Source organism: Kitasatospora sp. NPDC096147, assembly GCF_044763225.1.
Taxonomy (GTDB): Bacteria; Actinomycetota; Actinomycetes; order Streptomycetales; family Streptomycetaceae; genus Kitasatospora.
On sequence record NZ_JBIWFX010000008.1, the window covers coordinates 1 to 223,066 of the forward strand.

Genomic DNA, 223,066 nt, shown 5'->3' on the forward strand with positions numbered 1-223,066 from the left:
ACGCCGGATCCGGACCACCCGTCACCGTCACCACGTTCGTCGGCGTCACCGTCGCATCAGGACTGAGCGTGCCGCTCAACGTCCACGACGCCGACGCTCCCACCGCCAGCTCCACCGCCGGACAGACCGCCACACCCGACGAGACAGGACACGCGACCCCACCCGCATCGGCACTCATCACCGCGCCCGTCACCCCGGCCGGCACCTGATCCCGCACCACCACATCACGGGCCACCGACGGCCCGCCATTGGTCACCGTCACCCGCCACCGGATCTCCTGACCAGGCACCACCGGGTCCGTCAACAACACCTTCGACACCGTCAGACTGGCCCGCCCGGCAGGCGGGATCGGGTTGGAGGTGCTGGTGCAGTTCGGCGTACAGCCGGGATCGGCCGTGCCTCCCGGCGGGGTGACGGTGGCGCGGTTGTCGAGGGAGCCGGTGGCGTCGGCGGGGACGGTGCCGGTCAGCGTGTAGACGACCTGGCCGCCGGCCCGGAGGTTGACCGTGGTGGCGATGTCGCCCGTGCCGGTCGCCGGGCTGCCGCAGCTGCTGCCGCCGCTCGCGGCGCAGCTCCAGCTGAAGGCCCGGATCGCGGTGGGCAGGGTGTCGCGGACGCCGACGCCGGTCGCGTCCGAAGGGCCGGCGTTCTTCACCGTGATGGTGTAGGTCAGCGGCTGGCCCGGCACGTAGGGGTTCTTGTCCGCCGTCTTGGTGACGGACAGTCCGCTGGTCGGCTGGCCCGGGGTGTCCAGGGTGCTGGAGCAGGTGGGGCCGCAGTTCGGGTCGGTGCTGGCGGACGGGCGGGTGACCGTGGCGGTGTTGGAGAGGGTGCCCGTGGTGGTGGGCGGGACGGTGCCGGTGATGGTGTAGGTGACGCTGTCGTTGGCGCCGATGGTGGCCGTGGTGTCGAGGTTGCCGGTGCCGCTCGCTGCTCCGCAGCTGCTGTTGGCGGAGGCCGCCGCGCAGGTCCAGGTGAAGGCGGAGAGCGCGGAGGGCAGCGCGTCGCGGACCGCCGCACCGACGGCGGGGGCCGGGCCGGCGTTGCGGACCACGACGGTGTAGGTGAGCGCCTGCCCTGGGACGTACCTCGCCTTGTCCGCCGTCTTGGTGACGGAGAGTTGGACCCTGGTCTGCCACTCCAGTACGACCTCGCCGTTGCCGCCGTTGCCGTAGCCGCCACCGACACCGGTGCCGGACGAGTACTGGGCGTCGGCCCGGCCGCCGGAGAGTCCGCCGACACCGTTGGCGGAGCTGTTGGTGCCGTTGCCGGTCGAGGTACCGAAGACGCCCGCGCCGCCGGTGTAGCCGGAGCCGCCGCCTCCCATCCCGTTGATCTCCCCCGACCGCTGGCAGGCGCCGCCACCGCCGCCGTAGTTGCCGCCTCCACCACCGCCACCACCCTCGTTGGTGGAGGCGTTGCCGCCGGTCCCGCCCCGGTAGCGGGTGCCGGCGGTGCCGGTGCAGGCGGCCTGGGTGGCGGCGGCGCCGCCCGCGTTCTGGGTGCCGCCCCGGCCGGAGTAAGCGGGCTGGCCGTCCTGGCCACCCGTGGCACCGCCACCGGCACCGGCGGCCGGGGAGTTGGTGTCGGCACCGGGTGAGGCGCCGCCACCGCCGCCCGCGATCAGCAGCGGGTTGGTGCCGTAGGCGCCGGCCCAGACGGCGGACAGGCCGCCGCCGCTGCCGCCGGTGGCCTCGGTCCGTCCCTGACCGCCGGCTCCACCACCGCCGTAGGTGACGGCGGAGCTGTTCGTCACGCCGCCCTGGCCGGCCGTGACGGTGAGCTGCTGACCCGGCGTCACGGTGAGGTTCCCGGTGGTGTGTCCACCGCCACCACCGCCGAACTGGCCGGTGTAGTAGGACCTCAGCACGCCACCACCACCCGCACCCCAGAGCCGGGCGAAGAGGGTGGTGACGCCGGGCGGGACGGTGAAGGTCTGGTCGCCTCCGCTGTAGGTGAGGCGGACGCAGTTGGTGTTGGTGCCGGTCGGCGTGCAGGCCACCTGCGCGCGCGGGCGCTCGACCAGGGCTGCGGGCGCGGTCGCCGGGAGGACGGCGGCCGGGAGGACGGCGGCGGTGGCGAGACCGCCCTGCGGCAGCAGGCAGAGCAGCGCCAGCATCACCCGGACCACCACGGATGCGCGTCCGCCGAGCAACGACCTCACCGGACGCACGGGCGACTCCTCTCGCGACCACGTGCCCACACACGTGCGCGACCAGGATGAACCACCTGAAAAGCTGACAAACGATCAACAGGCCAGCGCCAGGCCGTTCATGACAGGAATCCCCGCTTTCGGCCCAACGCCGTAGGCGCGCGCCGATCCGCCCACCCCCGAACGGCCGCACCGCACGGTGGCTGCCATGCTGACCCGATGACCGAAGCCGAACGGAACGCACTCACCCGGATGCGCGGGTCCGCCGACGCGTGGCCGGAGACCGCCTACGAGCGGGCCACCGACCCCGAGGGGTACGCGTACGACCGCAACGCGGTCCGGCGGGCGCAGGTGCTGTGGGCGCTGCAGTACGACCGGCGGCCCGAGGATCTGGAGCTGGTCCGCTGGCTCGCCGGGCAGGAGGCGGTGTGCCGCCGGGAGGCTCCGTTCCAGGGTTTGGGCGAGGAGGCCACGCTGGCCGGGCTGCTGCTCGCCGAGTTCCGCCGGGTCGAGGACGTCTGGCTGCACTGGGAGATCAAGCGGGCCAACTTCGACACCTGGTGCGGCTACGACCTCCAGGCGCTCTGCGCGGCCGGGGTCGCCGCCACCCTCGATCACGTACGGGCCGGCGGGCATCCGAAGCGTGACGACCTGTTGGCGCGGCTGCTCCGCGAGGACGGCGAGCCGTGGTTGTCGGAGGAGGAGGTGGCGCGTTGGTTCGAGCACGCGCGCTCGTCCTTTCCGGCCGATCCGGCCGAGGAGGACACCTTCACCCTGGTCGAGCGCGCCAGGCTGACCGGAGACACCGCCCGGGCCCGCGCGCTGCTGGACACCTGGGCGGCCGGGCAGGGGGATCCGGGGGAACCGTATGATGCCGCAACGCTCGGCGAACTCCGCTACTGGTTGGCGGAGTTGGGCGACTTCGCGGGCGCCGCCCGGGCGGAGCGGGAGGCGCTGGCCCTCGCCCCGAGCGCCGGCGACCGGACCTCGGGGCTGCTCCGCCTGGCCCGGCTGGAGCGGCAGGCGGGCGACCACCCGGCGAGTTGGGTGGCGCTGACCGACTACCGCCTCGGGCAGACGGCGGCGGCCCTCTCGACGGAGCACCTGCCGGACCGGGAGTACGTGGAGGAGCTGTTCCGGCTGGCGGAGGTCGCGGAGCCGGGGATCGCCGGAGCCGCGTTCGCCGAGGCCGACCGTCAGGTCGCCGCCCTGCCGAGCGTGTACCTGGCCCTGCTCCGATCGGCGGTCGCGGCGGCCACGAACATCGGTGACCGGGATCGGGCGGCGCACTACGCGGCGCTGGCGAAGCTGGAGGAGCAGCGCGTGCGCGTCCATGACGACTCCCCGGACGAGGAGCAGGACGTGGACGGCGATGAAGGGGAAGGGGCAGGGGAGAGGGACTGAGGCGTGAAGGGCCGGTCGGCGGTGCTGCCGACCGAGCCCGTCCCGATCGGCCGTCAGACCCAGTGGGCGTGCTCCAGGAGCGCGTCCGCCGACCCGGCGACCAGCTCACGGCCCTCCACCACCGCCAGCCAGTCGGCGGGCAGTGCCGCCGCGCCGTACAGCGCTCCGACCAGATTGCCGCAGACCGCCCCGGTGGAGTCGCTGTCGCCGGAGTGGTTGACGGCGAGCAGCAGGGCCGAGCGCGGGTCGTCGGTGGCCAGCGCGCAGTAGACCGCGATGGCGAGGCACTCCTCGGCGATCCAGCCCAGTCCGACCCGCTCCACCGCCTCCGCCGACGGCGGGCCCTCCGCCGCGATCCGCACCGCGCGGTCCAGGGCCTCGACGGTCTCGGTGGCGTTCGGGTGGCGCTCCAGCAGTTCGACGGTGACCGCGAGCGCCTCGGGGAGCGACCGGTCGGCCAGCACCAGGTCGATCAGGGCGGCGAAGGCACCCGCCGCCAGCTGGCCGGTGGGGTGACCGTGGGTCAGCTGGGCCGCCTGGGCCGCCCGTTCGAAGGACTGCTCCGGCCCGAGGCCGAGCAGGCCGAACGGGGCCGAGCGCATCACGGTGCCGCAGCCCTTGGAATGGCCGTTGACCGGCCCGGTCAGGCCGCTCGGGACCGGTGGGACGAGGTCGGGGTGCTCCTCCAGGCCGCTCAGGCAGGCGTTGCCGGGAGCCCGGCGGGCGTAGAGGAAGGCGTGTGCGAGCAGCGGCGAGGCGGGGGCCGGCCCCGGCCCCTGCCGATGCTGGGTCAGCAGCCAGTGCCGGTACGAGCGGTGGAGGTCGGCGAGGGTGCCGCCGGCCAGCAGGCCCTCGACGGTGAACAGGGTCATCTGGGTGTCGTCGGTGATGTCCCCGGCCCGGTCGCCCGGGCGGTCGGCGGCCCGCAGGCCGGTCACTCCCAGGGGGCCGTAGTCGTCGCGGATGCGCTCCAGGCGGCGGAACTCCACCGGCCAGCCCAGGGCGTCACCGAGCGCGCCGCCGAGCAGGGACCCGCGGACGCGGTCGGAAGGGGAAATGGTCATCCGCCGACCGTACGTGGCGCTCCGGCCGGAACGGAAGTGCCCTGGTGACGGATGGTCAGCGAGTCCCGGCCGGCGATCGGCGCCGGGACGGTGCCGCGGCCGGCGGGGGCCGGGACGGGGGGCTGGTGGTCGGGCGGCAGTCAGGCGGCGGTCAGGACCTCGACTCCGAGCGCCCCGATCCCGGTGATCACGGGATCGGCCGGGTCCGCGTCGGTGATCAGCCCGGTGATCTTCCCCCAGGGCAGCACCCGGTACGGCGAGGCGGTACCGAGCTTCTCGGCCGAGGCCAGGACGTAGGTGTCCGCGGCCCGCGCGGCGAGGGCGCGTTTCATCGCGGCCTCGTCGGCGTCCCCGGTGGTCAGCCCGGCCTCGGGGTGGACTCCCGTCACGCCGAGCAGACAGAGCTCGGCGGAGACGTTCTGGGCCGCCTCGACGGCGGCGGCGCCGCAGGTGACGGCGGAGTGCTTGAAGACCCGGCCGCCCAGCAGGTAGAGCTCCGCTCCCTGATGGTCGATCAGGGCGGCGGCCACGGTCGGGCTGTGGGTGATCACGGTGCAGGCGAGGTCCGGCGGGAGGGCCCGGGCGACTGCGAGGGCGGTGGTGCCGCCGTCGAGGATCACCGAGCCGCCCGGCCGGATCAGGGCGGCGGCCACCCCGGCCACCTTCCGCTTGCCGTCCGGAGCCACCGTCTGCCGGGCGCCGTAGCCGGCCACGGCCGGTGAGACGGGCAGTGCACCTCCGTAGACCCGCTGGCACAGGCCCTCGGCAGCGAGGTCCCGGAGGTCGCGGCGGACACTGTCCTCGGAGATGCCCAGGTCGGCGGCGACGTCCTTGGCCACCACCTTCCCGGTCCGGGCCAGCAGGGCCAGCAGGTGGGCTCGTCGTTGGGCGGCCAGCATTCCCGTTCCTTCCTGTTCTTTCGTGCTTCTGCACGTTTCGATGAGTAGGGTAGCCGCCATGGACCAGCAGGCACACTCCGCTCCCTCTCCGACCGCCGTCCCCGGCGTCGACGCCCCTGACCACCGGGGCCGCACCGGCCTCCATCTGGCCGGCCGCGAGCTCGACCGCAATCCGGACGTCCGGATCCGGGAGGTCGAGCTGACCTCCCGGGGCTGGCACGTACTGCGCCGCACCACCTTCGACTACCGGCGCCGGGACGGGCGGTGGGAGCGCCAGCAGCGCGAGACCTACGACCGGGGCGACGGCGCGGTGGTCCTGCCCTACGACGCCGAGCGCGGACTGGTGCTGCTCACCCGCCAGTTCCGCTACCCCGCCTACGTGAACGACCACCCGGACGGCATGCTGATCGAGGCGGCGGCCGGACTGCTGGACGCCGACGACCCGGAGACAGCGATCCGCCGCGAGAGCATCGAGGAGCTCGGCGTGGAGCTCGGCCGACTCACCCACCTCTTCGACTCCTACATGAGCCCGGGCTCCGTCACCGAGTGCCTGCACTTCTTCGCCGCCCCCTACACACCGGCCGACCGGACCGGCCGCGGCGGCGGCCTGGCCGAGGACGGCGAGGACATCGAGGTGCTCGAACTCCCCTTCGCCGAGGCCCTCGCCATGACCCTGGACGGCCGGATCTCCGACGCCAAGACGGTGATGCTCCTCCAGTGGGCCGCCCTGCACGGGCCGTTCGCCCCGAAGCCGGCAGAGCCCCGGGTGGCCTGACCTCCGCCCAGGCGAGCAGCGGGATCGGCCCGTCGGGCGGCGCGCGCGGGCTCCCGGCCCGCCCAACGGTCTTCGGCGAGGCCACCGGCCACCCCGCCCCGGCCCGCCCGGCCCGCCCGGGCCGACCGGGCCCTCCACCCGCACGACAGCTCCCGATCCGCCCTGCGGAGCGGGGGAGCTCACCTTCCGCCGAACACCCTTGCCGAAAGAACATGTTGACGGAGCGTCAGATCGATGCTCCAGGGGCGCCATCGACTGACCACCGACACGTCATTCCGGTCAATCGGCGGCCGATAACCGGCAGATCGCCTTCCGTTCCCCCCGACGCGGAGGAGGCCTGCCATGATGCGACACAGGACATGTGACATTGCATCAGACCTTCCCCAAGGAGCCCACATGAAGCGCACCGTGGCCACTGTCGCCGCCGCAACCGCCGCCCTGGCCGCCCTCGCCACCGTCCAGGCGGCGGCCGTCGCACCCGCCGGGCCGGCCGGCCCCGTCGGCCCCCGGGTGACCTGCGGCACCCCGGGTGCCCCCGGCTACCTGCTGACCCGCGCCTGCGTCGAGGTGACGGGCAACCAGGTCCGGTTCTACGGCGTGGCCACCGCCACCGACCCGTCCTGGCAGGCCCAGTCGGTCGGCTTCACCGTCTCCGGTGCCGTGGTGGGCAGCGCCCCGCTCGCTCCGGTCAACCCCACCGTCTACATCCAGAGCGGCGGGAACGCGGTCGGCAGCGTCTACGGCACCGCCCCCTGCGGCGCCACCGTCACCTCCACCTTCTCGGTGAACCAGCCGGGTTGGCCCGCCTCGACCGCGACCGTCTCGGCCGTCGTGGCCTGCTGACCACCCGGCGGAGCGGACCGGACACCCACCCCGACCCCGGCCCAGCCCGGACGGCAGACGCGCCGTCCGGGCTGGGCCCGTCGGGGCCCGCGACGAACGACCGAGGAGCACGCCGGCCGGTGGCCGACCAGGCCGGGGCGAACCGGATGCACCGGCCGGGTGTACGGGCCGACCCGTGCGATCGGCAGGCCGTTCGGCGGCCCGGCCCACCAGGACCCCTCCGGTCGTCCGGCAGCAGCGGTACGCCCACCCCACCGACACCCTCCGATCCGGCCCAGGACACCGCATGACCGCACGCCCTGCCGGCACCCCGTCCTGCTCGTCCACGGCGGTCTCCGGGAGGACGCCATGGACGCCACCCGGTTCTGGGCCGTACCGGGGATCACGGCCGGCCTCGAACGGGCCGGGCATCCGGTGCTCGCGCCCGACCGGCCGCGCCGGCCGACGAGTTGGCAGGCCGAGGCCGCGCAGTTGGCCCGGCAGCTGCCGAAACGGCCGGTCGCGCTGGTGGCCGGGTCCAACGGATGCTCGGTGGCCGTCCGGCTGGCGCTGGCCTTCCCCGGGCGGGTGTCCCGGCTGCTGCTGGCCTGGCCCGCGACCGCCGGCGATCCGGTGGTGGACGCCCACACCCGAGCCGGGCTGACCGCCCTGGGCGCCGCCGGGCCGACCGTCCGCGCGCTGCTGGGCGGTGAGACCCTGCGCGGCGTCACCGACCGCGAGTTGGCCACCCTGGGGATGCCGGTCGCCGTGCTCCCCGCCGTTGCGGAGAACTCCCGACATCGACGGCGGACGGTCGACGCGCTGCTGGGCCTGCTGCCCAGCGCGGCGGAGCTGCCCGGCTGCCCCAAACCACCTCATCCGGCCTTCACCGGCCACCTGAACGGCTTCCTCGCCTCAGTCGCCCGGGCACTGCGCTGAGCTGAGCTGAGCGGAGCTGAGCGGCCAAGATCCTGCGGCTTGTCGCAGGGAGCTGACAGGCTGTCAACTCCACTGCCGGTCAAGGCCTCGGACGAAGGACGTGCCCGTGAACACCGACATGCACCACCGCCCCACCGCGCGCGCCGCGATAGCACTGACGATCGCCGCCCTGCTCTCCGCAGGCGCGGTCGGCTGCTCCGGTGGCGACGACGACTCCTTCAAGAGCTGGGTGGACAAGGGCGGGAAGGAGCACACCCTGGCGATGGGCACCGACATCCGCTCGCTGGTGCAGCTCAGCGGACAGGGCGGCGGCAGCGAAGCCGTCGCCCGCTGCCGGCAGATCCTCGACCACGTCGCCTCGGCGCGGGCGTACCGCAAGCTGCCGGACGAGACGGGCCAGCGCTCCTGGGCGAAGGTGCTCGACGAGACGGAGCGCACGGCCACCAACTGCGCGCAGAACAAGGAGACCGGCCTGACCGGCGGCCCCAAGCTCTCCGAAGCGGCCGAGGCGCAGAGCGCGTACAGCGCGCTCTCCATCAGCCTCGCGCAGCTCTCCAAGACCGCGTCCTGACGAAGCCTCACCGCCCGGCCGACCCCGGCGACGGGCGAGCGGCCGGGCCGGCGGACGAGCGCACGGAGAGCTGACCCGACAGGTGACCCGACGGAGCCGCGCAATCTTCCGGCAACACGGGAACATTCCCCCGGACCGCTCGGTTCGGCATCCACGTGGCGCGCAGCACGGCGCCCGTCCGACCGCCGACGCACCGTGAGACCGATCGAGAGGAGTGCTCCATGAGCACCTCGTCCACCTCCCGCCCCGCCGACTCCTCCGGCAGCTTCTCCCTCGGCGGCGACCTGCCCGTCAACCGGCTCGGCTTCGGTGCGATGCGCATCACCGGGCCGGGTGTCTGGGGCGCCCCGGAGGACCCGGCGGAGGCGGTGCGGGTGCTGCGCCGGGCCGTCGAGCAGGGTGTGACCTTCATCGACACCGCCGACTCCTACGGGCCGTTCGTCAGCGAGCAGCTGATCAAGGAGGCCCTGCACCCGTACGCCGACGACCTGGTGATTGGCACAAAGGGCGGCCTGACCCGCACCGGGCCGAACGAGTGGCACCCGGTCGGCCGGCCCGAGTACCTGCGCCAGCAGGTCGAGCTGAGCCTGCGCCACCTCGGCCTGGAGCGGATCGACCTCTACCAGCTGCACCGGATCGACCCGCAGGTGCCGGTGGCCGAGCAGCTCGGCGAGCTGGCGCAGCTCCAGCAGGCGGGCAAGATCCGCCACATCGGCCTCTCCGAGGTCACCGTGGAGGAGCTGACCGAGGCCCGCAAGCACGCCGAGATCGTCTCGGTGCAGAACCGCTACAACCTGGTGGACCGCGCCTCCGAGGAGGTGCTCGACCACGTCACCGCCGAGGGCATCGCCTTCATCCCGTGGTTCCCGATCGCCACCGGCGAACTCGCCCGCCCGGGCGGCAAGTTGGACGCCATCGCGACGCGTCTCGGCGCCACCCCGGCCCAGCTCGCGCTGGCCTGGCTGCTGCGCCGCTCCCCGGTGGTGCTGCCGATCCCCGGCACCTCGAAGGTGTCGCACCTGGAGGAGAACCTGGGCGGCGCCCTGGTGACCCTGGACGACGCGGACTTCGCCGAGCTCAGCTCGCTGGCCTGACCCCTCCCCCCTCCCCCGGCCATCTCCTTCCTCTCCGACCGTTCACCGAAGAAGCACGGAGCACATCCCATGAAGATCGGCATCATCGGCGCGGGCCACATCGGTGGCAACCTGACCCGCCGGCTCACCAGCCTCGGCCATGAGGTGAAGGTGGCCAACTCCCGTGGCCCGGAGACCCTTTCCGAGCTGGCGGCGGAGACCGGCGCCACCGCAGTGCTCGCCACCGAGGCGGCGGCCGGGGCGGAGCTGGTCGTGGTGACCATCCCGCTGAAGAACATCCCCGGCCTGCCCGACGACCTGTTCGCCGGTGCGGCGGACGGCTTCGTCGTGATCGACACCAACAACTACTACCCGCAGCCGCGCGACGGCCGGATCGCCGGCATCGAGGACGAGGGCCTGACCGAGAGCCGCTGGGTCGAGCGGCAGCTCGGCCACCCGGTGGTCAAGGCGTTCAACGGCACCTACGCCCAGGACATCCTGGACCGTCCGCTGCCGGCCGGGGACCCGGAGCGGATCGCCCTGCCGGTGGCCGGTGACGACCCGGCGGCCAAGCAGCTGGTGCGTGACCTGATCGATGCCCTCGGGTTCGACACCGTGGACTCCGGCGGCATCGACGACTCCTGGCGCCAGCAGCCGGACACCCCGGTCTACGGTCTGCGGGCCGGTGTCGAGGCCGTCACCAAGGCGCTCGCCGAGGCGTCTCCGGAGCGTCCGGCCAACTTCCGGGGCTGACGGACCGGTGGCGGTGGCCGGTCACCCGGTGGCTCGCACCACCGGGTGACCGGCCACCGCCGTACCCGCCCGGACCCCGCCGCCCGGACCCCGCCGCCCGGACCCGCCGCGGACTCACTGCCCGGACCCCGGCGCCCCGTCCTGAGCCGCCGTCACTTCCCGGTGCGGCGCAGCAGGTAGGTGTCCATGATCCAGCCCTTGCGCTCGCGCGCCCGTTCACGCGCCTCCCGAATCCGGGGCACCGCCTCGGCGAGCGGTCCGGCGTCGAGGATCTCGTCGGGGGTGCCTAGGTAGGCGCCGTAGAGGATCTCCAGCCCCTCGGGGTCGATCTCGGCGAACGCGGCGCGGCCGTCCAGCATCACCACCACGTCGTCCACCTGCTCCGGCATCCCGGCGGCCAGCCGACGCCCGGTGGTGATCTGCAGCGGACGGCCGACCCGGGTCAGCGTGGTGCGGTGCCGGGCGGCGAGCGCGGAGACGCTGCTGATCCCGGGGATCACCTCGTACCCGAAGGACTGCCGGCCGCGGCCCAGCACGTCCTCCACCACCGCGATCACGCTGTCGTACAGGCTCGGATCGCCCCAGACCAGGAAGGCCCCGGTGCCGTTCTCGCCGAGGTGCTCGGCGATCAGTCCCTCGACCAGGTCGGCCCGGCGGGTGCGCCAGTCGTCCACCGCCTCCCGGTAGGCGGGGGTGGTCCGGTCGCGTTCCGCGTCCGGCACCGCCACCACCCGGTGGCCCGGGGCGGCGTGCTCGGTGAGGATGCGGCGGCGCAGGTCGATCATCTCCTTCCGTTCCTCGGGCTTGTCGAGGAGGAAGAAGACCTCGGTGCGGGCGATGGCCTTCGCGGCCTGGAGGGTGAGGTGGTCGGGGTCGCCGGCACCGATGCCGATGATCAGGATCTGTCGCATGCCCCGATTCTCCCCCGGCCGGGCACCCGGGCAGGCCACCCCGGGGACGGTGCCGGTGCGGTGCCGGGACGGGCCGGGACCGGAGCAGGTCGGGCCGGGCCGGGCCGGGCCGGGTCGGGTCGGGCTGCCGGTGTGACGCACTCGGCCCTTGACCCCGGGATTTCGGCGCCGGGATGATGGGCCGTCAACTCTCGACTCCGCCGCTGGGGGAAGCCGGTCCGAAACCGGCGCTGACCCGCAACGGTAGGTCGCCGACCCCGGTCGGCGGCGAGCCCGGATACCCGGCTGCGGAGGTGTACCGCCAACTCCTCCCGTCGTGGTCTGCGGGCCGGAGCCCCGTGGGCTGCCCCGAGGTCTCTCTCGGGCAGGCCCTCCGGGCCCCTGCGTCCAGGCCCGGAAAGGCAGTTCATGCCCGCGCTCCGCCGCTCCCTGGGCCTGTTCGCGACCGCCGCGCTCGCCCTCGCCGCCACCCTGCCGACCGTCACCGCCGCACAGGCCACCTCCGGCTCCGGCGCCACCATCCGCCCTGATGCCGCTGCCGCCGGCTGGCTGGCCCGCCAGTTGGTGAACGGCGACCACTTCGAGTCGGTCTTCGACGGCACGGCCTACCCGGACCAGGGTCTGACCGTGGACGCCGTGCTCGCCTTCGCCGCCGCCCACAGCTCCGACCAGGCCGCCGCCCGGGCCACCGCCTGGCTGGCCCAGCCCGCCAACACCACCGGCTACGTCGGCGACGGCACCACCGAGGCGTACGCGGGGGCCACGGCCAAGCTGCTGCTGGCCGCCCAGGTGCGGGGGGCGAACCCGGCCTCGTTCGGCGGGGTGGACCTGCCGGGGCAGCTGCGCGGCCTCCAGACGCCGTCCGGCCGGTTCTCCGACCGCTCCCAGTGGGGCGACTACAGCAACAACTTCGGCCAGGCCCTGGCCGTCATAGCACTCAAGCGCACTCCGGCCGGCGCGCCGACCGCCGCCGTGGACTTCCTGGCCTCCACCCAGTGCGCGGACGGCGGCTTCCCGGTCGCCCTCGGGCAGCCGGCCTGCACCAGCGACCCGGACGCCACCGCCCTCGCCGTCCAGGCACTGGCCGCCACCGGCCGTACGGCCAAGGCCAGTTCGGGTCTCGGCTGGCTGACCGCGCACCAGAACGCGGACGGTGGCTTCGCCGCCGCCGGGGCCACCGCCTCCAACGCCAACAGCACCGGGCTGGCCACCGCCGCACTGCTCTCGAACGGCCGCTACGGGGCCGGTCTCAAGGGCTGGAGCAGCCTGGTCAAGCTCCAGCAGGGCTGCTCGGCCACCGCCGTCAACCGGGGTGCGGTCGCCTACGACGCCACCGGCTTCAACGCCGCCACCGCGAACCGGGCCACCGCGCAGGCCGTGCTCGGCCTCGCCGGCAGCTCGCTGGCCACCCTCTCCGCACACGGCGCCCGCCCGGACGCGCCCACCCTCGCCTGCCGCTGAGCCCTCCTCCGAAAGGACCGTCACACCATGCTGACCAGAAGGACGTTCGGTGCCACCGCCCTGGCCGCCGGCCTGCTCGCCGCCTCGGCGGTGGTGACCGCCACCCCCGCCCAGGCCGCTGCCTGCTCCGGCACCTCCGGGGTCACGGTGGTGGTCGACTTCACCGCCGTGGGCGGCGGCATCCAGACCGGCTGTGCCCCGGGTGACCCGGCCAGCGGCCTGGCCGCGCTGACCGGCGCGGGCTTCTCCTACGCGTTCCACCCGCGCTTCCCGGGCTTCGTCTGCAAGATCAACAGCCTGCCGACCACCTGCACCAACCCGACCGGCTCGGCCTACTGGTCCTACTGGCACGCCCAGCACGGCACCCCGTGGGTCTACAGCAACCTGGGCGGCGCCTCCTACGACCCCGCCCCCGGCGACGTCGAGGGCTGGTCCTTCGGCGCGGGCACCCAGCCGGGCATCACTGCCCCCTGACGCCCCGTCCGGCATCGGCGGCCACCCGAGCGCACCGGTGCCCCGGCCCTCCGCGACGGAGGCCGGGGCACCGGCGGGTCCGGGCCCGGTGGGGCGGGCCGGGCCGGGTCAGGCCGCCGGGTGCGGGTGGAAGCCGCGTCCGCTCTTGCGGCCCAGCAGGCCCGCCTCCACCATCCGGGCCAGCAGCGGCGGCGGCGCGTAGAGCGGCTCCTTGTACTCGTCGTACAGCGACTGCGCGATCGCCTGGACGGTGTCCAGCCCGATCAGGTCGGCGAGTTGGAGCGGGCCCATCGGGTGGGCGCAGCCGTGCACCATGCCCGCGTCGATGTCCTCGGCGGAGGCGTGACCGCCCTCGGCCATCCGGATCGCGGCGAGCAGGTACGGCACCAGCAGCGCGTTGACCACGAAGCCGGCCCGGTCCCGGGAGCGGATCACGTGCTTGCCGAGGGTGCCGGCGGCGAAGGCGGCGATCCGCTCGGTGACCTCGAGGTCGGTGTGCAGCGAGCTGACCACCTCGACCAGCGGCATGACCGGCGCCGGGTTGAAGAAGTGCAGGCCCAGCACGTGGGTGGGCCGTCCGGTGGCGATGCCGAGGCGGGTGACCGGGATGGCGGAGGTGTTGGTGGCCAGCACCGCCCGCTCGTCGGCCAGGATCTTGTCCAGGCTGCCGAGCACCCCGGTCTTCACCGACTCGTCCTCGACCACCGCCTCGACCACCAGCTGACGGTCCGCCAGCGCCTCCAGGTCGTCGGCGAAGAGCAGGTGGGCCCAGGCGTCGGTGCGCTGCCGCTCGTCGAGCCGGCCGCGCTCGGCGGCCCGGTGCAGGGAGCGGTCGATCCGGGCCCGGGCGGCCCGGAGGGCGGCCGGGTCGCGTTCGCAGACCACGGTGTCCAGCCCGGCCCGGGCGAAGACCTCGGCGATGCCGGCGCCCATCTGCCCGGCGCCGACCACGGCCACGCGGCGGATCTCGTTCACGGTGCTGCCTCTCTGACGGTGTTCGGGCCCGGTCAGGCCGGGGTGACGGTGCGCACCAGGTGGCGGGCGTAGGCGGCGGTGGTGAGGAAGGGCGGCAGGTCGTCGCCGAGCGCGGTCTCCTCCAGCACCCGGACGGCCTCGTCCAGCAACTCCGGGTCCGCTCCCTCGGTGAGCATCAGGGCCCGCTCCCGGTCGATCTGGCGCCGGACGGCGCCCGCCGTGGCCAGGGTGCCGCCGGCCAGCCGCGCGCAGTGGTGCTGCCACTGCCAGAGCTGGCAGCGGGCGATCTCGGCGGTGGCCACGTCCTCCATCAGGCCGAAGACGGCGACCGCGCCGCTGCCGCCGAGCCAGGCGGTGAGGTAGCGCAGGGCGACCGCCACGTTGGCGCGCAGGCCCTGCTCGGTGGGCAGACCCACCGTCAGGCGGTGCACGCCGAGTAGGTCGGCGGCGGTGACCTCGACGTCCTCCCGGCTGCGGTCGAGCTGGTGCGGGTGCTCGCCCAGCACCGCGTCGAAGGCCGTCCGGCAGGTCTCCACCAGGGCCGGGTGGGCGACCCAGGAGCCGTCGAAGCCGTCACCGGCCTCGCGCTCCTTGTCGAGTCGGACCTTGGTGAGCGCCACCTCGTTGGCCGCCGGGTCGCGCTGCGGGATCGCGGCGGCCATCCCGCCGATGGCGTGCGCGCCGCGCCGGTGGCAGGTGCGGACCAGCAGGTCGGTGTAGGCGCGCAGGAAGGGCTGGGTCATGGTCAGCGAGGAGCGGTCCGGGAGCACGTAGCGCGGGCCGTGCTGGGCGAAGTTCTTGATCAGACTGAACAGGTAGTCCCACCGGCCCGCGTTCAACCCGGCCGCGTGGTCCCGGAGTTCGTAGAGGATCTCGTCCATCTCGAAGGCGGCGGTGATGGTCTCGATCAGCACGGTCGCCCGGATGGTGCCGTGCGGGATGCCCAGCTCGGCCTGGGCGTACGAGAAGATCTCGTTCCAGAGCCGGGCCTCCAGGTGATTCTCCAGCTTGGGGAGGTAGAAGTACGGGCCGTGGCCGCGGTCGATCTGGCGCCGCCCGTTGTGGAAGAGGTAGAGGCCGAAGTCGACCAGGGCCGCGACCGCCGGGCGGCCGTCGATCAGCAGGTGGGCCTCGTCCAGGTGCCAGCCCCGGGGCCGGACCACGATGGTGGCGGGTGCGTCGCCGATCCGGTAGCGCTTCCCCTCCGGGGTGTGGTCGTCGATCCGGCGCTCGATCGCGTCGACCAGGTTGAGCTGACCGTTGATCAGGTTGTGCCAGGTGGGGGCGGTGGCGTCCTCGAAGTCGGCGAGCCAGACCCGGGCACCAGAGTTGAGCGCGTTGACGGTCATCCGGCGCTCGGGCGGGCCGGTGATCTCCACCCGGCGGTCGGCCAGGCCGGGGCCGGCGCCGGCCACCCGCCAGCTGCGGTCCGCCCGGACGTGCGCCGTCTCCGGACGGAAGTCCAGGGTGCCGCCGGCCGCCAACTCGGCCCGGCGGCGGTCGCGTTCGGCCAGCAGTTCGGCCCGGCGCGGGGCGAAGACCTCGTGCAGCCGGGCCACGAAGCGCAGGGCCCCGGGGGTCAGGATCTCCTCGAAGCGGTCCTCGGGGGCGCCGAGGACCTCGATGCGGCTGGGCTGGGACATGGCGGGCTCCGGGTCTGGGAGTGGCGGGGCAGGAGGTGGGGGCCGGGGGGTGTGGGCAGGGGGGTTTGGGCAGGGGGTGTGGGCAGGGTGGGCCCGGGGCCTCGTCCCTCAACGAGGCCCCGGGCGGGGAGATCGGCGGCTACGGAGCGCCCTCGCAGGGGCAGCCGCCGGGGGTGGCTCGGATGGCTCAGGGACGGCTCGGCGGCCGGCTCAGTGGAACTGCTCCTCCTCGGTGGAGCCGGTGAGGGCGAGCGTCTCGGCGTTCGGGTTGACGGCGGTGGAGACCAGGTCGAAGTAGCCGGTGCCGACCTCGCGCTGGTGCTTCACGGCGGTGTAGCCGTCCGGGACGGCCGCGAACTCGGCCTCCTGGAGGTCCACGTAGGCGGTCATGCCGCGCTCGGCGTAGCCCCGGGCCAGCTGGTACATCGAGTGGTTGAGCGCGTGGAAGCCGGCCAGCGTGATGAACTGGAAGCGGTACCCCATCGCCCCCAGCTCCCGCTGGAACTTGGCGATCTGGTCGTCGTCCAGGGCCGCCTTCCAGTTGAACGAGGGCGAGCAGTTGTAGGCCAGCATCTTGTCCGGGTACTCGGCCTTGAGCGCCTCGGCGAACTCCCGGGCCTGGGCCAGGTCCGGGGTGCCGGTCTCCACCCAGATCAGGTCGGCGTACGGGGCGAAGGCCAGGCCGCGCGAGATCACCGGGCCCATCCCGGGCTCGACCCGGTAGAAGCCCTCGGCGGTGCGCTCGCCGGTGCAGAAGCGGGCGTCCCGCTCGTCCACGTCACTGGTCAGCAGATTGGCGGCCAGCGCGTCGGTGCGGGCGACGATCACGGTGGGCACGTCGGCGATGTCGGCCGCCAGCCGGGCCGCGTTCAGGGTGCGGACGTGCTGCGCGGTCGGCACCAGCACCTTGCCGCCCAGGTGGCCGCACTTCTTCTCGGAGGCCAGCTGGTCCTCGTAGTGGATGCCGGCCGCACCGGCCTCGATCATGCCCTTGGTGAGCTCGAAGGCGTTCAGCGGCCCGCCGAAGCCGGCCTCCGCGTCGGCCACGATCGGCACCAGCCAGTCCGGCCCGTCGGTGCCCTCGGCGGCGTCGATCTGGTCGGCGCGCAGCAGCGCGTTGTTGATCCGGCGGACCACCTGGGGCACCGAGTTGGCGGGGTAGAGCGACTGGTCCGGGTAGGTCTGGCCGGCCTGGTTGGCGTCGGCCGCGACCTGCCAGCCGGAGAGGTAGATCGCCTGTAGTCCGGCCTTCACCATCTGCACCGCCTGACCGCCCGTCAGGGCGCCCAGCGCGTGGATGTAGTCCTGCTCGTGCAGCTGCTTCCAGAGCCGCTCGGCGCCGCGCCGGGCCAGCGTGTGCTCCTCCCGGACGGAGCCGGACAGGCGCACCACGTCGGCGGCGGAGTAGGTGCGCTCGACCCCGGCCCAGCGGGGGTCGGACGCCCACCGGGCGGCCAGCTCCGCCGCCTGCTGCTCCTGCCGCTGCTGCCGAAGGGACTGCGTCATGACTCGCTCCAGGGGATTCGTTGCGAAGGATGTGAGGTGGCTCACCCGGTGGGCTCCGGATGCGGCCGGGGCGCCGGGGCGCCGGCACCGGCCGCCGGGACGTTAGTGTCCCCGCTGCTCGGCCGCAGGGCCCGAACTGCCTTGTGGTGCCGGGCTTTCGTGCTGCGCCGCTCGGCCGCTGCACCGACTCTGGCAGCCGCCCGGCCGGACGTCACCCGTGGACCGCTGCCAATCTCTGCGAAGTCCTCCTCGCGAATCAGCGAAGACTGCGAAGCCCGGTGCCGGGTCGCCGGGGCTAGGATTCCGCCCACCGGACCGGCGGCTGAGCGAGGGAGACCACGGACATGGGCAAGACCTTCGCCGGGGCGCGGCTGCGCCGGCTCCGGGAGGAGCGCGGGCACAGCCAGGCCGCGCTGGCCCGGCTGCTCGACCTCTCCCCCAGCTACCTCAACCAACTGGAGCACGACGCACGGCCGTTGACCGTCCCCGTGCTGCTGCGGCTGACCGAGGTGCTCGGCGTGGAGGCGGGGTACTTCGCCCCGGCCGACACCGCCCGCCTGAGCACCGAACTGCGCGGCGCGCTGGGCGAGGAGCTGACGGCCGGTCGGGTCGGTGCGGGGGATCTGGACGAGCTGGCGGCCCGGCTGCCCGCCGTGGCGAAGCTGCTGACCGAGCTCAGCCGCAGCCACCGGGCCGTCACCGAGCAGCTCGCCGTCCTGGCGGGGGACCGCGGCCCGGCCGTGGTCGGCACCCTCACCCCGCACGAGCAGGTCCGCGAGTACTTCTACCGGCGGCGCAACTACGTCGACGAGCTCGACCTGGCGGCCGAGGAACTGGCTGCGGAGATCGGGCTGCGGCGGGGCGCGGTCGGCCCCGCGCTGGCCGAGCGGCTGGGCTCCCGGCACGGGGTGGTGCTGGCCCGGGGCGGGGAGGCGCTGCACGTCTACGACCCGCAGGCCCGGGTGCTGCGGCTGGCCGACCGGCTGCGGCCCGGACAGCAGGCGTTCCGGATGGCCACCCAGCTCGGCTACCTCGAACACGACGCGCTACTCTCGGAGTTGGCGTCCCAGGACAACCCGGAGGGCAGCCCGGCCTGGTCGCTGACCCGGATCGGCCTGGCCAACTACTTCGCCGCCGCACTGGTGCTCCCCTACCGGGTCTTCCACGCCGAGGCGGAGCGCGCCCGGTACGACATCGAGCACCTGGCCGACCACTTCGGCGTCGGCTACGAGACGGTCTGCCACCGGCTCAGCACCCTCCAGCGGCCACGGCTGCGCGGCGTCCCGTTCTCCTTCGTCCGGGTCGACCGGGCCGGGAACGTCTCCAAGCGGCAGTCCGCCACCGGCTTCCACTTCTCCCGCACCGGGGGCACCTGCCCGCTGTGGAACGTCTACGACGCGTTCGCCGCCCCCGGCCGGGTGCACGTCCAGATCGCCGCCATGCCGGACGGGCAGCGCCACCTCTGGACGGCCCGGGCCGTCACCCGCTCCCCCGGTGGCTGGGGCCGCCCCGGCAAGACCTTCGCCATCGGCCTGGGCTGTGAACTCCGGCACGCCGCACGGCTGGTGTACTCCACCGGGCTCGACCTCACCGACCCCGGCGCCGCCACCCCGATCGGCCTCGGCTGCAAGGTCTGCGACCGCCCGGCCTGCCCCCAGCGCGCCGCCCCGCCGCTCGGCCGCCCGCTGGCCGTGGACGAGCACCGCAGCAGCTTCGTCCCGTACGCGGCCGGCCCGGACGCCTAGGGTAGGCGTCCGGGCCGGTCCCGGGGGTGGGTGCGGGGGTGCTTGCGGGGGTGGTCGCAGAGTGGTCGGGTGGATGTCGGGTCGAGCGGGTCAGCGGCAGAGGGCCGCGTCCACCGCGTCGGTCAGCCGGGTCCCGGTGGCGGCGTCCGGGACGGTGGTGACGGTGATGGTGGCGGCCCGGCCGTCCTCGGTGGCGCCGCCCCGGGTGCGGTGGCCGGGCGAGGTGCCGCCGTGGCCCCAGACCAGGCCGCCGCAGCTGAGCGGCCGGCTCTGGATGCCCAGGCCGTAGCGGACACCGGGTCCGAACAGCTCGGCCGGCACCGTGGTCCGCATCTCGGCCAACTGGGCGGCGGGCAGCAGACGGCCCGTCAGCAGGGCGCCGTAGAAGGTGTTCAGGTCGGTGTTGGTGGAGACCACCGCACCGGCCGCCCAGGCCATCGAGGCGTCCATCGCGGTGTAGTCCACCAGCGGCGCGCCCGGGGCGGTGCGCAGGTAGCCGTGCGGGTGCGCCTCCCGGATCGCCGTCTCGCCGACGGCCGGCACGTAGGTGTGGCGCAGGCCGATCCGGTCGACGACCCGCCGGGTGACCTCCTCGCCGTAGGGGCGTCCGGTGACCTGCTGGATCAGCAGGCCGGCCACCAGGTAGTTGGTGTTGCTGTACTCCCAGGCCGTCCCGGCGGCGAACCGGGCCGGCTGGGCCAGCGCCCCGTCGAGCAGCTCGCGCGGCTCGAAGTACCGGTACTGGATGGTGGTGAAGTCGGCCAGCGCGGGGGCGTCCATGTAGTCGGGCAGGCCGCTGGTGTGCTGGAGCAGCTGACGGACCGTGATCCGCCGGCCGTCGAAGCCGTCCCCGCGCAGCAGGCCCGGCAGGTGGGTCTCGACGGCCGCGTCCAGGCCGATCCTGCCCTCGGCGACCAGTTGCAGGACCACCACGGCGGTGAACGCCTTGGTGTTGCTGCCGGCCCGGATCTGCCCGTCCACGGGCACCCGGGCGCCGGTGGCGAGGTCACCGACGCCGGCCACGTAGGTGCGGCTGCGGCCGTCGCGGCCCTTCACGGTGGCCAGGGCGGCGGGCATCCCGTCGTCCCTCACCAGGGCGTCGAGGCGCTGCTGCACGACGTCCGGGCGGGCGGCGGAGGCCGGCGGGGCGGCCGGGGCGAGGGCGGTCAGGGCGATCCCGGCGGTGGCGGCCGCCACCGTGGCGTGCCGCAGGCGGCGGAGGTGGCGGGCCGCGCCCTGCGGGGCGGGGTGGTGCATCAGGTCTCCAAGGGTGGTGGGGCGGGGGCGGCGGTCGGGGGTCAGCGGCAGAGCGCCGCGTCGACCGCCTCCTCGATGTGCTTGGCGGTGGCGGCGTCCGGGATGGTGGTGACGGCGATGTTCACGGCGCGGCCGTCCTCGGTGACGCCGCCGGCGGTGTCGTAGCCCGGGATGGTCCCCCCGTGGCCCCAGGCGACGCCGCCGCAGGAGAGCGGGCGGCTGACCAGGCCCAGGCCGTAGCGGACGCCGGGGCCGACCTGGTCGGCGGCGACGGTGGTGCGCATCTCGGCCAGCTGGGCGGCGGGCAGCAGACGCCCCGTCAGGAGGGCGGTGTAGAACCGGGTGACGTCGGTGTTGGTCGAGATCATCGCACCGGCGGCCCAACCCCAGGACGGGTCCAGTTCGGTGTACTCGCGCAGCGATCCGTCCGCCCCGCGCTGGTAGCCCTTCGGGTGGGCCTCCCGGATCGTGGTGTCGCCGGGCTTGGGGAAGTAGGTGTGGCGCAGGCCGATCCGGTCGACGATCCGCTTGCCGATCTCCTCACCGAGCGGGCGCCCGGTGACCTTCTGGATGATCAGGCCGGCCAGCAGGAAGTTGGTGTTGTTGTACTCCCAGCCGGCACCGGGGGCGAAGTGCGCCTTCTGCGCCAGCGCGGTGTCCAGGAGTTCACGCGGCTCGTAGTAGCGCTTCGGGTCGTTCAGGGCGGCGGCCTGGTTCACGTACTCCGGCAGGCCGCTGGTGTGCTGGAGCAGCTGACGGACGGTGATCTTCCGGCCGTCGATGCCGTCCCCGCGCACCAGGCCGGGCAGGTAGGTCTCGACCGGGCGGTCCAGGCCGACCTTGCCCTCGGCGACCAGCTGGAGCACCACGACGGCGGTGAACGCCTTGGAGTTGCTGCCGATCCGCAGCTGGCCGTCCACCGGCACCCGGGACTTGGTGACCGCGTCGCCGACCCCGGCGGTGTAGGTGCGGGTGCGGCCGTCGCGGCCCTTGACGGTGGCCAGCGCGGCGGGCACGCCGTCCTTCGCGACCAGGGCGTCGAGGCGCTGCTGCACGACGTCCGGGCGCGGGGCGGCGGAGGCGGCGGGGGTCAGGACACCGGCCGCGACGGTGGCGGCCACGGCCGCCGCCACCCCGAGGCGGGCGCCGCCCCGGCGGGGCTGGGCGGGGTGCTGCGGTGCGTGCTGGTTCACGGGGGCTCCTCGGTGGTCCGGTGCGCCGGGGCCGTCCCCGGCGCTCTCCCAGAAGATCAGCCGAGGGGCCGTCAACTCGTCGGCGCCGAGGACGAGAACGCCGCCGGGAGCCTGCTCCGGCCGGGGCGCCGGAGGGGGACCGTGGTCCCGGGCCGCCCGGAGGAGCCGTCGGCCCGGCCCCGGGCCGGCGTCTCACCCGGGCATCCGACATGCGGACGTCCATGACGCGCCCCGCCCGAGGGCCTAGGCTGTGCCCCGCAGCTGGTTCGCCCTGTCCGCCAGGCAGGAGCGTCGTAAGAGGGAACCCGGTGACGCCGTCCATCAGGCCATTCCGGGACTGCCCCGCAGCGGTGAGTGGGAACGACCGCCGTCACACGCACTGGGTCCGTACCGGACCCGGGAAGCGACGGCCAGTAGGTGCCCGGCCCTCGATCGATCGAGACCGGGCGGGCCCGCGAGTCCGAAGACCTGCCACTGCCCGCGTGCACCCCGCACGCGGTGATCTCGGTGACCTCGTGGGCGGGTCGGCGGAACGGGCGGGCACATCCTGGTGCCGCGCCCCGGCTGTCGTACCTCCTCGCCCGCGCGCTCTCCCGGGATCGCAGCGCGACTCGCGAAGGAGAGTTCCGTGACCACGAGTTCCACCGGCCCGCAGGCCACCGTGTACGGCTACCCCCGGCAGGGCCAGGGCCGGGAGCTGAAGAAGGCGATCGAGGGGTACTGGAAGGGCACCGTCAGTGCCGCTGCCCTGCACGCCACCGCCGCCGAACTGCGGTGCACCAACTGGCGCCAGCTCGCCGGGGCCGGCCTCACCGAAGTGCCCACCGGAGACTTCTCGTTCTACGACCACGTGCTGGACACCACGGTCGCCGTCGGTGCGATCCCGGCCCGCCACCGCGCGGCCGTGGAGGCCGACGCGCTGGACGGCTACTTCGCCATGGCACGCGGCACCCAGGACGTCGCGCCGCTGGAGATGACCAAGTGGTTCGACACCAACTACCACTACCTGGTGCCGGAGTTGGGCCCGGACACGGTCTTCACCGCCAACCCCGAGAAGGCGGTCGGCGAGCTGCGCGAGGCGCTCGCCCTCGGCCACAAGGCCCGCCCGGTGCTGCTCGGCCCGCTGACCTACCTGCTGCTGGCCAAGCCCGCCCCGGGCGTGGCCGCCGACTTCCAGCCGATCACCCTGCTGGACCGCCTGCTGCCGGTGTACGCCGAGCTGCTGGCCGCCCTGAAGGCGGCCGGCGCCGAGTGGGTCCAGCTGGACGAGCCCGCCCTGGTGCAGGACCGCACCCCGGCCGAACTCAACGCCGCCACCCGGGTGTTCCGCGATCTCGGCGCCCTCGCCGACCGCCCGAGGATCCTGGCCGCCACCTACTTCGACCGGGCGGGCGAGGCACTCAAGGTGCTCGCCAAGGCACCGATCGAGGGCGTCGCGCTGGACTTCACCGGCCCGGCCGCCGCCAACCTGGACGACCTCGCCGCCGCCGGCGGCCTGCCCGGCAAGCGCCTGGTGGCCGGGGTGGTGGACGGCCGCAACATCTGGATCAACGACCTGGAGAAGTCCCTCACCACCCTGGCCACCCTGCTCGGCCTGGCCGACCGGGTGGACATCGCCGCCTCCTGCTCGCTGCTGCACGTGCCGATCGACGCCGCCGCCGAGCGCGACCTCGACCCGCAGATCGCCCGCTGGCTGGCCTTCGCCCGCCAGAAGGCCGCCGAGGTCGCCCTGCTGGCCCGCGGCCTGCGCGAGGGCACCGACACCATCGCCCCCCAACTCGCCGCCAACCGGGCCGATCTGGCCTCCCGCGCCACCTCCCCGATCACCCACGACCCCGCCGTCCGGGCCCGGGTCGCGGCCACCACCGAGGCCGACGCCCACCGTGCCCAGGCCTACCCGGAGCGGGCCGTCGCCCAGCGCGCCCGGCTGGAGCTGCCGCTGCTGCCCACCACCACCATCGGCTCCTTCCCGCAGACCACCGAGCTCCGCGTCGCCCGGGCCGACCTGCGGGCCGGCCGGATCGACGCCGCGGCCTACCAGGAGCGGATGGAGGACGAGGTCCGCGAGGTCATCGAGTACCAGGAGAAGGCCGGGCTGGACGTGCTGGTGCACGGCGAGCCCGAGCGCAACGACATGGTGCAGTACTTCGCCGAGCAGCTCACCGGCTACCTGGCCACCCAGCAGGGGTGGGTGCAGTCCTACGGCACGCGCTACGTCCGGCCGCCGGTGCTGGCCGGCGACATCTCCCGCCCCACGCCGATGACCGTCGAGTGGCAGCGCTACGCCCAGTCGCTGACGGAGCGTCCGGTCAAGGGCATGCTCACCGGCCCGGTCACCATGCTCGCCTGGTCCTTCGTCCGCGACGACCAGCCGCTCGGCGACACCGCCCGCCAGGTCGCCCTCGCCCTGCGCGACGAGGTCACCGACCTGGAGGCCGCCGGGGCCGCCGTGATCCAGGTGGACGAGCCCGCGCTGCGCGAGACCCTGCCGCTGCGGGAGGCCGAGCGCCCCGCCTACCTGGCCTGGGCCACCGAGGCGTTCCGCCTCACCACCGCCGGGGTCCGGGCGGACACCCAGATCCACACCCACATGTGCTACGCCGAGTTCGGCGCGATCCTGCCCGCGATCGACGACCTCGACGCGGACGTCATCTCGCTGGAGGCGGCCCGCTCGCACATGGAGGTCGCCCACGAGCTGACCGACGCCGGCTACCCCCGCGAGGTCGGCCCCGGTGTGTACGACATCCACTCCCCCCGGGTGCCCAGCACCGAGGAGGCCGCCGCGCTGCTGCGCGCCGGGCTCGCCGCCATCCCGGCCGAGCGCCTGTGGGTCAACCCCGACTGCGGCCTGAAGACCCGCGCCTGGCCCGAGACCCGGGCCTCGCTGGAGAGCCTGGTCGAGGCCGCCAAGGTGGTCCGCGCCGAGCTGGCCGGCTGACCCGCACCGCCGGGGTGGACGCGTCGCCACTGCGCCTCCACCCCGGCGGTGTGCCGACCGCACTGCCGGGGCTGCCGGGTGACCGGCGGCCCCGGCCCGGCAGACGGGAGACCGGGCATGGCGAAGAAGTCCGAACCGCTGCGGATACGGGTGGACGGGCAGGTGCTCGTCGCCGTCCCCGAGCGGGAGTACACCGCACTGCTGGTCAGTCGCCGGCAGGCCGGGGCACTGGCCGCGCGGGTCCGGATGCTCCAGCAGGCGCTCACCGAGGCACTGGCGGAGCCGGACCCACCGGACGGCGACCGGGTGGCGTGAGCCGGGGCCCACCCCTGACGAAGCGTCAGTGCGGTGGGCCCCGGGGTCACGCGGCGGCGGTGGGCAGGCCGAGGTTCTGGTAGATCTCGGTCGTGACCGTGGAGAAGTTCATGGTCATGAAATGCAGCCCCGGAACGCCTTCGGCGAGGAGCCGGCGGCACATCTCGGTGGCCTGCTCGATACCGGTGGCACGCACCGCGGCGGGGTCGTCCCGACGGTCGTTCATGCGCGCGGCGAATTCCTGCGGAATCGCCGCTGTACTCAGCTCGGGAATTCTGTTGAGCGACCGGATCGTGGTCACCGGCATGATTTCCGGAATCACCGGAATGTCGCATCCGGCCCGCTGGAGCCGGTCACGGAATCGGAGGTAACTGTCGACCTCGAAGAACATCTGGGTGATCGCGTAATCCGCACCGGCCCGCCACTTCTCCAGGAAGTGGCGGATCTCCGCGTCCCAGTCGGCCGAACGCGGGTGCATCTCCGGGAAGGCCGCCACCCCGACGCAGAAGTCGCCCGACTCCTTCACCAGCCGCACCAGGTCGGCGGCGTACTCGACCCCGTCGGGGTGCCGGGTCCACGGGCCCAGCGGGTCACCCGGCGGGTCGCCGCGCAGCGCCAGGACGTTGCGGACGCCCTGATCGGCGTAGTGGCCGAGGATGTTCCGCAGCTCGGCCACGCTGTGGTCGACGGCGGTCAGGTGGGCGGCGGGGGTGAGGGTGGTCTCCTGGGCGATGCGCCCGGTGACGTTGACCGTGCGCTCCCGGGTGGAGCCGCCGGCGCCGTAGGTCACCGACACGAAGGTCGGGGCCAGCGCCTCCAGCCGGCGGATCGCGTTCCACAGACCGGATTCGGCCTCGGCGTTGCGCGGGGGCATGAACTCGAACGAGAAGGAACGCCGTCCGGTCGCCAGCAGATCGTGTACGGTCGCCGCCCGGTCGGTGCGGACGGAGGGAGTTCCCAGTGTCATGGCGCGAGGCTATACGGAGGTCTGCATTTGCGTACCGAGGAGTCCACCCAGTGATACGGGATTGTCCGCTGGGGAATCCCCCGGTGTCCGCTCCGGGGTTCGAAAGGACGTATTCGGCCACCCGGCGGAGACGGCACAATGGTGGGATGGAAAGACAGAACCACGGCCTTCGCGGCCTTCCCGTCTGGGACCGCTGCGCGGTGATGGGAATCCTCAACGTCACACCCGACTCGTTCTCGGACGGCGGCAGCTGGCTGGACCCGGGCCGGGCAGTCGAGCACGGGCTCGCGCTGGCGGCCCGGGGCGCCGACATCGTGGACGTCGGTGGGGAGTCGACCCGCCCGGGCGCCCGCCGGGTGCCGCTCGCCGAGGAACTGGCCCGGGTCGTCCCGGTGGTGCGGGGGCTGGCCCGCCAGGGCGTGCTGGTGAGCATCGACACCATGCGGGCCGAGGTGGCCGAGGCGGCGGTGGATGCGGGCGCCCGGATCGTCAACGACGTCAGCGGCGGCCGGGCGGACGCGGGCATGGCGAAGGCGGTCGGGCGAGCCGGGGTGCCGTTCGTCCTCATGCACTGGCGCGGCCCGTCAGCGGGGATGGACGAGCTGGCCCGCTACCGGGACGTGGTCCCGGAGGTGGTCGCCGAGGTGGGACGGCAGCTGGAGGCGGTGGTGGCCGACGGGGTCGACCCGGACCAGGTGATCGTCGACCCCGGCCTCGGCTTCGCCAAGAGCCGCCCGGACGACTGGGCGCTGCTGGCCGCTCTCGACGCCTGGTCGGCACTCGGGCGGCCGGTGCTGGTCGGCCCCTCCCGCAAGCGCTTCCTCGGGGAGCTGCTGGCCGACCCGGCGACGGGGGAACTGCGGCCCGCCCGGCAGCGTGACGACGCGACGGCGGCCACCGCCGTGCTGGCGGCGGCGCAGGGCGCCTGGGCGGTGCGGGTGCACGAGGTGGGCGCGGTGGCGGACGCGGTGCGGGTCGCGGCGGCCGTGCGGAGAAACCGCAACTGACCTGCGGTTCTTGCGAATCGTGCGAACCGGCGACGGTGGTACCTTCGCCGGGTCCGGGTGACTGGGAGAGGAACGGTGGCACCATGACCCGTCCGGCCGGGCGGAAGGTCTTCGCCCATGCCAAGCTGCGCCGGCTGCGCCGCGAGCACGGCATGAACCAGGTCGAGCTGGCCCGGGAGCTGGGCATCTCCAGCAGCTACCTCAACCAGATCGAGCACAGCCAGCGCCCGCTCACCGCGGCCGTGCTGCTGCGGATCTCCGACGTGTTCGGGGTCGGCCCGGAGTTCTTCTCCGAGGCCGCCGAGGAGCGGCTGGGCACCGACCTGCGCACCGCGCTGGCCGACGAGGTCTGCGGCGGCACCGTGCCGGCCGAGGAGATCGCCGAGGTCAGCCGGGACCACCCCGAACTGGCCCGGGCGCTGGTCGCCCTGCACCGGAGCTACCGGGCGGCGGTGGCACGCGTCGCCGACCTCGACGAGTCCGGCAGCGGCAGCGACGCCGGGCTGCGGCCGGCCGAACCGCACGACGAGGTACGGGACTTCTTCTACGCCCACCACAACCACATCGCACCGCTGGACGAGGCCGCGGAGCGGGCCGCGCAGGAGCTCGCGACACCCACCGCCGGGCGCACCGCCGCCGCCCTGACCGCCCGGCTCGCCGAGCGGCACGGCGTCCGGGTGGCCGACGCCGACCCCCGCTGGAGCACCGACCTGCGGCACTTCGACCCGGCCACCGCCACCCTGCACCTGTCACCGTGGCTGACCGACGGCCGCCGCTCGTTCCAACTCGCCACCCAGCTGGCCCTGTTGGAGCACCGCCCGCTGCTCGACTCCCTGGTGGCGGCGGCCGAGCCCGACCTCACCTCCCCGCAGGCCGCCGCCCTGGTGCGGATCGGCCTGGCCACCTACTTCGCCGGCGCGCTGCTCATGCCCTACGGCGCCTTCCACGCCGCCGCCGAGGAGCTGCGCTACGACATCGACCTGCTCGGGGCACGCTTCGGCGTCGGCTTCGAGACGGTCTGCCACCGGCTGAGCACCCTCCAGCGCCCGGGCCGGCGCGGCGTGCCGTTCTCCTTCCTGCGCGCCGACCGGGCGGGCAACATCTCCAAGCGGCAGTCCGCCACCGACTTCCACTTCTCCCGCCTCGGCGGCACCTGCCCGCTCTGGACGGTCTACGAGGCGTTCTCCTCCCCCGGCCGGATCCTCACCCAGGTCGCCGAAATGCCCGACGGCAAGCGCTACTTCTGGATCGCCCGGACCGTCACCCACGGCGGCTACGGGCACCGCGCGCCACGCAGCGAGTTCGCCGTCGCGCTCGGCTGCGAACTGCGCCACGCCCACCGCCTGGTCTACGCGGAGGGCGTGGCGGTCGACGCCCCGGCCGCCGCGACGCCGATCGGGCTCGGCTGCCGGATCTGCGAACGCCGGGACTGCGCGCAGCGGGCCCGTCCGCCGGCCGGTGAGCGCCTGCTGGTCGACCCGGACCGGCGCGGCCGGGTCCCGTACGCCGTCCTCGGCGACGCCACGGGCCCGGCGGCCGGCTGAGTCGGGCCGGCGCGCCCGCCCGCTCCGCTCAGGCCGGGACGGGGCGTTGGGCCGGGCCGTCGTAGGCGGCGAGCGGGCGGATCAGCGCGTTGTGGGTGAGCTGCTCGGTGATGTGGGCGGTCCAGCCGGTGATCCGGCTCATCACGAACAGCGGGGTGAAGACCGGGGTGTCGAAGCCCATCAGGTGGTAGGCGAGGCCGGCGGGGTAGTCGAGGTTGGGGTGGATGCCCTTGCGTTCGACCATCGCCTCGCGCAGTGCGGTGTGCAGGGCGGCCAGCCGGGCGGTGTCGGGGTCGGTGCTGCGGGCGACGAGGTCGTCCAGGGCGGCCTGCATGATCGGGACGCGGGAGTCGCCGTCCTTGTAGACGCGGTGGCCGAAACCCATGATCCTGCGCCTGCCCGCCAGCGCCCGGTCGAGCCAGTCCGCCGCCGCCGAGGGCTCGTCGATCTCCTCCAGCATGTGCATCACCGCCTCGTTGGCACCGCCGTGCAGCGGGCCCTTGAGGGCGCCGATGGCGGCGGTGACGGCGCTGTAGAGGTCGGAGAGGGTGGAGGTGACCACCCGGGCGGTGAAGGTGGAGGCGTTGAAGCTGTGCTCGGCGTAGAGCACCAGGGAGACCTCGAAGCAGCGGACCACCTCGGGGGCGGGCACCGTGCCGAAGCACATGTGGAAGAAGTTGTCCGCGTAGCCGAGCGAGGGGTCCGGCGCGATCGGGGCCAGGCCCCGGCGGCGGCGCTGGTCGGCGGCCACCACCGTGGGCAGCCTGGCCAGCAGGGCGAGGGACTTGGCCTGGAGGGAGGCGGGGCGGCCGTCGTCCTCGGTCGGATCCTCCGCCCCGAACAGGCTCACGGCGGTGCGCAGCACGTCCATCGGGTGGCAGGTCTCGGGCAGCCGGGCCAGCAGCTCGGCGGTGCTGCGCCCGAGCGGGCGCAGTGCGCGCTCCCGGGCCTGGAAGTCCACCAGCTCGGTGGGGCTGGGGAGTTCGCCGTGCCAGAGCAGGTGGGTGGTCTCCTCGAAGGTGCGGTGGGCGGCCAACTCCTGGACGGGGTAGCCCCGGTAGGTCAGGGAGTTGGTCTCCTGGATCACGGTGGAGATCTCGGTGCTGTCGGCGACGACGCCGGCCAGGCCGCGGTGGATCTCGGTCATCAGGGGGTGCCTCCGGTGGGTCAGTGGCCGGGCGGGAGGGTGAAGTCGTGGACGGCCGAGTCGAAGGCCGTGTAGTCGGCGTAGCCGAGGAGTTCGTAGAGCCGGGAGCGGGTCTGCATCCGGGGCAGCAGGGACTCCTGGGTGCCCTCGGCGGCCAGGGTGCGCAGGCCGTCCTCGACCGCGCCCATCGCCAGGCGGAACAGCGTGACGGGGTAGAGCGCGATGTCGTAGCCGAGGTCGGCCAGGGTGCGGGCGTCGAGCAGCGGGCCCTTGCCGTACTCGGTCATGTTGGCGAGCAGGGGCACGTCCACCGCCTTGCGGAACGCCTCGAACTCCCGCTCGTCGGCCAGCGCTTCGGGGAAGACGGCGTCGGCTCCGGCGTCCACGTACGCCTTGGCGCGGTCGATCGCGGCGGCCAGGCCCTCGACCGCCCGGGCGTCGGTGCGGGCCATCAGCAGGAAGTCCGGATCGCGCCGTGCGTCCACGGCGGCCCGCAGCCGGCGCACCATCGCGTCGCGCTCCACCACCGTCTTGCCGTCCAGGTGGCCGCAGCGCTTGGGGTTGACCTGGTCCTCCAGGTGCAGGCCGGCCAGGCCGGCGTCCTCCATCAGCTGGACGGTGCGGGCCGCGTTCATCGGCTCGCCGAAGCCGGTGTCGGCGTCGACCAGCACCGGCAGGTCGGTGGCCCGGGTGGTCTGCTGGGCCCGGGCGGCGATCTCGGTGGCGGTGGTCAGGCCGATGTCCGGCAGGCCGAGGTCGGCGGCCAGGACGGCGCCGGAGAGGTAGGCGGCCTCGAAGCCGGTGTCCTGGATCAGCCGGGCGGAGAGCGGGTTGACCGCGCCGGGGACGGTCAACAGCCGCCCGGTGGCGAGGCGTTCGCGCAGGGCGCGGCGGCGCTGGGCGGGCGTGGTGCGGGTGTGCAGCATCAGAACAGGCCCTTCGGGAGGGTCGCGTCGAAGGCCCGGACGGCCTCGGTGTCCACGGCCGGGAAGAGCAGGTGCAGCTGACCGGCCGTCAGCTCGCCGAGCCCCTCGGCCGCCGCCAGGAAGCGGTCCCGGTCCGCGGGGCTGACGATCCCCTCGGTGAGGGTGGTGAACTTGGCCCGGTAGGCGGGCCGGTCGAACGGGCGGGCGCCGGCCGGGTGGGCGTCGGCGACGGCCAGCTCGTCCTCGACCACGGTGCCGTCCTCCAGGGTGACCACCACCCGGCCGCCGAACGCCCGCCGCTCCGGGTCGGGGTGGTGGTAGCGGCGGGTCCACTCGGCGTCCTCCACCGTGCTGACCTTCCGCCAGAGCGCGACCGTCTCGGGCCGGTTGGCGCGTTCGGGGGCGTAGGAGCGCTCGTGGTGCCAGCCGCCGTCCTCCAGGGCGACGGCCAGGATGTAGGGGATCGAGTGGTCCAGGGTCTCCCGGCTGGCGGCGGGGTCGTACTTCTGCGGGTCGTTCGCCCCGGAGCCGATCACCTGGTGGGTGTGGTGGCTGGTGTGCAGCACCACCGAGCGCACCCGCTCCAGCGGGCCCAGGCGGCCGCGCATCCGGCGGGCCAGGTCGATGACCGCCTGGGCCTGGTACTCGGCGGAGTGCTCCTTGGTGTAGGTGTCCAGGATCGCCCGGCGCGGCTCGCCCTCGGCGGGCAGCGAGACGGTGTAGGCCGAGTCGGGGCCGTCCAGCAGCCAAGCCAGGAAGCCGTCCTCGCCTTCGTAGACGGGCGAGGGCGAGCCCTCGCCGCGCATCGCCCGGTCCACCGCCTCGATCGCCGCCTTGCCCGCGAAGGCCGGGGCGAACGCCTTCCAGCTGGAGATCTCGCCCTTGCGGGACTGCCGGGTCGCGGTGGTGGTGTGCACCGCCTGTTGCACCGCCTGGTACGTCACCTCGGTCGGCAGCCCGAGCAGCGCGCCCAGCCCGCAGGCGGTGGCCGCGCTCAGGTGGGCCACGTGGTCGATCCGGTGGGCGTGCAGGCAGATGCCGCGCACCAGCGCCACGTGCACCTCGTAGGCGGCGGTGATCCCGCGCAGCAGGTCCGCGCCGCTACGGCCGGTGTGCTGGGCGACCGCCAGCAGCGGCGGGACGTTGTCGCCCGGGTGGGAGTAGTCGGCGGCCAGGAAGGTGTCGTGGAAGTCGAGTTCGCGCACCGCCGTGCCGTTGGCCCAGGCCGCCCACTCCGGGGAGACCCGCACCGTGCTGCCGAACACCGACCCGCCGGACACCGACCCGCCGCCGTCAGTGCCGGGGGCCGGGTGGGCGGTGGCCTGGGCCCGGGCCACCGCCACCGGGCGGCGCAGCAGCGAACCGACGGCGACGGACGCGTTGTCGATCACCCGGTTGGCCACCATCGCGGCCGGCTCGGCCTCCGGCTCGCCGGTGGCGGAGGCCACCGCCGCCAGCTTCCAGGCCAGTTGCTCCTCCCGGGGCAGGGCCTTCGCACTCGGGTGGACGCGGACACTGTGCTCGATCACGGGGCTCCTCGGTGAGATCACTGCGGACGGGCCGACGCCGTCCAGCATTCCCCCGCCCCCGTCCCCGGTCGAGCAGGCCACTGTGCGGATTCCGACCATCCCGGAGCTGCGAAGCTGCGGATCCTGCGAAGTCCCGGTGCGCCGCACCACCTCATGGCCGCAGCGCGCCGGGCCGCGAGCGACCCGAACCGGCAGCTCGCTTACCGTCGCCGGCGCCCACCGGTCGAACGCGCTGTCGCCTGGCTCCACACTCGCGCCGCCGCCCTCAACCTCCGGACCCTGATCAACCTCGGACTCACTCACAACGGCACCACTTGGCAGATCGGGGCCACCGCCTGACGGCAGCTGACCCGATCACACCAAGATCTTCGTCAGTCTTCCAAAGGTGGTCCCGCAAGGTGTGTGGGTGGACCGGTCCCGTGTGGCGTGGGGTGGGGCCGGTCCGGACGGATCGCGTCCCCTAGGTGGTGAGCGGGTATCCGAGCCTGGCGGCCACGAACTTGACTGGGAGGTCCCGGGCCTGGACACCAGCCGAGCGGCTCGTCAGGCCTGGGCTGCCGCAGGTGCGCTCGCCGAGCCGGGCGGTCGTCGGCCCGTGGGACGGCCGGCCTGCCGATTCAGTACGGGCCTTGAACAGGAAGCGCCCAAGGCCGACGCGAAGATCTGGAAGAACTCGTAGTGCAGCTTGGACGACGTGCTGGCGACGGCGTGGGGTCCACCCGTACGCGCCCGGGGCCGACCCTTCGTGACCTGTGGTGGCTCAAACCCCTGGCCACCGGGATTCAGGGGCGTCACCGGCTGCGTCAGGCCGAAGGCCGGCACTGCCGGCGGCACGTGAGTGCCGTCGTGGCGGGAACAGCGTGCGCGGTCGCCACAGGCAGGCGGCGGCCGGCGTTGCAGTCCGCCCGTCTGGTGGCGAGAACGGTGTCCGCGTTCGCGACGCTGGACGGCTTGGCCGCACGATGCCGGGACCGGGCCGACCTCTGCCCGAAGAGGCCCTCCCCCCTGCCCTGCCGGACCTGGACCGCCCAAGCCCCGAATGATGGAGTGCGGTCAGGTCAACACGGAGGGTTAACGTTCATGACAATTGCTTCTCGCCCACCATGGAAAAGCCGCTCGCGCCTGAAGGCGGCATTCTTCTTCGCTACCGCCCTGCTCCTTGCCTGCCCGCTCGCCCCTGTGGCCTCCGCTGCAACAGATGGCGCTTCATCCGCACCCGCATCCATAGTCCCGCTGACCCCGACGGCGGCCGCAGCGGCCAAGTCGCCCGCGCAGGTGGCCGAGGACTGCGCCGACCCGAGGCCCACGCAGGCCGGGGACATCATCTACTGGGACCCCGAGTGCTACCTCACCTTGAAGAGCAAGAAGCAAGTATGGGGCGAGGCCACCATGCCCGACACGCTCGGCAACGGGAAGAGCCCCATCGCCTACGGCTGCACCGGTAGCGGCAGCGTGAGCGTCGCCGGAACCAAGAGCTCCTCCGCCAGCTTCTCCTTCGGCCTCGACATCGGCGGGAAGAAGAAGTTCGGTGACTGGGAGGCCTCCGTCGGGCCCAAGCTCGGTTGGAGCTGGACCTGGAGCACCAGCGACACCCACACGCACACCGCCGCGGTCCCCCTGGGCAGCGTCGGCTGGATCGAGGTCAGGGAGCCGCTGATCGAGACGGTCGTCGACATCGATGCCCGCTACGACGGCAACAGGAACGAGCTCGTCAAGGACGCGGTCATCCGGGTGCCGGACACCAGCCGGTCCTTCGCCTGGTTGTATCAGAGCCGCAAGATGACCGACGCGGAGCTGAGGGACATCTGCGGACAGAACCCGCCGACCACCAAGACCTACGACATGTGGTCGGCCGGCAGCAAGGCTCCCTACAAGAACCTGCTGAGCGGCAAGTGCCTGGACATCGGCCCCACTGTCCCCAACGGCGGGCTCGTGGTGCAGCGCACCTGCGACGGCAAGGCCGCGCAGAAGTGGAACGCCGTCAAGGCGAGCAACGGCTACTTCACCATCCGCAACAACAACGGCTACTGCCTCACAGTCCCCTACAACAACGGCACCCCGCCCGGCCAGAACACCCAGCTCATGTGGTGGGGCTGCGAGACCCGCTTCGACTCGGGCAACCAGCTCTGGTCGGTCAACCCGACCAAGATCAGCGGTACCTACACCTTCTCCAACCAGTGGACGGGGCTCTGTCTCGCGCCGCACTCCAGTGAGATGACCAAGAACGGCGGCCGGGTGACCATCCGCAAGTGCACGTAGCGGGATCAGTCGGCCCCTCCTGTGGAGTCCTCTGCGGAGTGGAGAAGACTCCGCAGGAGGGGCCTCCAGGGCCGCTGCGGGGCGTCCGTTGTCCACTCCCCGATCGCGATGAGGGAACGGGCACCGGCCGGCACGGCCGAAGCTGCCACGCACAACTGAGGGAGCATCGGATACCGCCGCCCCCGCCGACTGCGTGGGTCGGGCACCCGGATCAGGAGGCGCCGCAGGTCAGCGGCATCCTGTCGGGTGACGGCGCGATTCTGGAGGGTCAGGTGTCCCGGCCCGGCGGGCACGGGCGGTGATGCTCGGGCAGGCACGGTCTCGCTCGGTTCTCATGGGTCTCGACAACCACATGATCGCCGGCACCGTGCCTGCACTGCGTTCCGGGGAACAACCGTCCCCAGAACGAGAGATGACACCACATCACAAGACCGGCGAACCGGACCGATCTCGAACATGCAATGCCCCTGGCGCCGGTCCGGAGGAGTCGCGTCCCCCTGAAGGGTGTCCCGCAAGGTGTGGGGCGGGGACCGGTCCCGTGTGGTGGGGTACGGGGCCGGCCCCCGGCGGGCTGCGCTCCAGTGCCGGGTCGAGGGCGCCGTGATGGCCGCGCCCACGTACTTGGCCTGGAGGTCACGGCCCTTCTCGTCGGAGTGCCGGTACACGGTGCCGGCTTGCCGAGGACTCCGGTGACCCGGGAGGTCTCCAGCAGGCCGCCGATGCCCCGACATCCTCGAACGCCTCGCCGGACATCCGAAGCGAATGCCCGACTCAGGACACTAGGCTCCGGGCATGCGGATCGTCTCCCTGCTCCCGGCCGCCACCGACATCCTCGCCGTCCTCGGCTTCGGCGACGCCCTGGTCGGGCGCACCCACGAGTGCGACTGGCCGCCCGCCACCGTCGCCGGAGTGCCGGTGGTGACCCGGGCGGAGTTCGACGGGGACCGGCTGACCAGCCGTGAGATCTCGCTGGCGGTGGGCGGGGCCGCGCACCGGGGGTCCTCGCTGTACACCCTGGACACCGACCGGATGGCGGAGCTGGCCCCCGAACTGGTGCTCACCCAGGACCTGTGCGACGTGTGCGCGGTCTCCTACACCGGCGTCTCCGAGGCGGTGCGGCTGCTCGACGGCGGGCCCAGGGTGCTGAGCCTGGAGCCCCGGACCCTGCCGGAGGTGCTCGACTGCCTGGAGCAGGTGGGCGCGGTGCTCGGCGTGCCCGAGCGCGCCGCCCGGGTCACGGCCGACCTCCGGGCCCGGCTCGACCGGGTGGCCGCCTCGGTGGCTGGCCGACCCAGCCCCCGGGTGGTGGCGGTCGAATGGCTCGACCCGCTCTGGCCCGCCGGGCACTGGGTGCCCGAGCAGATCGCCGTGGCCGGCGGCGAGGCGCTGCTCGCCCGGCCCGGCGAGCACACCCGCCCGATGGAGTGGACCGCCGTGCTGGAGGCCCGGCCCGAGGTCCTGCTGGTGCTGCCGTGCGGCTTCCCGCCCGAGCGCACCGAGCGTGAACTGCACCTGCTGACCGGCCTGCCCGGCTGGGCCGACCTCCCGGCGGTCCGGGACGGCCGGGTCTGGGTCCTGGACGGGCCCGCCCACTTCAACCGCCCCGGCCCCCGGGTGGTGCGCGGCGCCGAGGTGCTGGCCCACGTCCTGCACGGCGTCACCAGCGGCGAGCCGGTCACGGCCGCCGAGGCCCGCCCGGTGCCGACCGCCCGGCCGCAGGGTACGGACGGGCCCGTCGGCGGCTGAGCCGGGCCAGCAGCAGGACGGTGGCCACCGCCGCCAGGACGAACAGGACGGTGTTGACCACCACTCCGGCCGCCGTCAGCCAGCCGGCCTCCGCACCGTCCGGCCCCGTGGTCCGGGCGAACAGCCCGCCGACACCGGTCAGCAGTCCGCGCGCCACGTACACCCCCACCAGCGCGGCGACCCCGGCCGGCAGGGTCAGCACCACTGCGGCGAGGTAACACCGGGTGTCCTCCCGCAGACCGCCCAGCCCGGCCAGCACCCCCACCAGGGCCACGTACGCTGCCGCCGCCCACACCCACCGACCCGTCACCGCTGCCTCCCGCCCCACCGCGTCCGGCCTTCCGTCGGCACCATACTCCCGCCCCTCGGCACGGCCGTCACCACCGGATCGCCCCCCCGGGGGCCGACGCGCCTGAGCCCGCCGGCCCCGGAGGAGGCATGACCGTCAACTGCCGTAGCGGAGCGAGACGGTGTCGCCGAGCTTGACCACGGTGGCCCGGGTGGCGGCCGTGGCGGTGGCGCCGTCCAGGCTGACCTGCCAGGTCGAACCGCCGCCGTTGGTCGTGCCGTTGAGCTCGGTGACGGTGCCGCTACCGCTGGACGGGGTGGCCGAGGTGACGCAGCCGGCCGGAGTGGCGGAGGCCGCCGCGTCGAGCACCGCGCCGAGGGTCGTGGTGGTGCCGGTCGGGGTCAGGGTGACGGCGCAGACCTTCGGGGTACCGGTGCCCGCGTCGACCACCAGCGCCAGCCGGGCGGCGGTGCCGGCGGTGAAGGCGGCGGTGGAGACCCAGGTCGGGGCGCCGGCCGTGACGGGGGTGGGCGGGGTGGCGGTGAAGCCGCCGCCGGCCACCGCGCGCAGGCCGTCGACCGAGGCGTAGGCGGACGGGACGGTGTCGGTGGAGAGGTACTTGAAGCCGCCACCGGGCTTGAACTGCTGGGCGATCAGGAAGTCGACCGGGGTCTTGCCGCTGCTGAAGGTGAAGTCCGCGCTCTGCGCGCCGATGCCGCAGGCGTTCAGGCCGGAGACGGCCCAGCCGTTGGAGTCGGTGTTGGCGCCGTACATCGAGTTGAAGGCGCCCGAGGCGATCAGCTTGCCCTTGAGGAAGTTCTTGGCGGCCACGATCGCGGTGTCGGTGTTCGGCACCCCGGCGCTGCACAGCGAGGCCATCGCGGCGCCGGTCATGTCGATGTCGCTGCCCTGGGCGAGGGCGGTCGGATTGCCCGCCGCCTTGCTGAAGTTCCAGCCGCCGTCGTTGTGCTGGTTGGCCCGGACGGCGGTGACGGAGGCGTCCAGCAGGGCCTGCGGGACGCGCTTGGTGCCGCCCTGGGTCTTCGCGCCGCTGAGCGCGAGCAGGCCGAAGACGGTGCCGTTGAAGTTGGCGGACGGGCCGTAGTAGCCGGGCTCGGCGGTCTGCCAGTAGGCGACCAGGTCGGCGATCAGGTTCCGGGCCGGGCCGACCCGGGCCGGATCGATGCCCGCCGCATAGGAGTTGAGGATGCCGCGCTCGTAGTCGGTGACCACGGGCGAGGCGCTCGGCCAGGTGGCGGCGGCGAGTTGGTTGCGGTAGACGGTGCGGGCGTTCTTCGTCGCGTCGCCGCCCGGGGTGACGTCGACGGCGGCGGTGCCGGCCGCTGCGAGGGCGCTGAAGGCCCACTCGTTGGAGAGGCCGCCGCCGGTGACGTAGGAACCGTCCGCCGCCTGGAGGGACTTGAGGTAGCTGACGCCGGTGGTCTTGGAGGTGGCGATCTGGGCGGGGGTCGCGGTCGCCCCCGCCGGGACGGCGGAGAACAGCAGTGCTCCGGCCGCGAGCGCGACCACGGTGGCACAGGTACGGGAGGTGGGCTGGAAGGGCACGGTCCGACTCCTCGGCAGGGGGCGCCGGTCCGTCCCCCTGGCCGCGCTCGGGCGGAGCCCGACGTCTGGGGACCGCCGCGCCCGGTTCGCGTGGGCTGCCGTCGCGGCTGGTGCGCGACGCTGGTGGCACTCGGCCGGGCGGGCATCCGGGCTCGGGGCGTCAACTCGCCCCACACCGCTGCGCGTCAGCCCCGGATTCGCACCGGGTTCCCCCACTCGGCCATCGCGGACGCTACCGCACGGGGGCGCAGGTCACGATGTGGCGTAGGCGATATGACGCATCGTTGACCGACCGGACCGCCCCGTGGTCTGATGAACCGCTTTTTCATCTTCGAGGGTGGGGGAAGCCGGTCCGAATCCGGCGCTGACCCGCAACCGTGGACCCGCCGACCGGGCGGGTGAGCCGGAATGCCCGCCGCGAGGAGTTCGTCAGCAACACGTGCGTCGTCGCGGACTACGACGCGGTCACCTCAGGTCCCCCGCACCCGGGACCTGTCGGCTGCGCCGTCGGACCCCGCGTCGACCGATCAGGGAGACACACCGGTGAGGGTCAGCAGCAGCCGTACCACCCGCGCGCACAGAGGCCGGAGCCTGGCCTCCGTCCTGCTCACCTCGGCCATCGCGGTCACCGCCACCGGCACCGTGCTGTTCGGCCGCCCCGGCACCGCCGCGGCCGACCCGATCGAGGACTGCACCGCCACCACCGGCGCGATCGTCGCCGTCGACTTCGGGCCCTGGGGCGGCGGCGTGGTGCGCGGCTGCGACGCCCACCCGACCACCGGCATGAACCTGCTGCTCAAGGCGGGCTTCACCACCGCCGGCACCGAGCACGACGGCCCGGCCTTCATCTGCCGGATCGGCAGCTCCACCTTCGGCAACGGCGTCCAGTACCCGACGCCGGCCCAGGAGCCCTGCACCGCCACCCCGCAGGCCGAGGCGTACTGGTCCTACTGGATCGCCACGCCGGGCCAACAGACGTGGTCCTACAGCCAGTTCGGCGCGGCGGGCCAGAAGCCGAAGCCCGGCGAGGTGGAAGCCTGGGTGTACGGCGCCACCTCGCTCGGCGGCGAGACCGGCGGACCGACCTTCACCCCCGACTCGGTCCGGGCGAAGAACGGGGCGAGCCCGTCGGCCTCCGCCGAGCCCTCGGCCTCCCCCAACCCGTCGGCCTCCCCCGAGCCCTCGTCCTCCGCATCCCCCTCCGCATCCCCCTCCGGCTCCGCCTCTCCGAGTCCGACCGCACCGCCGGCCCCCGCCGACCCGGCAGCCGCCGCCCGCTGGCTGGCCGCCCAACTGGTCGGCGGCGACCACATGGAGAACTGGGCCTTCGAGGGGCCCGACCTCCCCCGCACCGCCCTCACCGCGCTCTCGCTGGCCGCCTCCGGCACCCAGGACCCGGCCCTGCGCAAGGTGGTGGCCTTCCTCCAGGCGCACACCGAGCAGTTCGTGTTCCCGGACGGCGCCGGATCCAAGCCGGATTCGCGGGCCGCCGCCCTGCTGGCCCTGGTCGCCGAGAGCACCGGCGGCAACCCCCGTGCCTTCGGCGGCCGGGACCTGCTCGCCGACCTCGTCGGCCACGTCTGCGAGGGCCAGGGCGAGAACGGCAAGTGCACGGCGGCGGGCGACTTCCACGGTGCCTCCTCCCCGTGGACCCAGGCCATCGGCGTGATCGCCCTGGTACGCGGCGGCGTCACCGTGCCGGCCGCCGTACTGGACCGCTTCCAGGTGCTCCAGTGCGCGGACGGCGGGATCGCCGGCTCGATGATCGTGGCCGGCGGCTACTGCGAGTCCGACCCGACCAGCACCTCGCTCGCCGTGATCGCGCTCCGGGCGGCCGGCGGCCGGGCGGAGTTCGTCGCGCGGGCCGCCGAGCAGCTCGGTGCGGCTCAGCAGGCCGACGGCTCCTACGTCCCCTACGTCGGCGCCAGCGGCGACGTGGGCAGCACCGCGATGGCGGCCCAGGGGCTGCGGGCCTCCGGCCAGCCGGCCCGGCAGGCCGCCGCCAAGGGCTGGTTGAACACCCGTCAGAACCCGGACGGCGGCTTCTTCCCCGACGAGTGGACCCCGGACTCGGACGTCCCCGCCACCGAACAGGCCCTGCTCGCGCTGACCGGCCAGGACTTCGCCACCGTACTGCGGGACCTCGGGGGCACCACCACCCCGCAGCCGAGCCGCACGCCGGACCTGGCCAAGGGCGCCAGGTACCTGACCGACCCGGCCCACCTGATCGACGGCCACTACTACGACGCACTGCCCGGCTTCCTGTGGGCCGACTACGGGTTGACCATCGACGCGGCCTTCGCGCTGGCCGCCACCGGCACCGACGACGCCGCGCTGCGCCGGATCGTCGACTTCCTCGACCACCAGGGCGCGGACGGCAACGGCCGTACGGTCAACGACTGGACCTCCATCGGACTCCCGGAGGCCGGCGGCGGCTCGATCGGCAAGGAGGCCCTGCTCGCCGAGATCGTCGGGCGCGACCCGCGCAACTTCGGCGGCCACGACCTGATCGCCGCCCTGGATGCCGCGATCTGCGCCAAGGCCGACGCCGACCTCGGCTGCGAGGCGGCCGGCAACTACACCTGGGCCACCTCGGTCTTCTCCCAGTCCCTCGGCGTGATGGCCCAGTTGAGGGCCGGTGACACCGCGAACGCCGCCGCCCCGATCGCCTACCTGCGCAGCCTCCAGGGTCCGAACGGCGCCTGGCCGAGCCTGATCCCGAGCACCGGCGACTCCGACGTGGACAGCACCGCGATGGCCGTGATGGCACTGTCGCTGGTGCCCGGCGAGGACGCCGCGGCGGCGGTCGACAAGGGCCTCGCCTGGCTCGCCGGCACCCAGGCCGGCGACGGCGGCTTCCCCGGCGCGGCCGGGAACTCGACCAACTCGGCCGCCCTGGCGGTCCAGGGCATGACGCTCCGTCAAGGCACCTACGCGGCACGGATCGCCAAGGCCGTCGAGTTCCTGGCCGACCGGCAGAACGCGGACGGCGGCTTCGACGTCGCCTCCAGCGGGCAGAAGGGCTCGGACGTCCGGGCCTCGACCCAGGCGCTCGGCGGGGTGACCGGCATCTCCTTCGGCACCCTGAAGCGGGATCTCGGCAGCACCCCGGAGCCGAGCCCGTCGCCGTCCCCGTCCACCTCGTCGTCGCCGTCCCCGTCGGCCTCGCCGGAACCTTCCACCTCGCCCTCCCCGTCGGCCTCGCCCGAGCCGTCGACCTCACCGTCGCCGTCGGCGTCGCCGGAACCCTCCACCTCGCCCTCCCCCTCCACCTCGCCGTCCACATCGGCCACCAGCTCCCCGTCGGCGTCGCCCTCCGTCTCGTCCACGGCGGTCGCGACCACGACCGCGGCCACCGCACCCGGTGGAACCACCGGCGGTGGCAACCCCGTTGGCGGCAACCCCGGCAGCGGCAGCGGCGGCGACACCCCCGCAGGCGGCCAGAGCGGCTCGCAGGACTCCAGCCTCGCCTGGACCGGCACCGAGGTCCTCGGTCTGGTCGGTCCCGGTGTACTGCTGACCGCAGGCGGCGCGGCCGTCCTGATCGCCCTGCGCCGCCGCAGCGACGCCACGGGCACCGGGCGCCACCGGTGAGCCGCCACCCGGGCCGCACCGACCGGCTCCGCCGCACCCGCCGACCGGGCCGTCTGACGCGCCTGTTCGCCGCCGCCGGGGTCACGCTCTCGCTGGCCCTCGGCGGGCTGGCGGCGGGGGCGGCCCCGGCCGCCGCCGACCCCCTGCCGATGGACCAGTGCACCACCACCTCCGGGGTGGTGCTCGCGGTGGACTTCAGCCGCTGGGGCGGTCCGCTGCTGCGGTCCTGCGGCACCACCCCGACCACCGGCTACACCCTGCTGAACCAAGGCGGTTGGAAGACCACCGGCACCGGCCACGACGGCCCGGCGTTCATCTGCCGGATCGGCTACAGCGGTCACCAGGGCGGCAAGCAGTACCCGCCGCCCGAGCAGGAGAAGTGCGTCAAGACCCCGCCCGCCACCGCCTACTGGTCGTACTGGCACGCCGATCCCGGGCAGAACTCCTGGTCCTACAGCCAGTTGGGGGCGATGAGCTACAAGCCGCTGCCCGGCAGTGTCGACCTGTGGATCTTCGGCGCGACCAACATCGAGGGCACCGAAGGCCGGCCGACCATGTCACCGGACAGCCTGCGGGCGCACAACACCACGCCCGGTGGCGGCAGCCAGCCCTCCACGCCGCCGGCCGGTGGCGGCTCCACCGGCGGTTCGGGCGGCGGGACCACCACGGGTGGCGGCAGCACCGGAGGCAGCACCACCGGAGGCGGCACCAACGGCGGTTCCGGGAACGGAAGTTCCGGCGGTGGCGGCAGCAGCGGCAGCACCGGTTCCGGCTCGACCGGCGGCACCGCCACCACGGGCGGGACCAAGGGCACCAGCGGCGGCTCCGGCACCACCGGCGGCAAGGCCACCCCGCCCGGCAGCACCACCGGGGCCCCGCGGCCTTCCGCTCCGGCACCCGACGCACCGCGCCCCACCGACCAGCCTGCCGAATCCGCCACCCCCGGCGCCGCTCCGCAGGACACCGCCACCCCCGCGCCCTCCACCGACGCACCCTCCACCGGGCCGGCCCCCTCGCCCACCGAGTCCCCCGCTCCGGCGACCGGCCTCACCCCCGTCGACGCCGCCCCGGTCGCCGACGCTCCGCACGATGCCGGGTCGATCGCCCCGGCCGTCACCGGCATCGCCCTGGTGGTGGCCCTCGGCGTCGCCACCACGGTCGCCGCGCTGCGCCGCCGCCGACGCCGCCAGGCCGAGTGACCCGGTGGCACGACTCACCGACAGCACGCCGCCGGACTCCACCAGGACCACCGGCCGGATCCCGCGCGACCTCCACCCGGTGGCGTGGTGGATCTGGGCGCTCGCCCTCGGCACCGCCGCCAGCCGCACCACCAACCCCCTGCTGCTCTTCCTGGTGCTCGCCGTCCTCGGCTTCGTGGTCACCTCCCGCCGCACGGAGGCCCCTTGGGCGCGCGGCTTCAAGTACTACCTCTGGCTGGCGCTGACCGTGGTGGCCATCCGGGTGGCCTTCCGCTGCGTCTTCGCCACCGGCATCACGCCGCGCGACCACCTGCTGTTCTCGCTCCCGCACATCCCCACCCCCGACTGGTACGCGGGCATCCAGATCGGCGGCCCGGTCTCCCTGGAGGCCACCCTCTCCGCCGCCACCGACGGCCTGCGGCTGGCCTGTCTGCTCTGCTGCATCGGCGCGGCCAACACGCTCGCCAACCCCAAGCGCGCCCTGCGCGTGCTGCCGGGCGCGCTGTACGAGCTCGGCGTCGCCGTGACGGTCTCGCTCAGCGTCGCCCCCCAGCTGGTGCAAAGCGTCCAACGAGTGGTCCGGGCACGGCGGTTGCGGGCCGGCCGGAGCAAGGGACTGCGCGCGCTGCGGAGCATCGCCGTGCCGGTGCTGGAGGACGCGCTGGAGCGCTCCCTGCACCTCGCGGCCGCGATGGACTCCCGGGGCTACGGCCGCTCCGGCACCGCCACCCGGGCCTCCCGCCGGATCACCGGGGCCCTGATGCTGCTCGGCATGGCGGGCCTGTGCGCCGGGATGTACGGACTGCTGGACGGCACCGCCCCCGCCCTGCTCGGCCTGCCGGCGCTGGCCGTCGGCTCCGCGCTCTGCGTCGGCGGCCTGGCCCTCGGTGGCCGCCGGGTCCGTCGCACCAGCTACCGGCCCGACCCGTGGCGGGCCGCCGAGTGGGGCGTGGCGGCCTGCGGGGTGACCGCCGCCGTCCTGCTGAGCATCAGCGTCGGCTACGACCCCACCGACCTCAACCCGTCGCTCTACCCGCTCAGTTGGCCTACCCTGCCGGCCCTTCCGGTGGCCGCGCTGCTGCTGGCCGGGCTGGCCGGGGTGATCTCCCCGCCCCCGGGCCGACCGCCCGCCCCCGCAGGGGCCGCCACCGAGCACCCCGCCGCCGACACCACCCGCACGCCCGCCGAGGTAGCCCAGTGATCCGTTTCGACCAGGTCGCCGTCCGCTACGACGGCGCCGAGCACCCCGTCCTGCACGGGGTGGACCTCACCGTCCCCGAGGGCGAGCTCTGCCTGGTGGTGGGCCGCACCGGCAGCGGGAAGTCCACCCTGCTGGGCGCGGTGAACGGGCTGGTGCCGCACTTCACGGGCGGCACCCTGAGCGGCCGGGTCACGGTGGACGGCCGGGACACCGCGCACCACCCCCCGCGCGAACTCGCCGATGTGGTGGGCGTGGTGGGCCAGGATCCGCTGGCGGGCTTCGTCACCGACACGGTGGAGGAGGAACTGGCCTACGCGATGGAGCAGTTGGCCATCGAGCCGGCGGTGATGCGCAAGCGGGTCGAGGAGACCCTCGACCTGCTCGGTCTGGCCGATCTGCGGCACCGGGGTCTCAGCGAGCTCTCCGGCGGTCAGCAGCAGCGGGTCGCCATCGGTTCGGTGCTCACCGCCCACCCCAGGGTGCTGGTGCTGGACGAGCCGACCTCCGCACTGGACCCGACCGCCGCCGAGGAGGTGCTCGCCGCCATCACCCGGCTGGTGCACGACCTGGGCGTCACCGTGCTGCTGGCCGAACACCGCCTGGAGCGGGTGGTCCAGTACGCCGACCGGGTGCTGTACCTGCCCGGTGACGGCACCGTGCGGCACGGGCCACCGGCCGAGGTCTTCACCGACACCGCCATCGCCCCGCCGGTGGTCGAGCTCGGCCGGCTGGCCGGCTGGCGACCGCTGCCGCTCTCGATCCGCGACGCCCGCCGGGCCGCCGCCCCGCTGCGCGAACGGCTCACCGGGCTGCCCGTCCCGCCGCCCCGGCAGCAACCGGCCGACGGGGAACCGGTGCTGACCGCCCGGCAGGTCGTCGTCAAGCACGGCCGGACGGTGGCCGTCCGGGAGGTCTCGCTGGAGCTCCGGGCCGGCCAGGTGACGGCGCTGATGGGGCGCAACGGCTCCGGGAAGTCCTCCCTGCTCTGGGCCCTCCAGGGCTCCGGCCCGCGCCAGGGCGGCACCGTCCGGGTGGACCGGGACGGGCGGCCGGCCGCCGACCCGAAGAAGGTCTCGGCCGCCGAGGCCCGCCGACTGGTCGGGCTGGTCCCGCAGACCCCGACCGACCTGCTCTACCTGGAGACGGTGGCCCAGGAGCTGGAGCAGGCCGACCGCGACGCGGCGCAGACCGGCGCCGGCACCAACGCGGGGCCCGGCACCACCGCCCGGCAGATACTCGACCGGCTGGCCCCGGGCATCCCGGACGCGCTCCACCCCCGCGACCTCTCCGAAGGGCAGAAGCTGGCCCTGGTGCTGGCGATCCAGCTGGCCACCGCCCCGCCGGTGGTCCTGCTGGACGAGCCCACCCGGGGCCTGGACTACCTGGCGAAGGCCGCCCTGACCGCCGTCGTGGACCGACTGGCCGCCGAGGGGCGGTCCGTGGTGGTCTGCACCCACGACGTGGAGTTCGTCGCCGGCGCCGCCGACCGGGTGGTGGTGATGGCGGAGGGCGAGGTGGTCGCCGACGGACCGACCGCCGAGGTGATCGTCGCCTCGCCGACCTTCGCCCCGCAGACCGCCAAGGTCCTCGCCCCGCTCCCCTACCTGACCACCGCTCAGGTGGCCCGGGTGCCCGCCCTCACGGAGGCCGCCCCGTGACCGCCCTCCCCAACCCTCTCCCCGCCGCCGTCCGGCTCCCCGGCCGGGCCCGGGTCATGGTCGCACTGGCCGCCTTCACCGGCCTGATCGCGTTCCTGTGGCCCTTCGTGGTGGCCCCGGGCACGTTCGGCGAGGCGTACGCGCCACCGCTGATCTTCGGCGCCCTGCTGGTGCTGGTGCTCGCCGTGGTGATCGCGGAGATCTCCGCCGGGGGGATCGACGCCAAGGCGCTGGCCATGCTCGGCGTGCTCTCGGCCGTGAACGCCGGGCTGCGGCCGCTGGGTGCCGGCACCGCCGGGGTGGAGACGGTGTTCTTCGTCCTGGTCGTCGCGGGGCGGGTGTTCGGCCCCGGCTTCGGCTTCGTGCTCGGCTGCACCTCGCTGTTCGCCTCCGCGCTGCTCACCGGCGGGGTGGGGCCGTGGATGCCGTACCAGATGTTCGGCTGCGCCTTCGTCGGCCTGCTGGCCGGGCTGCTGCCGCCGCTGCGCGGCAAGGCCGAGGCGGCGATGCTCGCGGTCTACGGGGCGCTGTCCGGCTACCTGTTCGGCTTCCTGCTCAACCTCTCCTTCTGGCCGTTCTCGCTCGACCCCAACAGCTCGATCGCGTATCTTCCCGGGCTGCCCTTCACCGAGCAGTGGCACCGCTACCTGCTCTTCGACCTGACCACCTCGCTCGGCTGGGACACCGGACGGGCCGTCACGACCGGCGTCTGCCTGCTGCTGGTCGGCCCGGCACTGCTGACCGTCTTCCGCCGGGCCGCCCGGCGGGCCAACTTCGAGGCCCCCGTGCGGTTCGCGCCGCCGACCGCGGACGGCGACTGAACTCCGGCGGGTCAGGGCACGTACCGGTAGCCGATGCCCGGTTCGGTGACCAGGTGGCGGGGGCGGGCCGGGTCGGGCTCCAACTTCTGCCGCAGGCCGGAGAGGTAGACCCGCAGGTAGTTGGAGCGCTGCTCGTGTCCGGGGCCCCAGACCTGGTGCAGGATCTCGCCGCCGGGCACCAACCGGCCGGGCCGGCCCAGCAACAGCGCGAGGATCTTCCACTCGGTGGGGGTGAGGCGCACCGGGCCGTCGGGGCCGGTGACGGTCCCGGCCGCGAGGTCGATCCGGTGGGCACCGACGACGGCCACCGGCAGTGGATTCCCGGCGACCGGCCGGCGCATCACCGCCCGCAGGCGGGCCAGCAGTTCGTCCATCACGAAGGGCTTGGTGAGGTAGTCGTCGGCCCCGGCGTCCAGGGCCCGGACCTTCTCGGTGGTGTCGGCCCGGCCTGAGATCACGATGATCGGGACGGCGCCGGCGGCCCGCAGGCCCCGGATGACGTCGATGCCGTCCAGGTCGGGCAACCCGAGGTCGAGCAGCACCGCCTCCGGCGGCTGACGCCCCGCCAGGTCCAGCGCGTCGGTACCGGTGGAGGCGGTCAGCACCGCGTGGTGCCGGGCGTGCAGAGTGACCGTCAGGGCCCGCAGGACCTGCGGTTCGTCGTCCACCACCAGGATCCGGCTCACTCCGCCGCCGCCTCGGCCGGCGGACCGGCGGCCGGGAGGGTGAGCAGCATGGTGGTGCCGCCGCCCGGGGTGTCCTCGACCTCCAGGGTGCCGTCCATCGCCTCCGCCAGGCCCCGGGAGAGGGCGAGGCCGAGGCCGGTGCCGGTGGTGTTGTCGGTGTCTCCCAGGCGCTGGAAGGGAAGGAAGACCTGCTCCCGGTCCCCGATCGGGATGCCGGGGCCCCGGTCGATGACCCGGATCTCCACCCGGCCGGCGTGGGTGCTCGCGGTCACCAGGACGGGGGCACCGGGGGCGTTGTGGCGCAGGGCGTTGGTGATGACGTTGGCCAGGACGCGTTCCAGCAGCGGCGGGTCGGCGAGCACCGGCGGGGTGTCGGCGAGGCCCCAGGGCTGGACCGGGGCGTCGGGGTCGGCGAGCGAGTCGACCGCGCGCGGCAGCACCTCGTCCAGGTGGGTGGGCGCCAGGTGGAGGGTGAGGGCGCCGGCCTGGAGGCGGCTCATGTCGAGCAGATTGTCGACCAGGCGGGTGAGCTTGACCAGGGATTCGTCGGCGGTGGCCAGGAGTTCGGCCCGGTCCTCCTCGGAGAACTCGACGTCGGGGCTGCGCAGCGAGCCGACCGAGGCGAGGGCGGCGGCCAGCGGGGTGCGCAGGTCGTGGCTGACGGCGGCGAGCAGGGCGGTGCGCATCTTGTCGGCGGCCCTGATCGGCTCGACCTCGGCGGCCACCGTGGCGAGCCGGTCGCGTTCGAGTGCCGCACCGACGTGGGCGGCGAAGGCGGTCAGCACGCGCTGGTCGGCGGCCGGCAGCCGACGGCCCGTCAGGACCAGGACGGCGTCGGCACTGACCGGGATCTCGGTGACGTCCGGCGACCCGTCCGTGCGGTGGGCCGCGTCACTGCGGCCCAGCACCGCGCCGCCGGTGCGGTCGAGCAGCGCGACGGTGTCCATGCCGAAGGCGGTGCGGCACTTGTCGAGCAGCGCGGGCAGCGCGTCGGCGCCGCGCAGCACGCTGCCGGCCAGGGTGGAGAGGGTCTCGGCCTCGGCGGTGGCCCGGGCGGCGCGGGTGGTGAGCCGGGCCGCGCGGTCGACCACGGTGGAGACGGTCAGCGCCACTGCGGCGAAGACGACGAGGGCGATGACGTTGTTGGGCTCGGTGATGGTGAAGGTGTGGACGGGCGGGATGAAGTAGTAGTTGAGCAGCAGGGAGGCGACCACCGAGGCGAGCAGTGCGGAGACCGCGCCGCCGAGCAACGCGACTGCGACGACGCCGAGTTGGAAGATCAGGGCGTCAGTGGTGAGGTTGAGGGTGGTGTGCGAGAGCAGCAGGGTGAGCAGCACCGGCAGGACCAGCCCGGACAGGTAGCCGGCGAAGGTGCGCCGGGGAGAGTGACGCCGGCCGAGGGCGGGCAGCCGGCCGCGGCCGGTGAACTCGTGGGTGACCATGTGGACGTCGATGTCCTCGGAGGCGTCCACGGTGGTCTCGCCGATGCCGGGGCCGGTGAGGAAGCGGTTGACCCGGCCGCGCCGGCTGGTGCCCAGCACCAGCTGGGTGGCGTCCCGGCCCCGGGCGAAGGCCAGCAGGGCGGTCGGGATGTCGTCGCCGACCACCACGTGGTAGCTGCCACCGAGGCTCTCCACCAGGTGCCGCTGCTGGGCGAGCCGGCCGGGCGAGGCACCGGCCAGGCCGTCGCTGCGGGTGACGTGGACGGCGAGCAGCTCGCCGCCGGCCGTGCGGTCGGCGATCCGGGCGGCCCGGCGGATCAGGGTCTCCCCTTCGGGGCCGCCGGTCAGGGCCACCACCACCCGCTCCCTGGTCTCCCACACCCGGTCGATGCGGTGCTCGGCGCGGTAGTCGCGCAGTCCCTCGTCCACCCGCCCGGCGACCCAGAGCAGGGCCAGCTCGCGCAGCGCGGTGAGATTGCCGACCCGGAAGTAGTGGGAGAGCGCGGCGTCCACCTTCTCTGCCTGATAGACGTTCCCGTGGGCCATCCGGCGGCGCAGCGCCTGCGGGGCCATGTCGACCAGCTCGATCTGGTCGGCCCGGCGGACGATCTCGTCGGGGACGGTCTCCCGCTGCGGGATGCCGGTGATCTTCTGCACCACGTCGTTGAGCGACTCCAGGTGCTGGATGTTGACGGTGGTGATGACGTCGATCCCGGCGGTCAGGAGCTCCTCGACGTCCTCCCAGCGCTTGGCGTGCCGCCCGCCGGGGATGTTGGTGTGGGCGAGCTCGTCCACCAGGACCACCGAGGGGTGCCGCGCCAGCACCGCATCCAGGTCCATCTCGGTGAACTCGGTTCCCCGGTAGTTCCGTTGGGCCCGGGGGATGACGTCGAGGCCCTGCAGCATGTTCTCGGTGTGCCGCCGCCCGTGGCACTCGATGTAGCCGACCACCACGTCCGCGCCGCGTTCCTGACGTCTGCGCGCCTCGTCCAGCATCCGGTAGGTCTTGCCGACGCCGGGGGCGGAACCGAGGTAGACCCTCAGCCGGCCGCGTCGGTGCGCGGTGCCGGGGGTGAGGTCGCGGGGCATGGGCGCTGCTCTTTCCTGCGAGTGCGGTGAGGGCGTGGGTGCGGTGGGTGCGTGCGTGCGTGCGTGCGGTGGGTGCGTGCGTGCGTGCGGATGCGGTCGAACCGGCCCGGACGCGGTGCTGCATCCCGCGTCCGGGCCGGTTCGTCTAGTCGGTGTGCCGAAGTGGCGTCACTTCTGCTCGCTCAGTGCCTTGTTGAGGAGGACGACGTTGACGCCTTCCTGGCCGAGGAAGCCGAGTGCGGGGCCCTCGGTGTACCTGTCGATCAGCTTGTGCAGGGTCTCCGTCGGCAGCTTGCGCTCCTTGGCGACTCGGTTGACCTGCTGCTGGGCGTAGGCGGCCGAGATGTGCGGGTCGAGGCTGGAGCCGGAGGTGGTCAGGGCGTCGGCCGGGACGCTCGCCGGGTCGACCCCGTCGAAGGCGGCGACCGCGGCACGGCGCTCCTGGACGGCCTTGAGCAGCACGTCGCTGTTGGGGCCGAGGTTGGAGGCGCCGGAGCTCTTCGGGTCGTAGGGATAGGCGGCGGGGCGGGGCTGGAACCACTTCGGGTCCGGCTGGGCGGCCTCGTCCGGGTCGTCGGGGTTCTTCTTGGGGAGGTCGAAGGTCTGGCCGAGCAGGCTGGAGCCGACCTCCTTGTCGTCCGAAGTGACGATGGATCCGTTCGCCTTCTCGGCGAAGGCGAGTTGGCTGATGCCGGTGACGGCCAGCGGGTAGGCGATGCCGAGGATCACGGTCATCACCAGCAGCATCCGCAGCGCGGTCCAGTGGTTGCGCACGGAGGCGGGCAGGGGCTTGGACATGATTGCTTCTTCCTCCGCTTCAGCTAAGGCCGGGGATGAACTGGACGATCAGGTCGATCAGCTTGATGCCGACGAACGGCACCACCAGACCACCCAGGCCGTAGATCCCGATGTTCCGGCGCAGCAGCGAACTCGCGTCGGAGGGGCGGTACTTGACGCCGCGCAGGGCCAGCGGGATGAGGCCGATGATGACCAGGGCGTTGAAGACGATCGCCGAGGTGATGGCGGACTGCGGGCTGTGCAGCTGCATGATGTTGAGCTTGTCCAGGCCCGGGTACACGGTGGCGAACATCGCGGGGATGATCGCGAAGTACTTCGCCACGTCGTTGGCGATCGAGAAGGTGGTCAACGACCCCCGGGTGATGAGGAGTTGCTTGCCGATCTCGACGATCTCGATGAGCTTGGTGGGGTTGGAGTCCAGGTCCACCATGTTGCCGGCCTCCTTGGCCGCCATGGTGCCGGTGTTCATCGCCACGCCGACGTCGGCCTGGGCGAGGGCGGGGGCGTCGTTGGTGCCGTCGCCGGTCATCGCGACCAGCTTGCCGCCCGCCTGCTCCTTCTTGATGAGCGCCATCTTGTCCTCGGGGGTGGCCTCGGCGAGGAAGTCGTCCACGCCCGCCTCCTCCGCGATCGCCTTGGCGGTCAGCGGGTTGTCACCGGTGATCATGATGGTCTTGATGCCCATCCGGCGCAGCTCGTCGAAGCGCTCCCGCATGCCCTCCTTGACCACGTCCTTGAGGTGGATGACACCGAGGGCGCGGGCGGGGTCGGAGCCGTTCCTGGCGGCGACCACCAGCGGGGTGCCACCGGCGGCGGAGATCTGCTGGACCAGGTCGGTGACGTCGGTGCCGACCGTGCCGCCGTTGTCCTTGACCCACTGGGCGACCGAGCCGGAGGCTCCCTTGCGGACCTGCCGGCCGTCCACGTCCACGCCGGACATCCGGGTCTGGGCGGTGAACGGGACCCAGGTGGCGTGCGCCAACTCGCCCTGGGCGCGGGCCCGCAGGCCGTAGCCGGTCTTGGCGAGCACCACGATGGAGCGGCCCTCGGGGGTCTCGTCGGCGAGCGAGGAGAGCTGGGCCGCGTCGGCCAGCTTCTCGGTGGAGATCCCGTCGGCGGCGAGGAACTCGGCGGCCTGGCGGTTGCCGAGGGTGATGGTGCCGGTCTTGTCGAGCAGCAGGGTGTTGACGTCGCCGGCCGCCTCGACGGCCCGGCCGGACATCGCCAGCACGTTGCGCTGGACCAGGCGGTCCATCCCGGCGATGCCGATCGCGGAGAGCAGCGCGCCGATGGTGGTCGGGATGAGGGCGACCACCAGGGCCACCAGCACGATCATCGACTGCGGCGCACCCGCGTAGGTGGCCATCGGCTGGAGGGTGACCACCGCGATCAGGAAGACGATCGTGAGCGAGGCCAGCAGGATGTTGAGCGCGATCTCGTTCGGGGTCTTCTGCCGGGCGGCGCCCTCGACCAGGGCGATCATCCGGTCGATGAAGGACTTGCCGGGCTCCGAGGCGATCTTCACCACGATCCGGTCGGAGAGCACCTTGGTGCCGCCGGTGACGGCCGAGCGGTCGCCGCCCGACTCGCGGATGACGGGGGCGGACTCGCCGGTGATGGCCGACTCGTCCACGCTGGCGACGCCCTCGACCACGTCGCCGTCACCGGGGATCACCTGCCCGGCCTCGACCACCACGTGGTCACCCAGCTGGAGCGCGGTGCCGGGCACCTCCTCCTCGGCCTGGCTCCCCGGCCAGTTGACGAGGCGTCGGGCCATGGTCTCGGTCTTGGTGCGGCGCAGGGTGTCGGCCTGGGCCTTGCCACGGCCCTCGGCCACCGCCTCGGCGAGGTTGGCGAAGATCGTGGTGAGCCAGAGCCAGACGGTGATGGCCCAGGCGAAGACGGACGGGTCGGCGATCGCGGCGACGGTGGTGACCACCGAGCCGACCTCGACCACGAACATCACCGGGTTCTTGACCATGACCCGGGGGTCGAGCTTCTTCACCGCGTCGGGCAAGGAGGCGACGATCAGCTTCGGGTCCAGCAGGCCGCCGGAGACCCTGTGCGGAGCCTGCGGCTCTGCGGCCGGAGCGGGAGCGGGGGTAAGGGTGGACGACATCAGTGGAGACCTTCCGCGATCGGCCCGAGGGCCAGGGCCGGGAAGTAGGTGAGGCCGACGACGATCAGGATCACTCCCGACAGCAGGCCCACGAACAGCGGCTTGTGGGTGGGCAGGGTGCCCGGGGTGGCGGGGACGGGCTGCTGCTGCGCGAGGGCGCCGGCCAGCGCCAGCACGAAGACCATCGGCAGGAAGCGGCCGAGCACCATGCACAGGCCGAGCGCGGTGTCGTACCAGGCGGTGTTGACCGTGATCCCGGCGAACGCGGACCCGTTGTTGTTGGAGGCCGAGGTGAACGCGTACAGCACCTCGGAGAAGCCGTGCGCCCCCGTGTTGAGCATCCCGGCCCGCTGGTCGGGCAGCGCCATCGCGACGCCGGTGCCGACCAGCACCAGGGTCGGGGTGGTGAGGATGTAGAGGGAGGCGAACTTCATCTCCCGCCCGCCGAGCTTCTTGCCCAGGTACTCGGGGGTCCGGCCGACCATCAGCCCGGCCACGAACACCGCCACGATCGCCAGGATCAGCATCCCGTACAGGCCGGAACCGGTACCGCCGGGCGCGATCTCACCGAGCATCATGTTGAAGACCGTCAGACCGCCGCCGAACGGCGAGTACGAGTCGTGGAAGGAGTTCACCGCACCGGTCGAGGTCAGTGTGGTCGAGGCGGCGAACAGGCTCGACGCGGCGATGCCGAAGCGCTGCTCCTTGCCCTCCATCCCGGCCCCGGCGGCCTGCGAGGCCACCCCGGCGTGCTGGGACTCGAAGAAGGTGATCAGCGCCACCGAGGCCACCCAGAACAGGCCCATCACCGCGACGATCGCGTACCCCTGGCGGTGGTCACCGACCATCTTCCCGAAGGTGCGCGGCAGGGCGAACGGGATCAGCAGCAGCAGGAAGACCTCCAGCAGGTTGCTGAAGCCGTTCGGGTTCTCGAAGGGGTGGGCGGAGTTGGCGTTGAAGAAGCCGCCGCCGTTGGTGCCCAGCAGCTTGATGACCTCCTGGGAGGCCACCGGCCCGCCGGGTATCGCCTGCTGACCACCGGTCAGGGTGGCCACCTCGTGGAAGCCGTGGAAGTTCTGCACCACCCCGGAGGCGGCCAGCACCAGGGCGAAGAGCACGGCGATCGGGAGCAGCAGCCGCAGGTTGATCCGGGTGAGGTCCACCCAGAAGTTGCCGACCCGGTCGGTCCTGTTCCGCGTGAAGCCGCGGATCAGGGTGGCGACGACGGCGATGCCGACGGCGGCCGAGACGAAGTTCTGCACCGCGAGACCGGCCATCTGCACCAGGTGGCCCATCGCGGACTCGCCGCTGTAGGACTGCCAGTTGGTGTTGGCGGTGAAGGAGATCGCGGTGTTCCAGGCCTGGTGCGCCTCCATCTCCGGCACGCCGAGGCTGAGCAGCAGGTGGGTCTGGAGGCGGATCAGGGCGTAGAGGAAGAGGATCGAGACCGCCGAGAAGGCCAGCACCGAGCGCAGGTAGACCGACCAGCGCTGGTCCGCCTCCGGATCGACGCCGACCACCTTGTAGAGGCCGCGTTCGACTCTGAGGTGCTTGCCGGTGGTGAGGAGGTTGGCGATGTGGTCGCCGAGGGGGCGGTAGCACAGGGCCAGCGCGCCGACGAGGGCGAGGGCCTGCAGCCAGCCCGCGAGAGTGGAGCTCATGGTCAGAACTTCTCCGGGTAGATCAACGCCACGACGAGGTAGCCGACGAGCGCGACGGCGACGAGGAGACCAGCGATGTTCTCGGCGCTCACAGCTTCTCCACCCCCCGAGCGATGAGGGCGATGACGGCGAACACGGCGACCGTGACGCCGACGTAGATCAGATCGGACATGGGCTCCACCAGAGTGGTTCGGACTCGGCCGCGAGCGGAGCCTGTGCGGCCCCTGCGGCGCCGGCGGCAGACCGGCCCGCACAGCACATCAGCAGGTCAGCACGGATCAGCGGGCCCTGACGCCCTCCATACGGGCGGCCCGGCGACCTTGACGCGGTCTTGACGCCCGCGACGCGCGGAGCCGGGAGGTGGCGGGAGGTCGCGCTCCGCGAACGGGGCCGGCGTGATGACGGTCGAGACGTCGGCGAGCGCCGCCCCGGGCCATCGCGGACCGCGAATCCGCGCCGAACCTGTCTGCCGGGCAGTGGAGTTGGGAAGGCCGGCGCACGGGGCCGCTGCTCCGGCCGGGACGTACCGCGCGGGTGGGCACCTCAGCAGCGGAGCCCGCCGGCGGACTGATCCGTTCAGGCCCCTGCCGCACACCGCTCCCGGGCAGTCCTGCGGACGGCACTCCGCCGGGAAGCGTCGGCTTCCCGGCGGAGTGTCCGGTGGCGCGGGGCCGTGCTACCGGCCGGCGTCACCGTGGGTCGGCTCCGACGGCGGTTCGCGGTGGACCAGCACCCGCGTCCGCCCCTCGGCCACCGCCACCACCGGCGTCCGCCCGGCCGGGCTGTCGGCGGCGGCCGGCGGGAGATGGTACGCGCCGACCGCCGGGACGGCGAGCAGGTCGCCCGGGCGGAGGTCGGAGGGCAGGGACACGTCGGCGGCCAGCACCTGCCCGGCTTCGCTGCGCCGGACGACGACCGTGGCCTGACGGCGCGCGGCCGTGGTGTGACGGCCGATCAGGCGCGCGGTGTGACGCACCCCGTGGAGGTCGGGGCCCGGGAGCTCGCCCGTCCCGCCGTCCACGGCGACGACGGTGTGGTCACTGCGCTGCTCGACGGCCAGGACCCGGTGGACGGTCACTCCGGCGGGGCCGGTCACCGCGCGCCCGGGCTCCAGGGTGAGCCGGGGGACGGACAGGCCCACCCGGGCGCAGCCGTCGGCGAGTTCGGCCCGGACGCGCCGGGCGAGGGCCGGCAGGTCGAGGGCGGTCTCGCCGGGGCGGTGGGCGATGGCGTGCCCACCGCCGAGGTCGAGTTGGGGCAGTTCGACGCCGTACTGGTCGCGGATCTTCGCCATCAGCCCGATCATCCGGCGCAGGGCGGCCTGGTAGGGCTTGACGCTGTCGATCTGCGAGCCGATGTGGCAGTGCAGGCCGACGAGCCGCAACTGCGGCCGGGCCAGCACCCGGGCCACGGCGTGCCGGGCGGAGCCGTCGGTGACGGAGAGTCCGGACGCCCGGTCCTCGGTGCCGTCCCGCACCGCCGCGGGTCCTGCGGTCGCCACGCCGGGGACCACCCGGAGCAGCACCTGCTGCCGCCCGCCCGGCGGCACCAGGGCGGCCAGCCGGGCGATCTCGGCGGTGCTGTCGATCACGATGCGGCCGACGCCGTGCCGGACGGCGGCCCGCAGGTCCTCGGGGCCCCCGGCCCGGCCGTGCATCACGATCCGCTCGGCCGGGAAGCCGGCCTCCACGGCCAGCCCCAACTCCCGCGCGGAGCAGACCTCCAGGCCCAGTCCCTCGTCCCGGACCCACTGGGCGACGGCCCGGCACAGGAACGCCTTGGCAGCGTAGACGACGTCCGCCTCCGGGAAGGCGCTGCGGTAGGTGCGGCAGCGTTCCCGCACCTCGCCCTCGTCCAAAACGTGGACGGGAGTGCCGTACTGCTCGGCGAGCGAGGCCAACGGCACGCCGCCGACGGCGATGTCGCCGCCGGGCGCGGTCCGGGCCGAGGACGGCCAGACGGACAGGCAGCCGTCGGGGGGCCGGACGACCGGTGCCGGACGGAGGGACGGGGCCGGACCGCCGGCCGGGTCCGGGCGGAGGGACGGGGCCGGGCGGAGGGACTGCCGGGATGCCGGGGCGAGGGCCGGACGGATGAGCGCCACGGTATCCCCTCAGCCGGTCGTGGCGCCGACGGCGGACCCGGGTGCGGCAGGCGCGGCGGCCCGCGGCGCACGGCTCCACCGCGGGTCCCGGTGCGACCAGGTGTCCGCAGGCCCGTGGCTCGGGGTGGCGGCGGGGGCGGAGAGCTGGGGATCGACGGTCAGGGCGGTGACGCCCATCGGGGTGGCGAGGGCGCGCAGCGCGGGCTCGGCCAGCCGGATCCAGGGCTGGCCGGCGCCGAGGGCGGCCGTCAGCAGTTGCTCGGAGCTGAAGCCGACGGCCGTCCGGCCGCCGAGCGGGGTGCGGAAGAACCTCGCGGTGCATCCCCTCGGTCCCGGCCGGACGGGGACGTAGAGCGGTCCGGCCGGGACGCGTTCACAGGGCTCGGGGTCCTCGGTGCAGGCGCACTGCGGCATGGGGTCGTCCTCCTGGAGCGGAACGGGTGCCCACGGCCGGGTCGGCTCGGGGCACTGCCCAGACGCTACGCCCACCAACCAGGGACGGCGCCACCTCCCTGACGCTCACTTGACACCGACCGCGCCGTCCATGACGCACCTCTGACGGCCGCCCGGACGTCGGGGGCGGCGGCACGCGGGCGCAGCTCCGGCCGGGTGAGCGGAGGTCCGGTGTCCCGAGCCCTACCGGGGGCCCGGCGCCCAGGACTTGGCCATGATCCGCTCCCGGCCGACGCCGTCGGGCAGAAGGTGGCCGGGTTCACCCGTGTCGGTGAATCCGTGCCGCTCGTAGAGCGCGGTGGCGTTGCGGTTGTCCGGCATGACGGCGAGCCGCAGCCTCGTGGCGCCGCGCTCCGCCGCCCACCGCTCGACCTCCCGGATCAGCCGGTCGGCCACGCCCTTGCCCCGGGCCGTGGGGCCGACCCACATCGAGATCAGTTCGGCCTCGTCCACCGCCGCGCCCGGGACCCCGCTGGCGATGCCCACGGGAAGGCCGTCGAGGAGCGCGACGAGATCGTGCGCGCCGGGGATCGACAGCCGGGCCCGCCAGCGTTCCTCGCGGTCACCAGCGCCCTGCCACTCGGTCAGCGTCGATCCGAAGGCGTACGGCGCCTCGGTGAGTGCGGCCAGCCGCACGCTCCGCCACAGCGGCCAGTCGTCCGAGGTCACGGTACGTAGTTCGATCACGGTCAGGAGCCTGCCCGCCCGCCGGGACGGGTGGCAAGTCGATTTACCTCCGTCCGTCCTGACGGCGAGTCGGCGGCACGGCTCGGGCCCGGGTACGGCCGAGGGCGCGGCCTCGGGGCCGACCGTGCCCCGGGGCACCACCCCCTGGTGGCCCCGGTACCCGCACGGTCGGAGCCCGTCGCCGCGCCCTCTCCCCATCACCAGGCCATCGCCGGTGGACCGGCGGGAGACCCCACCGGTGCGGAGCCGGAGTGTCCCCCACGGACCACCCCCGCTCCCTCGGGAACGACCCTAGGCACCGCTGCGGGCGGCAACGGCCGCCTTGACGCGCTCTTGCCGCCGCAGCGGCCGTTCTTGACGCCGCGTTGGCGCGGTCCGTGCGCCGCTACGGCTTCCGGGTCCACTGCATGCGGCGCTCGACGGTCTCCCGCACCTGGACGGGCACCTGCCCGGCGAATCCGGTCAGGGCCCGCTCCAGCTCCACCAGCGGGATCGGGTGGTCCCGGGTCATCTGGAACTCGTACACCAGCTCGCCCCGCTGGACCCAGAAGACCTGCCGCTGCCGGTAGCCGGACGCCCTGGGCTGCTGGTGGTTGTGGTGGTAGACCTCGACCGTCCCGACCTCGATCAGCGCGATCTCCGACCAGGGCGCGTGGAACTTGGCGTTGGGCGCGTGGAAGCCGGCCGCGTCCACCCGGTACTCGGGCACCGCAGCGGTCCGCACCAGGACGGCCAGGCCCACGACGCCCATCAGGACGCACACCCCGCCGAACGCCCAGAAGAACAGGCGCACCACCAGCACCGTCTCCTCGCCCCAGTGGGCGACCATGTTGAACACCACCGCCCCCAGCGCGAGGACGACGATGCTGCCGAACAGGACGGACCCCTGCCCGTCCGACCGAATCTCGTACTTCTCGCCGTGCACCGGTGCGACCATCGCTCCCACCCCCTGCGCGCATGATGCCCGACGCCCCGGCCACGCACACCGAGCCGGCGCCCCGCCGGAGTGCACGGAGCGCACGGAGTCCTACAGGCTCAGCCGGTACTCGGTGGCGGTGTGGGTGGTCCGGTAGCCGAGCGCGTCGTTGACCCGGCGCATCGCGTGGTTCTCCTCGGCGGTGTCCGTCAGCAGACCGGCCAGGTCCGGGTGCCGCTCCCGCGCGGCGGCGATCGAGGCGAGCTTCATCCAGCGGGCCAACCCCCGTCCCCGATGCCGGGGTAGCACCCCCGTGCCGTAGTGCCGTCCCTCTCCCCCGCCATCGACCGGGCAGACCAGTTCGGTGAATCCGGCGACCGTGCCGTCGGACTCGTCCACGGCGGCGACCGTGTGCAGCCGCTCTCCCCGCCGGTCGATCGCGGCCACGGCGGTCTCCAAACGGTCGAGGTCCCAGACCATGGCCCCGGCCTCCTCGTCGCCGGTCGGTTGGTCGTCCATAGCCCCCAGGGCGGCCAGGTAGGCCGCCGCGAGGTCGTCCGGCACCAGCCCGTCCCAGGAGGTCAGCCGGTAACCGGGGTGCGGCTGTTGGATGCCGCCGGCGAGGCCGGCCGGATCGACCTCGGCCAGCTCCAGCCGGGTGTGCACGAAGCTCAGGACGGGGCTGAAGCCGTGGCCCTCGAGGAAGGCACCGCCCGGGGAGTCCGCCCGGACCCAGCCGACCAGGCTCCGGCGGTCGCTCTCCCGCGCGGCGGCGAGGGCCGCCGCCAGCAGCCGGGTGCCCACTCCACGGCGCCGCTCGGCGGGATGCACCCGGATGTCCAGGTGCGCCGAGTGGTCGAGGCCGGGCGCGGTGTGGACGACCAGCCCGGCGGACCCCAGCGGGTAGTCCTCCTCCCCGGTGGCCTGCCAGACCAGCCGGTACCCCGAGGCACGCGGTGCGGGATCGGTCAGCGGAGTGATGCGGAGGGTCAACTTCGGCTCCGGGCATGCCTGATGGGGCCGCGCCCGGCAGGGCTGCACGACGGCAGCGCTGCACGGCGGCACGGCGCCGGGCGGTGCCCGGCCCCGGGAGAGTACGGGGGCCGGGCACCCGGATGACAACGCATTAGGGACCGGTCGGCGGCTACCTGATCGTCGTCAGCGGTCCGTGACGGCTCGGCAGCCGCTCAGCGGTGCCGGAAGTCCGGCTCACGCTTCTCGGCGAAGGCGGCCATCCCCTCCTTCTGGTCCGCGGTGGCGAAGGTCGCGTGGAACAGCCGCCGTTCGAAGCGCACGCCCTCCGCCAGGGTGGTCTCGAAGGCGCGGTTGACGCTCTCCTTCATCATCACCGCCGCCGGGGCGGACATCGCCGCGATGGTCCCGGCCACCTCGACGGCCCGGTCGAGCAGTTCGGCGGCCGGGACCACCCGGGAGACCAGGCCCGCCCGCTCGGCCTCCTCCGCGTCGATGGTCCGGCCGGTCAGGCACAGGTCCATCGCCTTGGCCTTGCCGATCGCCCGGGTCAGCCGCTGCGAGCCGCCGATACCGGGGATCACGCCGAGCTTGATCTCCGGCTGGCCGAACTTCGCGGTGTCGGCCGCGATCAGGACGTCGCAGAGCATCGCCAACTCGCAGCCCCCGCCCAGCGCGTAGCCCGCCACCGCGGCCACCACCGGCTTGCGCAGCGCACCGAAGCGGTCCCAGGCGGCGAACCAGTCACCCAGGTAGGCGTCCACGAAGCCGAGCTGCTGCATCTCCTTGATGTCGGCCCCGGCCGCGAAGGCCCGGTCGGAGCCGGTGACCACCAAGGCACCGACCCCCGGATCGCGGTCCAGCTCGTGGGCCGCCGCGACCACGTCGTTCATCAGCTCGGTGTTGAGGGCGTTCAGCGCCTTCGGCCGGTCCAGGGTGATCAGCCCGACCCGGCCGCGCCGCTCGACCCGGATGGTGGTGTACTCGCTCATGCGTGCTCCCGCAGGGTGGTGATGATGGCGGAGAAGTCCAGGCCGGCGCCCGCCCGCTCCGCGAAGTCGGCGTACAACTCGGCGGCCCGACGGCCGAGTTCGGCCGGGACGGCACCGGCCTCGGCGGCGTCGGCGGCCAGCCCGAGGTCCTTCGCCATCAGGGCGGCGGCGAAGCCTGCCCGGTAGTCCCGGTTGGCCGGGCTGGCCGGCACGGGGCCGGGGACGGGGCAGTTGGTGGTGAGCGACCAGCACTGGCCGGAGGCGGTGGAGGCCACGTCGTAGAGGGCCTGGTGGCTCAGCCCCAGGCTCTCGCCGAGCACGAAGGCCTCGCTGACCGCGATCATCGAGATGCCGAGGATCATGTTGTTGCAGATCTTCGCGGCCTGTCCGGCGCCGGAGCCGCCGCAGTGCACGGCCCTGCGGCCCATCACGGCCAACAGCGGCTCCGCCTCGGCGAATTCGGCCTCCGCCGCACCGACCATGAAGGTCAGCGTGCCGGCCTCCGCGCCGGGCACCCCGCCGGAGACCGGGGCGTCGAGTGCCCGGTGCCCGGCGGTGCGGGCCAGGTCGGCGGCGATCCTGGCGTCGCCGACGGCGATGGTGGAGCAGTCCACGAACAGCGCGCCCTCCGGCGCGGCGGCGGTCAACTCCCGGTAGCTCTCCAGGACGTGGCGCCCCGAGGGCAGCATGGTGATGACCACCTCCGCCCCGGCCACCGCTTCGGCCGCCGAGGCGGCGATCAGCACGCCGTGTCCGGCCGCCGCCTCCAGGGCGGAGGCCGAGAGGTCGTACCCGGTCACGGTGTGCCCGGCCTTGACCAGGTTGGCGGCCATCGGGCCGCCCATGTTGCCCAGCCCGACGAATCCGATCCTGCGGGTCACCAGCGCTCCAGGGGTGTGGTGGGTGACAGGCCGAGCTCGCGCTCGCCCAGCGGGGCGAAGTGGCGCTCGACCTCCTGCTCGGTCACGGCCGCGAGGGCGGCCGGACTCCAGTGCGGGGTGCGGTCCTTGTCGATCACCTGAGCCCGGATGCCCTCGGCCAGGTCCGGGGTGGCCAGCGCGGCGCAGGAGGTCCGGAACTCCTGGTCCAGCACCGCCTCCAGCGGGCCGAGCGTGCGGGCCCGGCGCAGCGCGGCGAGCGCGACGGTGACGGCGGTGGGCGAGTGGGCCGCGATCCGCTCGGCCGCCTCCTTGGCCGCCGGATGGTCGCTCGCCAGCAGCCGGGCCAGCACCTGCGGCACGGTGTCGGCCGCGTAGCAGGCGTCGATCCAGCCGCGCTCCCCGGCCAGCGGTGCGGCGGGCGGCTCGGTGACGTGCCGCTCCAGTGCCTCGTGCACAGGCAGCCGCGCCAGGTCGGCCAGCAGGGCAGGCAGCCGGTCGGCGGGCACGAAGTGGTCGGCCAGCCCGCAGAGCAGGGCGTCGCCGGCGCCCACCGAGCCCGCCGTGAGGGCGAGATGGGTGCCCAGCTCGCCGGGGGCGAGGCCGAGCAGGTAGCTGCCGCCGACGTCCGGGACGAAGCCGATGCCGGTCTCCGGCATGGCGATCCTGGTCCGCTCGGTGACGATCCGTACGCTGCCGTGGGCCGAGACACCGACCCCGCCGCCCATCACGATGCCGTCCATCACGGCGACGTAGGGCTTCGGGTAGCGGGCGATCCGGGCGTTCAGCCGGTACTCCTCCCGCCAGAACTCCTCGGCGGCGAGCGGGTCCCCGCCGGTCGCGGCCCGGTGGATGGCGACGATGTCACCACCCGCGCAGAGGCCGCGCTCCCCCGCTCCGGTGATCACCACGGTGGCCACCGAGGCGTCGTGCTCCCAGGCGTCCAGGGCCGCCGCGACGGTCAGCACCATGCCGTGGGTGAGCGCGTTCAGCGCCTTCGGCCGGTTGAGCACGATCCGGCCCACCCGGCCGTCCCGTTCGAGCAGGACCTCTTCCCCGGTGGCCATCAGGCGGCTCCGGTCAGGCCGCGAGCGACGATGACGCGCATGATCTCGTTGGTCCCTTCCAGGATCTGGTGCACCCGCAGGTCGCGGACGATCTTCTCGATGCCGTACTCGGCCAGGTAGCCGTAGCCGCCGTGGAGTTGGAGCGCCTGGTTGGCCACCTCGAAGCCGGTGTCGGTGGCCAGTCGCTTGGCCATCGCGCACAGCCGGGTGGCCTCCGGGTCCCGCCGGTCCAGCGCGGCGGCGGCCCGCCAGAGCAGGGCCCGGGCCGCCTCCAACTCGGTGGCCATGTCGGCCAGTCGGAACTGCAACGCCTGGGCGTGCAGCAGCGGCGCACCGAACGCCTCGCGCCCGGCCAGGTGGGCGGTCGCGCGCTCCAGCGCGCTGCGGGCCCCGCCGAGCGAGCAGGCGGCGATGCCGAGCCGGCCGCCGTCCAGGCCCCGCATGGCGATCTTGAATCCCTCGCCCTCCGCCCCGAGCAGCCGGTCGGCGGGCAGCCGGACACCGTCCAGCACCACCTGCCGGGTGGGCTGGGCGTTCCAGCCCATCTTCCGCTCGTTCGGCCCGAACGACAGCCCGGCGTCCCCGAGTTCGACCACGAAGGCGGAGATGCCGGACGGGCCGGGGCCGCCGGTCCGGGCCAGCACCAGGTAGACCTGGGCGCTGCCCGCGCCGGAGATGAACTGCTTGACGCCGTCCAGCACCCAGTGGTCGCCGTCGCGCACCGCCCGGGTGGCGAGCGCGGCGGCGTCGGAGCCGGCGCCCGGCTCGGTCAGGCAGTAGCTGCCGAGCTGCTCGGCGGAGCAGAGGCCGGGCAGCCAGCGGGCCCGCTGCGGCTCGGTGCCGTGGCGGTCGATCATCCAGGCGACCATGTTGTGGATGGACAGGTAGGCGGCGATCGACGGGCAGCCGGTGGCCAGCGCCTCGAAGGCCACCACGCCGTCCAGCCTGGTGAGTTCGGAGCCGCCGACGTCCTCGCGGACGTAGACGCCGCCGAGCCCGAGCCCGGCCGCCTTGCGCAGCACGTCCACCGGGAAGTGCTTGGTGCGGTCCCACTCCTCGGCGTACGGGGCGAGGCAGTCGTCGGCGAAGCCGCGGACCGCGCGCGCGATGTCCAGCTGATCGGGGGTCAGGTCGTGCACGGCGGCGCTCATCCCATCGTCGGGATGGTGAAGCTGGCGCCGTCCTTGAGGCCGGAGGGCCAGCGCGAAGTCACCGTCCTGGTGCGGGTGTAGAAGCGGATCGAGTCCGGGCCGAACTGGTTGAGGTCGCCGAAGGCGGAGCGCTTCCAGCCGCCGAAGGTGTGGTAGCCGACGGGGACCGGGATCGGCACGTTGACGCCGACCATGCCGGTGTTCACCCGGCGGGTGAAGTCGCGGGCGGTGTCGCCGTCCCGGGTGAAGATGGCCACCCCGTTGCCGTACTCGTGCTCGCTGGGCAGCCGCAGGGCCTCCTCGTAGTCGGCCGCGCGCACCACCGAGAGCACCGGGCCGAAGATCTCCTCCCGGTGGATCCGCATCTCGGGGGTGACCCGGTCGAACAGCGAGGCGCCGAGGAAGAACCCGCCCTCGTGCCCCTCCAGGGTGAAGTCCCGTCCGTCCACCACGAGTTCGGCCCCCTCCCGGACGCCGAGGTCGATGTACTCGCGGACCCGGGCCAGCGCGTCCGGGCCGACCAGCGGACCGAAGTCGGCGGCCGGGTCGTCGGAGCGGCCGACCCGGAGGGTGGCGATCCGCTCGACCAGCCGGGCGACCAGCGCGTCGGCGGTCTCCTCGCCGACCGGCACGGCGACCGAGATGGCCATGCAGCGCTGGCCGGCCGAGCCGTACCCCGCGCCGATCAGGGCGTCCACCGCCTGGTCGAGGTCGGCGTCCGGCATCACCACCATGTGGTTCTTGGCGCCGCCGAAGCACTGGGCCCGCTTGCCGTGCGCACTGGCCGTCGTGTAGACGTGCTCGGCCACGGCGGTGGAGCCGACGAAGCCGACGGCCTCGATCCGGGGGTCGGTGAGCAGGACGTCCACGGCCTCCTTGTCGCCGTTCACCACGTTCAGCACGCCCGGCGGCAGCCCGGCCTCCAGGAACAGCTCGGCCAGCCGCAGCGGCACCGAGGGGTCGCGCTCGGAGGGCTTGAGGACGAAGGCGTTGCCGCAGGCCAGCGCCGGGGCGGCCTTCCAGAGCGGGATCATCGCGGGGAAGTTGAACGGGGTGATGCCGGCCACCACGCCGAGCGGCTGGCGCATCGAGTAGACGTCGATGCCGGTGCCCGCGTTGTCGGTGAACTCGCCCTTCAGCAGGTGCGGCACCCCGGCGGCGAACTCGACCACCTCCAGGCCGCGTTGGATGTCGCCCAGGGCGTCCGGCACGGTCTTGCCGTGCTCCGAGGAGAGCAGCCGGGCCAGCTCCTCCTTCTCCCGGTCGACGAGCTCCAGGAAGCGCAGCAGCACCCGGGCGCGGCGCTGCGGGTTCCAGGCCGCCCACTCGGGCTGGGCCTGGGCCGCGTCGGCGATCGCGGCCTCGGCCTCGGCGCGGCTCGCCAGCGGCACCCGGGCCTGGACCAGCCCGGTGTTGGGGTCGAGCACGTCGCCGGAGCGACCGGAGGTGCCGGGCACGCGCTTGCCGGCGACGAAGTGGGTCAGTTCACGGACCATCGGATTCCTGCTCTCGTCTGGGATGGCGGAGAGGAGGAGTGGAGGTCACGGCGGAGCGCCCGGGCGCACGGTGGTGCGCGCGGGAGCGTACGGCCGTGACGAGCCGTCAGGAGCGCGGGTGCGTCCCGGTGGTCGGCACGGGACGGCCGGGTGGGGTGTGCGTGGAGCAGCCCGGAGTCATGCGTGTCGTCTCCATCCTCGTGGAAAACACGAACCATCCGTGGCCGGTATCCTGACTCCCGGATCACCGCCCGTCCTCGGGCCTTCCCGGCTGGCTGCCAGTGGCCGTACGTCGTACGAGGACGGACTCCCCGGTCACAGTGGCGGGACCGCGCCGGAATCGCACCGGCTTCCCTGACACCACGGACCTGCCGACGACCATATAGTCGGACGTCCTAGTAAGTCCAGGGGGCCCGCCCCGGAGGGTGACGGCGTGTCAGCTCGGCTCACGCTCGGGCGGCCGCGCGAACGGCCAGGCGGGTGGGCGGGCCCGGGGGTGCCCGGCCGGGGCCGTTCGAATAATTCACCGGAGCGGCTCGGGGATTGCTGGTAGCTTCCGTGACGTGCCGAAGCTGAATCAGATCATCGCCGTCGAAAAGGGCGTCAAGTCCAAGTCCTTCCAGGAGTTGACGCAGGCCCACCACGACCTGCAGAAGCCGGCCCTGCTGGCCGGCATCGCCCGGACCTACCAGCCGAAGGACGAGGAGGGCGAGCAGCTGCCGCCCGAGTCGACCCGGGTGCAGGTGAAGGCCGAGGACGTGCTGCGCAGCACCGCCGCGACGCTGACCCGGCTGTTCGACGTGACCGCCACCAAGGACTGGGCGAACCGGACGGCCGCCGCCGACGTGGTGGTGGACGGCACCGTCCTGCTGGCCGCCGTCCCCGTGCCGTACCTGCTCTTCCTGGAGAAGCAGCTCACCGACCTCCACACCTTCGTCCGCAAGCTGCCGGTGCTGGACGCCGCCGAGTCGTGGAACCTCGACCCGTCGACGGACTCCTGGAAGACCGACGCGGTGCGCACCATCCGCACCAAGAAGGTGCCGCGCAACCACGTCAAGGCCGAGGCCACCGAGAAGCACCCGGCCCAGGTCGAGGTGTACTACGAGGACGTCCCGGTCGGCTACTGGACGACCGTGAAGTTCTCCGGCGCCCTGCCGGCCCGCCGGGTCAACGAACTGACGGAGCGTCTGGAGAAGCTCCAGCAGGCCGTCAAGTACGCCCGCGAGGAGGCCAACAACACCGAGGTCACCGACGAGCGGATCGGCGACGCGGTGTTCGGCTACCTGTTCCGGTAGCCCCACGATCGCCCCCCGTGCGAGCGGGGGGTGCGCTGAAGAGCGCAAGCTGAAACTGATGTTGAAGCTGACCACGGGATGACAGTGGGGGTTCGACTCCCTCCCCCGGCACCACACGGGCCGGGGTAGCCCAAGCAGGCAGAGGCACGTCCCATGAATCTCAGATTCTCGCTCCAGTCTCAGTATTCGCCGCCGATCACCGGATCGACCGGGAGCGGACGATCATCGACGGATGCGGGTTCAAGTCCCGCCTGCGCCTCTGCCCGTGGCGCGGTAGTTCAACGGCAGAACACGTCGATCTCAGAATGATCCGCCCCCTTCAACGTGCCGGTGTGCGCAATTGGGTGGCATCGCAGGGGCCCGGGAGCTGGATACGTTCCCGGGTCCCGTCACGTTCCGGCCCGTCGTGCCGGGTGCCCCCTCACCTCGGGCCTGCGTAGGCCCGTGCCTCCGCGAGGTACCGCGCCACCGGGCCCAGCGTGAGCATCCCGCTGGCGGCACCGGCGTGTTCGGCCCGGGCGTCGTGCAGGGCGGTCGCGGCGCGGGCTGCGGTGCCGCGCTCACCGAGGCGCACGGCGGCGCGGGCGGTCAGGCACCACAGGGCCTCCTGCAGGTGGTCGCGCGGTGGTGCGGGAGCCGAGGCGAGGGCGGCCCGCGCCTCCTCGACCCGGTCGTGGGCGAGCAGCACCAGCGGGCGTGCCCAGGGCCGGTAGGGGCCCCAGTCGAGGTGCGGGTCGGTGGGCGCGGGCCGGTCGTGCAGCAGGCGCAGCCCCAGCAGGGCGAGGGGGAACAGGCCACGGTGCAGGCCCGGCATCCCGGCGGTCCGGAGGGCCTCCTCGGCCGCGCGGTAGTGGGCCGCGGCCGTGGCGGCGGTCGGCCCGCCGGGCTCGGTACTGCGGGCGGCCGTGACCCGGGCCCGGAACCACTGGGTGAGGACCAGGACCAGCGGCGCCTCGGTGGTGGCGGCGAGCCGTTCGGCGGCCTCGGCGTGCGAGGCGGCGGCGTCGAGGTCGCCGAGGGCCGAGGCGGACTGCAGGCGGACCAGCAGGCCGAGCACGGCGGAGTTCGGCAACTCGTGCCGGGTGCCGAGGCCGAGGATCTCGGCACCGATCCCGTCCCGCACGGCCGCCAGCCCGGGGCGGTGGAAGGACTGCAGGAACACACCGTCGAGAGCGAACGCCAGCAGGGCCGGATCGTTCAAGTCCCTCGCGAGAGACTCGGCTTGACGTGCCGCCAGCCGCGCACGCGTCAGCTCGTCCTCGGACGCGTGCGCGCTGCGGCTCTCGACCGCGACCGTGGCCAGCAGGCGGGCCCGGAGGTCGGCGGGGCCGTCCGGACCGAGACCGGCGAGCGTGCGCTCGGCAGCGGCGACCACGGCGCGGGACTGCTCGGGGTCGTCGGCGCGGCTCCAGACGGCGGGCACGTCGTAGGCGCCGATGATCCGGGCGGTCAGGGTGAGGTCGCCCGTGCGTTCGGCCGCCTCGACGGCGGCGAGCCGATCGCGCCGTGACCGGACCAGGGCGTCGCCTCCCGCCAGTGCGAGCGTGCGGGCCAGGTCGACGGTGGTGCGCGGGCCGAGCCGGACGGCCGGGCCGGTCCATCCGGTACGGGCGCCTTCGAGGGGTGCCGCCCCGTTGAGGATCTCCGTCTCCAGACGCTGGAGGTCGGCACCCGGGTCGAGCCCCAGCCGGTCGACGAGCATCGTGCGGGCCCGGCGGAGGGTGGCCAGTGCGTCGGCCTGACGACCCGCGAGGTGCAGCGCGCGGGCGAGCAGCCCCCAGGCCGGCTCCCGCCACGGGTGTTCGGCGACGTGGGCCCCCAGGTCGGCGACCAGCGCGGCCCCGTCCCCGGTGTCGAGGAGGAGGCGGGCGCGCAGCTCCACCGCCTCCAGGCGCAGCTCCTCCAGGCGGGTCCGCTCGCGCCCCACCCATGCGGAGTCGGGCAGATCGGCGTAGGCGGGCCCGCGCCAGTCCGCGAGTGCCGTGCCGAGGTCCGCCACCGCGCCCGGGTCGCGCCGTGCCCGGGCCAGGGTGTCCTCGAACCGGTGCGCGTCCACGTCCTCCCGCGACAGGCGCAGCAGGTAGCCGGGACCTTCGGTGAGCAGGACGCGCGGTGGATCACGGGGCGGCCGGTCCGGTTCGAGGGCCCGGCGCAGCGCGGCGACGAAGGTGCGCAGGGCACCGACGGCGCGGGTCGGCGGGTCGGTCCACAGGCCCGCGACCAGGGCGTCGGTGGTGACCATCCGCCCCTCCGCGGCGACCAGCCGGGCGAGCACCTCGCGGTGGCGCGGGCCGCCCAGGTCGACGGGGCTGCCGTCGTCGTGGCCGGCCCGCACGGCACCGAGGACGTCGATTCGCATGCCGCCATCCTCCGTGCCGGGGGTCGCCCTCGGCCAACCGTACTGATCGGCTGCTGATCGGCGTCGCCCAGGCTGGTCGGGTCGGTCCCCCTCGTTCGGAAGGTTCCTCACGATGCTCACCGTTCCCGGTTTCGATCTCGTCCGCCTGCCCGGTGCGGACGGCGTGGAGCTGGCTGCCGCCGTCGGCGGAAGCGGCAGCCCGGTCGTGCTGCTGCACGGCTTCCCGCAGACGCACCTGATGTGGCGACACCTCGCCGCGCGGCTCGCCCGCGAGCACCTGGTGATCTGCCCCGACCTGCGGGGCTACGGAGCCAGCGACAAGCCGGCGGCCACCGGCCCGGAGGTCTACGCCAAGCGCACCATGGCCGCCGACGTGGTGAGCCTGGCGGCGGCGCTCGGCCACCAGCGCTTCGCCCTCGTCGGCCACGACCGGGGAGCCCTGGTCGCGTTCCGGGCGGGATTGGATCATCCCGAGGCCATCACGCACCTGGGCCTCCTCGACGTCGTGCCGACGCTCGACATGTGGAGGGTCCTGCACGGCACCTCGGCGGCCGTCGGCTACCACCTCTACCTGATGGCGCAGCCACCGGGCCTGCCGGAGACGATGATCGCCAACAGCGCGGACGCGTTCTTCGGCTCCTTCCTCGACGCCTGGGCCGACGACCCGTCAGCCATGCCGGACGAGGTGCGGGCCGAGTACCTGCGGGCGAGCGCCGCGGCCGTGACCTCGATCGTCGCCGACTTCCGCGCCTCGGCGGAGATCGACGTCCGGCACGACCGGGCGGACCTGGACGCCGGGTCGCAGCTGGCCATGCCCGTGACGGTCGTCCAGCAGGACTGGGGCGCGCAGCTGGGCTTCGACGCCGCCGGGGTGTGGCGGGCCTGGGCGCCGGACCTCGACCACCGGCTCACCCGTGCGGGGCATTTCATGGCCGAGGAGGCACCCGACGAGATCGGGGCGGCCGTCCGGGACCTGCTGGCCCGCTGAGCCGCTCCGTCCCGGCGGGCTCAGACCTGCGGCAGGCCGAGCTGCTCGGCCCGGGTGACCCGGGCGGCGAGCACCTGCTCACGCTGCTCCGCCATCTCGGCCAGCACGGCACGGCGGTCGCGCTTGCCGAGGCGGTCGATGTAGAGCATGCCGTTCAGATGGTCGGTCTCGTGCTGGAGGCAGCGGGCGAAGTAGCCGGTGCCCTCCAGCACCAGCGGCCGGCCGTGGATGTCGGTGCCGCGCGCCACCGTCCGCTCCGGGCGGCCCAGTTCGCGGCGCGGGCCGGGCACCGAGAGGCAGCCCTCGGTGGCGTCGGCCAGGCGGCGGTCCTCGGTCGGCGGGTCGAGCACCGGGTTGACCAGGTGGCCGACGTGGCGGACGCCGTCGTCGTCCTTGCAGTCGTAGACGAACAGGCGCAGGTCCACGTCGGCCTGGTTCGCCGCCAGGCCGACCCCGGCAGCGGCGTACATGGTGGCGAACATGTCGTCCACCAGCCGGGCGAGTTCGGGGGTCCCGTACTCCTCCACCGTCCGGCAGGGACGGTGCAGCACCTCCTCGCCGACCTCGGTGATCCGCAGCACCCGGCCCCGAGCGGCCTCGGGGGCGCGGTCGGGGTAGCTGTCAACGGGCTCGCCGAGCAGGCGGACCCGGCGGTCGGTGGCGGGGGTCGAGGTCACGGCGGAGGCCTTTCGGACTGGTGGCGGCCCGCCGGGAGTCGGCGGCGGGATCGGCAGGCGTCGATCGTATCGACACCGGCCCCGCACCGACCGCACGGGCGGGGGAGCTCGTGGGCTCCCCCGCCCGTCGGCGACGCACGGCCGTGGCCTACGGCCGAGGCGCCCGGTGAAGGCACCCAGCCGAACGGCCGCCGAACCCTCCGGCCGAACCGGGCAGTTGGACCACCCGGCCGGATGTCCGTCGGACGCGCGGTGCCTCCACCAGGCCCGGCTCCCGGCCGATGCGGCGCCCCGGGGCGCACCGCCCCGATCGGGCGACAGGTGCAGCCCTCGGGGTCGGTCCGCCGTGTCAGCCTCCGGCTCCCTCCGCCGGGCCGGCCCCTCGCTCCGGGCCCCCGTGGCAGCCACCGCTGACGCCCACCGTGGCAGCCTCGACGTCGGTCAGCCGGATCAGCCCTTCGCGTCGGACCGCCGTGGCAGCCTCCGCGTCGGCCGGCCGGATCAGCCCTTCGCCTCGGACTGCCGTGGCAGCCTCCGCGTCGGCCGGCCGGATCAGCTCGCCGCGCTGCGGCCCCGCACCAGGCCGGTGGCCACGTCGACCACCAGGAAGGCGGCCAGCGTCACGCCGAGCACCGGCAGCGCCCAACCGAGCGCGACCGTCAGCGGGATGCCGACGATCAGCGCGGTCAGCGGCAGCCGCCGCCAGACGCCGCGCGCCGGGGCCTTGCCGAAGCGGGCGGAGCGGTCGGTGCGGGTGGGGCGGCGCTGCCACCACATCCGGTAGCCAAGCACCGAGATGACGGTCAGTCCGATCGCCAGCGCGGCCAGCGCCAGCTGGTTGGCCAGGCCGAACAGCCGACCCATGTGGCCCTGGACGCCGAGCTTGGAGAGCTTCGCCAGCACCGGGTACTCGGACCACTTCAGGTGCGCGGTGACGGTGCCGGTCGCGGCGCCGACCGGCACGTCCACGGCCACCCGGTCGTAGCGGACCGGCCAGGTGTTGTCGGCCTGCGCCACCGTCCACGCCTTGCCCGGCCCGGCGGGCGGGGCCAGGGTGACCGGGCCGTCGAGCCCCGCCCCACGGGCGGCAGCCAGCGCGGCCTGGAAGGCGGCCGGGTCCGGGTCGGCCCCGGCCCCGGCCGCGCCGCCGCCGTGCTCGGCGTGGTCACCGGCCGGGGCGTCGGCAGCCGGGGGCACGGTGCCGGGCAGGGTGGCGTCCAGCTTCGGGGCCCGGGCCCCGGTGGCGTCCAGCAACTGGCCGAACCGGTCGCCCGCGTACTGCGACCAGGTCAGCCCGGTGGCCGAGAGGGCGAGCAGCCCAAGTGCCAGCCAGACGCCCGTGGCGGCGTGCCGACTGCGGGTGCGGCGCACGCCCTTGGCGGCCCGCTCCGGCAGCAGCACCCCGCGCGCACCGGCGGCGCGCTGCCCCCGGGCCCGGGAGAGCCAGAGCACCAGCCCGCCGAGGACCACCACCCAGAGCCAGCTGGCGGCGGTCTCCGAGTACAGCCGGCCGAACTCGCCGAGGTGCAGGTTGCGGTGCAGGTCGTCCAGCCAGGTGCTGAGCGGGGTGGAGCCGAACCAGGTGACCAGATCGCCCTTGACCTGGGCGGTGTACGGGTCCACGTACACGGTGAGCTGCTTCTCGCCGAGGTCGGGGAGTTCGAGCACCACCTGGGTGGTGTCCTCCGGCCCGGCGGGGGTGATCACCGAGGCCAGGGTGCCCTGCGGGTAGGCCTCGCGGGCGGCGGCTATCTGCTCGGCGATCGGGCGGACGGTGCCACCGGGCTGATCGACCGTCAGCGAGCTCTGGTAGATCAGCCGGTCGAGCTGGGGGGTGAAGGTGTAGAGCAGACCGGTGACGGCCGCGACGATCAGGAACGGCGCGATCAGGATGCCGGCGTAGAAGTGCAGCCGGGCCAGCAGCGGTCTGAGTTCGCGCCAGGAGCGCGCGGGCGTGGGGCCTTCCGCCTCCGGGGAGGAGGCGTCGGACGGCCGCTGTTCGGTTGTCGAAGACATGGTGATGTGTCCCCTGGGGTCGCGCACCCGCTACGGCGGGCGCGGTCAGGCGTCGGATGGGGTGCACGGGCCGCCCGCGCGCGTGACGCGGGTGGCCGGGCCCGACGCCCGAGGGGACGTCAGGCCCGGGCGGGCGGCGGCCCCCGACGGGGCAGGGAACGGGCGAGCAGCACCCCGAGGGCGGGGCGGGTGGGCTCGGACCGGACCGGCCGGGGCGGCACGGGGAGCGCGGGTACGGCGAACAGCGCCACGAGCAGCGGGAGCCGGGGCGCGGCCAGCAGGGTGACCAGGCGGCGCACGAGCCGGCTCCCGTGGAGCAGCGCCGCTGCGCTGGTGAGCGTCGCGACCGCGTGCCAGGCCGCCATCGAGCCGTGCATCGCGTGCACGGCCGCCCCGGCGGCACCGGCCCCGGCCATGCCCGGCATGTCATGCATCCCCGGCATGCCGGCCATGCCGGTCATCCCCGCCATTCCTGCCATGCCCGCCATGCCCAGGTCGTGACTCGTCCCGTCCGGCATGGTCATGGTCATGGTCGCGGTGTGCGGGGCCAGTCGGTGGAAGCTCTCGTGCAGGGCGAGTTGGAGCACCGCGAGGACCACGACGGCCGTCTCGAAGCGGCGGCGCACCCCCGCGCCCGCCAGCACCGCACCCGGCACCGAGAGCACGGCGAGCATCAGGAGCAGCAGGCCGGGGCGGGGCAGGGCTCCCCCGGCGGCGGCGTGTGCCGCTGCGGCCGGAAGCAGGCAGGCCAGCCCGCCGAGCAGGCTCCAGCCGGCCCGCTCCCCCCAGCCGACCGGTCTGCGCACCGGCACAAGGTACCGGGTCCCCGCCCACGGTCCTCGCACCCGACCCGGGGTGCGAGCGGGTGACCTGCCGCCGGAGGGTTCGCCAGGTGTACGGAGCAGAGCGGCAGTTGGGGTGCGCCGAGGGATCGCGGGGAGCAGCGCGAGGGCTTCCGTGGCGTCCGTCACAGCACTGCTCACCCCCTCCCAAATCGCCCGAGCCACACGAATCGGTCACACCGGCATGGCACCGGGAGGACGCCCCGCCCCGGCCGCAGTGAGGGTGCGTCAGTAGTACCAGAGCCCGGGGCCGGGCGAAATCCCCGCAGCGGACGCTCCGTACCGGAACTCCCGCACCGAACGCCCCCACCGAAAGCACCGCACCGGCCGGAACTTTCCCGCCCGCCGGTCCGACTACCGGTGCCCGGGGTCCGGTCCGACCGGCCCCGCATCCGTAGCCTCTGGGAGAGTCCATGCGTCCTCGTCCGCTGTTCGGCCTGGCGGTCGCCACCGCCCTGCTCGTCACCGGCTGCTCCGGCGGCGCCGACGGGGCTGCCAAGTCCACCGACACGAAGGCGAGTTCGGACCCTGCGGCGTTCCCGGTCACCGTGGCGGACTGCGCGGGCCGGGAGACGGTCTTCGACGCCGCACCGCAGCGGATCGTCGCGAGCAACGCGTCCAGCCTGGAGATGCTGCTCCGACTCGGGGCGGGCGACCGGGTGATAGGCACCGGCTTCCCGCCCGGCAAGGGCACCCTGCCCCCCGAGATCGCCGAGGCCGGCGCCAAGGTCCCGGTCCTCGGGGCCATGGTGATCCCCAAGGAGAAGCTGCTCGGCTCCGGTGCCGACCTCTACGTGGACACCTTCGGCGAGATGGGCGGCATGGGGGTGACCCCGAGCGACCAGGAGTACCGGGCTGCCGGGATCAAGCGGGCCTTCCTGCGCTCGACCGCGTGCGCGGCGACGGCGACCGGGCCGGTGCAGGACCTGGTCGGCGTCCAGAGTGACATCCGCAGCCTCGGCCGGGTCACCGGCACGGCGGCCAGGGCGGAGGCGCTGGTGGCGGAGATGGAGCAGAAGACCGGCGCGGTGCGGACGGCGCTGAGCGGCCTGGCGGCCGACCGGCGGCCGGGCTACTTCTTCTTCGACTTCGACGCGGGCACCAAGCAGCCGATGGCGGTGGGCAACCGGCAGGTGGCCAACGGCGTGATCACCCTGGCCGGTGCGCGCAACGTGTTCGCCGACGTGGACGCCGACTTCAGGCCGGTCTCCTGGGAGGAGGTGGTGGCCCGGGACCCGGACTGGATCCAGCTCGGGGTGCGCAACCGGGGCAGCGAGGCCGAGACCCGCGCGGCGTACGAGGAGGCGGAGAAGTTCCTCCGGGAGTTCCCGGCGACCAGGGACCTCAAGGCGGTCCGGGGCGGGCACTTCGTCCGGGTGGGCTCCGAGCTGACCACCATCGCCGGCACCCGCAACGCCGACACCGTCCGGCAGATCGCCGCCGCCGTCCACCCGGACCTGGTCAAGGACGCCCGCTAGATGACCCGCAGCCCCGTGACCACCGACCCACCGGTCGGCTCGGCGGCCGGATCACCAGCCCGGCCACCGACCGCCCCGACCGCCGCCCGGACCGAGCTGGTCGCCGTCGTCCTGCTGCTCGCCCTGCCGGCGGCCCTGACCCTGGCCGTCTCGCTCGGGGCGGTGGACGTACCCGTCCGCGAGGTCTGGACGGTGGTCGGCCACCGGCTCACCGGCGCGGCGCCGGAGACCGGCACCCGTGACCTGATCGTCTGGCAACTCCGCGCCCCACGAGCCCTGTTGGCCGCGATCGTGGGGGCGGGACTCGGGCTGGTGGGTACCGCCGTGCAGGCCCTGGTCCGCAATCCGCTGGCCGATCCCTACCTGCTCGGGGTCTCCTCCGGCGCCTCGCTCGGCGCGGTCGCCGTCATCGTGCTCGGCGCGGGCACCGCGCTCGCCTCCGGCCCCGGCGTCTCGGCCGCCGCCTTCGCCGGGGCGCTCGGCTCCTTCGCCCTGGTCTGGGCGACGGCCAGGCGCGGTGGCGGCTTCGCCCCGATGCGGCTGGTGCTGGCGGGAGTGGCGATCGGTCAGTTCCTCTCCGGCTTCACCAGCTTCCTGGTGCTCCAGGCCGGTGACGAGCAGCGGACCAGGGGCGTGCTGTTCTGGCTGATGGGCAGCCTCGGCGCCGCCACCTGGGACCAACTCGCCCTTCCCGCAGCAGCCGTGGCCCTCGGCGGGCTCGCGCTCCAGGGCCGGGCCCGGCAGCTGAACGCCCTGCTGATGGGCGACGAGACGGCAGCCGGACTCGGCGTCGACACGGCCCGGCTGCGCCGCGAACTGTTCGCCGTCACCAGCCTGCTGACGGGGGTGCTGGTGGCGGTCTCGGGCGCCATCGGCTTCGTCGGCCTGCTGGTGCCGCACGTCTGCCGGCTGGTGGTGGGCGGCGACCACCGTCGGCTGCTGCCGCTCTCCGCCCTCACCGGGGCGGTCCTGCTGGTGGTCGTCGACACCGTCGCCCGGACCGCCCTGGACACCCAGGAGCTGCCGATCGGCGTGGTCACGGCCGTGGTCGGCGCACCCGTCCTGCTGTACCTGCTGGACCGGCGTCTGGAGCGCGGATGAAGGTCACCATCGAGGAGGTCACCGTCGCGCTCGGCGGCCGTGACGTCCTGTCGGGTGTCGGACTGATCGCCGCCGAGGGCGAGATCGCGGGCCTGGTCGGCCCGAACGGCAGCGGCAAGTCCACCCTGCTGCGCACCGTCTACCGGCACCTCGGCCCCCGGGCCGGGCGGGTGCTGCTGGCGGGCCGGGACGTCCGGACGCTGGCCCCGGCCGAAGCGGCCCGGCAGGTGGCCGCGCTGCCGCAGGAGCGGGGCTCGGACTTCGAGTTCACCGTGCACGAGGTGGTCGCGATGGGCCGCACCCCCTACAAGCGCGCCTTCGCCCGGGACGACGACCTCGACCGCGCGGCGGTGGCCGACGCACTGGCCCGGGTCGGTCTGCTCCCGCAGGCCGGGCGCCGGTTCACCGACCTGTCCGGCGGGGAGCGCCAACGGGCCCTGCTGGCAAGGGCTTTCGCCCAACAGCCGGAGGTGCTGGTGCTGGACGAGCCGACGAATCACCTGGACGTCCGGCACCAGGTCGAGCTGCTCGCGCTGCTCCGGGCCGAGCGCCGCACCACCCTGATCTCGCTGCACGACCTGAACGCCGCCGCCTCGCTCTGCGACCGGCTGCACGTGCTGCACCAGGGGGCGGTGGTGGCCTCCGGCCCGCCCCGGGAGGTGCTCACCAGCGAGCTGCTGGCGGAGGTCTTCGGCGTCCGGGCCGCCGTGCTGGAGCACCCGCTGACGGGCGATCCGCTGATCGCCTTCGACCACCGGGGCGCAGCCGGCTGAGCCGACCGTGCCCCGGCGGTGTCGTGCCCGGGCGTGCCCGTGGCGGTAGGCGGTGCCGTGGCGGTGGGTGCCGACCCACCGTCACGGCGCCGTCTCCGCGCCGGAGTCCGGGCTACTGCCCCCGGCTCGGCTGGACCATCCGACGGCCGGCGGTGCTCCCGCCGTCCACCGCGACCGACGCCCCGGTCATGTACGGGAAGTCGTCCGAGGCCAGCCCGAGCACGGCACGCGCGATCTCCGCCGGATCGGCCATCCGCTCCAGGCCGTCCACGTTCAGCGGGCCCCAGGCCTGCCGGTACGCCGCCCAGTCCGCGTCCGGGATGCCAGGCGGCCGGACGAAGGCGGTGTCGGTGGTGCCCGGTAGCACGGCGTTCACCCGGATGCCCTTGGTGCCGTAGGCCAGTGCGGCGGCCTTCACCACACCCTGCACCGCCCGCTTGCTCGCGCTGTACGCCGCCCCGTTCGGCCGGGCCTGCTCGGCCGCCGAGGAGGCGGTGCAGAGGATCACGCCCCGTCCGGCCGCGAGCATGTGCGGCACCTGGTACTTGACGGCCAGGAACACGCCCCGGGCGTTGGTCAGCTGCACGTCGTCCCACTCCTCGACCGTCAGCTCGTGCGGCAGCTTGCCGTTGCCCACACCCGCGTTGTTGAAGGCGATGTCGAGCCCGCCGTACCGGGCCGCGATCCGGTCCACGAAGCTCCGCACCTGGTCGGCCACCCGGACGTCGGCCTGGACGTACGTCGCCTCACCGCCCGCCGCCCGGATTTCCCGCTCCACCTGGCGGCCCAACTCGGCCCGGCGACCGCAGAATCCGACGTGAGCGCCCTCGGCGGCGAAGGCGACCGCCGCCGCCCGGCCGATGCCCGAGGTGGCACCCGTGATCACCACCGACCGGCCCTCGAACCGCCGCCCCTGCGGGCGCTCCCGCTCACGCGCCGCCGCACCGGGTGCACCCGCCCCGAGCACGGCCGCCCCCAGCGCCGCAGCCCCGCCGAGCACCGCCCGCCGGCCCGGCGCGGTGCGCTCCTCGCTGTCCTGCCTCGTCCTGTTCTTCTCCATGGCCACCACGCTCGCAGCGGCACCGGGCCGTCCGCCTCCTGCCCGCAGCCGCACCCACCGGCCTCCGGGAGGAGCCGCCGCTCCTCCCGGGGCAGGAGCCGAGGGGTGCGAACTCCGGCCTAGGGTGGCCTCCGTGAACCGACAGCGACTCGACCAGATCGGCCGGCACTTCGGCACCGCGCGCGTCCTGGCGATCGTCGCGCTGCTCGCCGGTGACCTGGTGCTGGTCGAGCGGCCGGCCGGTCTCCGGGACTGGGCGTTCGCCGCCGCCGGGCTCGCCCTCTGCCTGCCGGCCGGGCACCGCCCGTCATCAGCGCGGGGAGCGCTGGGGCCACTGGCGGCGGTGATCACGCAGTCGGTCCTGCTGGTGGTGGCGCACGGCACCGGTGCGGGCGTCGTGCCGACCCTGAAGGTGCTCGCCGCCCTGACCGTCTTCGAGTTGGCGGTGCGGCATGCCGGTCGCGCTCCGCTGATCGGCGCCGCCGTGCTGGCCGGTGCGGTGCTGGCGAACCGGCTGCCCGACCTGCCCGGCGAACTGCCCTCGGTGCTCTACAAGATGGGCGTCGTGGCCGGTCTGCCGCTGCTGGCCGGCGGATACCTCCGGATGACCCATGAGCACGCGCGGGACCGACAGCGCCGCGCGGAGCAGCGGCTGTCGGCTGCCCGTTCGGCAGCGCGGGCGGCCGAACGCACGGCCATCGCGCGGGAGTTGCACGATCTGGTGGCCCATCACGTCTCCTCCATGGTGCTCCGGGTCGGGGTGGCCCGTCACGTCATCCCCGCCGCCTCGGCCGGCCACGGCGGCGACCCCCGGATCGCCGAGGTCCTCGACGACCTGCACGCCAGCGGCAGCACCGCCCTGGCCGACCTGCGCCGGCTGGTCGCGGTGCTGCGCGACCGGGACGGCACCGGCTCCGACCCCGCCCTGCTCACCCCGGGCGCACTGCCCGCCGCACTGGAGGCGGTGGTGGAGCGCAGCAGGGGCACCGGGCTGGACGTCGGCGCCGAGGTGGACCCGGCGCTCGCACGGCTGGACCCGGTACGGGGGCTCGCCGTGCTGCGCCTGGTCCAGGAAGGGCTGGCGAACGCGGCCAAGCATGCCGGGCCCGGCGCCCGCGCAGAGGTCACCGTCACGCTGGGCGGCGACGACACCGTCCACCTGGCCATCCACGACGACGGCGCCGGTGGTTCCGCGCCACCCCCTCGACGGCCGGCCGACCGGCAGCCCACCCCGACCGCCCCCGGGGCCACCCCGGGTACGGCGGCCCCGGGGGCGGTCTTCCCGGGCCCGGCCGGGCACGGGCTGATCGGCATGCACGAGCGGGTGGAGCTGCTCGCCGGCCGGCTGGATGCCGGGCCCGCCCCCGGCAGGGGCTGGCTGCTCAGCGCCGAACTCCCGCCCCTCTCCCACGTCTCGGAGCCCTGCGCATGATCGGTGTCCTCGTCGTCGACGATCAGCAGCTGGTGCGGATGGGACTGCGCATGCTGTTCGGGGAGGCCCCCGACATCGAGGTGCTGGGCGAGGCGGAGAACGGCGCCGAGGGCGTCCGGCTGGCCGGACTCCTGGCACCCGACGTGATCCTGATGGACCTGCGGATGCCCGGCACCGACGGCATCACGGCCACCCGCCGGATCGTCGCCGCCCGCCCCGGAGCACGGGTGGTCGCCCTCACCACCTTCGACGACGACGAGCACCTCTACCCCGCCCTGGAGGCGGGTGCCTGCGGCTTCCTGGTGAAGGACACCCCGCCGCCCGAACTGCTCGACGGCGTCCGCCGGGCGGCCGAGGGCCGCGCCGTCTTCAGCCGCACCGCCTTGGACCGCATCGTCACCCGGGCCGTCGGCACCGCCACCGCTCCGGGGCCGGCGGCGACCGACGCCGACCTGGCCGCCCTCACCCCGCGCGAACGGGAGGTGCTCGGTCTGGTCAGCGCCGGCCTCTCCAACCAGGAGATCGCCGAACGCCTGTACCTGGGGATCACCACGGTGAAGACCCACGTCGCCAACCTGATGGGCAAGACCGGCCGGGACAACCGCATCCGCCTCGCCGTGCTGGCCGTGCGGGCCGGGCTCGCCCACGATCACGGCTGACCCGGCCCGGGCTCGGCCGGCTCCGGGCCGGGTCAGCCGAGCCGAGGCCAGCCGGTCCGGGACCGACCGATCCGGAGCCCACCTGTCCGGGTCAGTGCTCCCGGTAGTGACTCGGCCGGCCGTCCCGGGTCACCAGCCTTCCCAGCCGCGCCGCCTCCTGCCGGTGCATCAACTCCCTTCGGCCGTCCGCCCGGTGCAGCACCACGGAGTGCCAGGGCGTGGTCCAGGCGTCCGGCGCGTCCAGCAGGCGGATGCCGAACTTGGCGGCGCCGTGCGGCTGCGGGTGGATCGACAGGCGGACGGTGCGCGGGTGGTGCTCCGCGATCAGGTCGCCCCAGGCCCGGCTGCGCTGGATGACCCCGTAGGCGCGCCTTCGGCACTCCCGTTGCAGGGCGGATCTGGTGCCGGTGAAGTCGACGGTGTCCTCGGTGAGGAAGCGGGTGATCCCGCAGTAGAGCGCGCGGAGGTGCTCGTCGCTCCGGGCCTCGGCGCGCAACTCCTCGACGGCGGGCGCGTACCGCGCGTGCACCCTGGCGCGCTTCTCGTCGTACGGGAGGTCACCGAGCACGTCCCGGAGGTCGAAGACGGACAGCCGGGTCAGCCGCTCCCGCCGGATCATCGCCGCCAACTCGTCGGCGTAGGCGTCGATGTGCGCGTCCGGCACCCGGATCAGATCGCCGAAGATGTGACCGTCCGAGCAGATCTCCATCCGGGCGCCCGGCTCGTACACCTCGCCGACCGCTCGGCAGAGCCCGTCCAGGAAGGTCAGCGAGAGCCGTTCGCCCTCGTCGGGGAGGTGGCCGAGCACCTTGGCGGGGCTGGGAGACTTGCAGGGGAAGCCGGGCAGGGTGAAGACGATGGGCTCCCCGACCGTCACGAACTCCGCGATCTGACGCAGCTGTTCGGGAAAGATACCGGGGTTCGCGGTGCGGTCGGTGGATCGTCGGTGCGGCAGCAGCAACTCCAGGACGGCGGTGCTGATCCGCCCGGTGGTGTCGGCCGTCGTGCTGACGGTCGTGGGCATGCTTCTCCTTCTCCGATGGCGTGCGGGCACGGCGGGCCACCCGGGCGGCGTGGGCCGGACGGGGGTGGACCGGGTGGAACCGGGTGGGACCGGGTGGGACCGGGTGGTGGTTGCGGTCAGCGCCGCTCGTCGTAGCTGACCGGGAGCAGGTTCACGCCCCGGGCTAGCACGGCCGGGATCCAGGTCAGTTCTCCCAGCGGCCGGGCCGGGCGGAGGCCGGGCAGGCGGGCGAGCAGGGTCCCGAGGGCGACCTGGAGTTCGGCCCGGGCCAGGGCGGCGCCGGGGCAGAAGTGCACACCGTGGCCGAAGGCCAGGTGGGGGTTGGGGCTGCGCTCCAGATCGAGCACGTCCGGGTCGGCGAACTGCGCGCCGTCCCGGTTGGCCGCGCAGAGCGAGACGATCACCGAGTCGCCGGCCGGGATGCGGGTGCCGTGGAGCTCGCTGTCCTCGGCGAAGAACCGCCAGGTGGTGAGCTCGAACGCGCTGTCGTGGCGCAGCAGTTCCTCGACCGCCCGGGGCAGCAGGGCCGGGTCGCTCCGCAGCCGCGCCAGCTCGTGCGGATGACGGAGCAGCGTGACCACCATGGTGGTGATCTGGTTGGTGACGGGCTCCTGCCCGGCCACCAGGAGCTGGAACACCATCGAGTCCAACTCCTCCGGGGTGAGCTCCCCAGCGTCCCGGGCGGCGACCAGCCGGGAGAGCAGGCCCGCATCGGGACGCGTACGCCGGTCGGCCACCACCTCGGCGATGTACCCCTGGAGACCGGCGAGCCGCGCCTCGTAGGCGGCACGCCCCGGGTCCTGCGGCCCGACCGGCTGGACCACCTTGCCCCAGTCCCGGTCGAAGCGGTCCGCCAACTCGGCGGGGAGACCGATCACTTCGGCCAGCACCCGGAACGGGTAGTGCGCGGCGAAGCCGGCCACCAGGTCGGTGCCGCCGTCGGCGGGCGTCGCGGGCAGGGCGTCCACCAGGGCGTCGGCGATCTGCTGGAAGCGCGGCCTCAGGGTCTCCACCCGGCGCGGCGCGAAGGCGTCCAGTACCAGGCGGCGCATCCGGGTGTGCTCCGGCGGGTCCTGGTGCAGCAGGTGCACCTGGAGCTGGGAGTGCTGGGGCTCGGGCATGATCGAGGCGAGCGCCCGCCAGTCGTCGTTGCCCAGGCGGTGGTTCTTGCCAAGGCGGGGGTCGTTGAGCGCGGCATGGGCGGCCTGGTAGCCGGTGACCAGCCAGGCCGCGATCCCGGACGGGAAGCGCACCCGGTGGACCGGCCCGGCCTCGCGCATCCGGCGGTAGAGGTCGTAGGGGTCGGTCTTGTAGGCGGCGCCGTGCAGCGGTATCGGTTCACCGGCGGCGGCGGTGCCGGTGACGGGGCAACGGCCTCCGGCGCGGTCCTGTGTGGTCATCTGCTCTTCCTCCACGGTGGGTTCGGTCTGCTTCCCCGGACGATCCGGCGGGCTCAGACGGCAAGGACGGGACGGTGGTGGTCGAGCCAGAGGGCCAGGTCGACCACCCGCTCCAGGCGCAGGCGGTGGCCCCACTGGAGCTGGTCGGCAGGGGTGTCGAGGGTCGCCTTGACGACCGCTTCGTCGGCGATGTCCCGCACGTACGGGGCGTCCAGCGCCGCGCGGGCCAGCGCCTGGAGCCCGGCGTTGTAGGCGGCGTGGTGGGTGGCCGGGTAGTGGTTCTTCGGCCGCCACAGCACCGAGTCCGGCGCGAGGCCGTGCCCCGCGTCGCGCAGCAGGCTCTTCTCCCGGCCGTCGTGGCTCTTCATCACCCAGGGGGTGTTGAAGGCGTACTCGACGAGGCGGTGGTCGCAGTACGGCACTCGCACCTCCAGGCCCTGGGCCATGCTCAACCGGTCCTTGCGATGCAGCAGTTGACGGAGCCAGCGGGTGAGGGAGAAGTGCTGCACCTCGCGCAGCCGGTGCTCGGCCGGGGTCTCGTCCGGCAGGTGCGGCACGGCCGCCAGGGCGGTGCGGTAGGTGTCCTCGTGGAACTCGCCGATCCGCAGCGCGGCGGCCAGGTCCGGATGGATCGGCATGGCGGCCTCGTCCCCGGTGACCAGCAGCCAGGGGAAGGTCGGTGCGGCCAGCGCCTCGGGCCGGTGGAACCACGGGTAGCCGCCGAACACCTCGTCCGCCGCCTCCCCCGAGAGCGCCACGGTGGAGTGGCGGCGGATCTCGCCGAACAGCAGGTAGAGCGAGGTGTCCATGTCGCCGACCCCGATCGGCGAGTCCCGGGCGACCACCACGGCGCGGCGGTGCTCCGGGTCGAGCAGGGCGCGCGGGTCGAGGATCACGGTGGAGTGCTCGGTGCCGATGTGGGCCCCGGCCTCGATGGCGAACGGCGTGTCGTGGCCGGTGCGCAGCACGTCTCCGGTGAACCGCTCGGCCTGGTCGCTGTAGTCGACGGCGTAGGAGCGCAGCCTGGTGTCCGGCCCCTGACGCAGCCTCAGCTCGTCCGCGACCAGGGCGGTGACCACGGTCGAGTCCAGTCCCCCGGAGAGCAGGCTGCAGAGCGGGACGTCCGCCTCCGTCTGCGCCCGCGCCGCGCCGCCGACCAGCTCCGCGACCCGCTCCCGGGTGGCCGCCAGGCCGTCCGTGTGCGGACGCGCCGTCAGCTCCCAGTAGCACCGCTCTCGGACCCCCGCCCGGTCGAGCACCAGCATCCCGCCGGGCGCCACCTCACGGACGCCCGCCCACACGGTCGGCCCGGTGTCGAACAGCAGCCCGTACGCGTGGCGCAGGCCGTCCGCATCGACGGTCGGGATCACCTCGGGGTGGGCGAACAGCGCCTTCGGCTCCGAGCCGAAGGCGAGACCGCCGTCGACCGGCGTCCAGTACAGCGGCTTGACCCCGAGCCGGTCACGGACCAGCAGCAGGCGCTCCTGCCCCCGCCGCCGTTCGTCCCAGACGGCGAAGGCGTACATCCCCTCCAGTCGGTCGACCATCCCGTCGCCCCATTCCAGGTAGGCGCGCAGCACCACCTCGGTGTCGCTCCGGGTGGTGAACCGGTGTCCCCTGCCTGCCAGTTCGGTACGGAGGTGGTGGTGGTTGTAGACCTCGCCGCTGTAGGTCAGCACCACCTGGGGGTGGTCGGGGCGGTCGGCCATCGGCTGGGCGCCGCCTTCGATGTCGATCACCGACAGCCGACGGTGGCCGAGGGCGGCGTGCCGGGTCAGCCAGACGCCTCCGGCGTCGGGGCCGCGCAGCGCCATGGTGGCGGTCATCGCCTCAATGACGGGGGCTTGTCGGCGGAGGTCCTGGTGGAAGGACGACCAGCCGGTGATTCCGCACATACGGGTACTCCGGGTGTGAGTGGTGGGTGTGGAAGGGGAGGAGGGGCGGCCCGGCTGCACTCGGGCACTCGGGCACTCGGGCACTCGATCGGCCGGCGACCCGGCGCGTCAGCTCGTCGGCTCGTCGGCTCGTCGGCTCGTCGGCCGACCATGGCAGGGCTGTCGGACGGCCGGGCCAGGCAGGCACGCAGCCACGCCCAACAACCCGGCAGGGCAACCAGATCGAGGACCCGATACGACCACCGGGCCGGGCGAGGCCACCGAACGACCGCCCGGACGACCAGGCCGACCGCCTCGGACAGCCCTCCCGGACGGCCAGGCCGACCGCCCGACCCGGACCGCCGAACGACCGAGCCGGGCAAGGCCGTCGGTGACTGACTCAACTACCCGCTGCGGCACCTCGTCCCGGACCCTGCCATCCGGTCGGGCAGCCCAGCAGCGCGCGAATCGGACTTCCCCGGAGGGCAGTTGGTTCGACATCCGGTCAGGCGGCAAGCCCACCGCCGCGCCATCGGCCGCGCCGAACGCCGTCCGAGAGCCGCGCCGGACGGCCGCGCCCGGACGTCAGGTCGACCGGGAAGCCCGCCTCGGCGAAGAGCCGTCACCGCGCCTGGCCCCGCACCGCGCGGCCAGGGCCGAGGCCGGGGTCGGGGTCGGGCGACCGGGTCAGGCCGCCGGCGCCGCTCCCGTGCCGGGCGAGCAGCGGCACCGCCAGGCAGGCTCCCCCCGCCGCCACCGCCAGTGCGACCCGGAGCCCGGTGTCCGGGTGCGGTCCCGCCCCCGGTCCGGCCAGGCTCCAGACAGCGGTGGCGACGGCCGGACCGAGGGCGAAGCCCAGGCTGCGGGCGAGTTGGACGGTGGAGGCGGCCGTGGCCATCGCGGCGGGGGCGGCGGAGCCCATCGCCATCGCCTGGGACGGCCCGCCGTACAGTCCCGTGCCGGCGCCCGCGAGGGCCAGCCTCCAGGCGAGGTCCGGCAGTGTCCAACCGTCCTGGACCGGCACGAGCAGGAGGAAGCCGAGGGCGGTGAGGGCGGCTCCGGCGGTGGCGGTGGGCCGTGCGCCGAAGCGGTCGGCGAGTCGGCCGCCGACCGGGCCGGCCAGGCCCATCGCGAGGGGGAAGCAGAGCAGGGTGAGCCCGGTGGCGGTGGCCCCGGCCGCCCCCTCCCGCTGGAGGTGCAGGGCCACCAGGTAGTGGACGGCGGCGAACCCGGCCGCGACGGCCAGCACCGCGCAGTTCAGGCCGCCGGTCCGGTTCTCCCGCAGCACCGTCCTGACGGGCCGTCCACCCCGCCGCAGCCAGTACAGGGCGGGTGGCACGGCCAGGGCCACGACCAGCAGTCCGGCGGGCCGGTCGGTGGCGAGGGTCAGGGCGAGCAGCACGGCCGCGACCGCGCCGCCGACGGCGGCGGCATCCGCCAGCTCGGACCTGCCCGGACGTTCCAACCGCCCCTCCCGGGGAAGCTGGTGACGTGCCACCAGCCAGGCGGCGAGGCACACCGGCAGCTTGACCAGGAAGATCGCCCGCCAGCCCAGCTGATCCAGCAGCACCCCACCGAGCGCCGGTCCGAGCACCGCCCCCAGCGGGCCGAGCGTGGCCGGGACGCTCATCGCCCGTCCCCGCAGGCCGGGCCGCACCGACCGCATCGCCAGGACCGGCATCAGCACGAACAGCACCGCTCCGAAGCCACCCTGCACCACCCGGGCCAGGATCAGCACCACGGCCGACGGCGCCGCCGCCGCAACCACCGCGGCCAGCGCGAAGCCGGCCACCGCGAGCCGCAGTGCGGGCCGGGTGCCGACCCGGTCCAACCACCGCCCCGCCGGCAACAGCAGAGCCACCAGCGGGAGTTGGTAGCCGAGCACGGCCCACTGGGCGACTCCGTCGGATATCCGGAGATCACCGGCCAGGTCCACCAGCGCGAGGTTCACGATGCTCATGTCCAGCATGGCCAGGAAGGAGAGGCCCCCGGCCACCAGCACCAGGCCCCACCGGTCGGGTGCCTCGGGCCGGGACGGTCGTGCCGGGGCCGACCGCCGTGGCGTCTCGCCGTCGGAGCGCAACACCGCACCTCCTCCTCCAGGGGGCACGGAGTGTGCCCGGTGGAGGAGTCGGACCGACTCCCCGGCGAGTTCCGAACATCCGGCTGATTCTTCGTCCGGTCGCCGCTGCCGGCTCGGCGCGGACCCGACCGCGATCGGCCCTGCGGGGCGGGGGTACCCGACCGGCCCGGCATCCCCGCCAGGAGATCGCTCTCCGACCCAGAACGGAGAACAGTACGTCAGATCCCTTAAGCTGCAAGCCTATTGTGCATGGTCCAGACCAATCGTACTCTCTGCGGAGGGCCACCCCTGGGCCGTCCCCCACCGTACGCCCGTGGACTCGTCCACGGGCGCGGGCCGACGCGCCCTCCCCCACGAACGGCCCGAAGTCCGGTCAGGAGACCCCCACATGTCCTCAAACCGACGTCTGCTGCAAGCCGGTGCCACCGGCGCCGCAGCGCTGTTCGCCGCTGCCCTGCTGCCGGGCACCGCCTCGGCCCACGGCACCCTGTACGGCCCGGTCAGCCGGGTCGCGGCCTGCTACGCGGAGGGTCCCGAGACCCCCAAGTCCCAGGTGTGCAAGGACCTGGTCGCGATGAGCGGCACCCAGCCGCTGTACGACTGGAACGAAGTCAACATCGCCAACGCGAACGGGCAGCACCAGAGCATCATCCCGGACGGCAAGCTCTGCTCCGCCAACCGGGACAAGTACAAGGCGCTCGACATGCCCCGCACCGACTGGCCGGCCACCAACGTCACGGCCGGCAGCCGGGCCTTCAACTTCCGGGTCACCGCACCGCACTCGGGCACCATCACGGTCTACATCACCAAGGCCGGCTACGACCCGACCAAGGCCCTCAAGTGGTCCGACCTGGACCTGGCCAACCCGGTCGTGCAGACCCCGGTGACCCGGACCGCCACCAACGGGTACTACCAGTTCAACGGCACCCTGCCGAACCGGACCGGCCGTCAGCTGCTCTACCTGGTCTGGCAGCGCAACGACAGCCCGGAGGCCTTCTACTCCTGCTCCGACGTGGTCTTCGGTGCCGCCGCCGCTGCCGCCGCCCCGCAGGCGCCGAGCGAGCAGCAGCTCACCGCCGGTCTGGCGAAGTCCACCGTCAGCCACCACGGCCACGGCGGCGACGAGGCGGCCGTCCCGGCCGCGGCCAACGTCCGGGCCGCCGGTCTGGGCGGCGGCTCCACCGGCTCCCTGGTCCTGGGCGCCTCCTCGCTGGCCGCCGCCCTGGCCGCCGGCGTCTTCGTGTTCCGCCGTCGCCCCGCGACGACCGGCGGGAACTGACGGAGGATCAGCGACCGTGCCCGCCCCGCGACTGCGGGGCGGGCACGGTCCGCACCGACCGGCACCGGCCGGTGGTGCTACAGCCAGACGGCCCAGTCCTGGACGGCGGGCCAGGAGGAGTTGCAGGTCCACAGGGTCATCTGGGTGCCGTTCGCGAAGCTGTTGCCCTCGTTCGTGATGCACTGGCCCGAGTTGAACATCGGGGTCGTCCGGTTGTTGCCCCGGTCGTAGTGGCTGCCGACGTTCCACTTCTGGACGGCGGCACCGGTGCAGTCCCAGAGCGTCAGGACCGTGCCGTTGGAGTAGCTGTTGCCCCGAGGGGTGATGCACCGGCCGCTCTGGACGTGCTTGACCTCGCCCGAGCTGGAGAACTGGAACTTCTGGACGCCGGAGCCGGTGCAGTCCCAGAGCGTCAGGACGGTGCCGTTGGCCGTGCCGTTGCCGTACGGCGTGGCGCACTTGGGCGTCGCGCCGTAGACGATGAAGTCCTGGGTGCCGGAGACAGCCTGCGAGGAACCGATGTTCGCCAGGCTCAGCGCCAGGGTGGCTGCGGCGACGGCAGCGGTGCGACGCACGGTGTTCTTCATGACGACCTTTCGGACGGACGACAGTGGGGTGGGAACGGGCGGATCGCCCGAGGGGACGGCGGTGCGCAGGAGCCCGTCGACAGGGGACGGCACGCCCTCCCCGTGATCCCGGCGCCCGGCCCCGACGGCGCCGCCAGGCTCGCTCGGCACCACCTCCGAGCTCGGCCGCAACGGACCGGACGCATTTGATCATGTGCGGTCCGAGGTCACCAACTCCCCGCGCGACATCGCCGTGACACCGGGCGCCGCCGGGTGTTACCGCCGTGATACCTGGGCTGGCCTCGATGGCACCGGGCGTACCGGGGCCGGCGGTCATGGCCTGGACGGCTGCGACTCCTCGGTGCGTCTGACGGGTAACGGAAACGGAGCAGGACCGATCACGAGGAAGCTCTGCAAGCGCATCGCCACGAGCGCAGCGGTCACCGCGATGGCGCTGCCCGGTCAGAAGGGTCGTACGATGCCGTGCTCCTCCAGGACTGCGGTGTAGCCGGCCAGCAGCTCGTCGAGATCGGCGAGGAGGTACGCAGCCAGTTCACCGGCCTCCTCGACGTCACGCTGCTCGCACGCCGCCAGGATCCCGGCGACCTCGTCCCGGATGACCGACAGCGAGTCCCCCTGGACGAGCACACCCGGGAAGCGGCGCGGGGGCAGGCGGACGACGGCGTTGTTCCCGGGTTCGGTGAACAGCTCGGCGGTGACGTGTTCCACGGGTTTCATCCAACACGAGCACCACCGGCCGGTGCCACCGGTTACCGCAGCCACCGCAAACCGATTGCGGCCGGGAGCGGACCTCTGCGAACGTGCAGGCGTCCCGCTCCTGCGACGAGATTCGGCGGTATCACCATGGACCGGTTCGTGGGCCGGGGGCGCCTCGAGTGGTGGGCCAATCCGTTGCTGTGCGTGGAGCGGTACGACCTCGACCTCACCGTCACGGTCGACGCGGCCGGCACGTGGCGGGCGAGCGCCACGCACCGCCCTGCCCTCGACCCGGCCCGACGGGAAGGCTGGGACTTCCTCCTGGAGCTGGACCCGCACTTCACCGTCGCGTTCCCCGGGGAGGAGGTCGGCGCGATCGTGGTGCGCGTGGCCCAGGCGGCGGACGGGACCCTGACCCTCACCGACGCTCCGGAATGGGACGGGACCGGCTCCGTCACCTTCGACATCGACTGCGGTCCGTGACACTCGCGGATGGGTGTGAGGGGGGCCACGGGCGGGTGCGGTCGGGTCGGACCCTCCGTGGCCGGGCGCTCGCACTCGGTCGAGACCGCACCCCCGAGCACCACCGCCAGGCAGTGGCGCCGGTCACAACAGCACCCGCAACGATCTCCCCCACCGCCCGTCCGGCCCGCCACCTCGGGCCCCGGACCCGGACCCTACCTTCGGTAACCCCACCCTGAGCTGCGATCTCCTCCAAATCCTTGCCCCCACGCCCAACCACTCGTAGCTTCGAAACCAGTGCACAGCGCACCACCCGGGCCCACCCCGCAGCCCCCGCCCACCCGGCGGCCGGGCACACACGGCGAAGGTGACCGGGGCGGCAGACCGCGACCGACACGCGAACAGCCGCCCACCGAGTGCGACATCGCGGAACACCCCCCTCGCGGGGCCCACTCCGTGCTGTCCGTCCGGGGCTTCCGAGAGGATCCGTATGACCTTCCGTCACGAGACCACCGCTGCCACCACCACCTCCTCCGCCAAGCGCAACCGCCTGCGGATGGTCCTCATCGGCGGCGCCGTGGCCGCCCTCCCGGCAGCAGGCCTCGTCACGGCCACCTCGGCCTCCGCCGCGTCCTCCTCCACCTGGGACGCCGTCGCCCAGTGCGAGAGCACCGGCAACTGGAACACCAACACCGGCAACGGCTTCTCCGGCGGCCTCCAGTTCACCCCCAGCACCTGGGCCGCCTACGGCGGCACCCAGTACGCCGGCTCCGCCGACCAGGCCACCAAGGGCCAGCAGATCGCCGTCGCCGAGAAGGTCCTCCAGGGCCAGGGCCCCGGCGCCTGGCCCGTCTGCTCCGTCAAGGCCGGCCTCACCAAGGGCGGCACCCCCGCCCAGACCGACACCTCGGCTGCCAGCACCCCGGCGAAGTCCACCAAGACCGCCAAGTCCGCGGACCAGACCACCAAGGCCACCCCCAAGAACGACACCCAGGCCGCCACCCGCAGCACCGAGCGCACCCCGGTCACCAAGACCACCCCCGCCGCCCCCACGCAGCAGAACACCGGTGACAGCTACACCGTCAAGAGCGGCGACACCCTCGCCGCCATCGCCGCCACCAACGGCGTCGACCTCCAGACCCTCTACACCAACAACGCCTCCGTCATCGGCGACGACATCGACCTCATCCTGCCCGGCCAGGTCCTCAGCATCTGACCCCACAGAAGACCAGCCACGGCACACCACGAAGCCCCCGCGCACCGACCCACACGGCGCACGGGGGCTTCGACCGCTCTCAACCGTCCTCGGTGCCGTCCGCGTCAGCCTCGGCCGCCGCGCTCTCGGCCGCGTCGAGCTTCTGCCCCATCTCCTGCGCCCGGCCGTCGTCGGCTGCTGCCGACTGTCCCGGCCGGGCGTCGGTGCCCGGGCGTCCGGCTGTCGGGCCGCAGGCGCTCAGACCCAGCGCTGCCACGATCACCAGCGCGACCACGGCGGCGGCCTGACGGCCGGTCACTTGGCCTGCGCCGGAGCGCCGGGCTGGGTGGCGCACCAACTCGCCACCGCCTTGAGGTCGTTCTGCCGGGTCTGCAGGGTGGTGAGCAGGCTCTTACGATGGGTCAGCCGGTCGTTCAGCAGGGTCTGGATCTCGGCGTGGCCGGCGGACTTGGCGTTCGCCACCCGCTGCTCCAGCCGGGCCACCGAGCCGGTGACGGTCGCGTCGCCGTTCAGCCGGGTCAGCGCGGCGCCGACGTGCTCCTGGGTCTTCGGGAGCCGCTTGCAGATCGCCTTCGCGCCGTCGCCCTTCGGGGCGCTCGTGGGCTTGGTGTCCGCCTGCGCGGGTGCGACGGCGAGCAGGGTGCCCGCCAGGGCGAGTGCTCCGGCGAGGGCGGCGGCCTTGTACGTACTGGGCATGGCTGGATCTCCTTCGGTGCCGAGGGTCCCCGGCCCCGGGTCACGGGGCCGGCCGGTCCGGAAGCTAGCGCGCTTTCTTGTGGAATCCCTGTGGGCGCCCGCCCTCGCCGCCCGTCAGTGCCCTCGGTCCGTCGCCAGCCAGTCCCGGCGGGTCAGCCCCTGCGCCGGCACGGCGGGTGCGTCGGCCCGCAGCAGCGGCAGCCGGACCTCGAAGCGGGTGCCCACCTGCCCCGGACCGGGCCCCGCGGTGACCGTGCCCCGGTGCAGCGCGGTCTGCTGCGCCACCAGGGTCAGGCCGAGGCCGGACCCCGGGCTGTCCGGCCGCCGGTGGAAGCGGGTGAAGACGGCCTGCCGCCGCGCCGGTTCGATCCCGGGGCCGAGGTCGCCGACGGAGAGCACCGCGCACCCGCCGTCGGTCCGGAGCCGCACCGCGACGGTGCTCGGCTCGCCCGGCAGGTGCCCGTGCACCACGGCGTTCCCCAGCAGGTTGGCGAGCAGGATGCGCAGACCGCCCTCCCATCCGAACACCCGGACCTCCGACGGAAGGTCGGCGGTCAACCGCACCTCGGGATGGCGGCGCCGGGTCTCCCCGACCGCGTCCCCGACCAGCTCCGCGAAGTCCAGCGAGCCGAAGGCCGAGGCCTCGACCAGGTCGCCCTGGGCCAGGGTCCGTAGTGCGGTGAGGAGTTCGTCCATGCGGCCGTGGTCCGCGCGGAGGTCCCGGACGATCTCCGCGCGCTCGGCGGGCGGCAGGTCGGGGTGGGCCGCGAGCACGTCGAGGTCGGTGCGCATGCTGGTCAGCGGGGTGCGCAGCTCGTGCGACGCGGCGGAGGAGAACAACCGGGCGGTCTCCAGTGCGTGAGCGGTCCGGGCCGCCTGTTCGTCGTAGCGGGCCAGCAGGGTGCCGATGGTGGTGGCGAGTTCGTCCACCTCCGCGATCCGGCTGCGGCCGGGGGCGAAGGCTGCGGCGCCGGCCGCCGGATCCAGTGCGGCGGCCCGGCGGCTGAGCCGACGGATCGACAGGGTGGCCCGGTCGGCCAGGGCGAGGGCGAGCAGCCCGGAGACCGGCGCGGCCAGCACGGTCACCAGCAGCACCCGGCGCCGGACGGCGGCGAGCTGGGGTCCGTCGGCGGCGGCCGGGGCGATCAGGGCCAGGGTGCCGGGTACCGCACCGTCCACCCGGACGGTCAACACCCGCCAGGCGCTGCCGTGTTCGCGGACGGTGACCGGGCCGCCGGGCTCGTTCGGCAACCGCGCCGGGTCGGCCGGGGACGGCCCGCCCGCCAGCACCACGGCACCGTCGGCGGCGGTGACCCGGACACCGGAGTCCAGCACGTCGCCGAGCACCTTGCGCCCCTGGTTCTGCTCCACCTTGGGCCGTCCGTTGTGGTCGGCGGCGAGCAGCGCCCGGGCCGAGGGCAGGACGGCGGCGGCCCGCTCCCGCAGCCTGGCGTCCTGCTGGCCCCGCAGGTCCTTGTTCACCAGTCCGAGCAGCAGGACGCCGGCTCCGAGCACCAGCAGCGGCACCATCACCGCCACCGAGAGGGCGATCCGGGTGGAGAGCCTCACCGCCCGTCCTCCCCACCGGGCAGCCGCAGGACGAAGCCGACGCCCCGCACGGTGTGGATCAGGCGCGGCCGTCCGCCCTCCTCCAGCTTGCGGCGCAGGTAGCTGACGAAGGTGTCGACCGCGTCGGTGCGCACCTCGAAGTCGTAGCCCCAGACCCGCTCCAGCAGGACGTCCCGGCTCAGCACCACGCCGGTGTTCCTGACCAGGTGCACCAGCAGCTCGAACTCCCGCCGGGTGAGGGTGATTTCAGCCGGGCCGTAGCGGACCTGCCGGGCCTCCTGATCAACCGTCAGCGGCCCGCAGCGCAGCAGCGCGGACGGCGGCGCGGGGCGGCGCCGCAGCAGCGCCCGCAGCCTCAGCACCAGCTCCTCCAGGGCGAACGGCTTGACCAGGTAGTCGTCCGCCCCGGCCTGCAGGCCGCTCACCCGGTCCGCGGTCTCGTCCAGGGCGGAGAGCATCAACACCGGTGTCTCGTCGCCCCGTTCGCGCAGGTCGCGGCAGACCTCGGTCCCGGAGGGTCCGGGCATCGAGACGTCCAGGACCAGGGCGTCGGCCGGCTCCACCGCCAGCAGGGCCAGCGCCTCGGGGCCGCTTCCGGCCGTCCGGACCGTGAAGCCGCTGAGCCGCAGCCCGCGCTCCAGCGATCGTCGGATCGCCGCGTCGTCGTCCACCACCAGGACCCGTCCGGCGCTCATCGGCTCTCCTCCGCTCCCGTCGTGAGGCGCCCCACGCTCTCATGCCTTCCCTCGGCCAGGCAGTCGGGGGTGCGCGGAGCGGCGACCGTGGCGGTGGCGCCCGGTCGGTCGGGTGCTCCGCACCCCGCTCGGCGGGCAGGGGTACCCGGGCCCGGCCCGCTCCGGCGGCTCAGGGAGCGGCGAGCCGGGCGAGCGCCTCGCCGAGGTCGGCCCGGCCGCAGGTCCGGCGGACGGCGTCGTCGTGGGCGGCGGCGAGGGCGTCGAGCCGGGTGAGGTGGGTGCGGCCCTGGCGGGAGAGGTGGGCGGTGATCCGGCGGCGGTCCTGGTCGCCTTGGCGGCGGTAGACCAGGCCGGAGTCGGCGAGGCCGTCGACCAGGCGGCTGAGGCTGGCCTGCGGGATCAGCAGGGCCTGGGACAGCTCGCCCATCGGGTGCCCGGCGCCGTCGGCGAGGGCGCGCAGCACGCGCCACTGGTCCACGGTGCAGTCCTGCTCCGCCAGGGCGGCGGCCAGGCCGCCGGTGAGACGGCGGTGGGCGAGTGCGACCAGCTCGACCAGCAGGGGCTGCGGACCCGTGGCCGCTGCCGGCGTGGCCGCGACGGCGTCGTGCTGCGCGGTCATCCTGAGCTCCCGTTCTGCCGGTCGGGTCGGCGGGTCTTTCCCGGGGCCGACATCGCGACCATACTCGCACCGGTGATGCTGGATGCGAGCCTGGTGGACCCGCTCGACGCGCTCCACGCGGACCGGCACGACCCGGCGGACCCGGCGTCGGGCGCGTTCCGGGTCGGCCTGGTCGTGCCGCAGTCCGGCGTGCTCGGGCTGACCGGCCCGTCCGCGCTGGACAGCGCGCTGCTCGCCGCCCACGAGGTGAACGAGCGCGGCGGGGTCCGCGACCGCCCGTTGGAGCTGGTGCTGATCGACGGCGGCGGATCACCCCCGACGGTCACCGCCGCACTCCGCCCGCTACTCGCGGCCGGGGCACTGGACGCGCTGGCAGGCTGTCACACCAGCGACGTGCACCGCGCGGTGGAGCGGCTGGCCGCCGGGCGGATCGCGTACGTGTACACCCCGCCGCACGAGGGCGGCTCACGCCGCGCCGGGGTGCTCTGCACGGGAGTCGGTCCGGCCGAGCAACTACGGTACGGGATCGGCGTCCTGACGGAACGTCACCGGCTTCGTCGGTGGGCACTGGTCGGGAACGACTACATCTGGCCGCGCTCGGTGCACCGGGCCGCCGCCGGTCTGGTGGCCGCCGCCGGCGCCGAGGTCGCGCTGGAGCGCCGGGTGCCGTTCGGCTCCGTCGGGCGCCAGGCGGAGGAGCTGCTGGACGCGCTGCGCGCGGCCCGGGCGGACGCGGTGCTGCTCAGCCTGGTCGGGCGCGACCTGGTGGAGTTCAACCGGGCCCTGCGGCGCAGCGGTGCGGATCGCCGACTCGTGCGCCTGTCACCGGCATTGGAGGAGAACGGCCTGCTCGCCCTGGGCGGTGACGAGACCGGGCTGCTGTACGCGACGATGCCCTCGTTCGCCACCCTGGCCGAGGAGCGCCGCCGGCAGCTGGCGGACCGTCACCGGCTGCTCTGCGGCCCGTGGGCCCCGGTGCTGGACGCGTACGCGGTGGGTCTCTACGACGGCCTGCACCTGCTCGCCGACCTGGCGTCGCGGGAGGGAGCCCTGACGCCGCAGCGGCTGACCGGGGCCGCCGGCGCCTTGGCCGCCACCGACGGGACCGGAGGGCCGCTCGGCCGCCGGGTGCACCTGGCCCGCGCGGACGGCGCCGGCTTCACCGTCCTGGGCTGAGCTGCCGCCCACCACTGGGGAAGCCTCCGCCAAACTCTTCCATATGGAAATAGTTGCGCCTACTGTCTCCTCCCATGACCGACTCCCCCACACCTCGGGACATCGAGGGCTTCGGCTACCGGCAGGAGCTCCGCCGTTCCCTGACCTTCAGTGACCTGCTCGTCTACGGGCTGGTGTTCATGGTCCCGATCGCCCCGTTCGGCATCTTCGGCGGCGTCTTCGCCGGCTCGGGCGGCATGGTCGCCCTGGCCTACGTCCTCGGCATGGTGGCGATGATGTTCACCGCGCTCTCCTACGCCCAGATGTCCCGCGCCTTCCCGATGGCCGGCTCCGTCTACACCTACGCCGGGCGCGGCATCGCCGCCCCGGTCGGCTTCCTCGCCGGCTGGATGATCCTGCTGGACTACGTGCTGGTGCCCGGCCTGCTCTACCTGATCGCCGGAGTGGCGATGAACTCGCTGGTGCCCGCCGTCCCGGTCTGGCTCTGGCTGGTCGGCTTCGTGCTGCTGAACACCGCCGTCAACTACCTCGGCATCGAGACCACCGCCCGGGTCAACAAGGCCGTGCTGATCGGCGAACTCCTCGTCCTCGCGGTCTTCGTGACGGCCGGGGTGGTGGCACTGGCGGCCGGCAAGGGGCGCGGCTTCGACCTCACACCGCTCTACGACCCGCACACCTTCTCCTGGAGCCTGGCCTTCGGCGCGGTGTCGATCGCGGTGCTCAGCTTCCTCGGCTTCGACGGCATCTCCACCCTGGCCGAGGAGAACCGGGACTCCGCGAAGGCGATCGGCCGCTCGATGGTGGCCGCGCTGCTGCTGGCCGGCACCCTCTTCATCGTGCAGACCTGGGTCGCCTCGCTGTTGGTCACCGACCCGGCGGCGCTGATCGCGAACGGCGACCCGGACGGCACCGCCTTCTACGACGCGGCCCGCACCGCCGCCGGCGGCTGGCTGGCCACCGTGACGGCCGTCGCCACCGCCGTCGCCTGGGGCTTCGCCAACTCCCTGGTGGCGCAGGCCGCCACCTCCCGGCTGCTGTTCGCGATGGCCCGGGACCGTCAACTCCCCTCCTTCCTCGCCCGGGTGCACCCCACCCGCCGGGTCCCGGTGAACGCCACCCTGCTCACCGCCGGCATCTCGCTCCTGCTCGGCCTCTACACCGCCTCCCGGGACGACGGCATCACCCTGCTCGGCACCCTGGTCAACTTCGGCGCGCTGACCACTTTCCTGGTGCTGCACGTGGCTGTGGTGGTGCACTACCTGGTCCGCAACCGCAGCCGGGACTACTGGCGGCACCTGATCGCCCCGGCGATCGGCTTCGCGATCCTCGCCTACGTGATCGTCAACGCCGACATCGCGGCCCAACGCCTCGGCTTCGTCTGGCTGTTGATCGGTGCGATCGTCCTGGCGGGGCTGATGGCCACCGGCCGCCGGCCCCGGCTGTCCGTCACGGACGGCGCCCAGAGCGCCGAGGCCACCCCGAGCACCGACAGCACCCAGAACACCGACAGCGCCGAGCGCGCCCGGAAGACCGGAGAGTCCACGTGACCACCCTGCCCGAGCCCGTCGTCCTCTCGCCCGGCCCCGAGGACTACGCCTACACCTTCGGCGGCCGACCCCCGCTGACCACCGTCCAGCCAGGCACCGTCGTGGAGTTGACCACCGAGGACTGCTTCGGCGGCAAGGTGCGGTCGGCCACCGACCTGCCCAGCCAGGTCTGCGTCTTCCCCTACCTGAACCCCGTCACCGGCCCGATCGCGGTGGCCGGCGCCGAGCCGGGCGACCTGCTGGCCGTGCACTTCGTGGAGATCGCCCCGACCCGGGACCACGGAATCTCCAGCACCTTCCCGCACTTCGGCGCCCTGACCGGCACCCACCAGACGGCGATGCTGCACCCCGCGCTGGAGGAGCGGGTCTGGTTCTACGACCTCGACCCGAAGCGCGGGCTGTGCCACTTCCGGGCCCACACCGGGGACTTCACCGTCGCACTGCCGCTGGCCCCGATGCACGGTACGGTCGGCGTGGCCCCGGCCGGCGGTGAGGTGCTGGCCTCCATCACCCCCGGCGCGCACGGCGGCAACCTCGACACCCCCGAGATGCGGGCCGGCACCACCGCCTACTTCGGCGTCAACGTCGAGGGCGGCCTGCTCGCCATCGGCGACGGCCACGCCCGCCAGGGCGAGGGCGAGGTGTGCGGCACGGCGGTCGAGGCGGCGATGCGCACCACCGTCGTGGTCGACCTGGTCAAGGGCGCGGGCCCGGCCTGGCCGCGCCTGGAGAACGACGACTTCCTGATCACCACCGGCTCGGCCCGCCCCCTGGAGGATGCCTTCCGGATCAGCCAGCACGACCTGGTCTCCTGGACCTCCGGGCTGCTCGGCCTCGACCAGCTCGACGCCTACCAGCTGGTCAGCCAGGCCGCCCTGGCGCCCGCCGCCAACGTCTGCGACACCAACTACACGATGGCCGCCAAGTTCCCCAAGTCCCTGCTCGGCCGCACCCGCGCCTACGACGGCCTGCACGACCGCCTCCGGGAGACCGCCGCCGCCTATCTGCGCCACCGCTGAGCGCCCCCGGCCCACGGCTGCCCGGCCCGGCCTCGTACACCTCCCCGTCGAGCCGCCGATCCGGGGAGGCCGGGGGCCGGGGGCCGGTCGGCCGGAGCCTTCGACGTACCGTCACCCACCGCTCCGCCGAAACCACTTGCCAAATGGTCAAGAAGTGTTGACCATTAGGGCGTGCCTACCGATGATCTTCCCGAGACGCTCCACGTCACCACCGACGAGCAGCTGCGTGCCGTCTCCAACCTCACCCGCCACCGCATCATGGCCGTGCTCCGCTTCGAGCCCGCCACCATCACCCAGCTCGCCGACCGCCTGGGCCTGGCCAAGGGCAGCTCCAGCTACCACGTCCGCCTGCTCGAACGGGCCGGGCTGGTCCGGGTGGTGCAGACCCGGAAGGTCCGGGGCGTCACCGAGCGGTACTACGCGATGGCCGCGCGGTCGATCGTCCTGCCGAAGCGGGGCACGGGCGAGCCGGACGTGCTGATGCGGCACGCAGTGGCCGATCTGGAGGCCGCCCCGGTGGACGGCGAACGCCAGGTCCGGATGGCCCACCTGCGGCTCACCGAGGCTCAGTTCGCCGAGCTGGGGGAACGGCTGAACGCCCTCGCCGACGAGTACCGCGAGCTGTCCGACCCGTCGCTGCCGGACGTGTCACTGGTCTTCGCGCTGTTCCGCCCGGCCGCCGGCGAGAAGACCGAGGAGGGCACCAAGTGACGTCGGAGAGCAAGAAGTTGCCCGTCGGCTTCGGCCGCCTGTGGACCGCGCAGACGGTCTCCTCACTCGGCGACGGCGTGTCACACGCCGCGCTGCCGCTGCTCGCCCTCACCCTGACCCGCGATCCGATCGCGCTCGCCGTCATCACCGCCGCCGGGACGCTGCCCTGGCTGCTCTTCGGGATACTCGGCGGTGCGCTGGTGGACCGCTGGGACCGCCGACGCACCATGTGGGTCACCGACGCCGTGCGGGCGGTGCTGCTCGCGGTCCCGGCGGGCGCGGCGGTGCTCGACCTGTTGAGCGTGCCCCTGCTGGCCACCACCGCCTTCCTGCTCGGCCTCGGCGGCCTCTTCTTCGACACCGCCGCCACGGCCTACCTGCCCGACCTGCTCGGCCGTGACCCCGCCGTCCTGGAGCGCGCCAACTCCCGTCTGCGCAGCGCCCAGACCGCCGCCTCCGGCTTCGCCGGACCGCCTGCCGGCAGCGCCCTGCTGGCGCTCGGACGGGCCGTGCCGCTGCTCGCCGACGCGCTGTCCTTCGCGGTCTCCGCCGCTCTCGTGCGGTCCCTGCCCCCCGTGCCCCGGCCCCTCCCGGAGGCCCGCGAGTCACTGCTGCGGCAGGCCCGGGCCGGCGCCTCCCACGTCTTCCGCGACCGGCTGCTGCTCGGGCTCGCGCTCCGCCCGGCGGTCGGCAACGTCGCCTTCCTCGCCCTGGAGACCGTGCTCGCCCTGTTCGCCCACGAGCGGCTGGGCATCGGCGCCTTCGGCTTCGGCCTGCTCCTCACGGCGGAGGCCGCAGGGGGCCTGCTCGGCGCCGGTCTGGCCTCCTTCCTCGGCCGACGCCTCGGCACCGGCACCGCCCTGACCTGCACCGCCGCCCTGGAGGGCTTCGCGATCCTGCTCCTGGCCGCCGCCCCGGGCCCGTACGTGGCCGGGCTGGCGCTCGCCCTCTGCGGAGCCGGTGTCGGGGCCACCATGGTGCTCGCCCCTTCGCTCCGTCAGGCCGTCGTCCCCGCCCACCTGATGGGCCGGGTCGCCTCCACCTCCCGCATGCTCAGCATGTGCGCGGCCCCGTTCGGCGCCTTCCTCGGCGGCTGGCTGGCCACCGCCTACGACGTGCGCACCCCCCTCTACGCCGCCGCCTTCCTCCTGCTCGCCATGACCGCCGTCACCTCCACCATGACCGGCAACCGCCGGGTCGAGGCCGCACTCCGCGCCGCCGCGGCCACCACCGCCCCGACCACCAGCGCCCCGACCACGGACCCGGCGCCCGTCCCCCAGCCCACGGCCTGACGGAGCGTCGTCCGCCCGACCGTCCCGACCGTCCCCGACAGGGGCGGGCTCCGGCCACCACCACGACCCGCACGGTTCGTCCCGGACCGATCCTTGGGTGGCCTGCGCCGGACCGGTGGTGTTCGAAAGCTGTCCGCCGGAGCCCCTACGATGACCGCCATGACTACTGGGGGCCCGGGCGGCCAGCTCGTCGACGGGCGCTTCGAACTGCTGGAGCGGCTCGGCGGCGGCGGCATGGGTCTGGTCTGGCGCGCGCGGGACACCGTGCTCCAGCGCGAGGTGGCGCTCAAGGAGGTCCGGCCGCCCGACCCGGCGATGCTCGCGGCCGATCCGGCCGCCGCGTACGAACTGCGCGAACGGGTGCTGCGCGAGGCCCAGGCGCTGGCGCGGCTCCAGCACCCCAACGTAGTGATCATCTACCACATCGTGGACACCCCCGAACTCCCCCATCCCTGGCTGGTGATGGAGCTGGTGACGGGTGGTTCGCTGCACGACCGGATCGGCCGGGGGCGGCTCTCGCCGCCGGAGGCCGCCAGGATCGGCCGGGGCGTGCTCTCCGCGCTGCGCGCGGCGCACGCGGCCGGGATCCAGCACCGCGACGTCAAGCCGGGCAACGTGCTGATGCGCACCGACGGCACCCCCGTGCTCACCGACTTCGGCATCGCCGCGCTGAGCGGCTCGACCAGCCTGACCGCGACCGGATCGCTGATCGGTTCGCCCGAATTCATCGCCCCCGAGCGCATCCGGGGCCAGGAGGGCAATCCGTCCTCCGACCTCTGGTCGCTCGGCATGATGCTGTACGTCGCCGTCGAGGGCCACCACCCGCTCCGCCGGGCGACCAGCCTGGCCACCCTGGCAGCCGTGCTGGACGAGCCGCTCCCGCCGCCGGTGCAGGCCGGCCCGCTCGGGCCGACACTGACCGCGCTGCTGGCCCGCGATCCGGCGGTCCGGCCGGACGCGGCCGAGCTGGACCGGCTGTTCGCCGCCGCCGAGCAGGGCATCGACGGGACGATGGGCGGCGTCCAGCAGTGGCCCACCCAGGTGAGCGGGCCGATCCCGTACACCCAGGCCCGGTTCGACTCCCCGTACGCCGCGCCTTCCGGGCACCCCTCCGGGCATCCGGGGCAGTGGGGCCCGTACGGGCCGGACGCGCCACAGACACCGAACGGGGCGCGCGAGCAGCACTCCGGGCCGACCGGTTGGCCGACCGGGCCGTCGGCCGGACAGGGCGGTTGGCCGTCCGGGGCGACCGACCGGCCCTCCGGGCAGACGCCCTGGCCGTCCGCCGGCCCGGGCGGGAGCGGCCCGCAGGACCGGGTGCCGGGGCAGTCCGACAGCGGACCGCAGGCGTGGAAGCAGCCGGAGCCCGCCGAGCGACGGCCCGCCCGCCCCCGCCGGGCCGGGCCGCTGGTGGCTGCCGCGGTGGCCGGGGTGCTGACCACCGGGCTGCTCGGCTGGGCCCTCACGCACGGCTGGTTCAAGGCCGGTGGGGGCACCGAGAGGACCGCCGGCAAGGGCACCAACTCCGCTCAGCAGAACCCGGGTTCGGTCTCCGGCAGCGGCGCCAAGACCGTCACCCCGGGCAGCACCGCCAGCGGCAGCACCTCCGTCGGCGACACCCCGTCCTCTCCCGCCGCGAGCACCGGCGCCACCAAGGCCCCGCCGGCGGCCGACCCGGGGCTCGACCTGCTCACCCCGGCCGGGGCACTCGCCCTGGTGACCTCGATCCAGGCCGCCACCGGCAGCACCGTGATCACCGACATGACGGTCTATCCGGAGCACGCCAGCGCCAAGGTGGTCTCCAAGGACAACCCCAAGCGCTACGAGGACGTCACCTACCGCGCGGGCAAGGCCACCGTGAAGCCGGGCGGCGCAGTCACCGGCAACAAGGGAACCGCCGACCTCACGAAGATCAACTGGAACCAGCTGCCCACCAACCTGGCCACCACGCAGACCCAACTCGGCGTCGAGAAGCCGGAGTCCCGCTACATCATCGTGGACTACGGCTGGTTCGCCGAGGAGATCACCATCCGCTACTACGTCTCCGACGACTACAGCGGCGGCGGCTACCTCACCGCCGGAGCCTCCGGCAAGGTCCTCAAGGTGGTCAAGCCCTGACGGAGCCTCACCAGGGCGGCGGCCCGCACGGCCGGTACGGTGATCACGCCGACGCACGGCCGGGCGCGAGCCCCTCGCCGGTGCGGCCGCACGGAGCGGGGGGCGTGCCCGGGTGGCCGCCCGGCCCGACGTCGCCGACCTGATCACGACCCGCCGTACCCGGCCAGGCAGACAGGTGGGTGGACACGCAGGTTCGCCCGGCTTCAGCCCGGCCACCTCGACCAAGGCCTCCTCGCCCGGCCCCTCGGGGTACCGTGCCGGCGCCCGGCCGATCCCACCCGCCCACGCCCCCGCGCGGGCCACGAGCGGCCCGGCCTTCCGGGTGGTCCGTCAGGCGAGGTCGAGGAGTTGTTCGTGGAAGCCGCCGAAGCCCCGGGCGGGGTCGATGAGGTGGACCTCCAGGATCCAGTGGCAGCGTCGGCCGGCCCGGTCGGTGCGGCGGAGCGGGGTGTGGTTCTCGGGGGTGACGTAGGACTCGGCCTTGGCACCGTCGATCGTCTCGTGCGGGAACTCGCCGACCAGGTGGCCGGCGTGCCAGCCGCCGAGGGCCCAGCCCCGGTCGGCCGCCAACCGGGAGACCTCGGCGTGGAGTTCGGCGCCGGTGATGTCCGGGGCGGCGTGGAAGGCGGCCCGGCCGGCCGCGAAGACGGCGGCGAGATCGTCGCGCAGGCGGTGCTTGTGCGGGTCATCGCCGAGGACGAAGGTGCGGCCGAAGTCGGCCTCGTACTCCTCGAAGATCGGGCCGAAGTCGGCGAAGGCGATGTCGTCCTCGCCGATCACCCGGTCCGGCGGGTTCTCCTTGTACGGGTGCAGGGTGTGCGGGCCGGAGCGGACGATCCGCTTGTGCCAGTGCTTGGTGGTGCCGAACAGCTCGTTCGCCAAGTCCCGGATGAGGTCGCTGACTTCGCGCTCCCCGACGCCGGGCGCCACCAGGCCCCGGGCCGCCACCTCGGCGAACAGCCGCTCGGCCTTCGCCTGGGCCTCGACGAGCCCGAGGGCCCGCCGCTCCTCGTCCGTGCGGTCGGATGCTCCCACGGCACCGCTCCTCTCGTGATCGTCCGTCCGGCCATCCTGCCCCGGCCCGGCGCCGGACGCGAACCTCACGGCCGGTTCTCCGTCAGGGCCGGGGCCAGCCGGCGCTCCAGCTCGGCGCGGCACTGCGGCCAGTCGGCCGCGATCACCGAGTACATCGCCGAATCGCGCAGTCCGCCCTGCTCGCCCGGCGCCCAGGACCGCGACCAGTTCCGCAGCACACCCTCGAACCGCGCGCCGACCGAGGCCAGGGCCGCCCGCGAACGCGCGTTCCGGGCATCGGTCTTGAGGTCCACCCGGGCCACGCCCCACTCCTCGAAGGCGTGCCGGAAGAGCAGGTACTTGGCCTCCCGGTTGATCCCGCCGCCCTGGGCCGAGGCGGCCAGCCAGGTGAAGCCGACCTCGACCGCGAACAGCTCCTCCCGGCCCGGCAGAGACCTCGGGTCCAGGTAGGCGGTGGCACCGACCGCCCGGCCGGTGTCGGTCCTGACCTGGGCGTACGGGAGGATCAACCCGGCTTCAGCACGCCCGAGTTGGATCTCGACGTACTCCTCGGCCTCGGCCGCCCTCGGCACCCAGGTGTAGCCGTAGGAGCCGCGCTCCTCCTCCACCGCCTCGGCCAGATCGCCCACATGACGCCTCGCCAGCGGCTCCAGCCGCACCCGCGCACCGGTCAGCACCGGCCCCTCCGTCACGAAACCCATCGCCCCAGCCTTCCAGGCCGGCCGCCGGACGGCGCTCCCCGTCCACCTGGTGGAAGCCGGTCGGCGCACCAGCGGGACTACATATGACGTCCATCGACATATAAAGAGAAATGGCCTATGTTCATCACACGGCGGACGGCCGGCTCCGGAGAACGGACGAGCCGTCAGGAGGGCGTCCGCCGTGCTCGCGCGGGCCGGCCCGAGGCCGGCCGCCGTCGTTGTCCCGAGGGAGGACCGCAGTGCAGCACCGTTCCCGTACACCCCTACTGCTCGGCACCGCCGTGGCCGTCGTGCTGGGCATCCCGGTCGGCGTACCGCCGGCCTTCGCCGGACCGGCCGGGGGGCCGGACCAGGGCCCGGCCGTCACGGTCGGCGCCGACGCCGATCCGGTGCCCGGGCTGGTGCCCGGCACCGGCACGGAGGCCCCGCAACTGGTCACCGGGCCGGCCGAGGCGGCTCCGGGCGCCGATCCGGCCGAGGCGGCCCGGGCCCACCTGGCCGCCCACCGGGACCGCTACCGGATCGACCCGGCGCAGCTGGTGGTCACCGGCGTGCAGAGCGGGGCGGACGGCCGGCGCACCGTCAGGTTCGAGCAGCGGCACGCCGGTCTGCCGGTCTTCGGCTCGGCCTACCTGGTGCGCCTGACCGGAGAGGGGCCGGCGCAGCGGGTCGAGTCGGCCGGCGGCAAGTACTTCACCGGGCTGACCGTGCCGGTAGCCCAGGCCGTCCCGGACGAGGCGCTGCGCACGCTGGCGCTCGCCTCGGTCGAGGCCGGGCCGGCCCGCACGGGGCTGACCGCCGAGGACCGCGGGCGGGTCGTGCTGCCCGGTGGCGGCGGGCGGCTGGTGCGGCACTTCACGCTGCGCGGCACCGACCGCTCGGCCTGGGAGGGCAGGTCCCGCGAGGTCTACCTGGACGCCGGCTCCGGCGCGGTCGCCCTCGCCGTCACCGCCCGGACCGGCACGGACACCCCGGCGGCAGCCGCCGTGAAGGCCCCGGCGGACCCCGGGCTGACCCCCGCCACGGGCACCGCGCCGGACGCCAAGGGCGGCCGGGTCCCGGTGAACGCCGCGCGACTGCCCGACGGCAGCTACCAGTTGATCGACCTGACCCGGCCCGCCCGGCTGACCGTCTTCGACGGCGGCGGCCGACCGGTGAACCAGGTCGGCGGCCAACTGCCCGACACCATCCGCCCGGTGAGCTCGCCCACCCCGGACTTCCCCGCCTCGCTGGCGGCCACCGGAGCCGCCGAGGCGCAGCGCAACGCCGCCGCCGTATACGACTTCTTCCACGACCGGCTCGGCCGCGACGGCATCGACGGGGCGGGCGGGCCGATCGACGCGCTGGTGAACGTGACCGACTGGGACGGCGCCAGCCTGCCCAACGCCTCCTGGGGCAGCGGCCGGATGACCTACGGCGGCGGCAACGACGCGCTGTACCCGTTCGCCGTCGCGCTGGACGTCGCCGGGCACGAGATGACCCACGGGGTGATCGAACGCACCGCCAAGCTCGTCCAGCGCGACCAGTCCGGCGCGATGGACGAGGCGATCGCGGACTACTTCGGCAACGCGGTGCAGGTCACCCGCCTCGGCATCCCGATGACCGACCCGAAGGCCGCGCTGCTCGGCGAGGAGCTCTGCCGCACCGGCACCCCGGAGGGCTGCGCGACGCGCCGCTTCGACCTGGGCCGCACCACGGTGAAGGACTACGTCGGCTTCCCGTTGGGCCTGACCCAGGAGAACGTGCACGACAACTCCGACATCTTCAGCGGCGCGCTCTGGGACATCCGGCGGGCCCTGGACCCGGCGGTCGCCGACCGGCTCGTCTACCGGACGCTCACCGAGTACCTCACCCCGCTGGACACCTTCGTCGACGCCCGGCACGCGGTGCTCGCGGCCGGCCGCTCGCTCGGCCTGAGCAAGGCCCAACTCCGTTCGGTGACAGCCGCGTTCGACGCGCACGGGATCAAGGACGGCTGGGAGCGGCGGATCGGGATGGACAGCCGCGCCGTGTTCGGCTCGCTGTCCGGCGCCTCCGAGAACAAGGTCGCCGTGGCGAACGGCCGCTGGGTGCTGCCCGACACCCGGGACGGCTACCTGCGCCTGGTCACCGGGAAGGTCGGCAGCTCGGCCCCGCCGGTGCAGCTCACGCCCACCGGGGACCGGACCTCGCACCTCTCCCCCGCCACCGACGGCACCTCCGCCGCCTGGATCGCCCAGAGCTACACCGACGGCCGGCCCGTCTGGTCGGTGCTGGTCCGCCCGCTGGACGGCGGCACCACCCGCGCCGTCCAGGGCGCCGCCTCCGGGATGATCGGCCACGTCCGGGTCTGGGGCCGCTACGTCGCCTTCACCGCAACGGACTTCGGCACCGGAAGCACCGGGCTCTGGCTCTCCGTGGACAGTGCACCGGCCACCCCGGTCGAGCTGCCGCCCGGCCACCAGGTGGAGGACCTCGCGCTCCGTGGCGACCTGCTCGCCCGGACCGAGCAGTGGCAGCAGGGCGAGCGGACCGTCCGGGTCCAGGTGCTCCGCTCGCTGGCCACCGGCCTGGACGTCGCCCGGTACCCGGTGAGCGGGAACGACGGCACCGACGGCGCCCGGGACGCGTACGCGCACCACCTGACGCTGACCTCGGACCGGGTGCTCTGGCTGGAGCAGCCGTCGGACTACCGCCGGGGCACCTCGATCCGCTCCGCCGCCCCGGACGGCTCCGGCGTCACCGACCTGCTCACCGGCAGTGCCGAACAGCCGAGGGTGATCGAGGAGTTGACCGCATCGGACCAGGCCGTCACGTTCTCCTACGGCCTCGCCCGGACCACCGGCCGCAAGATCACCAACGAGGACCTGCCCAAGCTCTGGCAGCTCCCGGTCACCGGCGGCACCCCGCAGCGCCTCTCCTGCAACCGGGGCGGCCAGTACCTGCCCGCCGCCGACCGGGGCACCCGGGTGCTCTGGGCCGACTCCACCCCCGGCCGCACCGACCTGGTGCTGCGCGACCGCCCGGCGGTCACCTGCTGATCCGTCAGGCGCGCCACGGCGCCCGACCCGGCCTGCGCCCCGTCGTCCTACGACGGGGCGCAGGTACGGTGAGGGGCATGAGCGAGGAACAGCAGTGGCAGGTCGCGGTGGACCGGGGGCTGGTCGTGCAGCGGACCTGTGACCATCTCGACGGCCTGCCGCTCGCCGCGCCGTCGCCCGGCGGCCCACCGCCCGAGGACGGCCCGGAGCGGCCCGGGGACGCCCCGCCGGCCTGCGAGGACTGCCTCCGGGAGGGCACCACCTGGGTCCACCTGCGGGCCTGCCTGAGCTGCGGACGGATCGGCTGCTGCGACAGCTCCCCCGGTCGGCACGCGCACCGGCACGCACGCTCCGTCGCCGGACACCACGTCGCCCGGTCCGCCGAGCCCGGCGAGGCCTGGGCGTGGTGCTACACCGACGAGCTCTACCTGCACCCGGCCTGACGACCCCGCACCCGGACAGGTGCCTCGACCGGCAGGCAGGCACCGTGCGGCCGGCGGCGGGACGCCGGCTCAGGCGCGGGCGACGGACTGCGGGAAGGCGAACACGCCGTCCGGGTCGTAGGCGGCCGAAACCGCCTTCAGGCGGGGGAGGTTGGCGCCGTAGTAGGCGGTGCCCCAGTCCGGGAGGGTGGCGTCGATGTAGTTGACGTAGGCCCCGGTGGCCCCGAGCGCGGCCAAGCCGTCGCGGACGGCGTCGACCGAGGCGGTGACGGCGGGCTGCGAGGAGCGGGTGGCGCTCGCGTAGACCTGGGCGGTGGCCAGGGCGGAGCGGTGCGGGAAGGCCGTGGCGTCGGGCGCCAGGTCGGCGACCGCGCCGCCGAGCGAGTCCAGCAGCAGGTCCAACCCGGTTCTCCCGTCGAGGAGTTCGACCAGCCGGGCCGGGTCGACCGGGGCACCGAGCACCCGGGACACCGCGACGAAGGAGGACCGGGGCAGTCGGCCGCCCTCGGAGACGGGGTGGCACTGGGCGATGGTGTCGTTGGCGCAGCCGGCCATGTACTTCATCGCGTCCAGGTAGCTCTTCGGCAGCGCGGTGCGGGAGGTTGGCTGCACCCCTACGGCGGTCACCAGGGCGTCCAGCAGCGGGGCCAGCCCGGCCGGCGGGCCGACGTAGCAGCCGCCGACCCGGGCGGTGGGCGGCCGGCCGCCGGAGAGCACGCAGTTGGACCACAGCTCGGGCGGTACGTCGGCGATCCAGCGCTGCCAGGCGCCGGTCACCTCGACCGCCGAGCCGCTCGGGAAGCGCAGTGCGAAGACGGTGAGGTCGGGGGCCGGGGCGGTCCGGAAGGTGAAGGAGGTGACCACCCCGAAGTTGCCGCCACCACCGCCGCGCAGGGCCCAGTACAGGTCGGGCTCGCACTCCTCGGAGACGGTGAGCGTCCGGGAGTCGGCCGTCACCAGCTCGGCACCGGCCAGCCGGTCGCAGGTGAGCCCGTAGCGGCGGGCCAGCACGCCCACCCCGCCGCCGAGGGTGAGCCCGCTGACGCCGACGGTGGGGCAGGAGCCGGCCGGGAGCAGCCGGCCGGCCGCCGCGAGCGCCGCGTAGACCTCGATCAGCCGGGCCCCGGCGCCGACCCGGGCGGTGCCGTCCGGCGCCACCTCGACCCGGGCCATCGGCCGCAGGTCCATCACCAGGCCGTCGGCGGGCACGCTGTAGCCGAGGTAGCTGTGGCCACCGCTGCGGGCGGCGATCGGGACGCCGTGGCCCCGGGCGGCGTCCAGGCACCACTGGACGTCCCGGGCGGAGGTGCAGGAGGCGACCGCGGCCGGGTACTGACCGTCGTTCAACTCGTTGTAGCCGAGCCGGGCGACGGGGTAACCCGGGTCTCCGGGCTGGAGCAGGCGCCCGTCCAGCCGGGCCCGCAGCGCGGCCCAGTCGGGCGGCACCACCCGTCCTGTGGCCACCGCACGTCCCGTGGCCACCGCCCGACCCCGGGCCGCTGCCCGGGCCGGGCCGACGCCGGTCACGGCCAGCGCCCCGCCCAGCCCCATCGCGGTCAGGAACCCCCGTCGGTCCATGGTCATCCGCCCGCTCCTCCCGTTCGCCACCGGCCATCCTCGCTCCGTGCACGTCCGACCTGACGGAGGCTCACCCGGCCCGGGCCACACGTCACCTCAACGGGTGGCGCGCGCCCGCCCGGCCCGCAGGACCGTCGGGTCCCCGGGAGCGGGCTGCGCACGCCGGGGCCCGCCACGGCGGAGCCGGCACCGGAGCAGCGGGCCGACAGCCGGACGGCCAGCGGCAGGCGCGCGAACGGGCGCGCGGACGGGCAGGCAGGCAGCCAGACCGGCAGGTCAGGCCCCCGGGGCTGCCGCCTAGACTGCCCGGATGGATGCTTCGAGCCCCGCGACCCCGCTGCCCGAGCTCCCCTTGCAGGAGTTGGAGTGCTTCTCGGTGCTCGTCCACCTGCTGCACTTCGGCCGGACGGCCGAGCGGCTCGGGGTGTCGCAGGGCCGGGTCTCGCAGCTGATCAAGCGGCTGGAGCGGCGGGTCGGCGCGGAGCTGTTCCGGCGGACCAGCCGTCGGGTCGAGCTGACCGAGCTGGGGCGCGAGCTGGCGGGCCAGGTGGTGCCCGCCTTCGAGCAGCTCCGGGAGGGCTACCGCACTGCCCGGGCCCGGGCGGTGACGGCGGCTCCGCTGCGGCTGGGCTTCCAGTGCGCGGTGTACGAGCCGGTGGCCCGGGTGATCGCGGGCCTGCCGGAGGGCGCGGTGCAGCTGGTCGAGCTGCCCTGGGCGGACCCGTTCTCGCAGCTGGCCCGGGGCGAGGTGGACCTGGCCATCGTGCTGGCGCCCTGCCGGGAGCCGGAGTTCGAGGTGCTGCTGGAGTTCTCCCGGCAGACGGTGTACGTCGCGGTCCCGGCCGGACGGCGGCTGGGCGGGGCGGCCGGGGTGAGCGGCGAGGAGCTGGCCGGCCTGCCGCTGGTCGAGCCGCGCGGCCCGGCGCCCGGGTACTGGCGGGAGGTCAACGCGCCCCGCCGCACGCCGGGCGGACTGGAGCTGTCCTACCCGGTGGGCGCCGGCACCGTCCAGGAGGGCCTGACGACGGCCGCCGCCACCGGCCGGGGGCTGCTGCTGTGCGAGTGCAGCACCACCTACCTCCGACGGCCGGCCCTGCGCTTCCTGCCGGTTCCGGAGCTGACCGCGAGCACCCTGGAGGTGGTGCAGCACGGCCGACGGCCACACCCCACGGCCGCCGCCTTCGTGGCCCGGCTGGCGCGCACCGTGGTCTGAGCCGGCGTCAGCCCCCGTGGGCTTCACCACCCGGGCTTCACCACCGGACGTCAGCGCGCGGCCCCGGGCCGGGACACCACCGTCAGCAGCAGGCCCGCCGCCACCGTCACCGAGGCCGTCAGCAGCACCGCGTCCGTCCCGGCCCGGTCCACCACGAGACCGCCGGCCGCCGAGCCGAGCGCGATGCAGGCGTTGAACACGCAGGCCCAGAGCGCTGCCGTGGCCTCGAACTCCGCCGGGGCCGCGATCCGCACCCAGGTCTGGGTGGAGACCGACACGCCACCGTAGGAGACGCCCCAGAGCACCAGCACCAGGAGGACCGTGACGACCGAACCCGTGGCGTGCGGCAGCAGCAGGGTGGCCAGCGCGATGCCGGCCAGGGCGATCACCAGGGCCGCCCTGGGGCGGCGGCCGGAGAGCGGTCCGACGGTGAAGTTGCCCGCCACGCCCGCGAGTCCGTACACCAGCAGGCAGGCGGCGACGGCTCCGCCGGTCAGGGCGGCCCCGCCCACGTCGTCCCGGGCCGCCTCCAGGGCGGGCCGGACGTAGGTGTAGCCGGCGAAGTGGCCGAGCACCACCAAGGCGGTGACGGCGATGCCGGTGGCCACGCCCCGGTGGCGCAGCGCGCCGAACGGTCCGCCCGGCCGGGCCGGCCCGGAGGCCGGCAGCGGCGGCAGGGTGAGGGCGAGCACGGCGGCGCAGACCACGCCGAGCGCGGCCAGCGTCCAGAACGCGGCCCGCCAGTCGAGCAGCACGGCCAGGTAGGTGCCGAGCGGCACGCCGAGCACGGAGGCGACGGAGACTCCGGAGAAGATCACCGTCATGGCGAGCGCGATCCGGCGGCCGTCGGCCAGCCGCGGGCCGAGGCTCGGCACCAGGCCCCAGACGATGCCCAGCGCACCGCCCAGCAGCACCCGGCCGACCGCGAGCACGGTGAAGTCCGGTGCCAGCGCGCAGAGTCCGTTGGCCAGGGCGAGAAGCAGCATGAACGCCACCAGTACCGTCCGGCGGTCGCGCCGGCCGACCAGGGTGGGGGCGAGCAGTGAGAGGGCGGCGGCGATCAGACCGGTGATGGTCAGCGAGAGGCCGGTCACGCCGTCGGTCACCCCGAGGGCGTGCGAGATCGGGGGCAGCAGACCGACCGGCATCATCTCGGAGGACACCAGGGTGAAGGTGACCAGCCCGACGGCGAGCACCGGCGCCCAGCGGTGGGCCCCGGGCGGGGCAGCGGTGAGCTGGGCCGGGTCGGCTGCACCGGCCGTGACGGTGCGGGTGGGGGTGTCTGTCATGCCGTCAGCTCACCAGCCGCGGAAGGGCCCGGACAAGATCGGATGGCTCATCGACCGATGAGCCCCGCTCATCGATCGCACGCCTGCGCAGGCTAGGTTGACCGGGTACCGACCACCACCCGCCCCACCGCACGGAGGAGCCCCTCATGGAGCCGTCGATCACCGACAACGCCGAGCTGTCCCGCTTCGAGATCCGCGAGGACGGCGCGCTGGCCGGCTTCGCCGAGTACCACCGCTCGGGCGCGGAGATCGCCTTCATCCACACCGAGATCGACGCCGCCTTCGAGGGCCGGGGCCTGGCCGGGAAGCTGGCACGGGCCGCCCTGGACGCGGCCCGGGAGCAGGAGCTCGCGGTGCTGCCGTACTGCCCGTTCATCCGGGGCTGGATGCACAAGCACCCCGAGTACGCCGACCTGGTGCCCGCCTCGCACCGCGCCCGCTTCGGGTTCTGACGACCGCTCGGCCGCCGGGCGGCACCACCCGCCCGGCCCGCTGCGCCAAGCCAACCCAAGCCAAGCCGGCCGGCCGGCCGGGGAGCCGCTGCCCGACCGGTCCCTGTTCTCCACCGGACCGCCGCCCCGCTGCTGCGGGACTTCCCCGACCGGACCGGCCCTGACCGGCCCGGAAGGGCCCCGCGGAGGCCCGTTCAACCCCGGCGGACTTTCAACAGGCCGGTGCCCCGCACGCGCTTCCGGGCGGGCCGGGGCGGTGGGTTACTTGGTTCCGGAGCGGCCCGCCCCCGGGCCCCCACCCCGGTACCGAGAGGAGCACCACGGCATGAGCACCGTCGCCCCCCACAGCCCCTACCAGCAGGACATCGCGAACTACTGGAACGCGGAGGAACGTCCCGTCAACCTCCGCCTCGGCGACGTCGACGGCCTCTACCACCACCACTACGGTGTCGGGGACGTCGACTGGTCGGTCCTGGAGACGGCGGAGACCGACCGGGACCAGGCCGTCATCAACGAGCTGCACCGGCTGGAGACCGACCAGGCGCACCTGCTGATCAAGCACCTCGGCGAGGTCAAGCCGGAGCAGCGCATCCTGGACGCCGGCTGCGGCCGGGGCGGCACCTCGGTGCTGGCCCACCAGACCTTCGGCTGCCACGCGGACGGCATCTCGCTCTCCTCCAAGCAGGTCGACTTCGCCAACCGGCGGGCCCGCGAGCTGGGCATCGCCGACAAGGTGACCTACCACGTCGGGAACATGCTGGAGACCGGCTTCACCCCCGGTGGCTACCAGGCGATCTGGAACAACGAGTCCACCATGTACGTGGACCTCCGGGACCTGTTCGCCGCGCACTCCAAGCTCCTTGCCCGGGGCGGCCGTTACGTGACTATCACCGGTTGCTACAACGACGTGTACGGGCAGCCCTCCAAGGCGGTCTCGACCATCAACGCCCACTACGAGTGCAACATCCACGCCCGCTCGGAGTACTTCGCGGCGATGGCGGCCAACCGCCTCGTGCCGGTGCACGTGGAGAACCTCACCCCCGCCACCATCCCCTACTGGGAGCTGCGCACCCACTCCTCGGTCACCACCGGGATCGAGGAGGCCTTCCTCAGCTCCTACCGGGACGGCAGCTTCCAGTACCTGCTGATCGCGGCCGACCGGATCTGACCGGCCGTCAGCCGGCCCCCGGTCCCGCCGAGGGGCGTCAGCGCTCGGCCTCCGGTGCCGCCCTGGGCCTCGGCACCAGGGGTCCGAGCCGCCGCCCGCCCGGCCCGCCCCCGCCCCTGCTCCGGCCCGCGCTCCCGGACGGAGGCCCACCGACCCCGGCGGCGACCCCCACGGCGCCGATCCCGCTGCCCGCCCAGCCGGACCCACCGACTCCGGCCCCACCGACTCCGGACCCGCCAGCCCCGGGCCCGGACCCGCCGGCCGCCCCGACCACCCGTCCCGCCCGGGCGAGCACCCGTCGGGCGGCCGGCTCCCTCCGGTAGCTGCGCAGGCCCCGGCGCAGCTCGCCGAGGGCGGCGTCGCCCCGGGCCGAGGAGACCAGCGGGTAGTCGTCGAGGAAGCGCTCCCAGGTGGAGCAGGCGAGTTCGAGCTGCCCCTGGGAGAGCTGGAGGCCGGCCAGCCGGGCGGTGGTGAGCATCCGGGCCCGGCGCTCCTGAGGGGGCCTCAGCCGGAGCGAGGCCGCCAGCGCCGTGCAGGCGGCCGGCAGGTCACCGGCCGCCGCCAGCACCTCCGCCTGCTGATGGGTGAAGGCGGCCAGGTGGTAGCCGCCGAGCACGGCTCCCTGTCCCTCCGCGCGCTCCAGCAGGCGCTCGGCCCGGCCCAGGCCGGCCAGCGCGGCCCGGCGCCGACCGGACCCGGCCAGTGCGAGGGCCTCCTGGCCGACCACCGAGGCCGCCGCCTGCGCGGGGAGCCGGCCGATGTCCCGGGTGGCCTCCTGGGCGAATTGCAGCGCGAGCCCGGGATTACCCAGACCGTACGCCTGGACGCTCATCTGGCGCACGGCAATCGCATATCGGGCCGGATCGTTCGCCTCGGCGGAAAGCCGGACCGCAAGCTGAAAATATGCCTGCGCAACGCCGTGGAGATTCTCGTCGAAGGACATGAATCCGGCCAGGTATGCCAGATCTCCACTGGCCTGCCGGAATCGGCGGCTGACCGACGGCGAGGCGGGACAGCAGAGCCGCGCGGCGATGTCGGTGGACAGGTAGGACGTCAGGGCCGGGCGCAGCCGGACCCCGCCGAACACCTCGTCCGCGAGCGCGAACAGACCCACCATCAGCTCCGCGCCCCGGATGTGGGCCGAGCCGATCCGCTCCCGGGAGTCCGGTGGCGGCGGACCTCCGGCGGCGAACGGCAGGTCCATCACCGGGGCGTACGGGAGCCGCTGGAGCACCCGGCGGGCGACCGTCCCGTTCTCCGCCAGCTCGCGCAGCCGCTCGTGCACCAGGACCACCCCGAACGACCCGGGCCCCGCCGTGGCCTGCTCCGACTCCGGGTCCGGCCCCGGTCCGGGCCCCGGCCACGACCCCGGTCCCGGGGTCCGGTCCGGTCCGGGGTGCCCGGCCGGGCCCGCCGTCCGGCCGGCCGGCCGCCCCGGTGCCAGACCGGCGTCCTCCGGCCGGACGGTCCGGCCGAGCCGGTGCGTGAGCACCCGGCAGATCACCTCGCACACCTGCTCGCGCGGTCGGGTGCCGGCCAGCCAGTGGGCCACCGCCGTGCGGTCGTAGCGCACCACGAGGGCGCTGCGGCGGCCTTCGGCGTTCACCGCGTGGGCGAAGGCCTGGCCCGTCCAACCCGTCTCGTCGAGCAGCGAACGGAGCCTCAGATTCGGTGTCCTGGATTTCACGGCACCCCCTACCGGATCGCTGCTCGGGGGATTTCCCCACACCGAACATCCTTTCCAGGCCCGGCCGGTCGACCGGCGGGCGCAATACCCACTGTGGCGGCCCGTCGGGGGGCCTTGCAAGAGGCCCCGGAAAACCGGGCAGAGGCAGTCCAGAAGGAGGCGAATCAGCAGATGAGCGCGATGACGACCGACCACGACGAAAACCGGACCGGTCCGCTGCTGGAGCGGGCCAGGGGTCTGATCGACGCCGAGTTGCAAGCCTGCCTCCAGGACCTGCCGCCCCGGATGCGGCTCATCTGCGGCTACCAGCTGGGGTGGTGGGACGCGCTCGGCGCCGGGCGGCCGGGCGGCACCGGCAAGGCCCTGCGTCCCGCGCTGGCCCTGGCCGCCGCCCGGGCCACGGGCGGTCTTGCCGAGCACGCGGTGGCCGCCGGGGCGGCGGTGGAGCTGGCCCACAACTTCTCGCTGGTGCACGACGACGTGGTGGACAAGGACGAGACGAGGCGTCACCGCCCCACCGCCTGGAAGGCGTTCGGCGTCCCGGACGCGATCGTGGCCGGGGACGCGATGCTGGCCATGACCTCCCGGGTCCTGGTCCGGCACGACCACCCGGGGCTGGCCGAGTCGGTGCGCCGGCTCGGCGCGGCGATCGCGGAGCTGTGCGAGGGGCAGCACCTGGACTGCTCCTTCGAGCGCCGGGCCGGCGTCGGCCTGGCCGAGTGCCTGGAGATGGCCGAGGGCAAGACCGGGGCGCTGTTCGGCGCGGCCTGCGCGCTGGGCGCGCTGGCCGCCGGGGGGACGGACGGGCAGGTGGCCGCGCTGGACACCTTCGGCCGCCGGCTCGGCCTGGCCTTCCAGCTGGCGGACGACCTGCTGGGCATCTGGGGTGACCCGGCGGTGACCGGCAAGCCGGTCGGCGCCGACCTGCGGACCCGGAAGAAGTCGCTGCCGGTGGTCGCGGTACTGGCGATGAAGTCGGAGCCCGCCCGCCGGCTGCGCGCCCTCTACTCGGTCAACCGCCCCCTGAGCGCCGCCGAGGTGGCCCGGGCGACCGAACTGCTGGAGCTGGCCGGGGGCCGGCTCTGGGCCCGCGAGCAGGCCGATCACCACCTGCTCTCCGCCCTGGACGTGCTGGACCGCTCGCTGCTCCCCGGCAGCGACGCCACCGAGCTGCGCGCCCTGTCCACCCTGATCACCCGGAGGAAGCTGTGAGCACCCCTCGGAGGACCGAACTCCTCGCCCGCACCGTCCTGTTGGCCGCGCCCCGGTCGTTCTGCGCCGGAGTGGAGCGGGCCATCGACGCGGTCGAGCGGCTGCTGGACGCGCCGGGCCGCGAGGCTCCGGTGTACGTCCGCAAGCAGATCGTGCACAACACCCACGTGGTGGCCGGCCTGGCCGCGCGCGGGGCGGTCTTCGTCGAGGAGCTGGACGCCGTCCCGGAGGGCGCGACCGTGGTCTTCTCCGCGCACGGCGTCTCGCCGCAGGTCCGCGAGCAGGCCCGGGAGCGTGGCCTGACGGTGGTGGACGCCACCTGTCCGCTGGTCACCAAGGTGCACTCGGAGGCCCGCCGGTTCGCCGGCCGGGGAGACACCGTGGTGCTGATCGGGCACGCCGGCCACGAGGAGGTGGAGGGCACCCTCGGCGAGGCCCCGGAGGCCATGCTGCTGATCGAAACCCCCGAGCAGGCGGCCGAGTTGACCGTCCCCGACCCGGCCAGGGTCAGCTACCTGACCCAGACCACGCTGGCCCTGGACGAGACCGCCGAGGTGGTCGGGGCACTGCGCGAGCGCTTCCCGCTGCTCCAGGCCCCGCCCGGGGACGACATCTGCTACGCCACCACCAACCGCCAGCTGGCCGTCGAGGCGGTGGCGGACCGCGCCGACCTGGTGCTGGTGGTGGGCTCGGAGAACTCCTCCAACTCGGTCCGGATGGTCGAGGTGGTCCGCCGGGGCGGCACCGAGGCCCACCTGATCGACGACGCCTCCGGGATCGACCCGGCCTGGCTGGCCGGCGCCCGGGTGATCGGGCTCTCGGCCGGCGCCTCCGCCCCGCCCGAGCTGGTGACCGCGGTGATCGAGGCGCTCGGCGCCCACGGCCCGGTCACCGTCGAGGAGTTGACCACCACCGTGGAGGACGTCGTGTTCGCGCCTCCCGCACCAGTGAGGGACCAGTCATGACAGCGCCCACCACCCTCGCCACCACCGAGGACCGGGCCCTGCCCGGCCCGCTCGGGATCCTGGACGGTCCCGGTCACCTCAAGGACCTCCCGGCCGGCATCCTGCCACTGCTGGCCGAGCAGATCCGCACCCTGCTGATCGACAAGGTCACCGCCGTGGGCGGCCACCTCGGCCCCAACCTCGGCGTGGTCGAGCTGACCATCGCGCTGCACCGGGTCTTCGACTCGCCGCGCGACACCCTGCTCTTCGACACCGGCCACCAGGCCTACGTGCACAAGATGCTGACCGGCCGCCAGCACGACTTCGACGGGCTGCGCCAGGGCGGCGGCCTCTCCGGCTACCCCAGCCGCAGCGAATCGCCGCACGACGTGATCGAGAACAGCCACGCCTCCACCGCCCTGTCCTACGCCGACGGGATCGCCAAGGCCCGCGCCCTCGCCGGCGAACGCGGCCGGGCGGTGGTCGCGGTGGTCGGCGACGGCGCCCTCACCGGCGGTCTCGCCCTGGAGGCGCTGAACAACCTCGGCGCCGCCCCCGAACGCCCGGTGGTCGTGGTGCTCAACGACAACGAGCGCTCCTACGCCCCCACCGCCGGGGCGCTCGCCGCGCACCTGGCCGCCCTGCGCGCCGGCACCGCCCGGGGCAACCTCTTCGAACAGCTCGGCCTGGCCTACCTCGGCCCCGTCGACGGCCACGACCTCACCGCCCTCGACCTGACGCTGCGCCAGGCCCGTGCCCTGACCCGGCCGGTGGTGGTCCACGTGCTGACCCGCAAGGGCCACGGCTACCCGCCCGCCCGTGCCGACCACGCCGAGCAGATGCACGCCATCGGCGTCCTCGACCCGCTCACCGGCCGCCCCGGCTCCACCGGCCCGCAGCGGACCTGGACGGACGTCTTCGCCGAGCAGCTCGTCAGCCTCGGCGCCCACTACCCCGACCTGGTCGCCGTCACCGCCGCGATGCCCGGCCCGACCGGCCTGGCCCGCTTCGCCGAGCACTACCCCGAGCGCTTCCACGACGTCGGCATCGCCGAGCAGCACGCGGTGGCCAGCGCGGCCGGCCTGGCCACCGCCGGGGCCCGGCCGGTGGTCGCCGTCTACTCCACCTTCCTCAACCGCGCCTACGACCAGGTGCTGATGGACGTCGCCCTGCACCGGCTCCCCGTCACCTTCGTGCTCGACCGGGCCGGCGTCACCGGCCCCGACGGAGCCAGCCACCACGGCATGTGGGACGTCCCCCTGCTCGCCTCCGTCCCCGGCCTGCGGCTCGCCGTCCCGCGCGACCCGGCCTCGCTGCGCACCCTGCTGGCCGAGGCGGTGGACGACCAGGAGCACCCCACCGCGCTGCGCTTCCCCAAGGCCGCCGCCGGGACGGACCTGCCCGCCGTGCACCAGCTCGGCCCGGTCGACGTCCTGCTGCGCACCGGCATCCAGGAGGTGCTGCTGATCGCGGTCGGCCCGCTGGCCGCCGAGTGCCTGGAGGCCGGGCGCCACCTGGCCGGCACCGGCCTCGGCACCACCGTGGCGGACCCGCGCTGGGCGCTGCCGGTCTCCCGCGAGCTGCTCGACCTGGCGGGCGCGCACCGGCTGGTGGTCACCGTCGAGGACAACGTGCGCAGCGGCGGCGTCGGCGACGCGATCGCCCGGGCGCTGGCCGACCGGGGCTCGCGGGTGCCGGTCACCTCGCTCGGTCTGCCGGGCCGCTTCCTGCCGCACGGGCCCCGGCCGGAGCTGCTGGCGGCAGCCGGGCTCAGCGCCGAGTCCATCGTGCACGCCGTGCTCCGCGCCCGGGCCGACCGGGCGCACCCGTTCACCTGACGGCCCCTCAGCCCACTCGGGAGAGACGATGTACAGCCTCCAGGTCCCGCCCAAGCGCCGCGCCTCCCGGCAGATCCGGGTCGGCTCGGTGCCGGTCGGGGGCGACGCGCCGATCTCGGTGCAGACCATGACCACCACCCTGACCGCCGACGTCGACGCCACCCTCCAGCAGATCGCCGCGATCACCGCCGCCGGCTGCGACATCGTCCGGGTCGCGGTCCCCTCCCAGGACGACGCCCGGGCACTGCCGGAGATCGTCCGCAAGTCCCCGATCCCGGTCATCGCCGACATCCACTTCCAGCCCCGGTACGTCTTCGCCGCCATCGACGCCGGCTGCGCGGCGGTCCGGGTCAACCCCGGCAACATCAAGCAGTTCGACGACAAGGTCAAGGAGATCGCCGCCGCCGCCTCGGCGGCCGGCGTCCCGATCCGGATCGGGGTGAACGCCGGCTCGCTCGACAACCGACTGCTCGTCAAGTACGGCAGGGCGACGCCGGAGGCCCTGGTCGAGTCCGCGCTCTGGGAGTGCTCGCTGTTCGAGGAGCACGGCTTCCGCGACCTCAAGATCGCGGTGAAGCACCACGACCCGCTCACCATGATCACCGCCTACCGGCTGCTCGCCGAAGCCTGCGACTACCCCCTGCACCTCGGCGTCACCGAGGCGGGCCCCGAGCTCCAGGGCGCGGTGAAGTCCGCCGTCGCCTTCGGCATCCTGCTGCACCAGGGCATCGGCGACACCATCCGGGTCTCCACCTCCGCCCCTCCGGTCGAGCAGGTCAAGGCCGGCAACCACATCCTGCAGTCCCTCGGCCTGCGCCCGCGCCGGCTGGAGATCGTCTCCTGCCCCGGCTGCGGGCGTCTCCAGGTCGACATCCACCGGCTCAGCCGCCAGGTCGAGGCCGCCTTCGAGGGCTTCCCGATCCCGCTGCGGGTCGCGGTCATGGGCTGCGTGGTCAACGGCCCCGGCGAGTCCCGCGAGGCCGACCTCGGCGTCTCCTCCGGCAACGGCAAGGGCCAGATCTACGTCAGGGGCGAGATCGTCCGCACCGTGCCCGAGTCGCGGATCGTCGAGGCCCTGCTGGAGGAGGCGGCCCGGCTCGCGGAGCAGCAATCGGGTGATTGAACCGCCGGAGCGCGGCGGCGGGCGAAGCTTCTCCGGCACGTGGTCGTTCTGAGTGCAGACGGCCGGCCGCGCACGTTCGGTGTTGGAGGAGTGATGAAACGGACAAGGCGCTTCGCATCCTGGTTCGGCGACGGGTGGTTCGGCGAAACCATCGCTCTCGCAAGGGAGTTCGACCACCCCTGGTACGGACGGACGGCCTCACCGGCCGCCGCCCTGGTGGCGGGTTGGCTGCACCGGGCCGGCCTCCCCGCCACCCTGACCGCCACCGCACCCCGGGGCCGACCGGCCGGCCCCGGGGGCACCGGCGCCGAGGGCATCGGCACCGGCACCGGCACCGGCACCGGCGGATCACTGCTCTGGTACAGCAGTGCCTACCTCGACCCGCGCCTGGGGGCGGTGGGCCTGGCCCTGGCCGCACCCGCCGGCCACCCCGCCCTCCAGCGCGAGGCCCAACTCGCCCTGCAGGCCTGGCAGGAGCGGCTCGCCACCCGGCGCGTCCTGCTGCTCGGACCACCCCCGTCGTCCGTGCCCGCGCAGCGCACCGCCGCATCCCCCGCCCCCGCGCCGGACCCGGCCGGACTGGCCAGGGAGTACCTCGCCGAGGGCGATTCGGTGCTGGTGCTCGGACCGGCCACCCCCGGCCTGCAGGCGCTCTGCCCGACGGCCCGTCAGCAGGTGGTCTACATCGACCACCCCGCCACGGCAGAAGAATCGTTCTCGCACGAACTCGACGGCGACCGGCTCTCCTTCGTGCTCTCGCCGGACCTCCCGGCCGAGGACGCCGCCGCCATCCTACGGACGGCCCGCCGGCACTACCCCCACCTGCGGGGTCAGCAGCCCGACCAGTGGTCCTACCGGAGCTCGGACCTGCTCCACTCGCTGCGCCTCACGCTGGAATCCGCCGACGAGCTCTGGCTGCTGCCCGCCACCGGCCCCCGGCACCCGCTGCTCGACGCCGCCCTGAGCCGGCATCCGGTCCCGGTGCGGGAGTTGACCACCCCCACGGACTTACCCCCGCACTGGCTCCGGGCCGACCTCCGCTCCCTCGCCCTGATGCGCACCGACCTCAGCGGTGCCGGAGGCCACTGCGACCGGCTGATCGGCCTGCTCTCCGGGCTCGGCCCGGTCGGCGTGGTGGCCCGGGAGGTCTCCACCCGCTCCACCACCGAGCACTACCTGCCGACCCGCCCCTGAGCCGCCGCGCCCACCCTCCACCCGCACTTGAACACGTTCAATTATTCTGGTTGAGTTCTGCCCACCCAGAGGAGGGCGAGAGCCGATGAAGATCGTGATACCCGGCGGTACCGGGCAGGTGGGGATGCTCCTGGAGCGCGAGCTCGGTGCCGCCGGACACCAGGTGACCATCCTCAGCCGACGGCCGGCCGGCCCCGGGCAGGTGCACTGGGACGGCCGGACCCTCGGCCCCTGGGCCGACCTGGTCGACGGCAGCGACCTGGTGGTGAACCTGGCCGGACGCAGCGTCAACTGCCGCTACACCCCGGCCAACCAACGCGCCATGATGGACTCCCGGGTCGACTCGGCCCGGGTGGTGGGCGAGGCCGTCGCCGCTGCCGCCCGGCCGCCCCGGCTCTGGCTCCAGATGAGCACCGCCACCATCTACGCCCACCGCACCGCCCCCGCCCACGACGAGGCCACCGGCGTGCTCGGCGGCGGGGAGCCGGACGCCCCGGCGTACTGGCGCTACAGCGTCGAGATCGCCGAGGCCTGGGAGCGGGCCCAGCAGGAGGCGCCGACCCCGCACACCCGGAAGGTCGCGCTGCGCACCGCCATGGTGATGAGCCCCGACCGGGGCGGCGCCTTCGACCTGCTGCTGCGGATGGCCCGGCTCGGCCTCGGCGGCCCGATCGCCGGCGGCGGCCAGTACATGTCCTGGATCCACGGCGACGACTTCGTCCGCGCGGTGCTGTTCCTCGCCGAACGGGAGGACCTGAGCGGCCCGGTGAACCTCTCCTCCCCCTCCCCGCTCCCGCAGCGCGCCTTCATGCGCGAGCTGCGGGCCGCCGCCCGCGTCCCGGTCGGCCTGCCGGCCACCCGGTGGATGGCCGAGCTGGGCGCCTTCGCCCTGCGCTCGGACACCGAACTGCTGCTCAAGAGCCGCCGGATGGTGCCGGGCCGGCTGCTCGACGCCGGGTTCGCCTTCGCGCACCCGCACTGGCCGGGGGCCGCCGCCGACCTGGTGCGCACCCTGCGCCGACCGCGCGCGGCCGGGCCGGCCGCCGACTGCCGGAGGCCGGTTCACCCGCGAGGGTGAGCGCGCGGCAGCGGGGTTTCCGCGCGTCACGGCCGGGGAGGACCTTCGCGGACCACGGCGACCAGGACGTGGGCACCGCAGCGGAAGGGCACCGGGAATGGCGCAGGGTTCGGTCAAGTGGTTCAACGCGGAGAAGGGCTTCGGCTTCATCGAGCAGGACGCCGGTGGCCCGGACGTCTTCGTCCACTACTCGGAGATCCAGGGCCCCGGCTTCCGCAGCCTGGAGGAGGGCCAGCGCGTCGAGTTCGAGGTCGGCCAGGGGCCGAAGGGCCCGCAGGCCCAGCAGGTCCACCTGCTCTGACCCGGCCGTGTCCGTCCGGCGGGGCACCCCCGCCGGACGGACACCCGGCTGACGGAGCGTCAGCCGCCGAGGACCTCCTCGTCGGACTCCCAGCGGAGCAGGTCCCCCGGCTGGCAGCCGAGCGCCTCGCAGAGCGCGGCCAGGGTGGCGAACCGCACGGCCTTGGCCCGGCCGTTCTTCAGCACCGCCAGATTCGCCGGGGTGATCCCCACCCGCTCCGCGAGCTCGCCCACCGACATCTTCCGCCGGGCCAGCATCACGTCGATGTCCACCACGATGGGCATCAGATCACCTCGTCCAGCTCGGCCTGCAGCTGCGCAGCCTCGACGTCGCGCGCCACCGCCTTGGCCAGCAGCATCCGCAGCACCAGCACCACCAGCGCGACCCCGAGCACGGCCAGGCCGATCCCCGCCATGATCACCGTGACCCCGGGGTCGTCCCGCTGGCCCGGCGCGTTGATCGCCGTGACGACGAACCAGAGCACGGCCACCGCCACGATCGAGCCGATCACCCCGTCCACGTAGCGGAAGGCCGCGTCCGAGAACACGGTGCCCTTGCGCACCATCGCCACCAACCGCCAGACGCAGTACAGCGCGACCTGCGCCACCGCCATCCCCGCCACCACGATCAGCCGGAACGCGGTCAGCGGAAGCGAGCCGTCCTCCGGATCATTGCCGCTGATCACCGTCCAGAGCATCAGCACCTGGAGCAGCACGGTGCCGGCGAACACCACCGCGAGTACGGCGCGCAGCGCGCGCACAGTCAGTCGTCCCATGACCCACCTTCCATCGTTCAACGATGGGAATCTATCGATTGTCGATAGCCTCGGCAAGGGGGTGGGCCCGATTCGGACTCCGGATTCAGACTCCGGCGATCAGCAGCCCGCCCGTGGTCAGCATGGTCGCGGCCACCACGCCGTCCAGTACCCGCCAGGCCCTCGGCCGCGCCAGCAGGCCGCCCAGCAGCCGCGCGCCGTAGCCCAGCGCGGCGAACCAGCCGACGCTGGCCAGCGCCGCGCCCGCGCCGAACGCCCAGCGCAGCTCGCCCCGGCCCGAGGCGAGCGAGCCGAGCAGCAGCACGGTGTCGAGGTAGACGTGCGGGTTGAGCCAGGTCAACACCAGGCAGGTGAGCACCGCCCGCCGGGCCGACCCGGCCCCGGGCCCGCCGGCCACCAGCGCCGCCGCCGGGTCCGGGCGGAGCAGCCGACGGACCGCCAGCAGGCCGTAGCAGAGCAGGAACCCACCACCCGTCAGCCCGACGGCCGTGACCGCCGCCGGCCACGCCTCGATCACCGCCCCGACCCCGGACACCCCCAGCGCGATCAGCACCGCGTCGGAGAGGGCGCAGACCGCGACCACCGCGAGCACCGCCTGACGGCGGGCGCCCTGGCGCAGGACGAAGGCGTTCTGGGCACCGATGGCCACGATCAGGGAGAGCCCGGCGAGGAATCCGGCGGCGGTCGCCGCGAGCGTGCTGCTGTTCATGGCCCAGACCGTACGGAGCGGGCTCGTGCGGCGTACAGCTAAAGATTCTTACGTATCCTTAGCAGCCATCATGGACGAACTTCCGCTGGACCAGGTCCGCACCCTGCTCGCCGTGGTGGACGCCGGCACCCTGGACGCCGCCGCGACCGCCCTGCACGTGACCCCGTCGGCCGTCAGCCAGCGTCTCAAGGCGCTGGAGCAGCGCACCGGCCGGGTCCTGCTGCTGCGCACCAAGCCGGTGCGCCTCACCGGATCCGGCGAGGTGGTGGTCCGCTACGCCCGCCAGCTGGCCCGGCTGGAGCGGGACGCCCGCGCCGAGCTGGGCCTGGCCTCGGAGCACGGCCCGGCCCGGGTGCCGATCGCGGTGAACGCCGACTCGCTCGCCACCTGGTTCCTCCCCGCGCTCACCCGGGTGCCGCAGGACCCGCCGATCTGCTTCGAACTGCACCGCGAGGACGAGGCCCACACCACCGCCCTGCTGCGCGAGGGCCAGGTGATGGCGGCCGTCACCTCCTCTCCCGATCCGGTGGCCGGCTGCCTGGTCCGACTGCTCGGGGTGGCCCGCTACCTGCCGGTGGCGGCACCGGAGTTCGCGGCCCGCCACCTCACCGGCGCGCTCGCCGACGACCTGGCCGACGACCGGGGCGCGGCCCCGACCGTGGTCTTCGACCGGCGCGACGACCTCCAGGACGCCTTCGTGCGCTCGCTCACCCGGGGCCGCTCCGGCGCCGGGCGGATCCGCCACCTGGTGCCCGCCTCCGACGGCTTCCGGGACGCCGTGGCGGCCGGCCTGGGCTGGGGCCTGGTACCCGAACCGCAGGCCGTCCCGCTGCTGCGCACCGGCCGGCTGGTCGAGCTCGCCCCGGCCCGGCCGCTGGACGTCCCGCTCTACTGGCAGCAGTGGAAGCTGGACTCGCCCGCCCTCTCCACCGTCGCCGAGGTCATCGCCCGGGCCGCCGCCGAGGCGCTGTCCGGCACCGACCCGGGCCACGGCTAACGGTTCACGGTTCACGGTTCACGGTTCACGGCTGACGGCTGACGGCTGACGGCTGACGGCTGACGGCTGACGGCTGACGTTGCCTCAGGTCGGCACGGCACCGGGCCGGGCGGTCAGCCGGCGCTGTCGGCGCCCCGGCCGGCCCGGCTCAGCCCGGCCTCGAACTCGGCGAGCGCCGCGCCCACCCGGCGGTGCTCCTCCCCCACCGGCACCACCCGCCGGGACGCGTCCAGGAAGGCCCTGAGGTCCGGGCCGGCCATCACCAACCGGGCCTCCCCCCGGGGCGATCCGAGGTGGACGAAGACCTGGTCGCCCGGCCCCGCCCCGGGCTCGGCACCGCCCCGCCAGACCCGGACGTCCCCGCTTCCCGCCCGGGACCGCGCCCCCTCCACCAACAGGTCCCGGGCGAAGGTCCAGGTCGGCGCCCCCGCGCCGCCGGAGCCGAAGTCCGCCTCCACCGCGTACGGGTCGTCGGAGGAGTACCGGAGCCCGACCGTCAGGCCGCTCCGTTCGGTGCCGTCCCGGCCCTGGAGCAGGAACATCCGCACCTCGGCGTGGATGACGACGGAGCCGTCCGGAGTTTCGGCGCGAGCGATACGCGCTCCCGGTCGGATCACCAACTCCACTGCCACGTCAGCTGTTTCACCCATCGTGCCTCGCTCGTCCTCCTGCTCCTCCGCCGCGGCGCGCGGGACCGTCGGGGCCTCGATCAGCAACTGCCGCCGGACCGGGCCCGCCCCGGCCGTGCCTCCCGGCGCGCCCGAGTACACGGGCAGCACCAGGTCCGGATACCGGTCCGTGACGGCCCACTCCGGCGCGCGCTCGGGCGGCCCGGGCGGCGGCACCTGCTCGACGGCGCCCGTCACCCCCTCGCCGTACCCGACCACACCCCCGGAGCGGCCCAGCGACCTCCGCCGCTTCCGGGCCGCCAGTCTCCTGAACGCCGCTTCCCTGCTGCGCAGTTCGGCCCTCCCCCGACCGGGACCGCGCCGTGCCCGAACCCCTCTGCGGGGCAGCACCGGCCGGCCCGGCACGGCCGGCCGACGGTCGGCCAGGACATCCGGCGGGCATCCGGTGAACAGGCCGGAGAGCAGGTCGGGGAACAGCTCGGAGACCAGCTCGGGAAGGAGTTCGGAAGGCAGCGAGCGCAGCAGGTGATCCGGAGCGCAACGGATCAACTCCCCTTCCGTCGATACCACTTCGCCCGTCGGTCGGAGCCGGGCGAGCAGGCCCAGGACCGCCCGCGCCAGATTGCCCGGCGTCGGCCACTCGGCCCGACCACTCACCCCGGCCATCGACCACCGGTCCACCCCGCGGCCGGCCGATCCGGCCCCCCATCCGTCCCTCGCTCCGGCACCGAACCCGGCCCCGAACCCGGCCGCCCACCAGCCCACCCACCCGCCCGCGGACCCGGCCACGCTCCAGTCCGGCAGGCAGGCCCCTTGCCGGAGAACGGACATGACGGGGCGGCAGGCCGTCGAGCCGGGCTCCACCCACAGGTAGCCGTCCGGGACGGCGTGCGGACGCAGCCGGACGAGGGCCGCCCCCGAGCACCAGGAGCCCGGGAACCTCCCGTCCGGCCCGCCGTCCGACCAACCGGCCACCAGGTCGGCCCCGACCGGCCCCGCACCCCGCGCCACCTCCGGCCGGCCTTCCGGGTGAACCTCCTGCCACCACCACCGGCGGCGCGGCGGGAGCAGGCCGGAGACGTCCGTCACCAGGTGCCGGTCACCGGACGGCGAGTACCCGCCTCCGAGCAACCCCTGGGCGAACGAGCTCTTTCCGGTGCCCCCCATTCCCAGCAGCACCACCGAACTCCACTCCGTACCGGCTTCCAGTCGGAGCCCGACCGACAGCGGGTGGGTGCCCCAGAGCGGCCAGCAGTCACCCCACCCACGACCCGGCCCCGGACCCGGGTCCAGGTAGCTGCGGATCTCCCGGACCAGCCCGAGCGCGGTGACCGCGCTGTGCTCGCGCATCGCCCGGAGCCTGGACAACGGGTCCACCGCCGCCAGGAGTTCGAGCGCGACGGCCCACCAGGTGTCCCGGGCCACCGTGCAGCGCCAAGCCCTCCTACTGATGCCCTGCTCCCGGCCGGGGCGCGGCATGCCCGCCAACCGGAGCAGCACGGCGTCATCCGCGAACCGGCCGACACCCGCCAACCTGCTTCCGGGCAGCAGGAGTTCCCGCAGCTCCCCCGCCCGGGCCGGCACCGTACCGAAGTCCACCGTCACGGCTGGCGGCATCGCCGTGCCGCCCTCCGGGCCCCGCACCACCGCGCCGGAGAGGGCACCGCTGCCCGACCCGTCCCGGTCCTGGCCCTCCGGCTCCTCCGGCTCCTCCCGGTCCTCCGGCTCTTCCCGGCCGGGCTCCAGGTGTTCGGAGATCTCCCGTCGCACCAGGTCCGGAAGGGGTTCGTTCACCGCGCGGACGTGCCGGGCTCCGAGGCTGGAAGCGGCGATCAGCGCTTCGAACTCGTCGTCGTCCTCGGCCGGCCCGCCGTACCCGGCCGCACCGTCGTAAGCGGTCATCACTGTCCCCCTTCAGCGGATTCAAGCGTCGTCTGGCGGAGTTGGGCCTTCACTCTCAGGCGGCCGACCCGGCTCTCCAGGGCCTTCTCGGTGAGGCCGACCCGGGCGGCCGCCTCACGCTGGCTGTAGCCGGCCACCCGGAGCAGGATCCCTTCGCGCAGTTGGGGGTCGACCTGTTCCAGCAGGTCGAGGACCTCCCGCACCTCGGACTGCAGGACGGCCGACCAACACGGGTCCACCGCCCGCTGGTCGGGGATCGCGTTGAGTGCCTCACCGTCGTCGGGGTGACCGTCGGCAGCCGGGCGGTCGCGGCGCCAGCGCATGTACGAGGGCTGGAAGCCCCGCAGCGAGGCGCCGACGAAGTAGGTGGTCAGCGCCGCCCCGCCGTCGGGGCGCCAACTCCCGCGCAGCAGGCCGTACTCACGGAAGATCCGCTCCCCGGTGATCACGCTGTCGGTCACCACCTGGATGCGGTCGTCGGCCGTCCAGCCGGGCACGATCAGGGAGGGGCGCACCGGCCTGCCGACCGCCCTCGACCGATGGAAGATCTCGTCGGTGTTGCTCCACTTGCGCAACGTGGTCCACGCGTACTCCATCAGGCCGCTCAACACCCGCCGGTAGCGCGGGCCCTGGAACCCGTCGCGCCGCAGGATCTCGACGAGCATCGCGTCGGCGGCCGCCCGGGCGGCGCGTTCCGAGACGTCCTCGGCCTCGCCACCGCCCTCCAGGACCAGGTCCCGTTCGAGTGCCGACAGGCCGGGGCCGTGGAGATCGAGCGCATGGCGCACGCCGTCCGCAGCGGGCGGGCTGCCCCCTCCGTCTGTGACCTCGTGCGACACGAAAGCTCCTCGGGTCCGGCCGTCACGCCGCTCGGCGGCGCGTCCCAACACCTGCTCTTCTAGGGGCCACCGGGGCGGTACCCCGCGCGGTCCGGCAAGATTCTTTTCCGGATCCCGGTGTGATCCAGGTCACCCGAGGGGTGACGCCCCGTCAGGCACTAGAGCATCGACAACGGGTGCCGCGCAGGGCGGCCGTCCCGTCGAACCCGAAGGAGTCCGACGTGAACCCTCAAGGCCCCCTCCTCGGACAGCGCGCCGCCGTGATCTTCCTGCTCGGCGTCCTGGTCGCCGTCGCGGCCGGCGTGCTGACCTTCCTGTCCGGCACCGCCCCCGCCGGCTGCTTCCTGGCAGCCGGCGGCGGGTTCGTCGGAGCCGTCCTGTTCTTCCACACCATCATCGAGTGAGACCGGCCGTGCCGGCCGGCTCGGCCCGACCGCACGGCACCGTGACCGCGACTCAGACCAGGCGGTCACGGTGCTGCGCGGCCACCGACCGGACCAGGGCGGCGAAGCCCTCGCGTGCGCGGTTCTGCCGGGCCTCGGCCCGGGCCTCGGCCTCCTCCGCGTCCGCGTCCCCGTCCGCTCCGTCCTCGTCGAGCGGCTCGGCGTACTCGTCGTGCAGCAGCCAGCAGCCCTGAATGCCGGTCAGCAGGTCCTCCAGCAGGTCCAGGGCGGGCCGCTTCGGGTCGAGCGGGGTGAGCCGCAGCCCGTCCTCGTCGGCGCCGTCCGACTCCTCGTCCTCCTCCGCGCCCTCGGCGTAGGCCGCGAGCAACTCCTCGGCCTCCTCCAGCTGTTCGCGGAAGGCGGCCGGATCGGGCAGCACCCCGTCGGCCACCAGCAGGGCGTGCCGCACCAGCCCGGTGACCACGTCGTACGGGGAGGCTCCCGCCTCGATCAGCTCCAGCACCAGGGTCGGCGTCTCGTAGGGCAGCGACTCGATCGTGTCCGCCTCCCGGACGGCGTCGACCGCCAAGTGGCCGGAGACGGCGCCCGCCGCCTCCGCCGCCGCCGCCAGCCAGTGCACGGCGGCCACCGCCGCGGCGGTCGGGTCCACCTCGGAGAAGAGGGCGGCCGGACCGAACGGATTCTCGGCCAGCAGCCGGTCCGCCGCGGCGACCTGGACCGGCGAGGCGTCCTCGCGGGAGAGCAGCACGGCCTGCTGCGCCCGGCCGCCGAGGTCTCCCAGCTCGGCCGCCTCGACGGCGGCCAGCTCGGCGGCGGTGTCGGCCCGGACGGCCTCGGTCAGCTCGGGGACGGCCAGCGCCAGCAGGGCCCGGCCGATCCGGTTGGCGTTCTCCACCAGCGGGCTGTAGGAGACGGTGATCGAGCCGCCGTGCGGCAGGTGCGGCTCCACCACCGCCGCGGCCACCTCCGCGAAGGCCTTGCGCTCGTGCTCGCGCCGCCACCCCTCACTGCCCGGCTCCAACGACCGGGCCGCGCCCGCCGGGTGGGTGTAGGTGCGCCAGGCGGCGGCCGAGAACTGCGTCAGCACGCTCGCCAGCCGCGACAGCGCCACCAGGTCCGTCCCCACCGGGACGGCCGCGACCCGGGTGGCCAGATCGCCCTCCCCGCTCCCCCAGGTGGCGATCAGCTCGTACCGGACGGGATCGACGCAGTACCGGGTCATGACGGACCACCTCCAGGCTGTCGCACCGTCATATCACCCGCGGGCGACCCTCCGTGCCCGGTTGGGTCATGAAACCCCCCGAACGCGGGCACCGGCGCGGACCGGGGGCGGCGGGCCGCGCGGCACGACCCGCCGCCCCGGCCCGGCCCTGCGGGAGCGGCTTCGGTCAGTCCTGGCGCGGGTAGCTGTGCACGCGCAGGAAGAGCAGGTTGCCGGCCCCCGGCCGGAGCTCGAACTGGTGGAAGTGGGTGGCGTCGGGCAGGGACTCCACCCGGAAGGCCACGCCCCAGGGGTGGTCCTGCGCCACCACGATCTCCGGCGAGCCGGGCAGCCGGAGGGTGACGCCCGCCACCCCGGTCAGCTCGACCGGTGCGTCCCGGCCCGCGAGGCGGACCGAGATCCCGAACGGTACGTCCTCCACACTGCCTCCCGCGTCCGACGACGGGATCACCCTCGCACGGCACCGGCCGCCGACACCCGGTCACCACCGCGACGGTGACGCGGCGTCACCCACTCGGGCGACGCCGCGTCAGCAGGTCACTCGGCCGGCAGGCGCGGGGTGCGCGGCGGCTCGGTCCGGCGCTCGCCGGTCGCCTCGAAGGCGGCTCCCAGGGCGAGCAGGGCGTTGTCGTCGTAGGCGCGGCCGGCGAAGGTCAGGCCGACCGGCATGCCGGTGTCGGGCATGGTGCCCATCGGCACGGTGACGGTGGGGATGCCGAGGTGACGGGGCACCAGGTTGCCGTTGGCGACCCAGACGCCGTTGCGCCACCCCAGGTCGGCGGAGGCCTCGTTGACGTCCATGTCGGCGGGGGCGACGTCGGCCAGCGCCGGGAAGACCACGGCGTCCAGGCCGAGCCCGTCCATCCACTGCTCCAGGTCCACCCGGCGGGTCTCCTCCAGGCCGCGCAGGCCCGCCTCGACGTGCGGCATCTCGGTGAAGGAGGCGTACGGCCGCTCCGCGACGAAGCGCGGGTACTCGCCGATGGTGTCGTCGAACCCGGCGTAGCGGTCCGGGAGTTCACCCTGGTGCTTGGGCCAGATCCGGTCGGCGTCCACCTCGGCGATGCTGGGCAGCGCCGGGTCGCCGTTGGCCCGCAGGAAGTCGTCCCAGGCCCAGGCGGAGAGGTCCTCGATCTCGACCTTGAGGTAGTCGCGGGTGACGAAGCCCCGGGTGAAGACCGAGGGTGCGCCGGGGCGGTCCGCCTCGTAGTTGGTGACCACCGGGAAGTCGACCTCGACCACCTCGGCGCCGGCCGCCTCCAGGTCGCGGCGGGCCGCCTCCCAGAGCCCGATCACCGAGGCGCGGGTGTCCACCCGCTGGCCGGTCTGGCCGCCGATGCCGCCCTCGGGGTTGGTACCGGCCTCGGGGTCGGCGTTGACGTACATCCTCGGCACGCCGACCCGCTTGCCGGCCAGCGCGGCCCGGGCCGCGTCCGCGTCGGCGGGAGCCAGCGCGGGGTAGGAGGCCGGGCGGACGGCGGAGGCGGCGGGCAGCTCGATCCACGGCTGGGCGCGCCAGAGGTCGCCCCGGGTCTCGGCGTCGTCGGCCACCACCACGTCGAGCAGCTCGAACAGGTCGGCCATCGTCCGGGTGTGCGGGACCACGACGTCCATGGTCGGCACCAGCGGCCAGTTCCCGCGCACCGAGATCACGCCCCGGCTGGGGGTGTAGGCGCAGAGCGCGTTGTTGGAGGCGGGGGCCCGGCCGGAGGACCAGGTCTCCTCGCCCAGGCCGAAGGCGCCGAACGAGGCGGCGGTGGCGGTGCCCGAGCCGTTGGAGGAGCCGGAGCCGTAGGCGCTGGTCAGCCAGTCGGCGCTGTACGGGCTCTCGGCCCGGCCGTAGACCCCGCGCTGCATGCCGCCGTTGGCCATCGGCGGCATGTTGGTCAGCCCGATCAGCACGGCGCCGCCGGCCCGCAGCCGCTCGATCGCGAAGGCGTCGCGCTGGGCGACCAGGTGCTCGAAGGCGGGTGAACCGGCCGCCGCCGTCAGGCCCTTCGCGAGGTAGCTGTCCTTGGCCGTGTAGGGGATGCCGTCCAGTGGGCCGAGCAGCTCGCCGCGCGCGCGGCGGGCGTCGGAGGCCTCGGCCTCGGCACGGGCCTCGGGGTTCATCACGACCATCGCGTTGAGCGCGGTGGCGGTGCCGGGCGCGTCGTACGCCGCGATCCGGGCCAGGTAGGCGTCGAGCAGCTCGACCGCCGTCGTCTCGCCCTTCTCCAGCGCCGCGCGCAGGCTGGCGATACCGGCTTCCACAACATCGAATCCGCGCGTCATTGCGGGTCTCTCCTGACGGTCGTGCTGACTAGATTTTCAGTCTAGACTAACGGTCTAGATCACCGGAACCGGGATGGGGCCATGTCCGACAGGATCGAGCGGAAGCGTCAGCCGAGTGGCGACGACGCGCGGGAGCGCGCCATGCGGGCCGCCATCGCGGCGATCGCCGAGAAGGGCGGCCCGGGCGGGGTCCGGATGGCCGACATCGCGGCCCGGGCCGGCATGAGCACCGGCCACATCCTCTACCACTTCGGCCGCAAGGACCGGCTGCTGCTGGAGGTGCTGGCCTGGAGCGAGGCCGATCTCGGCGCCCGCTTCGAGGAGGCCGCCGCCGGGGCTCCCTCGTCCACCGGGAAGCTCGCGCTGTTCGTCCGCTACTACCTGCCGCGCCAGCAGGGCGACGAGCGCTACGGCCTGTGGACCCACATGTTCGCCCGCCCGCAGGACGAGGCCAGCCGGCAGTTGCTCACCGACCTCTCCGACACCTGGGACGCCCGGCTGGAGGCCGTGGTCCGGGAGGGCCAGGCCGGCGGCGAGTTCACCACCGCCGTGGACCCGGCGGACTTCACCGTGCGGGCCGTCGCGATGCTCAACGGCCTCTCCGGGGACGTGATGTTCGGCCGCCCCCGCTGGCTGGACGCCTCCGCCGACGCCTTCGCCCTCGCCGCCTTCGAGCGCGAGCTGCGGCCCGACCAACCCGACCGGCCCCCGTCGTCGCCCGCCGCCTGATGCTCCGTCACCGTCCGAGCGGCTCGACTGCCGACGACGGGGGCGGCCACCGGACCTCAGGCCGCCGACCCGCGCCGGACGTCCGCCGACCACGCCTCAGCGGCCCCCGGAGCGGCACGGCGGGGAACCGCCGGACGGGGACTCACCTCCGCGCCGCCGCCAGCGCCACGGGCACCACCAGCAGGGCGATCACCGCCCCGCCGACGGCCAGGACCGGGTAGCTGCCGAGGGCGACGACCGCACCCGAGGCGAGGCCGCCCGTGCTGGCCGCGACGGCGAGGCCGACGTCCACCAGACCCTGGGTGCCCGCCCGGCGCTCCACCGGGACGGCGGCGGTGACGATCGCGGTGCCGCTGACCAGACCGAGGTTCCAACCGAGGCCGAGCAGGACCAGGGCCGTCGCCAGGGTCGCCACCGAGTGCGGCGGGGCCAGTGCGGCGAGCAGACCGGCCGCCGCCAGGGTGACGCCGGAGGCGGCGGCGACCGGCAGCGGGCCGAGCCGGTCCACCAGCCACCCGCTGAGCGGAGAGGGCAGGAACATCGCGCCCACGTGCAGGGCGATCACCAGCCCGGCAGCGCCGGTCCCGTGGCCGTGGTGGTCCAGGTGCACCGGCGTCATGGTCATCACGCCGACCATCACCACCTGCCCGAGCAGCATGACCCACAGCCCGGTGGCCAGTCCCGGCCCGCGCGGCCCCGGGGCACGCACCGCCGGCGCACCGGGCGGACCGTCCGGGGCCCGGGCACCATCCGGTCCCGCCGCACCGTCCGACGGGACCGGCCGAACCGCTGACGCATCCTCGGCTGCCAGCCGGCGGGCCAGCACCAGGGGATCGGGGCGCAGCAGCGTGCCCAGCAGTACCGCCGCCACCCCGTAGGCGACGGTGGCCAGCAGGAAGGGCCCGGCGAGCGCCGGGATGCCCCAGCGCTCGGCGGCGGCGCCGGAGAGGGTCACCAGGTTGGGTCCGACCACCGCTCCGAAGGTGGTGGCGAGCAGCACCGCGCTCACCGCCCGACCCCGCCGGTGCGGCGCGGCCAGATCGGCACCGGCGTAGCGGGCTTGGAGGTTGGTGGCGGTCCCGGCTCCGTAGACCAGCAGCGAGAACAGCAGCAGCGGCACGTGGTGCGCGGCCACCGCGGCCACCACGCCGAGGCTGCCCAGCGCGCCGGTCGCGTAGCCCGCCGCCAGGCCGGGGCGGCGGCCGTGGCGCTGGCAGAGCCGGCCGATGCCGAGCGCGCCGAGCACGCCGCCGCCGGTGAACAACGCGCTCGGGATGCCGGCCAGACCGGTCGAGCCGAGCAGATCGTCGGCGAGCAGCGCACCGACCGTGATGCCGGCTGCCAGCCCTGCTCCGCTGAGGGCCTGAGCGGCGATCAGGACCGCGAGGGTGCGCCGCTGTTCGGGCCGGTCGGCCTCCGGCGCGGGCGCCGGTCCGGTGGAGGCAGCGGCGGGGGCGCTCACCCGGCTGCGAGCGGCTGGAGCAGGGAGATCTCTTCCAAGGACATGTCGAGGTGCTCGCGCAGGTAGCGCACGATGGTCCAGTGCGCCGTCGCCTCCTCGTCGAAGGGACCGAACTCCCGGCAGTAGAGCGGGATCCAGCGCAGCGCCTGCTCCGCCGCCAGCTCGCGGCCGGGCTCCTGCTGGTACTCCTCGTAGCCGATGCTGCGGTGGTGGACGAAGAAGCCGCCGGGCAGCCGCTCGCAGAGCGCGGGGTACTCGCGGGTCTGCAGGATCAGGTAGTGCCAGACCTCGTCGATGTGCTGCTCCACCGGGAGGAACAGCCCGGCCAGGGCGTCCCGGTGTCGGGAGACCAGGTAGAGGTAGCGCAGGCATTCGAGCACCTGGCGCTCGGCGTCCGATCGGTCGGCGCCGGTGCGGGCGGCGGTGTAGGCGGTCACCTCGGCGTGCAGGTCCTCGCCGAGCAGGGCCCGGAGCTCGGCGGCCGTGACCGGCGGGGCCGGCACGGGGCTGGGGGCGGCGGAAGGCTGACGGGTCATCGGGTCCCCTCGGCGGATCGGCGGTCGGCGGCGGCGGTGGCAGTGGCAGTGGTGGCGGCGGTGGCGAGCCAGGCGTACTTGCCCGACGGGCCGATCGGCAGGTGCTTGTGGTGGGCCACCCGGGCGGGGCGTCCGGTGAGCAGGCGCACGGCGTCGGCGAGCCGTCCGGCCTCGGCGGGGTCGAGCGGGGTGCCGTCGAAGGTGGTGAGGTCGAGGACGGCCGTGCCCGAGCCGTCGGCGGCGCCGGGGCCGCCGTCGCTGACCGTGAGCCGGTGGACGAAGACCGCCGGGGCGAGGTCGCCGACCAGGTCGTCCAGGTCGGCCTGGGCGACCGGCCCGTCCGGGGCGGGCAGCAGCTCCTTCTCCCGCCCGCAGAACCGGGTGATCCGGCCGGGGTCGGTGGAGCCGTCCGCCGTCCGCACGCAGTCGCCGGAGCGGTAACGGACCAGCGGCATCCAGGGGTTGCGCACGCTGGTGACGATCAGGCTGTGGGTGCGGCTGCCGGGGGCGACGGGCACCAGCTCGACGCTCATGTCGTGCAGGTACGGGCGGTAGTCGCCGCCGCTCTCGCCGTAGTAGAGGTAGCCGAGCTCGGTGCTGCCGAAGAGGTCGACGACCGGGCAGTCGAAGCGCTCGCGCAGGTACCGGGAGACGTTGCGCGGGGTGTACTCGTAGGCGTGCACGATGGCGGCCGGCCGGGGGAAGTCCTCCCAGAGGTTCCAGCGGTCGACCTTCCGGACCAGATGGGCCAGGTGGTACGAGGAGCAGTCGAGCAGGTACCGGCCACCGGGGTGCTCGGCGGCGGCGCCGCGGATCTCGGCGAGCATCCGGCCGACCTCCGCCCTCGTCCAACTCGCCGGGTCGAGACGGAGGTTGAGGTAGAGCGTGCGGTCGTCCAGCCGCCGGTCGTCGAGCGTCGGCTCGGCCGGGGCGGCCTCGCCCCGCTTGCCGGCGTTGACCCGGGCGACGTGCTCGGTGGCCAGCACGGTGGTCAGCGAGACCCGTCGGCTCCCCTCGTGCCAGGTGCCGGCCAGGTCGGGATGCTCGCTCCACAGCCGGTAGTACGAGTTCAGCAGGAAGTACGGCGGGCGGATGATCTGCATCCGGGCGTGGTTGGTGCCGGTGGATAGCACGTACTCCGCCTCACCGGCGGCGAGCGCCTCGGCGAGCGCGGGCGTCATCCAGTTGTCCGGGAAGCCACGGGCGATCTCGGGCTTCTCCAGGATGGGGAAGTGACCCCGTTCGATCGAACTCCGGTAGATCGGGACGTCCTTGATCCGGTCGACCACGTCGGCGGTCGGCTGGCCGTTCACTGTCACCCCCGGTGGGTACGGGCAGGCGGGCAGGCGCTGGTGCCGCGGAGCGGCGGTCGGGCCGACCATGGTGGCCCGACCGCCGCTCCGCAGTGGTGCGTGACGGTGCGTCAGGAGATACAGCCGGACTTCACGACGCTGATGCAGCCGGACTTGGGCGTGGCGCTGATGCACCCGTCCTTGGCGGCGGACGCGGAGTTGACGGCCACCCAGCCCTTCCACTTGTCGTCCTGGGTCATCTTCTTGATGAGCTGCTCCATGGGAACCTCCGGGAGGTGGAGTGGATCGTTCACGGCTCACTTGAAGCCGCCACGTCAACCTAAAGTTCTGGTCAAGAGAGTGTCAACAGTGCGCAATGTGACGAACGCGAACCGCACGTCGGGTTTGACGATCACCCCGACCGATCGGACCCCTCGCAACCGGGAGCGGAAACGGCGTGCCGGTCGGCTGACCAGGTGTCAACTGCCGCTCCGGACTGACAGTTGATCATTCACAGCCGGTCATCGCCGGCAGGTCGATGGCCCCTCCGGGACGCACCCGAGGGATGCCGGGACGAACGAACGACGGGAAACAGTGCATGGAGATCGGCCACCAGGACCGGTGCCGCCGGGCGTTGGCCCGGGAACAGGCGGAGAGCCTGGCGGGGACCGACGGCTGGGCGCAGGCGGACAGCACGCAGGTCCACCGGGACCGGAACGTCCTGCATCGGGAGATCGCGGCCCGCCTGGAGGGCTGCTCGCTGCCCGGCGACCAGGAGGTCCAGGAACTCGTCAGCCGGCACCTCGCCCTCGTCAGCCGGTTCTTCGCCCCGCCCCGGGAGGCCTGCGTCGGCATGTCGCTCCTCTACGCCGAGGACGAGGCCATGCGGGCGTTCCACGACGCCCACCACGCCGGGATGGTGGCCTTCGTCGGCGCGGCCATCGAGGCGTTCGCCCAGCAGGGCAGCGGATTCGCACCGAGCGCGGAGGCCGGGACCCCGGCCTAGTCGGGCGATCCCGACCGGGCCGTCGGCGGGCGGGCGCACCACGAGCCGCCGTCCCGCCGACGCCCCGGCGGACGCACACCGACAACATGGCTCAGGGCTCGCCGAACTGACGCACTGTCAACAGATCACCCCCGGCCCGCCCGGCGACCCTGGCCGTCCCGGCACCGGGACCCGGGCGGCGTCGGCCGCACCCGGGCCGGACCACCCGCGGGCGGCACGGGGCCGGATCGGCCGGTGTCAGCGGCTCGATCCGGCCCCGTGGCGCCTCATCCGGCAGCGGGTCGACCGGTCCGGGGTGCGTCCTAGCCGGTCCCCTCCGAGCCCTCGCCCTCGGCGGGCAGGCCCAGCTCCTCCCGGTCCTCCTCGGTGCGCTCCTCCAGTGCGGCCTCGTCGGGGCGGAGCGGCAGGCCACGGCCGTGGCCGGTGTCGGGGTCGCCCTCGACCTCCTTGTTGGACTTGTGGTGGGACATGGTTCCTCCTCGACCCGGGTTCCGGGCTCGTCTGCCCGGAGACGGTCCTGCTCCCCCATCACCGCCTCCGGCCCGGCTCTCCGCAACTCGGCACACCCTCCCGCAGCCGCCCCCAGCAGCCGGCAGCCACCCGGCGCGGCTACCGCCCGCCCTCGGGCCGGTCCGCTTCGAGCCCCGCCTCGATACCGTCCAGCAGCCGCCGCAGGCCGAACTCGAAGCCGGCGTCGGCCGGCTCCTCGAACGCGCCCTGCTCCCAGAGCCCGTACAGGTGCGGGAAGCGTTCCCGGGTGATCAGCCGGGTGAGGTGCGGCGTGGCCTGCTCCCACCACCGCTCGTAGTCCACGCCGCTCTGCCGGGTGTCGGCCTGCTGGTCGGCCAGGGCACGGCAGACACCGCGCACGTACGCCTCGACGCTGTTGGCGATCCGGGCGGTCTCCCGAGGGGCGAGGCCGAGCGGTGCCAGGGCGCCGTAGAGCGCGTCGGAGCGCGCGGTGGTGTGCGGTCCCATCAGCAGGAGACCCGGGGTGGACGCGGCACTGGTCCACGGGTGACGCGCCGCCAGATCGCGGGCGTCCCGGGCCCACTGCTCCAGTGCGGTGCGCCAGGAGGCGTCCCCGGGGAGCGGCGGAAGGGTGCCGGTGACCCGGTCGAGCATCAGGTGGAGCAGCTCCGCCCGTCCGGGGACGTAGGTGTAGAGCGACATGGTGCCGGTGCCCAGGTGCTCCGCCACCCGCCGCATCGAGAGCTGCTCCAACCCCTCGGCGTCGGCCACCGCGATGCCGGCGTCCACCACCTGCGCACGGGTGAACTTGGGCTTGGGTCCTCGGTTCGGCGGAGTCTCGGTCCCCCAGAGCAGCTCCAGGATCCGCCCCGGCTCGGTCCGCTTCTTCTCGCTCACCGGCGCTCCTCGCTCACGATCGCGGTGACCCGGATCACGTCCACATCGTACGCCATACGGAATTAACCCGGCATGCCGTACGGTTACCTCCCCTCGGTAAACCCCGTACGGGGTACCGAGTTCTGGACCCGCCCGACCAGGAGCCCATGTGCCGCACCGCACCAGTCCCAGCCCCGAGTCCTCCGCCACCCCCACCCAGGACCGCCTGCTCGCCGTCGAGCAGGCCCACCTCTCCGCGATGCACGCCCTGCTCGACCACCGGACGGCCACCCTGCGGGGGGAGCTCGACGCCCTGCTCAAGGCCCCCGCCGAGGAGGCCGGCGGAGCCTACGCCCGGGATACCGCCGTCGCCCGGCTCACCGACCGGCTGCGGCGGTTCGAGGGAGCCGGGCAGGGTCTGTGCTTCGGCCGGGTCGACCACACCGACGGCACGGTGCTGCACATCGGCCGGCTCGGGCTGCACACCGAGGACCGTGACCTCCCGCTGCTGGTCGACTGGCGGGCCGACGCCGCCCGCCCGTTCTACACCGCCACCGCCGTCCACCCGCAGGGCCTGCGCCGACGCCGCCACCTGCGGCTGGCGGACCGTACCGTGCGCGAGATCACCGACGAGATCCTCGACGGCTCCGCTCCGACCCCCGAGGACCTGATCGGCGACGGCCCGTTGGTCGCCGCCCTGGAAGCCCGCCGGACCGGGCGGATGGGCAGCGCCGTCTCCACCCTCCAGGCCGAGCAGGACGCGGTGGTCCGCTCCCCGCACCGGGGCGTGAGCGTGGTGCAGGGCGGGCCCGGGACCGGGAAGACCGTGGTGGCCCTGCACCGGGCCGCCTACGTGCTGTACGCCTTCCCGCGCGCCGCCGAACAGGGCGTGCTGGTGCTCGGCCCCAACTCCCGCTTCCTGGACTACATCGCGCACGTCCTGCCGTCGCTCGGCGAGAACGACGTCCTGCTGGCCACCGTCGCCGACCTGACCGGCATCCGGCCGACCGCCACCACCCCACCGGCACCTGGCGCTCCGTCAACAGCCGCTCCGGCGACGGCCGCTCCGGCGACGGCCGCTCCGGCGAAGGGCGCTCCGGCGAAGGCGGTCGTGCTCAAGGGCCGTGCGGTGATGGCCGAGGCGCTCGCCGCCCTGGTGCACGGTCGGCAGGCGACCGGGGACGACCTCGCGTTCTCCGTCCGGGTCGGCCAGGATCGGGTCGTCGTGGACCCGGAGGAGGTGGCCGCTGCCGGAGAGGAGGCGCGGCGCAGCGGGCTGGCGCACAACCAGGCGCGCGAGCTGTTCAAGGAGCGGCTGGTGGACGCCGCCACCGACGCGGCGGCCCGGGCCACCGCCGACACCCTGGCCCGGATCGACGCCGAGGTGACCGAGGCCACCGGACTCGACCTCGACCGCGTCGCCGGGCGGGACCTGCGCAACCTCGGCTTCGACGGGGCGGCCACCGACGTCACCGAGGAGATCGACCACGAGGCGCTCCGCGCCGATCTCGCCGAGCGGGCGGAGGTCGACCGGGCGGTCGACCGGCTCTGGCCCCGGCTGACGGCTGCCGCCGTGGTCGAGGCGCTGCTGGCCGCCCCCGGGGAGCACCTGCCGGGGCTCGCCGAGGCCGACCGGGCCCTGCTGCTGCGCCCGGCGCGCGGAGCGACGGCGGCCTCGACGGAGGCCTGGACGGAGGCCGATCTGCCCCTGCTGGACGAGGCCGCCGCACTGGTCGACGGCCCGCCGGAGCGCACCTTCGGGCACGTGGTGGTGGACGAGGCACAGGAGTTGAGCGCGATGCAGTGGCGGATGCTGGCCCGGCGCTGCCCGTCCCGCTCGATGACCCTGGTCGGCGACTTTGCCCAAGCGGGCCCGGCCACCGAGGCCGGCGGCTGGACGGAGGCGCTCGCCCCGCACTTCGGCAGCCGGTTCGCCCTGCACTCCCTGACCGTCAGCTACCGCACCACCCAGGAGATCCTGGCCACCACCCACCCCGTGCTGGCCCGGATCGCCCCCGAGCAGACCCCGGCCACCGCCATCCGCCACGGCGAGCCCCCGCGCACGGCCCCCGTCCACCCCCGGACGCTGGCCGACGCCTTGCTCTCCGAGCTCCGCGACCAGGCCGACCGGCACCCCGACGACCTGCGCGCCGTGGTCTGCGCCGACCACCGCACCGCCGAGCTGGCCCGGGCCGGGGTCACGGAGTGGGCCACCGTGGTGCCCGCCTCCGAGGCGCGCGGCCTGGAGTTCGACACCGTCCTGGTGGCCGCCCCCGACGAGATCGCCGCCGCCCGCAGCTGTGGCGAACGCGACCTGTACGTCGCCCTCACCCGGGCCACCAAGCGTCTGGTGACGCTCGCCTGACGCCCCGTCGGCAGGCCGCCGGTCTCCGCGTCCCGTGGGGTGCGGAGGCCGGCCCGTCAGACGATGGGGCGGGCACAGTGCGCCGGGCCGGTCAGGCGACGGCCCCGGCGACCCCGGTCCGGCCGGCCGGAGTTCCGGTGATGGTCACGATGACCTGGGAGCGGACCTGCTCGCCGAGGACGGCGGCCAGGGCGTCGGTGGTGGCGGCGACCAGGCGGGCGGGGGCGTCGGGGACCTCGGGGAGGTGGTAGGCGGCCTCGCGCATGCTGAGGGTGACGACGGGGTTGTCGCGATCGGCCGGGAGGCCGCCCACGCCCCGGCGGTGGGCCGGGATGCCGATCAGGTCGACGCCGACCAGGCGGGCGAAGCCGGGGCCGAAGACGGTGCCGACGGCGTCGGTCAGGGCGGCGATCAGCTTCGGCTCGACGGTGCCGTCGAGGGCTTCGTCGCGGATGTGCACGGTGAAGTGCGGCATGGGGCAGCTCCGTTCGCGTGGGTACGTCCGTACCATGAGGGGCTGTTAGCTTTGCCAGTAAAACAGCTTTGCTTGCAAAGGTAAATCCCGGAGCGACCACGGAGGCAGCGGATGACGGCCCGCCAGGAGAACGAAGTCGACGACATGGTGCGGGAGTTGCTGCTGCTAATGCCGAGGATGGTGAGCCGGGCGAAACAGATCCCGGTCCCGGAGGCCCTCCGGTCGCTCTCCCTCGCTCCACGCCACCTCTCCCTGCTGGCCTACCTGCTGCTGGACGGCCCGATGACCGTCAACGACCTGGCCGGCCGCCTGCGGATCGCCCCGACCACCGCCAGCCTGCTGATCGGCGACCTGAGCCGGAAGGGCGTCCTGGAGCGCCGCGAGGACGAGGCCGACCGCCGACGCCGGATCGTCGACATCACCCCGGCCCAGCGGCCCGCCATCTCCCAGTGGCTCGCCCCCGGCGCCGCGGCCTGGCGCACCGCCCTCGGTCCGCTGACCCCGGATCAGCGCCGCCTGTTCGTCGAGACCCTGCTGGCCTACGAGGCGGCGGTCGGGGGCGGTCCCGAGGAGTGACGGACCGTGCCCTACCCTGGCCCCGGCTCGGACGGCAGCGGGGAGGACAGGTGCGGGACGGCTTCACCGAGGGGTTCTTCTCGTCGTTGGTCCACCGGATCCACCCGATCGACCTGATGGGCCGCTACCTGCGGCACGGGTCGGCCGAGCGGATCCCGGGGCTGGCGGCCCGGCCGGAGACGCTCACCTTCGCCCACCTGGACGAGCACGTCCGGCCCGCCGACCGCGCACGCCACGACGATGCGGACACCTTCTCGCTGTACGTCCGGCGCAGGGTCGGCGGCCGGTCGTACGGGCTGGAGTTCCGGCTGCACTTCGTCGGCGGCGAGCCCTACGCCGATGCGGTGGTCCCCTTCGGCGCGGCAGTCGAACTGCCCGGCTTCCTCCGGCACTTCCGCACCCACCACGCGGTCGGCGGTGCGCCCGGAAACTGGGACTCCGCCGTGCGCACCGACCGCCGGGACCTCCGGGAGGGCCTGGTCCGGTTCGGCAACGGGCGCGAGGTGTGGTTCCAGGTCGGTCGCGGCCCGGTGGTCACCGGTCGGCCCCGACTGATCCCGTGGCACCGGCACCGGCTGGTGACGGGGCGCCTCCAGGGCAACCTGTTCGGAACCGCCTCCCCCACGCCGGACGCGGCCTTCCCCGACCGCCACCCGGCCGTCGGAGCCGACTCGGCGGAGCAGCGGGCCTTCCGGCGGTACCTGTCCCGACTGGATGGCCCGCTCCCACTGCGGGCGGCCCGGCCGTCCCGGCGCCCGCGCGTCCGCTGAACCACGCCTCCCGGGACCGTCCGGGGGTGCCGTCCGTCAGAGCGTCAGCACCAGGTCCCGGACCTCGCCCGGGCGGGACAGGAACGGGTGGTGGCCCGCGTCGAGTTCGACCACCCGGCCGGCCCGGCGGGCGTACGCGCGCTGCCGCTCGGGCGAGGTGCCGCGGTCCGCGCCGCAGACCAGGTAGGTGGAGGGCAGCTGCTGCCAGGCGGCGACCGCGACCGGGTGCCCGATGACCGCGAGGCTCTGGGCCGCGAGGCGCTCCGCCGCCCCGGCCTGCTGGTCGGTGGTGCAGTCCTGGAGGAAGGTGCCCGCCAGCAGGTCGGGGCGCACGGCGAAGGTGCCGACCGCCGGGTCCACCGTCAGGAAGGGAGCCGGGCCGTCTCCGTCGCCGAAGTCCGCCAGGCTCTGGCCGACTTCGGGGAGGTAGCTGGAGACCAGCAGCAGATGACGCACCGTCGGCACCCCGGCGGCGGCCTCCGCGGTGACCATCCCGCCATAGCTGTGGGCGACCACCACGGTGGGCTCGTCCCCGGCCAGCAGCACCCGCCGCACCGCCGCCACGTCCTCGGCGAACCCCGGTCCGTCCTCCCCGCCCGGCGGTCGCCCCGCCTCGCCACAGCTCGGCAACGCGGGGGCCGCGCTCACCACCCCGTGCTCGCGCAGCAGTTCGGCGGTGGGGTGCCACCACCACGCGCCGTCGCGGACGCACGCCCCGTGCACGAAGACCACCCTCACCACTGCCTCCACCGTTCCGGTCCGGCCCGTCCCCGCCAGCCTCGCACGGGGGCGTCCCGGCGGACCGGAGTTCGTCTACGCGTCCAGCGAACGGTCTCCGCCCGGACGAACCGCATCCACCGGAACGAACGGCATCCACCGGGACGGACGGCGTCGGACCGAGCCGGAATCGGCTACACGCCCTCGGACTTGAACCGCCAGACGGCGTGCTCCAGCCCGGCACGGTCGTGCCCGAGTGCATCGGCGGTCCGCTCGTAGACGGCCTGCAGGCGCTCGTACCCGAGCCCGAGGGGCAGTCCCGCCTCCGCCGCGAAGGCGGACAGGTGCTGATCCACCGCGATGCTCGACCGGCCGACCAGGTTGCCGAGGTAGTCCACCGTCTTCGGGCCGACACCCTTGACCGCCCGCAGGGCGGCCCGGTGACCCGGGTCCCCGAGCCAGCCGTACAGGTCCTCGCGGGTCTCGACGCCCTCGGCGGCCAGCAGCCCGGCGATCCCGTGGGCGATGGCGACCCGGGCCGGGCTGCGGAAGTCCATCGCGACGGCCAGGTCCTCCACCGCCAGCCGGGCCCGGAAGCCGCTCACCGTCGCGGCGTCGGGCCACGCCTGCCGGAGCCCGTCCACCCGGGGCCATATCTGCCGGCGGTACTTGCGCCGCGCCTGGAAGCTCGCGTCGCAGATCACCGCCCCCATGTGCGTCCATCCGCGCGGCGGATCGAACGGGCCCGCACCGAGCAGGGTCCGGACGGCGGTGGAGAGGAGGGCGACGTGGTGGGAGGTCTCCGGCATGCGGCCATGATCGGGCATCAGGGCCTGCCGTGCGGGCACTTCGGCCGGACCGGCGAGCGTGGGACAGGCGGCCGGGGTGGTGACAACCATCCGGGCAGAAGGCAGGGTTGACGCCGTGACGACTCCGACCGCCACCGTCGGCGGGTTCACCGAGCCGGCCGCCCGTGCCGTGCTGGCCGCTGCCTGCCGCCGCTCCGGACTCGACCCGGCCGGCGCCGAGCTGCTGCGCGGGCGGACCCATGCCGTCTTCCTGCTGCGCGCCGCCGGGGTGGTGGCCAAGGTGGCCCGGGCGGGCACACCGTACGCCGAAGTACGGCGCACCGTACGGCTGGTGAGGTGGCTCCAGGCCCGCGGCTTCCCCACCGTCCAGCTGCTGCCGGGGACGCAGCCGGTGCCCGCGGCCGGTGGGCACGCGGTCACCTTCTGGGAGTACCTGCCCCAGCCGGAGCACCCCGTCCCGGCCGCGCTGCTCGCCCGCCCGCTGCGGTCCCTGCACCGGCTCCCGGCACCGCCGTTCGGGGTCCGGCCGCCGGACACCGTCGGGGCGATCGGCCGTTCACTGGCGGCGACCTCGGTGCTGCGGCCTGCGGAGTCGACGTTCCTGCACGGCCGCCTGGCCGACCTCGCGGGCCGACTGGCTTCGCTCTCCTACCCGTTGCCACCGGGCCTGCTGCAGGGCGATCCGCAGCACCGCAACGCGCTGCACCACGCGGGCGCGGCGGTGCTCTGCGACTGGGACACGGTCTGCTTCGGACCGCCGGAGCTGGACTGCGTGACGGTGGAGATCCACTGCCGCCGCTTCGGCCACGGCAGCGGCCACTACCGGGAGTTCGCCGAACGGTACGGCTTCGACGTGACCGCCTGGTCCGGGTACCCGGTGCTGCGCGATCTCCGGGAGCTGCGGATGATCACCACCAACGCGAAGCGGGCCGCCCCCGGCAGCGACGCGCTCGCCGAGGTCCGCCACCGCATCGACGGCCTGCGCCGGGGCCGGTCCGAGACGGCCTGGAACATCCTCTGACCCACCCGCCGCAGGAGCGGTCGGCACTACGAGCGCCAACACCGTCCAATGGGTCGTCCATCACCGCCTGCCGGCGGCTGACGCCCTGGTCGTCCACGGCTTCTCGGACATCACGGTCCTGGAGCCCACCACCGGAGCGCTCGTGATGAGCATCCGCCTGGACACCGAGACGGACACCACGGGATTCGCGGTCGGCACCGTACCCGGTCGCACCATCGCAGCCGTGTCGTCCTGACGAACCGGCCCGGCTGGTCACACTCGATGACCCGTCGCCCACCCCCGGCGTCCTGCCGGGGACCGAGGGCCATCCCGTCCTTGCGCTGCTCGACGGCCGGATCGTCACCGTCCGCTCCGTGCACCCGAGCCGCACGAGAGCGACCGTCCTCCGCGCCTGGGCACGCACCGGTCGCCCCGCCGGTCCCGAGATCGACGGAGCGTCGGCCGTCACGGCCGTCGCCGGACTCGACTGGCCCGAGGCCTACGTCGCCCGCGCCGACCGCACCGTCACCCTCATCGACCTGTCCACCGGTGAGCCGGTGGGTCGGCCGATCCGGCTTCCACTGCCCGCACGCTGCCTCGCAGCCACCGAGCGGGGTGTGGTGATCGGGTTCGGGCACGACCTGGCCCTCGTACGGCCGCCTACCCGGGCACACACCTGAGCACGTGCACCGGAGTGCCCTCGGAAGGGCGCCCCGGGATGCCCTCCGGTCCAGCGTCGTCGGTACCGCTTCGTCCGCCGGAAGCGACGGATCGGCCCCGATCGGGGACCATCCGCCCGGCGGTCCCCGGCACGGGCGGGCCGGGGGCCGTCAGGGCCGGTGCCGTCACGGGGTGTTCACGCCGCGTTGACAGGACGGCCGGTGGGCACGGCGGACGGCTCCGTCAGTCGAAGGTGCGCACCCGCCGCCGGTCCGGTGGCAGCAGGAGCACCTCCAGCGCCTCCGCGCAGGCCCGCACCCGGGCCAGGAAGGAGGGCAGCCGGGCGTCGGTGAGCACGTCCGGGGTGGAGCGCAGCGCCAGGGCGAAGTGGGCCCGGCCGGCCGAGTCCAGCACCGGGACACCCACCGTCCGTACGCCGTAGGCGGATTCACCGTCGTTCAGGGCGTGGCCGGCCGACCGGACCAGGTCGAGCTCGGCGGCCAGGGCGTCCCGGTCGACGATGGTGCGGTCGGTCTGTGCGGTCAGCGGCGGGAGGGCGGTGAGGTCGTCCTCGCCGGGGCCCGGCCAGGCCAGCAGGACCTTGCCGAGCGCCGTGGAGTGCAGCGGTCGCCGCAGGCCGAGGCCGGTGCTGGGCTGGATGGAGGCGCCGACCAGGATCACCGCGTGGCTGCCGCTGCGGATCGCCAGGTCGGCGGCGGCGCCGGTGGCCGCCGAGAGGGCCGCCAACTCCGGTGCCGCCCGGTGCAGTCCGCGCTGGTGGAGGGAGAGCTGGCCGAGCTCGGCGACCGCCGGGCCGAGCCGGTAGCGGGAGGTGCGGTCGTTCTGCTCCAGGAAGCCGGCCGCGACCAGGGTGCGGGCCAGCCGGTGTGCGGTGGAGACGGAGAGCTCCATCTGGCGGGCGAGGTCGGAGGCGCTGAGCTCGCCCGTGTTGTCGCGGAAGCAGTGCAGCAGTCCCAGTGCGCGGGTGACCGCCTGGGCCCCGGCGGGGGCGTCCGTCGTCGTCATGTCCCCAGCATGCGAAGCGATGCCACCATCTGACAACTGTTGCCGTGGTGTGAACGCGAGTTGCACCGTCTGACGGCTCTGCCAACAGATGCTTCCCACCATGTGGAAGCCTTGCCCCGGCCGTCCGCCCCGTGCCAACCTCCTGCCAACAGGCCGACACGGCCGGCCAGGCCACCGGGACCGGAAGGGAGCAGGACGATGACCACCACTCGAATACTGCACCCGGCCCGCCCCCGCTGTTGTCGCTGACCCGCCCGCGACCGCTCCGCATCTCCGCCTTGCCGCGTGGTGAGAACCCCGTGCGACAACGCGCCACCCCACTCTGGGAGTCACCCGCATGGACCGACTCTGGTTCACCCGCTGCCCGGTGCCCACCGCCACCGGGATCGCCGCCGACCGAGGCCGGCTGGCCGAGGAGTTCGCCCCGGACGACATCACCGTCCGCTCGCTCCAGGAGGCCACGGCCGCCGAGGCCGCCGACCACCACTTCACCCACGCCCTGGACGGCCTGATCCGCGAGGGCGGCAACGTGCCCGCGCTGTGGGCCCGTTCGGGGGGCGAGCCGACCAGGCTGATCGGGCTGACCTGGATCGAGGAGCGGCAGTCGGTGCTGGTCCGGGCCGGCAGTGCGATCCGCGAGCCGGGCGCGCTGCGCGGACGGCGGCTGGCCGTGCCGGTGCACCCGGTGGGGATCGACTTCTGGCGGGCGATGGCGCTGGCCGGCTTCGCTGGTGCGCTGGCCTCGGCCGGACTCACCCTGGCCGACGCCGAGTTGACCGAGGTCGAGGGCTCCCCGGTCGGCCAGTGGGAGGGTGAGCTGGCCGCCCTGCGGGACGGCCGGGTGGACGCGGTCTACGTGAAGGGCGCGGTCGCCGTCGAGACGGCCGAGCGCTTCGGGGCGGTGGTGGCGATCGACCTGGACGCCCTGCCGGACCGCCGGCACCGGGTCAACAACGGCACCCCGCGCCCGATCACCGTGCACCAGCGCCTGCTGGAAGAGCGCCCCGACCTGGTGGACCGCTTCCTCGCCGTCCTGATCGAGTCCGCCGACTGGGCCCGCGACCGGCCCGCCGAGCTGGCCCGGATCCTGAGCGCCGAGACCGGCGCCGGGGCCGCCGGGGTGGCCGGGGCCTACCGCCCGGACATCGGGCACTCCCTGCAACTCGACCTCTCCGACGAGCGCCTGGACCTGCTGGCGCAGCAGGAGCGCTTCCTCTCCGCCCAGGGCTTCCTGCCCGCCCCGGTGGACGTCCGGCACTGGGCCGACCCGGAGCCGCTCGCCCGGGCCCGGGCGCTGCTCGACTCCCGCCGCAACTCCCCCACCCGTACCGGCCACTGACCCGCTAGCAGATTGCGAACCGCCATGAACTCCCGCTGGCTCCCGTCCACCGCGCTCCTCGCCGCCGCCCTGCTCGGCCTGACCGCCTGCGGCTCCACCGGTGGTGGTGCGGCGGCGAGCGGCGACCGGGCCGCCCGGATCGAGGTCCGGATCCCCGAGGACGGCAACTCCGGTCTGCTCGCGCTCGCCAAGAAGGACGGCTCGCTCGACGCGGCGCTGGCCAAGGTGAACGCCAAGGTCGTCTGGACCGGCACGGCCGGTGCCTTCGCCCCCGCCGCCCAGCAACTCGACGCCGGTGCACTGGACTTCGCCCAGGGCTCGATCACCTCGGCGACCGCCGCGCTGGCCGCCTCGCCGGGCTTCAAGCTGTTCGCCGCCGTCGCCCCCGACGCGCTCGGCGAGGGCATCCTGGTCAAGAGCGACTCCGGCATCTCCACCGTCAAGGACCTGGTCGGCAAGAAGGTCGCGGTCTGGCACGGCGGCACCAGTGAGTACCTGCTGCTCAAGGCGCTGAAGCAGAACGACATCCCGGTCGACCAGGTCGAGCGGGTCTACCTCCAGCCGAACCAGGCCGCCCCGGTCTTCAACTCCGGTCAGGTGCACGCCTGGTCCACCTGGGGCACCTACTCCGTCCCGCAGCTCGCCGACCGCAACGCCCGCTTCCTGGTCAACGGCGGCCAGGTCGGCTCGGAGAACTACGCGGTCTGGACGGTGCGCACCAAGTTCGCCGACGCCCACCCCGCCGTGGTGAAGGCCCTCTACGAGTACCTGCACGCCTCCGGCCTGAAGCTGCAGGCCGACCCGGGCGCCTACCTCAACGTCAAGACCGACTCCGGCCCGGAGGCGGTCAGCGCCGCCCAGCGCGAGATCCAGATCCCGTTCGACAAGGCCCGCGGGGTCGCCGAGCCGATCACCGAGGCCGACCTGACCCGCTTCCACGCGGTGGCGCAGTTCTTCGCCGACCAGCAGATCATCAAGGGCTTCTTCGACGTCAAGCCGTACCTCATCGACGTCAACTCCCTTCCCGGCGCCGCCGCATGAGCACCGGCCGGCTGGTCGTCCCCCGTCCCCGCACCGCCCGCCCGCGCCGCCCGGGGACCGCCCTCGCCCTGCGGACCCTCGGTCCGCTGGTGGTCCTGCTCCTCTGGTACGTCAGCTCGGCCTCCGGCCTGCTCACCGACGACCTGCTGGCCTCGCCCGGGGCGGTGCTCCAGGCGCTCGGCGAGCTCTGGTCCTCGGGCCAGCTGCCCGAGGCCCTCACCGTCTCGCTGGGCCGGGCCGGCACCGGGCTGCTGATCGGCGCGAGCACCGGCCTGGCGCTCGGCGTGCTGACCGGCTTCTCCCGGCTCGGCGAGGAACTCCTGGACTCCTCGGTCCAGTTGCTGCGCACCATCCCGTTCCTCTCGCTGGTGCCGCTGTTCATGGTCTGGTTCGGCATCGGCGAGACCGCCCGGGTGGTGCTGATCGCGGTGGCCACCAGCTTCCCGATGTACGTCTCCGCCTCGGGCGGGGTGCGCAGCACCGACCGCAAGCTGGTCGAGGCGATGCGCAGCTTCGGGATGGGCCGGGCCGCCCTGGTCCGGGAGGTGGTGCTGCCGGGCGCGCTGCCCGCGCTGCTCTCCGGACTGCGGCTGTCCATGACGCTCAGCGTGATCGCGCTGATCGCCGCCGAGGAGATCAACTCCACTGCCGGGATCGGGTACTTGATGTCCACCGCACAGGAGTACTCGCGCACCGACATCCTGACCGTCTGCATCCTGGTCTACGCCCTGATCGGGCTGTTCGCGGACGGTCTGGTCCGCCTGCTGGAGCGGTTGCTGATGCCGTGGCGCACCCAGGGAGCCCGACGATGACCACCATCCCCGACGACACCGCCGTCCCCGACCACACCGCCGTCCACCTGCGCGGCCTGCGTCGGACCTTCGGCGACCGGCACGTGCTGGACGGCCTGGACCTCGACCTGGCCCGGGGCGAGTTCCTCGCCCTGCTCGGTGCCAGCGGCACCGGCAAGACCACGCTGCTGCGGATCCTCGGCGCGCTGGACCGCCACGACGCCGGGACGGTGCTGGTGCCGGAGGCCCGCACCATCGTCTTCCAGGAGCCCCGACTGGTGCCCTCGAAGAAGGTGCTGGCCAACGTACTGGTCGGCCTGCCCCGGGGCGCGGCCGGCCGGGAGACGGCGCTGCGCGCGCTGACCGAGGTCGGGCTGGAGCGGCACGCCGATGCCTGGCCCGGCACGCTGTCCGGCGGCGAGGCCCAGCGGGTCGCACTGGCCCGGGCGCTGGTCCGGGAGCCCGAACTGCTGCTGCTGGACGAGCCGTTCGCCGCGCTCGACGCGCTGACCCGGCTGCGGATGCAGGACCTGGTCGGCGAGCTGTGCCGGGTGCACCGGCCCGCCGTGCTGCTGGTCACCCACGACGTCGAGGAGGCCGTCCGGCTGGCCGACCGGGTGGCCGTGCTGCGCGACGGGAAGCTGGTCACCGACGAGCGCATCCCGTTCGACCACCCCCGAGACCCGGCCGACCCGGCCTTCGCCGACCTCCGCCGCCGCCTGCTCGCCGACCTCGGCGTGCACACTCCTCTTGCCACTGGAGCACACTGAATGACCGTCAACATCGGGGTGCACGACGCGAACCCCTCGCTCTACCACCTGTCCCGCCTCGGCCTGCTGGAGGCCGCCCTGGCCCCGCTGGGCGAGACCGTGGCCTGGCACCGGATCGGCGGCCTGGACACCGCCGCCGCGCTGGCCGACGGCACCATCGACTTCGGCGGCACCGGCTCCACCCCGCCGCTCTCCGCCCAGGCCGCCGGGTACGACCTGGTGTACGCCGCCGTCTCCGCCCCCCGGCCCGGGCACGGCGCGCTGCTGGTCACGGCCGACAGCCCGGTCCGGACCGTCGCCGAACTCCGGGGCCGCACGGTCGCGTTGGCGATCGGCTCCTGGCAGACCCACTTCACCGCCAAGGCGCTGGCCGCCGCCGGGCTCGGCTACGGCACCGACATCACCGCGCTGCGCTCCGACGCCGGCTCGTACCAGGACCTGCTGGGCGGCCGGATCGACGCCTGGGTGGCCCAGGGCGCCGAGCTGGCCGCCGCCCGCCGGGCCGGGACGGTGCGCACCCTGGCCGAGGCCGGGGACGTGATCACCGACCGGTCCGTCTTCTTCACCCGCCGGGACTTCGCGGCCACCCGCCCCGAGCTGGTCGAGGCGATCGTCACCGCCCTGGCCGAGGCCGACGCCTGGGCCGCGGCCCACCTGGACGAGGCCGCCGCCATCGCCGCCGCCGACCAGGGCGGCAGCGCGGCCGACTGGCGCGAGGCGCTGGCCGTCCTGCCCTGGACCCTGGAGCCGGTCTCCGCCGCCTTCCTGGCCGAGCAGCAGGAGGCCGCCGACATCCTGGCCGCCGCCGGCTTCCTGCCCACCCCGATCACCGTCGCCGACGCCGTCCTCGGAGCCCGCTGATGCCCGCCCCCGAAATCCTCTGGTACGTCATCCCGCGCGAAGGCGCCTTCCCGTGGGAGCCGGCCGGCCGCCGCCCGGTCGATCTGGCCTACCTCCAGCAACTCGGCATCGCCGTCGACCGGTTGGGCTACGACGGCGCGCTGTTCGCCACCGACCTGTACGACGTCTGGCCGCTGGCGAGCGCGCTGGCCGCCGTCACCCGGCCGAGCTTCAAGCCGCTGCTGGCCGTGCACCCAGGGCTGATCTCGCCGACCCTGCTGGCCAAGATGGCGCTGAGCTTCAGTCAGCTGTTCGGCCCGGACCGGCTCCGCTTCAACGTGGTGAACGGCTCCACCGAGCAGCTGCGCCAGTCCGGCCTGCACCTGGAGCACGACGAGCGCTACGAACTGAGCGCTGAGTACTGGTCGATCGTCAAGCGGCTGACGGCCGGTGAGGTCTTCGACCACAAGGGCAGGTTCTACGACCTGCCGGGCGCGGGCAGCTCGCTGCGCGAGCTCGCGCCCGTCCAGGGCGGCACGCACACCCCGCTCTGGTTCGGCGGCTCCTCGGCCCCCGGCATCGAGATGGCCGCCGAGCACGTGGACGTCTACCTGACCTGGGGCGAGCCGCTGGAGCAGCTCCGGCAGAAGCTCGACCTGGTCCGTGCGCGGGCCGCCGCGCACGGCCGCACCCTGCGCCTGGGCCTGCGGCTGCACCTGATCGTCCGCGACACCGAGGAGCAGGCCTGGGCCGCCGCCGACCACCTGCTCGACGTCACCAGCCAGGCCACCTACACCCGGATGCTCGGCAACGGCGCCGAGGACGGCGTCGGCTGGCAGCGGCAGTTCCGCCAGCACGGCGGCCGGGTGCCGCGCCACGCGCGGGAGTTGGAGACCCATCCCAACCTCTGGCCGGGCATGAGCCTGTTTCGCCCCGGCCCGGGCACCGCCGTCGTCGGCAGCACCCGGCAGGTGGTCGAACGCCTCCAGGAGTACCGGTCCCTCGGCGTCGACACCTTCATCCTCTCCGGCAACCCGCTGCTGGAGGAGGCGTACCGGGTCGCGGAGACGGTGCTGCCCGCGCTGCGCGAGGCGGACTGACCGGCGGCCGGCCCGGGTGACCAGCACACCGGCTCACCGGCATACGGGCCGACCGGCGCACCGGCTCAGCGGCTCAGCGGCTCAGCGGCTCAGCGGCTCAGCGGCTCAGCGGCTGACGGAGGCTCAGCCCCGCAGCGAGCGGAGGTGCTCGCGGTTCAGCACCGAGATGCCGGTGAGCGGGATGCCCTTGGGGCAGGCGGTGGCGCACTCGCCGGTGTTGGTGCAGCCGCCGAAGCCCTCGGCGTCCATGGTGTCGACCATCGCGCGGACCCGGGAGGACCGCTCGGGGGCGCCCTGCGGGAGGAGGTTGAGGTGCACCACCTTGGCCGCGGTGAAGAGCATCGCGGAGCCGTTCGGGCAGGCGGCCACGCAGGCACCGCAGCCGATGCACTCGGCGTGCTCGAAGGCGAGGTCGGCGGTCTCCTTCGGCACGGGGGTGGCGTGCGCCTCGGGCGCGGAGCCGGTGGGCACGCTGATGTAGCCGCCGGAGCCGATGATCCGGTCCAGTGCGGTGCGGTCCACCACCAGGTCCTTGACCACCGGGAAGGCGCCGGCCCGCCAGGGCTCGACGTCGATGGTGTCGCCGTCCTGGAAGTGCCGCATGTGGAGCTGGCAGGTGGTGGTGCGCTCCGGGCCGTGGGCGCGGCCGTTGATGACCATGCCGCAGGCGCCGCAGATGCCTTCGCGGCAGTCGTGGTCGAAGGCGACCGGGACCTCGCCGCGCAGGATCAGCTCCTCGTTGAGGGTGTCCAGCATCTCCAGGAAGGACATGTCGGGGCTGATGCCGGAGACCTGGTAGGGGGTCATCGAGCCGGGGGCGTCCGGGCCGGGCTGGCGCCAGATCCGCAGGGTGAGGTTCACGCGTAGCTCCGCTGGGTGGGGTGGACGTGCTCGAAGTGGAGTTCCTCCCGGTGCAGCACCGGCGGGAGGCCGGGCCCGGTGTACTCCCAGGCCGCCGCGTAGGCGAACTCCTCGTCCCGGCGGGCGGCCTCGCCCTCGGGGGTGGCGCTCTCGGTGCGGAAGTGGCCACCGCAGGACTCGGTGCGGTGCAGCGCGTCCAGGCACATCAGCTCGGCCAGCTCCAGGTGGTCGAGCAGCCGGTTGGCCTTCTCCAGCGCCTGGTTGAGCTCGGCCCCGCTGCCCGGCACCTTGACCCGGCGCCAGAACTCCTCGCGCAGCTGCGGGATCCGGGCCAGCGCCCGGCGCAGCCCCGCGTCGTCGCGGGCCATCCCGCACTCGTCCCAGAGCAGCTCGCCCAACTCGCGGTGGAGCGAGTCGGGGGTGCGGTCGCCGTCCACCGCGAGGATGCGGTCCAGCCGGTCGGCGGTCTCGGCCTGCACCGCCGTGATCTCCGGGTGGTCGGCGGCGACCGGGCCGAGCGGGGTGGAGCCGAGGTAGTGGTTGAGGGTGGGCGGCAGCACGAAGTACCCGTCGGCCAGGCCCTGCATCAGCGCGCTGGCGCCGAGCCGGTTGGCGCCGTGGTCGGAGAAGTTGGCCTCGCCGATCGCGAACAGGCCGGGCACCGTGGTCTGGAGGTCGTAGTCGACCCAGAGTCCGCCCATCGTGTAGTGGATCGCGGGGTAGATCCGCATCGGCGCGGTGTACGGGTCCTCGGCGGTGATCCGCTGGTACATCTCGAAGAGGTTGCCGTACCGGGCCTCGACGGTGTCCCGGCCGAGCCGGGCGATGGCGTCCGCGAAGTCCAGGTAGACGCCCTGCCCGCCGGGGCCGACGCCGCGTCCCTCGTCGCAGACCACCTTGGCGGCCCGGGAGGCGATGTCGCGCGGGACGAGGTTGCCGAAGGCCGGGTAGATCCGCTCCAGGTAGTAGTCCCGCTCGTCCTCGGGGATGGCGGCGGCCGGGCGGGTGTCGCCCTTGGCCTTCGGCACCCAGATCCGGCCGTCGTTGCGCAGCGACTCGCTCATCAGGGTGAGCTTGGACTGGTGGTCGCCGCTGCGGGGGATGCAGGTCGGGTGGATCTGGGTGAAGCAGGGGTTGGCGAACAGCGCACCGCGCCGGTGGGCCCGCCAGATCGCGGTGGTGTTGGAGTTCTTGGCGTTGGTGGAGAGGAAGAAGACGTTCCCGTAGCCGCCGGTGGCGAGCACCACGGCGTCGGCCAGATGGGTCGTCAGCTCCCCGGTCACCAGGTCGCGGGCGATGATGCCGCGGGCCCGGCCGTCCACCACCAGCAGGTCCAGCATCTCGGTGCGGGCGTGCAGTTCGACGTTCCCGGCGGCGATCTGCCGGGACAGCGCCTGGTAGGCGCCGAGCAGCAGCTGCTGACCGGTCTGCCCCCGGGCGTAGAAGGTCCGGGAGACCTGGACGCCGCCGAACGAGCGGGTGTCCAGCAGCCCGCCGTACTCCCGGGCGAACGGGACGCCCTGCGCCACGCACTGGTCGACGATCTCGACCGAGACCTCGGCGAGGCGGTGCACGTTGGACTCGCGGGCCCGGAAGTCGCCGCCCTTGACGGTGTCGTAGAACAGCCGGCGGACGGAGTCGCCGTCGTTGCGGTAGTTCTTGGCCGCGTTGATGCCGCCCTGGGCGGCGATCGAGTGGGCCCGGCGCGGGGAGTCCTGGAAGCAGAACTGCACGACGCGGTAGCCCTGTTCGGCCAGGGTGGCACCCGCCGCGCCGCCGGCCAGGCCGGTGCCGACCACGATCACGGTGTGCTTGCGGCGGTTGGCCGGGTTGACCAGCTTGGCCTCGAAGCGGCGACGGTTCCAGCGCTCCTCGATCGGGCCGTCGGGGGCGGCGGTGTCGGCGATCGGCGCGCCGAGGGTGTAGTCCAGGTAGGCGGGGTCGGGGGAGCTCATCGGACCACTCCGGTCATCACGGCGACGGGGACGGACAGGAAGCCGGCGGTCAGCAGCAGCGCGAGGCCGTTCGCGGTGAGCTTCAGCGCGCGGTCACGGCGCGGGCTGTTGGCGCCGAGGGTCTGGGCGGCGCTCCAGAAGCCGTGCCGGACGTGCAGCCCGAGCGCCAGCACGGCCAGGCAGTAGACCCCGCCGCCGTACCAGGTGGAGAAGGAGGCCACGATGTTCTGGTACGGGTGGCCCTCCTCGCCCAGCGGGTTCACCGTCAGGGTGGTCAGGTCCAGGATGTGCCAGACGATGAACAGCCCGAGGATCACCCCGCCCCAGCGCATGGTGCGGGTCGCGTAGCTGGCCCGGCGGCGGGTGTGCGCGTACTTCACCGGACGCGCCTTCAGGTCACGGCGGCTCAGCTGGTACGCGGCGACGGCGTGCGCGACCACGGCGGCCACCAGCACGATGCGGGCCAGCCAGAGGAACCAGCCGAAGTGCAGCAGCGGCTGGCCGAGGGTGCGCAGCCAGTGCGCGTAGCCGTTGATGTCCTCGGGGCCGAAGAACACCTTGAGGTTCCCCAGCATGTGGGCGACCAGGTAGAGCAGCATGACGAGTCCGCTGACCGCCATGACCGCCTTCTTGCCGAGGGTCGAGCGCCAGAGGACCGCCAGGGTGGACGGTCGGCCGTCCGGCCGGGTAGCGAGTGCCATGCCGGAAACGGTAGGCACGGCGGGTGGGGCGCGTCCAAGACATGGTTCCGGCGCTCACGATAGGCATCACCTATGGTGGACGGGTGCAGTTCCAGCAGCTCCGCTACTTCACCGCCGTCGCCGAGACCCGTCACTTCACCCGGGCCGCCGAGCGGGAGCACGTCGCGCAGCCCTCGCTGAGCCAGCAGATCCGCGCCCTGGAGCGGGAGCTGGGGGCCGAGCTGTTCCACCGGTCCCGGACCGGGGCGGTGCTCACCGACGCCGGCCAGGCGCTGCTGCCGCTGGCCCGGCGCATCCTGGCGGACACCGAGTCGGCCCGGCGCGCGGTGCAGGAGACGGTGCAGCTGCGGCGCGGCCGGGTCCGCTTCGGGGCACCGCCCAGCCTCTGCGTCAGCCTGGTGCCGGACGTGCTGCGCACCTTCCGGGCGGCGCATCCCGGGGTCGACCTCCAGCTCCGGGAGGGCGGCTCGCGCGGACTCGAAAGCGCCCTGGAGGCAGGGGAGTTGGACCTGGCCCTGGTGGTGGTGCCGGAGGGTGGCGGGCCCGCCGCGCTGGCCGTGACCGAGCTGCTGCACGAGGAGCTGGTGCTGGTCGCCGCCGTGCCGGAGGTCCGGCGGCGGGCCCGGATCGAGGACCTGCGGGGCCGGCCGCTGGTGATGTTCCGCGAGGGCTACGACGTCCGGGAGACCACGCTGACCGCCTGCCGCCGGGCCGGCTTCGAGCCGGTCTACGCGGTGGAGGGCGGCGAGATGGACGCCGTGCTCGCCTCCGTCCGGGCCGGCCTCGGCCCCGCCGTCCTCCCCGGCATGGTCGCCGCCCGCTCCGGCCTGCACGTCACCCCCTTCGTCCGTCCCGGCCTCGGCCGCACCATCGCGCTGGCGCACGGCCGCGAGGTACCGCTCAGCCGCGCCGCCGACGAGTTCCGCGCCGCGCTGCTCGCCCACCTCATCGAGGCCGCCCGCACCGGAGCCCTCCCCCCGGGCAGCCGCCTGCTGCTGCCCTGACGGGCCGTCGGCACCGTCCGGCCGGCGGGGAGACGTGGCCCCGACCGACCCGGCCGTGCCGCAGACGCCCCGGGCCACGCGGGTGGCGACCGCAGGGGCCCGGGCACCGGGGCCCACGTTCAGGTGACAGGTCGTCAACAATCCTCCTGCGATGTGCCCTCGGCGTCTGCGGGAGGCGAAACTTCCCGGGTGAGCACTTCGACCCCGCCCCAGCCGCCCCGGTTCGAGCAGCCCTCGCTGCCCCTCCCCCTGCCCCGGGGCCCGGAGCGCCCGCCCGAGCCCGCCGGGCACATGGTGGTCTGCGGGAACGACGCGCTCGCCCACCGGCTCGCGCTCGAACTCGCCACCCTCTACGGGCAGCAGGTCGTGGTGGTGCTGCCGTCCCGACTGCACGGGCACGGGCCGCAGATCAGCGCGCTCGCCGACGACCCGGCCCTGCGGGTCAGCACGGTGGAGGCCACCGAGACCGACGCCGCCGCGCTGGCCGCAGCCGGGGTGCGAGGGGCCGCCGCGCTCGCCCTCACCTCGGAGGACGACCAGGCCAACCTGCACGCCGCGCTGCGCGCCCGCCGGCTCAACCCCGACCTCCGGCTGGTGGTCCGGGTCTTCAACCGACGCCTGGGGCAGCGGGTCGAACAGCTCCTCGACCGGGCCGCCCTGGCCCGCGACCCCCGGCTCACCCCGGCCCGGCTGAAGGCGTCCACCACCGTGCTGTCCGCCTCCTCCACCGCCGCTCCGGCCCTGGTCGCCGCCGCGCTGGGCGGGCGGACCCACGCGCTGCACGTGGACGGGCGGCTGCTGCGGGTCGCCGAGCTCGAAGCCGGCGCCCGCTCCGAGGGCACCGAACTCGCCGTGCTGGCCCGCCCCGACGCGAACGGCGTCCAGCTGCCGCTGCCCGCCCCCACCGGCCCCGAGGACGGCGACCGGACGGACGGCACCCGCACCGTGCTGGAGCTGCTCGGCCCCAGCTCCCCGCCCCGGCCGCGTCGGCTGCCCGACCTCAACCGCCTGCCGCTGGCCGAGCTCTTCACCCCCCGGCTGCGCTGGGCCCTGGCCGGCCTCACCCTGCTGCTGCTCGTGCTGACCTGCCTGAACTGGCAGCTCACCGGCCACCCGCCGCTGCACGCCGCCTGGCTGGTCACCCTGGACGTGCTCGGCATCGCCGACCCGGCCGAGCAGGCCGACCACGGCGGCAAGGCCCTGCAACTGGTCTCCGCCGTGGCGGGCATGCTGCTGATGCCGTTCCTGATCGCGCTCAGCCTGGACGCCCTCGGCACCTTCCGCACCGCCACCGCCCTGCGCCGCCCGCCGCCCGGTCTGACCGGGCACGTCGTGCTGGTCGGCCTCGGCCGGGTCGGCAGCCGGGTGCTGGACCGGCTCTGGGAGCTGGGCATCCCGGTGGTCTGCGTGGACCGCTCCCCCAGCGCCCGGGGCATCGCCCGGGCCCGGACCTACGACATCCCGGTGATCATCGGCGACGCCACCCAGGACGGCGTCCTGGAGGCCGCCCGGATCGGCCACAGCCGGGCGCTGGTCGCCCTCACCAGCGAGGACGGCACCAACCTGGAGGCGGCGCTGGCCGCCCGGGAGAGCGACCCCCGGCTGCGGGTGGTGCTGCGGCTGTTCGACGACGACTTCGCGGCCGACATCTACCGCGCGCTGCGCGACTCCTACCCCCAGGCCGACACCCGCAGCCGCAGCGTCTCCTTCCTGGCCGCCCCCGCCTTCGCCTCCGCCATGATGGGTCGTCAGGCACTCGGCGCGATCGCCATCGGCCGGGAGGTGCTGCTGGTCGCCGCCGTCGACGTCACCGGCAATCCCCGGCTGATGGACCGCACCATCGGCGAGGCCCAACTCCCGGGCTCCTGGCGCATCCTGGCCATCGACCTGGCCGACCCGGACGAACGGCAACCGGACCTCGGCAACCCCTACCCCGCCGGCCCCGAGCTGCTCTGGGGCCCGCTCCCGCACCACCTGCTCTCCACCGGCGACCGCGTGGTGGTGGTCGCCACCCGCGAGGGCCTCAGCCGCCTCACCGAGCACGACCGCACCCCACCGGGCGGCATCCGGATCGACGACCTGCTGACCCGCGACTTCCCGGACCGCGACCGGCGCACGGGCGGCGCCGGGCCGTGACGGACCCTCCCCCCGTGGGAGGGCCCGGCACGGGGCCCGGCGCGGCAGCGGTCAGCCGGCGGGCTCGATCTCGACGCGCTCCGTCACGGCGGGGGCGGCGGTGCCGTCCGGGGTGGGCGCCGGGCGGCGGGCCGCGCCGCCGGTCACGCCCTTGAGCAGTCCGGCCAGGTCGACGCCGGTGGTCGCGTTGAGCAGTTCGAGCCCCTGGGCGACGTTGTCGGTGACCGTCCGGGCGAGCTGGCCGGCCCCGTCGGTGGAGATCACCGTCAGCTTGTCGATCGCGCTCAGCGGCTCGGCCGCCTTGCCGACCACCTGCGGCAGGGCCTCGACCAGCATCTGGATCACCGCCGCGTCACCGTACCCGGCGAGCGCCTCCGCCTTCTTCCGCATCGCCTCGGCCTCGGCCAGGCCCCGGGCGGCGATCGCGGACGCACCGGCCTCGCCCTCGATCCGGACCGCCTCGGCGAGCGCCGCCCGGTGCGCCTGCTCGCCCAGACCGGTGAGCCGGGCCCGCTCCGCCTCCGCCTCGGCCTCCTTGACCAGGGCGACCTTGCGGGCCTCGGCCTCCTGCTCGGCCTGGTAGCGGGCCGCGTCGGCGGGCTTGCGGACCTGGGTGTCCAGCTGACGGTCGGTCAGCGCGGCCTGCCGCTCGGCCACCTTCTCCTGCTCGGTGAGGACCTCCTGCTGGCGCGCGGCCTCGGCGAGCGGGCCGGCCGCGTTCGCCTTGGCCGCCGCAGCCTCGGTCTCGACCCGGATCTCGGCCTGCTTGAGGTAGAAGGTGCGCTCCGCGACGGCGATCTCCTCGGCGGCCTTGAGCCGGGCCTGCTCCGAGGCGCGCCGGGCGTTGGCCTCGGCGATGTCGGCCTCCTGCTTGGCCCGGGCGGCCTCCGGCCGGCCGAGGTCCTCCAGGTAGGAGCCCTCGGTGGTGATGTCCTGGATCTGGAAGGCGTCCAGCACCAGGCCCTGCCCGGAGAGGCTGGCCTCCGCCTCCTCCGCGACCTGCCCGGCGAACGCGGCCCGGTCCCGGATCACGTCCTCCACCGACATCCGGCCGACGATGGCGCGCAGCGCGCCGGACAGCACCTCCTGGGTGAAGCCGACGATGCCGTCCTGCTGCTGGAGGAAGCGCTGGGCGGCGGCCCGGATCGCGTCCTCGTTGCCCCCGACCTTGACGATGGCGACGCCGTCGAGGTTGGCCTTGACCCCGCGCAGGGTGACGGCGCCGCGCACCGCGACCGGGATGTGACGGCTCGACAGGTCGAGGGTGAAGCGCTGCTGGACGAACGGCACCACGAAGACCCCGCCGCCGACCACCACCTTCTGGCCGCTGTTGTCGGTACTCACCCGCCCGGTCTCCGGATCGGTGGAGCTCCGGCCCCGACGGCCGGTGATGATGAACGCCTGGCTCGGGCTGGCCACTTTGTACCTGGTGACCACGGTGAGGACGAGCAGCACCAGGAGGACGAGCACTCCGGTGACGGCGGCGACGACTGGACTCACGGGCTGTCCCCCTTGCCCCGGTGGGGCGGCAGTTGGTTCCCTCCGGAAACCCCGGAGGTGGGTACGGACGGATCGGCCCGGGAACGGTACGGGCCGGACCGGGTCAGGGCCGGACGCTGCGGACCGTGACCGAGGTGCTGGAGGAGACCGCCTCGACCCAGACCTCGGCGCCCCGTTCGACCGGGACGGCACTGCGCGCCGCGAACTTGACGGGCTGGCCCCCGGCCCGCAGCAGCACCTCGCCGAAGCCGCCCGCCGGGATCGCGGTGACCACGGTGCCCACCGTCCCGAGCAGGTGCTCGGTCCGTGGGGTGACCGCGCTGCGGCTCCGCCGCAGTGCCTGGTCGAAGCGTCGGGTCAGCCAGCCGGTCACGGTACCGGCGAGGACGCCCGCCGGGACCGCACCGACGGTGCCGAGCCCGGTGGTGCCCAGCACGAGGGCCGCGCCGAAGCCGAACATCGACAGGGCTCCGGCCGCCACCGGCAGCGAGAGCAGACCGGCCCAGGGGCCGTGCAGGAGGCCGTCCAGCACTCCGTCCAGGACCAGGGAGAGGGCGAGCACCACGATCCCCGCCAGGCCGAGGCCCAGGAACACCGCCATCGCCCGCCCCCTCTCCGGTCGTCCCCCGTGTCATCCCCCGTCGGAGGGAATGCTCGCAGGACGGCCGCCGGATTGCACTGCCGGAATCCGGCAGTCTTTACGCGTTCTTGATGCCGCGTCACGGCAGCCTCCGTCCCCAGGCCGCAGGGCATAGGGCGGGGCTGGCCGACCGGGGCGGTGCTCCCGGATACTTCCGGGGTACGGCAGACGGACGGAGGCGGGTGCGATGGGCGGGACGATGCTGGAGGACCATCTCGACGGGTGCGCCCGGCTGCTGGCGGAGGTGGCCGCGACCGGCCGCCGGCCGAACCGGGACGAGCTGGCCGCCTGCCGGCTCGCGGGCGAGCTGGCCGCCGAGGCCGGGCACGGCCTGCGCGCCACCGTCCGGGCCCACCTGGCCGTCGCCCGGACGGCCTGGCCGGCGTCGGCCGGGCCGGGCCGGGCACCCGACGTGCTGGCCGCGCTGGAACAGGTGGTGGACGCCTTCGCCGAGGGCCACGAGCGGGCCCAGCGGCTGGCGGTGCGTCAGCAGGAGACCGCCCGGCGCGAGTTCGTCGACGACCTGCTGTCCGGGCGCAGCGACCTGGGCCGGCTGGCGGAGCGCGCCCGCCGCTTCGGCCTGCTGCTCTCCGGGACGCACGCGGTGGCCGTCGCGCGCGGCCCGGCGGTCCAGTCCGACGGCGATCCCGTCACCCGCCGGGTGGAGGAGGCCCTGATCGGCCGCTTCGGCAGCCGCCGCATCCTGCTCACCACCAAGGAGGGCCGGCTGGTCTGCGTCGCCCCGGGGGACGAGGACGACGTGCTGACCCACTTCGCCGAGCAGGCCCGGGCCGCCCTCGGCTCGGGCACGGTGGCCGTCGGCCGCCCGCACCCGGGGGCGGGCGGCGTCGTGCACTCCTACGAGGAGGCCCTCGGCGTACTGGACCTGGCCGAGCGGATGGACCTGGCCGGCCCGGTGCTGCGCGCCGCCGACCTGCTGGTCTTCCCGGTGCTCGCCCGGGACCGGGAGGCGCTCGCCGACCTGGTGCTGAACGCGCTGGGTCCGCTCCGGGAGGCCCGGGGCGGGGCGGGCCCCCTGCTGGAGACCCTGTCGGCCTACTTCGACTCCGGATGCGTCGCGGCCGAGGCCGCCCGCCGACTGCGTCTGAGCGTCCGGGCGCTGACGTACCGTCTGGAGCGGATCGAACAGCTCACCGGCTTCGACCCCGCCGACCCGATGCACCGCTACACCCTGCAGACCGCCGCGCTCGGCGCCCGGCTGCTCGGCTGGCCCGACGGCGGAGCCTGACCCCGGCCGCCCGTGCCGCTGCCCGGACCGGGGCGGGTGGCGGCCGGGCCGGGTGACGGCCAGGCCCGGGGTAGGAGCCGGCGGCCCGTCAGGCCGGGGTCGGCTCCAGGGTGCCGGCGAAGGTGCGGGCGGCGAGGCCGAAGGAGAGCGTCATCCCGACACCGGAGGTGACCGTCAGGGCCCGCACGCCGGGGGCGAGGTCACGGACCAGCAGCGGGCCCCGGCGGCTGTTGGCGTAGACGCCCTGCCAGCGTTCGAGCACCTCCAGCCGCGCGACGCCGAGCACGTCGGCGACCGCGTCGAGCAGCAGCCGGGAGACCCGCTCGTCGAGGAACGGCGGCGTGGTGTCGTCGTAGTGGTGCGAGTCGCCGACCAGCAGGGTGCCGTCCGGCAGGCCGGTGAACATCACGTTGGCCCCGATCTCCAGCAACTCCGGGCTGTGGCCGAGCACTTCCTCGCGCAGGCGGGCGGCGGAGGACTGCCGGGTGAAGGCGTCGTAGCGCAGCATCGAGGTGGCCGTCAGCACCGACGCGTCGGTGCGGAAGCCGGCCGGCGCCGTGACCCGGGCCATGTTCAACCGGCAGCGCTGGACCTCGTGGCGCTCGGCGGGCTCCGGGAAGAGGTGGTCGAGGTCGTGACCGACACAGACCAGGATCTGCCGTCCGTGCACCGGGCCCCGGCTGGTGTGCACGGTGCCCGGCTCGACACCGGTGACGTTGGTGCCCCAGCGGATCTCGGCGCCCGGCTGCTCGGCGATCCAGCGGGCCAGCGCGGGCGCGGCCTCGCGCGGGTTCACCCGCAGGTCCTCGGGGAGGAACGCACCGCCGACCACGTCACCCGACGTCGCCCGGCCCGGTACCGCGCGACCGGCCACCGGCCGGCCCAGCGTCTCGGCCGTCCGGGCGGCGCTGCGCAGCTGCACCACCTCCCCGCCCCGGTCGGCGTGCAGCTCCTCCAGCACGGCCGCCTCGGCCTCGGACCGCGCGACCACCAGCGCCCCGGCCTCCCGGGCCCAGAAGCCGGCGGCAGCGGCGGCCCGCAGCCAGCCCTTCCGGGACAGCCTGGCGAGGTCGAGCAGGTCACCGTCCTGGGCGCCGACGCAGCAGTGTCCGAAGTTGCGGACGGAGGCGCCCACCGGGCGTCGGTCGCGTTCCACGACGGTGACGGACAGCCCGTGGGCGAGGGCTTCGAATGCGTGCGCGAGACCGACGATGCCGGCCCCCACGACGACCAGGTCGGAGGGTGCAGTGCTCATGACGCTCAGACTCGCCTCGGAGCCACACCCCTGTCAAGACATGTATAGACAAGATACCGGCCGCTCATCGCCGAGCCACCTGCCGTTCACCCGCAGGAGAGCCGAGGAGGTAGGCCTTGGGAATCATCTGGCGGCGTGTCATAGTCAACCTGTGAAGACAAGTACGGACGGTCCGCTGCACCAGCGGCTCAGTACCGAGTTCCTGCGCCGGATCAGCAGCGGCGAGTGGCCCGAGGGCGATCCCGTGCCCAGCGAGTCCCACCTGTGCGCCGAGTTCGGCGTCTCCCGGGGGCCGGTCCGCCAGGCCCTCGCCACGCTGCGCCGCGAGGGCAGCCTGGTCGGCGGCCGGGGCAAGCCCCCGGTGGCCCGCCGCACCACGCCCTCCCAGCCCTTCGCCACCTTCCTGTCCTTCACCCAGTGGGCCGAGTCGATCGGCCGGGAGCCCGGTCAGCGCACCATCGAGGTGGCCCGCCGCCGGGCCTCCCCCGCGGCGGCCGCCCGGCTCGGCCTCGGCGAGGAGGACTTCGTGGTCGAGCTGGTCCGGCTGCGGCTGCTCGACGGCGTCCCCGCGATGCTGGAGCGCTCCAGCCTGGTCACCGAAGTCGGCCGCCACCTCTACGACTTCGACCCCGACTCCGGCTCGGTCAACGCCGAGCTGCTCCGTCGCGGCGTCGACCTGTATCGCGCCCGTCACACCATCGACGCCATCGCGGCCGGCCCGGACGACGCCGGGCTGCTCCAGGTCCCGCCCGGCGCACCGCTGTTGAGGGTGCGTCGGGTCACCTCCTCCAGCGAGGGCGAGCCGATGGAGTACGGCGACGACCGCTACCTGCCCGCGATGGCCACCTTCACCATCGAGAACACCATCGAAGGCCGCACCACCGCCGGCCGTTACCGCACCGAAGAGGACTGACACCGTGATCGAGCTCGCCGTACTGGACATGGCCGGCACCACCATCGACGAGGCCGGCGCGGTCTACCGGGCCCTGCGCGCGGCCGTGGAGCGCAACGGCGTCGCCGTCGCCGACGACGACCTGCAGACCTGGATGGGCACCGACAAGCGCGAGGCCATCGACGCCCTGGTCCGCCTCGGCGGCGGCACCCCCACCCCCGAGCTGGTCGAGGAGAGCTACCGGGCCTTCGCCGCGTACCTGCGCGAGGCGTACCTCGCTCACCCGCCGCAGCCGCTGCCCGGGGTCGAGCAGGCCCTCGCCGAGCTGCGCGCCCGGGGCATCAAGGTCGCCCTCACCACCGGCTTCAGCGACGACGTCGCCGTCCCGCTGCTGGCCGCCATCGGCTGGTCCACCGGCGAGGGCGGCAACCTCGACGCCGTGGTCACCTCCGACGAGGTCGGCCGGGGCCGGCCGGCGCCCTACCTGATCCACCGCGCGATGGAGAAGACCGGCGTCCTCGACGTCCGCACCGTGCTGGCCGCCGGCGACACCGCCGTGGACCTCCAGGCCGGCACCAACGCGGGCGCGGGCGTGGTGGTCGGCGTCCTGACCGGCAAGGTGGACGAGGACTACCTCGCCACCCACCCGCACACCTATATCCTCCCCAGCGCGGCCGGCATCCCCGCCCTCCCGGAGACCCGCCCCGCCACCTGACCACCGCCCTCCCCGCGGACGCGCCGCTGCCCGCAGCACCACGGAGGCAGGGCGGTGCGTCCGCCCCCGCCCGTCAGCCGCCCCCGCCCGCACGGCCACGGGCGGCTGACGGTGCGTCGGTTCCGACCGCGACGGCGCCACCACCCGCCGGAACGAACCCGCAGCCCGGACCATCCCTCCAGCCGGCTCCCGCCGGTCAGTTGCCCGGTCTGCGGCACCGACCCCGATCGGCCGCGCCCGCCACCCGAACCGCACCAGGGCCACCCGTGAGCCACGCCGCTCAGTCCGGCTCAGTCCGGCTCGCTCCCGCTCACTCCCGCTCAGCCCGGCTCAGTCCGGCTCAGTCCGGCTCAGTCCGGCTCAGCGAGCGAACAGCGGCTCGTACAGCGTGCCCTCGGGCGTGAAGACCAGCTGGAACTCCTCCCCCGCTCCCCCGACCACCTCCCGCAACCGAGCCAGCACCTCCGCCTCGGACGGCAGCGCCAGCCCGAGCGCCTCGGCGGCCCGCTCGCGCCCGGCGATCAGGTCCGGCTCGTCCGCCAGGTACTCCACCGCCGCCGCCGCGCTCTCCTCCACCGTGAAGCCGGGGCAGTCCCGCCACCACGGCACCACCAGCAGCAGCCGCAGCAGCTCCGGCAGCCCGACCGCGATCAGGCCCGCCCGCCCCTCGGAGTCGGCGTGCAGCACCGGCCGCTCCTCCCCGCCCTCACCGCAGAAGAAGTACGTCCCCCCGGCCCCGTCCCCGGCGAACCCCTCCAACCGGGCACCGGACGCCAGGTGCACCTCCTCGACGTGCTCGCTCCGGCCCAGCTCCAGGTCCCCCGGCCAGGCCAGGTACTCCCCGGCGTCCTCGTTCTCCCGCAGCACGGTGATCAGTGATCGCATGCGCCCCACCGTAGCCACGCGGCCTGACACCCCGTCGGGTCCTGCGCCGCAGAGCGGTGCCGGACTGCTACGGCGCGATCGACCCGGCCGCCCTGGCAGCCCGCTCGATCCCGGCCCACCGCACCGCCCGGGCATCCTCGTCGTCCTGCTGCCGGTGCTCGGGACGCATCCCGGTCCGGCCGTCGAGGCCCTCCCGCAGGATGTCGGCGTGCCCGGCATGCCGGTTCGTCTCACCGAGGACGTGGACCAGGACGGCGAACAGGTTGGTGTTGGGCCGCGGCTCCGGCCACCACGGCACGTGGCCGGGTGCATCGAGGGGAAGCCCGTCGATCGTGGCGTCCGAGTACTCCCACGCGCGCCGGTAGAACCTGACGATCCGGTCACGGGTCTCGCCCTCGGCCGCCCACTGATCGCTGCCGTCGGAGTCCTGCCACCGGGGCAGCGCCTCCGGGGAAGGGCGGCCGAAGACCTCCCCGAAGTACCTCGCCTCGACGGTGGCCAGGTGCTTCACCAGACCGAGCAGATTGGTCCCGCTCCGCGTCAGGGGCCGGCGGACGTCGTACTCGGACAGGCCGTCCAGCTTCCAGAGCAGCGCCTCACGGTCCCTGCGCAGTCTGCCGTGCAGGCTCTCCTTCGCGAATGCATCGATCATGCGGCAGGAGCCTGCCACGGACCGTCCGCCGCCTCAAGGCCGCACCCGCGTCCGCCTCCGTGCGCCGGTCCGGTGGACGCGCGGCGGACGGTGCGGCCCGGGTCGTACCCGACCTCGTCCGGGCCGGGGCTGCTGTCAGCCATCGGTGAACACCGCCCAGAGCGGCACAGCAGCCGTTACCGTCGGTTTCCATGACGACGGTGACCACCCGCACGGTCGAGTACCCGGCCGACGACCTGACGATGATCGGACACCTCGCGCTCCCGGCCGGCACCGGGCGCAGGCCCGCAGTCCTGATCGGCCCCGAGGGAATGGGGCTCAGCGACGTCGAGCGCCGACGGGCCGAGGCCCTGGCCGAACTCGGTTACGTGGCCTTGGCCTTCGACCTCCACGGCGGACGCTACCTGTCGGACCCCGAGGAGATGCTGGCCCGCTGCCTGCCGCTGCTCGCCGATGCCGACCGCATGCGGGCCATCGGCCACGCCGCGCTCGACGTGCTGCGGGCCGAGCCCCGGGCCGACCTCGACCGCACTGCCGCCATCGGCTACGGCACCGGCGGCGCGATCGCCCTCGAGCTCGGCCGTGACGGTGTCGACCTGCGGGCGATCGGGACGGTCAACGCCCTGACCACGGGCCGCCCCGGCGAGGCGGCCCGCATCCGCTGCCCGGTCTGGGCCGGGGTCGGGTCGGAGGACCCGATCATGCCGCCCGCACAACGGGAGGCGTTCACCGCAGAGATGCAGGCGGCAGGGGTGGACTGGCGCCTCGTGGTGTACGGCGGGGCCCTGCACGCCTTCCATCACCCCACGGTCGACCACGCCACACCGCCCGGAGTCGGCTACCACCCGAGGCACGCGGAGCGGGCCTGGCGTGACGTGGTCGCCCTGCTCGCCGAGTGTCTGCCCCGCACGGACTGATCCGGCGGCGTACCCACCTCCGGCGCACCTGCCTCCCTCGCGTCCCGTACCGGGCCGTCCGACTCCGCTGCCCGGTACGGGAGTTCGCACCCGCCAGAGGCCGCCTCCCCGAAGGGGGAAGCTGTGCCCCACCCCTCGACTCCGCCCCTCGACCCCGCCGCTCGGGCGGGCGTCGCCGCAGCCTCCTCCCGCCCGTGGGCGGCCCGGACCGCGCCTGCTCGGTTCGCGAGCGCCAGACCCTACCGGGGCGGCAGCCCCTCCTCCAGGCCGGCGGCGGCCCGCAGCAGTTCGTAGCCCGCCTGCACGAAGCGCCCGTCCAGCGCGGGCCCGGTGTTGGCCAGCGCAGCGACCGTGGTCGGGCCCTGCGGGGAGAAGCCGACGAAGCTGGTGAAGCCCCGGGTGCCGCCGGTGTGGAAGTAGAGGTCCCGGTCCCCGGAGCGCCGGTGCATCCAGACCAGGCCGAGTCGGTCCGTCGAGCCGGGCAGCCGCAGTCGCAGCCGCTGGACCTCCGCCAGGGCAGCGCCCAACCGGCCGTTGCGGCCTTCGGCGTGGGCCCGCAGGTAGCGCGTCAGGTCGGCCCCGGAGGACCGCACCGCTCCCGCGCCCGGCAGGCCGGGGATCAGCCACGGCGGTCGTGCCCGTCGGTGGCGGTAGCCGACCGCCAACTCCGGGGCGTCCGGCCGGCACCCCGTGGCGGCGAGACCCAGCGGCCGGCCGATCCGCTCGGCGAGCAGCTCCCCGTACGGCAGCCCACCGGTCTCGGCGAGCAGCCGGCCGAGCAGGCCGACCCCGTAGTTGGAGTAGCGGTACCGGCTACCGGGCGTGCCGTGCACGGTGGTTCGGGCCAGTGCCCCCGCCAGGCGCCGGTCGTCGAAGGTGGCGTAGGGGTTGCCGAACCAGTCCGGCAGCGCGCTCAGCAGCAGCCCCGGTGGCAGCCTCGGCAACCCCGAGGTGTGGGTGGCCAGGTGGAGCAGACGGATCGGCCGGGCGGAGCCGGACCGGGCCGGCCTCCAGTGCGGGGGCAGCCGTCGCTCCACCGGGTCGTCCAGGGCGAGTTCGCCCCGGGTGGCCAGCTCGGCGAGCAGCAGGGCGGTGAACGTCTTGGAGACCGAGCCGAGTTCGAAGACGGTGGCCGGTGTGCACGGTGGTGCTCCCGGCTCCCACGCCGTCCGTCCGTGGCACCGGATCCACTCCCGCTCCCCGCACGTGACGGCCAAGGTGACCGCGCTGGCGTGGGGGCCGGCGGCGCGCACCGCCTCACCGAGGACGCGGTCGAGTGCGTTCACGCGGCGACCGGCGCGCCGCCGAGGGCGCGGGAGAGCGCGACCGTGGCGGCCACCACGCCCACCACGGCGGTGTGTTCGTGCTCGCGGAAGGTGTCCTCGGGATCGTCGTAGGTCAGCGGGGTCGCGCCGTCGCGCGGAATGAGCCCGTCCGGCTGTTGGACGGCGGCCAGCGCGTCCCAGCCGACCCGGCCGGTGACCGGCTCCCCGATGCAGGAGTCCACGATGAGCAGTTCGCCCGCCAGGTCCCACTGCTCGGTCTCCAGCCAGACGTCGAGCCAGACCGGCAGCCAGTCCCGCAGGTACGCGTGCATCGGCTCGGGCAGACAGTCGGGCCGAGCACCCCAGTCGGTGAGGTGGAACACCGTGTGGGTGACGTGGTAGCCGATCACCCAGGCGATGGTCCACGGCTCGGAGAGCGCGCCGAGCCAGGTGGCCCGGGCGAGTGCGGGCCAGTCCGGGGCGGGGCTGAGCCCGGCGATCCGGCGGGCGTTGGCCAGGGCGAGTTGCCGGTTGCCGGGGATCTCGACGGCGTGCACGGAACGGAGCCTGCCCAGGGATTCGAGCAACTCGTCCATGGCGTGGTGCCGGTAGCCGACCCGGGCGAAGTGTGCGTAGGTCTCCAGCGGATCGATCACCGTGACGTGGCGCAGCTGTCGCTCGTACAGCAGGTCGCCGCAGCGCAGTTGGGCCCAGGACGCCTCCAGCAGCTCGCGCGCGAGCCGGGCGTCGTGCGCGCCGGTGACGCCGTCGCGGAGGATCAGCGAGGCGGCGAGCGCGGCCTCGCAGAGCGGCTTGTAGACGTCGTTCGGGTCGGCCAGGTCGATGATGGTGTTGTCCTCGATCCGGTCGAAGCCGCCGAGCTGGCCGGTGTGCAGCCAGGCCAGGGCCCGCGAGCCGAGTTGCTGGGCGGTGGCCAGTACCTGGGTGTCGGTCATCGCTGGGCCCCCTTCAACAGGCTGCGGGCGACGGCGAGTTCGAGTCCGGACCGGGCGGTGCCGTCGCCGACGAAGCCGATCCGGTCCAGCACCGGCTCGACCTCCAGCCGGACCGGCCGGCCGTCGGCCTGCGCCCAGGCGAGCCAGCGGGCCAGCCGGACGGCGGTGGTGGGGTCACGCCGCAGCATGGCGCGGACGGTGCCCCGGGCCAGGTCCAGGGTGTGGGCCCGGGCCGCGTCGTGTACGGCGCCGTCGAGGCCGGGCAGGGCCAGGACGGACAGCTGGGCCATCCGGACGGACCAGACCTGCCAGCCGAGGTCCGCCGGTCCGGGCGGTGCCGGCGGTGGCGGGGTGGCTGCCCCGGTGTCGGCGTGGGGCGTGGCGGCGAGGACGCTCCGGGCCGCCCAGTCCTGCCAGGCGATGGCCAGGGCACCAGCCTCGGTGCCGGCGGTCGGTACCGGGAGGGCCCCCCGGGCCTCGGCGAGCAGCGCGGCCGTGGCCTCGTCCGGCGGGGCGCCGACGAGGAGCTGAGGGGCGAACAGGTTCGCACCGAGCACTCGGGCGGCGGCCAGGAGCGGACGACGCGTACGGCCGTCCGCGTCTCCGGCGCCGTCCCAGCCGGTGGTGTCGGCGGGTACGGCCGCACCCCCGCCGTCTCGCACGGCGTCGAGGGTGCGGCCTGACAACTGCTCCACTGCGGCGGCGTACTCGTCGCGCAGCGCGGTCTCGGCGAACGGCATGGTGGATCTCTCCTCCTTCACGTCCTTCACGGAATCCGGCACGGCCGTGGTGCGGCGCCGTGCCGCATGGTCGCCGCTCGCCGGGACGAGGGTGCCGGCGGCCTACCGGGCCGGCTTCTCCTTCGGCGGCTTCGGAGACGCCAGCAGCAGGCCGGCCAGCAGGACTGCGCCGGCGGCCTCGGGCAGGTACGTGGGCGCGTCGGACACGACGGCCTCGTCCTCCACCATCAGGCTCGCGAGCGTCCCGGCCTCGGCGAGCGTCGCGCTGCGTGACGCCGAAGCGGTTTCGGTCTGGAACTGAGTAAGCATCAGATGTGCCTCCTCGTACGGATTTCATCGCCCGATCGGGCGGTGCCCCCGTTCGACCCTACGAGCACGAACCCCTGCCCGCACCCGCAACGGGCCGATCCACCATGCCTGGTGGCGGTCCCGGAGGCACGGGTCGGCGAGGTCCGTCACTGCACGGAATCACCGCGCGGTCCGCTCCCGCGCGATTCCGGCCGCGGGCCCCGGAACCACGCCAACTCCGCCGCCCCGCAGGGCTGCACGGGCACGACGGGGTGACGCTCCGCAACTTCGACGCACGAGCGGTGCGAGCCCGGTGATCCGCCGCCTTCCCAACCTCCGCAGACGGCAGGCCCGGTCGGCCCCGCACGCCCGGACCAGCGCCCCACGCAGCGCACTTGACGGAGCGCTGGGACCTGCTGCGCGGGACGGGAGCGGGTCTCGCCGGACGGTCAGTCGAGCACGGCGGTGGCCTCGACCTCGACCAGGTGCTCCGGGACGTCCAGCGCCGCGACGCCGATCAGCGTGCCCGGCGGCACGGGGGTGATCCCCAGCCGCGCGGACGCCCGGGCGATCCCCTCCAGCAGCAGGGGCATCTTGGCCGGGGTCCAGTCGACGACGTGGACGGTCAGCTTCGCCACGTCCTCGAAGGAGGCGCCGGCCGCGGCCAGGGCGGTGCCGACGTTGAGGTAGCAGCGTTCGACCTGGGCGGCGAGGTCACCCGGGCCGACCGTGACGCCGTCGGCGTCCCAGGCGACCTGACCGGCGACGAACACCAGCTTGGTCCCGGTCGCGATCGACACCTGGCGGTAGGCGCCGACCTCGGGCAGTCCGGCGGGGTCGAGCAGGGTGATGGCCATGGGGCGTTCCTCCCGTGCGGCGGGGCCGCGACGTGGTCTCTTGTGGTGACTCGGTCACCGTAGGAGAGTGGCCTCTGACATGGAAGAACGCACTTTTCGGTGACTGGGGTACCTGATGGTGACCAAGCAGTACACGGGCTCGCCCGACGACGCGGACCTCCGGCGGGCGGATTCGCTGGCGCGCGAGATCTTCTCCGATCTCGCCAACAAGTGGGCCCTCCTGATCGTCGAGGCCCTCGGGGACCGGACCCTGCGCTTCGGCGAACTGCGTGACCTGGTCGAGGGCGTCAGCCACAAGATGCTCACCCAGAACCTCCGGATGCTGGAGCACAACGGTCTGATCCACCGGGAGGTGCACCCCGTCGTCCCACCCCGGGTCGAGTACACCCTCACCGAACCGGGCCGGGCCCTGCGGGTGACCATCGACGGCATGTGCGACTGGACCCACCGCCACCTCGGCCACATCGAAGCGGCCCGCCGCCGCTCCGACGGCTGACCCGGCCGCCCTGCCCGGGAGGGGCGGGACTGGACAGGGCGGGACTCGAAGGGGCGGCCGGGCTGTGCCGGGGCAGGGCGGCCGGGCTACTTGGATTCGACCCGTCCAAGGGGGTCCGGAGCGGCTGACAGGGCGTCACAGGCCCGCTGCCAGGCGGGGTCCCCCGGGTTCAGCTCGGAGCGGAGGTAGGCCCAGCTGAGCCGCTGGACGGCGGACACCCGGGCGGGGCTGTCGTCGGTCGTCTCGGCGACGTCGTACCCGGAGATCCCGCCGAGCCCGTGCTCCGCGCCGAACAGCGTGAGCAGGGACTTGCGGCCGGGCGAGAGCACGTACGGGTCGGCGTGCCAGTCGGGGCCGGCCACGGTCAGGTGCGCGGAGGCGTCCCGGTCACCCGCCACCACCAGCGCGGGCCTGGCCATCCGGGAGAAGTCCGTGCCGGAGAGGAACGGGTAGTGCTCCGCCACGAACCCGGTCAGCGCGTCGCCGCCGCGCCCGGGTGCGGCCAGCAGGACGCCGGCCGCGATCCGGGGGTCGGCGAGGTCGGCCTCCACTCCGTCCTCGGGATCGACGAGCCGGGCGCCCAGCAGCAGGCTCGCGGTGTGCCCGCCCATCGAGTGCCCGGCCACGGCCACCCGACCGTGGTCGAGCCGGCCGGCCAACTGCGGGACGGCGGCCTCGATCCGGTCGAGGTGGTCGAGGATCAGCGACATGTCCTCGGCCCGCGAGCGCCAGAACATCGGAGCCCCCGGGGTGTCCGGGGGCAACCGCAGGGTGGCCGAGCTGAGGTGCGTGGGCTGGATGACGGCGAAGCCGTGCGCCGCCCAGAAGTGGGCGAGCGGGGCGTAGCCGTCCGAGGACGAGAGGTGGTGGGAGTGGCCCTGGCCGTGCGAGAGCAGGACGACCGGCAGTTCGTCTCCGCTCACGGGTGCGGAGACCCGCAGATCCAGGTCGACGGCCCGACCGGGCGCCGGCAGGGTGACCGGGCTGACGGAGAGGACCGGAACGGGCGGGCCGAAGGAGTCGGTCGGACGGGTCGGTGCGCTCATGGTGCGGATGTCCCTTCGAGGGCCGCTGCTGCGGGGAGCGTCCGGGTTCGGCTAGAGTGGCAGCCGAAACGGAACCTTGTTCCATTTACGATACGGAACCTTGTTCCGTTTAGTCAACGGCCCCGACCGTACGCCGCCAGGAGGACCCTTCGGTGCCCACCGCAGCCCAGCCCGAGGACAGGCCGGCCCGAGGCGCGCGGGCCGACGCGCAGCGCAACCGGCAGGCGCTGCTCGACGCCGCCGCCGAGGTCTTCGTCGTCGCCGGCGTCGACGCGCCGATCCGCGAGATCGCGACCGCCGCGGGCGTCGGAGTGGCCACCATCTACCGCCACTTCCCCACCCGGGCGGACCTGGTCGTCGCGGTCTACCGCCACCAGGTCGAGGCCTGCGCCGAGGCCGGCCCACGCCTGCTGGCCGACTGCGATTCCCCGCTCCTGGCGCTCCGTCAGTGGGCCGACCTCTTCGTCGACTTCCTGGTCACCAAGCACGGTCTGGCCAACGCGATGCGACCGGAGGGCGGCTTCGATGCCCTGCACGCCTACTTCCTGGACCGCCTGGTGCCCGTCTGCGCCGAGCTGATCGACGCGGCAGCCGCCGCCGGGGAGATCGAACAGGGCACGCAGGCCTACGAGTTGATGCGCGGCATCGGCAACCTCTGCGCCGGACGGGACGACGACCCGCGCTACGACCCGCGCCGGCTGGTCGCCCTGCTCCTCCGGGGGCTCCAGCGCCCGCAGCCCTGCTAGGCCGTTTCTTTCGGATCATCGTGCTGACCAGATGAAGATGGCGGCGAGGTGGAGTCCGGCGAGGTAGATGGTGGCGGTCTTGTCGTAGCGGGTGGCCAGGCCGCGCCACTGTTTGAGCTTGTTGATGCACCGCTCCACCGTGTTGCGGCGCTTGTAGGTGTCGTAGTCGCATGCGGGTGGTCTGCCTCCGCGTCGGCCCAGGCGTTTGCGGTTGGCGATCTGGTCGGCGGGTTGCGGGATGACGGCCCGGATGCCGCGCCCTCGCAGGTGGGCGCGGATCGCGCGGGAGGAGTAGGCCTTGTCCGCCAGGACCGCCTCCGGCGTGGTCCTGGGTCTGCCGACGGGGCGGGGGACGCGGATGCGGGCCATGACGTGTTCGAACTCCGGTGCGTCGCCGGCCTGTCCGGGGGTGAGGACGAAGGCGAGCGGCCGGCAGTTGCCGTCGGCGGCGAGGTGGACCTTCGTGGTCAGCCCGCCGCGGGAGCGTCCGAGGGCATGGTGGTGGGGCTCGCCGGCCGGAGCCCCTTTTGACGGGCCCCGGCCGCGTGCTGGTGAGCGCGCACGACGGTGGAGTCGACCGCGACGACCCAGTCCAGGTCGCCGTCGGCGTCCGCCTGGGCGAGCAGGGCGGTGAAGACCTTCTCCCAGGTGCCGTCCAGCGCCCACATCCGCAGGCGGTTGTGCGCGCCCTTCCAGGACCCGAACCGGCCGGGCAGGTCCGCCCAGGGCGTCCCGGTGCGGTACTTGAACGCGATCGCGTCGATCACCTGCCGGTGATCACGCCACCGCCCACCCCGCCTCGGCGCACGGTCCGGCAGCAACGGCTCAATCCGCGCCCACTGGGCATCAGTCAACGACACATCAGATCCAACGATCCGATGATCCGAAAGAAACGGCCTAGCCCGGACCCCGGACCCCGGCCGTCGACCCGGTCACTGAACTGCGGTGTCCTGCCGTGGAAATGCGGTTGCCCGGCCGGGCACTGCTGTCGCAGAGTAGGCACATCAGCCCGGCACACCGCCACGGAGAGGAACGCACGTCATGAGCAACAGCCAGTCGTATCAGCGCTCCTCACGCTCCCAGCAGAGCCTGGGGTATCCCTCCGCCCGGTAGACCGGCACCTCCTGTGCCAGGCCGCCCGCAGGGGGACGTCCCCTCGCCAGGGCGGCCTTCTCGTTGCCGCCCGCCGTGCCGGATGGTGCAACTGGCAGCACGCCCGACTCTGGATCAGGAAGTTCGAGGTTCGAATCCTCGTCCGACAGTCTCGAAGACCCTGCGCAAAGGTCCACCTGACCTGCAGCTTTACAGTTCTGACGACCCACCACGACCTCACTGAGACAGGCTCCTGCGGTGAATACCTCCCCGTGCGGGGATGAGGCGGGGATTGCGCCGCCGACATGGCCCACAGCGCCTCCTGACAGCTCTCGCCGGCTCGCCTCCCGGCATGGGGTGCGATTCCGGTTCAGGTAGGCCAGCCCGTCGGAGTGTGCGCCCGAGCAGCGCTGTCAGCCACAGGCGCAGGTGCCGAAGCCGCACCCCGACCCTAGGGCCTGTCTGACAAATGATCATCTGGCTGGTTCGCGGAGCCAGATGATCAGCGAAGCCAGGACAACTCCGGCTCGGTAGCGGTCGGCGAGCTTGTCGAACCTGGTTGCGATCGCGCGGAACTGCTTGAGGCGGGCGAAGCATCGTTCGACCACGTTGCGGTCGCGGTAGGACTCCTTGTCGAAGGCGGGTGGTCGGCCGCCGAGGCGTCCCCGGCGCCTCGACCTGCCACAAGATCAATTATCAGACACGCCTTAGGACCGGTGCCGATCGTGAGCAGGACTTTCCCGGCCAGGACGCCCAGTAGTGCGAGCGAGGCGGAGGCCGTGGCGGGGATGGCCGCCCGCTTGGCCGTGAGCCGCTCTACCGGGTGCTGCTGATCGAGGACGACGACGCCGACGCCATCCTGGTGGAGGAGCTGCTGCTCGACACCGGCCTGCGCTTCGAGCTCACCGTCGCCACCACCATGGCCCAGGCCCGCACCACCCTGGCCGTCCAGCCGATCGACTGCGTGCTGCTGGACCTGCACCTGCCGGATGCGGCAGGCACCGCCGCCGTCACCGCAGTGCGTGAACTCGCGCCCGGCCACGCGGTGATCGTGCTGACCGGCCTCTCCGAGGCCCGGGCCGGCACCGAGGCGATGGCCGCCGGCGCCCAGGACTACCTGGTCAAGGGCAAGGTGGAGCCCGACCTGCTGCGCCGTACCCTGCGCTACGCGGTGTACCGCAGCCGCACCGAACGGCTCGCGATGGAGGCGCAGTCGGTCCGGCTGCGGGCGGAGGAGAACGCCCGGCTGGAGCGCGGCCTGCTGCCGCCGCCGATCCTGGGAACCTCGACCGTGCAGGTCACCAGCCGGTACCTGCCCGGTGTCGCGATGGCCCTGCTCGGTGGCGACTTCCTCGACGTCGTCGTCGGTGACGACGGCCTGCTGCACGCGGTCGTCGGCGACGTCAGCGGCCACGGCCGCGACGCCGCCGCCCTCGGCGTCCTGCTGCGGGCGTCCTGGCGCGCGCTGGTTCTCGGCGGACACCACGGGGAGGACCTGCTGCACCTGATGGAGCGGGTGCTGGTCGCCGAACGCGGCAGCGACTCCCACTTCGCCACCGTCACCCTGCTCACCCTCGACCAGGACAAGGGCACCGCCACCGTGTTCCTGGCAGGCCACCACGAGCCTCTGCTCACCAGCCAGGGCGGCACCACTGAGGTGCGCGCCGCCCACGGCATCGCGCTCGGCATCCTGCCGGGCCTGCAGAACTGGCCGAGCACCACCGTCCCGCTCCCGGCGGCCGGCGCACTGACCCTCTACACCGACGGCCTCACCGAAGGCCACAACGGCACCACCGGCGAGCGTCTCGGCGTCGAAGGGCTGCTCAACCTGATCAACACCGCTGCCCCGGCCGATGCTGCAACTCAGGTCGACCTGCTGATCAAGCAGACCCAGGCCCTGAACGCCGGGCGGCACACCGACGACCTCGCCGTCCTCCACCTTCAATGGAGCCTGCCGTGAGGCCGAGAGTGCCTGTCGCGGCGGCGGGGCAGGCTGTCGCCGAGCCGCGACGCCGCGACCGGCCGCGCTTCCAAGGTCGCCGTGCACTCGGCCCTGGTCTGGGGCTGAGCCCGGCGGGCTGTTTGAAGCGGCTGCTGCGCCGGGCCGGTGGCGGTGCGGGAGGGCCGAATAGCCGGAGGGCCCGATCCTCCCGCGGCCGACTGAGGCAGGATCGGCGTCAGGTGATGGGGTGGATTCCGGCTTCGGCGAGGTAGCGCAAGCGCCGGATGCAGCTCTGGGCGCCGTGGCGGTCGAAGTAGAGGTCGACTTCGCCGTGCGGGCCCGATGAGATCCACCGGTCGGTCAGGCGGTCCCACACCGCCCACGGTCGTCTGCCGACCTCATCGGGAGGAAGGCACACCGCTGCCCATCGCACCGCCGGAAGCCCACCCCCGCCCTGCTCCGGCTCCGTCACGGGAGCGACCCTACCGGTGCACCACGGCATGCACACGGACAACCCGCCGACCGGAGCGCCATCTCGGCGCCGCAGCCCGCCGAGGCGGTCCAGCAGGGACGACGACCGGCACGCACCGGCGGTTGGGCCGGGGTCAGCCTTGCAGGGCGCGGCGGTGCGGCGCACCCGGATCACCCTCACGCGAGTACACGGCTGTTCGGCGCAAGCACTTCACCCGGCCGACGGACGGCACAGCACGGTGCGGGGCTGGGCAGCAGAGCTTCCTCCCACTGCCCCGGCGGTCGTACGTCCTAGACCGGTCAGGGCTGGCGGCGAAACGGCCGGGCCAGGCCGTCCCGTCCAGCAACGACCCTTTCGCGAGGATCAGGCCCTTGCGGGTCACAGTCCGCTGATCTGGTAGCCGGAGCGCGCTGCGGCGAGGAGGGTCTCGGCCTTCGCGGCGGCGTCCTTGCCGTCGGGCACGTCGACACAGATCGTCAGCCGCTCCTGGTGGGAGGTGACGATGATGAGTGTCTTGAACAGGCGCCGGGGCGCTCCCTTGGCGGATTGGCTGTAGGTCTCGGTGATGACCGCCGCGTCCCGGCCCTGCTCGGTGCCGCCGGTCACGGATGCGGCCGACGCCAGCCCGCCGGCCGGCGGGGAGCCGGCCTCGTGCTCGCGCTTCCACCGGTTCGCGATCGCCAGCGGCGTCTCGGTCGTGCGCTCCAGGCGGTCCACCGTCATCCACGAGTCACCGCCCGGGGCGATGTAGCGGGTGCCCCGGTAGGGCCCGTCGGCCCGGTCCTTGTCCAGGTTGTCGACCACCACCGCGGACCAGTCGCCCGGCGCCGCGACCTTCAGCCGCATCCGGTACTCGTCATAGACGCGCCAGCCCCGCGGCACGCTGTCCGAGTTCAGTGCGGCCACCAGCCCCGCCACCGCGCCGACCGCCGCCAAGGCCGCGATCCCGGCCACAACCGCCCTCCGGGCGGAGAGCCGCCCCGCCAAGCCGCGCCGGCCGGCCGGCATCGGAGCGGCCCCGGGCCCGCCGTCCGGGACCACCACCACGGTCGGCGGCGGGGACGCGGCAGGGGCCAGGAACGCCCGCAGGGCGGCCTGGGCGGCGGGGGCGCCGACGCGGGCCTCGGGTTCCTTGCGGAGCAGCCCGATGAGCACCTCGGTCAGGCCGCCGGCCAGGTGCGGCGCCGGCAACTCGCCCAACAGCACGGCCTGGAGAGTGGCCGGCGTGGTCTGGCGCCTGAACGGCGACACACCCTCGACCGCGGCGTACAGCGTCACCCCCAACGACCACAGATCGGCCTCCGGGCCGGAGCGACGGCCGAGCACCCGCTCGGGCGCCAGGTACTCCGGGGAGCCGACCAGCGTGCCCGGCTCGGTCAGCGCCTGGGCGTCGTCCATCTTGGCGATCCCGAAGTCGGTGAGCACCACCCGCTCGTGTCGGCCCAGCAGCACGTTCGCCGGCTTCACGTCCCGGTGCACCACCCCCGCCTCGTGGGCGGCCGTCAGCGCCCCGAGCACCGCCAGGCCGATCCGTGCCGCCTCCGGCGGGGCGAGCGTCCCCTCCTCCAGCGCCTCCGCCAGCGACCTGCCCCGCACCAGCTCCATCACGATCCACGGCCGGCCGTCCTCGCTCACCACATCGTGGATGGTCACCACCGACGGATGGTCGATCCGCGCGGCGGCCCGCGCTTCCCGCTCCATCCGCGCGAACACCGTCCGCCGCTGCTCCGCCGGGCAGTCCTCGGGCACCCGGGGCTCCTTCAGCGCCACGTCCCGGTCGACCACCTCGTCCCGCGCCCGCCACACGGTGCCCATCCCGCCGGCGCCGAGCCGCTCCAGCAACCGGTACCGGCCCCCGACGAGCCGCCCTGCCGCCCTACCGCGCGCGAGCCGGCGCGTGGCGGCATCCGCGCTCGGTACCGCCCCGTCGGCTCCGCCGCCCACGTTCACTGCCTGCCCGGTCGGGTCATCACCCGACCCGGCCCCCTTGTGCTGCACCACGTCCCCGTTCGCCCCGCCCCCGTCCGGACTCGGATCGTAGGACGAGCAGGACAGGACTGCCGTCAACCCCAGGGTTGATCTGTATCCACCGACTCCCGGGGCCGGGCGGGCCCGGCGAGGTTGCAGGCACGGCCGAGCAGGTGGTGACTGCGCAGGGCGCGGTTCGGGCAGCACCAGAAGCAGGCGGATCCCCGGTGGCGCCCGAGCTCATTGCCGGACAGGCGAGAAGGCCCCTCGCCGGACACCCTTCTGACGGGGCATCACGCATCGGGGCCGGGTGGGCGTGTGACGCTGACCACCACCCCGGCCCGCTTGATTGACATGCAACGGACCATCGGTGGAGCCTTCCGCACATGACGCAGCCACTGCCACCAGCGACCCAAACAGCGGCCGACGAGGCGAAGTTGGGCGCCCACACGCACACCTTCCTGCCACGGTTCAAGAAGGAGCCCCAGCGCCTGGACCTCTTCGACAACGGCGTGGTGGTCGAGCAGCAGGACGGCAGCCTCCTGCCGATCCCGTGGAACGACATGCTGGTCTACGAAGGGATCACGAGCCGCAGCAGCGTCGTGTCCCGCAACTACACCCTCTGCCACACCGACGGCCGCTCGGCGTTCCTGACCGACTGGAAGGGCGCCCGCGAGTTCGGCCCGATCATCAACACCGCGGTGGCGAAGGTGTGGGTGCCGCACCACCTCAAGCGCGTCGCCGAGGGCACCCCCTGGGTCCTGGTCGACATCGCGGGCAAGCCGAAGAGCAAGCTCGCCATCAGCAAGGACGGGCTGGAGGCCGGCCGCAACTTCTACCCCTGGGCCAAGGTCCGCAGCGTCGGCGCGGAGGTCGGCTCGCTGTACGTCAAGGTCGCGGGGAAGTTCACCCCCGTCGCGTACCCGGCGGTCCACATCTACAACTTCCACGCCGCCCTGCTGGTGGCCAAGCACTTCCACGAGCGCGCCCAGGACTCGTGAGAAGCGCCCGGCACGCCGGGCCCGGGGACGCGCCCGCGACCCGCAGCTGACCTCCCGCGCCATCGGGGCCCAGCGGCGCACGCCGGACATCACCGCGGGCCGGAGCGGCGGGTGCCTGACGCCCGCGCGGGCGGTACAACGGCAGGTATGGGTGGCGAAGCGGACGATCCGGGCGACGACGACGGACGAGAGCTGCACGTGACGGTGATCGCCCTCGTCGGCCCGGCCGATCTGCCGGCACGGCTGCTGGTGCGGCGCGCTGACCGCGGGGAGGAGGTCACGGCGCTGCTGGACCAGCACGCCGCGCGGGTGATCGCCGCCGCCACCGCCCACCTACTGATCCCCGCCCACGGCACCACGCCGCTGGCCCGCTGGCTTCCCCACCACCTGCCCGTCCGCGTCCGCCGCGACGCACGAGGCGAACTGGTCTTCACCGGCCTCGACCTCGACCAGGGCTGAACTCAGTCGCAGCGATGGAGCGGCGCGGTTCGTGGAGGAGACCGGCTACCGGACGGTGGGCCGAGCGCCCGCTCGACCCGGTGGAGCATCCGGGCACCGACCCGGCCGCCCTGGTGCCCGGGGCCCTGGTCTTCCACGGGACGGCGGGACGAAGCCGGCGGCTCACGTTGCCCGCCGCCACCGCTGTGGTGCAGCGAGTATCGCCAGGGCCAGCCCCTCGGCGTGCCGCGAGGCGTACGTGATGGTCTGCCGGTCCGTGGCGCTCACGTGCGCCCGGTCCCACCGGTCGGCGGCCAGTCGGCAGGCGATTCGCTGCCTGGCCGCCTCCCGGGCACCCAGCACGGCCGCCGACTCGAATTCGGCCACCTGGTCGGCGTAGGTCGCCAGCCCCGGTTCGGCCACCCACGCTGCCCGCAGGCGGGCGGCGACCGCAACGGTGGGGCGAGTGCCCCGGCGTACTTCTCCACCATGACGGCCATCGGCCCTTGCGGCCACGACCAGCCGGTGATGGTCTCGACCGCCGCGTCGTAGCGGGCGGCGGCGCGCAGGGCGTGCTGCAGGAGCCCGGTGTGGCCAGGGCCGTGCTCGGGGTGACAGGCCGTCAGGCCGAACGGGGCCTGGCCGGCGAGGAAGTGGCCCTCCCACCAGGTCGCGGCGAGGTCGAGTTCGGCCTGGCTGGGCGTCCACCGCGCCGGCCGCCGTCGCAGCGGGCCCGCCCCGGGGGCGGCTGAGGCCGGTCCGGATCCGCTGGTATGCGTCATCCGGCGAGGGTAGCCAGCAGCCTGCGGCCCTGCGAAGCCATTTCCCGACGACCGATGAAGTGCTTGCGGGCCCCCGCCGCCCTGCCGGGGTCGAGGTCCAGAGCGTGCGACCGGCACCGCCAGGTCGGCGGTGACGAGCTCCAGCACGCTGAGCGGGGTGCTGCGGCCGTCCTCGTCGTGTGGCTCAGCCTGGCGCGCCGCGACGCCGCTCAGCACCGCAGCGGCACGGCGGCGTCACCCAGCGGGACGAGTACGGGCAGGTGCGTGGGAGCGGGTGGCCGGGTGTGCCGTCCCCGCTCGCCGGGGACGGCGCGACCTTCGCGCCGGAACTGGGCCGCCAGTTGCGCGTAGATCGGCGGATCGGCGAGGAGGGCCTCTTGACGGCGTTCGGCGTGCCGCTGTTCCCAGGTCATGTCCGACCAACGAGCCCTCTCGCCTGCCGGTCACTGCCGGCCCGGATACTCGGCCTTCAGTGCCATCTCAGCCGGTCCCGCGCCTCAAGTGCGGCCTGTCGCATCGCCGGACCAAGGCCGGAGCTCTACCGTGGGCGCACCACCCGCGAGCCACCGGGAGTTCCGCTTGCCCGTGCTGTTCACCCTCACCCGCCACGGCGACTGCGTCGTCGTCCAGGTCCGTGATCCTCTCGGCCTGGATGACCGCGTCGACCTCGTGGACGCCGTCCAGCTGGAGGTCCAGTACCGCGCCTCGGCCTTGGTACTGGACTTCGGGCCGCGGCTGCTGCCGGCGGCCAACGCCGTCATCGCGCTCAGTCTCCTTGCGCGGCTGCTGCGGTTGTGCGAGGACCGTCGCATCCCCTGCACGCTGGTCAGCGGCGACCACCGGCTCCTCGCGTCCGCGGCGTCCTCGCACGAGAACCACCCGCAGCTGCGCACCTCCCGGACCATGCCAGTCATGGTCTGGGGCGCGGCTGCCGCAGCGGCAGCGGGCGCCCTGGAGCTGGCCGTCCGGAGGCCGGCGTGAGCGACGACCCGATCCTGCCCGGGCACGAGGCGAAGAGCCGCGCCGACGACGCCGTCCGCACACTCGCCGACCTGGCCGGCCTCGCCGCCCGGCAGTGGGCCGAGGACGACCGCGAGGGCGCACGCGCGGCCATCGCCGACCTGCACACCGCCTGCGGACAGGCCGGCGCCGCCATCAACGCCCTGCTGCACGCCGAGCACCAAGCCGCCGAGCAGGTGGCCCGCACCGCCCAGGAGGCGGAGAGCGCGCTCTGGCTCGGCTGAGTGCCAAGGCCAGCCGCCCCCACCCCCCCCCGGGGGGCAGCGGTTCCACCAGCCAGCCGTGGGACCTCCCAGGGGCGATCGAAGCCCTCCGGCGCCCGCCGCCCCCGCGCAAGGCTGCGGGGACGGCAGGCGGTCACCGGTCAGCGAGCAGGACGCTCCGCCCGGGAGGGGCTGTGAGCGCCTGGCCGGTCAGATCAGCCGGCCTGGGTGAGAGCGGGGTTGCCCGCCCACCAGTTGCCGGGAGCGTGCGGGTCGCGGCTGCTCCAGTACTCGACGATCGCGGAGACGAACTCCTCGGCGGAGAGGGTGCCGTCGCCGTTGCGGTCGAGGTGGGTGAACGCGGTGTCCGTCGCCTCGCGGTCCAGATGCGGGAAGTGGCCGCGCTGGAAGACGTGGAACTCGTCGGCGTCGACATGCCCGTCGCCGTTGGTGTCGGCGATGGCGAGGAACGCCCGCCCCAGGGCGCCGACCGTCGCCTCGGCGGCGGCGGGATCATCAGCCAGGGCCGCGGTGCTGGCGATGAAGTCGGCACGGCTGATCGCCGCGCTGCCCGGTGCGAGCGTCGGCAGGTGCAGCTTCCGCCAGATGGCGAGGTAGCCGGCGATGAGCCGGGCCTCCTGCTCGGAGCCTTCCGGGTGGCCGAGCGAGCGTGCCGAGGCGCGTCCCATGAGGACGTGGTCGTGCTCGGTGAGCTCGCCGTCGCCGTCGGCGTCGAGCTGGTCGAAGCCGTAGGCGATCTTGGCGATCAGCAGATCGTCGTGTGACATCTCTTCCTCCCGGAAGGAACGGAGAGCCCGCTGCGCAGGGCCCAGTCACAGGGCCCAACGAGGAACCCCCGGAACCGACACCCTGCCCGCGCAGCTCCTCACGGGTTCCAGCATGGTCCACCCGCTGATGCCTTCGCTGACATCGCCCTGGGGCAGGCGCTGGAGGACCTCCACCGTTCTGGTGGTGTGGATCCGGTCGTCGACCGAGGACCTGTGGAGCCGGGTCGCGGCGATTGGCGGTCAGGCCGGGAGGGTGACCAGTCGGTCGCCGGGGATGCCGGTCTTGTCGGGCGCGTAGTAGTCGCGGATGGCGTCGGCCCAGGTGGTGACCGGGATCCGGTCGGCCCCGCCCTGCGCCAAGGCGTCGAAGAGCGCGTCGGTGTTCGCCGGATCGAAGCCGATCGCGGTCATCAGCGCGAGGAAGCGGGGCCGCTCGATCAGGCCGTCGCCGTCCGGATCGCCGAGCGTGGCGAGGGCGTCGGCGAACGCCGAGGCCGTCGGTGCGAAGCGCTCCGCGTCCAGGACGAAGCCTTCGAACTCCGCAGGGCTGATCACCCCGTCGCCATCGGTGTCCAGCGCATCTGCCAGGACCTGCCAGTAGGCACTCAGGCTGTCGGCCAGCGCCTGCCGCTCCTCATCGGCAGAGTCACCGGCCACCGCCGACACCCGCCGTGTCATCAGGTCGAAGTCCTGGACGTCCAGCACCCCGTTCCCGTTGACGTCGAACACCTTGAACACCAGCGCCGCGCGCTGGATCGCCTCGTCTCCCACCGCGCCGTCCTTCCCTGAGCTACCTGCCTCCGGCCGGGAAGTCCCCGGACCGGACGTGGTCCGGGCGCTCCGGGCGCGCTGGACCGGCCCTCACCCTTGCGGATCCGCAGGCCACCATCTGGCCGAGGCAGGGGATCTTCACCCGGGGGAGTGAAGTGATGCGATGAGACGACGTGGGGCCGAGTGACCCCACGTCAATGCGACATCGCGAGGAACCCACGTACGGGCGGTCTGAAAGTGCCCCGGCGACGGCGATTCCCCCGCAAGGAGTCGCGCCGCCCCACAGGGGTGACCACTGGGCCAAACGGCTCGTTGTGGCAGACATGACCAGAGGACCTCATGGCGAACCGTTTCTCCTGCTGAACACCGCCCCCTGCGACCCGGCCCCGGCCGGCACCGGACCCGCGACCCCACGGCCGACGGCCACCGGGCACCCGACGGCCCACCCCCGGACGGAGACCCGGTGAGCGGCACCCACTCCCGCCCGCCCCACCCGGCCTTCGACGGCGACGAGAGCTGCAGCGCGCTCCTGACGATGAACGTGGTCGGCATCTCCGGGATCAACGTCCAAGTCCCGGCGCTCCTGACCTACCGCGCCCGCGACCCCTACGCCGTCGAACTCGAATGCCATACCGACACGAACCACCCCACCCGCTGGACCTTCGGCCGCGACCTGCTGACCCGCGGATGCACAGGCCAGGCAGGACTCGCAGACGTCAGGGTCGAACCCGGCCACCTCGACGGAGCCGACATCATCACGATCACCCTCACCGGATTCGGAGGCCGCGCCCTGCTGCGCACCCCTGCCGCACCCGTCCGGGCCTTCCTGGACGCGTCCGAGCGGCTCGTCCCACGGGGTACGGAGAGCTCGCACCTGCACATAGACGACCTCGTCCGCCGCCTGCTCCAGCCGAGCGCCCCGGAACGCGACCTGACAGGTCAGGGCCTCGGCGCGGACAGCCAGACGATCACCTTCCACCGCTACCTGGAAACCGACGCCACGAGCCCGGAGTAGCAGGCCAGGTCATCTGCCAACTGTCCGCCGCCTACCGGGACCCGGCCCCCGGCGCCAACACGGGCCGCTTCGACAGCACCCGCGCACCGTTGCCCCGCATGGCATACGGCCACGGAGTCCACTGTTGCCTCGGTGCTCTCTGGCTCGCGCTCGGCTGCGTGCCGCCCCTTGGTCCCGCTCAAGCGCTTTCGCGGCCTGCGCGTCGCGCGGCTGGCACGGGACCTGTTCTGCCGCATCGACGAGCAGGTGCGTACGGCCTCGGCACTCTGTTCCTCGGACGGTGAAGAGGAGGGTGCCCGCGCCGCCCTGGCGCCCGTCACGGCCCGCATGCCACCACGCCGCAGGCACGGGCATCCCGCAACCCGGGTGCTCACTGCTTCGGCGTCGGGCTCGGGACGGATCCGGTCCTGGCGGGGGGCCGGGTAGTGGACTGGGTGGGCATGCAGTCGGGCGCCGGGCTCTGCATCAGACCGGCCTCAAGGTGGCGGAAGCCCTCCTGCGGATTGGTCTTGGCGAGCGGCAGGTAGATGTAGAGGGTTAGGTCGGCGCGGATCACGCCGGGACGGATGGCGAGGACCTCCCGGTGGCCCGCCGGGGTCATCGCCGGGCGTATGTCCCAGCCGTAGGCCGCCAGCCAGTCCTGTTCGGCCTTGGCCGAGGTCTCCGGTGCGAAGGTGGGCAGAGCCGGGAGAGGGGCATCGCATCCGGGTTCGCCGGCGTAGACGCGGCTGCGGACGCCGACGCGGTCGAGGTCGCGCTGGAGCTGGGCCGGGTCGCCCGGCTTGGCGTCCTCCAGGATGGTGAGTTCGATGAGGTCGTCGCCGCTCTGCTCCAGTGTGTACGCCGCGTTGACGATGCTGCCGAAGGACCGGCCGCCAGGGGAGGGAGTGGCGTCGCGGCCGGGGGCCGTGGTGAGGGCGACCCCTGCCACGGCGGCGGCCAGCGCCAGGGGCAGCAGCACGCGCAGCTTCGGGTTGCGCCGACCGGCGGCGGGCCGGAGGTCCTCGGTGAGGGTGTCCATCAGGTTCTCCTTCAGCTGGACGCGGCGGTAGCGGGAAAGCGCCGGGTCTCCCGCGGCCGGCAGCAGCCGGGCCAGCTCCTCCCGGTCGGCCTGCTGGTGCTGGGGGGTGGCGTTCATCAGGGCGTCTCCTTGGTCGGCCGGACCGCGAGGATGCGGTCACCGGATACCTGTTGGCCCGTGGCCGGGCGTTGCCGCGTGCCTGCGGTGCGCTGCGCCGCGAGCTCCTTCGCGGTGAGGCCACGCAGCCGGCTGCGTGCTCGTGAGAGTCGGGAGCGGACCGTGCCGACCGGTTTGCCCAGGGCCTCGGCGACGGCGGCGTGGTCCAGGCCCTCCCACACGCACAGCGCGAATACCTCCCGTTCGGCCGGGCGCAGCCGCCCCAGTGCGGTCTTGGCGGCGGCGATCTCCTCGGCGTCGGCCATGCGGCTGGTCAGTTCGGCGGCGAAGTCGGGGGCCCACTCGCGCGGAGGGAGTCGGGCGAGTGCCTTCTGGTGGCGGCGGGCGGCCCGGCGGGTGCTGCGGATGACGTTGGTGGCGATGCCCAGCAGCCAGGGCCGCAGGCTCCCTCCCTCGGGTTCGACCCGGCCACGCAGGCGCCACCCTTCCAGGAAGGTCAGCGAGACCACGTCCTCGGCGCCAGCCCAGTCGCCGGTCATCCGGACGGCATGCCGGTAGACGGCGTCGGCGTGGTCCTCAAAGAGCTGCCCGAACGCCAGCTCGTCTCCGGCCCGTATACGGGCCCGTATCATAGTTTCCACGCCTGTTCCTGCCCGATCGAACCCGGCCATTGCCGTGACCTGCGTCACACTTCCGCCCCGGGTTGGCGGAGTAGGCGATCACACCGCGGAGCCGGAGGGGCGGACCGTAGGGTGGCCCCGTCAGCTTCGTTCGGGGGAAGAGAGCGACACCATGGCCGAGCCCGCACCGTTCGCCGCCCTGCGGCCCACCGACCCGGTCCGGCTGGGGAGTTACCGGCTGATCGGCCGTCTGGGCTCCGGCGGGATGGGCACGGTCTACGCGGCCGAGGACCAGGCGGGACGCACCGTCGCGGTCAAGGTCGTCAACGCGGACCTGGCCGACGACGAGCGCTTCGCCCACCACTTCCGGCGCGAGGTGAACGCCGCTCGGCGGGTCCGGCCGTTCTGCACCGCTCCGGTGCTGGACGCCCGGTTGGAGGAGCGCCCCCTGTTCGTGGTCACCGAGTACGTCGAGGGGCCGACGCTGCAGGACCTGGTCATCCGTCAGGGACCGCTGGCGGGGGCGGCCCTGGAGCAGTTGGCGGTCGGCGTGACGGCCGCCCTGACGGCCATTCACGGCGCGCGGGTGCTCCACCGCGACCTCAAGCCGGCCAACGTCCTGCTGTCGCCGGTCGGCCCCCGGGTGATCGACTTCGGCATCGCCCGGACCATGGACGGCCCCGGCGGGTCGGTGCAGCCGACCCAACTCGCGGGAACCCCGGGGTACATGGCCCCCGAGGTCCTGCGCGGCGGGCCGGCCACCCAGGCGGCCGACGTCTTCGCGTGGGGCTGCGTCATCGCGTATGCCGCGTCCGGAGCACACCCCTTCGCCGGCGACGGAATGTACGAGATCCACCACCGCGTGCTGACCGAGCCGCCGCGGCTGGACGGGTTGGACGGTGCGTTGCTGGGGCTGGTGCAGCGGGCGCTCGACAAGGATCCGGCCCGGCGCGGCACGGCCGCCGCTCTGCTGGCCGAGCTGGTCGGCGAGGAGACGGCCGACGCCGGCCGGGCCACCGAGGTCCTGGAACAGGTGTGGCGAGTGCCGGCCACCTGGGTGGCGACCGAGCCCGCTGCGGCGCACGCCCAGGCCGAGCCCCCTGCCCCGGCTCCCCGTTCCCGCCCCGGGCGCCGCACAGTGCTCGGTGGCGCGGTCGCCGCCGCGCTGGTCGCGGCTGTCGCCGCGTACGTGCTGTGGCCCGAAGGGGGTGGCGGCGCCACGGAGCGCGGCCAAGAGCAGCGGGTGCGCAGCGGCCCGGTGATCCTGGGCAGTATCTCCTCCTTCGAGCTCGACACCCAGCCGCCCACCGGTGCGCAGCGGTGGATCGACACCCGTGACCTCACCGACGACCTCCGGCTGGAGACCCATCAGGGGCTGGCTCCTGACATCGTGTCGGGGAAGCCGAACGTCCTGGTGCGGTGGAGCGGCGAGGCGGCGCCGACGGAGCAGCAGTGCGCCGAGGCACTGGGCCGCAGCCCCGTCAGCCGCTTCGACAAGGTCAAGCGCGGCGACCGGTTCTGCCTCCAGACCAGTGAGGGCCGCACCGCCCATGTCCGCCTCGTCAGCCTCCCCGTCGGCGAGGGCCAGAGCCGCGCGGAGGTGACCGTCTGGGAACTCCCCGGCTGAGCCCGGCCGGGTGCCGAGGCCGAGTGGGCGAGGACGGGACAGGTGGGTGGGACCTGCACGAGCACCGGCATCTCGCCGTCACCCCGTCGGCGAGCAGGGAAGCCCTGCACCGGTGGTGATTGGCGAAGTGCCGGCGCAGGAAGGCGGAGAGCGTCCGCCGCTGCTTGTGGAGCTGTCCCGGAGGCGGTCGCGGATCTGGCCGAGCTGCTCGCGTCTGGCGACAGCGAGCCGTGGAGCGCATGCGGGTCTTCGCTTGGGGATGCCTGCTGTCAGTTCGCCTTCGGTCCGAACCGGTGCTTGTAGGCGGAGGGGGTGATGCCGGTCGCGCGGCGCATCTGGGTGCGCAGGTTGGCGGCGGTGCCGAGCCCGCTGCGTCGCGCGACCACCTCGAACCGGGTCTCGCCTCGCTCGATCAAGCGGCACGCCAGAGCGAGCCTCTCGCCCGTCAGCCATGCCAGGGGCGTGGTGCCCAGTTGTGCTTGGAAGCGGCGGTGCAGGGTGGCCGGGCTGACTGCGGCCCGCGCCGCGAGGCCGGACACGGTGAGGGGTGAGTCCAACCGCTCCTGAGCCCAGGCCAGGACAGGCGCCAAGGACTCGTCCGGCAGGTTGGGCATGGGACGCTCCACGAACTGCCGCTGCCCGCCGTCCCGGTGCGCCGCGAAGACCAGCCGCCGGCTCACGGAGTTGGCGACCTCCGCACCGTGGTCGCGTCGGACCAGGTGCAGTCCCAGGTCGAGCGCGGCTGCGCTTCCTGCCGCGGTGAGGATGTCACCGTCATCGACGAACAGCACGTCCGTTTCGAGCTGGACAGCGGGGAAGCGGGCGCGGAAGGAATCCGCCCACTGCCAGTGGGCGGTGGCCCGGCGCCCGTCGAGGACTCCCGCCTCGGCCAGGGTGAAGGCGCCGCTGCAGAAGCCGACCAGGCGTGCGCCCCGGGCATGTGCCCGTCGGACGGCATCGAGTACGGCTCGACGGCGGGGGACGTCGGTGTCCGGACGGTTGGGGACGATCAAGGTGTCCGCCGCGTCGGCCGCCTCCAGGCCGGCGACTCCCGTCAGCGTGAAGAAGCCGTCTCGCATCGGGGTGTGGGGCTCGGGAGCGCAGAGCTTGAAGTCGTAGAGCTCGCGGCCGATCTCCGGTCTGCGCAGACCGAAGACCTCGGTCGCGCACCCGAGCTCGAAGGGGTTCGAGTTCTCGTCCACGATCACGACGACCCGGTGGACGCCCGCCCCGCCCTCTGCGTGCGAGGATTCTTTCGTCATGTGCGATTCATAGCACTCACGGCGGCGGTGCGGAACGGCTCAGGATGAGCCCGTGAGCAACGAACCGATCTCTCTCAGCAAGGCTCTGGCCTCCTTCGACGCCCTGTGGAGCCCGCGCATCGTCACGCGCGTCAACGACTACGACGTCCGCATCGCCAAGGTCGAGGGCGAACACATCTGGCACGTCCACGAGGACACCGACGAGTTCTTCCTGGTCCTCGACGGCGAACTGCACATCTGCCTGCGCGAGCCAGGCGGGGAGCGCACGGTCCTGCTGGAGCAGGGGGCGGTCTTCACAGTTCCCCGGGGTACGGAGCACAGGCCGTACGCTCCCTCCGGCGCCGCGATCCTCATGTTCGAGCCCACCGGCACACCCACGGTGGGTGATCGCCACGACGAGATTCCCGGGCACATCGACTCGACGACCGGGCACGCGCTCACCACCTGACCCGACGGGCCATCCGAACGGGCACTCGCGCCGCAGCAGCGCTACGGTACGGCGCGTGGACATGCGGACGATCATCAAGGGCCTGGCCGACGAAGCCGAGCGGCAGCAGCGCGACAAGGCGTGGGAGCCGACCGAAGCCGATCGCGCCCTGGCCGCGCGGACCGCGGCCGACCTGGGCGCCGCGGTCGGCCCGGCCGAGCTCCGGCAGGAGCTGTCGGCGGTGGAGCGGCTGGAGGACCTGCGCGAGGCCTTGGCCGTCATCGCGATCGCCACCTCCCGCGTGCACGGCCCGCTGGCGTGGCTGCTGGCCGCAGCCAGCACCGCCCTGTCGCCCGTGCTGCACTGGCGCGCGATGGCCGCCGAGCACGGCTTCGCCTTCGGCACCATCGAGGCCGGCCCCGCCCAGTACGACGACGCCGAAGAAGCCGTCCGGGACCTGCGGAATCTCCTGACCACACTGGCCACCTGAGCCGCCGACCCCGCCAGGGCGGGGGCGAACGGGGGAGGCCATCTCGTGGGCCCAAGGCCCGGCACGGAGGTTCAGTAGGCGTAGCAGTCCACGGCGTTGCCGTGCCGCTTGGCGGAAGGCCCTGGACTGGGCAGGCCAGAGGACCATCAGGCGCCCCGTAGTGCCTGCGGCCTTCGCCATGACACGGGGGAGAGCGGCGCGGCTCGGTCAGATGTCCGGGTCGGCGGGGATCTCTCCCCGGCGGATCGCCTCGGTCTGCTCCGGTGTGAACGGCGCCCGGAAGAGCAGCTGCTCCTGCTGCCGGGCGCGGAAGAGGTCGGCGACGAAGTTCATCCGGTCACCCAGTTGCACCCAGTCCGCGGCGGCACTGCCCGCCAAGGTGTTCGGCGTACGGTCGATGTCGTAGAGCAGGGCCTTGAGATCGGTGTTGCGCAGCCGTGCAAGGGCGCTGGGGAAGGGCGCGCTGGAGGTGGAGCCCTTGACGTCGGAGCCGATCCGCTGGGAGACCAGGGCGCGGGTCGTGGCGAAGGCCGGGGCGGGGAGTGCGAGGTCCATCAGCTGGCGGGTGACCGTGCTCGCCCAGGACCGCTGGAGGCGTGCGCGCAGCGGCAGCGGGGCCGCCCGCATGTCCGCAGGCCAGGTGAGGGCCCGGGCGATCGGCTCCTGGAGCCTGATCTGTTCGTGCAGCCCGATCCTGAGGTTGGCGAGCAGGACGTGCTCGGCGCGCTCATTGGCGTCTGCGCTGACGAAGGCATGGCTGTAGCTGCGGATCGCCTCCGCCAGCAGGTCCTGGCCGCCCTCTTCCGCTGGGCCGGGGCGTAGGGAGGCGCAGCAGCGCTCGACCGCCACTTCGGCGACCTGCTCCGGTGGCCCGGGCTGGCCGAGGTGCTCGGCCAGGGCGGCGAAGAGCGGGCCGAGGTCCTGGAAGACGATCAGGTTCCCGTATGCCACGTTCTCGGAGACCTGCCGGACGATGGCCTGAGGAAGGCCCGCGACCGGGCGCAGCAGCGGTGGCATTCGCTGGGCGAAGGTGAGGGCCGCCCGGACGATGGAGGGGGCGCTATCACCGCGGATGGACCGGCCCGCGGTCCGGGAGGCCCAGGTGCCGAAGGCGCACCAGCTGACGTTCTCCCGGCCCAGGACCGTGCCCATCGCGAGGCTCAGGTCGTGGTAGGCCAGGGTGATTCTCAGGTTCCGCAGGACGGGGTCGGCGAGCGCCGCGATCTCGTCGACGTCCTCGGGTGAGACCGCGGCTTGCTCCACCTTTTCCACGGTCTCACCCTAGGCAGGCCGGGCGTGGTGCGATCGGCGTTGAACGGGTGATCACCCTTACGGGTGGCAGGTAGACCGGGGGCCTGGGCGGGAGACCGAGAGCGAGCTCTGGCTCGGCTGACCCGGCACGGCCTCACCAGCTGCGCCGACGGACCCCCGTCCGGCTCCCGCTGAGCGTGTCTGCCGGGTGGTCCGTTACTTCGCGGCGCTCTTCAGTTGGGCCTTGGCGTCCGCCGGGTTCGCCTGCGGCAGGCCGAGCCGGGCCTGGACCGAACCCTGCTGCTTCTCCGGGCAGACCCGCAGGTCCTTCACCGCGACGGGCAGCACCAAGGCCTCCTGGGAGGCCGCGATCACCAGCATCGTGCCGGTGGTGCAGGCGGCGTTCGGGGTGTCGGTGGCCGGCGGCGAGGCCCACCAGGCGACCGGCTGGTACAGCGCGGAGCCCGAGCGCAGCACCACTCCGTGGGCCTTGTCGGTGCCGAACTTCGCGGTCCCGAGCGCGGCCGATGCCAGCTTCGCGAAGGCCGCGCCGCCGTTGTCGATTCGCACGTCGGGCTGGCCGTAGATCACGCAGTCCTGGCCGGTGGTGTTGGTGAGCTTCACCACCGCGCCCATCCTCGGGTTGCCGCTGGTGTCCAGCTCGGCGAGTTCGGCCTTGACGTCACTGTGCTTCTCCGCGCTGGAGCAGGGCTGCAGCTCGGCGGCGGGCTTCCCGTTCGCGGTGCCTGCGGCGGAGGTGGCGGGCGTGGCGGAGTGCGTGCCGGCCCCGGCCGGGGAGGAGGCCGGCGCGGGGGTCGGCTGCGTGCTCGGCTCGCCGGTGGGCTTGGCCGCAGAAGCGGGAGCGGAGGCGGCCGGGGCGGTGGCCGGCGTGCCGTCAGGACCGCAGCCCGCGATGACGAGGGTGGCACACACCAACGCGGCCGTGGTGACGGGCTTGCGAAGCTTCAACGCGAACTCCTGCTCGGAATGGGGATTGCGGCCGGCTCGGCCGAGCGCGGCAATGCGACATCACGCGCTCATCTGTCGGCCGGTTCCCGCCCGGTGGGTGATCGCGGCCGGGCGGGGCCGAACAGTAGCAACGTGCGGCAGGCCCCGGCGGACAGCTGGAGGCACCGGGCCGGCGGGCTGCCCGGACGGCCACGTGCACGCCCCTGACCTGCCTAAGTGCGGCTGGCGAAGGATCGTTCGCGTGCCCGTCCGCGTCCGGCCGGTGCTCGGCGGCGCCGCGCTGGCCGGGTGAGGTCTGCCCGTTCGGGCAGGAGGACAGGAACCCCCGGGCCGGGAGAGTCTGCCCCCGGGGCCCGGGCGGCAAGGCCGGCCGCACCCGCGCCGTGCTGCTTGCCGAGCTCGGTGCCCCTCAGCTCGTCACTCGGCTCGGTGTCCTCTCACGGCACCTCGCTGCCCTGCGCGGTGCCGGCCCGATCTGCATTCGCGCGCGGATGAACGGGCGCTGCATCCGGTGGGCCGGGGCCAGGTCCGTTGCCGGCGGTCCGCGGCAGGGCTTCGGGGTGTGTCAGGCGTGGTACCAGATCTGGTTCTTGGCTCCGTCGGCGCAGTCCCAGATGTTGAGTTGAGTGCCGTCGGTCCGTCCGCCCGGGATGTCGAGGCAGCGACCGGACTGCGGGTTGACCAGTTGGCTCTTGCCGTTGAGCACCCACCTCTGGTTGGTACCGCCGTTGCAGCCCCACAACTGGACGGGGGTGCCGTTGGCCGTACCGGCCTGGGCGATGTCGAGGCAGAGCACGCCGCCGGGCCTGCTGACGCTCCCCATCTGGATGCTGTTGCCGATCAGAGTCCACTGCTGGGCGTTGCCCTGGTTGCAGCTCTGGGCGGCGATCTTCCCTCCGGGGAAGAACCCGGCCTGGTAGTTGTCGAGGCAGTAGTTGCTGCCCGGTGAGGACTTCCAGGCGGACCAGATCTGCGACGGGTTGCGGTAGATGAGGTTGTCGATCAACGCCCAGCCGGGGAAGTCCATCATCACCACACCGAGGTGGTCACCGCGTCCGCCACCGCTGTTGAGGTACTTCATCAAACGGGAGTTGACGCCCTCGAAATGATCCTTGCCGCTTGTGAAGCCGCCTGCGAACTGTGCGGGACTCAGCCTGGGAGCCAGTGACGCGGACGTGTAGGTGACGAACATTTCGCCGCTCGGGTCGGCTGCGGCCTTGTCCAGGTTGGGCTTGACCTTGGACCACTTGAAGTCGGGGCCGCTGGCGTCGTAGGTGTCCTCCCGGTGATTGTTGTAGCCCTTGATGCCGAAACCGTAGTCACCGTTGCCGGGGCCCTCGAAGTTGGTCAGCACGATCTTCCCGCGCACGTCCTTGAGCCGCGGAACATCAGTCGGCGTGCCCTTTGTGACGGACGGCTCGTAGAACAGGCCGGGGTACTTCTTGACGTAGTCGAGGAAGATATTGACCCGTGCAGTCTGGTCGGTGCTCTCCGGGGAGTCGGTACAACTGCCGAGGCTCTTGTCGCACTCGGAGTGCAGCCGCATCAGGATGGTCTCGCCACGGTGGGAGGCGAGGAAGCCCTGGGCGCGCATGAGCACGTCATCGAAGACGGCGTCCTGGTAGAAGGCGCCGTGATGGATCGTGAAACGGTCGCCGACCACCCGGACCCGGATGTCGATCGCCCTGATGCCGCGCTCGAACTGGTTGGCCAGGGACGCCCCGGAGGTCCCGTAGTCCTCCTGGGCCTGGACGTTCGGGCCGTCCTGGATCGCCATGGTCTCGTGTGTACCCGGGATGGTCATGGCTGCCAGCCAGGTGTTGCCGTTGACCAGGGACATCCAGTCGGGATGGCGAGTGGAGTTGATGCTCCTGTAAGCGTCGGCGTTGGTGCTCCCCATCGCCGAGGCGGAGCTTCCTGCGGCCACTGGAGCGAGTGCCAGGCCCGTGAGTGCCACGAGGGCGAGGGCCCTGCGCCGCAGGCGTTGGGCGACGCCGGCCGGCCTGTCTGCTGTGGTCATGGACGATGCCTCTCTGCGCGCCGGTCCGCGTTTGGCGTCCAGGCGTGAGTGTTGTCGGAGCGGCATCATCCACCGCCGTCACGAACCGTGACCATCGTGGAGCACCACGAGATCAACGCTCACGGCACCGCGAGGTACCGACGGCACGGAGCGAACCGAGCCGTCGCGGTCGGGCGGCGCGACGGCGGTGATGGCCGTCGGTGACGGGCCCGCCGTCTGCGCGGTCGGCGAGGGCGGCCTGTGGTCAGCTCGACCGTCGGCGCCTGGGGTGAGCGGGACAACCTCGGCGGTTGGCGGGCACAACGTTGCCGGTGCGGGGGCGGGACAACCTCAAGGCGGCGGGCACGTCGGTGCCGGGTAGGACGCGACGCGCGGGGACCTTAAGCGCTCGGGATCGGGGCCCGGATGATTCGGGCGGCGCAGCCGGAGGCGTCTTGATGGAACTGGCGGTGCCGTTCGGCCCGGGACGCGCAGGTGCTCGGGGCCGAGTGGGTGAAGTAGTGGGCCGGCCTGGGGGTCGGGGCCGTGTGCGGCCGAGGATCCGTCAGACATTGGTATCGGATGACTCCGCGGCGCCTGTGCGCCCGGTCCTGTCGTCGAAGGTGTGGAGTGCTTGTGCTGTTGTCGTCCTCGGTGAAGCGATCGCTCGTCCTGCTCTCCTTCCTGCCCCTGGTGATCACCGGTGCTCCGCGGGCGGCGGCCTCGCCCGGGGTGCCGACAGATCCCGTGGTGGCGGAAAGCGTGGTGGACTGGGACCAGCTCGCGGAGTGCGAGAGCAGCGGCCGGTGGGACATCAACACCGGCAACGGGTACTACGGGGGGCTGCAGTTCGACCAGAGCACCTGGCACGCCAACGGCGGACTTGCTCACGCGCCCCGTGCCGACCTGGCTTCCCGGCAGGCGCAGATCGCCGTCGCCGAGCACCTGGCCGCCCAACGCGGGCTCGCCCCCTGGCCGGTGTGCGGCAGCAGGGCCTCCCGCTCCGGCGCCCACGTCGCGCCGCCTCCCTCCGTCGCTGACGGCCCGACCGCCGGCGCCGCGGCCGTCCCGTTGCCGGGATCCGGCAGCGCGGCTGACGCGGACACACCCGCCGAGGTGCCCTGCGACGCCCTGCCGGCCGGCACCTGCCAGACGGTGCGGGAGGGCGACACCCTCAGCGCGATCGCCGAATCGCACCAGACCCCCGGTGGATGGACCACGCTCTTCCAGCTCAACCACGCGGTGATCGGCGACGACCCCGACCTTCTCCTCCCCGGTGCGCCACTGCGTCTGCAGCCCTGAGCTACACGCGGACACCACTCACCCGACGCCCTGACCAACGTCGGCAACGGCACCACGAACACCCTGCCGCAAATCGGCAACCTGTAACCAACCTCGGGCGACTGGCGGGCGCGGCCAAGAGCAGCTGGCCGCGTCGGCCCCCGTGGACGCTGCCTCGCAGCATGCCGAGGCAGCGTCGTCGGCGACCTGCGGTCTACCTCTGCTGCTGGGGGCCTTGGCGTTCCCAGCCGGGTGAGCGGATCTCCAGGGTGATGTCGGGGTTGCACACCTCTGACCCGCAGGTCCGGCAGGTCCAGGCGGCATCCAGAGGGTGGTCCGGATGGTCCGGCCGGCCGGCCGGGTGGTGGCGCAGCACCACGGGGGGTTCGGGGGAGAGCCAGCGGTCGCCCCAGGCGAGCAGGGCCTGGGTCAGCGGGGCGAGGTCGCGGCCGGCTTCGGTGAGGTGGTACTCGAAGCGGGGCGGGTGCTCGTTGTAGGGGCGGCGTTCGACCACGCCCGCCTCCTCGAGCGCTCGCAGCCGGGCGGTGAGGCGGTCGCGGGGGGCGCCGGTGTTGCGGGCGATCCGGTCGAAGCGGTGGTTGCCGTAGAAGAGCTCGCGTACGGCGAGCAGTGCCCACTTCTCACCGAGGACGTGGAGAGCCGCGGCGATGGAGCAGGGGCGGCCGGGGAGCGCGGCGGTCGCTCGGTCGGCGGGGGGCTTGGTCATCGCCCCACCCTCTCACAGTGGGTTGCGTATTCAAACTCGCATCAGCTAGCTTCCCCGCCATGAAGCGAGTTGGAATATCAAACCCATCCATCGTGGCCGCTCCCGCGCAGCGCCACAGACGCGCCACCTTCGCGGTGGTCGCCGCCGCCGTCTTCGTCTCGAACCTCGACCTGTTCGTCGTCAACGTCGCCCTCCCGGCGATGCAGCAGCACTTCCACGCGGCCGACCTGGCCACCCTGTCGTGGGTCCTGAACGGCTACGCCATCGCCTTCGCATCGCTGCTGGTTGCCGCCGGACGGCTGGCCGACCGGGTCGGCCACCGCACGGTCTTCCTCACCGGACTGGCCGTCTTCACCGCTGCCTCCGCGCTCTGCGCGCTCGCCCCCTCGGTCGCCTGGCTCGACACCGCACGCGTGGTGCAAGCCGCGGGCGCGGCCGCGCTGATGCCGACCTCGCTGGCGCTGCTGCTGGACGCCACACCCGCAGCCGAGCGCCCGGGCGCCATCCGCGCCTGGGCATCCATCGGGGGAATCGCAGCCGGACTGGGGCCCGTCGTCGGCGGACTGCTGGTCGAAGCCGACTGGCGCTGGGTGTTCGTCATCAACGTCCCCATCGGCATCGCCGCCCTCGCACTCGGCACCCGCGTGCTGCGCCGGCCGCAGACCCGGGACGGCGGCCCGCTGCCCGACCTCCTCGGCGCGGCACTGCTCACCCTCGCCATCGCCGCACTCGCCGCAGCGCTGGTCAAGGCGGACGACTGGGGATGGACCTCCACCCGCACGCTCGGCGGCCTCCTCGCCACCGCGTCGCTCACCGGCTGGTTCCTCCACCGATCGGCACGCCACCGCGCCCCGATCGTCGAGCTGCCGCTGCTGCGAGTGCCGAGCTTCGCCGCCGCCAACGCCGCCGCTCTACTGTTCACCGCCGCATTCGCCGGCATGCTGCTGACCTCCGCCCTGTGGTGCCAGCAGGTCTGGGACTACTCGGCGCTGCGCACCGGACTCGCCATCGCCCCCGGACCGCTGCTGGTGCCGCCGGTCGCGCTCGGCAGCGCAGCCCTGGTACGCAGGCTCCGCCCCGGACGACTCGCCGCCCTCGGCACCCTGCTGTTCGCGGCAGGAGTCGGCTGGTGGGCCCTCACCATCGGAGTCCGCCCCGGCTACACCTCCCAGCTACTGCCCGGGATGCTGCTCACCGGACTGGGCGTCGGGCTGGTGCTGCCCACCCTGATCGGGGCCGCCGCCGCAGCCCTGCCGCGCGCCCGCTTCGCCACCGGATCGGCGATCACCACGATGGCCCGGCAGATCGGAGCCGTGATAGGCGTCGCCCTGACAGTCAGTCTGATCGGCACCCCGATCGGCCCCGAAGCCGCCCTGGAGGGCTTCCGGCGGGGCTGGACGGCGGTGATCCTGGCGGTGCTGCTGGCCGGGGCGGCCGCTCTGGCCCTCGCGCGCGCTGAGCGCCGAGCCGCGCCGCCGAGCTGACGTTGGGGGCAGGCCGTTGGTTGGGCCCCGCAACCACCCCGGGGCCCAACCCGCCAACCCCAGCCGGCACCCCCGCGACACCGTCCAGCCGCACGGGGCGGCCAAGCTCTCCCACCCCGAGCGCCCCCGTTCACCCTGCGAGCACCCTTGGGCAAATCATCTGGCATCGCGTGCCGGCGAGCCCGGGCCGGGGTCAGCACGCACCGCGGCGGGCCGGCGGTCGCCGTAGCCCTCGATGCCAACGCCTGGGACATCCGCGTTTCCGTCACCGGCCGCCGCCCGCTCGGGCTACCGGGCAGGTGGACGGGGGATGCCCATCGGCGGGCCACCGTCGCCGACCGCGACCAGACCGCACTCGTAGGCGAGGACGACGGCCTGGGCCCGGCTGCCCAGGGCGAGCTTGGACAGCAGACGGTTCACATGGGTCTTGACCGTCGCCATGGTGACCACCAGATGGTCGGCGATCTCCTCGTTGGTCAGCCCGCGGGCGACAAGCCGCAGCACCTCCTTCTCACGGGAGGTGAGCACGCGCAGCCGCGACGGATCAGGAACGGTCCCGGGCGTGTGGGGCTGGTGCACGAAGGTCTCGACCAGGCGGCGGGTCAGGACCGGATCGAGGAGCATCTGGCCGGCTGCGACGGTGCCGATCGCGGTGAGCAGTTGGTCGGGCGGTGTGTCCTTCAGGAGGAAACCCGAAGCTCCGGTCCGCAAGGCCTCGTAGACGTACTCGTCGAGGTCGATGACAGTGAGCATGAGGACCTTGGGGGCGGGCGCCGGGGCGTGGGCGAGGATGCGCGACATGGCGGTGATGCCGCTGATGCCGGGCAGCCGGATGTCCATCAGGATGACGTCGGGGCACGTCGTGGCGGCCAGGTCGACGGCCTCCTCCCCAGTGGCCGCTTCACCCACCACGTCCAGCCCAGGTGCGGCACGAACCAGGGCGGCCAGCCCGGCACGGATCAGGACCTGGTCGTCGACCACCAGAACGGTGGTCGATCCCCCGTACGCAGGGCGGCCGGTCGGTGCTTCGCCATGGTGTAAGGAGATGGTCATCGCTCGCTCCCTGAGGTTCGGCCGGCCACCGGCCGGCTACCGGTTGGCGGGGTGGGGAGGGAGAACTCGACGGCGAAACCACCCCCGTCCCCGGGTCCTGCCCTGAGGGTTCCGCCGTAAAGGGCGACCCGCTCGGCCATCCCGACCAGTCCCAGCCCCGATCCCGCGGACGGCATGGCGGGGTCGCGTCCGGTGCCGTTGTCCACCGCCCGTCCGGTGACCAGGGCGGGCGCGTAGTGGAGGGTGAGGGTGACGTTCACGGGCCGTCCGGCGTGCTTGATGACGTTGGTCAGGGCTTCCTGGAAGACGCGGTAGGCGCACTGGTCGATGCCCGGCGGCAGCGGGCGCGCCTTCCCCGTGACCGTGAGGGTGATGTCCAGGCCGACCGCCTTGGCCCGCTCCAGCAGGCCCTGCAACTGGGACGTCCCCGGGGTGGCCCGGTCGGGCAGGTCGTCGAGTTCGCCCGTGCTCTGGGGATCGACCCGAAGGACCTGTAGCAGGGAGCGCATCTCCTCCAAGGCCTCGCGGCTGGTGTCACCGATCGCCTCCAGTGCGGCGCCGACCTGCTCGTGGTCGGTGCCGGCGCGGTGGAGGTACCCGGCGGTGCCGGACTGCACGGCCAGTGCGGCAAGGTGGTGGGCGACCACGTCGTGGAGTTCGCGGGCGATCCGCAGCCGCTCCAGGGACACGGCCTGCCGGGCGCGGAGCTCCTGTTCGATGCGCAGCCGCTCGGTCAGGTCGGCGAGTTGGACGTTGCGCTTGCCGAGCCTGCGCAGCCGGGTCGCGAAGAACCACATCACGCCGGTGCCGATCACGCTCTGCGCGAGTGCCATCTCGATGCTCAGGCGGGCCTGGAGCCCGGTGGCCAGCCACAGGGCCGCCGTGCCCGCCGCCCACCACCGGGCCTCGTGTCCCGGCCGGGCCGTCACCACGCAGTAGCACGCCAGCATCGGGGCCCAGACGTTCACCGAGGGTTGGAATCCGGCGAGGACGAAGCACAGCAAGGCGGTTCCTGAGGCGGCCAGTGCCGTGCGGGGGCGGCAGTGGCGCAGTGCCAGCGGCAGGTTCACCGCCACGCTCAGACCGATCGCCACCGGTCCGAAGCGTGGCCAGCCGGCCGCCCGGTAAGCAGCCTCGTAGGCCTGCTGCCCGTAGACCACGCTCACGGCCGCCAGTGTGACGGCCAGCAGCGCGTCCAAGGCCACGGGGGCACGGTGTCGGATACGTCCGCTGATCTGCACCTGCGCAGATTAGGGTTTGGCCTCGTGCCCGGCGTCAACCCCCGGGTTGAGATCCAGCTCCGCCGGCGGTGGTGCGGGCTCCAGGTCCCGTGGGCACGGGTGCGCGGGACCTGCGTCTTGCAACCCGGGCTCAGGTCTCGCCTTGTGGAGCCAGTTCCGGGCGTAGAGGTTGTTCGTGTAGCTGTGGATATCGCTTTCACCGCCACTCTCGACGGCGCCCACCAGCGCCTCCCAGGCGGACACCGGGTGGGTGACGGTGCCGTCGGCCAGCCGCGCCGGTGGAGCAGCTTGCCCACTTCGCCCTTCCCTGCCGTGCCGTGAGGCTCTCACGTCGTCCTGCCGGCCGACCAGACGGTGCGCTACCTACCCCCGGGGGCGCCGGAGCTCGCCGGGCGCGCCTACCGCGCTGGTTCGACATGCCGGATCAACCCGTGGTTCGACGCCCCGGCCCGGTCGCAGAGCGAACAATCGCAGTCGAACGAGCCAGACGGACTCCGCGGCATTGTGCGGAGCTGCCGTGCCCCACTGTGAACCACACATCGGAGGAAGGCTTCTCATGACCGTGCTCAAGCGTCTGTGCCTGGGCGCCGCTGCCCTGATGGCCACCACCACCATCAGCGTCCTCGGCACCGCGGCGCCGGCCAGCGCCGACGTCATCAACTACTCCTGCGGCCCCAAGCTGAACCCCTATGAGCTGACGACCGGCAGCCAGCGTGAATGGCTCTACGCCGCGAAGCAGGGCAGCGGCGGCGCCGACTTCTACCTCAGCACGAACAACCCGTACTACGGCAGGAACGTCTTCTGGGCTTGGGGGCACAACCTCAACCCGGGCGACACCATCTCCCTCGACTGGTCCGACGACGGAGCCCGCAACTGGCACGCCTGCCACAAGAAGGTCCCCAGCGGAGCTCATAGCACCACCACCTACGCCGTCGACAACCCGGGAGGCCGCTGGTTCCGCACCTGCGTCCACCGGTCCGGGTACTCCGGCTGGGCGTGCACCCCCTGGTTCTGACCCACCGCATCCACCGGCCGGCTCACCCGGTCGCGGGACCGGCGCCCGCACGGGCCACGGTCCCGCGACCGGGAAATGCGGCTGGAGGGGCCAGCCGCTAAGACGCGAAGACCCTACGCGGTGCTCACGGCGACCCGGTTCCCACAGCCACTGAGGTATTCCTTCCAACGGCCGGCGCGCCCTGACCCCGTGTGCTGGCTTCCCTCCTGGGAGCCCGGGGCTCAGGGCTGGAGCCGGAGCATTGCGCCGGGTCCGAAGGTGAAACGGGTCCACGGACGAGGGCAGTGCCGGTACCGGTCGGCCGGGCTGGGCACGCTGCAGATCGGGGACGGGATCGGCGGGCCCCGCCGGACCTCCGCCGTCGAACGCGTCAGCACGAGGTTGCCCCGCAGCGGGCCGCGTTCCGTACGGGCGGAGCTGGTGAACGCGCTCTGGCTCGGCTGACCCGTCACGGCCTCCCGAGCGCTGGCCGCGCCGAGCTCCCGTGGTGCGACGGCCTGGTCACCGGTCGGCCCGGCCGAGGGTGGCGCCGGGGTGGGGCCCGCGGTGCGGGTCGAGTTCGTGGAGGATCTGGCGGGTCTCGTCCATCAGGGAGCCGTGCAGGGACCACAGGACGGGGCCGTAATCGGTTCGGCAGAGGGTCTCGGCAGCTGCGGCGTGGTGGTCGCGGGCCCGGTGCAGGGCCTTCGAGAGGTCGTCGGTGTGCTCGGGGTCGTCGGCGCGGTCGCGTTGGATGCGGGCGAAGACGTCGAGGGCGTCGCCGATGGCGTCCATGACGCCGGCGAGCGGGCGCATCCGCTCCCGGGCATCCGTGCGGGCCGTCTCGTCGGTGGGGAACTGGCGCTCGCCGCGGGCGAGGTCGTCGAGGCCGCGCAGGATGGAGCCGAGCTGGTCGCCGACGTGCCCCAGGCAGGTGAGCGCTTCGGCGAGTGGGCCAAGGGCCGCGGCGGGGTCGGTGGTCTGCCGCAGGCGGCGGGGGTTGAGGCGGATGCCCTCCCGGGCCCGGTCGGCGCTGCCGCGAGCCCGGTCGAGCTCGCGGGCCGCCGCCTCGACGCGGCGCAACCAGGTGTCGGAGGTGTGCTCGTCCCAGCCCTCGCGGAGGTGTCCGGCGGTGTCGTGGGCGATGCCGGCGAGGTGGTGGGCGGCTTTCGCGCACTGGTGGGCGGCGTGGCCCACGTAGGTGGGGGGTGCCGCGAGAAGGTTGACGAGGATGCCGGAGGCGACGCCGATGAGCGTGTCCAGGATCCGCACGGGTGCATAGGGGGCGCCGGTGCTCAGGACCAGCAGGACCGTGACGGGCACTTCCGTGGCGCGGTCACCCAGGCGCAGGAGCTTGCCCAGAGCCAGGCAGGAGCCCACCGCGAGGCCGATGGTGCCGAAGTTCGCGCCGGCCAGGCGGAGCAGGCCGAGGGCGGCGAAGGCTCCGAGCATCACGCCGCTGATCTGCCGCAGGCCCTGGGCGAGAGTACGGAAGACGGTGAGCTGGACGGTCAGCAGCGCGGCCAGCGGTGCGAGGACGGGCTGGTCGTCCTCACCCAGCAGGAGGACCGCGGCCTCCCAGGCCAGCGCGCAGGCGATGGCGACCCGGGCGGTCTGCGCGAGCGCCTCCCCGTGCGAACGGGCCGTGCGCACCGGGTGGCGCAGCGCTGTACCGGTAGCCCGGAGGCCGTCGGCGGTTCGCGCCCGCCAGGACGGCGCTGTCTGCGGTCGCCGGCGGGACCGGCTCCGCTGTGACCGCCCGGGCCGGACAGGGGCTTCGCTCCTGCGCGCTGGACGGGGTTCGTCCCCGAGGGCGACCTCTCCATGATTCGTCATGCGGCAGTCCCACCCCCGGCTCGCTCGGACCAGCCCGGAGCCGACCTTCTCGTGTCGGGCGAGCACGTTGCGCGTTCGCCTGCCCCGTGTCCCCGCTCGCATGCCCCCGCGCCGGGTGGACGCGTTGTCACCCGGAGGGGCGGTCTGTCAGTTCGTCAGCAGGCCCCGCGCCATGGCGCGGGGCCTGCCGCGGGGACTACTTGCGGCTGCGACGGCCGAGCCGCATGCCTCCGAAGACCAGGGCGAGGACCAGCAGCACCGCTCCGATCACCAGCAGCCAGATCATGCCCTTCACCAGAGCTCCGACGAAGCCGAAGATCACGGCGAGCAGAACGATGAACAGGAACACGGCCATGTAGACCTCCAAGGGGGCGCCGGAGCGGGTGGCGGGGAGCGCGTCAGACGCTGCCACCCGCCCCGGCATCCCGCCATCGGTGCCGCCATCCGGCCCACGACCGGCCGGTCAGCGCGGTCGAGAGGCGCCCGAAGGGGCCCGTCAGGCCGGCCAGGTACCTGTCACGCGCCGGACGGCGGTGGCGCCCGAGCGTTCGACGGCGGCCTTCACCAGGGCGAAGATCGCGCCTTGGAGGGTGGCGGCGAGGAGGATCTCCCGCCAGGTCCGGTCCTCGTCGGTGGCGTCGGGCGCGTCGTCGTCGTGCCCGATCACCTTCCACGCCTGCTTGAACGCCACCCCCGCCGCCATGCCGCTGATCACGCCCAGGGCCAGGCCGACCGGCTTGTAGGCGATCCTGGTCTTGTTCATCGCTGCCTCCTGATCCTGCGCACGGCGAGCAGGAGCACCACGACTGCAGCACCACCGGCGAGCAGCGGAAGGCGCCGGGCGCGCGCCGGATCCGTCGCCGGACGGTCCTGCTCCCATGCGAGGTCGGGAGTCCGGTCGGCGCCGCGGGCCGCCCGTGCGGTCATGTCGCGCAGGCGCCGCGCGGCACGGGCGGCCCGGTCCAGGACCGGGTCGGGGGTGCGGTCCTTCAGCAGGTGGACGCCCTGCCCGGCCGCCTCCTGGATCCGGTCGGTGAGCCGGGCGCCCTTGGCGGCGGCCCGTTCCTTCACGGTGGCGGCCTGCTCGTGCAGTCTCGCCTTCACGTCGGCCTTGCCGGCCAGGGCCTCGATGGTGTGGCCGAGTTCGTCACGGGTGTCCTCGATCTGCTCGCGCAGGCGCTCGGGGGCGGGTGCGCTCTCGTGGTCGCGGTGCTGGGTGCTCATCGGTGTGCGTGCTCCTTGATCTCGGCCATGTCGGCCTTGACGCTGTCGATGGTCTGCTCCGGCGCGGGCGCACCGGCCTTCGCGATCTGCTTCTTCCCCGCCAGCGCCGCCACGGCCGCTGCCCCGGCCAGGACAGCGGCCACGACCAGCGCCGCCGCCCACACGGGCAGCAGCCCGGCCAGCGCCGCGATCCCCGCGCAGACGAGGGCCTGCGCCGCCAGGAAACCGAGCAGGCCGGCCCCGCCGAACAGGCCCCCGCCCGCTCCGTACCGCCTGCCCTTCTCGGCCATCTCCGCCCGCGCCAGCTGCATCTCCTCGCGCACCAGCTCCGACATCTGCTGCGATGCCCGGGACACCAGCGCACCCACCGACTCGTCGGCGGCCTCATGACCCCACCGATCCGTGCTGCTCACGCGTCCTCACCTTGCCTTCCTCATCCCGCCCGTACCCACGCCGCACCGAGACGGCCGCCGCGCCGGGCCTGCTGTCAGCCGCGCTTACCCGGTCCGTGCCCGCGCATCCACGGGCCCCGGGCAGTGGATGCGCGGGCACGGCTCGGGTCCGGGTGCCGCGCGGTCCCGTCTGCGGCTCTCCGTCCGGTGGGCGCCGGCCGGACGGGCGGCGAGGTCGGACCGAGGAGAACTGCGGCGGCCGGGAGTCCCGGGAAGAGCGGCGGTGGTCCGGCGCTGAGCCAAATGGCGGTAGTCCGGCGCGCCCATCCAGACGCTCCCCGGTGGCGGCGGGGATGCTGAGGCGATGACGCAAGGACGACGAAAGCGCGGCCTGGGCCGCCTCAAGCGCACGACCATCCCCGGCCAAGGCGCCGCCGACTGCGTGGTGGAACAGCCGGGGGTGCTGGTGCCGACCGCAGCCGGTCCCGTGTGCTGCATGACGACCGACACCGAGCACGTCACCCTCGGCGGAACCGTCGTCCGAACCCGCTGGCACGAGGCCGGCTGCGCGACCTGGAGCGCCCGCTAAGCCGCGTTGTCGGCTCGCCGGGCCGGTCAGGCTCCGCCTGGACGCGGCCCCGGCTGGCGTGCACCGGGGCGGGTGTCCTGGCGCGGTTCGGCCGCGATCAGGTCAGCCCGCGGGTCCGCTCCCGCGTGCCGGGGCGCGCCCTGGCCGCGGTGACCCGGGCTGCCGCGGTCTCTCCGGGGGTTGGGGGCCGGTGGATGGCGAGGGCCGCGCGGGCGCTGGCTGCGGCGGGGAACAGCTGCCGGGTGGCGGTGATGCGTAGGAGGTGCTGGACCGGGAGGCTGGGGGCGATGAGGACGATGGCCCGGTGGGTGCGGCGGGCCTCCAGGCGGGCTTCGAGGAGCAGGTTCAGCCCGGCGCAGTCGATGAAGGTCACGTCCCGCAGGTCCAGGCCGAGCAGCGGGCAGGGCAGGCGCTGGGCACGCTGGATGGCGGTGCGGGCCCAGCCGGTGGCGTCGGCGTCGAGGTCACCGGCGAGGTAGCACAGCGCGGCTTGGCCCAGTCGCGCGGTGACCGCTCGCAACTGCGGGTCGGGAGGGCAGGCGTCGTGGTTGAGGTAAGGGTGCATCGGGCGGCCTCCGGGCCCCGTCGATGATCGCCACGCTACGAGGGAGCGCACCCGCGCCATCACCGTCCGGGAGTCCCGGACCAGAAGTGAGGCGGATTGCGGCGGGCTGGCGCGCAGCCACGGTGAACACGCGCCGATGCGGTCCACCGTACGCCGACCGGGCTCCGCCAGCACTGTTCATACACCGAAACTCCTCGTGAACACCGTGGCGAGCGCCCCTACTTCGCCACCGGGGGCGCGGCCGGGCGCGCCCGCGCCCCCGGTGGCCGATGAGGGGCGGCTGCGGGGGCGCGGGCGGATGGGGGTGGCGCGGGTGGCTGGGTCAGCCCGTCCAGTCCACGCTGCTGTCGGTGAAGCCCCCGCTCACACCGCCCGGCCCGACCAGGACCATGCCGTCGAAGTAACAAGCGCCGTCCGGGCCGAAGTGGGCCTCGGTCAGCTGCACGCCGGCACCGCCGGGGCCGACCATGAAGCCACCCTTCTCGAACCCGACGCTCGGCACATCGTGAGCGCTCGCGGCGGCGGCGGTGCCGAGCGCGAGGGGCAGGGACAGAGCGCCGGCCACGAGGACACGGTGGAGAGCACGCATGCGACGTCCTTTCAGGACTACGGGAACAGGGAGCCCGGGACAGGCCCGATCACCATTCGCACACGCGCGAGCACACTCCGCAACCGGAGCTCCGGCGGGCCCGCCAGGCGGGCCGCTGTCCCGCCCAGGGCGGGCCCGGGCGGGACACCAAGGGCCGTCGGGGCAAGGAGCCGGATCGATGGAGGCCTAGTGCATCGGTGCGCCCGGCGCCGAGCGGCGGCTCCGGGAAGCCCCCCGGGCCCGGCATCACTCATTCCGTGGTCAGGAGTCACTCCGTCGCGCGTGCGCCGCGTTCGTCACAGGTGGGTGAGCACCATCCAGGCGGCGACGCCGATGAACGCCACCCCGACGACGCGCTGGACCGCGTACCCCTTGGCAGTGGGCTCGGCCGCGTCGGGGTCCTTGACCCACCCCTTCTGCAGCCGCCGGTTCATCCCCCACAGGAGCTGAGGGCGGATCACCTGGATCAGCCCGACCACGAACACCACGACCGCTATGGCGATCAACGTCCATTCCCCCTCGTACGCCGTTGCGGACGACCTCTCCTGACGCCCACTCAGCTCGCGGCTGCCCCCGCGGACGATCCGGAAACCGGCCCGGGGCCGGACCACTGCGAGCAACGCCGAGCGCGAGGAGGGCGGAGTTTCTGCAGAGGTCCACGAGCCCACGTCGGTGCTGTCCACGGCCGGCGCGTAGTCCACGGCGTGCCGGGCAGGCGATCACCGTAGAGACGACGAACCCGTGAGGATGCGCCATGCCCGATCCCGACCAGACGCCCAAGACCCCCGACCTTCCGCCCCCGGACGGTGTGAAGGCTCCCGACATCGTCCCGCCGGAGGCTGAGGACCGCCGCGACCCCGACGCCCCGGACGGCGAGCGCGACCAAGCCCCCGCCAAGACGACCGAGGCGACCACCGAAGAGGAGCCGCCGGACTGATCAGACCCGGACGGCGAGCAGTCCCGGGCAGCGCCGGACGCGACACCTGGTGGCCCACCCGCGTGAGCGGGTGGGCCACCAGGTGGTCGGTGGCGCGTCCGGCGGTTCAGCGGCCGGGGTCGTCGGTGTCGGGGAGGTCGAGCTCGACCTTCTCCTTGCGGACCTCACCCGTGACGGTCTGCTCCTCGACGACCTCTTCGGTGGTCAGGCGCACGCGCTCCACCGGAACGGCCTCGACGTCGACCACCGCGTGCTCGGCGTGCAGGACCACCTCGTGCTCGGCCTCGGTGATCGGCTGCCCGGTCATCGCCGCGTCCCGGTTCGCCTCGGTGATCGGCTCCCGCTCGATCCGGACCTCTTCGTGGCGCAGGGGAACGGTCTGCTGCTGCTCCTCGGTCACCACGTACTTGCGCAGCCGGGCACGGCCGGCCTCCTGGCGCTCGACGCCGACACTCATCCGCTCCTCGGAACGGGTCATCGCGTCCCGCCCGGCGACGCGCTCGGGCTCCGCCGCCGCGACCTGGCGGTCCGAGGCCGCCCAGGCCGCCTCGCCGCCCGCGCCGCCGGCCACAGCGGCTTCGCCGGCCTGGTTATCGGGATGGGCCTGGGCCCACCCGCCCTCACCGCTCTCGTTGGCCTGCCGCCAGGACTCCTCCCAGGCGATGCCGTAGTGCTCGTAGAGGCGGTGCTCCTCGCTCTCGGAGAGGTGGCCACCGGAGTCGACGTCGACGTTCGGGGCGTCCTTGACCTTGTCCTTGGTCCAGGGCACTTCCAGGTGGTCCTCCACCAGGTGAGCGCCGGTGATGGGCACGAAGGACTCGCTCGTGCCGAACAGGCCGGTCTTGATGCTCACCCACTCGGGGCGGCCGGTGGCGTCGTCGTAGAAGACGTGGTCCGCCTTGCCGATCTTCTTGCCCTCGGAGTCGAGGACAGGGTGGTCCAGCACGCTCGACAGCTGCGCTTCGTTGAACATCGGGTGCTCTCCTTCTCATCGGATTCCCGTGGGCAACGTCCTGAGGATTTCCGATCGCACACGAAAGAAACAGGTTCGCGCCGGCTCGCCAGGCAACTCGGCCTACCACACCGGGCCGACTGCGGCACCCCGCAAGCCCCGGCTCACGGCATGGACGGCGGTGGCGGATCCGGCTGCGGGAGTCCCTGGTTGGCCCGGCCGCGATCGGGCATGCGCGGCTCGACGCCAACCGATGGGAGAGGACGCCATGGTTCTCCTCGGACTGCTCCTGCTGTGCGCGGTCGCCGCCTTCACCGGCCTGCTGATCGCCGACAACCTCGACGGCGGCCCGTCCTACACGGTCACCGTCCTCGGCAACGACATCGCCACCATGAACAGCCTGTCGATCTTCCTCGCGGGCATCGCCCTCACCCTGCTGTTCGGCATCGCGCTCCTGCTCCTGCTCGCCGGCAGCATGCGGGCCCGCCGCCGCTCGCGCGAGCGCGCGGCCCTCACCGCCGCGGCCACCCTGGCCGGCGCAGAAGCCCCGGCGGCGACACCGGCGGCACAGGACGCGACGCCGACCGCCGGACCGCCGACCGCCGGGGCGGGCGCGACCCAGCGCAAGCACCGCCTGCACCTCGGCCACTGACCCGCCCGGACTTCGCGCGGGACCGGCCACTCCTGACCAGCGCGTGCCCCACGCCGAGAGGACACCCAGACCGGCGGCACCGGAGCGGGGCCCATCGGGCGCGGGCCCCGCTCCGGTGCCGCCGGCGTTGGTCAGAGGTGGGGTTCGCCCGCGAAGCCGCCCGCCTGGTAGCCGTCGAGCCGGTCGTGGTGCTCGCGGTGGTCGGTGTGGTGGTCCTTGTCGAACCCGGTCGCGTTCTTGACCTGCTCCTTGGTGCGGCTGACCCACACCGTCTCCTCCTCGGCGTCCACCCGGGTGATGGTGGTGACCGGCAGGAGGACCTGGCGGCCGAAGATCCACGGGCCGGTGTCCACCACGACGTGCGCCGAGTCGACGTCCACGGTGTGCTGGCTGATCTTGCCGATGTAGCCGTCGTCGACCTCCACCCGGTACCCGGTCAGGTCCGTGCCCGCCACGTAGCCCCCGACGCCCCCACCGTCTCGCTTTCCGCCGCTCACCACTGCCTCCTCATCGTCGCCACTCGTTCCGATGAGGGCGCGGCTACCCCAGCCGGTGGCCAGCACGCCCGCCCCCTCGGTGAGTCCTGGATCGGGTTCGTATAGAGGCCGGGTGCGGGCAGGCCCCGCCCGGGGACGGCGTGTCGCTTCGAGGGGAGGGGGCAGACGGTCCGGCGCCGGGCCGGTTCGCGAAGGGTGATGTCATGGAGATGCTGCTCCTCGTGGTGGTGGTGCTGCTGATTGCCGCAGGTGCCATCGCGGTGGCCGTCGCGCCGGGCGGGTGCCGCCGTCGCGGCAGGCGAGCCCAGGCGGCGAAGTGGCTCGCGGCGCCGCCTGCCGGTCTGTGAGAACGGGTGCGCCCCCGGATCCGCTGGGCGGGTCCGGGGGCGCAGGGGGGTGGGTGGCTGTCAGTCCTCCCAGCCGACCTCGCTGCCGGTGAAGCCGCCGGTGACTCCACCGGGGCCGGCCATCACCATGCCGTCGAAGAAGGAGGCGCCGTCCGGGCCGAAGTGGGCCTCGGTCAGCTTCACTCCCGCCCCACCGGGGCCGACCGTGAAGCTGCCCTTTTCGAAGTCGACGTTCGGCGCGTCGTGGGCGCTGGCCGCGGCGGCGGTGCCGAGCGCGAGGGGCAGGGACAGGGCGCCGGCCACGAGGGCACGGTGAAGAGCACGCATGTGCGAAGTCCTTCCAGGACTACGGGGATCAGATGGGGCCTGGGACCGGCCCGATCACCATTCGCACACGGATGACTACGTGTCGCAACCTGGCGTCGTGATCGGGCGGCCCTCGGTGGCCTGCTCGCGGCGCAGCGGGTCAGGAGGTGGGCGGGTAGGGGGCGCCCTTCAGGCGGCGTGCGAGGTGCGCGGTGTTGGCGGCGAGAGTGGCGGTGGCGGCGGCGGTCTTGTCGGGGGTCTTGTCGAGGTCCTGGTAGTCGGTGCGCTGCATGGCCTCGCCGACCCAGTAGGTCACCGCGTTGGGGGCGAGGGTGAAGCCGACGTCGTTGAGACCCTGGAAGACCTCGGCGCTGACGTGGTGGGCGCCGTCCTCGTTGCCGACCACGCACACCGCGGCGACCTTGCCGTAGGTGAGGGGGCGGCCATGGTCGTCGCTCTCGCCGAGTTCGGCGTTGAGCCGTTCCAGGACCCGCTGGGCGACGCTGGAGGTGTGGCCGAGCCAGATCGGGGTGGACAGGACGAGGATGTCGCAGCCGAGGATCGTGTCGCGGATCTCGGGCCAGGCGTCACCGTCGCCCATGTCGACCGCGACACCCGTCCTGACGTCGTGGTCGGCGATCCGGATCACCTTGCCGGTGACCCCGTGCTCGGACAGCGCGGCCATCGTCTGCTCCGCGAGCAGCTGGGAGCTGGACGGCTTCGGCGACGGGGACAGCGTGCAGACCAGCGCGACGGCGCGCAGGGGCGTGGTTTCGGTAGTGGTGTCCATGACGGTCCGGCTACCCCCGCTCCTCGCCGCCATCCCACGGCGCGGCCGAGGTTGCGCCGTCCGGGTACGCCCTGCCGCCGGCCGCCCGGACGGCCGCACTCGGCGCGGATTCTTCACGAAATAAGGGGGCGTACGATCCGGAAAGGGGGGTATTCGGGTACGGACCGTTGCAGCTCGTAGAAAGGGACCGACATGGCTGTGGCCAGTGACGAACTCTGCCAGGACGCCTGCACCGCCGCCGAGGTGGAGGTGGCTGCTCTGCCTGCCCGGTCCTTCGACGTGGCGCCGGAGCTGGAGGGGATCGACAAGCTGCGGGAGGTCGCCCCCACCGACGCCCGCGATATGTCCCGGGTGCTGCTGGTGCGGCTCGCCGCGCTGGAGGAGGGCACCCGGGAGTACTCCTACGTCCGCGCCTCGCTCGTGGAGCTGAACCTGTCGCTGGTGCGCTTCGTCCTGCGCCGCTTCGGCTCCCACCGGGAGAACACCGAGGACCTGATGCAGGTCGGCTCGGTCGGTCTGATCAAGGCGATCGACCGCTTCGAGCCCGAGCGTGGCGTGGAGTTCACCACCTTCGCCGTCCCCACCATCCTGGGAGAGATCCGCCGCCACTTCCGCGACACCACCTGGGCCGTCCACGTCCCCCGCCGCCTGCAGGAACTGCGCCTGACCCTGGCCAAGGCCCAGGACGAGCTCTCCCAGAAGCTCGACCGCTCGGCGACGGTCGCCGAACTCGCCGCCCACGTCGACCTCTCCCAGGAGGAGGTCATCGAGGGACTGAACGCCGCCAACGCCCACACCACCGACTCCCTGGACCTGCCGGCCGGGGAGGACGAGGAGGGCCCGGGCGCGCTCGCCGCCGGCCTCGGCGACACCGACGACCGCTTTGACCTGGTGGAGAACCTGGTCTCGCTGCGGCCGCTGATCGCCGCCCTCCCCGAGCGCGACCGGCTCATCCTGTCGCTGCGCTTCACCCAGGAGATGACGCAGTCCCAGATCGGCGAACGCCTCGGCCTCTCCCAGATGCACGTCTCCCGCCTGCTGTCCCGCACCCTCACCCGGCTCCGCGAGGGTCTGGAAGCAGCCTGACCAGCACGCCTGCGGGGCTGGGGCCCGGCGAGATCGCCGGGCCCCAGCCCCGCGAGTGTGCTCACCGCACCGATCCGAGCTCCAGGAGAGGATGACGATGACCGCGCATGACGACACGACCACACCCGCCACCACGAGCCCGGCCGGCCCGTACGGCGACCCGGACCTGCACGTCGACGTGATCCCCGCAGCCGACCACACCGTGGTCACCATCACCGGTGACCTCGACGTCGAAACCCTCGCCCCGGCCAGGGATGCGTTGGAGCGGGCGTTCTGGGACAACCAGGTCGTCGTCGCCGACCTCGAACACGTCACCTTCTGCGACTCCTCCGGCCTCAACCTCCTCCTCAAGGTCCGCGCCGACGCCCTCGCCGCCGGCGCCCAACTGCGCCTGGCCGCGATCTCCCAGCCGGTGCGCCGGGTGCTGGAGATCACCGGCGCCGACGCCGCGTTCGACGTGCACCCCACCGTGCGGGCCGCCCTCGCCCACACCCCGTGACCCCGACCTCCACCACGTGCGGTTTGGTGACAGGACCAACAGGGTGCCCGCGCGTATCAGCCGCACCACAGCGGGCAGGCGCACAACCTGCGACCACCTCTGCCACGAAGGGCTGACCGCATGAGCACCCCCCGCCAAGCCCTGAACGGCCACCAGCCCCCACGCCCGCTGCCCACCCTGCCACCGGGCGGCCAGCGCCGCCGCCTCCCACTCTCCGGCCGCCACCGCCCCGTCGCCCTCGCCCGCGAGTACACCCGCACCGCCCTCACCGACTGGGCATGGCCCGAGCCGGACGACGTCCAGCTGCTGGTCGCCGAACTCATCGCCAACGCGACACTCCACGGCGGCGGCCCCCTCGACCTCCTCCTCCACGCCGACGAGCACCGGCTGCGCATCGAGGTCAACGACGCCTCGGTGTTCCTGCCCGTCCCGCGCGAGCCCCACCAGCCCGCCCACCCCGGAGGCCACGGCCTCATCGTCGTCACCCGCCTCAGCGACCGCTGGGGTGCCACCCCCCAGCCCTGGGGCAAGACGGTCTGGGCCGAGATCGACACCCCCACCCCGCCACGCTGAACCACCGGCCACCGGCCTGCTCCGGCGGTCCGTCAGGCAGTGGTGACGCGCACCAGGAAGTCGTGCAGCAGACGCACCGCGCCCTCCGCCTCCGCGTACTCGCCCTCCGTGGGCTCGACGGTGCCGAAGTCGTAACCTTCCCCGACCGGCAGGGCCCGCCAGTGCAACACCGGCGACAGGGCATCGCTCGCCGAGGCCAATACCCAGGCGAGCCGGCCGTGCACACGAGCCAGCGCCACCGCCAGCACCGCCAACGCCTCCCGCAGATCCCCCAGACGCTCGATCGGCGCCAGCGCCTGCTGGGTACTCGGCGAACCGACAACCGCCGCCAGGTCCGCCGCAGCCGACCACGCCACCTCGCAGCCCACGGCGTTCAACTCCCACACGCCGTCCCGGATCTGCTGCTCCGCCGCCGCCACCAGACCCTCGATCGTCCGCCAGATCTCCACCGGGCCACCTTAGTGATCACCACACACCCGCATCCAGCGCCGGCCCCGCCAAGCCCTTCCGGGGCGAGGAGCGAACCGCCGCCCTGGTCGGCGAGACGGTCAGTGCGGCATGCGCGGCGCGTGCCGCGACCTGCCGGGGTCGGGTCTCGTTGTGCCGATCATGACCAGCCGCTTCCCGGCCCCGATGCAGTGGGCCTTCCTCGTCCAGGAGTCCGACGTGCGGGACGAGCCGCCGACCGCAGAGGCGATCGTCGAGACCGACGTGCCCGCCCACCGGCTCCTGCTCCAGGACGCGGCCGACAGTGGCTTCACGATGGCCGCCGCAGCGCCGCCCGCCACCACCGCGCGGCTCGTGATCGAGGACCGGACCCTGGCCCGGCTGCTGCTGTCGGGCGGCCACCGAGTCTGGGAGCCGGTTCCGCCCCCAGAGCTGTCCCCCCGGTGGCTCGACACGGCCCGAACTCGCAACGAGGCCGTGGTCGTCGTCGTACCGCCGGGCACCTGGCCGACCGACATGGACCACCTCGCCCCCGCCGACCAAGAACTGGCCTTCCTCACCCGGCTCCAGCAGACCTACGCCAGCGGCCTCGTCCTCCACGGCCGAGCCACCATCTGAACCAGACCACCGACGGACGCAAGGTGCCCAACCCCGGACGCTGGCCGGCCCTCGCCACGGGGGCGTAGGCGGCCATCTGCTGGGGGCCGATGTCGGGTGTCCGACATCGGCCAGCACACCGATCCCGTTCGTGGGTTGCCGGAGGCTCCCGGAGTGCGGGAGTCAGGCTGGTCGGCCCGGACCGATCGGCTCCGGGGCCGGGCGGATGGTCTCGGCGCCCTCGAAGATGTACCAGGCCCAGTCCACCAAGGCGTCGGGCCCCCAACGCACCAGAGCCACCCACTCGAACGAGACGTCATGCTGCCGCCACGCCGTCACCCGGCCGGGCCTCCACCGCCCCCCAATCCGGATCTCCACCCACGGCCAGCGCGGCTCGTGGTCCCGGGACTGCCGGGGGCCGGCCATCATCGCAGGCGGTGCCTGCCGGGCATCACCAGGCACGTAGGGCGGGTGGTGGAACCGGGAGTACGGCTGATCCCACCTCATCCCCTCGGCGGGCGGCGGTCCCTGATGAGTGGTCATCTCAGACCACCACCAGCGGGCTGGCGGCCCTGGGGGTGTGGGTGTCCGGCTGGTCGGCGCGGATCGAGCCTTCGGCGTCCGGGAACCAGAGTCCGGCGCGGCGCGGCCGGGCGGCCGAGCCGCGCCCCTCGGTCTGCACCACGAGGTGGCGAGCTCTCAGCCGACCGCGTCCCTGGCCGAGGCCCTCCCAGCGGCGGGAAGCGACCGTCAGGCGGACCCGGGCCCCGGGCCAGGTGCCGGTGATCAGCAGCGCGCAACCGGCCTTGCGGGTGATGTTCGTCAGCCGCTCCGCGACCGCGGGCCGCACCGGGCCGGTCGGGCGCAGGAGCAGCACGCCGACTCCGTCGGCCAGGGCGACCGCGACCTCCTCCCAGCGGTCCCCGGGTTCCTCAACGGAGACCAGGCGGGTGAGGTCCACACCGAGTTCGGCGGCGGCCAGGTAGCCGAGTCCGGAGAAGCCGGCGGCGGCGCACCAGGTGCCGGCCGTGGTGGCTGCGGCGGTGAGCGCGAGCATCAGGGCCGTGCTGCCAGTCACGGACACCACGACGCCTGGGCGCAGGCCGGCGTCCGGCAGGAGCTCGCGCAGGCCGGGCAGCACGGGGACCAGCGGGCCGGTGGGGCGGGCGAGCTGGAGCCGGGGTGCCAGTTCGGCGAGGGAAGCCTCCATCCAGCCATTTTCGAACACTTAATCGAATGCGGGCAACCTGGCGTCGCCAGGCCGCGTGTTGGCAACCCTTTCCGGGCCCCCGGACCAATTGGTCCGGGGGCCCGGAAAGGGTTGCCGACGGCTCATCCCTCAGCCGGGCCTCCTCCCGAACAGTCGTAGGCGTGCGGCGTGGGTGCTGGTGGGCCGGACGCCGGCCTCGTGGACGAGGCCGTTCCAGATGGCCGTGACGTCCTCGGGGGTGATGCCGGGGAACAGGTAGTCGCCGGTGGCGGCGAGCCCTTGCCGGTAGTCGGTGACCAGCCGGGCGGTCTCGCCGGTGATGGTGACGGTCCGGGGCACCTTGCCGTTGGGGATCGTCAGGTTCCAGGAGTCGGGGTCATCTTCGTCGGGTTCGGCGGAGAGGGCCGGGCACTCTGCAGCGCGGACTCCGTAGGTGACGAGGAGGTGGGCGAGAACCTGGGCTCGGGTGCCGGCCGTGGTGCCGGTAGCGAGGATGGCCGCCGCCTGTTCGTCGCTGAGTTCGGGATCGTTCATCACCGCTGTTGCCCCTTCGGTGTTGTGCGGGTGGCCAGGCTAGGTGGTGGGGATGACGCTGGGGTGCCCGGGGAGGGCCGGGCACCCCGGTCGCGTCAGGCCGCCGGTGCGGCGGGGAGGGCGGGTACGGCGGGCAGTAGTACGAGCTGTAGCCCGTGGTTCCACATCAGCGACTCGTTGCCCTGCGGGCGGAAGAAGCGGGGGCGGTGCTCGGGATGGCGCCACAGGTGGCGGATGGCGCGCTCGGTGCTGGTTCGGGCGCGCAGCCACCAGGTGTCCTCGGGGCCGAAGGCGGCGGGGTCCTTGGGGATGGCGTAGATCGAGGTGCCGTCGGGGCCGATGAGGTGTTCGACGGAGAGGTCCACGTCGCCGTGGTCGGCGCGGAGGCTGAGCAGGAGTGCGGTGGCCTGCGGGTGCTCGCGGCGGAGGCCGGCCGCGAGGGTGGCGGCGACGTCGCGGGTGGGGAGGCGCAGGAGGTAGCGGGGCGGGGCGTGGGTGCCGAACGAGACGACGGGAAGGCCGCTGGCGGCGACGAGGAGGGGCAGCAGGCTGTCGAGGTCTTCGGCGAGTTGGCGTTCGCTGGCGGTCGGGTTCTCGGCGCGCCGCCACAGGGTGGTGTTGGCCCACAGGGCGTGGGCTCGGATGGTCGCGGTCTGGGTGTCGTACTCGTACTCGATGGCGTCGGCCGCGGGGTGGTGGGCGCGGGCGGTGGCGGCGAGGAGTTCGAGGGTGGTGGCCGCGAGCGCGTCGTCGGCTTCGGCGGAGGCGTCGAGGGCGGCGTGGAAGGCGGTGCTGAGGTTGGTGCGGCGGTAGAGGGCGAGGCCGGGCGGGCCGGTGAGCGGCTTGGGGCTGGGCACGTCGGTGTCCTTGAGGTGTTAGGTGGGCCGGGCCGCCGGTTGGGCGGCCCGGCGGCGGACTACAGGTAGGCCTTGATCTGGCGGTCCGCGATACCGTTCAGCTGTTCGGTGAGGGTGATGAGGGCGCGGACCCATTCCTCGGCGTCCGGGGTCTGGGTGGACGGCAGTTCGAGGTAGGCCTTCGTCAGCTGAAGGAGGGTCTCCATGGCGAGCGGGTCGTGTCCGGGGATGGTGCGGGCGGTGGGCTCGGCACCGCTGCGGTGGGCGAGGCCGGCGTTGTAGGCGAGCAGGAGGCGGTCGGCGGCCTCGTCGCCGGTGTAGCCGTTCCGGTAGAGGTCGGTGGTGGTGAACCACTGGATGAACGGCCCCGGGAGGGTGATCCGCAGGCCATGACGGCTGCTGGAGGTGGCGTGCTGGGCCGCCTGCTCGGCGTGGGCTCGGGCGTAGCCGAGGTGGCGCGCGGCGGCGCGGGGGTCGGCCTGGCGGGCTTTCAGGGCCCAGTCGTAGGCGCAGGCGGCTCGGGCGTGGTGCTCCCGGGAGGTGTTGCTGCTGGTGGCGTCGGCGGCGGCGGCGCGGTGCTTGTCCCGGGCGTCTGCGATCAGATCGGGGGCGTCCGGGGTGAACTGCGGTACTCCTGGCGTGGGCATGGCTTCCTCTGGGTCGGGCCGGGCTGATGGCGCGGCCGGGGGCGATGGGCGGGCCTTCCGGCCTGCCAACACCACCAGCCTCCCCATCCCCACATGCCCTTGGGAACACCAATTCCCTTGTACTGCAAGCCTGTTGGTGTCTTTCGAGCTCCGAACGGGCGGGTGGCCGGCGCAGGCCGGCGCTCGCTCGCGTGCCCGCACTGGTGCAGGGGGCGCAAGGCCCCCTGCACCAGGCTGTCAGCCCTGCCGCCGTTCGAGCCGGGCCTTGCGGAGGGCCCGCATCCGGTCGGCGAGAACTTCGACGTCCGTACCGGCCTCCAACGCCCCGGCCAGCAGGTGCGCCAGCCGGTTCGACGGGTCGGCCATGCAGGCCATCTCGATGGCGATGGCCGCTGCGGGCATCTCGCCCACCAGCCAGGCAGTGAATCCGGCGAGGGCCAGGGGGGCCGCCGCCTGCCGCAGGTCGCGGTCCGCGCTGCGCCGGGCGAGCAGGCACCACAGCTCGTGGGCCCGGCGCACCTCGGACGGCTCGACGAACTGGGCCCCGATGTCGCGCAGGTGCCTGATCTGCATTCCGGTGAGCAGGTCCGCGATCACCTCCGGGGTGAGATCGGTGAGCGGGCTGCCGTCGCCGCCATCGAGCAGCAGCCGGTCGAGCAGGTCGCCGAACCGGGCGTCCTCCGCGTGCGGTCCCTCGGCGCGGATGCGGTCCACCCACCTGTGGGCTGCGGCCACCGCCGCTTCGTCGTCGGCGGGTCCGGCGTCGGCTCCGGGCTCGAACCGGGCGATGATCTCGGCCATGCTCGGCGGCATCGGGATGCCGGCCACGACGGCTTCGGTCGTGACCGGGCCGGGGTTGTGCGGGCCGTGGGCGGGGATGCCCTCCGGGTGCTGGCCGGGGTGCTGGAGGTCCCACCAGTGGGTGCCGGTGGCGAAGTACGTGCCGAGGACGGCGAGGCCCTTGGTCCGGGCGGCGGCCGAGAGGACGGCGGCGAGCGGCGCGAAGTGGGCCACCGTCGTCTTCCCCGAGCGGAAGTCCGCGCCCTTGGGGCAGATGTAGAGCAGGATGCTGTCGGCTTCGCTGGAGGCTTGGGCGAGCACGAGCTGCACCTTGTGCATCAGGTCGTCGCCGGCCTCGGGCCAGTCCTGGGGGTCGGCGGGCGGGGAGATCCGGACGACCCCGACGGGCTGGTTGATGCGCTGGTTGAAGACGAAGGCGACGATGCTGCGCTCGGGCTGGAGTCCGATCATGAAGGGCAGGGCCTCGACGGCCTCGGCCGGGTTGCTGACGTCGAAGACGGGCAGCGCGTGAACGATCATCGGGTGTTCCTCGTGGTCTGCGGGGGTCGGGTAGGGCACGGGGTGGCCGCCCGGCGGGGCCGGGCGGCCGGTGCGTCTATCCGTGCGACTCCAGCGACTTGAGGGCATCGCCGACGCGGTGCAGGACCTCGAACTCGGCCCCGGCCACGATGTTGTCGTACAGGAGCTCGGCGAGGGCGTTGCCGGGGTCTACCTCGTTTGCGGCTTCGAGGGAGAGCCGGGCGGTGGGCAGGTCCCCAACTCCCCAGCTGGCGAGCGCGTGCAGGGCCAGGATGACGCCCGCGTAGTTGGTGTAGGGCTCGACGCAGACGCGAGCGAGGGTGCGGCACAGGGCTTGAGTGGCCTTCAGGTTCACCGGGTCCAGGTACAGCAGCACGTCGGCGTGGATGACGCGGCTCTGGAGCAGTAGGGCGAGGCGGGCGGTGATGTCGCTCCCGAGTCCGTCCGGGGTGTAGCCGGCGGCGACCCCGCGGATGGTGTCGGCCAGAAGGTTCCGGCCGTACTGCTGGAAGGCGTGCGGGCCCTGCACCTCGAACTTCTCGATCAAGCCCTGGTGTTCGCGGCGGATGGCTTGGCGGTGTTCGGTGGCGTCCGGCTCCCGGAAGGGCGCCAGGCTGGCCAGGAGTTCGGACTTGGCGGGCCAGGGGCGGCCGTCGGGGCCCGTCGGCACGTCCCGGCCCCCGGGCGGGCAGCAGGCGGGCCCGGAGCACAGGGCGCTCCACCAGCGCGTCGGGGTGACGTACAGGACCTCCAGCAGCGGCAGAGAGCGGGTGCGGCTGATGGTGTTCAGGTGGTGGGTCAGGGCCTGGTGGGTGTGGCGGGCGGCCTCGTCGTACTCCGGCTGGTCGGCGGCGGGGCAGACGGCGGCGGCGATCTGGGGCACGAGGAACCCGCGGGCCGCTTCCCGCTCGATGAGGTGGTCCGTCATCTCCCGGATCATCGCGTCCCAGCTGGAGGGATCGGCCGGGAGCTTGGCCGTCATGCTGCTTCCCAGCGTGCCGTCGGCGGCGATGGTGCAGAGCACGAAGCTGTCGTCGGGGAAGGCACCGAAGACTTCGGGCAGGGAGGCGACGATGGCTTCCGCACCTCGGAGTTGGTGGGCGGCGGGGTTGGGCATTGGGGTCTCCTGTTGGTGGGTCCGGGTTCGCGGCCCGGACTGGCAACCAAGCTGACTTCTGTCTGCTTTCTTGACCTAAGTCTATTTTCCGGGAGGGGTGGTTGGGCACACCCAAAGCGGCTCAAGATCAGCGGAGTTGGCACCCAAGGAGCCCTCGCCGTCGCGCCGGCGCAGCGGCCGGCACGACGACAGCGCGGGCGGCACCCGAAGGTGCCACCCGCGCCGGACCCCTGCCAGGGCTACTCGCGCTCCGCCCGCAGCTCCAGGGCCCTGGCCGCGATGCCCCGCACGCCCTCACCGCCCAGGTTCAGGTTGTCGATCAGCAGGCCAGCCAACTGCGACTCCCCTTCACCGGCAAGGTTGTTGGCCTGATGCAGGACGATGCGGGCCAGCGTGTTGTCACCTCGGAGACTGGCGTTGAACCCGAACAGGGTCAGCGGGGCGATGGCGAGGTGGGCGAACCGGCCGACGGCAGACCGGGCGAGGACGCGCCACAGGTGCGCCGCGTCCTCCAGTTCCTCGGCTCGGCAGAATCCGATCGCGGTGTCGCGCGCACTGAGGTCGCGGAGGGCGAAGAGGAGTTCGGCGGCGCTCTCGTGGTCGAGGACGCCCGGCGCACCGAGGTCCGCCGGACCCTCGCCGGACCTCGCGGCCTCGAGGTAGGTGGTGATGCGGGAGGCCACCCGGTCCACCACCTCGGCGCGGGTTTCGGAGGGAAGCCGCCACTCGGCCGCCGTCAGCTCCTTCAGCATCAGGTCGCCCGTCTCGCCGTCGAACGGGGCCAGTTCGGCCAGCATCTCGGCACGGGAGCGGGGCCGCACCATTCCGGCGGCGAGCGCCTGTTCGGTGATGTGGCCGGGGTTCGCGGGGCCTTGCACCGGCTTGCCCTCCAGCGGGCAGCAGTCCGGGTCGGAGCACAGGTAGGACCACCAGTGGGTGTGGGTGACCGCGACGGCTTCGGTCACCGTCATCCCGTGGCTGCGGGAGGCGTTGGCGAGGATCTCGAAGAGGCCCTGAAGTTCGCGCGCACCGTTGTGGCCGTAGTCCGGGTCGGCGGGGTCGAGGTAGATGAGGATGCCGACGCGCTCCGGGCGGTGGCCCCTGCTCTCGGAGAGCTCGATGAGGCCGTGGACGATGCCGGTGGCGAGGTCGGCCCAGTCGAATGGGTCGGCCGCCAGGTCGATGCGCAGGATGCCGTGGCTGTGGGGCCCCAGTCCCATGAGGACGATGGAGGCTTCCGGGATGTGGCCGAGGAGGTAGGGGACCGCCTCGACCAGCGCGGCAGATCCGTTGATCTTGAGCATTCGGGCTCCTTGCGGGGTCCGGGTTCGCGGCCCGGATCGGCAACCAAACAGACTGCTGTCTGCTTTCTTAACCCGAGTCTATTTGCCGGGAGCAGCGATGGGCACACCCCAACAACCCTTCACAGCAACCAAGTTCGACAGATCCGGGGTGCCCGCCGGGCGGCGGACACCCCCGACCCCTGTCAGCCCTGTGCCACCTCCCGCAGGCCCCGCAGGTGGCGCAGCAGCGTCTCGGCGGGGAGTTCGCCCCGCTCGTTGACCACGCCGGCCTGCTGGTCGTTCAGGATGGCGAGCAGGTCCTGCACCGACTCGTCGTCGCCCCCTCCGGCGGAAACGGCCCCGATCAGCGCGATCCGCGCCGAGGGCACGTCCCCGGCCAGCAGGAAGCTGGCGGCGAGGAGCATGAGCGGTGCGATGGCGTAGTCGGCGTAGTCGCCGACGCACAAGCTCGCGGCCCGCGCCCACACCTGCCGCGCCCGGGGCAGCTCGTGCGGCTCGCAGTAGATGAGTGCGGTGTCCAGCAGCCCGGCGGCCTGCACCGCGAGGAGCAGCTGCACGGTGAGCTGGAGGTCAGGGTCGGGTGCCGGGCTCCCGGCCGGGGCCCCGAGGACGGTGGCGAGGAGCTGCCGAAGGCGCTGCTTCACGACGGGCTGGCCGCCGGCCAGCTCGCGGTCCAGGTCGTGCAGGGCGCTCTCGATCGCGTGGACGGCCGCGAGGGCGTCCGCGCCGGTGGCCGGTGCCCACTGGGCGGCGACCGCGGTACGGCTCGGCGCGGTCACGGGCCGCCGGGCCGTGCCCGGGCCGGGGTGGCGGGCGGTACCGGCGTCGGCGAAGGACCACCAGTGGGTCGGGTTGACGAACAGGTTGTGGGCGACCTCGATGTGCTGGCGGGCGCAGGCGGCGGCGAGCCGCTGGCCCAGCTTGGCGTAGTGTTGGAGGTCGCCCCGGGTGCCGGGCCCGGTGAGCACCATCAGGACGGCCGTGCCCACCCGCTCCCCGGCCGAGGCGAGGAAGGCGACGATGTCGGCGATCGCCGAGTCGGCGGTGGCGGGCCAGTCGGCGGGGAAGGCGGGCAGGTCGGTCCGGGTGGTGCCGACGCTGCCGAGGCTCTCGCTGAATCCGAGGACGAGGAG

At 73.9% G+C, this 223,066-nt stretch carries 212 protein-coding genes, 1 tRNA gene, 1 pseudogene and 5 riboswitches (1 of these 219 cut by a window edge); of the genes and pseudogenes, 92 read left to right on the forward strand and 122 right to left on the reverse strand.

The window, feature by feature from the left end:
- Positions 1-2,173, reverse strand: a 2,173-nt coding sequence (locus tag ACIRBX_RS23905; protein ID WP_402299249.1) for a glycine-rich protein, incomplete at its 3' end; no start/stop codon positions are given.
- 198 nt (positions 2,174-2,371) lie between these two features.
- On the opposite strand from ACIRBX_RS23905, the gene ACIRBX_RS23910 reads away from it, so the two are divergent.
- A complete protein-coding gene (locus tag ACIRBX_RS23910) occupies positions 2,372-3,556 on the forward strand; it encodes a hypothetical protein (protein ID WP_402299251.1) in 1,185 nt (394 codons plus the stop codon).
- A 53-nt stretch (positions 3,557-3,609) separates the two neighbouring features.
- Here the strand turns inward: ACIRBX_RS23910 and ACIRBX_RS23915 are convergent, their stop codons facing one another.
- Both ACIRBX_RS23915 and ACIRBX_RS23920 read right to left on the reverse strand, forming a co-directional pair.
- The gene (locus tag ACIRBX_RS23915) at positions 3,610-4,620 is read right to left on the reverse strand and encodes an ADP-ribosylglycohydrolase family protein (protein WP_402299253.1); all 1,011 of its coding nucleotides are present in this window, start codon (positions 4,618-4,620) and stop codon (positions 3,610-3,612) included.
- A gap of 140 nt (positions 4,621-4,760) precedes the next feature.
- Positions 4,761-5,519, reverse strand: a complete 759-nt coding sequence (locus tag ACIRBX_RS23920) for a DeoR/GlpR family DNA-binding transcription regulator (protein WP_402299255.1) — start codon at positions 5,517-5,519, stop codon at positions 4,761-4,763.
- 58 nt (positions 5,520-5,577) lie between these two features.
- Here ACIRBX_RS23920 and ACIRBX_RS23925 point away from each other — a divergent pair, with 58 nt between their 5' ends.
- The 6 genes from ACIRBX_RS23925 (at position 5,578) to ACIRBX_RS23950 (ending at position 10,452) form a co-directional block, all read left to right on the forward strand.
- A complete protein-coding gene (locus ACIRBX_RS23925; RefSeq protein ID WP_402299257.1) occupies positions 5,578-6,294 on the forward strand; it encodes an NUDIX domain-containing protein in 717 nt (238 codons plus the stop codon).
- 396 nt (positions 6,295-6,690) lie between these two features.
- A complete protein-coding gene (locus tag ACIRBX_RS23930) occupies positions 6,691-7,137 on the forward strand; it encodes a hypothetical protein (RefSeq protein ID WP_402299259.1) in 447 nt (148 codons plus the stop codon).
- 348 nt (positions 7,138-7,485) lie between these two features.
- A complete protein-coding gene (locus ACIRBX_RS23935; RefSeq protein WP_402299261.1) occupies positions 7,486-8,055 on the forward strand; it encodes an alpha/beta fold hydrolase in 570 nt (189 codons plus the stop codon).
- 106 nt (positions 8,056-8,161) lie between these two features.
- Entirely contained in the window at positions 8,162-8,626 is a 465-nt protein-coding gene (locus tag ACIRBX_RS23940; protein WP_402299263.1) for a hypothetical protein, read from the forward strand.
- A gap of 221 nt (positions 8,627-8,847) precedes the next feature.
- Positions 8,848-9,720, forward strand: a complete 873-nt coding sequence (locus ACIRBX_RS23945; protein ID WP_402299265.1) for an aldo/keto reductase — start codon at positions 8,848-8,850, stop codon at positions 9,718-9,720.
- Between the two features lie 21 nt (positions 9,721-9,741).
- Positions 9,742-10,452, forward strand: a complete 711-nt coding sequence (locus tag ACIRBX_RS23950) for an NADPH-dependent F420 reductase (RefSeq protein WP_402299874.1) — start codon at positions 9,742-9,744, stop codon at positions 10,450-10,452.
- A 152-nt stretch (positions 10,453-10,604) separates the two neighbouring features.
- Here the strand turns inward: ACIRBX_RS23950 and cobF are convergent, their stop codons facing one another.
- Complete coding sequence (cobF, locus tag ACIRBX_RS23955) at positions 10,605-11,363, reverse strand: precorrin-6A synthase (deacetylating) (RefSeq protein WP_402299267.1); 759 nt, start codon at positions 11,361-11,363, stop codon at positions 10,605-10,607.
- A gap of 184 nt (positions 11,364-11,547) precedes the next feature.
- Positions 11,548-11,667: riboswitch (cobalamin riboswitch) on the forward strand.
- Between the two features lie 104 nt (positions 11,668-11,771).
- On the opposite strand from cobF, the gene ACIRBX_RS23960 reads away from it, so the two are divergent.
- Complete coding sequence (locus ACIRBX_RS23960; protein ID WP_402299269.1) at positions 11,772-12,824, forward strand: peptidase; 1,053 nt, start codon at positions 11,772-11,774, stop codon at positions 12,822-12,824.
- Between the two features lie 27 nt (positions 12,825-12,851).
- Complete coding sequence (locus ACIRBX_RS23965; RefSeq protein ID WP_402299271.1) at positions 12,852-13,298, forward strand: flagellar hook-length control protein FliK; 447 nt, start codon at positions 12,852-12,854, stop codon at positions 13,296-13,298.
- Between the two features lie 108 nt (positions 13,299-13,406).
- Here the strand turns inward: ACIRBX_RS23965 and ACIRBX_RS23970 are convergent, their stop codons facing one another.
- The 3 genes from ACIRBX_RS23970 to aceA form a co-directional block, all read right to left on the reverse strand.
- Complete coding sequence (locus ACIRBX_RS23970) at positions 13,407-14,273, reverse strand: 3-hydroxybutyryl-CoA dehydrogenase (protein ID WP_402299273.1); 867 nt, start codon at positions 14,271-14,273, stop codon at positions 13,407-13,409.
- Positions 14,274-14,305: 32 nt separating this feature from the next.
- The gene (gene aceB, locus ACIRBX_RS23975; RefSeq protein ID WP_402299275.1) at positions 14,306-15,916 is read right to left on the reverse strand and encodes a malate synthase A; all 1,611 of its coding nucleotides are present in this window, start codon (positions 15,914-15,916) and stop codon (positions 14,306-14,308) included.
- 210 nt (positions 15,917-16,126) lie between these two features.
- Entirely contained in the window at positions 16,127-17,422 is a 1,296-nt protein-coding gene (gene aceA / locus ACIRBX_RS23980) for an isocitrate lyase (protein ID WP_402299277.1), read from the reverse strand.
- A gap of 344 nt (positions 17,423-17,766) precedes the next feature.
- Here aceA and ACIRBX_RS23985 point away from each other — a divergent pair, with 344 nt between their 5' ends.
- On the forward strand, positions 17,767-19,167 hold the full coding sequence (locus ACIRBX_RS23985) for a short-chain fatty acyl-CoA regulator family protein (protein WP_402299279.1): 1,401 nt from the start codon (positions 17,767-17,769) through the stop codon (positions 19,165-19,167).
- Positions 19,168-19,257: 90 nt separating this feature from the next.
- Here the strand turns inward: ACIRBX_RS23985 and ACIRBX_RS23990 are convergent, their stop codons facing one another.
- Both ACIRBX_RS23990 and ACIRBX_RS23995 read right to left on the reverse strand, forming a co-directional pair.
- On the reverse strand, positions 19,258-20,424 hold the full coding sequence (locus tag ACIRBX_RS23990; RefSeq protein ID WP_402299281.1) for a serine hydrolase domain-containing protein: 1,167 nt from the start codon (positions 20,422-20,424) through the stop codon (positions 19,258-19,260).
- A 41-nt stretch (positions 20,425-20,465) separates the two neighbouring features.
- Positions 20,466-21,617 (reverse strand): serine hydrolase domain-containing protein, encoded by a 1,152-nt coding sequence (locus ACIRBX_RS23995; RefSeq protein WP_402299283.1) that lies wholly within the window; start codon positions 21,615-21,617, stop codon positions 20,466-20,468.
- Positions 21,618-21,879: 262 nt separating this feature from the next.
- Positions 21,880-22,091: riboswitch (cobalamin riboswitch) on the forward strand.
- Between the two features lie 154 nt (positions 22,092-22,245).
- On the opposite strand from ACIRBX_RS23995, the gene metE reads away from it, so the two are divergent.
- Positions 22,246-24,555: a 5-methyltetrahydropteroyltriglutamate--homocysteine S-methyltransferase gene (gene metE, locus ACIRBX_RS24000; protein ID WP_402299285.1), complete on the forward strand. Its 2,310-nt coding sequence runs from the start codon at positions 22,246-22,248 to the stop codon at positions 24,553-24,555.
- A gap of 117 nt (positions 24,556-24,672) precedes the next feature.
- On the forward strand, positions 24,673-24,870 hold the full coding sequence (locus ACIRBX_RS24005; RefSeq protein ID WP_402299287.1) for a hypothetical protein: 198 nt from the start codon (positions 24,673-24,675) through the stop codon (positions 24,868-24,870).
- A gap of 46 nt (positions 24,871-24,916) precedes the next feature.
- Here the strand turns inward: ACIRBX_RS24005 and metF are convergent, their stop codons facing one another.
- On the reverse strand, positions 24,917-25,837 hold the full coding sequence (gene metF / locus ACIRBX_RS24010; RefSeq protein ID WP_402299289.1) for a methylenetetrahydrofolate reductase [NAD(P)H]: 921 nt from the start codon (positions 25,835-25,837) through the stop codon (positions 24,917-24,919).
- Positions 25,838-25,983: 146 nt separating this feature from the next.
- Between metF and folP the strand changes: the two genes are divergently transcribed.
- Positions 25,984-26,844, forward strand: coding sequence for a dihydropteroate synthase (gene folP, locus ACIRBX_RS24015; protein ID WP_402299291.1), 861 nt, complete (start codon positions 25,984-25,986; stop codon positions 26,842-26,844).
- 83 nt (positions 26,845-26,927) lie between these two features.
- Positions 26,928-28,388 (forward strand): short-chain fatty acyl-CoA regulator family protein, encoded by a 1,461-nt coding sequence (locus ACIRBX_RS24020; RefSeq protein WP_402299293.1) that lies wholly within the window; start codon positions 26,928-26,930, stop codon positions 28,386-28,388.
- Between the two features lie 28 nt (positions 28,389-28,416).
- On the opposite strand, the gene ACIRBX_RS24025 is transcribed toward ACIRBX_RS24020, so the two are convergent.
- Genes ACIRBX_RS24025 through ACIRBX_RS24035 form a run of 3 tightly spaced genes read right to left on the reverse strand, consistent with a single transcriptional unit; the run spans position 28,417 to position 31,990 of the window.
- Positions 28,417-29,535 (reverse strand): bifunctional 2-methylcitrate synthase/citrate synthase, encoded by a 1,119-nt coding sequence (locus tag ACIRBX_RS24025; protein ID WP_402299295.1) that lies wholly within the window; start codon positions 29,533-29,535, stop codon positions 28,417-28,419.
- 20 nt (positions 29,536-29,555) lie between these two features.
- Complete coding sequence (gene prpB, locus ACIRBX_RS24030) at positions 29,556-30,461, reverse strand: methylisocitrate lyase (RefSeq protein WP_402299297.1); 906 nt, start codon at positions 30,459-30,461, stop codon at positions 29,556-29,558.
- Positions 30,461-31,990: an MmgE/PrpD family protein gene (locus ACIRBX_RS24035; RefSeq protein WP_402299299.1), complete on the reverse strand. Its 1,530-nt coding sequence runs from the start codon at positions 31,988-31,990 to the stop codon at positions 30,461-30,463. Before ACIRBX_RS24035 ends, prpB begins: the two co-directional genes overlap by 1 nt.
- Before the next feature lie 1,275 nt (positions 31,991-33,265).
- On the opposite strand from ACIRBX_RS24035, the gene ACIRBX_RS24040 reads away from it, so the two are divergent.
- Both ACIRBX_RS24040 and ACIRBX_RS24045 read left to right on the forward strand, forming a co-directional pair.
- Complete coding sequence (locus tag ACIRBX_RS24040; RefSeq protein ID WP_402299301.1) at positions 33,266-34,249, forward strand: RICIN domain-containing protein; 984 nt, start codon at positions 33,266-33,268, stop codon at positions 34,247-34,249.
- A gap of 792 nt (positions 34,250-35,041) precedes the next feature.
- On the forward strand, positions 35,042-35,995 hold the full coding sequence (locus tag ACIRBX_RS24045; RefSeq protein ID WP_402299303.1) for a cobalamin-binding protein: 954 nt from the start codon (positions 35,042-35,044) through the stop codon (positions 35,993-35,995).
- On the opposite strand, the gene ACIRBX_RS24050 is transcribed toward ACIRBX_RS24045, so the two are convergent.
- On the reverse strand, positions 35,925-36,305 hold the full coding sequence (locus tag ACIRBX_RS24050; protein WP_402299305.1) for a hypothetical protein: 381 nt from the start codon (positions 36,303-36,305) through the stop codon (positions 35,925-35,927). The genes ACIRBX_RS24045 and ACIRBX_RS24050 overlap by 71 nt on opposite strands.
- Positions 36,306-36,440: 135 nt before the next feature.
- On the reverse strand, positions 36,441-37,868 hold the full coding sequence (locus tag ACIRBX_RS24055; RefSeq protein ID WP_402299876.1) for a hypothetical protein: 1,428 nt from the start codon (positions 37,866-37,868) through the stop codon (positions 36,441-36,443).
- Between the two features lie 122 nt (positions 37,869-37,990).
- A riboswitch (cobalamin riboswitch) is annotated at positions 37,991-38,063 on the reverse strand.
- A 75-nt stretch (positions 38,064-38,138) separates the two neighbouring features.
- Positions 38,139-38,285: riboswitch (cobalamin riboswitch) on the forward strand.
- 108 nt (positions 38,286-38,393) lie between these two features.
- Here ACIRBX_RS24055 and ACIRBX_RS24060 point away from each other — a divergent pair.
- Genes ACIRBX_RS24060 through ACIRBX_RS24080 form a run of 5 tightly spaced genes read left to right on the forward strand, consistent with a single transcriptional unit; the run spans position 38,394 to position 46,323 of the window.
- Positions 38,394-41,444 carry a prenyltransferase/squalene oxidase repeat-containing protein gene (locus ACIRBX_RS24060; protein WP_402299307.1) on the forward strand — a complete coding sequence of 1,017 codons (3,051 nt, stop codon included), beginning with the start codon at positions 38,394-38,396 and terminating at the stop codon, positions 41,442-41,444.
- Positions 41,441-42,643: a hypothetical protein gene (locus tag ACIRBX_RS24065; protein ID WP_402299309.1), complete on the forward strand. Its 1,203-nt coding sequence runs from the start codon at positions 41,441-41,443 to the stop codon at positions 42,641-42,643. The genes ACIRBX_RS24060 and ACIRBX_RS24065 overlap by 4 nt, the downstream gene beginning before the upstream one ends.
- A gap of 4 nt (positions 42,644-42,647) precedes the next feature.
- Positions 42,648-43,844, forward strand: coding sequence for an energy-coupling factor transporter transmembrane component T (locus tag ACIRBX_RS24070; protein WP_402299311.1), 1,197 nt, complete (start codon positions 42,648-42,650; stop codon positions 43,842-43,844).
- Positions 43,841-45,502 carry an ABC transporter ATP-binding protein gene (locus tag ACIRBX_RS24075; protein WP_402299313.1) on the forward strand — a complete coding sequence of 554 codons (1,662 nt, stop codon included), beginning with the start codon at positions 43,841-43,843 and terminating at the stop codon, positions 45,500-45,502. Before ACIRBX_RS24070 ends, ACIRBX_RS24075 begins: the two co-directional genes overlap by 4 nt.
- A 56-nt stretch (positions 45,503-45,558) precedes the next feature.
- Positions 45,559-46,323: an ECF transporter S component gene (locus ACIRBX_RS24080; protein WP_402299878.1), complete on the forward strand. Its 765-nt coding sequence runs from the start codon at positions 45,559-45,561 to the stop codon at positions 46,321-46,323.
- A gap of 11 nt (positions 46,324-46,334) precedes the next feature.
- Here ACIRBX_RS24080 and ACIRBX_RS24085 read toward each other — a convergent pair whose 3' ends face one another.
- From ACIRBX_RS24085 to ACIRBX_RS24160, 16 genes are all read right to left on the reverse strand, one after another.
- On the reverse strand, positions 46,335-47,009 hold the full coding sequence (locus ACIRBX_RS24085; protein ID WP_402299315.1) for a response regulator: 675 nt from the start codon (positions 47,007-47,009) through the stop codon (positions 46,335-46,337).
- On the reverse strand, positions 47,006-49,540 hold the full coding sequence (locus ACIRBX_RS24090) for an ATP-binding protein (RefSeq protein WP_402299317.1): 2,535 nt from the start codon (positions 49,538-49,540) through the stop codon (positions 47,006-47,008). Before ACIRBX_RS24090 ends, ACIRBX_RS24085 begins: the two co-directional genes overlap by 4 nt.
- 168 nt (positions 49,541-49,708) lie before the next feature.
- Positions 49,709-50,338, reverse strand: coding sequence for a potassium-transporting ATPase subunit KdpC (kdpC, locus tag ACIRBX_RS24095; protein ID WP_402299319.1), 630 nt, complete (start codon positions 50,336-50,338; stop codon positions 49,709-49,711).
- A 19-nt stretch (positions 50,339-50,357) separates the two neighbouring features.
- A complete protein-coding gene (gene kdpB, locus ACIRBX_RS24100; protein ID WP_402299321.1) occupies positions 50,358-52,457 on the reverse strand; it encodes a potassium-transporting ATPase subunit KdpB in 2,100 nt (699 codons plus the stop codon).
- Complete coding sequence (gene kdpA / locus ACIRBX_RS24105; protein ID WP_402299323.1) at positions 52,457-54,118, reverse strand: potassium-transporting ATPase subunit KdpA; 1,662 nt, start codon at positions 54,116-54,118, stop codon at positions 52,457-52,459. The genes kdpB and kdpA overlap by 1 nt, the downstream gene beginning before the upstream one ends.
- A 2-nt stretch (positions 54,119-54,120) precedes the next feature.
- Entirely contained in the window at positions 54,121-54,210 is a 90-nt protein-coding gene (kdpF, locus tag ACIRBX_RS24110) for a K(+)-transporting ATPase subunit F (protein ID WP_344467856.1), read from the reverse strand.
- A gap of 584 nt (positions 54,211-54,794) precedes the next feature.
- Positions 54,795-56,222 (reverse strand): diaminopimelate decarboxylase family protein, encoded by a 1,428-nt coding sequence (locus tag ACIRBX_RS24115; RefSeq protein WP_402299326.1) that lies wholly within the window; start codon positions 56,220-56,222, stop codon positions 54,795-54,797.
- A gap of 9 nt (positions 56,223-56,231) precedes the next feature.
- On the reverse strand, positions 56,232-56,636 hold the full coding sequence (locus ACIRBX_RS24120; protein WP_402299328.1) for an SAV_915 family protein: 405 nt from the start codon (positions 56,634-56,636) through the stop codon (positions 56,232-56,234).
- 222 nt (positions 56,637-56,858) lie between these two features.
- Positions 56,859-57,362 carry a GNAT family N-acetyltransferase gene (locus tag ACIRBX_RS24125; RefSeq protein ID WP_402299330.1) on the reverse strand — a complete coding sequence of 168 codons (504 nt, stop codon included), beginning with the start codon at positions 57,360-57,362 and terminating at the stop codon, positions 56,859-56,861.
- Between the two features lie 385 nt (positions 57,363-57,747).
- Positions 57,748-58,299, reverse strand: a complete 552-nt coding sequence (locus tag ACIRBX_RS24130) for a hypothetical protein (protein WP_402299332.1) — start codon at positions 58,297-58,299, stop codon at positions 57,748-57,750.
- Between the two features lie 90 nt (positions 58,300-58,389).
- Positions 58,390-59,271: a GNAT family N-acetyltransferase gene (locus tag ACIRBX_RS24135; RefSeq protein ID WP_402299334.1), complete on the reverse strand. Its 882-nt coding sequence runs from the start codon at positions 59,269-59,271 to the stop codon at positions 58,390-58,392.
- A gap of 194 nt (positions 59,272-59,465) precedes the next feature.
- A complete protein-coding gene (locus ACIRBX_RS24140) occupies positions 59,466-60,242 on the reverse strand; it encodes an enoyl-CoA hydratase (protein WP_402299336.1) in 777 nt (258 codons plus the stop codon).
- Complete coding sequence (gene mmsB, locus ACIRBX_RS24145) at positions 60,239-61,123, reverse strand: 3-hydroxyisobutyrate dehydrogenase (RefSeq protein ID WP_402299338.1); 885 nt, start codon at positions 61,121-61,123, stop codon at positions 60,239-60,241. The genes ACIRBX_RS24140 and mmsB overlap by 4 nt, the downstream gene beginning before the upstream one ends.
- Positions 61,120-62,187 carry an enoyl-CoA hydratase/isomerase family protein gene (locus ACIRBX_RS24150; protein ID WP_402299340.1) on the reverse strand — a complete coding sequence of 356 codons (1,068 nt, stop codon included), beginning with the start codon at positions 62,185-62,187 and terminating at the stop codon, positions 61,120-61,122. The genes mmsB and ACIRBX_RS24150 overlap by 4 nt, the downstream gene beginning before the upstream one ends.
- Positions 62,187-63,338, reverse strand: coding sequence for an acyl-CoA dehydrogenase family protein (locus ACIRBX_RS24155; RefSeq protein WP_402299342.1), 1,152 nt, complete (start codon positions 63,336-63,338; stop codon positions 62,187-62,189). Before ACIRBX_RS24155 ends, ACIRBX_RS24150 begins: the two co-directional genes overlap by 1 nt.
- Complete coding sequence (locus ACIRBX_RS24160; RefSeq protein WP_402299344.1) at positions 63,335-64,834, reverse strand: CoA-acylating methylmalonate-semialdehyde dehydrogenase; 1,500 nt, start codon at positions 64,832-64,834, stop codon at positions 63,335-63,337. The genes ACIRBX_RS24155 and ACIRBX_RS24160 overlap by 4 nt, the downstream gene beginning before the upstream one ends.
- A gap of 204 nt (positions 64,835-65,038) precedes the next feature.
- A riboswitch (cobalamin riboswitch) is annotated at positions 65,039-65,232 on the reverse strand.
- A gap of 165 nt (positions 65,233-65,397) precedes the next feature.
- On the opposite strand from ACIRBX_RS24160, the gene ACIRBX_RS24165 reads away from it, so the two are divergent.
- The gene (locus ACIRBX_RS24165; protein WP_402299346.1) at positions 65,398-66,129 is read left to right on the forward strand and encodes a hypothetical protein; all 732 of its coding nucleotides are present in this window, start codon (positions 65,398-65,400) and stop codon (positions 66,127-66,129) included.
- A 421-nt stretch (positions 66,130-66,550) separates the two neighbouring features.
- On the opposite strand, the gene ACIRBX_RS24170 is transcribed toward ACIRBX_RS24165, so the two are convergent.
- Complete coding sequence (locus ACIRBX_RS24170; protein WP_402299348.1) at positions 66,551-68,488, reverse strand: BTAD domain-containing putative transcriptional regulator; 1,938 nt, start codon at positions 68,486-68,488, stop codon at positions 66,551-66,553.
- Positions 68,489-68,600: 112 nt separating this feature from the next.
- Between ACIRBX_RS24170 and ACIRBX_RS24175 the strand changes: the two genes are divergently transcribed.
- The gene (locus tag ACIRBX_RS24175; protein ID WP_402299350.1) at positions 68,601-69,476 is read left to right on the forward strand and encodes an alpha/beta fold hydrolase; all 876 of its coding nucleotides are present in this window, start codon (positions 68,601-68,603) and stop codon (positions 69,474-69,476) included.
- A gap of 20 nt (positions 69,477-69,496) precedes the next feature.
- Here ACIRBX_RS24175 and def read toward each other — a convergent pair whose 3' ends face one another.
- The 3 genes from def to ACIRBX_RS24190 all read right to left on the reverse strand — a co-directional run bounded on the left by def (position 69,497) and on the right by ACIRBX_RS24190 (position 72,975).
- Positions 69,497-70,153 carry a peptide deformylase gene (gene def, locus ACIRBX_RS24180; protein WP_402299352.1) on the reverse strand — a complete coding sequence of 219 codons (657 nt, stop codon included), beginning with the start codon at positions 70,151-70,153 and terminating at the stop codon, positions 69,497-69,499.
- Positions 70,154-70,705: 552 nt separating this feature from the next.
- Positions 70,706-72,169 carry a PepSY-associated TM helix domain-containing protein gene (locus ACIRBX_RS24185; RefSeq protein WP_402299354.1) on the reverse strand — a complete coding sequence of 488 codons (1,464 nt, stop codon included), beginning with the start codon at positions 72,167-72,169 and terminating at the stop codon, positions 70,706-70,708.
- A 119-nt stretch (positions 72,170-72,288) separates the two neighbouring features.
- Positions 72,289-72,975 carry a hypothetical protein gene (locus tag ACIRBX_RS24190; RefSeq protein ID WP_402299356.1) on the reverse strand — a complete coding sequence of 229 codons (687 nt, stop codon included), beginning with the start codon at positions 72,973-72,975 and terminating at the stop codon, positions 72,289-72,291.
- Positions 72,976-73,424: 449 nt separating this feature from the next.
- Here ACIRBX_RS24190 and ACIRBX_RS24195 point away from each other — a divergent pair, with 449 nt between their 5' ends.
- From ACIRBX_RS24195 to ACIRBX_RS24205, 3 genes are read left to right on the forward strand one after another with little or no spacing between them, the layout of a single operon-like run.
- On the forward strand, positions 73,425-74,489 hold the full coding sequence (locus tag ACIRBX_RS24195; protein WP_402299358.1) for an ABC transporter substrate-binding protein: 1,065 nt from the start codon (positions 73,425-73,427) through the stop codon (positions 74,487-74,489).
- The gene (locus tag ACIRBX_RS24200) at positions 74,490-75,590 is read left to right on the forward strand and encodes a FecCD family ABC transporter permease (protein ID WP_402299360.1); all 1,101 of its coding nucleotides are present in this window, start codon (positions 74,490-74,492) and stop codon (positions 75,588-75,590) included. It abuts the gene before it with no gap.
- Positions 75,587-76,363 (forward strand): ABC transporter ATP-binding protein, encoded by a 777-nt coding sequence (locus tag ACIRBX_RS24205; RefSeq protein WP_402299362.1) that lies wholly within the window; start codon positions 75,587-75,589, stop codon positions 76,361-76,363. Before ACIRBX_RS24200 ends, ACIRBX_RS24205 begins: the two co-directional genes overlap by 4 nt.
- Before the next feature lie 112 nt (positions 76,364-76,475).
- On the opposite strand, the gene ACIRBX_RS24210 is transcribed toward ACIRBX_RS24205, so the two are convergent.
- Positions 76,476-77,423: an SDR family NAD(P)-dependent oxidoreductase gene (locus ACIRBX_RS24210; protein ID WP_402299363.1), complete on the reverse strand. Its 948-nt coding sequence runs from the start codon at positions 77,421-77,423 to the stop codon at positions 76,476-76,478.
- A gap of 133 nt (positions 77,424-77,556) precedes the next feature.
- Between ACIRBX_RS24210 and ACIRBX_RS24215 the strand changes: the two genes are divergently transcribed.
- Positions 77,557-78,855: a sensor histidine kinase gene (locus tag ACIRBX_RS24215; RefSeq protein ID WP_402299365.1), complete on the forward strand. Its 1,299-nt coding sequence runs from the start codon at positions 77,557-77,559 to the stop codon at positions 78,853-78,855.
- Positions 78,852-79,514 carry a response regulator gene (locus ACIRBX_RS24220; RefSeq protein ID WP_402299367.1) on the forward strand — a complete coding sequence of 221 codons (663 nt, stop codon included), beginning with the start codon at positions 78,852-78,854 and terminating at the stop codon, positions 79,512-79,514. Before ACIRBX_RS24215 ends, ACIRBX_RS24220 begins: the two co-directional genes overlap by 4 nt.
- A gap of 91 nt (positions 79,515-79,605) precedes the next feature.
- Here the strand turns inward: ACIRBX_RS24220 and ACIRBX_RS24225 are convergent, their stop codons facing one another.
- The 4 genes from ACIRBX_RS24225 to ACIRBX_RS24240 form a co-directional block, all read right to left on the reverse strand.
- On the reverse strand, positions 79,606-80,538 hold the full coding sequence (locus ACIRBX_RS24225; RefSeq protein WP_402299368.1) for an L-tyrosine/L-tryptophan isonitrile synthase family protein: 933 nt from the start codon (positions 80,536-80,538) through the stop codon (positions 79,606-79,608).
- A 116-nt stretch (positions 80,539-80,654) separates the two neighbouring features.
- Positions 80,655-81,938 (reverse strand): cytochrome P450, encoded by a 1,284-nt coding sequence (locus ACIRBX_RS24230; RefSeq protein WP_402299369.1) that lies wholly within the window; start codon positions 81,936-81,938, stop codon positions 80,655-80,657.
- A gap of 53 nt (positions 81,939-81,991) precedes the next feature.
- Positions 81,992-83,833, reverse strand: a complete 1,842-nt coding sequence (gene asnB, locus ACIRBX_RS24235; RefSeq protein ID WP_402299370.1) for an asparagine synthase (glutamine-hydrolyzing) — start codon at positions 83,831-83,833, stop codon at positions 81,992-81,994.
- A 601-nt stretch (positions 83,834-84,434) separates the two neighbouring features.
- Positions 84,435-85,898 (reverse strand): MFS transporter, encoded by a 1,464-nt coding sequence (locus ACIRBX_RS24240; protein ID WP_402299371.1) that lies wholly within the window; start codon positions 85,896-85,898, stop codon positions 84,435-84,437.
- A gap of 385 nt (positions 85,899-86,283) precedes the next feature.
- Between ACIRBX_RS24240 and ACIRBX_RS24245 the strand changes: the two genes are divergently transcribed.
- On the forward strand, positions 86,284-87,174 hold the full coding sequence (locus tag ACIRBX_RS24245) for a lytic polysaccharide monooxygenase (RefSeq protein ID WP_402299372.1): 891 nt from the start codon (positions 86,284-86,286) through the stop codon (positions 87,172-87,174).
- A 77-nt stretch (positions 87,175-87,251) separates the two neighbouring features.
- On the opposite strand, the gene ACIRBX_RS24250 is transcribed toward ACIRBX_RS24245, so the two are convergent.
- Positions 87,252-87,761 (reverse strand): ricin-type beta-trefoil lectin domain protein, encoded by a 510-nt coding sequence (locus ACIRBX_RS24250; protein ID WP_402299373.1) that lies wholly within the window; start codon positions 87,759-87,761, stop codon positions 87,252-87,254.
- 441 nt (positions 87,762-88,202) lie between these two features.
- Positions 88,203-88,478: a DUF6959 family protein gene (locus tag ACIRBX_RS24255; RefSeq protein WP_402299374.1), complete on the reverse strand. Its 276-nt coding sequence runs from the start codon at positions 88,476-88,478 to the stop codon at positions 88,203-88,205.
- Positions 88,479-88,604: 126 nt separating this feature from the next.
- Here ACIRBX_RS24255 and ACIRBX_RS24260 point away from each other — a divergent pair, with 126 nt between their 5' ends.
- The gene (locus tag ACIRBX_RS24260; RefSeq protein ID WP_402299375.1) at positions 88,605-88,940 is read left to right on the forward strand and encodes a hypothetical protein; all 336 of its coding nucleotides are present in this window, start codon (positions 88,605-88,607) and stop codon (positions 88,938-88,940) included.
- A gap of 469 nt (positions 88,941-89,409) precedes the next feature.
- On the forward strand, positions 89,410-90,135 hold the full coding sequence (locus ACIRBX_RS24265; protein WP_402299377.1) for a transglycosylase family protein: 726 nt from the start codon (positions 89,410-89,412) through the stop codon (positions 90,133-90,135).
- Between the two features lie 79 nt (positions 90,136-90,214).
- Here the strand turns inward: ACIRBX_RS24265 and ACIRBX_RS24270 are convergent, their stop codons facing one another.
- From ACIRBX_RS24270 to ACIRBX_RS24290, 5 genes are all read right to left on the reverse strand, one after another.
- Positions 90,215-90,433 (reverse strand): hypothetical protein, encoded by a 219-nt coding sequence (locus ACIRBX_RS24270; protein WP_402299379.1) that lies wholly within the window; start codon positions 90,431-90,433, stop codon positions 90,215-90,217.
- Complete coding sequence (locus tag ACIRBX_RS24275; RefSeq protein WP_402299381.1) at positions 90,430-90,831, reverse strand: hypothetical protein; 402 nt, start codon at positions 90,829-90,831, stop codon at positions 90,430-90,432. The genes ACIRBX_RS24270 and ACIRBX_RS24275 overlap by 4 nt, the downstream gene beginning before the upstream one ends.
- 114 nt (positions 90,832-90,945) lie before the next feature.
- Positions 90,946-92,400 (reverse strand): sensor histidine kinase, encoded by a 1,455-nt coding sequence (locus ACIRBX_RS24280; RefSeq protein WP_402299382.1) that lies wholly within the window; start codon positions 92,398-92,400, stop codon positions 90,946-90,948.
- Positions 92,397-93,095 (reverse strand): response regulator transcription factor, encoded by a 699-nt coding sequence (locus ACIRBX_RS24285; protein WP_402299384.1) that lies wholly within the window; start codon positions 93,093-93,095, stop codon positions 92,397-92,399. Before ACIRBX_RS24285 ends, ACIRBX_RS24280 begins: the two co-directional genes overlap by 4 nt.
- Positions 93,096-93,264: 169 nt before the next feature.
- A complete protein-coding gene (locus tag ACIRBX_RS24290) occupies positions 93,265-93,714 on the reverse strand; it encodes a MarR family winged helix-turn-helix transcriptional regulator (protein WP_402299386.1) in 450 nt (149 codons plus the stop codon).
- A gap of 75 nt (positions 93,715-93,789) precedes the next feature.
- Here ACIRBX_RS24290 and ACIRBX_RS24295 point away from each other — a divergent pair, with 75 nt between their 5' ends.
- From ACIRBX_RS24295 to ACIRBX_RS24320, 6 genes are all read left to right on the forward strand, one after another.
- Positions 93,790-94,890 (forward strand): ABC transporter substrate-binding protein, encoded by a 1,101-nt coding sequence (locus tag ACIRBX_RS24295; RefSeq protein WP_402299388.1) that lies wholly within the window; start codon positions 93,790-93,792, stop codon positions 94,888-94,890.
- A 74-nt stretch (positions 94,891-94,964) separates the two neighbouring features.
- Positions 94,965-96,437, forward strand: a complete 1,473-nt coding sequence (locus tag ACIRBX_RS24300; protein WP_402299389.1) for an APC family permease — start codon at positions 94,965-94,967, stop codon at positions 96,435-96,437.
- A gap of 5 nt (positions 96,438-96,442) precedes the next feature.
- The gene (locus ACIRBX_RS24305) at positions 96,443-97,456 is read left to right on the forward strand and encodes an acetamidase/formamidase family protein (RefSeq protein ID WP_402299880.1); all 1,014 of its coding nucleotides are present in this window, start codon (positions 96,443-96,445) and stop codon (positions 97,454-97,456) included.
- Positions 97,457-97,627: 171 nt separating this feature from the next.
- Entirely contained in the window at positions 97,628-98,167 is a 540-nt protein-coding gene (locus tag ACIRBX_RS24310) for an ArsR/SmtB family transcription factor (RefSeq protein WP_402299391.1), read from the forward strand.
- The gene (locus ACIRBX_RS24315) at positions 98,164-99,459 is read left to right on the forward strand and encodes an MFS transporter (protein WP_402299393.1); all 1,296 of its coding nucleotides are present in this window, start codon (positions 98,164-98,166) and stop codon (positions 99,457-99,459) included. The genes ACIRBX_RS24310 and ACIRBX_RS24315 overlap by 4 nt, the downstream gene beginning before the upstream one ends.
- Before the next feature lie 159 nt (positions 99,460-99,618).
- Positions 99,619-101,577: a protein kinase gene (locus tag ACIRBX_RS24320; RefSeq protein ID WP_402299395.1), complete on the forward strand. Its 1,959-nt coding sequence runs from the start codon at positions 99,619-99,621 to the stop codon at positions 101,575-101,577.
- A gap of 330 nt (positions 101,578-101,907) precedes the next feature.
- Here ACIRBX_RS24320 and ACIRBX_RS24325 read toward each other — a convergent pair whose 3' ends face one another.
- A complete protein-coding gene (locus ACIRBX_RS24325) occupies positions 101,908-102,612 on the reverse strand; it encodes a M24 family metallopeptidase (RefSeq protein ID WP_402299396.1) in 705 nt (234 codons plus the stop codon).
- Positions 102,613-102,677: 65 nt separating this feature from the next.
- A complete protein-coding gene (locus tag ACIRBX_RS24330; protein WP_402299397.1) occupies positions 102,678-103,313 on the reverse strand; it encodes a GNAT family N-acetyltransferase in 636 nt (211 codons plus the stop codon).
- Positions 103,314-103,552: 239 nt separating this feature from the next.
- Between ACIRBX_RS24330 and ACIRBX_RS24335 the strand changes: the two genes are divergently transcribed.
- On the forward strand, positions 103,553-106,333 hold the full coding sequence (locus tag ACIRBX_RS24335; protein WP_402299398.1) for a M4 family metallopeptidase: 2,781 nt from the start codon (positions 103,553-103,555) through the stop codon (positions 106,331-106,333).
- Between the two features lie 77 nt (positions 106,334-106,410).
- Positions 106,411-106,776 carry a UBP-type zinc finger domain-containing protein gene (locus tag ACIRBX_RS24340; RefSeq protein WP_402299400.1) on the forward strand — a complete coding sequence of 122 codons (366 nt, stop codon included), beginning with the start codon at positions 106,411-106,413 and terminating at the stop codon, positions 106,774-106,776.
- Between the two features lie 69 nt (positions 106,777-106,845).
- Here the strand turns inward: ACIRBX_RS24340 and ACIRBX_RS24345 are convergent, their stop codons facing one another.
- Entirely contained in the window at positions 106,846-108,360 is a 1,515-nt protein-coding gene (locus ACIRBX_RS24345; protein ID WP_402299402.1) for an FAD-binding oxidoreductase, read from the reverse strand.
- 304 nt (positions 108,361-108,664) lie between these two features.
- Here ACIRBX_RS24345 and ACIRBX_RS24350 point away from each other — a divergent pair, with 304 nt between their 5' ends.
- Positions 108,665-109,567, forward strand: a complete 903-nt coding sequence (locus ACIRBX_RS24350; protein WP_402299403.1) for a LysR family transcriptional regulator — start codon at positions 108,665-108,667, stop codon at positions 109,565-109,567.
- Positions 109,568-109,617: 50 nt separating this feature from the next.
- Here ACIRBX_RS24350 and ACIRBX_RS24355 read toward each other — a convergent pair whose 3' ends face one another.
- Positions 109,618-110,856 (reverse strand): MFS transporter, encoded by a 1,239-nt coding sequence (locus ACIRBX_RS24355; RefSeq protein WP_402299404.1) that lies wholly within the window; start codon positions 110,854-110,856, stop codon positions 109,618-109,620.
- Between the two features lie 146 nt (positions 110,857-111,002).
- Here ACIRBX_RS24355 and ACIRBX_RS24360 point away from each other — a divergent pair, with 146 nt between their 5' ends.
- Positions 111,003-111,308: a GNAT family N-acetyltransferase gene (locus ACIRBX_RS24360; RefSeq protein WP_402299406.1), complete on the forward strand. Its 306-nt coding sequence runs from the start codon at positions 111,003-111,005 to the stop codon at positions 111,306-111,308.
- Positions 111,309-111,633: 325 nt separating this feature from the next.
- Entirely contained in the window at positions 111,634-112,476 is an 843-nt protein-coding gene (locus ACIRBX_RS24365; protein ID WP_402299408.1) for a geranyl diphosphate 2-C-methyltransferase, read from the forward strand.
- 37 nt (positions 112,477-112,513) lie between these two features.
- Here the strand turns inward: ACIRBX_RS24365 and ACIRBX_RS24370 are convergent, their stop codons facing one another.
- Positions 112,514-114,163 (reverse strand): hypothetical protein, encoded by a 1,650-nt coding sequence (locus ACIRBX_RS24370; protein WP_402299409.1) that lies wholly within the window; start codon positions 114,161-114,163, stop codon positions 112,514-112,516.
- Between the two features lie 171 nt (positions 114,164-114,334).
- Here ACIRBX_RS24370 and ACIRBX_RS24375 point away from each other — a divergent pair, with 171 nt between their 5' ends.
- The 7 genes from ACIRBX_RS24375 (at position 114,335) to ACIRBX_RS24405 (ending at position 121,853) form a co-directional block, all read left to right on the forward strand.
- Positions 114,335-115,375 (forward strand): polyprenyl synthetase family protein, encoded by a 1,041-nt coding sequence (locus ACIRBX_RS24375; protein ID WP_402299410.1) that lies wholly within the window; start codon positions 114,335-114,337, stop codon positions 115,373-115,375.
- Entirely contained in the window at positions 115,372-116,340 is a 969-nt protein-coding gene (locus tag ACIRBX_RS24380) for a 4-hydroxy-3-methylbut-2-enyl diphosphate reductase (protein ID WP_402299412.1), read from the forward strand. The genes ACIRBX_RS24375 and ACIRBX_RS24380 overlap by 4 nt, the downstream gene beginning before the upstream one ends.
- Positions 116,337-118,157, forward strand: coding sequence for a 1-deoxy-D-xylulose-5-phosphate synthase (locus ACIRBX_RS24385; protein WP_402299413.1), 1,821 nt, complete (start codon positions 116,337-116,339; stop codon positions 118,155-118,157). The genes ACIRBX_RS24380 and ACIRBX_RS24385 overlap by 4 nt, the downstream gene beginning before the upstream one ends.
- Positions 118,158-118,185: 28 nt before the next feature.
- Positions 118,186-119,280: a flavodoxin-dependent (E)-4-hydroxy-3-methylbut-2-enyl-diphosphate synthase gene (ispG, locus tag ACIRBX_RS24390; protein WP_402299415.1), complete on the forward strand. Its 1,095-nt coding sequence runs from the start codon at positions 118,186-118,188 to the stop codon at positions 119,278-119,280.
- Between the two features lie 93 nt (positions 119,281-119,373).
- Entirely contained in the window at positions 119,374-120,474 is a 1,101-nt protein-coding gene (locus tag ACIRBX_RS24395; protein WP_402299417.1) for a hypothetical protein, read from the forward strand.
- Between the two features lie 85 nt (positions 120,475-120,559).
- Positions 120,560-121,552 carry a TIGR01777 family oxidoreductase gene (locus tag ACIRBX_RS24400; protein ID WP_402299419.1) on the forward strand — a complete coding sequence of 331 codons (993 nt, stop codon included), beginning with the start codon at positions 120,560-120,562 and terminating at the stop codon, positions 121,550-121,552.
- A 97-nt stretch (positions 121,553-121,649) separates the two neighbouring features.
- Positions 121,650-121,853 carry a cold-shock protein gene (locus tag ACIRBX_RS24405; RefSeq protein ID WP_402299421.1) on the forward strand — a complete coding sequence of 68 codons (204 nt, stop codon included), beginning with the start codon at positions 121,650-121,652 and terminating at the stop codon, positions 121,851-121,853.
- Positions 121,854-121,912: 59 nt separating this feature from the next.
- On the opposite strand, the gene ACIRBX_RS24410 is transcribed toward ACIRBX_RS24405, so the two are convergent.
- From ACIRBX_RS24410 to ACIRBX_RS24420, 3 genes are all read right to left on the reverse strand, one after another.
- Entirely contained in the window at positions 121,913-122,137 is a 225-nt protein-coding gene (locus ACIRBX_RS24410) for a helix-turn-helix domain-containing protein (RefSeq protein WP_402299422.1), read from the reverse strand.
- Positions 122,137-122,628, reverse strand: a complete 492-nt coding sequence (locus ACIRBX_RS24415) for a DUF2975 domain-containing protein (protein ID WP_402299423.1) — start codon at positions 122,626-122,628, stop codon at positions 122,137-122,139. The genes ACIRBX_RS24410 and ACIRBX_RS24415 overlap by 1 nt, the downstream gene beginning before the upstream one ends.
- 85 nt (positions 122,629-122,713) lie before the next feature.
- Positions 122,714-123,337 (reverse strand): LysE/ArgO family amino acid transporter, encoded by a 624-nt coding sequence (locus ACIRBX_RS24420; RefSeq protein WP_402299424.1) that lies wholly within the window; start codon positions 123,335-123,337, stop codon positions 122,714-122,716.
- A 70-nt stretch (positions 123,338-123,407) separates the two neighbouring features.
- On the opposite strand from ACIRBX_RS24420, the gene ACIRBX_RS24425 reads away from it, so the two are divergent.
- Complete coding sequence (locus ACIRBX_RS24425) at positions 123,408-124,334, forward strand: LysR family transcriptional regulator ArgP (RefSeq protein WP_402299425.1); 927 nt, start codon at positions 123,408-123,410, stop codon at positions 124,332-124,334.
- Positions 124,335-124,447: 113 nt separating this feature from the next.
- Here ACIRBX_RS24425 and ACIRBX_RS24430 read toward each other — a convergent pair whose 3' ends face one another.
- The gene (locus ACIRBX_RS24430) at positions 124,448-126,865 is read right to left on the reverse strand and encodes an SsgA family sporulation/cell division regulator (protein ID WP_402299427.1); all 2,418 of its coding nucleotides are present in this window, start codon (positions 126,863-126,865) and stop codon (positions 124,448-124,450) included.
- Positions 126,865-127,704 carry an RNA polymerase sigma factor gene (locus ACIRBX_RS24435; RefSeq protein ID WP_402299428.1) on the reverse strand — a complete coding sequence of 280 codons (840 nt, stop codon included), beginning with the start codon at positions 127,702-127,704 and terminating at the stop codon, positions 126,865-126,867. The genes ACIRBX_RS24430 and ACIRBX_RS24435 overlap by 1 nt, the downstream gene beginning before the upstream one ends.
- 221 nt (positions 127,705-127,925) lie before the next feature.
- On the opposite strand from ACIRBX_RS24435, the gene ACIRBX_RS24440 reads away from it, so the two are divergent.
- Complete coding sequence (locus ACIRBX_RS24440; RefSeq protein WP_402299430.1) at positions 127,926-128,108, forward strand: hypothetical protein; 183 nt, start codon at positions 127,926-127,928, stop codon at positions 128,106-128,108.
- A 52-nt stretch (positions 128,109-128,160) separates the two neighbouring features.
- Here the strand turns inward: ACIRBX_RS24440 and ACIRBX_RS24445 are convergent, their stop codons facing one another.
- The 3 genes from ACIRBX_RS24445 to ACIRBX_RS24455 all read right to left on the reverse strand — a co-directional run bounded on the left by ACIRBX_RS24445 (position 128,161) and on the right by ACIRBX_RS24455 (position 131,604).
- Positions 128,161-129,330: a hypothetical protein gene (locus ACIRBX_RS24445; protein WP_402299432.1), complete on the reverse strand. Its 1,170-nt coding sequence runs from the start codon at positions 129,328-129,330 to the stop codon at positions 128,161-128,163.
- Positions 129,331-129,496: 166 nt separating this feature from the next.
- Positions 129,497-129,751, reverse strand: coding sequence for a hypothetical protein (locus tag ACIRBX_RS24450; protein ID WP_402299433.1), 255 nt, complete (start codon positions 129,749-129,751; stop codon positions 129,497-129,499).
- A gap of 116 nt (positions 129,752-129,867) precedes the next feature.
- Positions 129,868-131,604, reverse strand: a complete 1,737-nt coding sequence (locus tag ACIRBX_RS24455) for an amidase (RefSeq protein ID WP_402299435.1) — start codon at positions 131,602-131,604, stop codon at positions 129,868-129,870.
- Positions 131,605-131,685: 81 nt separating this feature from the next.
- Between ACIRBX_RS24455 and ACIRBX_RS24460 the strand changes: the two genes are divergently transcribed.
- Positions 131,686-132,333 carry a TetR/AcrR family transcriptional regulator gene (locus ACIRBX_RS24460; RefSeq protein ID WP_402299437.1) on the forward strand — a complete coding sequence of 216 codons (648 nt, stop codon included), beginning with the start codon at positions 131,686-131,688 and terminating at the stop codon, positions 132,331-132,333.
- A gap of 142 nt (positions 132,334-132,475) precedes the next feature.
- Here ACIRBX_RS24460 and ACIRBX_RS24465 read toward each other — a convergent pair whose 3' ends face one another.
- From ACIRBX_RS24465 to ACIRBX_RS24480, 4 genes are all read right to left on the reverse strand, one after another.
- Positions 132,476-133,795, reverse strand: a complete 1,320-nt coding sequence (locus tag ACIRBX_RS24465; protein ID WP_402299438.1) for an MFS transporter — start codon at positions 133,793-133,795, stop codon at positions 132,476-132,478.
- Positions 133,792-134,331, reverse strand: a complete 540-nt coding sequence (locus ACIRBX_RS24470) for a hypothetical protein (protein ID WP_402299440.1) — start codon at positions 134,329-134,331, stop codon at positions 133,792-133,794. The genes ACIRBX_RS24465 and ACIRBX_RS24470 overlap by 4 nt, the downstream gene beginning before the upstream one ends.
- Positions 134,328-135,644, reverse strand: coding sequence for a hypothetical protein (locus tag ACIRBX_RS24475; RefSeq protein WP_402299883.1), 1,317 nt, complete (start codon positions 135,642-135,644; stop codon positions 134,328-134,330). Before ACIRBX_RS24475 ends, ACIRBX_RS24470 begins: the two co-directional genes overlap by 4 nt.
- 110 nt (positions 135,645-135,754) lie before the next feature.
- Complete coding sequence (locus tag ACIRBX_RS24480; protein ID WP_402299442.1) at positions 135,755-135,904, reverse strand: hypothetical protein; 150 nt, start codon at positions 135,902-135,904, stop codon at positions 135,755-135,757.
- Positions 135,905-136,221: 317 nt separating this feature from the next.
- Between ACIRBX_RS24480 and ACIRBX_RS24485 the strand changes: the two genes are divergently transcribed.
- Positions 136,222-136,629, forward strand: coding sequence for a TipAS antibiotic-recognition domain-containing protein (locus tag ACIRBX_RS24485; RefSeq protein WP_402299444.1), 408 nt, complete (start codon positions 136,222-136,224; stop codon positions 136,627-136,629).
- A 302-nt stretch (positions 136,630-136,931) separates the two neighbouring features.
- Here the strand turns inward: ACIRBX_RS24485 and ACIRBX_RS24490 are convergent, their stop codons facing one another.
- Complete coding sequence (locus ACIRBX_RS24490; RefSeq protein WP_402299445.1) at positions 136,932-137,099, reverse strand: hypothetical protein; 168 nt, start codon at positions 137,097-137,099, stop codon at positions 136,932-136,934.
- Between the two features lie 139 nt (positions 137,100-137,238).
- Positions 137,239-137,997, reverse strand: a complete 759-nt coding sequence (locus tag ACIRBX_RS24495; RefSeq protein WP_402299447.1) for a TetR/AcrR family transcriptional regulator — start codon at positions 137,995-137,997, stop codon at positions 137,239-137,241.
- Positions 137,998-138,235: 238 nt separating this feature from the next.
- Here ACIRBX_RS24495 and ACIRBX_RS24500 point away from each other — a divergent pair, with 238 nt between their 5' ends.
- A complete protein-coding gene (locus tag ACIRBX_RS24500; RefSeq protein ID WP_402299884.1) occupies positions 138,236-140,341 on the forward strand; it encodes a HelD family protein in 2,106 nt (701 codons plus the stop codon).
- Between the two features lie 91 nt (positions 140,342-140,432).
- On the opposite strand, the gene ACIRBX_RS24505 is transcribed toward ACIRBX_RS24500, so the two are convergent.
- Positions 140,433-140,816: a hypothetical protein gene (locus ACIRBX_RS24505; RefSeq protein WP_402299449.1), complete on the reverse strand. Its 384-nt coding sequence runs from the start codon at positions 140,814-140,816 to the stop codon at positions 140,433-140,435.
- Between the two features lie 111 nt (positions 140,817-140,927).
- On the opposite strand from ACIRBX_RS24505, the gene ACIRBX_RS24510 reads away from it, so the two are divergent.
- Positions 140,928-141,392 (forward strand): MarR family transcriptional regulator, encoded by a 465-nt coding sequence (locus tag ACIRBX_RS24510; protein WP_402299450.1) that lies wholly within the window; start codon positions 140,928-140,930, stop codon positions 141,390-141,392.
- A 50-nt stretch (positions 141,393-141,442) separates the two neighbouring features.
- Positions 141,443-142,162 carry a hypothetical protein gene (locus ACIRBX_RS24515; protein WP_402299451.1) on the forward strand — a complete coding sequence of 240 codons (720 nt, stop codon included), beginning with the start codon at positions 141,443-141,445 and terminating at the stop codon, positions 142,160-142,162.
- 36 nt (positions 142,163-142,198) lie between these two features.
- On the opposite strand, the gene ACIRBX_RS24520 is transcribed toward ACIRBX_RS24515, so the two are convergent.
- Both ACIRBX_RS24520 and ACIRBX_RS24525 read right to left on the reverse strand, forming a co-directional pair.
- The gene (locus tag ACIRBX_RS24520; RefSeq protein WP_402299453.1) at positions 142,199-142,900 is read right to left on the reverse strand and encodes an alpha/beta fold hydrolase; all 702 of its coding nucleotides are present in this window, start codon (positions 142,898-142,900) and stop codon (positions 142,199-142,201) included.
- A 173-nt stretch (positions 142,901-143,073) separates the two neighbouring features.
- Positions 143,074-143,688 carry a hypothetical protein gene (locus ACIRBX_RS24525; protein WP_402299455.1) on the reverse strand — a complete coding sequence of 205 codons (615 nt, stop codon included), beginning with the start codon at positions 143,686-143,688 and terminating at the stop codon, positions 143,074-143,076.
- Positions 143,689-143,803: 115 nt separating this feature from the next.
- Here ACIRBX_RS24525 and ACIRBX_RS24530 point away from each other — a divergent pair, with 115 nt between their 5' ends.
- Positions 143,804-144,709: a phosphotransferase gene (locus ACIRBX_RS24530; protein ID WP_402299457.1), complete on the forward strand. Its 906-nt coding sequence runs from the start codon at positions 143,804-143,806 to the stop codon at positions 144,707-144,709.
- 882 nt (positions 144,710-145,591) lie between these two features.
- On the opposite strand, the gene ACIRBX_RS24535 is transcribed toward ACIRBX_RS24530, so the two are convergent.
- Positions 145,592-146,374 carry an IclR family transcriptional regulator gene (locus ACIRBX_RS24535; RefSeq protein WP_402299458.1) on the reverse strand — a complete coding sequence of 261 codons (783 nt, stop codon included), beginning with the start codon at positions 146,372-146,374 and terminating at the stop codon, positions 145,592-145,594.
- A gap of 337 nt (positions 146,375-146,711) precedes the next feature.
- Between ACIRBX_RS24535 and ACIRBX_RS24540 the strand changes: the two genes are divergently transcribed.
- The 6 genes from ACIRBX_RS24540 to ACIRBX_RS24565 are packed head-to-tail and all read left to right on the forward strand — an operon-like array spanning position 146,712 to position 152,255.
- On the forward strand, positions 146,712-147,713 hold the full coding sequence (locus ACIRBX_RS24540) for an ABC transporter substrate-binding protein (protein WP_402299459.1): 1,002 nt from the start codon (positions 146,712-146,714) through the stop codon (positions 147,711-147,713).
- A gap of 24 nt (positions 147,714-147,737) precedes the next feature.
- The gene (locus ACIRBX_RS24545; RefSeq protein ID WP_402299461.1) at positions 147,738-148,754 is read left to right on the forward strand and encodes an NrtA/SsuA/CpmA family ABC transporter substrate-binding protein; all 1,017 of its coding nucleotides are present in this window, start codon (positions 147,738-147,740) and stop codon (positions 148,752-148,754) included.
- A complete protein-coding gene (locus ACIRBX_RS24550) occupies positions 148,751-149,566 on the forward strand; it encodes an ABC transporter permease (RefSeq protein WP_402299463.1) in 816 nt (271 codons plus the stop codon). Before ACIRBX_RS24545 ends, ACIRBX_RS24550 begins: the two co-directional genes overlap by 4 nt.
- The gene (locus ACIRBX_RS24555; RefSeq protein ID WP_402299464.1) at positions 149,563-150,315 is read left to right on the forward strand and encodes an ABC transporter ATP-binding protein; all 753 of its coding nucleotides are present in this window, start codon (positions 149,563-149,565) and stop codon (positions 150,313-150,315) included. Before ACIRBX_RS24550 ends, ACIRBX_RS24555 begins: the two co-directional genes overlap by 4 nt.
- Positions 150,316-151,176: an ABC transporter substrate-binding protein gene (locus ACIRBX_RS24560; protein WP_402299466.1), complete on the forward strand. Its 861-nt coding sequence runs from the start codon at positions 150,316-150,318 to the stop codon at positions 151,174-151,176.
- Entirely contained in the window at positions 151,176-152,255 is a 1,080-nt protein-coding gene (locus ACIRBX_RS24565) for an LLM class flavin-dependent oxidoreductase (RefSeq protein ID WP_402299468.1), read from the forward strand. The genes ACIRBX_RS24560 and ACIRBX_RS24565 overlap by 1 nt, the downstream gene beginning before the upstream one ends.
- Positions 152,256-152,378: 123 nt before the next feature.
- On the opposite strand, the gene ACIRBX_RS24570 is transcribed toward ACIRBX_RS24565, so the two are convergent.
- The 3 genes from ACIRBX_RS24570 to ACIRBX_RS24580 are packed head-to-tail and all read right to left on the reverse strand — an operon-like array spanning position 152,379 to position 155,772.
- Positions 152,379-153,116: a succinate dehydrogenase/fumarate reductase iron-sulfur subunit gene (locus ACIRBX_RS24570; RefSeq protein WP_402299470.1), complete on the reverse strand. Its 738-nt coding sequence runs from the start codon at positions 153,114-153,116 to the stop codon at positions 152,379-152,381.
- The gene (locus ACIRBX_RS24575; protein ID WP_402299471.1) at positions 153,113-155,071 is read right to left on the reverse strand and encodes a fumarate reductase/succinate dehydrogenase flavoprotein subunit; all 1,959 of its coding nucleotides are present in this window, start codon (positions 155,069-155,071) and stop codon (positions 153,113-153,115) included. The genes ACIRBX_RS24570 and ACIRBX_RS24575 overlap by 4 nt, the downstream gene beginning before the upstream one ends.
- The gene (locus ACIRBX_RS24580; RefSeq protein ID WP_402299473.1) at positions 155,068-155,772 is read right to left on the reverse strand and encodes a succinate dehydrogenase cytochrome b subunit; all 705 of its coding nucleotides are present in this window, start codon (positions 155,770-155,772) and stop codon (positions 155,068-155,070) included. Before ACIRBX_RS24580 ends, ACIRBX_RS24575 begins: the two co-directional genes overlap by 4 nt.
- 83 nt (positions 155,773-155,855) lie before the next feature.
- On the opposite strand from ACIRBX_RS24580, the gene ACIRBX_RS24585 reads away from it, so the two are divergent.
- Both ACIRBX_RS24585 and ACIRBX_RS24590 read left to right on the forward strand, forming a co-directional pair.
- Positions 155,856-156,776, forward strand: coding sequence for a LysR family transcriptional regulator (locus ACIRBX_RS24585; protein WP_402299474.1), 921 nt, complete (start codon positions 155,856-155,858; stop codon positions 156,774-156,776).
- Positions 156,777-156,965: 189 nt separating this feature from the next.
- Entirely contained in the window at positions 156,966-158,912 is a 1,947-nt protein-coding gene (locus tag ACIRBX_RS24590; RefSeq protein WP_402299476.1) for a potassium channel family protein, read from the forward strand.
- Positions 158,913-158,963: 51 nt separating this feature from the next.
- Here ACIRBX_RS24590 and ACIRBX_RS24595 read toward each other — a convergent pair whose 3' ends face one another.
- Both ACIRBX_RS24595 and ACIRBX_RS24600 read right to left on the reverse strand, forming a co-directional pair.
- Positions 158,964-160,412 (reverse strand): flotillin family protein, encoded by a 1,449-nt coding sequence (locus ACIRBX_RS24595; protein ID WP_402299477.1) that lies wholly within the window; start codon positions 160,410-160,412, stop codon positions 158,964-158,966.
- 103 nt (positions 160,413-160,515) lie between these two features.
- Positions 160,516-161,013, reverse strand: coding sequence for a hypothetical protein (locus ACIRBX_RS24600; protein ID WP_402299479.1), 498 nt, complete (start codon positions 161,011-161,013; stop codon positions 160,516-160,518).
- Positions 161,014-161,251: 238 nt separating this feature from the next.
- Between ACIRBX_RS24600 and ACIRBX_RS24605 the strand changes: the two genes are divergently transcribed.
- Positions 161,252-162,301, forward strand: a complete 1,050-nt coding sequence (locus tag ACIRBX_RS24605; protein ID WP_402299885.1) for a PucR family transcriptional regulator — start codon at positions 161,252-161,254, stop codon at positions 162,299-162,301.
- Positions 162,302-162,389: 88 nt separating this feature from the next.
- On the opposite strand, the gene ACIRBX_RS24610 is transcribed toward ACIRBX_RS24605, so the two are convergent.
- The gene (locus ACIRBX_RS24610; RefSeq protein WP_402299480.1) at positions 162,390-163,556 is read right to left on the reverse strand and encodes a TIGR03364 family FAD-dependent oxidoreductase; all 1,167 of its coding nucleotides are present in this window, start codon (positions 163,554-163,556) and stop codon (positions 162,390-162,392) included.
- Positions 163,557-163,707: 151 nt separating this feature from the next.
- On the opposite strand from ACIRBX_RS24610, the gene ACIRBX_RS24615 reads away from it, so the two are divergent.
- Positions 163,708-164,469, forward strand: coding sequence for a GntR family transcriptional regulator (locus tag ACIRBX_RS24615; protein WP_402299482.1), 762 nt, complete (start codon positions 163,708-163,710; stop codon positions 164,467-164,469).
- 4 nt (positions 164,470-164,473) lie between these two features.
- Entirely contained in the window at positions 164,474-165,163 is a 690-nt protein-coding gene (locus ACIRBX_RS24620) for a phosphonatase-like hydrolase (protein WP_402299483.1), read from the forward strand.
- A 360-nt stretch (positions 165,164-165,523) separates the two neighbouring features.
- Here ACIRBX_RS24620 and ACIRBX_RS24625 read toward each other — a convergent pair whose 3' ends face one another.
- Both ACIRBX_RS24625 and ACIRBX_RS24630 read right to left on the reverse strand, forming a co-directional pair.
- Complete coding sequence (locus tag ACIRBX_RS24625) at positions 165,524-166,048, reverse strand: hypothetical protein (RefSeq protein WP_402299485.1); 525 nt, start codon at positions 166,046-166,048, stop codon at positions 165,524-165,526.
- A 67-nt stretch (positions 166,049-166,115) separates the two neighbouring features.
- Positions 166,116-166,700, reverse strand: a complete 585-nt coding sequence (locus tag ACIRBX_RS24630) for a DinB family protein (RefSeq protein ID WP_402299486.1) — start codon at positions 166,698-166,700, stop codon at positions 166,116-166,118.
- 191 nt (positions 166,701-166,891) lie between these two features.
- Here ACIRBX_RS24630 and ACIRBX_RS24635 point away from each other — a divergent pair, with 191 nt between their 5' ends.
- Positions 166,892-167,617 (forward strand): dienelactone hydrolase family protein, encoded by a 726-nt coding sequence (locus ACIRBX_RS24635; RefSeq protein WP_402299487.1) that lies wholly within the window; start codon positions 166,892-166,894, stop codon positions 167,615-167,617.
- Between the two features lie 239 nt (positions 167,618-167,856).
- Here ACIRBX_RS24635 and ACIRBX_RS24640 read toward each other — a convergent pair whose 3' ends face one another.
- From ACIRBX_RS24640 to ACIRBX_RS24660, 5 genes are all read right to left on the reverse strand, one after another.
- On the reverse strand, positions 167,857-168,903 hold the full coding sequence (locus ACIRBX_RS24640) for a serine hydrolase domain-containing protein (RefSeq protein WP_402299489.1): 1,047 nt from the start codon (positions 168,901-168,903) through the stop codon (positions 167,857-167,859).
- The gene (locus tag ACIRBX_RS24645) at positions 168,900-169,838 is read right to left on the reverse strand and encodes a DUF6895 family protein (protein WP_402299491.1); all 939 of its coding nucleotides are present in this window, start codon (positions 169,836-169,838) and stop codon (positions 168,900-168,902) included. The genes ACIRBX_RS24640 and ACIRBX_RS24645 overlap by 4 nt, the downstream gene beginning before the upstream one ends.
- Positions 169,835-170,599: a hypothetical protein gene (locus tag ACIRBX_RS24650; protein WP_402299492.1), complete on the reverse strand. Its 765-nt coding sequence runs from the start codon at positions 170,597-170,599 to the stop codon at positions 169,835-169,837. Before ACIRBX_RS24650 ends, ACIRBX_RS24645 begins: the two co-directional genes overlap by 4 nt.
- Before the next feature lie 81 nt (positions 170,600-170,680).
- Entirely contained in the window at positions 170,681-170,887 is a 207-nt protein-coding gene (locus tag ACIRBX_RS24655) for a hypothetical protein (RefSeq protein ID WP_350645281.1), read from the reverse strand.
- Positions 170,888-171,315: 428 nt separating this feature from the next.
- A complete protein-coding gene (locus tag ACIRBX_RS24660; RefSeq protein WP_402299493.1) occupies positions 171,316-171,723 on the reverse strand; it encodes a RidA family protein in 408 nt (135 codons plus the stop codon).
- A 115-nt stretch (positions 171,724-171,838) separates the two neighbouring features.
- On the opposite strand from ACIRBX_RS24660, the gene ACIRBX_RS24665 reads away from it, so the two are divergent.
- Complete coding sequence (locus tag ACIRBX_RS24665) at positions 171,839-172,219, forward strand: winged helix-turn-helix transcriptional regulator (protein WP_402299494.1); 381 nt, start codon at positions 171,839-171,841, stop codon at positions 172,217-172,219.
- 86 nt (positions 172,220-172,305) lie between these two features.
- Here the strand turns inward: ACIRBX_RS24665 and ACIRBX_RS24670 are convergent, their stop codons facing one another.
- On the reverse strand, positions 172,306-173,265 hold the full coding sequence (locus ACIRBX_RS24670) for an alpha/beta hydrolase family protein (RefSeq protein WP_402299496.1): 960 nt from the start codon (positions 173,263-173,265) through the stop codon (positions 172,306-172,308).
- Between the two features lie 152 nt (positions 173,266-173,417).
- On the opposite strand from ACIRBX_RS24670, the gene ACIRBX_RS24675 reads away from it, so the two are divergent.
- Entirely contained in the window at positions 173,418-174,011 is a 594-nt protein-coding gene (locus ACIRBX_RS24675) for a TetR/AcrR family transcriptional regulator (RefSeq protein ID WP_402299497.1), read from the forward strand.
- Between the two features lie 15 nt (positions 174,012-174,026).
- Here ACIRBX_RS24675 and ACIRBX_RS24680 read toward each other — a convergent pair.
- A protein-coding gene (locus ACIRBX_RS24680; RefSeq protein WP_402299887.1) for an IS5 family transposase occupies positions 174,027-174,886 on the reverse strand; the annotation gives its coding sequence in 2 pieces (ribosomal slippage) (positions 174,027-174,541 and positions 174,541-174,886; 861 coding nt in all).
- Positions 174,887-175,200: 314 nt separating this feature from the next.
- Between ACIRBX_RS24680 and ACIRBX_RS24685 the strand changes: the two genes are divergently transcribed.
- Positions 175,201-175,273, forward strand: a tRNA-Gln gene (locus ACIRBX_RS24685).
- 281 nt (positions 175,274-175,554) lie between these two features.
- On the opposite strand, the pseudogene ACIRBX_RS24690 reads toward ACIRBX_RS24685, so the two are convergent.
- Positions 175,555-175,726 (reverse strand): annotated as a pseudogene (locus ACIRBX_RS24690) (IS5/IS1182 family transposase); the annotation flags it as partial.
- A 200-nt stretch (positions 175,727-175,926) separates the two neighbouring features.
- Here ACIRBX_RS24690 and ACIRBX_RS24695 point away from each other — a divergent pair.
- A complete protein-coding gene (locus ACIRBX_RS24695) occupies positions 175,927-177,063 on the forward strand; it encodes a PP2C family protein-serine/threonine phosphatase (protein WP_402299499.1) in 1,137 nt (378 codons plus the stop codon).
- Positions 177,064-177,280: 217 nt separating this feature from the next.
- Here ACIRBX_RS24695 and ACIRBX_RS24700 read toward each other — a convergent pair whose 3' ends face one another.
- Both ACIRBX_RS24700 and ACIRBX_RS24705 read right to left on the reverse strand, forming a co-directional pair.
- Positions 177,281-177,517 (reverse strand): hypothetical protein, encoded by a 237-nt coding sequence (locus ACIRBX_RS24700; RefSeq protein WP_402299500.1) that lies wholly within the window; start codon positions 177,515-177,517, stop codon positions 177,281-177,283.
- 378 nt (positions 177,518-177,895) lie between these two features.
- Positions 177,896-179,467, reverse strand: a complete 1,572-nt coding sequence (locus ACIRBX_RS24705) for a serine/threonine-protein kinase (protein ID WP_402299889.1) — start codon at positions 179,465-179,467, stop codon at positions 177,896-177,898.
- Between the two features lie 404 nt (positions 179,468-179,871).
- Between ACIRBX_RS24705 and ACIRBX_RS24710 the strand changes: the two genes are divergently transcribed.
- Complete coding sequence (locus tag ACIRBX_RS24710) at positions 179,872-180,486, forward strand: hypothetical protein (protein WP_402299501.1); 615 nt, start codon at positions 179,872-179,874, stop codon at positions 180,484-180,486.
- Between the two features lie 147 nt (positions 180,487-180,633).
- The gene (locus tag ACIRBX_RS24715) at positions 180,634-180,945 is read left to right on the forward strand and encodes a hypothetical protein (protein WP_402299503.1); all 312 of its coding nucleotides are present in this window, start codon (positions 180,634-180,636) and stop codon (positions 180,943-180,945) included.
- A gap of 162 nt (positions 180,946-181,107) precedes the next feature.
- Here ACIRBX_RS24715 and ACIRBX_RS24720 read toward each other — a convergent pair whose 3' ends face one another.
- The gene (locus ACIRBX_RS24720) at positions 181,108-181,347 is read right to left on the reverse strand and encodes a hypothetical protein (RefSeq protein WP_402299505.1); all 240 of its coding nucleotides are present in this window, start codon (positions 181,345-181,347) and stop codon (positions 181,108-181,110) included.
- Positions 181,348-181,915: 568 nt separating this feature from the next.
- Positions 181,916-182,119 carry a hypothetical protein gene (locus ACIRBX_RS24725; protein WP_402299507.1) on the reverse strand — a complete coding sequence of 68 codons (204 nt, stop codon included), beginning with the start codon at positions 182,117-182,119 and terminating at the stop codon, positions 181,916-181,918.
- Between the two features lie 166 nt (positions 182,120-182,285).
- Here ACIRBX_RS24725 and ACIRBX_RS24730 point away from each other — a divergent pair, with 166 nt between their 5' ends.
- Both ACIRBX_RS24730 and ACIRBX_RS24735 read left to right on the forward strand, forming a co-directional pair.
- The gene (locus tag ACIRBX_RS24730; protein WP_402299509.1) at positions 182,286-182,687 is read left to right on the forward strand and encodes a hypothetical protein; all 402 of its coding nucleotides are present in this window, start codon (positions 182,286-182,288) and stop codon (positions 182,685-182,687) included.
- Positions 182,684-182,950 carry a hypothetical protein gene (locus ACIRBX_RS24735; protein ID WP_402299511.1) on the forward strand — a complete coding sequence of 89 codons (267 nt, stop codon included), beginning with the start codon at positions 182,684-182,686 and terminating at the stop codon, positions 182,948-182,950. Before ACIRBX_RS24730 ends, ACIRBX_RS24735 begins: the two co-directional genes overlap by 4 nt.
- A 194-nt stretch (positions 182,951-183,144) precedes the next feature.
- Here ACIRBX_RS24735 and ACIRBX_RS24740 read toward each other — a convergent pair whose 3' ends face one another.
- Positions 183,145-183,717 carry an EF-hand domain-containing protein gene (locus tag ACIRBX_RS24740; RefSeq protein WP_402299512.1) on the reverse strand — a complete coding sequence of 191 codons (573 nt, stop codon included), beginning with the start codon at positions 183,715-183,717 and terminating at the stop codon, positions 183,145-183,147.
- A gap of 240 nt (positions 183,718-183,957) precedes the next feature.
- Complete coding sequence (locus tag ACIRBX_RS24745) at positions 183,958-184,488, reverse strand: EF-hand domain-containing protein (RefSeq protein WP_402299514.1); 531 nt, start codon at positions 184,486-184,488, stop codon at positions 183,958-183,960.
- Positions 184,489-184,951: 463 nt separating this feature from the next.
- On the opposite strand from ACIRBX_RS24745, the gene ACIRBX_RS24750 reads away from it, so the two are divergent.
- On the forward strand, positions 184,952-185,503 hold the full coding sequence (locus ACIRBX_RS24750) for an SsgA family sporulation/cell division regulator (protein WP_402299516.1): 552 nt from the start codon (positions 184,952-184,954) through the stop codon (positions 185,501-185,503).
- A 370-nt stretch (positions 185,504-185,873) separates the two neighbouring features.
- Here ACIRBX_RS24750 and ACIRBX_RS24755 read toward each other — a convergent pair whose 3' ends face one another.
- Both ACIRBX_RS24755 and ACIRBX_RS24760 read right to left on the reverse strand, forming a co-directional pair.
- Positions 185,874-186,641: a hypothetical protein gene (locus ACIRBX_RS24755; protein WP_402299518.1), complete on the reverse strand. Its 768-nt coding sequence runs from the start codon at positions 186,639-186,641 to the stop codon at positions 185,874-185,876.
- Positions 186,641-187,282, reverse strand: a complete 642-nt coding sequence (locus tag ACIRBX_RS24760; RefSeq protein ID WP_402299519.1) for an RNA polymerase sigma factor — start codon at positions 187,280-187,282, stop codon at positions 186,641-186,643. Before ACIRBX_RS24760 ends, ACIRBX_RS24755 begins: the two co-directional genes overlap by 1 nt.
- A gap of 151 nt (positions 187,283-187,433) precedes the next feature.
- On the opposite strand from ACIRBX_RS24760, the gene ACIRBX_RS24765 reads away from it, so the two are divergent.
- Positions 187,434-188,888, forward strand: a complete 1,455-nt coding sequence (locus ACIRBX_RS24765) for a serine/threonine-protein kinase (protein WP_402299521.1) — start codon at positions 187,434-187,436, stop codon at positions 188,886-188,888.
- A 269-nt stretch (positions 188,889-189,157) separates the two neighbouring features.
- On the opposite strand, the gene ACIRBX_RS24770 is transcribed toward ACIRBX_RS24765, so the two are convergent.
- On the reverse strand, positions 189,158-190,150 hold the full coding sequence (locus ACIRBX_RS24770) for a helix-turn-helix domain-containing protein (RefSeq protein ID WP_402299523.1): 993 nt from the start codon (positions 190,148-190,150) through the stop codon (positions 189,158-189,160).
- Positions 190,151-190,202: 52 nt separating this feature from the next.
- Here ACIRBX_RS24770 and ACIRBX_RS24775 point away from each other — a divergent pair, with 52 nt between their 5' ends.
- The gene (locus ACIRBX_RS24775; RefSeq protein ID WP_402299525.1) at positions 190,203-190,598 is read left to right on the forward strand and encodes a cupin domain-containing protein; all 396 of its coding nucleotides are present in this window, start codon (positions 190,203-190,205) and stop codon (positions 190,596-190,598) included.
- A gap of 55 nt (positions 190,599-190,653) precedes the next feature.
- Entirely contained in the window at positions 190,654-191,067 is a 414-nt protein-coding gene (locus ACIRBX_RS24780; protein ID WP_402299527.1) for a hypothetical protein, read from the forward strand.
- A 207-nt stretch (positions 191,068-191,274) separates the two neighbouring features.
- Here the strand turns inward: ACIRBX_RS24780 and ACIRBX_RS24785 are convergent, their stop codons facing one another.
- The 3 genes from ACIRBX_RS24785 to ACIRBX_RS24795 form a co-directional block, all read right to left on the reverse strand.
- On the reverse strand, positions 191,275-192,330 hold the full coding sequence (locus ACIRBX_RS24785) for a hypothetical protein (RefSeq protein WP_402299529.1): 1,056 nt from the start codon (positions 192,328-192,330) through the stop codon (positions 191,275-191,277).
- 204 nt (positions 192,331-192,534) lie between these two features.
- A complete protein-coding gene (locus ACIRBX_RS24790) occupies positions 192,535-193,287 on the reverse strand; it encodes a DUF4232 domain-containing protein (RefSeq protein WP_402299531.1) in 753 nt (250 codons plus the stop codon).
- A gap of 565 nt (positions 193,288-193,852) precedes the next feature.
- Positions 193,853-195,127, reverse strand: a complete 1,275-nt coding sequence (locus tag ACIRBX_RS24795; RefSeq protein WP_402299533.1) for a phosphatidylinositol-specific phospholipase C domain-containing protein — start codon at positions 195,125-195,127, stop codon at positions 193,853-193,855.
- Between the two features lie 813 nt (positions 195,128-195,940).
- Between ACIRBX_RS24795 and ACIRBX_RS24800 the strand changes: the two genes are divergently transcribed.
- Positions 195,941-196,588, forward strand: a complete 648-nt coding sequence (locus tag ACIRBX_RS24800; protein WP_402299535.1) for a transglycosylase family protein — start codon at positions 195,941-195,943, stop codon at positions 196,586-196,588.
- 193 nt (positions 196,589-196,781) lie between these two features.
- Here ACIRBX_RS24800 and ACIRBX_RS24805 read toward each other — a convergent pair whose 3' ends face one another.
- The gene (locus tag ACIRBX_RS24805; RefSeq protein ID WP_402299537.1) at positions 196,782-197,294 is read right to left on the reverse strand and encodes a winged helix-turn-helix transcriptional regulator; all 513 of its coding nucleotides are present in this window, start codon (positions 197,292-197,294) and stop codon (positions 196,782-196,784) included.
- A gap of 92 nt (positions 197,295-197,386) precedes the next feature.
- Here ACIRBX_RS24805 and ACIRBX_RS24810 point away from each other — a divergent pair, with 92 nt between their 5' ends.
- A complete protein-coding gene (locus tag ACIRBX_RS24810) occupies positions 197,387-198,778 on the forward strand; it encodes an MFS transporter (protein ID WP_402299539.1) in 1,392 nt (463 codons plus the stop codon).
- Positions 198,779-199,066: 288 nt separating this feature from the next.
- Here ACIRBX_RS24810 and ACIRBX_RS24815 read toward each other — a convergent pair whose 3' ends face one another.
- Both ACIRBX_RS24815 and ACIRBX_RS24820 read right to left on the reverse strand, forming a co-directional pair.
- Entirely contained in the window at positions 199,067-199,831 is a 765-nt protein-coding gene (locus ACIRBX_RS24815) for a response regulator (RefSeq protein ID WP_402299541.1), read from the reverse strand.
- Complete coding sequence (locus tag ACIRBX_RS24820; protein ID WP_402299543.1) at positions 199,828-201,036, reverse strand: sensor histidine kinase; 1,209 nt, start codon at positions 201,034-201,036, stop codon at positions 199,828-199,830. The genes ACIRBX_RS24815 and ACIRBX_RS24820 overlap by 4 nt, the downstream gene beginning before the upstream one ends.
- 592 nt (positions 201,037-201,628) lie before the next feature.
- Here ACIRBX_RS24820 and ACIRBX_RS24825 point away from each other — a divergent pair.
- The gene (locus ACIRBX_RS24825; RefSeq protein ID WP_402299545.1) at positions 201,629-202,087 is read left to right on the forward strand and encodes a hypothetical protein; all 459 of its coding nucleotides are present in this window, start codon (positions 201,629-201,631) and stop codon (positions 202,085-202,087) included.
- A gap of 501 nt (positions 202,088-202,588) precedes the next feature.
- Here the strand turns inward: ACIRBX_RS24825 and ACIRBX_RS24830 are convergent.
- The 5 genes from ACIRBX_RS24830 to ACIRBX_RS24850 form a co-directional block, all read right to left on the reverse strand.
- Positions 202,589-203,719 (reverse strand): aromatic acid exporter family protein, encoded by a 1,131-nt coding sequence (locus tag ACIRBX_RS24830; RefSeq protein WP_402299546.1) that lies wholly within the window; start codon positions 203,717-203,719, stop codon positions 202,589-202,591.
- Between the two features lie 379 nt (positions 203,720-204,098).
- Positions 204,099-204,314 (reverse strand): hypothetical protein, encoded by a 216-nt coding sequence (locus ACIRBX_RS24835; protein WP_402299548.1) that lies wholly within the window; start codon positions 204,312-204,314, stop codon positions 204,099-204,101.
- A gap of 84 nt (positions 204,315-204,398) precedes the next feature.
- Complete coding sequence (locus tag ACIRBX_RS24840; RefSeq protein ID WP_402299550.1) at positions 204,399-204,665, reverse strand: DUF4235 domain-containing protein; 267 nt, start codon at positions 204,663-204,665, stop codon at positions 204,399-204,401.
- The gene (locus ACIRBX_RS24845) at positions 204,662-205,126 is read right to left on the reverse strand and encodes a DUF3618 domain-containing protein (RefSeq protein ID WP_402299552.1); all 465 of its coding nucleotides are present in this window, start codon (positions 205,124-205,126) and stop codon (positions 204,662-204,664) included. Before ACIRBX_RS24845 ends, ACIRBX_RS24840 begins: the two co-directional genes overlap by 4 nt.
- Positions 205,123-205,539 carry a phage holin family protein gene (locus ACIRBX_RS24850; protein WP_402299554.1) on the reverse strand — a complete coding sequence of 139 codons (417 nt, stop codon included), beginning with the start codon at positions 205,537-205,539 and terminating at the stop codon, positions 205,123-205,125. The genes ACIRBX_RS24845 and ACIRBX_RS24850 overlap by 4 nt, the downstream gene beginning before the upstream one ends.
- 343 nt (positions 205,540-205,882) lie before the next feature.
- On the opposite strand from ACIRBX_RS24850, the gene ACIRBX_RS24855 reads away from it, so the two are divergent.
- Positions 205,883-206,107 carry a hypothetical protein gene (locus tag ACIRBX_RS24855; protein WP_402299555.1) on the forward strand — a complete coding sequence of 75 codons (225 nt, stop codon included), beginning with the start codon at positions 205,883-205,885 and terminating at the stop codon, positions 206,105-206,107.
- Between the two features lie 97 nt (positions 206,108-206,204).
- Here ACIRBX_RS24855 and ACIRBX_RS24860 read toward each other — a convergent pair whose 3' ends face one another.
- The 3 genes from ACIRBX_RS24860 to ACIRBX_RS24870 form a co-directional block, all read right to left on the reverse strand.
- Positions 206,205-206,672, reverse strand: a complete 468-nt coding sequence (locus ACIRBX_RS24860; protein ID WP_402299556.1) for an STAS domain-containing protein — start codon at positions 206,670-206,672, stop codon at positions 206,205-206,207.
- A gap of 322 nt (positions 206,673-206,994) precedes the next feature.
- Complete coding sequence (locus ACIRBX_RS24865; RefSeq protein WP_402299557.1) at positions 206,995-207,261, reverse strand: hypothetical protein; 267 nt, start codon at positions 207,259-207,261, stop codon at positions 206,995-206,997.
- Between the two features lie 296 nt (positions 207,262-207,557).
- Complete coding sequence (locus ACIRBX_RS24870) at positions 207,558-207,767, reverse strand: DUF6199 family natural product biosynthesis protein (protein WP_402299558.1); 210 nt, start codon at positions 207,765-207,767, stop codon at positions 207,558-207,560.
- Between the two features lie 248 nt (positions 207,768-208,015).
- Here ACIRBX_RS24870 and ACIRBX_RS24875 point away from each other — a divergent pair, with 248 nt between their 5' ends.
- Entirely contained in the window at positions 208,016-208,198 is a 183-nt protein-coding gene (locus ACIRBX_RS24875) for a hypothetical protein (RefSeq protein WP_402299560.1), read from the forward strand.
- A gap of 106 nt (positions 208,199-208,304) precedes the next feature.
- Here the strand turns inward: ACIRBX_RS24875 and ACIRBX_RS24880 are convergent, their stop codons facing one another.
- Positions 208,305-209,171, reverse strand: a complete 867-nt coding sequence (locus tag ACIRBX_RS24880; protein WP_402299562.1) for a PRC and DUF2382 domain-containing protein — start codon at positions 209,169-209,171, stop codon at positions 208,305-208,307.
- Between the two features lie 247 nt (positions 209,172-209,418).
- On the opposite strand from ACIRBX_RS24880, the gene ACIRBX_RS24885 reads away from it, so the two are divergent.
- Positions 209,419-209,802, forward strand: a complete 384-nt coding sequence (locus ACIRBX_RS24885) for a hypothetical protein (protein WP_402299563.1) — start codon at positions 209,419-209,421, stop codon at positions 209,800-209,802.
- Between the two features lie 131 nt (positions 209,803-209,933).
- Here the strand turns inward: ACIRBX_RS24885 and ACIRBX_RS24890 are convergent, their stop codons facing one another.
- Positions 209,934-210,299: a PRC-barrel domain containing protein gene (locus ACIRBX_RS24890; RefSeq protein ID WP_402299565.1), complete on the reverse strand. Its 366-nt coding sequence runs from the start codon at positions 210,297-210,299 to the stop codon at positions 209,934-209,936.
- A 203-nt stretch (positions 210,300-210,502) separates the two neighbouring features.
- Between ACIRBX_RS24890 and ACIRBX_RS24895 the strand changes: the two genes are divergently transcribed.
- Positions 210,503-210,646, forward strand: a complete 144-nt coding sequence (locus ACIRBX_RS24895) for a hypothetical protein (protein ID WP_402299567.1) — start codon at positions 210,503-210,505, stop codon at positions 210,644-210,646.
- 60 nt (positions 210,647-210,706) lie between these two features.
- Here ACIRBX_RS24895 and ACIRBX_RS24900 read toward each other — a convergent pair whose 3' ends face one another.
- Together ACIRBX_RS24900 and ACIRBX_RS24905 are read right to left on the reverse strand one after the other, a co-directional pair.
- Positions 210,707-210,973 (reverse strand): hypothetical protein, encoded by a 267-nt coding sequence (locus tag ACIRBX_RS24900; RefSeq protein WP_402299568.1) that lies wholly within the window; start codon positions 210,971-210,973, stop codon positions 210,707-210,709.
- 139 nt (positions 210,974-211,112) lie between these two features.
- Entirely contained in the window at positions 211,113-211,742 is a 630-nt protein-coding gene (locus ACIRBX_RS24905; RefSeq protein WP_402299571.1) for a flavodoxin family protein, read from the reverse strand.
- A 192-nt stretch (positions 211,743-211,934) separates the two neighbouring features.
- On the opposite strand from ACIRBX_RS24905, the gene ACIRBX_RS24910 reads away from it, so the two are divergent.
- The 3 genes from ACIRBX_RS24910 to ACIRBX_RS24920 all read left to right on the forward strand — a co-directional run bounded on the left by ACIRBX_RS24910 (position 211,935) and on the right by ACIRBX_RS24920 (position 213,900).
- Entirely contained in the window at positions 211,935-212,828 is an 894-nt protein-coding gene (locus ACIRBX_RS24910; protein WP_402299572.1) for an RNA polymerase sigma factor SigF, read from the forward strand.
- A gap of 97 nt (positions 212,829-212,925) precedes the next feature.
- Positions 212,926-213,327, forward strand: a complete 402-nt coding sequence (locus tag ACIRBX_RS24915; protein WP_402299574.1) for an STAS domain-containing protein — start codon at positions 212,926-212,928, stop codon at positions 213,325-213,327.
- A gap of 120 nt (positions 213,328-213,447) precedes the next feature.
- A complete protein-coding gene (locus tag ACIRBX_RS24920) occupies positions 213,448-213,900 on the forward strand; it encodes an ATP-binding protein (protein WP_402299576.1) in 453 nt (150 codons plus the stop codon).
- Positions 213,901-213,932: 32 nt separating this feature from the next.
- Here the strand turns inward: ACIRBX_RS24920 and ACIRBX_RS24925 are convergent, their stop codons facing one another.
- On the reverse strand, positions 213,933-214,349 hold the full coding sequence (locus tag ACIRBX_RS24925) for a hypothetical protein (RefSeq protein WP_402299577.1): 417 nt from the start codon (positions 214,347-214,349) through the stop codon (positions 213,933-213,935).
- Between the two features lie 160 nt (positions 214,350-214,509).
- Here ACIRBX_RS24925 and ACIRBX_RS24930 point away from each other — a divergent pair, with 160 nt between their 5' ends.
- Positions 214,510-214,965 carry a hypothetical protein gene (locus tag ACIRBX_RS24930; RefSeq protein WP_402299579.1) on the forward strand — a complete coding sequence of 152 codons (456 nt, stop codon included), beginning with the start codon at positions 214,510-214,512 and terminating at the stop codon, positions 214,963-214,965.
- Positions 214,966-215,488: 523 nt separating this feature from the next.
- Here ACIRBX_RS24930 and ACIRBX_RS24935 read toward each other — a convergent pair.
- From ACIRBX_RS24935 to ACIRBX_RS24970, 8 genes are all read right to left on the reverse strand, one after another.
- A complete protein-coding gene (locus ACIRBX_RS24935; protein ID WP_402299581.1) occupies positions 215,489-216,154 on the reverse strand; it encodes a hypothetical protein in 666 nt (221 codons plus the stop codon).
- Positions 216,155-216,283: 129 nt separating this feature from the next.
- On the reverse strand, positions 216,284-216,688 hold the full coding sequence (locus tag ACIRBX_RS24940) for a hypothetical protein (RefSeq protein WP_402299583.1): 405 nt from the start codon (positions 216,686-216,688) through the stop codon (positions 216,284-216,286).
- 95 nt (positions 216,689-216,783) lie between these two features.
- The gene (locus ACIRBX_RS24945) at positions 216,784-217,545 is read right to left on the reverse strand and encodes a hypothetical protein (protein WP_402299585.1); all 762 of its coding nucleotides are present in this window, start codon (positions 217,543-217,545) and stop codon (positions 216,784-216,786) included.
- A gap of 59 nt (positions 217,546-217,604) precedes the next feature.
- Complete coding sequence (locus ACIRBX_RS24950; RefSeq protein WP_402299588.1) at positions 217,605-218,192, reverse strand: hypothetical protein; 588 nt, start codon at positions 218,190-218,192, stop codon at positions 217,605-217,607.
- A 237-nt stretch (positions 218,193-218,429) separates the two neighbouring features.
- Positions 218,430-219,512, reverse strand: a complete 1,083-nt coding sequence (locus tag ACIRBX_RS24955; protein WP_402299589.1) for a DUF4192 domain-containing protein — start codon at positions 219,510-219,512, stop codon at positions 218,430-218,432.
- A 76-nt stretch (positions 219,513-219,588) separates the two neighbouring features.
- Positions 219,589-220,629: a DUF4192 domain-containing protein gene (locus ACIRBX_RS24960; RefSeq protein ID WP_402299592.1), complete on the reverse strand. Its 1,041-nt coding sequence runs from the start codon at positions 220,627-220,629 to the stop codon at positions 219,589-219,591.
- A gap of 239 nt (positions 220,630-220,868) precedes the next feature.
- Positions 220,869-221,933, reverse strand: coding sequence for a DUF4192 domain-containing protein (locus ACIRBX_RS24965; RefSeq protein WP_402299594.1), 1,065 nt, complete (start codon positions 221,931-221,933; stop codon positions 220,869-220,871).
- A gap of 182 nt (positions 221,934-222,115) precedes the next feature.
- Positions 222,116-223,066, reverse strand: the 3' portion of a protein-coding gene (locus ACIRBX_RS24970; protein WP_402299595.1) for a DUF4192 domain-containing protein. The gene runs 84 nt beyond the window's last position; only the last 951 of its 1,035 coding nucleotides appear in the window; the start codon falls outside the window, past its right edge; its stop codon occupies positions 222,116-222,118.

Bases quoted from the DNA above. Each gene is read 5' to 3' on its own strand.
- ACIRBX_RS24535 (WP_402299458.1), bottom strand. From the start codon at position 146,374: ATGACGACGACGGACGCCCCCGCCGGGGCCCAGGCGGTCACCCGCGCA.
- ACIRBX_RS24300 (WP_402299389.1), top strand. From the start codon at position 94,965: ATGACCGACTCCCCCACACCTCGGGACATCGAGGGCTTCGGCTACCGG.
- ACIRBX_RS24905 (WP_402299571.1), bottom strand. From the start codon at position 211,742: ATGGACACCACTACCGAAACCACGCCCCTGCGCGCCGTCGCGCTGGTC.
- ACIRBX_RS24445 (WP_402299432.1), bottom strand. From the start codon at position 129,330: ATGACCCGGTACTGCGTCGATCCCGTCCGGTACGAGCTGATCGCCACC.
- ACIRBX_RS24480 (WP_402299442.1), bottom strand. From the start codon at position 135,904: ATGGAGCAGCTCATCAAGAAGATGACCCAGGACGACAAGTGGAAGGGC.
- ACIRBX_RS24875 (WP_402299560.1), top strand. From the start codon at position 208,016: ATGCCCGATCCCGACCAGACGCCCAAGACCCCCGACCTTCCGCCCCCG.
- ACIRBX_RS23925 (WP_402299257.1), top strand. From the start codon at position 5,578: ATGGACCAGCAGGCACACTCCGCTCCCTCTCCGACCGCCGTCCCCGGC.
- ACIRBX_RS24395 (WP_402299417.1), top strand. From the start codon at position 119,374: ATGAAACGGACAAGGCGCTTCGCATCCTGGTTCGGCGACGGGTGGTTC.
- ACIRBX_RS24625 (WP_402299485.1), bottom strand. From the start codon at position 166,048: ATGCGATCACTGATCACCGTGCTGCGGGAGAACGAGGACGCCGGGGAG.
- ACIRBX_RS24375 (WP_402299410.1), top strand. From the start codon at position 114,335: ATGAGCGCGATGACGACCGACCACGACGAAAACCGGACCGGTCCGCTG.
- ACIRBX_RS24580 (WP_402299473.1), bottom strand. From the start codon at position 155,772: ATGGCACTCGCTACCCGGCCGGACGGCCGACCGTCCACCCTGGCGGTC.
- ACIRBX_RS24130 (WP_402299332.1), bottom strand. From the start codon at position 58,299: ATGGTCGCACCGGTGCACGGCGAGAAGTACGAGATTCGGTCGGACGGG.
- aceA (WP_402299277.1), bottom strand. From the start codon at position 17,422: ATGACGCAGTCCCTTCGGCAGCAGCGGCAGGAGCAGCAGGCGGCGGAG.
- ACIRBX_RS24655 (WP_350645281.1), bottom strand. From the start codon at position 170,887: ATGCTTACTCAGTTCCAGACCGAAACCGCTTCGGCGTCACGCAGCGCG.
- ACIRBX_RS24545 (WP_402299461.1), top strand. From the start codon at position 147,738: ATGAACTCCCGCTGGCTCCCGTCCACCGCGCTCCTCGCCGCCGCCCTG.
- folP (WP_402299291.1), top strand. From the start codon at position 25,984: ATGGAAAGACAGAACCACGGCCTTCGCGGCCTTCCCGTCTGGGACCGC.
- ACIRBX_RS24960 (WP_402299592.1), bottom strand. From the start codon at position 220,629: ATGCCCAACCCCGCCGCCCACCAACTCCGAGGTGCGGAAGCCATCGTC.
- asnB (WP_402299370.1), bottom strand. From the start codon at position 83,833: ATGTGCGGAATCACCGGCTGGTCGTCCTTCCACCAGGACCTCCGCCGA.
- ACIRBX_RS24080 (WP_402299878.1), top strand. From the start codon at position 45,559: ATGGTCGCACTGGCCGCCTTCACCGGCCTGATCGCGTTCCTGTGGCCC.
- ACIRBX_RS24295 (WP_402299388.1), top strand. From the start codon at position 93,790: ATGCTGGATGCGAGCCTGGTGGACCCGCTCGACGCGCTCCACGCGGAC.
- ACIRBX_RS24195 (WP_402299358.1), top strand. From the start codon at position 73,425: ATGCGTCCTCGTCCGCTGTTCGGCCTGGCGGTCGCCACCGCCCTGCTC.
- ACIRBX_RS24855 (WP_402299555.1), top strand. From the start codon at position 205,883: ATGACGCAAGGACGACGAAAGCGCGGCCTGGGCCGCCTCAAGCGCACG.
- ACIRBX_RS24815 (WP_402299541.1), bottom strand. From the start codon at position 199,831: ATGACCATCTCCTTACACCATGGCGAAGCACCGACCGGCCGCCCTGCG.
- ACIRBX_RS24900 (WP_402299568.1), bottom strand. From the start codon at position 210,973: ATGCGTGCTCTTCACCGTGCCCTCGTGGCCGGCGCCCTGTCCCTGCCC.
- ACIRBX_RS24365 (WP_402299408.1), top strand. From the start codon at position 111,634: ATGAGCACCGTCGCCCCCCACAGCCCCTACCAGCAGGACATCGCGAAC.
- ACIRBX_RS24175 (WP_402299350.1), top strand. From the start codon at position 68,601: ATGCTCACCGTTCCCGGTTTCGATCTCGTCCGCCTGCCCGGTGCGGAC.
- ACIRBX_RS23960 (WP_402299269.1), top strand. From the start codon at position 11,772: ATGCCCGCGCTCCGCCGCTCCCTGGGCCTGTTCGCGACCGCCGCGCTC.
- ACIRBX_RS24430 (WP_402299427.1), bottom strand. From the start codon at position 126,865: ATGACCGCTTACGACGGTGCGGCCGGGTACGGCGGGCCGGCCGAGGAC.
- ACIRBX_RS24320 (WP_402299395.1), top strand. From the start codon at position 99,619: ATGACTACTGGGGGCCCGGGCGGCCAGCTCGTCGACGGGCGCTTCGAA.
- ACIRBX_RS24265 (WP_402299377.1), top strand. From the start codon at position 89,410: ATGACCTTCCGTCACGAGACCACCGCTGCCACCACCACCTCCTCCGCC.
- ACIRBX_RS23965 (WP_402299271.1), top strand. From the start codon at position 12,852: ATGCTGACCAGAAGGACGTTCGGTGCCACCGCCCTGGCCGCCGGCCTG.
- ACIRBX_RS24840 (WP_402299550.1), bottom strand. From the start codon at position 204,665: ATGAACAAGACCAGGATCGCCTACAAGCCGGTCGGCCTGGCCCTGGGC.
- ACIRBX_RS24460 (WP_402299437.1), top strand. From the start codon at position 131,686: ATGTCCGACAGGATCGAGCGGAAGCGTCAGCCGAGTGGCGACGACGCG.
- ACIRBX_RS24290 (WP_402299386.1), bottom strand. From the start codon at position 93,714: ATGACCGCGCAGCACGACGCCGTCGCGGCCACGCCGGCAGCGGCCACG.
- kdpA (WP_402299323.1), bottom strand. From the start codon at position 54,118: ATGAGCTCCACTCTCGCGGGCTGGCTGCAGGCCCTCGCCCTCGTCGGC.
- ACIRBX_RS24560 (WP_402299466.1), top strand. From the start codon at position 150,316: ATGACCGTCAACATCGGGGTGCACGACGCGAACCCCTCGCTCTACCAC.
- ACIRBX_RS24490 (WP_402299445.1), bottom strand. From the start codon at position 137,099: ATGTCCCACCACAAGTCCAACAAGGAGGTCGAGGGCGACCCCGACACC.
- ACIRBX_RS24510 (WP_402299450.1), top strand. From the start codon at position 140,928: ATGACGGCCCGCCAGGAGAACGAAGTCGACGACATGGTGCGGGAGTTG.
- ACIRBX_RS24940 (WP_402299583.1), bottom strand. From the start codon at position 216,688: ATGAACGATCCCGAACTCAGCGACGAACAGGCGGCGGCCATCCTCGCT.
- ACIRBX_RS23985 (WP_402299279.1), top strand. From the start codon at position 17,767: ATGGGCAAGACCTTCGCCGGGGCGCGGCTGCGCCGGCTCCGGGAGGAG.
- cobF (WP_402299267.1), bottom strand. From the start codon at position 11,363: ATGCGACAGATCCTGATCATCGGCATCGGTGCCGGCGACCCCGACCAC.
- ACIRBX_RS24635 (WP_402299487.1), top strand. From the start codon at position 166,892: ATGACGACGGTGACCACCCGCACGGTCGAGTACCCGGCCGACGACCTG.
- ACIRBX_RS24950 (WP_402299588.1), bottom strand. From the start codon at position 218,192: ATGCCCACGCCAGGAGTACCGCAGTTCACCCCGGACGCCCCCGATCTG.
- ACIRBX_RS24025 (WP_402299295.1), bottom strand. From the start codon at position 29,535: ATGACCGAGATCCACCGCGGCCTGGCCGGCGTCGTCGCCGACAGCACC.
- ACIRBX_RS24660 (WP_402299493.1), bottom strand. From the start codon at position 171,723: ATGGCCATCACCCTGCTCGACCCCGCCGGACTGCCCGAGGTCGGCGCC.
- ACIRBX_RS24895 (WP_402299567.1), top strand. From the start codon at position 210,503: ATGGAGATGCTGCTCCTCGTGGTGGTGGTGCTGCTGATTGCCGCAGGT.
- ACIRBX_RS24795 (WP_402299533.1), bottom strand. From the start codon at position 195,127: ATGTCCCTGGTCAACGGCAACACCTGGCTGGCAGCCATGACCATCCCG.
- ACIRBX_RS24770 (WP_402299523.1), bottom strand. From the start codon at position 190,150: ATGACGAAAGAATCCTCGCACGCAGAGGGCGGGGCGGGCGTCCACCGG.
- ACIRBX_RS24330 (WP_402299397.1), bottom strand. From the start codon at position 103,313: ATGGGTTTCGTGACGGAGGGGCCGGTGCTGACCGGTGCGCGGGTGCGG.
- ACIRBX_RS24525 (WP_402299455.1), bottom strand. From the start codon at position 143,688: ATGCCGGAGACCTCCCACCACGTCGCCCTCCTCTCCACCGCCGTCCGG.
- ACIRBX_RS23920 (WP_402299255.1), bottom strand. From the start codon at position 5,519: ATGCTGGCCGCCCAACGACGAGCCCACCTGCTGGCCCTGCTGGCCCGG.
- ACIRBX_RS24610 (WP_402299480.1), bottom strand. From the start codon at position 163,556: ATGAGCACTGCACCCTCCGACCTGGTCGTCGTGGGGGCCGGCATCGTC.
- ACIRBX_RS24385 (WP_402299413.1), top strand. From the start codon at position 116,337: ATGACAGCGCCCACCACCCTCGCCACCACCGAGGACCGGGCCCTGCCC.
- ACIRBX_RS24275 (WP_402299381.1), bottom strand. From the start codon at position 90,831: ATGCCCAGTACGTACAAGGCCGCCGCCCTCGCCGGAGCACTCGCCCTG.
- ACIRBX_RS24355 (WP_402299404.1), bottom strand. From the start codon at position 110,856: ATGACAGACACCCCCACCCGCACCGTCACGGCCGGTGCAGCCGACCCG.
- ACIRBX_RS24150 (WP_402299340.1), bottom strand. From the start codon at position 62,187: ATGGCCACCGGGGAAGAGGTCCTGCTCGAACGGGACGGCCGGGTGGGC.
- ACIRBX_RS24765 (WP_402299521.1), top strand. From the start codon at position 187,434: ATGGCCGAGCCCGCACCGTTCGCCGCCCTGCGGCCCACCGACCCGGTC.
- ACIRBX_RS24725 (WP_402299507.1), bottom strand. From the start codon at position 182,119: ATGACCTGGGAACAGCGGCACGCCGAACGCCGTCAAGAGGCCCTCCTC.
- ACIRBX_RS24930 (WP_402299579.1), top strand. From the start codon at position 214,510: ATGACCAGCCGCTTCCCGGCCCCGATGCAGTGGGCCTTCCTCGTCCAG.
- ACIRBX_RS24555 (WP_402299464.1), top strand. From the start codon at position 149,563: ATGACCACCATCCCCGACGACACCGCCGTCCCCGACCACACCGCCGTC.
- ACIRBX_RS24920 (WP_402299576.1), top strand. From the start codon at position 213,448: ATGAGCACCCCCCGCCAAGCCCTGAACGGCCACCAGCCCCCACGCCCG.
- ACIRBX_RS24255 (WP_402299374.1), bottom strand. From the start codon at position 88,478: ATGAAACCCGTGGAACACGTCACCGCCGAGCTGTTCACCGAACCCGGG.
- ACIRBX_RS23910 (WP_402299251.1), top strand. From the start codon at position 2,372: ATGACCGAAGCCGAACGGAACGCACTCACCCGGATGCGCGGGTCCGCC.
- ACIRBX_RS24090 (WP_402299317.1), bottom strand. From the start codon at position 49,540: ATGCCCCGCGACCTCACCCCCGGCACCGCGCACCGACGCGGCCGGCTG.
- ACIRBX_RS24715 (WP_402299503.1), top strand. From the start codon at position 180,634: ATGGGTGGCGAAGCGGACGATCCGGGCGACGACGACGGACGAGAGCTG.
- ACIRBX_RS23935 (WP_402299261.1), top strand. From the start codon at position 7,486: ATGGACGCCACCCGGTTCTGGGCCGTACCGGGGATCACGGCCGGCCTC.
- ACIRBX_RS24415 (WP_402299423.1), bottom strand. From the start codon at position 122,628: ATGGGACGACTGACTGTGCGCGCGCTGCGCGCCGTACTCGCGGTGGTG.
- ACIRBX_RS24630 (WP_402299486.1), bottom strand. From the start codon at position 166,700: ATGATCGATGCATTCGCGAAGGAGAGCCTGCACGGCAGACTGCGCAGG.
- ACIRBX_RS23915 (WP_402299253.1), bottom strand. From the start codon at position 4,620: ATGACCATTTCCCCTTCCGACCGCGTCCGCGGGTCCCTGCTCGGCGGC.
- ispG (WP_402299415.1), top strand. From the start codon at position 118,186: ATGTACAGCCTCCAGGTCCCGCCCAAGCGCCGCGCCTCCCGGCAGATC.
- ACIRBX_RS24345 (WP_402299402.1), bottom strand. From the start codon at position 108,360: ATGACCATGGACCGACGGGGGTTCCTGACCGCGATGGGGCTGGGCGGG.
- ACIRBX_RS24250 (WP_402299373.1), bottom strand. From the start codon at position 87,761: ATGAAGAACACCGTGCGTCGCACCGCTGCCGTCGCCGCAGCCACCCTG.
- ACIRBX_RS24285 (WP_402299384.1), bottom strand. From the start codon at position 93,095: ATGAGCGCCGGACGGGTCCTGGTGGTGGACGACGACGCGGCGATCCGA.
- ACIRBX_RS24410 (WP_402299422.1), bottom strand. From the start codon at position 122,137: ATGCCCATCGTGGTGGACATCGACGTGATGCTGGCCCGGCGGAAGATG.
- ACIRBX_RS24260 (WP_402299375.1), top strand. From the start codon at position 88,605: ATGGACCGGTTCGTGGGCCGGGGGCGCCTCGAGTGGTGGGCCAATCCG.
- ACIRBX_RS24665 (WP_402299494.1), top strand. From the start codon at position 171,839: ATGGTGACCAAGCAGTACACGGGCTCGCCCGACGACGCGGACCTCCGG.
- ACIRBX_RS24405 (WP_402299421.1), top strand. From the start codon at position 121,650: ATGGCGCAGGGTTCGGTCAAGTGGTTCAACGCGGAGAAGGGCTTCGGC.
- ACIRBX_RS24805 (WP_402299537.1), bottom strand. From the start codon at position 197,294: ATGACCAAGCCCCCCGCCGACCGAGCGACCGCCGCGCTCCCCGGCCGC.
- ACIRBX_RS24500 (WP_402299884.1), top strand. From the start codon at position 138,236: ATGCACGCCCTGCTCGACCACCGGACGGCCACCCTGCGGGGGGAGCTC.
- ACIRBX_RS24220 (WP_402299367.1), top strand. From the start codon at position 78,852: ATGATCGGTGTCCTCGTCGTCGACGATCAGCAGCTGGTGCGGATGGGA.
- ACIRBX_RS24400 (WP_402299419.1), top strand. From the start codon at position 120,560: ATGAAGATCGTGATACCCGGCGGTACCGGGCAGGTGGGGATGCTCCTG.
- ACIRBX_RS24425 (WP_402299425.1), top strand. From the start codon at position 123,408: ATGGACGAACTTCCGCTGGACCAGGTCCGCACCCTGCTCGCCGTGGTG.
- ACIRBX_RS24155 (WP_402299342.1), bottom strand. From the start codon at position 63,338: ATGAGCGCCGCCGTGCACGACCTGACCCCCGATCAGCTGGACATCGCG.
- ACIRBX_RS24200 (WP_402299360.1), top strand. From the start codon at position 74,490: ATGACCCGCAGCCCCGTGACCACCGACCCACCGGTCGGCTCGGCGGCC.
- ACIRBX_RS23930 (WP_402299259.1), top strand. From the start codon at position 6,691: ATGAAGCGCACCGTGGCCACTGTCGCCGCCGCAACCGCCGCCCTGGCC.
- ACIRBX_RS24350 (WP_402299403.1), top strand. From the start codon at position 108,665: ATGGATGCTTCGAGCCCCGCGACCCCGCTGCCCGAGCTCCCCTTGCAG.
- ACIRBX_RS24140 (WP_402299336.1), bottom strand. From the start codon at position 60,242: ATGAGCGAGTACACCACCATCCGGGTCGAGCGGCGCGGCCGGGTCGGG.
- ACIRBX_RS24045 (WP_402299303.1), top strand. From the start codon at position 35,042: ATGCGGATCGTCTCCCTGCTCCCGGCCGCCACCGACATCCTCGCCGTC.
- ACIRBX_RS24670 (WP_402299496.1), bottom strand. From the start codon at position 173,265: ATGAGCGCACCGACCCGTCCGACCGACTCCTTCGGCCCGCCCGTTCCG.
- ACIRBX_RS24645 (WP_402299491.1), bottom strand. From the start codon at position 169,838: ATGACCGACACCCAGGTACTGGCCACCGCCCAGCAACTCGGCTCGCGG.
- ACIRBX_RS24600 (WP_402299479.1), bottom strand. From the start codon at position 161,013: ATGGCGGTGTTCCTGGGCCTCGGCCTGGCGGGGATCGTGGTGCTCGCC.
- ACIRBX_RS24865 (WP_402299557.1), bottom strand. From the start codon at position 207,261: ATGCGTGCTCTCCACCGTGTCCTCGTGGCCGGCGCTCTGTCCCTGCCC.
- ACIRBX_RS24120 (WP_402299328.1), bottom strand. From the start codon at position 56,636: ATGCCGCAGTGCGCCTGCACCGAGGACCCCGAGCCCTGTGAACGCGTC.
- ACIRBX_RS24955 (WP_402299589.1), bottom strand. From the start codon at position 219,512: ATGATCGTTCACGCGCTGCCCGTCTTCGACGTCAGCAACCCGGCCGAG.
- ACIRBX_RS24505 (WP_402299449.1), bottom strand. From the start codon at position 140,816: ATGCCGCACTTCACCGTGCACATCCGCGACGAAGCCCTCGACGGCACC.
- ACIRBX_RS24915 (WP_402299574.1), top strand. From the start codon at position 212,926: ATGACCGCGCATGACGACACGACCACACCCGCCACCACGAGCCCGGCC.
- ACIRBX_RS24420 (WP_402299424.1), bottom strand. From the start codon at position 123,337: ATGAACAGCAGCACGCTCGCGGCGACCGCCGCCGGATTCCTCGCCGGG.
- ACIRBX_RS24575 (WP_402299471.1), bottom strand. From the start codon at position 155,071: ATGAGCTCCCCCGACCCCGCCTACCTGGACTACACCCTCGGCGCGCCG.
- ACIRBX_RS24005 (WP_402299287.1), top strand. From the start codon at position 24,673: ATGGCGAAGAAGTCCGAACCGCTGCGGATACGGGTGGACGGGCAGGTG.
- ACIRBX_RS24885 (WP_402299563.1), top strand. From the start codon at position 209,419: ATGGTTCTCCTCGGACTGCTCCTGCTGTGCGCGGTCGCCGCCTTCACC.
- ACIRBX_RS24455 (WP_402299435.1), bottom strand. From the start codon at position 131,604: ATGACGCGCGGATTCGATGTTGTGGAAGCCGGTATCGCCAGCCTGCGC.
- aceB (WP_402299275.1), bottom strand. From the start codon at position 15,916: ATGTCCCAGCCCAGCCGCATCGAGGTCCTCGGCGCCCCCGAGGACCGC.
- ACIRBX_RS24910 (WP_402299572.1), top strand. From the start codon at position 211,935: ATGGCTGTGGCCAGTGACGAACTCTGCCAGGACGCCTGCACCGCCGCC.
- ACIRBX_RS24565 (WP_402299468.1), top strand. From the start codon at position 151,176: ATGCCCGCCCCCGAAATCCTCTGGTACGTCATCCCGCGCGAAGGCGCC.
- ACIRBX_RS24340 (WP_402299400.1), top strand. From the start codon at position 106,411: ATGAGCGAGGAACAGCAGTGGCAGGTCGCGGTGGACCGGGGGCTGGTC.
- ACIRBX_RS24210 (WP_402299363.1), bottom strand. From the start codon at position 77,423: ATGGAGAAGAACAGGACGAGGCAGGACAGCGAGGAGCGCACCGCGCCG.
- ACIRBX_RS24550 (WP_402299463.1), top strand. From the start codon at position 148,751: ATGAGCACCGGCCGGCTGGTCGTCCCCCGTCCCCGCACCGCCCGCCCG.
- ACIRBX_RS24740 (WP_402299512.1), bottom strand. From the start codon at position 183,717: ATGTCACACGACGATCTGCTGATCGCCAAGATCGCCTACGGCTTCGAC.
- ACIRBX_RS23945 (WP_402299265.1), top strand. From the start codon at position 8,848: ATGAGCACCTCGTCCACCTCCCGCCCCGCCGACTCCTCCGGCAGCTTC.
- ACIRBX_RS24755 (WP_402299518.1), bottom strand. From the start codon at position 186,641: ATGAACGCCACCCCCCAGCACCAGCAGGCCGACCGGGAGGAGCTGGCC.
- kdpC (WP_402299319.1), bottom strand. From the start codon at position 50,338: ATGTCCAAGCCCCTGCCCGCCTCCGTGCGCAACCACTGGACCGCGCTG.
- ACIRBX_RS24935 (WP_402299581.1), bottom strand. From the start codon at position 216,154: ATGGAGGCTTCCCTCGCCGAACTGGCACCCCGGCTCCAGCTCGCCCGC.
- ACIRBX_RS24485 (WP_402299444.1), top strand. From the start codon at position 136,222: ATGGAGATCGGCCACCAGGACCGGTGCCGCCGGGCGTTGGCCCGGGAA.
- ACIRBX_RS24360 (WP_402299406.1), top strand. From the start codon at position 111,003: ATGGAGCCGTCGATCACCGACAACGCCGAGCTGTCCCGCTTCGAGATC.
- ACIRBX_RS24880 (WP_402299562.1), bottom strand. From the start codon at position 209,171: ATGTTCAACGAAGCGCAGCTGTCGAGCGTGCTGGACCACCCTGTCCTC.
- ACIRBX_RS24230 (WP_402299369.1), bottom strand. From the start codon at position 81,938: ATGACCACACAGGACCGCGCCGGAGGCCGTTGCCCCGTCACCGGCACC.
- ACIRBX_RS24170 (WP_402299348.1), bottom strand. From the start codon at position 68,488: ATGCGAATCGACGTCCTCGGTGCCGTGCGGGCCGGCCACGACGACGGC.
- kdpB (WP_402299321.1), bottom strand. From the start codon at position 52,457: ATGTCGTCCACCCTTACCCCCGCTCCCGCTCCGGCCGCAGAGCCGCAG.
- ACIRBX_RS24020 (WP_402299293.1), top strand. From the start codon at position 26,928: ATGACCCGTCCGGCCGGGCGGAAGGTCTTCGCCCATGCCAAGCTGCGC.
- ACIRBX_RS24225 (WP_402299368.1), bottom strand. From the start codon at position 80,538: ATGCCCACGACCGTCAGCACGACGGCCGACACCACCGGGCGGATCAGC.
- ACIRBX_RS24245 (WP_402299372.1), top strand. From the start codon at position 86,284: ATGTCCTCAAACCGACGTCTGCTGCAAGCCGGTGCCACCGGCGCCGCA.
- ACIRBX_RS24205 (WP_402299362.1), top strand. From the start codon at position 75,587: ATGAAGGTCACCATCGAGGAGGTCACCGTCGCGCTCGGCGGCCGTGAC.
- ACIRBX_RS24185 (WP_402299354.1), bottom strand. From the start codon at position 72,169: ATGTCTTCGACAACCGAACAGCGGCCGTCCGACGCCTCCTCCCCGGAG.
- ACIRBX_RS24470 (WP_402299440.1), bottom strand. From the start codon at position 134,331: ATGACCCGTCAGCCTTCCGCCGCCCCCAGCCCCGTGCCGGCCCCGCCG.
- ACIRBX_RS24965 (WP_402299594.1), bottom strand. From the start codon at position 221,933: ATGCTCAAGATCAACGGATCTGCCGCGCTGGTCGAGGCGGTCCCCTAC.
- ACIRBX_RS24845 (WP_402299552.1), bottom strand. From the start codon at position 205,126: ATGAGCACCCAGCACCGCGACCACGAGAGCGCACCCGCCCCCGAGCGC.
- prpB (WP_402299297.1), bottom strand. From the start codon at position 30,461: ATGCTGCACACCCGCACCACGCCCGCCCAGCGCCGCCGCGCCCTGCGC.
- ACIRBX_RS24605 (WP_402299885.1), top strand. From the start codon at position 161,252: ATGCTGGAGGACCATCTCGACGGGTGCGCCCGGCTGCTGGCGGAGGTG.
- ACIRBX_RS24825 (WP_402299545.1), top strand. From the start codon at position 201,629: ATGACCGTGCTCAAGCGTCTGTGCCTGGGCGCCGCTGCCCTGATGGCC.
- ACIRBX_RS24540 (WP_402299459.1), top strand. From the start codon at position 146,712: ATGGACCGACTCTGGTTCACCCGCTGCCCGGTGCCCACCGCCACCGGG.
- ACIRBX_RS24160 (WP_402299344.1), bottom strand. From the start codon at position 64,834: ATGGTCCGTGAACTGACCCACTTCGTCGCCGGCAAGCGCGTGCCCGGC.
- ACIRBX_RS24860 (WP_402299556.1), bottom strand. From the start codon at position 206,672: ATGCACCCTTACCTCAACCACGACGCCTGCCCTCCCGACCCGCAGTTG.
- metF (WP_402299289.1), bottom strand. From the start codon at position 25,837: ATGACACTGGGAACTCCCTCCGTCCGCACCGACCGGGCGGCGACCGTA.
- ACIRBX_RS24710 (WP_402299501.1), top strand. From the start codon at position 179,872: ATGACGCAGCCACTGCCACCAGCGACCCAAACAGCGGCCGACGAGGCG.
- ACIRBX_RS23990 (WP_402299281.1), bottom strand. From the start codon at position 20,424: ATGCACCACCCCGCCCCGCAGGGCGCGGCCCGCCACCTCCGCCGCCTG.